Annotated in this window: 168 protein-coding genes and 2 tRNA genes (1 of these 170 cut by a window edge); 85 read left to right on the plus strand and 85 right to left on the minus strand. The window is 59.4% G+C overall.

Annotation, left to right across the window (positions count from 1 at the left end; translation table 11 throughout):
* The 6 genes from RXV86_RS05570 to RXV86_RS05595 all read left to right on the plus strand — a co-directional run.
* On the plus strand, positions 1-23 hold the end of the coding sequence (locus RXV86_RS05570; RefSeq protein ID WP_316298144.1) for a DUF1153 domain-containing protein. It extends 256 nt beyond the left edge of the window; 23 of the gene's 279 nt are visible here — the last part of the coding sequence; the start codon falls outside the window, past its left edge; it ends in the stop codon at positions 21-23.
* Positions 24-114: 91 nt separating this feature from the next.
* On the plus strand, positions 115-828 hold the full coding sequence (gene ctrA / locus RXV86_RS05575; protein ID WP_316298145.1) for a response regulator transcription factor CtrA: 714 nt from the start codon (positions 115-117) through the stop codon (positions 826-828).
* A gap of 3 nt (positions 829-831) precedes the next feature.
* Positions 832-954: a hypothetical protein gene (locus tag RXV86_RS05580; RefSeq protein WP_316298147.1), complete on the plus strand. Its 123-nt coding sequence runs from the start codon at positions 832-834 to the stop codon at positions 952-954.
* A 327-nt stretch (positions 955-1281) separates the two neighbouring features.
* Positions 1282-3528 carry an NAD-dependent DNA ligase LigA gene (ligA, locus tag RXV86_RS05585; RefSeq protein WP_316298149.1) on the plus strand — a complete coding sequence of 749 codons (2247 nt, stop codon included), beginning with the start codon at positions 1282-1284 and terminating at the stop codon, positions 3526-3528.
* Complete coding sequence (recG, locus tag RXV86_RS05590; protein ID WP_316298151.1) at positions 3525-5615, plus strand: ATP-dependent DNA helicase RecG; 2091 nt, start codon at positions 3525-3527, stop codon at positions 5613-5615. Before ligA ends, recG begins: the two co-directional genes overlap by 4 nt.
* A 111-nt stretch (positions 5616-5726) precedes the next feature.
* On the plus strand, positions 5727-5849 hold the full coding sequence (locus RXV86_RS05595) for a hypothetical protein (RefSeq protein WP_316298153.1): 123 nt from the start codon (positions 5727-5729) through the stop codon (positions 5847-5849).
* Positions 5850-6109: 260 nt separating this feature from the next.
* Here RXV86_RS05595 and RXV86_RS05600 read toward each other — a convergent pair whose 3' ends face one another.
* A complete protein-coding gene (locus RXV86_RS05600; RefSeq protein WP_316298454.1) occupies positions 6110-6562 on the minus strand; it encodes an iron-sulfur cluster assembly scaffold protein in 453 nt (150 codons plus the stop codon).
* A gap of 109 nt (positions 6563-6671) precedes the next feature.
* Here RXV86_RS05600 and hisI point away from each other — a divergent pair, with 109 nt between their 5' ends.
* The gene (hisI, locus tag RXV86_RS05605; protein ID WP_316298155.1) at positions 6672-7031 is read left to right on the plus strand and encodes a phosphoribosyl-AMP cyclohydrolase; all 360 of its coding nucleotides are present in this window, start codon (positions 6672-6674) and stop codon (positions 7029-7031) included.
* Between the two features lie 63 nt (positions 7032-7094).
* The gene (locus RXV86_RS05610) at positions 7095-7847 is read left to right on the plus strand and encodes a hypothetical protein (RefSeq protein WP_316298156.1); all 753 of its coding nucleotides are present in this window, start codon (positions 7095-7097) and stop codon (positions 7845-7847) included.
* Here RXV86_RS05610 and gluQRS read toward each other — a convergent pair.
* Positions 7844-8716: a tRNA glutamyl-Q(34) synthetase GluQRS gene (gene gluQRS, locus RXV86_RS05615; protein WP_316298157.1), complete on the minus strand. Its 873-nt coding sequence runs from the start codon at positions 8714-8716 to the stop codon at positions 7844-7846. The two genes, RXV86_RS05610 and gluQRS, sit on opposite strands and share 4 nt — an antisense overlap.
* A gap of 28 nt (positions 8717-8744) precedes the next feature.
* Positions 8745-10088 (minus strand): methylenetetrahydrofolate--tRNA-(uracil(54)-C(5))-methyltransferase (FADH(2)-oxidizing) TrmFO, encoded by a 1344-nt coding sequence (gene trmFO, locus RXV86_RS05620; protein ID WP_316298158.1) that lies wholly within the window; start codon positions 10086-10088, stop codon positions 8745-8747.
* 417 nt (positions 10089-10505) lie between these two features.
* Between trmFO and RXV86_RS05625 the strand changes: the two genes are divergently transcribed.
* Together RXV86_RS05625 and RXV86_RS05630 are read left to right on the plus strand one after the other, a co-directional pair.
* On the plus strand, positions 10506-11660 hold the full coding sequence (locus tag RXV86_RS05625) for a Xaa-Pro peptidase family protein (RefSeq protein ID WP_316298160.1): 1155 nt from the start codon (positions 10506-10508) through the stop codon (positions 11658-11660).
* Positions 11657-12436 (plus strand): carbon-nitrogen hydrolase family protein, encoded by a 780-nt coding sequence (locus tag RXV86_RS05630; RefSeq protein ID WP_316298161.1) that lies wholly within the window; start codon positions 11657-11659, stop codon positions 12434-12436. Before RXV86_RS05625 ends, RXV86_RS05630 begins: the two co-directional genes overlap by 4 nt.
* A gap of 91 nt (positions 12437-12527) precedes the next feature.
* On the opposite strand, the gene RXV86_RS05635 is transcribed toward RXV86_RS05630, so the two are convergent.
* Both RXV86_RS05635 and RXV86_RS05640 read right to left on the minus strand, forming a co-directional pair.
* A complete protein-coding gene (locus tag RXV86_RS05635) occupies positions 12528-13385 on the minus strand; it encodes a DMT family transporter (RefSeq protein ID WP_316298163.1) in 858 nt (285 codons plus the stop codon).
* Between the two features lie 22 nt (positions 13386-13407).
* Complete coding sequence (locus RXV86_RS05640; RefSeq protein ID WP_316298164.1) at positions 13408-14253, minus strand: enoyl-CoA hydratase; 846 nt, start codon at positions 14251-14253, stop codon at positions 13408-13410.
* Here RXV86_RS05640 and RXV86_RS05645 point away from each other — a divergent pair.
* The 7 genes from RXV86_RS05645 to RXV86_RS05675 all read left to right on the plus strand — a co-directional run bounded on the left by RXV86_RS05645 (position 14252) and on the right by RXV86_RS05675 (position 20621).
* On the plus strand, positions 14252-14671 hold the full coding sequence (locus RXV86_RS05645; RefSeq protein WP_316298166.1) for a PaaI family thioesterase: 420 nt from the start codon (positions 14252-14254) through the stop codon (positions 14669-14671). The two genes, RXV86_RS05640 and RXV86_RS05645, sit on opposite strands and share 2 nt — an antisense overlap.
* Before the next feature lie 166 nt (positions 14672-14837).
* Positions 14838-15740 carry a DMT family transporter gene (locus RXV86_RS05650; protein WP_316298168.1) on the plus strand — a complete coding sequence of 301 codons (903 nt, stop codon included), beginning with the start codon at positions 14838-14840 and terminating at the stop codon, positions 15738-15740.
* A 152-nt stretch (positions 15741-15892) separates the two neighbouring features.
* Positions 15893-16354, plus strand: a complete 462-nt coding sequence (gene rplM, locus RXV86_RS05655) for a 50S ribosomal protein L13 (protein WP_316298170.1) — start codon at positions 15893-15895, stop codon at positions 16352-16354.
* Positions 16355-16359: 5 nt separating this feature from the next.
* Entirely contained in the window at positions 16360-16851 is a 492-nt protein-coding gene (rpsI, locus tag RXV86_RS05660) for a 30S ribosomal protein S9 (RefSeq protein ID WP_316298172.1), read from the plus strand.
* Positions 16852-17077: 226 nt separating this feature from the next.
* A complete protein-coding gene (locus RXV86_RS05665) occupies positions 17078-18127 on the plus strand; it encodes a response regulator (RefSeq protein WP_316298173.1) in 1050 nt (349 codons plus the stop codon).
* A gap of 43 nt (positions 18128-18170) precedes the next feature.
* Positions 18171-19583: a HAMP domain-containing sensor histidine kinase gene (locus tag RXV86_RS05670; protein WP_316298174.1), complete on the plus strand. Its 1413-nt coding sequence runs from the start codon at positions 18171-18173 to the stop codon at positions 19581-19583.
* A 288-nt stretch (positions 19584-19871) separates the two neighbouring features.
* Positions 19872-20621: an acyl-homoserine-lactone synthase gene (locus RXV86_RS05675; protein ID WP_316298176.1), complete on the plus strand. Its 750-nt coding sequence runs from the start codon at positions 19872-19874 to the stop codon at positions 20619-20621.
* A gap of 53 nt (positions 20622-20674) precedes the next feature.
* On the opposite strand, the gene RXV86_RS05680 is transcribed toward RXV86_RS05675, so the two are convergent.
* Genes RXV86_RS05680 through RXV86_RS05710 form a run of 7 tightly spaced genes read right to left on the minus strand, consistent with a single transcriptional unit; the run spans position 20675 to position 26919 of the window.
* Complete coding sequence (locus tag RXV86_RS05680; protein ID WP_316298177.1) at positions 20675-21295, minus strand: TetR/AcrR family transcriptional regulator; 621 nt, start codon at positions 21293-21295, stop codon at positions 20675-20677.
* The gene (ppk2, locus tag RXV86_RS05685; protein WP_316298179.1) at positions 21288-22163 is read right to left on the minus strand and encodes a polyphosphate kinase 2; all 876 of its coding nucleotides are present in this window, start codon (positions 22161-22163) and stop codon (positions 21288-21290) included. The genes RXV86_RS05680 and ppk2 overlap by 8 nt, the downstream gene beginning before the upstream one ends.
* A gap of 35 nt (positions 22164-22198) precedes the next feature.
* Complete coding sequence (locus RXV86_RS05690) at positions 22199-23185, minus strand: alpha/beta hydrolase (RefSeq protein ID WP_316298180.1); 987 nt, start codon at positions 23183-23185, stop codon at positions 22199-22201.
* 2 nt (positions 23186-23187) lie between these two features.
* Positions 23188-24132 carry a homoserine O-succinyltransferase gene (gene metA / locus RXV86_RS05695; protein ID WP_316298182.1) on the minus strand — a complete coding sequence of 315 codons (945 nt, stop codon included), beginning with the start codon at positions 24130-24132 and terminating at the stop codon, positions 23188-23190.
* Positions 24133-24173: 41 nt separating this feature from the next.
* Complete coding sequence (locus RXV86_RS05700; protein ID WP_316298183.1) at positions 24174-25034, minus strand: ATPase; 861 nt, start codon at positions 25032-25034, stop codon at positions 24174-24176.
* A gap of 54 nt (positions 25035-25088) precedes the next feature.
* Positions 25089-25997, minus strand: a complete 909-nt coding sequence (locus RXV86_RS05705; protein WP_316298184.1) for a DMT family transporter — start codon at positions 25995-25997, stop codon at positions 25089-25091.
* Between the two features lie 49 nt (positions 25998-26046).
* Positions 26047-26919 carry a DMT family transporter gene (locus tag RXV86_RS05710; RefSeq protein WP_316298185.1) on the minus strand — a complete coding sequence of 291 codons (873 nt, stop codon included), beginning with the start codon at positions 26917-26919 and terminating at the stop codon, positions 26047-26049.
* A 90-nt stretch (positions 26920-27009) separates the two neighbouring features.
* Here RXV86_RS05710 and RXV86_RS05715 point away from each other — a divergent pair, with 90 nt between their 5' ends.
* Positions 27010-28617 carry an AMP-binding protein gene (locus RXV86_RS05715; protein WP_316298188.1) on the plus strand — a complete coding sequence of 536 codons (1608 nt, stop codon included), beginning with the start codon at positions 27010-27012 and terminating at the stop codon, positions 28615-28617.
* A 242-nt stretch (positions 28618-28859) separates the two neighbouring features.
* Here RXV86_RS05715 and RXV86_RS05720 read toward each other — a convergent pair whose 3' ends face one another.
* Together RXV86_RS05720 and guaA are read right to left on the minus strand one after the other, a co-directional pair.
* Entirely contained in the window at positions 28860-30071 is a 1212-nt protein-coding gene (locus RXV86_RS05720; protein WP_316298190.1) for a hypothetical protein, read from the minus strand.
* Positions 30072-30290: 219 nt separating this feature from the next.
* Positions 30291-31868 carry a glutamine-hydrolyzing GMP synthase gene (gene guaA / locus RXV86_RS05725; RefSeq protein ID WP_316298191.1) on the minus strand — a complete coding sequence of 526 codons (1578 nt, stop codon included), beginning with the start codon at positions 31866-31868 and terminating at the stop codon, positions 30291-30293.
* A gap of 353 nt (positions 31869-32221) precedes the next feature.
* On the opposite strand from guaA, the gene RXV86_RS05730 reads away from it, so the two are divergent.
* Together RXV86_RS05730 and RXV86_RS05735 are read left to right on the plus strand one after the other, a co-directional pair.
* The gene (locus RXV86_RS05730) at positions 32222-32644 is read left to right on the plus strand and encodes a hypothetical protein (RefSeq protein ID WP_316298193.1); all 423 of its coding nucleotides are present in this window, start codon (positions 32222-32224) and stop codon (positions 32642-32644) included.
* Positions 32641-33066: a hypothetical protein gene (locus RXV86_RS05735; protein ID WP_316298194.1), complete on the plus strand. Its 426-nt coding sequence runs from the start codon at positions 32641-32643 to the stop codon at positions 33064-33066. The genes RXV86_RS05730 and RXV86_RS05735 overlap by 4 nt, the downstream gene beginning before the upstream one ends.
* 118 nt (positions 33067-33184) lie before the next feature.
* Here the strand turns inward: RXV86_RS05735 and RXV86_RS05740 are convergent, their stop codons facing one another.
* Positions 33185-34414, minus strand: a complete 1230-nt coding sequence (locus tag RXV86_RS05740) for an outer membrane protein transport protein (RefSeq protein ID WP_316298196.1) — start codon at positions 34412-34414, stop codon at positions 33185-33187.
* Positions 34415-34759: 345 nt separating this feature from the next.
* On the opposite strand from RXV86_RS05740, the gene RXV86_RS05745 reads away from it, so the two are divergent.
* A complete protein-coding gene (locus RXV86_RS05745; RefSeq protein ID WP_316298198.1) occupies positions 34760-36304 on the plus strand; it encodes a trimethylamine methyltransferase family protein in 1545 nt (514 codons plus the stop codon).
* Here the strand turns inward: RXV86_RS05745 and RXV86_RS05750 are convergent.
* Positions 36259-36678, minus strand: a complete 420-nt coding sequence (locus RXV86_RS05750; RefSeq protein ID WP_316298200.1) for a DUF6477 family protein — start codon at positions 36676-36678, stop codon at positions 36259-36261. The two genes, RXV86_RS05745 and RXV86_RS05750, sit on opposite strands and share 46 nt — an antisense overlap.
* 267 nt (positions 36679-36945) lie before the next feature.
* On the opposite strand from RXV86_RS05750, the gene RXV86_RS05755 reads away from it, so the two are divergent.
* The gene (locus RXV86_RS05755; protein ID WP_316298203.1) at positions 36946-38034 is read left to right on the plus strand and encodes a DUF6456 domain-containing protein; all 1089 of its coding nucleotides are present in this window, start codon (positions 36946-36948) and stop codon (positions 38032-38034) included.
* Between the two features lie 113 nt (positions 38035-38147).
* Here RXV86_RS05755 and RXV86_RS05760 read toward each other — a convergent pair whose 3' ends face one another.
* Positions 38148-40622 carry a penicillin acylase family protein gene (locus RXV86_RS05760; RefSeq protein WP_316298204.1) on the minus strand — a complete coding sequence of 825 codons (2475 nt, stop codon included), beginning with the start codon at positions 40620-40622 and terminating at the stop codon, positions 38148-38150.
* Positions 40623-40730: 108 nt separating this feature from the next.
* Between RXV86_RS05760 and RXV86_RS05765 the strand changes: the two genes are divergently transcribed.
* Entirely contained in the window at positions 40731-41603 is an 873-nt protein-coding gene (locus RXV86_RS05765) for an NAD(P)-dependent oxidoreductase (RefSeq protein WP_316298206.1), read from the plus strand.
* 7 nt (positions 41604-41610) lie between these two features.
* Positions 41611-41868: a hypothetical protein gene (locus RXV86_RS05770; RefSeq protein ID WP_316298208.1), complete on the plus strand. Its 258-nt coding sequence runs from the start codon at positions 41611-41613 to the stop codon at positions 41866-41868.
* 57 nt (positions 41869-41925) lie between these two features.
* On the opposite strand, the gene RXV86_RS05775 is transcribed toward RXV86_RS05770, so the two are convergent.
* Positions 41926-42261: an SMR family transporter gene (locus RXV86_RS05775; RefSeq protein WP_316298457.1), complete on the minus strand. Its 336-nt coding sequence runs from the start codon at positions 42259-42261 to the stop codon at positions 41926-41928.
* A gap of 237 nt (positions 42262-42498) precedes the next feature.
* On the opposite strand from RXV86_RS05775, the gene RXV86_RS05780 reads away from it, so the two are divergent.
* The gene (locus tag RXV86_RS05780) at positions 42499-44688 is read left to right on the plus strand and encodes an NADP-dependent isocitrate dehydrogenase (RefSeq protein WP_316298458.1); all 2190 of its coding nucleotides are present in this window, start codon (positions 42499-42501) and stop codon (positions 44686-44688) included.
* A 238-nt stretch (positions 44689-44926) separates the two neighbouring features.
* Here RXV86_RS05780 and RXV86_RS05785 read toward each other — a convergent pair whose 3' ends face one another.
* The 4 genes from RXV86_RS05785 to RXV86_RS05800 form a co-directional block, all read right to left on the minus strand.
* On the minus strand, positions 44927-46132 hold the full coding sequence (locus RXV86_RS05785) for a multidrug effflux MFS transporter (protein WP_316298210.1): 1206 nt from the start codon (positions 46130-46132) through the stop codon (positions 44927-44929).
* Positions 46129-46431, minus strand: coding sequence for a potassium channel family protein (locus RXV86_RS05790; protein ID WP_316298211.1), 303 nt, complete (start codon positions 46429-46431; stop codon positions 46129-46131). The genes RXV86_RS05785 and RXV86_RS05790 overlap by 4 nt, the downstream gene beginning before the upstream one ends.
* Positions 46428-47069 carry a DsbA family oxidoreductase gene (locus RXV86_RS05795; protein ID WP_316298213.1) on the minus strand — a complete coding sequence of 214 codons (642 nt, stop codon included), beginning with the start codon at positions 47067-47069 and terminating at the stop codon, positions 46428-46430. The genes RXV86_RS05790 and RXV86_RS05795 overlap by 4 nt, the downstream gene beginning before the upstream one ends.
* A gap of 97 nt (positions 47070-47166) precedes the next feature.
* Positions 47167-48684, minus strand: a complete 1518-nt coding sequence (locus RXV86_RS05800) for a class I adenylate-forming enzyme family protein (RefSeq protein ID WP_316298214.1) — start codon at positions 48682-48684, stop codon at positions 47167-47169.
* Positions 48685-48750: 66 nt separating this feature from the next.
* Here RXV86_RS05800 and RXV86_RS05805 point away from each other — a divergent pair, with 66 nt between their 5' ends.
* A complete protein-coding gene (locus tag RXV86_RS05805) occupies positions 48751-49374 on the plus strand; it encodes an XRE family transcriptional regulator (protein WP_316298216.1) in 624 nt (207 codons plus the stop codon).
* Positions 49375-49484: 110 nt separating this feature from the next.
* On the opposite strand, the gene RXV86_RS05810 is transcribed toward RXV86_RS05805, so the two are convergent.
* Positions 49485-50060 carry a hypothetical protein gene (locus RXV86_RS05810; RefSeq protein ID WP_316298218.1) on the minus strand — a complete coding sequence of 192 codons (576 nt, stop codon included), beginning with the start codon at positions 50058-50060 and terminating at the stop codon, positions 49485-49487.
* A gap of 119 nt (positions 50061-50179) precedes the next feature.
* Between RXV86_RS05810 and lepA the strand changes: the two genes are divergently transcribed.
* Positions 50180-51979 (plus strand): translation elongation factor 4, encoded by a 1800-nt coding sequence (gene lepA, locus RXV86_RS05815; RefSeq protein WP_316298219.1) that lies wholly within the window; start codon positions 50180-50182, stop codon positions 51977-51979.
* 174 nt (positions 51980-52153) lie between these two features.
* Here the strand turns inward: lepA and RXV86_RS05820 are convergent, their stop codons facing one another.
* Together RXV86_RS05820 and RXV86_RS05825 are read right to left on the minus strand one after the other, a co-directional pair.
* On the minus strand, positions 52154-52573 hold the full coding sequence (locus RXV86_RS05820) for a hypothetical protein (RefSeq protein WP_316298221.1): 420 nt from the start codon (positions 52571-52573) through the stop codon (positions 52154-52156).
* A gap of 948 nt (positions 52574-53521) precedes the next feature.
* Complete coding sequence (locus RXV86_RS05825; RefSeq protein WP_316298222.1) at positions 53522-54973, minus strand: amidase; 1452 nt, start codon at positions 54971-54973, stop codon at positions 53522-53524.
* 284 nt (positions 54974-55257) lie between these two features.
* On the opposite strand from RXV86_RS05825, the gene RXV86_RS05830 reads away from it, so the two are divergent.
* Entirely contained in the window at positions 55258-55920 is a 663-nt protein-coding gene (locus tag RXV86_RS05830; RefSeq protein ID WP_316298224.1) for a cytochrome b/b6 domain-containing protein, read from the plus strand.
* Between the two features lie 132 nt (positions 55921-56052).
* On the opposite strand, the gene RXV86_RS05835 is transcribed toward RXV86_RS05830, so the two are convergent.
* Complete coding sequence (locus RXV86_RS05835; protein WP_316298225.1) at positions 56053-56745, minus strand: GNAT family protein; 693 nt, start codon at positions 56743-56745, stop codon at positions 56053-56055.
* Positions 56746-56858: 113 nt separating this feature from the next.
* The gene (locus RXV86_RS05840; protein WP_316298227.1) at positions 56859-57404 is read right to left on the minus strand and encodes a DUF882 domain-containing protein; all 546 of its coding nucleotides are present in this window, start codon (positions 57402-57404) and stop codon (positions 56859-56861) included.
* 540 nt (positions 57405-57944) lie between these two features.
* On the opposite strand from RXV86_RS05840, the gene RXV86_RS05845 reads away from it, so the two are divergent.
* The 4 genes from RXV86_RS05845 to RXV86_RS05860 all read left to right on the plus strand — a co-directional run bounded on the left by RXV86_RS05845 (position 57945) and on the right by RXV86_RS05860 (position 62265).
* Positions 57945-59447 carry a L,D-transpeptidase family protein gene (locus RXV86_RS05845; RefSeq protein ID WP_316298460.1) on the plus strand — a complete coding sequence of 501 codons (1503 nt, stop codon included), beginning with the start codon at positions 57945-57947 and terminating at the stop codon, positions 59445-59447.
* Between the two features lie 33 nt (positions 59448-59480).
* Complete coding sequence (locus tag RXV86_RS05850) at positions 59481-60572, plus strand: UDP-3-O-(3-hydroxymyristoyl)glucosamine N-acyltransferase (RefSeq protein WP_316298228.1); 1092 nt, start codon at positions 59481-59483, stop codon at positions 60570-60572.
* 217 nt (positions 60573-60789) lie between these two features.
* A complete protein-coding gene (locus RXV86_RS05855; protein WP_316298229.1) occupies positions 60790-61050 on the plus strand; it encodes a phosphopantetheine-binding protein in 261 nt (86 codons plus the stop codon).
* Between the two features lie 6 nt (positions 61051-61056).
* On the plus strand, positions 61057-62265 hold the full coding sequence (locus RXV86_RS05860; protein WP_316298461.1) for a beta-ketoacyl-[acyl-carrier-protein] synthase family protein: 1209 nt from the start codon (positions 61057-61059) through the stop codon (positions 62263-62265).
* Positions 62266-62290: 25 nt separating this feature from the next.
* On the opposite strand, the gene RXV86_RS05865 is transcribed toward RXV86_RS05860, so the two are convergent.
* A complete protein-coding gene (locus RXV86_RS05865) occupies positions 62291-62857 on the minus strand; it encodes an NAD(P)H-dependent oxidoreductase (protein ID WP_316298230.1) in 567 nt (188 codons plus the stop codon).
* A gap of 171 nt (positions 62858-63028) precedes the next feature.
* Positions 63029-63664, minus strand: a complete 636-nt coding sequence (locus tag RXV86_RS05870; protein ID WP_316298231.1) for an invasion associated locus B family protein — start codon at positions 63662-63664, stop codon at positions 63029-63031.
* Between the two features lie 493 nt (positions 63665-64157).
* Here RXV86_RS05870 and RXV86_RS05875 point away from each other — a divergent pair, with 493 nt between their 5' ends.
* Together RXV86_RS05875 and RXV86_RS05880 are read left to right on the plus strand one after the other, a co-directional pair.
* The gene (locus RXV86_RS05875) at positions 64158-65711 is read left to right on the plus strand and encodes a helicase HerA-like domain-containing protein (protein ID WP_316298232.1); all 1554 of its coding nucleotides are present in this window, start codon (positions 64158-64160) and stop codon (positions 65709-65711) included.
* Positions 65712-65717: 6 nt separating this feature from the next.
* Positions 65718-66131, plus strand: coding sequence for a hypothetical protein (locus RXV86_RS05880; RefSeq protein WP_316298233.1), 414 nt, complete (start codon positions 65718-65720; stop codon positions 66129-66131).
* Positions 66132-66157: 26 nt separating this feature from the next.
* Here the strand turns inward: RXV86_RS05880 and RXV86_RS05885 are convergent, their stop codons facing one another.
* From RXV86_RS05885 to RXV86_RS05930, 10 genes are all read right to left on the minus strand, one after another.
* On the minus strand, positions 66158-67462 hold the full coding sequence (locus tag RXV86_RS05885) for a branched-chain amino acid ABC transporter permease (RefSeq protein ID WP_316298234.1): 1305 nt from the start codon (positions 67460-67462) through the stop codon (positions 66158-66160).
* A complete protein-coding gene (locus tag RXV86_RS05890) occupies positions 67459-68469 on the minus strand; it encodes a branched-chain amino acid ABC transporter permease (RefSeq protein ID WP_316298235.1) in 1011 nt (336 codons plus the stop codon). The genes RXV86_RS05885 and RXV86_RS05890 overlap by 4 nt, the downstream gene beginning before the upstream one ends.
* 52 nt (positions 68470-68521) lie before the next feature.
* On the minus strand, positions 68522-68905 hold the full coding sequence (locus RXV86_RS05895; protein ID WP_316298236.1) for a hypothetical protein: 384 nt from the start codon (positions 68903-68905) through the stop codon (positions 68522-68524).
* On the minus strand, positions 68905-69252 hold the full coding sequence (locus RXV86_RS05900; RefSeq protein WP_316298237.1) for a hypothetical protein: 348 nt from the start codon (positions 69250-69252) through the stop codon (positions 68905-68907). Before RXV86_RS05900 ends, RXV86_RS05895 begins: the two co-directional genes overlap by 1 nt.
* Complete coding sequence (locus RXV86_RS05905; protein WP_316298238.1) at positions 69252-69689, minus strand: hypothetical protein; 438 nt, start codon at positions 69687-69689, stop codon at positions 69252-69254. Before RXV86_RS05905 ends, RXV86_RS05900 begins: the two co-directional genes overlap by 1 nt.
* Before the next feature lie 2 nt (positions 69690-69691).
* Positions 69692-70531 carry an ABC transporter ATP-binding protein gene (locus RXV86_RS05910; protein WP_316298239.1) on the minus strand — a complete coding sequence of 280 codons (840 nt, stop codon included), beginning with the start codon at positions 70529-70531 and terminating at the stop codon, positions 69692-69694.
* A gap of 9 nt (positions 70532-70540) precedes the next feature.
* Positions 70541-70951, minus strand: coding sequence for a hypothetical protein (locus RXV86_RS05915; RefSeq protein WP_316298240.1), 411 nt, complete (start codon positions 70949-70951; stop codon positions 70541-70543).
* A 2-nt stretch (positions 70952-70953) separates the two neighbouring features.
* Positions 70954-71580, minus strand: coding sequence for a hypothetical protein (locus RXV86_RS05920; RefSeq protein ID WP_316298242.1), 627 nt, complete (start codon positions 71578-71580; stop codon positions 70954-70956).
* Positions 71577-72359 carry an ABC transporter ATP-binding protein gene (locus RXV86_RS05925; RefSeq protein WP_316298243.1) on the minus strand — a complete coding sequence of 261 codons (783 nt, stop codon included), beginning with the start codon at positions 72357-72359 and terminating at the stop codon, positions 71577-71579. The genes RXV86_RS05920 and RXV86_RS05925 overlap by 4 nt, the downstream gene beginning before the upstream one ends.
* A gap of 108 nt (positions 72360-72467) precedes the next feature.
* The gene (locus RXV86_RS05930; protein WP_316298244.1) at positions 72468-73664 is read right to left on the minus strand and encodes an ABC transporter substrate-binding protein; all 1197 of its coding nucleotides are present in this window, start codon (positions 73662-73664) and stop codon (positions 72468-72470) included.
* Between the two features lie 207 nt (positions 73665-73871).
* On the opposite strand from RXV86_RS05930, the gene RXV86_RS05935 reads away from it, so the two are divergent.
* Positions 73872-74891, plus strand: coding sequence for a PQQ-dependent sugar dehydrogenase (locus RXV86_RS05935; RefSeq protein WP_316298463.1), 1020 nt, complete (start codon positions 73872-73874; stop codon positions 74889-74891).
* 42 nt (positions 74892-74933) lie between these two features.
* Positions 74934-75374 carry a hypothetical protein gene (locus tag RXV86_RS05940; protein ID WP_316298246.1) on the plus strand — a complete coding sequence of 147 codons (441 nt, stop codon included), beginning with the start codon at positions 74934-74936 and terminating at the stop codon, positions 75372-75374.
* 121 nt (positions 75375-75495) lie between these two features.
* Here RXV86_RS05940 and RXV86_RS05945 read toward each other — a convergent pair whose 3' ends face one another.
* Complete coding sequence (locus RXV86_RS05945) at positions 75496-76500, minus strand: GlxA family transcriptional regulator (RefSeq protein ID WP_316298247.1); 1005 nt, start codon at positions 76498-76500, stop codon at positions 75496-75498.
* A gap of 158 nt (positions 76501-76658) precedes the next feature.
* On the opposite strand from RXV86_RS05945, the gene RXV86_RS05950 reads away from it, so the two are divergent.
* On the plus strand, positions 76659-78029 hold the full coding sequence (locus tag RXV86_RS05950; RefSeq protein WP_316298248.1) for a class II 3-deoxy-7-phosphoheptulonate synthase: 1371 nt from the start codon (positions 76659-76661) through the stop codon (positions 78027-78029).
* Positions 78030-78130: 101 nt separating this feature from the next.
* Here RXV86_RS05950 and RXV86_RS05955 read toward each other — a convergent pair whose 3' ends face one another.
* Entirely contained in the window at positions 78131-78808 is a 678-nt protein-coding gene (locus RXV86_RS05955) for a PAS domain-containing protein (RefSeq protein WP_316298250.1), read from the minus strand.
* A 291-nt stretch (positions 78809-79099) separates the two neighbouring features.
* On the opposite strand from RXV86_RS05955, the gene RXV86_RS05960 reads away from it, so the two are divergent.
* Genes RXV86_RS05960 through RXV86_RS05970 form a run of 3 tightly spaced genes read left to right on the plus strand, consistent with a single transcriptional unit; the run spans position 79100 to position 81158 of the window.
* Positions 79100-79978, plus strand: a complete 879-nt coding sequence (locus RXV86_RS05960) for a YicC/YloC family endoribonuclease (RefSeq protein WP_316298466.1) — start codon at positions 79100-79102, stop codon at positions 79976-79978.
* A 14-nt stretch (positions 79979-79992) separates the two neighbouring features.
* Positions 79993-80637 carry a guanylate kinase gene (gene gmk, locus RXV86_RS05965; protein WP_316298252.1) on the plus strand — a complete coding sequence of 215 codons (645 nt, stop codon included), beginning with the start codon at positions 79993-79995 and terminating at the stop codon, positions 80635-80637.
* Entirely contained in the window at positions 80634-81158 is a 525-nt protein-coding gene (locus RXV86_RS05970; protein ID WP_316298254.1) for a gamma carbonic anhydrase family protein, read from the plus strand. Before gmk ends, RXV86_RS05970 begins: the two co-directional genes overlap by 4 nt.
* A 15-nt stretch (positions 81159-81173) precedes the next feature.
* Here RXV86_RS05970 and RXV86_RS05975 read toward each other — a convergent pair whose 3' ends face one another.
* Positions 81174-81587, minus strand: coding sequence for a hypothetical protein (locus tag RXV86_RS05975; RefSeq protein WP_316298256.1), 414 nt, complete (start codon positions 81585-81587; stop codon positions 81174-81176).
* Between the two features lie 216 nt (positions 81588-81803).
* On the opposite strand from RXV86_RS05975, the gene RXV86_RS05980 reads away from it, so the two are divergent.
* From RXV86_RS05980 to RXV86_RS06025, 10 genes are all read left to right on the plus strand, one after another.
* Complete coding sequence (locus RXV86_RS05980) at positions 81804-82844, plus strand: ATP-binding protein (RefSeq protein ID WP_316298257.1); 1041 nt, start codon at positions 81804-81806, stop codon at positions 82842-82844.
* Positions 82845-82927: 83 nt separating this feature from the next.
* A complete protein-coding gene (locus tag RXV86_RS05985) occupies positions 82928-83830 on the plus strand; it encodes an alpha/beta hydrolase (RefSeq protein WP_316298258.1) in 903 nt (300 codons plus the stop codon).
* Between the two features lie 73 nt (positions 83831-83903).
* Complete coding sequence (locus RXV86_RS05990) at positions 83904-84623, plus strand: isoprenylcysteine carboxylmethyltransferase family protein (RefSeq protein WP_316298260.1); 720 nt, start codon at positions 83904-83906, stop codon at positions 84621-84623.
* Positions 84624-84799: 176 nt separating this feature from the next.
* Entirely contained in the window at positions 84800-85840 is a 1041-nt protein-coding gene (locus RXV86_RS05995; protein ID WP_316298261.1) for a substrate-binding domain-containing protein, read from the plus strand.
* Between the two features lie 63 nt (positions 85841-85903).
* Positions 85904-87364 carry a phosphate ABC transporter permease subunit PstC gene (pstC, locus tag RXV86_RS06000; protein WP_316298262.1) on the plus strand — a complete coding sequence of 487 codons (1461 nt, stop codon included), beginning with the start codon at positions 85904-85906 and terminating at the stop codon, positions 87362-87364.
* Complete coding sequence (pstA, locus tag RXV86_RS06005; protein WP_316298263.1) at positions 87361-88710, plus strand: phosphate ABC transporter permease PstA; 1350 nt, start codon at positions 87361-87363, stop codon at positions 88708-88710. Before pstC ends, pstA begins: the two co-directional genes overlap by 4 nt.
* Positions 88711-88720: 10 nt before the next feature.
* Positions 88721-89518, plus strand: coding sequence for a phosphate ABC transporter ATP-binding protein PstB (pstB, locus tag RXV86_RS06010; protein ID WP_316298265.1), 798 nt, complete (start codon positions 88721-88723; stop codon positions 89516-89518).
* 13 nt (positions 89519-89531) lie between these two features.
* Positions 89532-90254, plus strand: coding sequence for a phosphate signaling complex protein PhoU (phoU, locus tag RXV86_RS06015; RefSeq protein WP_316298266.1), 723 nt, complete (start codon positions 89532-89534; stop codon positions 90252-90254).
* Between the two features lie 5 nt (positions 90255-90259).
* Positions 90260-90949, plus strand: coding sequence for a phosphate regulon transcriptional regulator PhoB (gene phoB, locus RXV86_RS06020; RefSeq protein WP_316298267.1), 690 nt, complete (start codon positions 90260-90262; stop codon positions 90947-90949).
* An 86-nt stretch (positions 90950-91035) separates the two neighbouring features.
* A complete protein-coding gene (locus tag RXV86_RS06025; protein WP_316298268.1) occupies positions 91036-91881 on the plus strand; it encodes a hypothetical protein in 846 nt (281 codons plus the stop codon).
* Between the two features lie 10 nt (positions 91882-91891).
* Here the strand turns inward: RXV86_RS06025 and RXV86_RS06030 are convergent, their stop codons facing one another.
* A complete protein-coding gene (locus tag RXV86_RS06030) occupies positions 91892-92800 on the minus strand; it encodes a LysR substrate-binding domain-containing protein (RefSeq protein ID WP_316298467.1) in 909 nt (302 codons plus the stop codon).
* A 107-nt stretch (positions 92801-92907) separates the two neighbouring features.
* On the opposite strand from RXV86_RS06030, the gene RXV86_RS06035 reads away from it, so the two are divergent.
* Positions 92908-94128 (plus strand): acyl-CoA dehydrogenase, encoded by a 1221-nt coding sequence (locus RXV86_RS06035; RefSeq protein WP_316298269.1) that lies wholly within the window; start codon positions 92908-92910, stop codon positions 94126-94128.
* Between the two features lie 302 nt (positions 94129-94430).
* On the plus strand, positions 94431-95186 hold the full coding sequence (locus RXV86_RS06040) for a LuxR family transcriptional regulator (RefSeq protein WP_316298270.1): 756 nt from the start codon (positions 94431-94433) through the stop codon (positions 95184-95186).
* 427 nt (positions 95187-95613) lie between these two features.
* Here the strand turns inward: RXV86_RS06040 and tsf are convergent, their stop codons facing one another.
* Together tsf and rpsB are read right to left on the minus strand one after the other, a co-directional pair.
* Complete coding sequence (gene tsf / locus RXV86_RS06045; RefSeq protein WP_316298272.1) at positions 95614-96495, minus strand: translation elongation factor Ts; 882 nt, start codon at positions 96493-96495, stop codon at positions 95614-95616.
* 80 nt (positions 96496-96575) lie between these two features.
* Positions 96576-97388, minus strand: coding sequence for a 30S ribosomal protein S2 (gene rpsB, locus RXV86_RS06050; protein ID WP_316298275.1), 813 nt, complete (start codon positions 97386-97388; stop codon positions 96576-96578).
* A gap of 304 nt (positions 97389-97692) precedes the next feature.
* Between rpsB and RXV86_RS06055 the strand changes: the two genes are divergently transcribed.
* A complete protein-coding gene (locus RXV86_RS06055; RefSeq protein ID WP_316298277.1) occupies positions 97693-98076 on the plus strand; it encodes an SH3 domain-containing protein in 384 nt (127 codons plus the stop codon).
* Between the two features lie 96 nt (positions 98077-98172).
* Here RXV86_RS06055 and RXV86_RS06060 read toward each other — a convergent pair whose 3' ends face one another.
* Entirely contained in the window at positions 98173-99324 is a 1152-nt protein-coding gene (locus tag RXV86_RS06060) for a HupE/UreJ family protein (RefSeq protein ID WP_316298279.1), read from the minus strand.
* On the opposite strand from RXV86_RS06060, the gene RXV86_RS06065 reads away from it, so the two are divergent.
* The 5 genes from RXV86_RS06065 (at position 99302) to RXV86_RS06085 (ending at position 103465) form a co-directional block, all read left to right on the plus strand.
* On the plus strand, positions 99302-100102 hold the full coding sequence (locus tag RXV86_RS06065) for a DUF4198 domain-containing protein (protein ID WP_316298281.1): 801 nt from the start codon (positions 99302-99304) through the stop codon (positions 100100-100102). The genes RXV86_RS06060 and RXV86_RS06065 overlap by 23 nt on opposite strands.
* Before the next feature lie 39 nt (positions 100103-100141).
* Positions 100142-101035, plus strand: a complete 894-nt coding sequence (locus RXV86_RS06070; RefSeq protein ID WP_316298283.1) for a PfkB family carbohydrate kinase — start codon at positions 100142-100144, stop codon at positions 101033-101035.
* Positions 101032-101946 carry a pseudouridine-5'-phosphate glycosidase gene (locus tag RXV86_RS06075; protein ID WP_316298285.1) on the plus strand — a complete coding sequence of 305 codons (915 nt, stop codon included), beginning with the start codon at positions 101032-101034 and terminating at the stop codon, positions 101944-101946. Before RXV86_RS06070 ends, RXV86_RS06075 begins: the two co-directional genes overlap by 4 nt.
* Positions 101947-102038: 92 nt before the next feature.
* Complete coding sequence (locus tag RXV86_RS06080) at positions 102039-102578, plus strand: hypothetical protein (protein ID WP_316298287.1); 540 nt, start codon at positions 102039-102041, stop codon at positions 102576-102578.
* A 113-nt stretch (positions 102579-102691) separates the two neighbouring features.
* Positions 102692-103465: a DUF502 domain-containing protein gene (locus tag RXV86_RS06085; protein WP_316298289.1), complete on the plus strand. Its 774-nt coding sequence runs from the start codon at positions 102692-102694 to the stop codon at positions 103463-103465.
* Positions 103466-103510: 45 nt separating this feature from the next.
* Here RXV86_RS06085 and RXV86_RS06090 read toward each other — a convergent pair whose 3' ends face one another.
* A complete protein-coding gene (locus tag RXV86_RS06090) occupies positions 103511-104284 on the minus strand; it encodes a 3-hydroxybutyrate dehydrogenase (protein ID WP_316298290.1) in 774 nt (257 codons plus the stop codon).
* 274 nt (positions 104285-104558) lie between these two features.
* On the opposite strand from RXV86_RS06090, the gene RXV86_RS06095 reads away from it, so the two are divergent.
* Genes RXV86_RS06095 through RXV86_RS06105 form a run of 3 tightly spaced genes read left to right on the plus strand, consistent with a single transcriptional unit; the run spans position 104559 to position 107559 of the window.
* A complete protein-coding gene (locus RXV86_RS06095) occupies positions 104559-106385 on the plus strand; it encodes an extracellular solute-binding protein (RefSeq protein ID WP_316298292.1) in 1827 nt (608 codons plus the stop codon).
* 41 nt (positions 106386-106426) lie between these two features.
* Complete coding sequence (locus RXV86_RS06100) at positions 106427-106915, plus strand: arsenate reductase ArsC (protein WP_316298293.1); 489 nt, start codon at positions 106427-106429, stop codon at positions 106913-106915.
* Positions 106912-107559 (plus strand): MIP/aquaporin family protein, encoded by a 648-nt coding sequence (locus RXV86_RS06105; RefSeq protein WP_316298295.1) that lies wholly within the window; start codon positions 106912-106914, stop codon positions 107557-107559. Before RXV86_RS06100 ends, RXV86_RS06105 begins: the two co-directional genes overlap by 4 nt.
* Positions 107560-107575: 16 nt before the next feature.
* Here RXV86_RS06105 and RXV86_RS06110 read toward each other — a convergent pair whose 3' ends face one another.
* Positions 107576-108334, minus strand: coding sequence for a pyrroline-5-carboxylate reductase dimerization domain-containing protein (locus RXV86_RS06110; protein WP_316298297.1), 759 nt, complete (start codon positions 108332-108334; stop codon positions 107576-107578).
* Between the two features lie 119 nt (positions 108335-108453).
* On the opposite strand from RXV86_RS06110, the gene RXV86_RS06115 reads away from it, so the two are divergent.
* On the plus strand, positions 108454-110193 hold the full coding sequence (locus RXV86_RS06115) for a cobalamin-dependent protein (RefSeq protein ID WP_316298298.1): 1740 nt from the start codon (positions 108454-108456) through the stop codon (positions 110191-110193).
* A gap of 4 nt (positions 110194-110197) precedes the next feature.
* Here the strand turns inward: RXV86_RS06115 and RXV86_RS06120 are convergent, their stop codons facing one another.
* Positions 110198-111040 (minus strand): hypothetical protein, encoded by an 843-nt coding sequence (locus RXV86_RS06120; protein WP_316298300.1) that lies wholly within the window; start codon positions 111038-111040, stop codon positions 110198-110200.
* A 170-nt stretch (positions 111041-111210) separates the two neighbouring features.
* Between RXV86_RS06120 and RXV86_RS06125 the strand changes: the two genes are divergently transcribed.
* Positions 111211-112191 (plus strand): LLM class flavin-dependent oxidoreductase, encoded by a 981-nt coding sequence (locus tag RXV86_RS06125; RefSeq protein WP_316298302.1) that lies wholly within the window; start codon positions 111211-111213, stop codon positions 112189-112191.
* Between the two features lie 3 nt (positions 112192-112194).
* Here the strand turns inward: RXV86_RS06125 and RXV86_RS06130 are convergent.
* Positions 112195-112271: transfer RNA gene (locus RXV86_RS06130), tRNA-Arg, on the minus strand.
* Positions 112272-112366: 95 nt separating this feature from the next.
* On the opposite strand from RXV86_RS06130, the gene RXV86_RS06135 reads away from it, so the two are divergent.
* Positions 112367-113860, plus strand: coding sequence for a fused MFS/spermidine synthase (locus RXV86_RS06135; RefSeq protein ID WP_316298304.1), 1494 nt, complete (start codon positions 112367-112369; stop codon positions 113858-113860).
* A gap of 61 nt (positions 113861-113921) precedes the next feature.
* Here the strand turns inward: RXV86_RS06135 and RXV86_RS06140 are convergent, their stop codons facing one another.
* The 12 genes from RXV86_RS06140 to RXV86_RS06195 form a co-directional block, all read right to left on the minus strand.
* Positions 113922-114050 carry a hypothetical protein gene (locus RXV86_RS06140; RefSeq protein ID WP_316298306.1) on the minus strand — a complete coding sequence of 43 codons (129 nt, stop codon included), beginning with the start codon at positions 114048-114050 and terminating at the stop codon, positions 113922-113924.
* A gap of 140 nt (positions 114051-114190) precedes the next feature.
* Positions 114191-115411, minus strand: coding sequence for a cysteine desulfurase (locus tag RXV86_RS06145; RefSeq protein ID WP_316298308.1), 1221 nt, complete (start codon positions 115409-115411; stop codon positions 114191-114193).
* Between the two features lie 12 nt (positions 115412-115423).
* A complete protein-coding gene (locus RXV86_RS06150; RefSeq protein WP_316298310.1) occupies positions 115424-115993 on the minus strand; it encodes a Yip1 family protein in 570 nt (189 codons plus the stop codon).
* A 31-nt stretch (positions 115994-116024) separates the two neighbouring features.
* Positions 116025-116501: a YIP1 family protein gene (locus RXV86_RS06155; RefSeq protein WP_316298312.1), complete on the minus strand. Its 477-nt coding sequence runs from the start codon at positions 116499-116501 to the stop codon at positions 116025-116027.
* 25 nt (positions 116502-116526) lie between these two features.
* A complete protein-coding gene (gene sufD / locus RXV86_RS06160) occupies positions 116527-117819 on the minus strand; it encodes a Fe-S cluster assembly protein SufD (RefSeq protein WP_316298314.1) in 1293 nt (430 codons plus the stop codon).
* Positions 117819-118574, minus strand: coding sequence for a Fe-S cluster assembly ATPase SufC (gene sufC, locus RXV86_RS06165; protein WP_316298316.1), 756 nt, complete (start codon positions 118572-118574; stop codon positions 117819-117821). Before sufC ends, sufD begins: the two co-directional genes overlap by 1 nt.
* 93 nt (positions 118575-118667) lie before the next feature.
* Positions 118668-119192 carry a hypothetical protein gene (locus RXV86_RS06170; protein ID WP_316298318.1) on the minus strand — a complete coding sequence of 175 codons (525 nt, stop codon included), beginning with the start codon at positions 119190-119192 and terminating at the stop codon, positions 118668-118670.
* Positions 119193-119330: 138 nt separating this feature from the next.
* Positions 119331-119762, minus strand: a complete 432-nt coding sequence (locus RXV86_RS06175) for a hypothetical protein (protein ID WP_316298320.1) — start codon at positions 119760-119762, stop codon at positions 119331-119333.
* Positions 119759-120661 (minus strand): FkbM family methyltransferase, encoded by a 903-nt coding sequence (locus tag RXV86_RS06180; protein WP_316298321.1) that lies wholly within the window; start codon positions 120659-120661, stop codon positions 119759-119761. Before RXV86_RS06180 ends, RXV86_RS06175 begins: the two co-directional genes overlap by 4 nt.
* 26 nt (positions 120662-120687) lie before the next feature.
* A complete protein-coding gene (sufB, locus tag RXV86_RS06185; protein ID WP_316298322.1) occupies positions 120688-122211 on the minus strand; it encodes a Fe-S cluster assembly protein SufB in 1524 nt (507 codons plus the stop codon).
* A 19-nt stretch (positions 122212-122230) separates the two neighbouring features.
* Positions 122231-123274: an aminotransferase class V-fold PLP-dependent enzyme gene (locus tag RXV86_RS06190; protein ID WP_316298323.1), complete on the minus strand. Its 1044-nt coding sequence runs from the start codon at positions 123272-123274 to the stop codon at positions 122231-122233.
* A 39-nt stretch (positions 123275-123313) separates the two neighbouring features.
* The gene (locus tag RXV86_RS06195; protein WP_316298324.1) at positions 123314-123787 is read right to left on the minus strand and encodes an Rrf2 family transcriptional regulator; all 474 of its coding nucleotides are present in this window, start codon (positions 123785-123787) and stop codon (positions 123314-123316) included.
* A gap of 196 nt (positions 123788-123983) precedes the next feature.
* Between RXV86_RS06195 and RXV86_RS06200 the strand changes: the two genes are divergently transcribed.
* The 3 genes from RXV86_RS06200 to RXV86_RS06210 are packed head-to-tail and all read left to right on the plus strand — an operon-like array spanning position 123984 to position 125525.
* Positions 123984-124637, plus strand: coding sequence for an alpha/beta hydrolase (locus RXV86_RS06200; RefSeq protein WP_316298325.1), 654 nt, complete (start codon positions 123984-123986; stop codon positions 124635-124637).
* Positions 124637-124885, plus strand: coding sequence for a hypothetical protein (locus tag RXV86_RS06205; protein ID WP_316298326.1), 249 nt, complete (start codon positions 124637-124639; stop codon positions 124883-124885). The genes RXV86_RS06200 and RXV86_RS06205 overlap by 1 nt, the downstream gene beginning before the upstream one ends.
* Positions 124886-124943: 58 nt before the next feature.
* On the plus strand, positions 124944-125525 hold the full coding sequence (locus RXV86_RS06210; RefSeq protein ID WP_316298327.1) for an HD domain-containing protein: 582 nt from the start codon (positions 124944-124946) through the stop codon (positions 125523-125525).
* 62 nt (positions 125526-125587) lie between these two features.
* On the opposite strand, the gene mfd is transcribed toward RXV86_RS06210, so the two are convergent.
* Positions 125588-129052 carry a transcription-repair coupling factor gene (gene mfd, locus RXV86_RS06215; RefSeq protein ID WP_316298328.1) on the minus strand — a complete coding sequence of 1155 codons (3465 nt, stop codon included), beginning with the start codon at positions 129050-129052 and terminating at the stop codon, positions 125588-125590.
* A gap of 6 nt (positions 129053-129058) precedes the next feature.
* Positions 129059-129583, minus strand: coding sequence for a component of SufBCD complex (locus tag RXV86_RS06220; RefSeq protein WP_316298329.1), 525 nt, complete (start codon positions 129581-129583; stop codon positions 129059-129061).
* A gap of 141 nt (positions 129584-129724) precedes the next feature.
* Between RXV86_RS06220 and hemB the strand changes: the two genes are divergently transcribed.
* Positions 129725-130720: a porphobilinogen synthase gene (gene hemB, locus RXV86_RS06225; RefSeq protein WP_316298330.1), complete on the plus strand. Its 996-nt coding sequence runs from the start codon at positions 129725-129727 to the stop codon at positions 130718-130720.
* A gap of 75 nt (positions 130721-130795) precedes the next feature.
* On the opposite strand, the gene RXV86_RS06230 is transcribed toward hemB, so the two are convergent.
* The gene (locus RXV86_RS06230; protein WP_316298331.1) at positions 130796-131458 is read right to left on the minus strand and encodes a hypothetical protein; all 663 of its coding nucleotides are present in this window, start codon (positions 131456-131458) and stop codon (positions 130796-130798) included.
* Positions 131459-131699: 241 nt separating this feature from the next.
* Here RXV86_RS06230 and RXV86_RS06235 point away from each other — a divergent pair, with 241 nt between their 5' ends.
* From RXV86_RS06235 to RXV86_RS06245, 3 genes are all read left to right on the plus strand, one after another.
* Positions 131700-132263, plus strand: coding sequence for a YSC84-related protein (locus RXV86_RS06235; RefSeq protein WP_316298334.1), 564 nt, complete (start codon positions 131700-131702; stop codon positions 132261-132263).
* 218 nt (positions 132264-132481) lie between these two features.
* Positions 132482-135226, plus strand: coding sequence for a DNA gyrase subunit A (gene gyrA, locus RXV86_RS06240; RefSeq protein WP_316298336.1), 2745 nt, complete (start codon positions 132482-132484; stop codon positions 135224-135226).
* Between the two features lie 72 nt (positions 135227-135298).
* Entirely contained in the window at positions 135299-135649 is a 351-nt protein-coding gene (locus RXV86_RS06245) for a DUF6614 family protein (protein WP_316298338.1), read from the plus strand.
* Between the two features lie 28 nt (positions 135650-135677).
* Here RXV86_RS06245 and RXV86_RS06250 read toward each other — a convergent pair whose 3' ends face one another.
* From RXV86_RS06250 to RXV86_RS06260, 3 genes are read right to left on the minus strand one after another with little or no spacing between them, the layout of a single operon-like run.
* The gene (locus tag RXV86_RS06250; protein WP_316298339.1) at positions 135678-137153 is read right to left on the minus strand and encodes a carboxypeptidase M32; all 1476 of its coding nucleotides are present in this window, start codon (positions 137151-137153) and stop codon (positions 135678-135680) included.
* A gap of 3 nt (positions 137154-137156) precedes the next feature.
* Entirely contained in the window at positions 137157-138296 is a 1140-nt protein-coding gene (ctaA, locus tag RXV86_RS06255) for a heme A synthase (RefSeq protein ID WP_316298341.1), read from the minus strand.
* A 50-nt stretch (positions 138297-138346) separates the two neighbouring features.
* A complete protein-coding gene (locus tag RXV86_RS06260) occupies positions 138347-139087 on the minus strand; it encodes an RNA methyltransferase (protein ID WP_316298343.1) in 741 nt (246 codons plus the stop codon).
* A gap of 134 nt (positions 139088-139221) precedes the next feature.
* Here RXV86_RS06260 and RXV86_RS06265 point away from each other — a divergent pair, with 134 nt between their 5' ends.
* Together RXV86_RS06265 and RXV86_RS06270 are read left to right on the plus strand one after the other, a co-directional pair.
* Positions 139222-139551 carry a TfoX/Sxy family protein gene (locus RXV86_RS06265; RefSeq protein ID WP_316298344.1) on the plus strand — a complete coding sequence of 110 codons (330 nt, stop codon included), beginning with the start codon at positions 139222-139224 and terminating at the stop codon, positions 139549-139551.
* Between the two features lie 62 nt (positions 139552-139613).
* A complete protein-coding gene (locus tag RXV86_RS06270) occupies positions 139614-140234 on the plus strand; it encodes a thiamine phosphate synthase (RefSeq protein WP_316298345.1) in 621 nt (206 codons plus the stop codon).
* 8 nt (positions 140235-140242) lie between these two features.
* Here the strand turns inward: RXV86_RS06270 and RXV86_RS06275 are convergent, their stop codons facing one another.
* The 3 genes from RXV86_RS06275 to RXV86_RS06285 all read right to left on the minus strand — a co-directional run bounded on the left by RXV86_RS06275 (position 140243) and on the right by RXV86_RS06285 (position 142095).
* A complete protein-coding gene (locus RXV86_RS06275) occupies positions 140243-141067 on the minus strand; it encodes a lysophospholipid acyltransferase family protein (protein WP_316298346.1) in 825 nt (274 codons plus the stop codon).
* Positions 141067-141840, minus strand: coding sequence for a GNAT family N-acyltransferase (locus tag RXV86_RS06280; RefSeq protein ID WP_316298348.1), 774 nt, complete (start codon positions 141838-141840; stop codon positions 141067-141069). The genes RXV86_RS06275 and RXV86_RS06280 overlap by 1 nt, the downstream gene beginning before the upstream one ends.
* A gap of 69 nt (positions 141841-141909) precedes the next feature.
* On the minus strand, positions 141910-142095 hold the full coding sequence (locus RXV86_RS06285; protein WP_316298350.1) for a DUF3553 domain-containing protein: 186 nt from the start codon (positions 142093-142095) through the stop codon (positions 141910-141912).
* 24 nt (positions 142096-142119) lie between these two features.
* Here RXV86_RS06285 and RXV86_RS06290 point away from each other — a divergent pair, with 24 nt between their 5' ends.
* Positions 142120-142719 (plus strand): histidine phosphotransferase family protein, encoded by a 600-nt coding sequence (locus RXV86_RS06290; protein ID WP_316298352.1) that lies wholly within the window; start codon positions 142120-142122, stop codon positions 142717-142719.
* Here the strand turns inward: RXV86_RS06290 and RXV86_RS06295 are convergent.
* The 10 genes from RXV86_RS06295 to RXV86_RS06340 form a co-directional block, all read right to left on the minus strand.
* Positions 142716-143981 carry a glutamate-5-semialdehyde dehydrogenase gene (locus RXV86_RS06295; protein ID WP_316298353.1) on the minus strand — a complete coding sequence of 422 codons (1266 nt, stop codon included), beginning with the start codon at positions 143979-143981 and terminating at the stop codon, positions 142716-142718. The two genes, RXV86_RS06290 and RXV86_RS06295, sit on opposite strands and share 4 nt — an antisense overlap.
* An 86-nt stretch (positions 143982-144067) precedes the next feature.
* Positions 144068-145174 (minus strand): glutamate 5-kinase, encoded by a 1107-nt coding sequence (gene proB / locus RXV86_RS06300; RefSeq protein ID WP_316298354.1) that lies wholly within the window; start codon positions 145172-145174, stop codon positions 144068-144070.
* Complete coding sequence (obgE, locus tag RXV86_RS06305; RefSeq protein ID WP_316298356.1) at positions 145162-146199, minus strand: GTPase ObgE; 1038 nt, start codon at positions 146197-146199, stop codon at positions 145162-145164. Before obgE ends, proB begins: the two co-directional genes overlap by 13 nt.
* A 65-nt stretch (positions 146200-146264) precedes the next feature.
* Positions 146265-146801 (minus strand): GNAT family protein, encoded by a 537-nt coding sequence (locus RXV86_RS06310; RefSeq protein ID WP_316298357.1) that lies wholly within the window; start codon positions 146799-146801, stop codon positions 146265-146267.
* Positions 146798-147406, minus strand: coding sequence for a LysE family translocator (locus tag RXV86_RS06315; RefSeq protein ID WP_316298358.1), 609 nt, complete (start codon positions 147404-147406; stop codon positions 146798-146800). The genes RXV86_RS06310 and RXV86_RS06315 overlap by 4 nt, the downstream gene beginning before the upstream one ends.
* A 78-nt stretch (positions 147407-147484) precedes the next feature.
* Positions 147485-147754, minus strand: a complete 270-nt coding sequence (gene rpmA, locus RXV86_RS06320; protein WP_316298359.1) for a 50S ribosomal protein L27 — start codon at positions 147752-147754, stop codon at positions 147485-147487.
* A 21-nt stretch (positions 147755-147775) separates the two neighbouring features.
* Positions 147776-148480, minus strand: a complete 705-nt coding sequence (locus RXV86_RS06325; RefSeq protein ID WP_316298361.1) for a 50S ribosomal protein L21 — start codon at positions 148478-148480, stop codon at positions 147776-147778.
* Between the two features lie 185 nt (positions 148481-148665).
* A complete protein-coding gene (locus RXV86_RS06330) occupies positions 148666-149004 on the minus strand; it encodes a hypothetical protein (protein ID WP_316298363.1) in 339 nt (112 codons plus the stop codon).
* A 58-nt stretch (positions 149005-149062) separates the two neighbouring features.
* Positions 149063-149932, minus strand: coding sequence for a DUF2059 domain-containing protein (locus tag RXV86_RS06335; protein ID WP_316298365.1), 870 nt, complete (start codon positions 149930-149932; stop codon positions 149063-149065).
* Positions 149929-150795: a DUF2059 domain-containing protein gene (locus RXV86_RS06340; protein ID WP_316298367.1), complete on the minus strand. Its 867-nt coding sequence runs from the start codon at positions 150793-150795 to the stop codon at positions 149929-149931. The genes RXV86_RS06335 and RXV86_RS06340 overlap by 4 nt, the downstream gene beginning before the upstream one ends.
* A 121-nt stretch (positions 150796-150916) precedes the next feature.
* On the opposite strand from RXV86_RS06340, the gene RXV86_RS06345 reads away from it, so the two are divergent.
* From RXV86_RS06345 to RXV86_RS06375, 7 genes are all read left to right on the plus strand, one after another.
* Positions 150917-151006: transfer RNA gene (locus RXV86_RS06345), tRNA-Ser, on the plus strand.
* Between the two features lie 786 nt (positions 151007-151792).
* Positions 151793-152146, plus strand: a complete 354-nt coding sequence (locus RXV86_RS06350; protein WP_316298369.1) for a hypothetical protein — start codon at positions 151793-151795, stop codon at positions 152144-152146.
* A 49-nt stretch (positions 152147-152195) separates the two neighbouring features.
* Complete coding sequence (locus tag RXV86_RS06355; protein WP_316298371.1) at positions 152196-152975, plus strand: hypothetical protein; 780 nt, start codon at positions 152196-152198, stop codon at positions 152973-152975.
* Positions 152976-153059: 84 nt separating this feature from the next.
* Positions 153060-154259, plus strand: a complete 1200-nt coding sequence (locus RXV86_RS06360; RefSeq protein WP_316298373.1) for a DUF1611 domain-containing protein — start codon at positions 153060-153062, stop codon at positions 154257-154259.
* Positions 154260-154276: 17 nt separating this feature from the next.
* Positions 154277-155377 (plus strand): alanine racemase, encoded by a 1101-nt coding sequence (locus RXV86_RS06365; protein ID WP_316298374.1) that lies wholly within the window; start codon positions 154277-154279, stop codon positions 155375-155377.
* Positions 155378-155427: 50 nt separating this feature from the next.
* Positions 155428-155664: a hypothetical protein gene (locus RXV86_RS06370; RefSeq protein ID WP_316298376.1), complete on the plus strand. Its 237-nt coding sequence runs from the start codon at positions 155428-155430 to the stop codon at positions 155662-155664.
* 112 nt (positions 155665-155776) lie between these two features.
* A complete protein-coding gene (locus RXV86_RS06375) occupies positions 155777-156058 on the plus strand; it encodes a hypothetical protein (protein WP_316298377.1) in 282 nt (93 codons plus the stop codon).
* A 287-nt stretch (positions 156059-156345) separates the two neighbouring features.
* Here the strand turns inward: RXV86_RS06375 and RXV86_RS06380 are convergent, their stop codons facing one another.
* Positions 156346-156819, minus strand: a complete 474-nt coding sequence (locus RXV86_RS06380) for a GFA family protein (RefSeq protein ID WP_316298378.1) — start codon at positions 156817-156819, stop codon at positions 156346-156348.
* Between the two features lie 5 nt (positions 156820-156824).
* Positions 156825-157118 carry a hypothetical protein gene (locus RXV86_RS06385; protein WP_316298379.1) on the minus strand — a complete coding sequence of 98 codons (294 nt, stop codon included), beginning with the start codon at positions 157116-157118 and terminating at the stop codon, positions 156825-156827.
* A gap of 417 nt (positions 157119-157535) precedes the next feature.
* Between RXV86_RS06385 and RXV86_RS06390 the strand changes: the two genes are divergently transcribed.
* From RXV86_RS06390 to RXV86_RS06400, 3 genes are all read left to right on the plus strand, one after another.
* Positions 157536-158444, plus strand: a complete 909-nt coding sequence (locus RXV86_RS06390) for a LysR family transcriptional regulator (protein WP_316298380.1) — start codon at positions 157536-157538, stop codon at positions 158442-158444.
* A 1222-nt stretch (positions 158445-159666) separates the two neighbouring features.
* On the plus strand, positions 159667-161334 hold the full coding sequence (locus RXV86_RS06395) for an ABC transporter substrate-binding protein (RefSeq protein WP_316298382.1): 1668 nt from the start codon (positions 159667-159669) through the stop codon (positions 161332-161334).
* Between the two features lie 12 nt (positions 161335-161346).
* Positions 161347-162348, plus strand: a complete 1002-nt coding sequence (locus RXV86_RS06400) for a sterol desaturase family protein (RefSeq protein ID WP_316298383.1) — start codon at positions 161347-161349, stop codon at positions 162346-162348.
* Between the two features lie 96 nt (positions 162349-162444).
* On the opposite strand, the gene RXV86_RS06405 is transcribed toward RXV86_RS06400, so the two are convergent.
* Positions 162445-163371: a LysR substrate-binding domain-containing protein gene (locus tag RXV86_RS06405; RefSeq protein WP_316298385.1), complete on the minus strand. Its 927-nt coding sequence runs from the start codon at positions 163369-163371 to the stop codon at positions 162445-162447.
* A 165-nt stretch (positions 163372-163536) separates the two neighbouring features.
* Between RXV86_RS06405 and RXV86_RS06410 the strand changes: the two genes are divergently transcribed.
* The gene (locus RXV86_RS06410) at positions 163537-164235 is read left to right on the plus strand and encodes a dimethylsulfonioproprionate lyase family protein (RefSeq protein ID WP_316298387.1); all 699 of its coding nucleotides are present in this window, start codon (positions 163537-163539) and stop codon (positions 164233-164235) included.
* A gap of 507 nt (positions 164236-164742) precedes the next feature.
* On the opposite strand, the gene RXV86_RS06415 is transcribed toward RXV86_RS06410, so the two are convergent.
* Positions 164743-165442: methyltransferase domain-containing protein (locus RXV86_RS06415; RefSeq protein WP_316298390.1), on the minus strand; the 700-nt coding region annotated here is incomplete at its 5' end.

Consider the following 165442-nt stretch of genomic DNA (forward strand, 5'->3'; position numbering starts at 1 on the left):
TAAAAAAATATAGACAACTTTAAGGAGAAAGAATAAGTTTCTTGTCAGCGGTAACTTGTGGTTAACCATTTTTGTCCACGTTTATTTCAAACAAACCTATTGCGGAGAAGCCGAATGCGTGTCCTGCTCGTCGAAGACGATCCGACAACCTCGAAAAGCATCGAGATGATGCTGACCCATGCCAACCTGAACGTCTATACCACCGACCTGGGCGAAGAGGGCATCGACCTTGCAAAGCTGTATGATTATGACCTGATTCTTCTGGACCTCGGCCTGCCGGACATGAACGGGCACGAGGTATTGCGTCAGTTGCGCATGAGCCGGGTGGATACACCGATTCTGATTCTATCAGGTGCCGACGACACCGAGAACAAACTCAAAGGCTTTGGATTCGGTGCCGACGATTACCTGACCAAGCCGTTCCATCGTGAGGAGTTGGTGGCGCGTATTCACGCTATTATCCGGCGTTCGAAGGGGCATTCGCAGTCGATGATCAAAACCGGAATGATCAATGTGAATCTGGATGCCAAGACGGTCGATGTCGACGGTAAGCCGGTGCATCTGACTGGCAAGGAATACCAAATGCTGGAGCTTTTGAGCCTGCGCAAGGGGACGACCCTGACCAAGGAGATGTTCCTCAACCACCTTTACGGCGGAATGGACGAACCCGAGCTTAAGATTATCGATGTCTTCATCTGCAAGCTGCGCAAGAAGCTGGCAACGGCCACAGGGGGTGAAAACTACATCGAAACCGTTTGGGGCTGCGGGTATGTGTTGCACGATCCGGAACCCGCCTTTGATGACGGTCAGGTAGCGGTGAGTGCCTGACCGATGGCGGAGTTTATCTTCTTGATGCTGTTCTGCACCTTCCTGGCAGGCTACGCGCTGGTCCTTGGCGCGGCTCACGGGGCAGACGGATGGGGCCGGCGCAAGGCATCACCTCTGACACTTTAGGTCAGCGCGTTTCCCCGACGCGCGTTCCCGCTCACGGGGCCTTACGCCGCACGGTATCCCCCCAGGACCGTGCGGCGTTCCTCGTTTCGGATCGTCGAAGCCGGCGTGATTGAGGGGCTAACGCCCGGATCGCGGAGGAACGACGCTTCGATCGTCCCTCCAGGGTCTAGTCGGGCTGGACCTCGGCGCGTTGCGTGCTATCCCTTGAAGACAAATGTCGCGACCGCCTGACTCGTCGCGTTCCAAGCTATGTGGCGCAGGGAATTGTTTGGGCGTGCGCCTCTGGAGGGAGCAGGCGGCAGGAACAGGGACGGGGGCGCAACGCCGATGGCGCATGACAAGAACGTGGTGGAGCTGACTGAGGCAGAGGCCAGGGCCGAGCTGGAACGGTTGTCCGAGGCGATCGCCCGGGCCAACACGGCCTATCACACCCATGATGCGCCCGAGATCAGTGACGCTGAGTTTGACGCGCTGAAGCGACGCAATGCTGAAATCGAGGCGCGGTTTCGCGATCTGAAACGTGCCGACAGTCCAAGCGAGCAAGTGGGCGCCACCCCGGCACAGGGGTTTTCTAAGATCACGCATGCAGTGCGCATGCTGTCCCTTTCGAACGCCTTTGATGATCAGGACGTGCGTGAGTTCGATGAAAGCATACGTCGCTATCTGGGGCGCGACGCGGCGCTGTCCTATAGTGCTGAACCCAAGATCGACGGGTTGAGCCTGAGCCTGCGCTATGAAAACGGCAACTTGGTCAGTGCGGCGACGCGTGGCGATGGCGAGACAGGTGAAAACGTTACCGCCAATGCCCGTGAGATCGCCGATATTCCACAGGTGTTGGAGGGTGCTCCTGAGCTTCTGGAAGTGCGGGGCGAAGTTTATATGAGCCATGCCGATTTTGCGGCGCTGAACGCGCGGCACGAAGAGCGCGGTGGCAAAACCTTCGCAAATCCGCGCAACGCTGCCGCCGGGTCGCTACGCCAGCTTGATGCCAGCATCACCCGCGACCGGCCCTTGAGGTTCTTTGCCTATGCCTGGGGCGCGATATCGGAACCGCTGGCCGAGACCCAGATGGGAGCGATTGAGCGGTTGCGTGGGCTAGGCTTCCAGGTCAACCCGCTGACCCGGCTGTGCCATAGCCCCGATGATATGATCGCCCATTATCGCGAGATCGAGGCGCAGCGCGCGACGCTTGGCTACGACATCGACGGGGTGGTCTACAAGGTGGATGATCTGGGGCTGCAGCACCGGTTGGGGTTCCGGTCAACCACACCGCGTTGGGCGATTGCCCACAAGTTCCCGGCCGAGCTGGCCTGGACCCGGCTCGATGGGATCGACATTCAGGTCGGACGCACAGGAGCGCTCAGCCCGGTTGCGCGGCTGGCACCGGTGACGGTGGGGGGCGTGGTGGTCAGTAACGCGACGCTTCACAATGAGGATTACATTGCCGGGTTCGATTCCAATGGCGAGGAAATACGCGGCGGCAAGGATATCCGTGTCGGTGACTGGGTACAGGTTTACCGTGCCGGCGATGTGATCCCGAAAGTTGCCGATGTTGATTTGAGCAAGCGCCCGGAGGACGCAGAGCGCTATGTGTTTCCACATCTTTGCCCAGAATGCGGATCAGAGGCAGTGCGAGAAGAGGGGGATGCGGTGCGGCGCTGCACCGGTGGGATGATCTGTCCGGCACAAGCTGTTGAAAAATTAAAACATTTCGTGTCACGCAAGGCGCTGGACATCGATGGTTTGGGTGCCAAGCAAATCGAGATGTTTTATGGTGACGAGGTTCTGCCGATCCGGGAACCAGCGGATATTTTCACGCTGCAAGAGCGGGATGAAGGCAATCTGGCCCGGTTGAAGAACCGCGACGGCTGGGGCGACACATCTGCGGCGAACCTGTTCCGCGCGATTGAGGAGAAACGCGACATTCCGTTGGCGCGGCTGATTTTCGGCCTTGGTATCCGCCATGTGGGTGAGGTGGCCGCTGCCGATCTGGCGCGGCACTACGGTGAGTGGGGTGTGATGGCGCAGGCATTGGATGTGGCGCGCCCAGCGGCCGTGGCCGAGCATGCCGCGGACAGTGCGGCCGAGGCCGAGCGGATTGCCGCGAAACGGGAAGGCCGCCGGGCCAAGATTGCCGATGCGCGCGAGGCCGCGATGGCCGGGCTGGAGGTGCCTGTTGCGGCACAGGCGGCGTGGAATGACCTGGTCGGCACCGATGGCATCGGCCCGGTGATGGCGCTGTCGCTGTCGGATGCCTTTGCCAACGCCGAGGAACGCCGGGCAATCGACACGCTGGTGGCGCATCTGACCCCGATCCCGCCGGAAGAGCGCGCCACGGACAGCCCGGTGGCGGGCAAGACGGTGGTCTTTACCGGGACGCTGGAAAAGATGACCCGGGCCGAGGCCAAGGCGCGGGCCGAGGCCCTGGGGGCCAAGGTCTCGGGCTCGGTGTCGAAGAAAACCGACCTTGTAGTGGCTGGGCCGGGGGCGGGGTCCAAGGCCAAAAAGGCGGTAGAGCTGGGCGTCGAAATGATTGACGAAGACGGCTGGCTGGAGATGATCGAAGGGTTATGACGGGTCGGCCGGAACCTCTTTTCCCGCTGTTTGCGGATATCGAAACGCTGGACGGCGTGGGCAAGAAGATTGCCCAGCATTTGGCCCAGATCGACATCGAGAAGCCGCGCGATGTGCTGTTTACGCTGCCCTATTCCGGGATCGACCGGCGTAAGCGCGACAGCGTGCAGGGGGCCGAGCTGCCCGGGGTAGTGACGGTAGAAGTCACGGTGGGGCAGCATCGCCATGCGACGCGGCGCGGCGGGGCTTATCGGGTGAATGTCGAGGATGCCAAGACCACGTTCCAACTGGTGTTTTTCCATGCCCGTGACGAATACCTGCGCCGGATGCTGCCCACGGGTGCGCGCCGGGTGGTCTCGGGCAAGGTCGAACTGTTCGACGGGATTGCCCAGATGGTCCATCCTGACCACATGCTGCCGCCGGAAGAGGCCGGTGATATCCCCGATTTTGAGCCGGTCTATCCGCTGACTTCGGGGGTGACGCAGAAGACGATGATGAAGGCGGCGCGCTCGGCTGTGGCGCGGGCGCCGGAACTTGCCGAATGGATTGACCCATTGCAAAAGGCCCATGCGGGCTGGCCCGATTGGCACACTGCGGTAGAGGCCGCGCATGCCCCGGAAACCATCGGGGATCTGGCCGATACCCATCCGGTGCGCGAGCGGCTGGCCTATGACGAACTCTTGGCGCATCAGCTGACACTGGCCCTGGCGCGGTCGCAATTGCGCAAGGCCAAGGGGCGCGAAAGCCATGGCAACGGGGTTTTGCAGGCCAAGGTGTTGGAGGCGTTGCCCTATCGCCCCACCGGGGCGCAGCAACGGGCGATCAACGAGATTGCCGAGGACATGGGCAAGCCGCAGCGGATGAACCGTTTGTTACAGGGTGATGTTGGCGCGGGCAAGACGCTGGTCGCTTTCATGGCGCTTCTGGTGGCGGTCGAGGCGGGCGGGCAGGGGGTGATGATGGCCCCCACGGAAATCCTGGCGCGCCAGCATATGGACGGGTTGCGACCTCTGGCCGAAAGCGCCGGCGTGGTGGTGGAAATCCTGACCGGGCGCGACAAGGGGGCCGAGCGCAAGGCCAAGCTAGCGGCGCTGGAGAACGGCGACATTCATATCCTGGTTGGCACCCATGCGGTGTTCCAGAAGGACGTGGAATTTGCCGATCTGCGACTGGCGATTGTCGATGAACAACACAGGTTCGGGGTGCGCCAGCGGCTGGAGCTGGGCAAGAAGGGTGCGGCGGCGGATGTCCTGGTAATGACGGCAACCCCGATCCCGCGGTCTCTGGCCTTGGCGCAATATGGTGACATGGATGTCTCGGTTCTGGACGAGAAACCGCCCGGACGACAGCCGATCAAGACGGCGATGGTCAGCACCGGGCGTATGGATGAGGTGGTCGACCACCTGCGTCGCGCCGTGGCGGCGGGCAAACAGGCCTATTGGGTCTGTCCGCTGGTCGACGAGAGCGAGAGTGTCGATTACACCGCCGCCGAGGAGCGGTTCAAACGGCTGCGTGCGGCGCTTGGCGATGACAGGGTTGGGCTGGTGCATGGGCAGATGCCGCCGGCCGAGAAGGATGCCGCCATGGGGGCGTTTCAGCGCGGCGAAACCAGTGTGCTCGTGGCCACCACAGTGATTGAGGTTGGGGTCGACGTGCCCAACGCCACGATCATGGTGATCGAGCGGGCCGAGATTTTCGGTCTGGCACAGTTGCACCAGTTGCGCGGTCGCGTGGGGCGTGGCTCGGACGCGTCGTCCTGCATGTTGATGTACCAGGCACCGCTGAGCGAGAGCGGCGAGCGGCGCTTGACCACGCTCAGAGATACCGATGACGGGTTCCGCATTGCCGAGGTCGACTTGGAAATGCGCGGGGCCGGTGATTTGATCGGGACGGCGCAATCGGGACTGCCGAAGTTCCGGGTCGCGGATCTGGAGCGACAGACGGCGCTCCTGGCCGTGGCGCAATCGGATGCGCGCAAGCTGATGGCGGATGACCCGACGCTGGAAACGGAACGCGGACAGGCGGCGCGGGTGCTTTTGTGGCTGATGGAGCAGGATCAGGCGATCCGTTTGATTTCAGTGGGTTAGCACTTTAGATCGCAAAAAGTTCACAAATGTTCTCAAAAAGTTCTTTACAGCAAGTTAAGAAAATGAGAACAAAGAGGCAACAAAGATAACCCGAGCGCAGGAGAGCCCAACATGCTGAACCAGATCAAACAAACGCTTCATTCGAGCCGTGAAACGATCTGGCAGGATGCGATTGGTGCCGTTGCGCTGATGGTTCTTTTGCTCGCCGGTCTCCACCTGCCGGGGGTTGTCTGACGTATTTCAAAGTTTTCTGCCACGTGATCCGGCACTCTTGTCCCCAGCGGCGCGTCTCTGTCCCAACTCGAAGCGCTGCACGAGAACACTGCCTGTTCAACCCTTAAGGGGTCTGCCTTATCCGCCCCGGATTTGACGAGGGTCTAAGCGGATCACGCACCTTGCCGTCGCTCCGGTTTTCCCCGGCAGCGGCGGTTTTTTTTGGGCAAGCGTGATCGTGTGATCACGCAAGACCCGCTCGCGCGGGCGCGTGGCCGGTCTCAGGCGCAGGCGGTCTTGGTGGCGGAATCGATGGCCTCAAGCGTTGCTTCGAGCGTCAGCATGATCGACGCATGACGGTTCTTGTAGTCACGCGCCGGGCGCAGCACTTCCAGCCCGTCAAATGGGGCGGGCGGCGTCGGCCCGTCGGACTTCAGCATCGCCAGAAGCGCGTCGCGGGCCGCCTCGATCTGGTCACGGGTACAACCGATGATATGGCTGCCGACCACACTGGCAGCGGCCTGGCCCAGCGCGCAGGCCTTGACGTCTTGGCCGTAGGCGCTGATCCGGCCATCGGTGAGCTTGATATCAACGGTGACGGTAGATCCGCAAAGCGGCGCGCGGCGCTTCACCGTGGCATCGGGCGCGTCCAACCGTTCCAGATGGGGAATATCCGCCGCCAACGCCAGAATGCGGGCAGAGTAGAGCTTGATCAGGTCGGTGTCGCTCATGATGGGATCCCCAGGGCCGTGTTTGGAAAAGGGGCATTGAAAACAGCTTGCCCTTCACCTTAATCCTGAAACGCTTTAGAGGGCAAATGCGCGGTTGCAAAGGGGGCTGGTGATGCCATTCGATGAAAATTCCTTGAACTACAACGATCAGGGGCTGATCCCGGCGATTGCGCAGGATGCCAACACGGGCGAGGTTCTGATGTTGGCCTGGATGAATGCGCAGGCCGTGCGCCGCACACTGGACAGTGGCAAGGTGACTTACTGGTCGCGGTCGCGGCAATCCTTCTGGGTCAAGGGCGAAAACAGCGGCCACGTGCAGGAACTGGTAGAGCTGCGCTATGATTGCGACCGAGATTGCCTCTTGGCGCTGGTTCGCCAGACCGGACCGGCTTGCCACACCAACCGGCGTAGCTGTTTCTATACCGCGGTCCGAGGCGGCGAAGAGGTCGAGATCATGGCCCCCGAAGAGTAATTCGCCTTTTCGACAAGCTGTGCTAGGCTGGTGAGGCGTTTGGCACAGATTATCGGAAATGACATGAAAACAATTTGTTACGCAGCACTGTTGAGCTGTTCCTTTGGAGCGCAGGCGGCGCAGGCGGACAGTATCAACGGGTTCGATCCGTCAAAACCCTGCGTCCAGATCCTGTCCAACACCGGAGGAACCACCGATCAGTTCATGATCGCCGCCTGGGTGTTTGGCTATTTGGCCTCACAGAACGGCGCGATCCGGCCGGTGACGATTGAAAACAACAAGATCATCCTCAAGAACCTGACCGAGGCTTGTATTGAGCGGAGCGACAAATCACTGCTGGACCTGGTCAAGATCAGCCGCGCCGGGGCAGATCAGGGCAAGGGCACCGAAGCCGATGCAAGGGCCATGCTGGAAGAGTTTCTCAAGCCCGGCAACGATCTGGCTCGCATGACCCGTAACCTGTTGCCGCGCAGCGAATTGGTGAGGCAGGTTTACGGCGAGCCGCTGGCGACCCGGATGATGGAGATGTATGACGCGGCACTGACGCCGGATGTGAAGATCGCCCCCAAGCTGGGGCAGACCGACCTCTTGATGACTTATGCTACGACGGGGGCCTTGAAGCAGGGTGCGCCGGAATTGGGCGAATTTCCAGGTGGTTACAAGAAAGTTCTACCCTTTATCAAGGCCGATGTGCCGATCGTGCGGTTCAAGTTCGTGAAACCAGGCGAGACGCTGGGCATGGCCTATGACGGGTTGGTTTATGTCGGAGGGCAATGGGTTTGGATGCCCAAACCCTGGCGGGCGCTCGAGGATTAGAGCCCGACCATTTTGCGGATGTCTGACGGCGATTTCCCGGCCTCGCGATAGGTGGCGATGGCGCGGGCATCGTCACGCTTGGCAAGGCGTTTTCCAGCCTCGTCACGGATCAGACGGTGGTGATGGTAGATCGGCGTGGGCAACTGCAGCAGGCGTTGCAGCACCACGTGGATCGCGGTAGCCGCGAACAGGTCCTCACCGCGCACCACATGGGTGATGCCCTGAACCGCGTCGTCGATCACCACCGAGAGGTGATAGGACCCGCCCATCCCGACGCGCGCCAGCACAACATCGCCGACGTTGTTGATCAGGTGGTTGGGATCAAGTGCGATAAAGCCGGTTTGGCCGTCCGGGCCTGAGCCTTCCTCGATGAAACCGAGTGGCGGGCGCATGGCCTGAGCGTAGAGCGTGCCAAGGGCGCGGGCCATGTCGAGGCGCAGGGCAGATTGGGGCATGTCGCCACCCGGTGGGACCGCTGGGCGGCAGGTGCCGGGATAGATAATCCCGTCGGGACCGAACTGGGCGCCTTCCTGCGGGGCATTGGCGGCACCGGCAATGTCGCGGCGTGTGCAAGTACAGGGATAGAGCAACCCACGGGTCCAGAGATGGTGCAGGGCAGCATTGTAGGCCTGCAAGTGATCAGATTGGCGGCGGACCGGCGTAGGCCAGGACATGCCAATCCAGGCGAGGTCATCCTGAAGCTGCGCGTCCCACTCAGCGCGAGCGCGGCTGGCGTCGATATCGTCGATCCGGAGCAGGCATTCGCCACCGACAGCGCCCGCCAGATCATGGGCGAGCAGCCCGGAATAGGCGTGACCCAGATGCAGGGGACCGGTCGGAGATGGGGCAAAGCGGGTTTTGAAAGTCACGTGTTTACATTGGGTTGCAGGGTGAAGTTCATATAGTTTGTGAGTCCAGCCAGGTCTGAAACGAAGCCTTGGCGCGATCGGTATAGGCCTTGTAACGCTCAGGGCGACGTTTGCGACCGCCCTTGATCCCAGTGACCGGCGGGAACAGGCCGAAATTGACGTTCATCGGCTGGAAGGTCTTGGCCTCGGCACCACCGGTGATGTGCGTGATCAATGCTCCGGTGGCGGTTTCGGGATCCGGCGGTGGCAAGTGGCCTCCCTTGATCTGGGCGGCGGCCATGCGACCTGCAAGCAAACCCATGGCGGCGGATTCCACATAGCCTTCAACCCCGGTGATCTGGCCGGCAAAGCGAATGTTGGGGCGCGACTTCAGGCGCATCTGGTCGTCCAGCAGCGTCGGCGAGTTGATGAAGGTGTTGCGGTGAATGCCACCGAGGCGGGCGAATGAGGCATCCTCCAGGCCGGGAATTGTTTTGAAAACATCCTGTTGCGCGCCGTATTTCATCTTGGTCTGGAAGCCGACGATGTTGTAAAGCGTGCCCAGCGCGTTATCGCGGCGCAGCTGCACTACGGCATACGCCTTTTCCTCCGGTTTGTGCGTATTGGTCAGACCAACAGGTTTCATGGGACCGTGGCGAAGGGTTTCGCGACCGCGCTCAGCCATGACCTCGATCGGAAGGCAACCGTCGAAATAGCTGGCGGTTTCGCCTTCGTGAAACTCGGTCTTGTCGGCGGCCAAAAGCGCGTCGATAAAAGCCTCGTACTGGTCGCGCGTCATCGGGCAGTTGAGGTAGGCCTTGCGCTCTTCCTCGGTGTCTCCCTTGTCATAGCGTGATTGTCGCCAGGCCACGTCCATGTTGATGCTATCGGCATAGACGATGGGGGCGATGGCGTCGAAAAAGGCGAGCCGTTCGGCACCGGTTTCCTGCTGGATCGCAGCACCTAGCGCCGTCGAGGTTAACGGGCCAGTGGCGATGATCCAAATGCCGGATTCGGGCAGGTCGGCAATCTCGCCATGTTCCACGCAGATGCGGGGATGTGCGGTGAGGCGGTCGGTGACGGCTTGGGAAAACGCCTCGCGGTCGACGGCGAGCGCCCCACCGGCTGGCAGACGATGGGCGTCGGCCATTTCCATGATCAGCCCCCCGGCGGCGCGCATTTCCCAATGCAACAGGCCAACGGCGTTCTGTTCGCTGTCGTCGGAACGGAAGGAATTGGAACAGACCATCTCGGCCAGGTTGCCGCTGGTATGGGCAAAGGTTTCGACTTTGGGGCGCATCTCGTGAATGACCACGTCGATACCCTGCTCAGCCGCCTGCCAGGCGGCTTCAGACCCGGCCAGACCGCCGCCGATGATGTGAAGCGTTTCCATGGGGGGCGTTTAAGATAACGCGGCTGGTTTGGGAAGGGCCTTGCCGGTCTCCTGGTGCCGCAAATGCGACATGGTCACCTTGAAGTGCAGGGCATGGGCGAAAGAAGTTCAGAGAAGGCGTCCGAGCGGGTCACCGGGTTTGGAAATTCGGCAGCCAGAGAGAGTGTGGCCTGGAGAGACTGAACGCCGACGGTGACCCGCTTGGGTGTGATGGAAAGCCAGGAAAAGGCCTTGATACGCCTATGCTTAGCAGCGGAGAATGTGACCAAACAATGGCAAATGTGGAAAAAATCGGGCAGCGTTTTGGAAACGATCCGTGGTTTGGTGCCGCGATCGGAACAATCCTGTCGGTGACTGGCGGTTTGTTGCCGGATTCCCGGGAAAGAGTGGGCCAAAGGGATCCTAGGGAGAGAGATGATGCTGGACGAGGCACGGCAACGGACGCAGGTGTTGCGCGACAAAATGGAAGAAAAGGGGATCGAACGGGCGGTGTTCACCGACGAATCTTCGATTGCCTACCTGGCGGGGTTCTGGGGCTATCTGGGGATCGAATTCGGGCGTCCCACCATGCTGGTGGTCGAGCGGGACAGCGATCCGGTGGTGATCACGCCCTTGATGGAAAGCGAGATGGTCGGCGCCATGACCTGGGTCGAAGATGTGCGTGTCTGGGAGGATTTCGGGCAACGCAGCTGGGCGCGGGTGTTGGGCGAGGTGCTGGGAGATACGCCGGGCGAGATCTGGATCGAGGCGGGGTCGATCCCCGCCATCGTGCGCAACATGCTGGACGAGCGTTATCCCGGTGTGCCGCTAAAGGATATTGGCCCAGTGCTTGGCGCGCAGCGGACGATCAAATCTCCGCTGGAGATCACGGTGATGCGCGAGGCCGGACAGATCGCCGGGGCGATGATGAAGGCGGCGCATGAATCTCTGGCCGAGGGGGCGCAGGAATGGGAAAGCGCGCTGGCGGTGATTGATGCGGGCACACGTGCGGCGGCGGGGTTCCTGACTGCCAAGGGCTGGGAGCGGTTTGTCAGTCCGATGATCCACAATTTGCAGATTGTTCAAAGTGGTAGGGACACCTCGATGGTGCATCGCCGTGCCAGCGTGAAAGCTTATGAGCGGGGCGATCCGGTCTATTTCTGTTTCTGCAACATGGCGCAGTTCAAGCAATACAAGCTGGGCTTTGACCGGATGTTCCATGTGGGAGTGGTCAGCGACGCAGATGCCCGCGTGCAGCAGGCGGCAATGGATGCGCAGGCGGCGGCGCTGGCGGCGATCAAACCGGGGGTGACGGCCGAAAGCGTGGCCGAGGCGGCGAACGTGGTGTATGCCGAACGCGGCTATGAGACCGGCTATCGCACCGGGCGGTCCATCGGCGTGGCTTATCTTGAGGCACCGGAGTTGAAGGACGGCGATACGACGATCCTGCAGCCGGGTATGACTTTTGCCGTGGATGGCGGGATCTCGGTTGACGGGCAGACGGCGGGGCGGATTGGCGACTCGATTGTCGTGACCGAGGACGGGTTCGACTTTCTGACCAATTACCCACGTGAAATCATGGTGTGTGGATGAGTTTCCGGCTGGCGGTTTTGCAGGCCCCCGGCAACCTGCCGGATGTTGCGGCGCGGCTCGCGTGGCTGGATGAGGCGCTGGCGGGACTAATGGGCAAGGCCGATCTGGCGGTCTGTCCCGAACTCTTCGCGACCGGATACAACATTGGCGACGAAGTTCGCAAACGTGCCGAGCCGGCGAATGGCGCGATTGCCAAGACACTTGCCGACATGGCGCGGTATCGCGGCGTTGCGCTGCATTGCGGCTTTGCCGAGCGGGACGGGGACAAGATCTACAATCTCGTGCAATGCTATGGTCGTGACGGGGTGCGAATGGTGTCGCAACGCAAATTGGCGATCCCGCCGGGAATTGAGCGCGACTATTACACGCCGGGGCAGGGATGCGCCCTGTTTGATTTCATGGGGCTCAAGGTGGCCTCGCTGATCTGTTATGACATAGAGTTTGTCGAGCCGGCACGTCACGTGGCCGGTCTCGGGGCCGGTTTGATCCTTGCGCCTACGGCATTGGGGGCGCAATGGGGTTGGGTCTCGCGGTCGATGGTTCCGTCGCGGGCCTATGAGAATGGGGTTTACCTGGCCTACACCAATCATTGTGGTGTCGATAACGGATTGGATTTCCTTGGGGAAAGCTTCGTTGCAGCACCCGATGGCCAAGAACTGGCCCGGGCCGGGGCCGGGGAAGAGACGCTGATCGTCGAGATCGATCCGGCGCGGGTTGAGGCGGCGCAGGCGCGCCTGCCTTATGTGGCGGAGTGCAACGGGTTGCGGCTAGAGTAAGGCCCTTCGAAGGGCCTTGGAAACGCGATTTCGAAATCGCGTGGTAAGCGGCTTCGAAGCCGCTTGGACCAAGGGTTTTCGAAAACCCTTGTCATCCGGTTGCCAGAAGGGTGACGCCGGTGACGATGACCACGGCCCATTTCAGGCGGCGTTTCAGGTCGCCCTCTTTCAGGACGATAGCACCCAGCAGCACGGCCAAGAGGACCGAAGTTTCGCGCAAGGGCGCAACATAAAGCACCGGTGTGAAGGTCATGGCATAGAGCACGAGGATGTAAGCCAGCGGCGAGATGATCCCGACCAGCAACGCCTCAAGCCAGTGGTTTTTCCACAAAAGGCGTAGGGCGGCACGGCGTCTCAGGGCCACCGGGGTCATGATCATGGTGCGGCCCAGGTTGGAGAACCAATCCATCAGAACCGGCGCGATGGCGAGATGCGCCACGGCATAGGCATCCCACACAGTGTACGCACCTATGAAACAGCCCACAGTCAGGCCGAAGCCCAGCGATTTCAACGTGCCGTCGCCCCTACGCGCCTTGAGCCCACCGCCCAGCATCAGCACGCCAAAGACGATCAGAACGCCGCCCGCAATCGCCTGCACAGAAGCCTGTTCGCCCAGCACCAGAACCGCAAAGCTGACTGACAGCAAAGGCCCGGTGGAACGGGCTGTCGGGTAAACAAGCGAGAGATCGCCATGGCGATAACCGGTCTGCAACTGGACGAAATAGCCGGTGTGCAGGATCACCGTGCCGAACAGAAACAGGTAGTGGATCGGCTCGAACCCAATGATGTCACGGCCATACCAGAGCGCCAGCGGCAGGTAGACCAGCGTCGACATGGCCGAAAACAGGAACACCAGTTCCGGCCCGGCCTCGATCCGTTTGACCAGGAAGTTCCAGCTGGCATGGCAGACTGCCGCGAAGAGGACGAGGGAAAAACCGAACAGCGTCATTGCATGGTTCGGCGGTTTGGTGTCATTGCTGCCAGTCCGGCGGGCGTTTCTCGATAAAGGCCGAGATGCCTTCGTCCGTGTCGCGCCAGAGCATGTTCTCGACCATCACGTCTCCGGTATAAGCATAAGCCTGGTCGAGCGGCATGGTGATCTGGTCATAAAAGGCCTGTTTGCCGATCTTGACGGCGGCCGAAAGTTTGCGCGCCACGGTGTCGGCCAGTTGCATGGTTTCCTCCTCAAGGTTTTTGATCGCAGCAATGCGGTTGATCAACCCGATTTCACGTGCACGGGTGGCGTCGATGAACTCGCCGGTGGTGAGCATTTCAAAGGCCTGTTTGGCGGGCACGTTGCGGGACAGGGCCACCATCGGGGTCGAACAGAAGAGGCCGATATTGACGCCGTTGACGCCGAAACGGGTACCTTCGGCGGCCACGGCCATGTCGCAGGACGCCACCAGCTGGCAACCGGCCGCGGTAGCGATGCCATGGGGCATCGCGATGACCGGCTGGGGCAGGGTGCGAATGGTCTGCATCATGGTTGCGCAGCGGTCGAACAAGTCCTTGAAATAGGCCTTGCCGCCATCTTCAGCCTGGCGCCCGGCCTGCATCTGTTTCAGGTCATGCCCGGCGCAGAACGCTTTGCCTTCGCCCGAGATCACAACGGCGCGGGTGTCGCGATCCTCTTTTAGCGCGTTGAATTCGGCCTGCAGCGCAGCCAGCATCTCGTCGCTGAGCGCGTTCAGCTTGCCGGGATCGTTGAGCCGCAGATGCGTGACGGCGTTTTTGTCGTGACGTTCCAGCAAAGCCATCTTGTTCTCCTGTGAATTTGCCGACACCTTAGGCGGCAACACGCGAAGAGGGAAGTTCATGCCGCTGAAAATGAATGCCGTGGAACTGATGGCTTATCTGGACGAGGTTTTTCCGCAGGTGATCGATGATTTTGCCGTCGACCGGTTGGCCGAGATGGAGGTCGATTTGCGCCTAAAGGTGGCCGAGCGGCACCTGCGCCCCGGCGGCACCGTGTCGGGGCCGAGCATGTTCGCACTGGCCGATTGTTCGGCATATGCGATCGTGCTGGCGATGATCGGAAGACAAGCTTTGGCAGTGACCACCTCGTGCGGGCTGGATTTCATGCGCAAGCCCGAAGCTGGCCGAGATTTGATTGGCAAATGCCGGTTGTTGAAGCTGGGACGGGTTTTGGCGGTGGCCGAGATCCTGATCTACTCGGAAGGCGGCGACCAGCCTGTGGCGCGGGCCAACATGACCTATTCTATCCCGCCGCGGTGAGTTGAAAGGGAAGAAGCAAGGCGCTAGCCGATGGCCCGTTGTGCACTAAAGGTATGGCGCGCGCGCCGAGGTATTTTCCGTCAAATGAAGGCTCGTGCAGGTGTTCCGTCACGTCGGTTGTACTAAGGCGGGTTGCTGTGGCGCGCGAATGCGGTGTTGATGGGGCATGAGCGCGCATCAATCATTTCATACGGGCCGGGCAACGGCGATTAGGGCCGTGCTCTTGTTGTTCAGCGCGATGCTGTGTTTCGACATGATGAGCATTCTGGTGAAACTTCTTTCACCACGGTATGCCGCACCGGAATTGTCAGCCTATCGTAACGTGCTGGGAATCGTGCCGAGCCTTGGATTGCTCATATGGACCGGAGAGTTGCGGTTCCGGGGATCTTCCTTGCGGATCGAGAAATGGCCGTTGGCGGTGGCGAGGGGGCTTTCCGTGGCCCTGGCGCAGCTGTGTTTCTATGCGGCCCTTGCCCGGTTGGAACTGGCCACGGTCGCGACGCTGGGGCAGACCTATTCGTTGTTCGTGGTCATCTTGTCGGTGGCGATCCTGGGTGAACGTGTGGGGCCCTGGCGTGTCGGGGCCCTGGTGATCGGGTTTGTTGGTGTGGTGTGGATTCTGCGGCCCGGGTCGGATGCGTTTTCGCTGGCGGCGCTGCTGCCGGTTGGGGCGGCGATCTGCTATGCCTTTCCGATGGTGACGGTTCGATTGTTCGGTTCCGAGGTGTCGAACGGGCTGCTTTACCTTTATGCCAGCGTCGCTGCGGCGGTTGGCGCCGTGGTGATGGCGGCGTTCCTGACTGAATTCAGCGCGATACAAAGCTGGCTTGATGGCGGCCTGATCTTTCTGATGGGGGTAATCGGTGGCGTTGGTGTGCTGTTGATGATGCTGGCGTATCGCATGGCGGCGCCATCGTTGTTGGCACCATTCGGGTATTTTGCGATCCTGAGTGCATTCAGTTTCGGCTGGCTGATCTTTGGCGAGGCTCCGGTGGACACGCTGTTCCCGGGGGTGTTGTTGATCGTTGGGGCCGGGGTATTGATCATGTGGCGGGAAAATAGGGCGTGAGAAGTGGGGTAAAATAATACCATATTTTTAAGATATTGATTTTGCTACATTTATTGTGAGCTTGCGCGCTTGACTGTGGGCTTGCACCCTATATAACCCGCCCATCCCGCGAAAGCGGACAAACGCAACCATCGATTTCAGGGGTTTCGACCATGAAAACCTTCTCTGCGACACCTGCAGATATCGACAAGAAATGGATCATCATCGACGCCGAAGGCGTCGTGCTGGGCCGTCTTGCGTCGATCGTCGCCATGCGCCTGCGTGGCAAACACAAAGCAAGCTTCACCCCGCATATGGACATGGGTGATAATGTCATCATCATCAACGCCGACAAGGTGCAGATGACCGGCAAGAAACGCTCGGACAAGATCCATTACTGGCACACCGGTTACCCGGGCGGCATCAAGAGCCGTTCAGCAGGTCAGATCCTCGAAGGCAAGTACCCCGAGCGTCTGGTTACCATGGCCGTAAAACGCATGCTGCCCGGTGGCAAGCTGTCGCGGACCCAGATGACCAACCTGCGTGTCTACGCCGGTACCGACCATCCGCACGAGGCGCAAAACCCTGAAGTGCTGGATGTGAAATCCATGAACAAGAAAAACACGCGGAGCTGAGCCAGATGACCGATCAAGTGAACTCGCTCGAAGAGCTGGGCCAAGTTGCCGAAGGCACCGAAGCCCCCGTCGCAGAAGTTACTATCGACCGTGAGCCCCAGCGCGACGAGCTGGGCCGTTCCTATGCCACCGGCAAGCGGAAGGACGCGGTCGCCCGTGTCTGGATCAAGCCCGGTTCCGGCAAGGTTGTGGTCAACGGCCGCGAGATGAACACCTATTTCGCCCGTCCGGTGCTGCAGATGGTTCTGCGTCAGCCGTTCGACGTGGCCGGCGTCGCCGATCAGTTCGACGTTATGGCTACGGTCAAAGGCGGCGGTCTGTCGGGCCAAGCCGGTGCGGTCAAGCACGGCATCTCGAAAGCGTTGCAGCTTTACGATCCCAGCCTGCGTGGCGCTCTGAAAGCCGCTGGCTTCCTGACCCGCGACAGCCGGGTTGTGGAACGGAAGAAATACGGTAAGGCCAAGGCCCGTAAGAGCTTCCAGTTCTCGAAGCGCTAAATCAGGCTACATACGAATTTGTCAAAGGGCTGCCCGCTGGGGCGGCCCTTTTTCGTTCAGGGCATTGATCGCACATTTGAACATCACTGGTTCCGCGGTGTTAACAAAAGCCGTTTTCCGCGCATTTTTTCGCCACAAAGCTCAGCTAAACGATGAGTTGAGTAGCAGGTATGTATGTAATTGGTTTCCTCCCGCGATAAAAATAAACCTTGTTGGGTAGGCAATGATGGAAAAGAAAAACCGAGTTCTCGTCGTTGATGACGAACCCAGTATCCTCGAGCTTCTGAGGACCGCTTTGGTTGCGCTCGGCGGTTACGAGGTCGAAACAGCGCGCTCAGGGCGTGAGGCTCTGGCGATGCTGGGCGACGACCGGCCGATGTTTGACCTGATCCTGCTGGACATCCAGATGCCTGAGATGAACGGCGTCGACGTTTGCGCGGCTATTCGCGAAACCCTTGGCTATCGGTTCGTGCCAATCATCATGCTGACGGCGATGTCGCAGATGGACTATGTCGACAAGGCCTTTCTGGCCGGGGCGACAGATTACGTTACCAAGCCGTTTGATTTCGACGATCTGAGCAGCCGACTGGATAAGGCGTTTGCAGCTTACCGCGACAAGACGGTCAAGGCTCCGACCGAGGGCGAGCTGGCACCGCTGGCCGGACGCAAACACGAGCCGCGCCTGCGTTTTGAAACCAAGATCGAGTTTGACGGTGTCGATCGGTTCCTTGAGACCGAGCGGTTCGATAACTATGTGCGCCAGATGGCCGGGTCACGCGCACCCCATACCAGCGCCTTTGCGGTCAAGGTATCGAACGGGTATTACCTGCACAGGGCACTGAATAGTGAAGAATTCACCGCCTGCCTGGAAGATGTAGCCAATCTGCTATCGCAGATGACGGAAAAGACGGGCAGTCTCCTCTCGTATCGCGGTCGCGGTATTTTCCTTTGTGTTGAATATGGCAACCGCCTGTCCGAGACGACGGCGATCGAGCACATCCTGAATGCCCAGGTCCGCCCGTGGACTGAGCGGAAAACAAGGCCCAAGATTGTGGTCAGCGCCCATGCACAGCTCAAGCAGAACAGCCGGGCTTCGGCTGGCAACCTGATGGACGATGCGATCAGCAAAGTGGATTCCCAAGTGGACACCCACCCGGTAGCGGCCTGCGATCCAAGCGAGGAGGCGATGCACAAGCGCATCCACACCGTCAAAACCAAGGCGCGTGAAACCCGGGCCTACCGCGATATCCTCTCATCGGTGCTGCGCGGCTCCTGATCGGTCCGCGCATACCTACCGCCCATCCCAGGGGAGGTTGACCATGATCCATTACAATCTGAAGCGGCGCTTGTTGACGGCACGTCGAGAAGAATTCGAAGACTACGTCAAGGCAATCCGTGGTCTGTTCTGGCAACGACAGGGCATCTTCCTAGCTGTTTTCGCGCTTACGGTGCTATATCTTGACGCCAAGATTGCAGTGCTCTGCTACTTGTCAGTGATTGCGACCGAGTTCTTCGATCACCGGATCGCTTTGCACGTCGGATCGTGGCGAACGGGCGCGCAACCTGATTTCAGACGTGCGTTTTGGTTTATCATGGCAAGCACCACTTTAAGCGCGCTGGCGATAAGCAACTTCGTTCTGAATTTCGCGCTGTTGCAAGAAGACATAGGGCATTTCCCCCCACTGTTTTTCCTGTTTGCCGCAGCGCTCTTTGCGGCGATGAACAATCACCAGATCTTTGCAGCGCTGATTGTCCGAGAGATCATTTACGGCATTTCCTTTGTGGCGGTGGCGATGATCGACGTAATCCGGTATGTTCCGCCCATAAACGACCCGATTTGGTTGAACTTTTTCACTGTAATGTTCGTCATGTACTTCATCCTGGATATCAGCAGGGTTTTCCTGGGGATGTATCACAAGAACCTTCAAAACCTGCGCCAAATTCAATACGAAAACAAAAAAACCAAGGAAGCATACAAGGTTAAGTCACGGTTCGTATCAACAGTCAGCCACGAGCTGCGTACGCCTTTGACCTCGATCAAGGGCTCGCTGGATTTGATCAATTCCGGCGCAATGGGCGAAGTTCCAGAGGCCTGTCAAAACCTCTTGCAGATCGCTGGCCGCAACAGCGCGCGGCTGGAAGAACTGATCAATGACGTGCTCGACGTGCAGAAGATGGAAACCAATATCGACTGCGAGGAATTCGTGAAGGTTCCTATGGAAGCGCTGTTGCAGGAAGTGGTTGAAATCAACCAAGCCTTCGCCGCCAAGCACGATGTAGCGCTGTACCTTGGGGGCGCACAACACGATGTGTCAGTGCTTGGGCTTGAACGGCGGCTGATCCAGGTTTTGACGAACCTGATCTCAAATGCGGTCAAATTCTCCAATCCTGGCGGCCGTGTCGATGTCTGGGCTGAGGTTGCGGACGGGCGTGTACGTGTTTGCGTCGAAGATCACGGTATCGGAATCCCGGAAAACTCCAAGGAAAAGGTTTTTGGTCACTTTACCCAGGTCGATTCATCTGATCAGCGCGAGATTGGCGGGTCCGGCCTGGGAATGAGTATCAGCAAACAGATTGTCGAACGTCACGGCGGAGTAATCGATTACATCAGCCAACTCGGCGATGGAACGATTTTTTATGTTGAGTTTGATATCTATGATTCAAAGTCGCCGCATCGAAAGTGGATTCAACCCCAGCGAGACGCCGCCATCGTTGCTGCAGTGGCAGAGTAAATCCTGCAGCTGGCTCTCGGGTTGCGCAGTGTTATCTGCCCGACACAAATCCAAACAATAATCCCCTTCTAAAATGTTCAACGGATTCATTGATTTGTCTCCGGTTGCTCCCTGTGTGAGACGCTTATTGGCGTCATCTGGGGCGTGGCAATTGAGGAAGTGTTGCGAATTTGAGACGGTCGTTGAATCATCTGTAGATTGTGACTCAATGAAGGCAAAATTACGTGGACAGTATGGCCGATTGTTCGCGATTTATTAACAAACGACGTAATAAATCTTGAGTAGGCCATGAAGCAGCAACGACTCCCTTCGCCGGGACCGGGTGCGAGTATTGTCTTCCCGGAGCTGTCACCGATTGGGACACGATTGACAGCGCGGGGAAACGTTGCCAGTAAGCCGTCGAAAACAGGAAGAATAACTACATCTGCAGATGCAGCAAAGATCCGCTCGCTCAAAACGACAGCTATGTCGCTCGCATCTGTGCACGAGTTCGGCGATCTATATGTGAATTTCATGCGGGAAAGGAAGAGGGTTTTCGTCGACCAGCTCGGTTGGAACCTGCCGACTGCTGACGACATGGAATTCGACCAGTATGACAACCCATTTTGCCGGTTGGTGGCCGTGCATGAGTATGGGGAAATACTTGCCGGGATCCGTCTCAGTCCGACAACGGCACGGGTCGGGCTACACAGCTACATGCTCCGCGATGCCCAGCTTGGCTTGCTTGAAAACATCCCAAATGACGTTCTGTTCTTCGACGCTCCGGTGGACGCGACAGTTTGGGAAGCGACCCGCGTTTTCATCTCCGATACAGTAAGCGCCGATCGCCGACCGCTGATTCAACGTGCCTTGATCAATCAGATGGTGGATACGGCACGTAAACAGGGAGCGAACAGCATCATTGGCATCGTTCCAAGCATCTATCCTCGCTGGCTTAGAAGGTTGAACCTGGATGCGGTTCCGGTGGGGCCAAAGTTCGATATCGACGGCAGCCGGTTGCAGGCGATCCTGTTCAATATAAATCACAGTATTCAGTAGGTTTTGTCTCCGACAAACAATCTTAAAGCGCGCGGATGAATGTCCCGGCGCGCTTATGAGTCTGGTGCGATCAACCCGAGACCGCGCAGATAAATGCCGATTCCGGTTTCCAGTAGATCTTCGGGCGGGAAAGGGCTTTGGGTGCCGGGGGAGTTACGCGCAAAGAGTTCGACAACGCCGTGGCTCATCGCCCAGATATGGGCCGAAAACATGCTGGGCGGAGGGCGTTTTTCCGGTGGGATATGCTGGCTCAGCTCGTCCGCAGCGCGTTCCATCACGTTGCGCGCCCGCGACGACACGGCGGCCAGGTCCGGGGTGCGGTTGACCGAAATGCCGCTCTCGAACATGGCGATATAGTGGCCCGGATACTTACGGGCAAAGGCCAGGTAAGCGCGCCCCGTGGACTCGAATGCCGCAAGGGCCGAGGGTTGGCCCTTATCATAGGCGAATTGCATTACATCGGCGAATATCTCGTATCCTTGGCGGGCCGCTTCGGCGATAAGGTCTTCGCGGCCCTCGAAATGACGATAAACCGCAGCAGGGGTTACACCCGCCTGTTTTGCCGCCTCCGACAGGGTGAAACCGGTCGGGCCCTTGGCCTCGATCAGCATCAGCGCCGCGTCGACCAGGGCCTGTTTCAGGTTGCCGTGGTGATAACCGCGTTTCTTAGGCATTCCAGATATCCGGGCCGCCACAGATTGCCCCGTCAGAGGGGCCGATCGATTTGTCGATCTTGCGATCATAGCCAATACCCGAGAGCACGTGACGGATCGCCGCCAGCCGCGCCCGGCGTTTGTCATCGGAACGCACTACTGTCCACGGGGCGGTGTCCGAATGGGACCGTTCCAGCGTCTCGCTGATGGCGGCGGTATAGTCGTCCCATTTCTTAAGCCCTTCGACGTCGATCCAGCTGAGCTTCCACTGCTTCAGCGGATCGTTTTCGCGTTTGAGAAAGCGATTCAACTGTTCGGCCTGACCGACATTGAGCCAGAACTTGAACAGGTGAATGCCTTCATCCACCAGCATCCGTTCGAAATCATTCACCTGGTTGAAGAAATGCTCGCGCTGGTCGTCAGTGCAGAAGCCAAAGACCTTTTCCACAACGCCACGATTGTACCAGGAGCGGTCAAAAAATGCGATCTCGCCGCCTGAGGGAAGGTGATCGATATAGCGCTGGAAGTACCACTCGGTCTGTTCCTTCTCGGTGGGTTTTGAAAGCGCCACCACGCGGGCGCCACGGGGATTGAGGTTTTCGCGGAAACGTTTGATCGTGCCGCCCTTGCCAGCGGCGTCACGGCCCTCGAATACCACGGCGATGCGGGCACCGGTTTCGCGGGCCCAGGCCTGCAGCTTGACCAGTTCGATCTGTAGCGCGGCCATGTCCTTTTCATAGGCCTTGCGCGGAATCTTTTCCGAATGAGGAAAGGCAGGGTCGAGGATATCGCCCTTGTCGGCGCGGCGTATCGCGTTACGCACCACGTCTGGTGCATCATTTTCGTAAAAGGCGCTGATGGCGCCGTCGAACGGTTTGTCGCTGCTCATATGTGCCTCCTTGCGGGCCATTGATGTTAAAAGGTTTAACTGATTTCATCCGTGGGCAAAAGGCTGGACGGTAATCCAGCGCGGTCCGCGACGCGATGTACTGCCGCGATGACTTCGGGCCGTGAGGTGTGATGCGGCATGTGGCCGACACCTTCGAGCAGCGTGAGCCGGTTGCTTTCGATCTGGTCCGCCAGCGGTTCGGCGTGGACGCGCAGCCCAACGGTGGTGTCGGCGGTGCCATGCAGGCTTTCCACCGGTATCGCGATGTCCGGATACAGCGGGTGCAGCGCGGTGATCTCGCTCAGAAGGTTGGCGCGTTGCAGGGCATTGGCACGCAGTGAAGCGCGGCGCAAGGTCAACCCCGCACCGATGTGGTCCTGATACCCGGATGGCGGCGATTGTGGGGCAAAGATCGCTTCGAGTTCGCGCTCAACCCGTTCGTCATGCACAAAGGCGGTCAAAAGCGGGATGATCACCGGACCGAGTAGGCGGTTGGACAGAAGGGTGTAGTACCAGCCCAGCCCGGTGGTCCAGGGTTGCGACGCAGCCGACAGAAGTACCAGAGCAGAGATGTCGTTGGGATTGTGTACCGCCCAGGCCAGCGCCACGGCGCCGCCATAGGATTGGCCAAGCACAATGGGGCGATGCGCCCCCAGTTGTCGGGCGGTAGCCGACAGCAATTCGGCCTGCTCGCGCAGCGAAGCCCCGCGCCGGTTGATCCGTTCGGTATAGCCCAGGCCGGGGCGGTCGATAACATACACCCGGTAATGCATGGCAAGTGCAGGGGCGAGCGCATGAGTGAAATCGCGGGTATTGCCCGAAGAGCCGTGGATCAGCACCAGGTCGGGCGCATCCGTTGGCCCCATGACCACCACGTGGACCGCGTGTCCATCGACGTCGATGATCTGTCCCTCTGGCGGGTAGGCGGCATCGGCGCGAGCCTCGTGCCGCCATGCGCAGTGGCGGACATAGCCCATTGCCCCGACAAGCCCCAGACCAGCGATGGCCCATCCCAACGCCATGTCTAGCCGCGCAAGTCGGTGCTCTCGAGGCCGATTTTCGAGATGTCGAATGGTGTGGTTTCGTAGATCTCGGAAATCCAGTTGCCATAGAGCAGATGAGCGTGGCTGCGCCAGCGGTTCTGCGGGGTCAGGCTGGGGTCGTCCTTGGGGAAATAGTTGACCGGCAGGATGATTTCGGACCCGGCTTCGACGTCGCGGTCGTATTCCTGTTTGAGCGTGTCGCTGTCATACTCGAAATGGTTGAAGATATAGAGCGCGCGGTGCTTGCGGTCGCGCAAGAGACAGGGGCCGACCTCGTCACTGCCCAAAAGGGTGGAAAGCTCGGGCACGGCGTCGATTTCATCCTGGCGGACTTCGGTCCAGCGGCTGACTGGGATCACGAAACTGTCGGAAAAGCCGCGCAGGAATCTTGAGGACGGCGCCATGTTGTGATGGCGAAAACAACCGAACGCCTTGTGCGGCAGCATGTGTTTCGCAACACCGTAGAAATAATTGATCATCGCCATGCCACCCCAGCAAACGCCGAATGTGGAATGGACATTGGTCTGGGTCCAGTCGAAAACCGCGCGCATTTCATCCCAATAAGTGACCTCTTCGAACGGCAGATGTTCGATCGGCGCACCGGTTATGATCAGGCCGTCGAATTTCTCACCTGTCTCTTTCACCTCGGAGAACGGGCGATAGAACTCGGCCATATGCTCGGCAGCGGTGTTCTTGGTCTGATGCTCGGTCATACGAATTAGGCTGAACTCGATCTGCAAGGGCGTGGCCCCGATCAGCCGGGCGAACTGGTTCTCAGTCTGGATCTTCTTGGGCATCAGGTTCAATAGCGCGATGCGAAGCGGGCGGATGTCCTGACGGGCGGCGGCGCTTTCGCCCATCACCTGCACGCCTTCGCGCGAGAGCACGTCAAAGGCAGGCAGGGAAGAGGGAAGTTTTATGGGCATGAGCGCTGTCCTTGGGATTGGTAAACTACATGGGAAGGTGTTCAGGTGGCTGCAAGAGCAGCTTCGATCATGTCGTTGAAATCATTGGCGTCACGGACATTTGCCACATCCTCGGCCATGACCGTGATGCCCCAGTTCCGCGCCATCGCCTCGTACCGTGGCTGTCGATGGGCCAGGGCCGAGGCATAGGTGTAGCGGATGAAATCATCCGGATCGACCTGGGCTTCCGAACAGCCGCGCGCGTCAAGGTAGGCATGCCATTGCGCGTCCAGAAAAGCCGGTTGATAGGCCATCGGTTTCGGGGCGCGGTCAAAGCGGCGGACCAGTTCTGCGGTGTGGTTCTCGGATCCCTTGATCCAGACCATCAGGGTTTTTTCGGACAGGGCGGTGAGCAGCGGGTCGTTCGGGTTCTCGGCATCGACCCATTCGCAGATCGATCCGCCGGTGTCACAGACGAAATGCGGATAACCATAAAGCGCCTGGGCCCGATCGATGAAATATCCCGTGTCCATCAGGGCGTTGATCTCGGCCTCGCGGAATTGTGCCTGCCGGTTGGTGTACTCGCCATAGGACAGCCCTCCGCGCGCGGGATTGCCGGGCTTGCCCAGATAGGTCGAGACCGGGCTGAGATTGTTGAAGGTGATGTTCGAGCCAATATAAATCGAATCCGAGCGCAACAGGTCGCGCAGGAACGGGTTCTTCATCGCCTCACGCTTGGCGTTGTCGACAATGTATTCGCCCATGTAGCGGGTGCCGATGCGGTAATCGATCGAGTAGTGAAACCACTCACCGCTGTAGCGCAACATGTTCGAAACATGGGTTTTGCCAAGCCCGGACATGGCGAACAAGAGCACGCGTTTATGCGCGGCGTTGCGCCAGTCCTTGGCCGATTTGTAAAGCATGCCCAGTGTCCTCGATGGTGTTGGGACACTTGGTAAATCGCCGCTGGGGCAGGGTCAAACCTTTTGCCGTCTTCGCAGCAGGCGCCCGTCGATGATCACAAGGCCGAGGGCAATAAGAGCAAAGCCCATCAGAGCGCCGGAGGTGATCTGTTCAGCCCGGACCCAGGCGCCAAGGGCGATGGCCACGGGCGGGATGATCAGAGTGACCAGCATCAGGTTGCCGGAACCGGCAGCGGCCAGAACCCGGTAGTAAAGCAGGTAGGCCAACGCCGTACCGATGACAGACATATAGGCGATACCGCCCCATGTGGCCGGGGCAAGGGTCAGGTCCAACGGGCCGTCGATGATTAGCGCAGCGGGCAAGGTAATGAGGGCCGAGGCCGTCAGCATTCCGGCGGCGGCGGTCTCTGCTGGCAGACCGGCGAGCATCTTGCGGGCCCAGACCCCGGCAAAGGCATAGGACAACGTGGCAGCCAATGCGGCGAACTGTGCAAGGTTGGTCGGATCGAGCGCGGCCAGGTTAGTCGGGCCGATGGCGGCGATGACCCCGGCCAGGCCGATCAGGGCACCGGTTAACTTGCGTGCTCCAAGCCGTTCATCTGCAAGGAAAATCGCCGCCACGACAACGCCAAAAATCGCTGTGGTGGCGTTAAAGATCGACACCAGGCCCGAGGCCAGGAACAGCTGACTCCAATTGAGCAGGCCAAAGGGAATAACATTGTTCAAAAGCCCCATGCCGACAAAACCGACCACGGTGCGGCCGGTGAAGACAAGTTTCTGGCCCCGGAGGAAAACCACCAGCCAAAGAAGGATCGCTGCCAGCGAGGTACGCCAGAACACGGATGTGGCGACGCCGATTTCATCAAGCGCGATCCGGGTGGTCAGGAAAATCCCGCCCCAGATCACGCCCAGAAGAATCAGTTCGGACCAGGCGCGGGGTGACAGTGTTTTTTGTTCGGTCATGAACGCTGACTAGCCGGTTTGGTTGGATCGTTCGACCCGGATCATGCGGTTACGCATGTTTACGGGTCTCGGACCAGATATTGAGATAATTGGCGGCGAAGATCACCAGCGCGCCGACAAGGACAAACAGGTCCAGCGGCTCGGAATAAAGCAGCATGCCGACCACCGCAATGGCGGGCAGGCGGATGAAGTCAATCGGCACCACCACCGTGGCCGGTGCCAGAGACAGGGCCTTGGCAATACAAAAATGCGCCAGCAACCCGCCCAGGCCCACGACCAGGACAAAGGGCAGCGAGGCTAGGGAAGGCCAAGCAATATCAAGATCATAGCCGGCACAGATCACCCCCATCACAGCTTGCATCACGGTCAGGTGAAACAGGATCGCGGTGATCGGCTCGGTCCGCGTCAGGCGCTTTGTGGCCAGCGTGGTCAGAGCAAAACAGACCGCCGAGACTGCCGCCAGTATGATGCCGAGATTGATGCTGTCGGGGGTTGGGCGGGTGACGATCAGGATGCCGACAAACCCGATCAGAGCCGAGGCGATCCGCACCAGGGTCAGTCGTTCGCCCAGGAAAAGTGGTGACAGTAGAAGCACCCAGATCGGCGATGTGAATTCGAGTGCAAAGAGTTGGGCCAGGGGGATCAGGGTCAGCGCATAGAACCACAGATTCTGCCCGGTAAAATGCGCCAGATTACGCAGCCCGTGAAGCCGGAGTTGGCGAAAATGAATGTGATTTAGCCGCCCAGCCACCGCCGCAACCGCCAGGACGATCACGATTCCGATGAAGCTGCGATACATCATGATCTCGAACGTATCGAGCTCGGTTGAAAGTTCGCGACCCGCTATCGCCATGGAGGAAAAGGAAAAAATCGCCCCGCTCATCCAAAATACGGCCTTGAGTGGTTCGGCTTGCACGGGCATTGTCATGATGTATGGGGATGGGTTGTATAGGGCATGGCCTTATCTCTAGGGTGTTCGCCAAGCAGGTCCAAGGGAAAAGGGGGGCATGCGATGATCAGCATTCAGGACCGTGTGATCGACGATGTTTTCCAAGAGGCAGTAACACGTTGGCCGGATCAGGACTTCCTGGTTTCCCTGAGCACGGGCGAGAGACCGATGCGGAGCCTGACCTATGCAGAGGTGGCCCAGGAAGTCGAGAAATACGTCAAGGCGCTGTCGCGTGCCGGCTATGGTGCAGGACAGCGTGTGGCGGTTTTGGTTGGTACCTGTCCCGAACACTACATTCTGAAACTGGCCGTAAACCGGCTGAGCATGTCGTTCGTACCCGTGAACCCGGACTATCGCCCCGCCGAACTTGCCTATCTTCTTGAGGATAGCGATGCCGTTTTGGCAATTTCGTGCGCGCCATATGCAGAGCTGATGTTGGCCGGGATCGAATCGGCCAAGGCCACCCCGGTGTTCGCCGCCTTCGAAACGATGTTGAATACCCTGCCGCGGGCCTCGCGGAGCCCGCAGGGGGACAATGAGGGATCATCGGGAGAGGCCAGCCTGCTATACACTTCGGGAACCACGGGCAAGCCAAAGGGCTGCATCCTGAGCCACGAATACGAACTGATGGTCGGAGCCTCGTACCCTCGCCTTGGATCGCCGGTATTGCTTTCGGAAAATGACCGTGTTTTCAACCCATTACCGGCTTTTCATATCAATGCAGGTGTGGTTGGTTTTCTTGGGGCGATGTTGGTGGGCGCAGCGCATATGCAGCCCAAACGCTTCAGCGCCAAAACCTGGTGGCAAGACATTGAGGAAAGCGGGGCAACGATTTTCCATTACCTCGGTGTGGTGATTTCCGTGTTGCTGGCCGACCGGGCGGCGGGGCCCGAGGTTCTGGGTGATCTGCGGGTTGGCCTTGGTGCCGGGGTGGAGCCGGCGCTGCATGTCGAGTTCGAGAAGCGCTTTGGCATTCCGCTCGTCGAGGTCTGGGGCATGACCGAGATGTGCCGGGTGATCTCGATGGAAGATGAACCGCGAATGATCGAGACCCGCGCCTTTGGTCGGGCCTATGACGGCTGCGAGGTGCAGGTCTGGGACGACCAAGGCCAGGACGTGCCGCGTGGGACGCCGGGCGAGATGGTGCTGCGGCATTCGGAAGAGACCCCGAGGAAGGGATTTTTCTCAGGCTATCTCAACAAGATAGAGGCCACAGCTGATGCGTGGGAGGGGGGCTGGTTCCATACCGGCGACACCGTGGTGATGGACGAAGACGGTATCCTTTTCTTTGTTGACCGCAAGAAGAACATCATTCGTCGGGCGGGCGAAAACATTGCCGCGGCCGAGATCGAGAACGTACTTTTCGAGGATGACCGGGTGGTGAACGTGGCGTGCGTTGCCGTGCCGGACGAGGTGCGCGAGGAAGAGGTTCTGGCGGCCATCGTGCTGGCGGACGGCGTGATGCCATCAGAAGAAACCGCTCTTAACATATTCCACCAAGCCTATGAAAAGATGGCCTATTACAAGCCGCCGGGCTGGGTGTTGTTCGTTGACAGCTTGCCGGTGACAGGGACCCAGAAAGTGGTGAAACACCAGATATTCGAACCCTACGAAGACCCCCGTGAGCGCGATGGTATCTTCGATTTCCGCGCCCTGAAGAAAAGGGGTTAACGGCACCGCACGGTGGGTTCCGAAGGGGCTGGAACCTGTCGGCTATCCGTCGGGTACTTGTCGGGCGTTTTTTTCTTCGCAGGTTAACGAGACCAAAGGTTACCGCAGCGCGCGGTGACATAACGCAGCGGGCGCGGGGGGTGGGCTATGGTCCGGGTTCCCCGATCAGGAAACCCGAAAGGGCAAGGAAGGGCGGCAAGGTCAGGACACTGCGCACGCTTTCTTGCCCTTCATGGTGCGGACTAGTCGGCTAGCGTGGCTTCCAGCGCCTCGAGCCGGGCCGTCAGTGCCATGTTCGTGGCTTCTTGCCCCTTCAGACGCTCATGCAGGTCTTCGATATAGATATGGGCATGTTCCAGCTCGTTGAGCATGCGCAGAAGTTTTTCCGACATGTCGATCGGGATACCGGGGCCGGTCGGGCCAACGGCCGGCAGGTGCTTGTTGCGCCACATCTCGGCGGCGTGGTCCTCGATCGAGGGCACGGTGTAGACCGCAGGGTCGAACACGGCATCGCACGGATCGGCCGCGTCGCAGGCGCCGCCGCCACCGGTTGTGATCAGCGTACCGGTGATGGTGATGTTGCCGCTGCCGTCCATCAGGAACTCGTTTGTGCTGCCGTTCTTGTTGATCCCGAGCCGGCCGCTTGAATCATGCGAGAAGATCCAGCGTTCGGCCGGGCCCAAAGCTGTGTTGTCGAGCCGGAAGAACGCAGGCCCATTGTTCCGCAGATGCATCAGCGTCCGGCCAGTGACCGTTGCGTTGGTTTCCTCGACCAGGATTTGTGCCGTACCGTCACTGCGCTCGATGTCCAGGGTCGCATCCGGAGAGCTGTCGCCGATGCCGACATTGCCATCGGCATCGATATCAAGCGAACTTGTCGGCGCGCCGGGGCGGATGCGGAAGGGCAGGGTGCTGCCATTGGTGGCGTCACGGATGAAGAAGTTGGTTTCATTGGCCGCCACGTCGAAGGTCTGGGGCGTAAAACCGCTCGATCCGTTCTGTTCAAGCCGCAGGGTAGGTGTATCACCGATGACCACGTGTATATCGGTCGCCGGGGTCGACGTACCAATCCCGACATCTCCTTGAGAATCAACATAAAGCGCATTGGTCCGCGCACCGGCTACGATGGTGAACGGCGTACTGCTTGACGGCTGGATGGCCTCGATCGAGAACCTGTTGGTGCCGCCGTTGGCTGAATCGTTGAAGATAAGTTGCCAGTCCTGGGTCGGGAAGGCTGCGGCGCTTGAAGTGTCCTGTGCCCGGATTCGGAGGTTGTTTTCCTTGAGCCGGATTGTATCGAAGCCAAAGCCTTCACCGCTTGCGCAGTCGAAGCCGACGCAAAGCGAGCCATCGATGATCACGTCATCGAGATGGACAATATCGGCAGCGGAGGTTCCTGCCCAAAGGGTGAGGGCCGTACTGGCAAGCAACAGGTTAAAAGTGGATTTTTTCATGGTCATGCTCCTAGGCCAAAGGTCTTTTGTGTCGGCCCCGGGCGCGCGCGCCAAGATGGTACATGCACAACGCCAATTCACAGGGTCGACGAATTACGCCGACCCTAGCAGATTTGGAAATCCAATGCACAAAAAAACCGTCGTACCCCTTGGAAAGACTGTGTTTCCGCCCAATTCAGACCGCCGGCGTACTCCCTTGTCCCGCGAAGGTTGCGCCGGTCATTCCCACTCGATCGTGCCCGGAGGTTTCGAGGTGATGTCATAGGTCACTCGGTTGATTCCGCCGACCTCGTTGATGATGCGGGTGGCGGTTTCGCCCAGGAATTCGTGGCTGAACGGGTAGTAATCCGCTGTCATGCCATCCACGGAGGTCACCGCGCGTAAAGCACAGGCATAGTCATAGGTGCGCCCGTCGCCCATCACCCCGACGGTACGCACGGGTAGAATGGCAACGAAGGCCTGCCAGATTTCATCGTAGAGACCGTGCTTGCGGATCTGGTCGATATAGACCGCGTCTGCCTTGCGCAGGATGCCGAGTTTCTCGCGGGTGATCTCACCCGGACAGCGGATGGCAAGCCCCGGTCCGGGGAAGGGATGGCGGCCGATGAAGGAGGCGGGCAGTCCCAGCTCGTGACCCAATGCGCGGACCTCGTCCTTGAACAGTTCGCGCAGGGGTTCGACCAGCTTCAGGCCCATCTTTTCCGGCAGCCCGCCGACATTGTGGTGTGATTTGATGGTGACCGAGGGGCCGCCGGAGAAGGACACGGATTCAATCACGTCCGGGTAAAGTGTGCCCTGGGCCAGGAATTCGGCTCCGTCGATGGTGTCGGCGTGTTTCTGGAACACGTCGATGAACAGCTTGCCGATGATCTTGCGCTTGGTTTCCGGGTCGGATTGGCCGTCCAATTCGCCAAGGAACAGGTCGGATTCATCGGCATGGATAAGCTTGATGTTGTAATGGTCGCGGAACATGGTGACGACTTCGTCGGCCTCGTTCTGGCGCAGCAGCCCGTGATCAACGAAGACGCAGGTCAGCTGATCGCCAATCGCTTCGTGCAAAAGGATCGCCGTCACCGACGAATCGACACCCCCCGAGAGACCACAGATCACCTGTTTGTCGCCGACCTGTTCGCGGATTTTGGCGATGGCTTCCTCGCGATAGGCGCCCATGGTCCAGTCGCCCTTGAACCCGGCGACACGGACGAAGTTTTCATAAAGCGTCTTGCCGTTGGGGGTGTGGTGCACCTCGGGGTGGAACTGCACGGCAAAGAAATTGCGCTCGAGGTCGGCGGTGATGGCATAGGGCGCGTTGGGCGAGGTGCCGTAGACCTCGAACCCGGGGGCCAGTTTGGAGACGTGGTCGCCATGGCTCATCCAGACCTGTTCCGGGCCATCGAGGAACCAGCCAAAGAGCAGCGGATCGCAGGTCCCATTCGGTTCGACATAGGCGCGGCCAAACTCGGCGGTGCCACCACCGCCGGAAATCTTGCCACCTTCGACGCGGCCACCCAACTGCTCCATCATCACCTGCTGGCCATAGCAGATGCCGAGGACCGGCAGGCCCATCTCGAACAGGTCCTGGGGCGCGCGAGGGCTGCCCTCGCGGGTGACGGAATCCGGTCCGCCCGACAGGATCACGGCGCGTGGCGACATCTCGCGGATGAAGTCGGCCGTGACGTTCTGATAGGGGTGGATTTCGCAGTAGACGTTGAGTTCGCGCAGGCGGCGGGCAATCAGCTGCGTCACCTGGGAGCCGAAGTCGATGATAAGAAGGCGGTCGTGGCTGGTATCGGTCATGGCGTGGCAATACGCCGGGGGAGGAACGGAGGCAAGAGGCAGCATCCGGGAATCGCGCCGGAGATCGAACGACAGCGTGGCGGGCGGGCTTCAACTTGGCATCATGTCAAGTAAATTTCACTTTACATCATGTCAAATGGCGCCGGCTGAGAAGGAGGCTTGGCATGACGAAGCAAAGAGTGTTGTTGGCGGTCGCAAGCCTGCATGGATGGTCGTTCGCGGTTTGCGTTCGATTGATCCATCTCATTGGAACATGTTTTCTTTGTGATAAAATACGCGAGGAGAGTGCCGTGCGAACGAAGGCACACTAAAACCGACGCCTTTTCACTCGGCACTGAAGAGAGGAGGGCGCGATGCGGACAAGTCTGCTACACAAAATGGTTACGGCGGGCCTGTGCATGTTCTTAGCAGGCGCAGCCATGGCGAAAGATCCGGTCTTGTTCTGCGAGTTCAAGCAACTGGGCAACTTTACCGGAACCCCGAATGAAGTCGCAATCGCTTACCGCAAAGGTGCTTCGAAAATGGCTGTCTATGACAGCTTCATGAAGTCACTTGACCGTGATGCGATACTGGGTGATGTCGTTCGCGACACGGACAGGACACTGGTGTTCAAGTGGGTTGTCAAGAAAGTGCCAACCACATCCGGGTCGGTTCTTGCCAATGTTCGATACAGGATATCCTGGGACAAACCTTCCAGGCGGGCGAAAATTGTCGGCCAGCCTTCGGGAATTCCGGATTCGTACAATGGGTTGGGACGGTGTGATTTCCGAAAATGAAACATCGTTTATTCGCATTGATTGGGATGTCCATCGCAGTTGCCGTCATCGCGGGTCCAGGTCTCGCGGATCGCTTCCGCTGTGACTTCAGCAACGCCCTGGGTCGCAGTCCGATTGCCGATTCAATGGTTATTGACGTGCAGGGCGGCTTGTACGCGACTGTTCTTGACGACAACATCAAAGCCGCACACGGGAAGCCGGTAGAGGCAGAAATCGATTTTGCAACCCGCAAAGCCTATCATTTGAAATGGGTTGTTCGCAATCATCCCATTCCTCCACCGTTCCGGGCGGGGCTCGGGTCGTCGTCGATAATTCGTTACAAGGCGCAGTTCCAGCGGCAAACGGGGAGGATAAAGGTGAACGCGGTGACAAACTACGATATCTTCTACGCCCAGGGGACATGTAAACCGATCTCGCCCTGACTTTCAGCATGCAGGGCGATAGTTTCGATAGCCTTGATACTCGCGGCTTAGCTCATCGCAATAAAAACGGCGCTCCGGTGGAGCGCCGCGATTTGGTTTTGCAAGTCCGTTCAGCCGATCACCACTTCCAGGTCATGCCGAAGGAAAACTCGTGCTGGCTCATCTGCGACGAGATCGGCGCCGGTGGGAAGGGCGGCGGCAGGACGCCGGCCAGCGCATTATCGAAGGCATGGGTATAGGCCACATGAAGCTCGCGGCGGTCGTTGATATGCATCGTGCCACCGATCGAGGCGTGCCATTGCGGCGTCGCCGGGGCCAGCGCGTTGAACGTCGCCTGCGACGGATCGGTGAACATGGTGTTGTACGACAGACCCGCACGCATCGTCCATTTCGGCGAGGCCTGCCATTCGGCGCCGACGCGGAACACGTCCATGTCCGTCCAGCCAAAGCCCGCGCCATTGGGGGCGCCCAGGGGGCCGCCCGCGGCCATGGTGTTGCCGATGGCTGCGACCTGGCTATAGAAGATCCGCTGGTATTCGGCGGTGATTGTCAGGTCGGAGCGCGACGCCGGCGTATAGGCCAGACCGATTGTGGCGGTGGGCGGGATGTCGAAATCGCCTGCCTCGGCAAAGAGACCGGCATAGCTTCCGAAGGGCTGCATGTTGATACGCGACCGGTAGCTGATGCCGAAGGTCAGGGTTTCACTGGCCTCGATCAGGGCGCCGATCTGGAAGCCATAGCCGTAGGACCAGTCATCGCCATTGTTGGTCAGCAGGGCCGCATTCGACGACATCAGCGCAAACGGCTGAAGACCGGTGGCCGAGAACCGCTGTGCGGCAATGATCGGCGCAAAGCCGAGCGAGACCTGGTCAGAGACCTCGTAGGCATAGTTCACCTGGATGAACAGCTGCTCGAGATTCACGCCAAGCGGCGCCGGGCCGCCGAAGAAGTTGATCGGGTATTCGGTGTTCATCCCGCCATTGCCGTACATCAACACGCCCAGGGTCGAACGGTCGTTCATCTGGAAGTTGGCGCCGCCACAGGGAACCGGGAAGAACTCGTTGTTGCTTTGAACGTTGAAGCCGCCCAGCGTGGTCGAGCGCGACGGCATGAAGAATGACAGGCAGGCGTCGGCCTGATTGCCATAACGCGTCCCCATCGCCGGATTCGACGCCATCCCCATGACGCCGGTGCCAATGGCAACGCCTGCGCCAGCCATACCCTTGGACTGAACACTGGTGCCGTTCGCGAAATAGCCGGTGGTCGCCGATGCCGGTGCAGCAAGAACCGCAAGTCCGGTGGCAAATGTTGCGCCAATGGTCAGGCGGCGCGCCGAGTGTTTATTCATTCTGTCCTCCACTGGGGATGAGTCGCCCCGATTGCCGGCCCGTGCGTTGTTTGCGTGGCAGGCCAATTCCGATCTTATCTTTAAATGCAGATAGTCAAATGTAAACATTTTCGTGAGCGCTAACCGCTAGATCAGGGCAGGCGAGGCAGCTAGGCAACAGTGCAAACCCGACAAACTCGGACGATTCTCTGTTGGTTGCGGGAGTCATGACCGTGGGTCGGCGCGGCGCTTGGATGTCGGTTTTCCCCGTCAAAGGCCGCAAATCGCGCAGGAGTGGCCCGGTGGGTGGCCTAGAAAAGGACAGGAATATTTTGCCCAGCACAGCAATCAGAGGGTTGGCCAGCGATGAGCGAGACGACAACAAGACGGCGGTCGAGATCGGGTGGCGGGGCCGCGCGTCGCGCCGCACGCAACACGGTATCGTTTGACACCGCGCGTTACATCACCCGCAACATTCCAAATCTCGAGGTGATGAACGAAGAGGCGCTCGAGATCATCGAGGCCAATGCCGATACCATCCTCGAAGAGGTCGGTGTCAACTTCCTCGACAATCCGGGAGCGTTGGAACGCTGGCGTCAGGCGGGCGCTGATGTGCGCGGCGAGCGGGTCCATATTCCGCGGGGCCTCGCGCGCGAACTGTGCAAGACCGCGCCGTCAACCTTCACCCAACACGCCCGCAACCCAGACCGCAATGTCGAGATCGGTGGCAAGAACCTGGTGCTGGCGCCGGTCTATGGCCCGCCCTTCGTGCGCGACCTCGCCGGGGGCCGTCGCTATGCCACGATGGAGGATTTCCGCAACTTCGTGAAGCTGGGCTACATGAGCAAATGGCTGCACCATTCCGGTGGCACGGTGTGCGAGCCGACGGATGTGGCGGTGAACAAGCGTCACCTCGACATGCTGCATGCCCACATGACGTTTTCGGACAAGCCGTTCATGGGCTCGGTCACCGATCCAAGCCGGGCGCAGGACAGCGTAGAGATGTGCGAGATCCTGTTTGGAAAGGAATTCGTGCAACAGAACACAGTGATGACCTCGCTCACCAACATCAACTCGCCGATGACGTTTGATGATGTGATGATGGGATCGCTGGAAGTCTTCGCCGCCAACAACCAAGCCTGCATCGTGTCGCCCTTTATTGTCGGTGGGGCGATGGCACCGGTCAGCGTGGCGGGCACCCTGACGCAGGTTCTGGCCGAGGTGATGGCCGGAATCGCCTATTCTCAGCTGGTGCGCCCCGGTGCGCCGGTGATCTTTGGCGCCTTCGTCAGCTCGATCGACATGAACAGCGGCGCGCCGACCTTCGGCACGCCCGAGGCCTCGCTGGTGACCTATGGTGCCGGGCAATTGGCGCGGCGCATGGGGCTGCCGTTCCGCTCGGCCGGGTCGTTCTGCGGCTCGAAACTGCCTGATGCGCAAGCCGCATACGAGACGGCAAACAGCCTGAACATGGGCCTTTTGTCGGGTGTGAACTTCATGCTGCACGCCTGTGGCTGGCTGGAAGGTGGTCTGGTCGCGAGTTTTGAGAAATTCGTCATGGACGCCGATCAGCTGGGTACACTGCACAAGATGGCCGAGGGAATCAGCGTCGATGAAAACGCCCAGGCCATGGATGCGATCCGCGAGGTTGGTCCCGGAGGGCATTACCTTGGATGCGCCCATACCCAGGCGAATTTCAAGCAAGCGTTCTGGAAATCGGACGTGCTGGATTACAAGCCGTTTGAAACCTGGGAAGAAGAGGGCGCGCGCGACAGCCAGGTTTTGGCTGCTGACCGGGTGGCGAGCCTGCTGGCCAGCTACGAGAAACCGGCGATGGATGCCGGCGTCGCCGAGGCGCTGGAGGCTTACGTGGCCGAGAAGAAGGCCGCCGTGCCGGACGCATTCATGTAAAACGGGTTACACGATGACCTGAACACGGGTTTTGGAGGGCGCGCATCGAAGGTGGGCGCCCTTCGCCGTTTTTGCGCAGCTTGTTCGGCTGGATTCAGCGCCCGGACAAGTTGTGCCTCGGCCATCATCGCGATCAGCACGTCGACATGGGCAACCAGCGAATAGCCGTTTTCCCCGGCCTGGCGTTGCTGGTTCATTCCGTCCTCGATTTCGATCAATTGCGCCAGGGCTTCTCGGTGGCGCGGCAGGTCACTTTGCCCGAGCAGACGACGTAGATGCGGCGCCCGACGGTAATCCTCACATCCGGCGCGTGCGGCCTGAATCAGCAGGCGCGGTCGATGAAGGCGGTCGAGAATTGAAATGAAATCGGTCATGGCAACACCTCTTGGCTGAGTTTCGTTGCGCCATGGTTGACACAAGGGGTCGGGGTGTTGCGCCAAGGGGCAGTTCAGCGCGCGGTCAGTTCAGTTTTGTTTATCTTTTGGAAAGGAAGCTGGGGATGTCCGCGCAAATTAACCTCTGAGTAACCTTTGCACGCTTAGGTTGTGTGTGATTTTGGGGATATCCTGTGGAAAACGATAAGGGAGGCGGTAAACGACACCATGGGGCAGATGGGGGCTTTGGATTGGAAGATGTACAGAATGCCGACTTGGGTTCCCCGCTCGGCAGGCCACTACCTGATCCATACGGAATGGGGGGTTTCGATCCGTGCCCTGGCACGGCGGGCGTCCTGTCATCCCTCGACCATTTTACGCCAGGTGCGACGGTTCGAAAATTTGCGTGACGATTTTCTGATCGACGAGGCCCTGCGGAACCTGGGGCGTGTCTTGCGCCAGCAGGTCGGCACGGCCCCCAAAAAGGCGCCCCGCGAGATGAGTTTCCCCCAACAAGGCCCCCAGAGCGGGACCGATTCAACGCCTGACGACGAAACCCTGGACCGCGAAGCCCGCCGCGTGCTGCGCCGGCTGTGCGAGCGCGGCGCGGTGCTCGCGGTCTCATCCGAAATGGATAAGGCGGTGGTGGTTCGCGACACCGCCAGCGGCGCCACCAAGCGAACAGCGGTGGTGGACCGGGCCGTGGCTCAGGCACTGGCGCTCAAGAACTGGATCGCCTGCGCCCAGCCGGGCAAAGTGGCGCGCTATCGCGTGACGCAAGCGGGGCGCGCGGCGATGAGCCGGATGGTCGCCGAGGCCGAGAACATGGCAAGTGGCTTTGCCGATGCCCAAACACCGTTTCTCGCCCAGCATGGCGGGCTGGACGCGCCTGTGAAAGGGCAGGCCAAACCCAAGGCGCGGTTCCATTTCGGCGAATCGCCACTGACAGCGCTGGCCCGGCGCAAGGATCGAGACGGGCAACCGTTTCTGATGGATGACCTGGTGGCCGCGGGTGACAGGCTGCGCGAAGACTTCGAGCTGGCCCAGATGGGGCCGCGGACGGGGCAGAACTGGGAACGCTTCCTGACCGGACCGGTGGACGAGGGGATGCATCCTGGCGACCGCATGGGCGGTTCACGTGCAGCGCGCGACCGCGTGGCAGGGGCGCTTCGTGATCTGGGACCGAGGCTGGGCGACGTGGTGCTGCGCTGCTGTTGTTATCTGGAAGGGCTGGAGATGACCGAAAAACGCATGGGCTGGAGCGCAAGGTCGGGCAAGATCGTGCTGCGCATCGCGTTGCAGCGGCTCAAGCGGCACTACGAGGAGCTGGGTGAAGTGGCGGGGATGATTGGATAGGCGTCGGCGTTTTGAGTGTTCGTTTCGAATTGGCTGTGCCAATCCGACCGGCCGGGGGGCAAGCCCCCCGGACCCCCGGAAAATTAAAGATGATGAAGAAGGTGCGCGGGGGGCTATTGTGGCAGCAGCCGTGTGATCCCGACCGCAGCGGCGCGAGCCAGACCTTCGTCCAATGACATCGGCACGTATTCACCGCGCCGCCAGAGGGTTGCCATGTCGTCATAGTGGCGCGACAGGAAATGCCCCGACTGGCCAGTGGAGACGACGAAGACCGAACTGTCGGGATCAGCGAAGTCATAAACTCCGCGATAGCCCGCACCGTGGACGTTGAGGAAGGGGTCAGCCGCGCTGCCGCCCCCAACGCCGCGATTGAGGGTGTTGTCGCCGCCGGATGTTGACTGGCGGATATTGACGAAATAGCGCAGCAGTGGGACCTCGCCCAGAACCGCGTGGTCATGCGCCGCCTGATGCGCCTGGCCCCATTGCAGACTTTCCAGCGCGGTTCCGTAGCGTTCGCTGAGCCAGACAAGCGCCTCGTCGAGTGCGGTTTGCGCCACTTCCGGGCAGGTTTCGACCCGGTTGGATTGCAGCACGTCGCACCATTTTCCCGCCCCGTCGACGTCACGGAACACCCGTTCCAGAAACAGTGGATCGACGCGGGTGAACTCCTCGGCCAAGGGCCCCAGTTCGTCCTGGATCAGGCGGCGTTGCAGGGCGCGCATCCAGGCGGCATAGATCAGTGGTTCGGGCAGGTGCTCGTACATCTCGCCGTTCCAGTTTACCAGGAGCTCAAGTGCGCGCTGGCGCAGGCGCTCGGGCGTGCCATCGGGTGCAGGCGTGCCGGTGAACCACAGCTCGGCACCGATGAGCGACAGGAGGACCCGGGCGGAATAGCTGACCGTATCCAGCTGGGCTTCGATGAAACTGTCACGGGTATGGACCTGGCGGCGCTGCATTAGCTCGTTCCAGCGGTTGAACCGCTGGGTATCGCCATAGTCAAAGGAGACGTGCAACGGAAAGGGGCGCTCGACCGTCTTGTTATTGGTATTACCGACGATGCCGCCCTTGGGGGCCAGGAATTCGGGCCCGGCGGCATAGGCGGCCATGCCCTGCCAGCGGTTCTGGGTTTTCCAGCCACGGGACGGCAATCGCCCCTGGCTTTCGTGATCGGCGGCGCGCCGGGGCATGGTGCCAATGGTCTTCATCGCAATGTTGATCCGGTCGGCCAGGATCAGGTTCTGGGACGGTGCCACATAGGCCTCGGCGGCGGCAATCGCATGGGTGATGGTGTCGGATTGCATCAGCCCGATGGCGGCGCTGAGCGAAGTGTCTTCACCGCTGAGCGCTGTCCAGCGCAGGGCGGCAACGTGTCCCGGGGGGGTGACGGTGCCAACTTTCTCGTGGCTGGGCGGCAGGATCGGCCCGTTATCGCTCCAGCGCAGGGTCAGGGTAACCGGGCTTGAATCCTTGACCTCGATGATGGTCTTGCGGGTCTCGAAGAGTTTGAACCCTTCCGGGGTGCGGTATTCCTCGGGGTTTTCGGGGTTCAGCTCTTCCATGAAGAGGTCGATATCGTCGAGATAAGACGAGGTCAGACCCCAGCCGAGCTTCTTGGAGCGGCCTGTCAGCACCGCCGGCATGCCCGGGATGGTGCCGCCGATGACACCGCCGGATTGCAGCTCGATCCGGGCGAGATACCAGATCGCAGGCGCAGAGAAGCCCAGATGCGGGTCATTGGCAAGAAGCGTGCCGCCGGTGGCGGAACGTGAGGGCGCGGCGGCCCAGGCGTTCGAGGCACTGGCCATTTCCGGCGCACGGAAGGGCGACAGAGGATGTGTGGGCCGCGCCGGGCCGGGTATGGCGGTGCGGATCGGCGGCCCGTGATCAGGGAAAAGCGCGGCGAAATCGGGCAGGGCAGCGAGACCGTTGCCCGGGGCGGTGGGCAAGATGTCGGCGACGCGGGCAGGATCGCGCAGGGACAGTGTGGCGCGGGCAAGCAGAATCTCGCGTTGCAGATGATGCATGTTCTGCACCGCCATCAACTTGACCACGGCGATCGAATCCGCCGGGCGCCAGGGCGCGATGGGGGCGTTGAACAGAAACATTTCCGGCGCGCCGCGCCCCAGGGCACCGCGGTTGATCTCGTTGAGCCTGGCGTTGACGCCGCTGGCATAGGCTTCCAAAGCGGCCAGCGCCGCGGGGTCCTGGGCGGCAACCGATTGCTGCGACAGCCGGTAGATGTCGAGCCGCCGCAGAAGTGTGTCGACAGGAAGGGTGGCGCTGCCGAAGAGTTCCGACAGGCGGCCCTGGGCGGTGCGGCGCAGCACGATCATCTGCCAGAGCCGGTCCTGGGCATGGACATAGCCCAGGCCAAAGAATGTGTCAGTGTCGGTGGTGCCAAAGATATGCGGTACATTGGCGTTGTTGCGCACGATCTCGACCGGGGCCGAGATGCCGGTCACATTCAGCGTCTTGTCATAATCGGGCAGCGAGCGGGAAGCGAAGAAATAGATCCCGCCGAGGGTTATCCCCACGAGAACGAGCATCAGCACGACAAGCCGCATCAGCCAGCGGAAAAGCATCGCCATTGTGTGCCTGTCTCCTCGTGTTTCTGTTCCGATTGCGGCCGCATAGACCCTTGCCATTCCCGGCGTCGCCAGACAAACCTTAAAGCGAACGGATGCAAGGGGAAAGATATGAGCAAGGTTGCTTTTCTAGGATTGGGCGTGATGGGTTATCCGATGGCGGGGCATTTGGCGGCCAAGGGCCACGATGTGACAGTCTATAACCGCACCTCCGCGAAATCAGAAGCCTGGGTGCGCGAACATGGTGGCAAATCGGCGGAAACCCCGCGAGAGGCGGCTTTGGGCGCCGAATTCGTGATGACCTGTGTTGGCAATGATGATGACCTGCGGGCCGTGTGCATGGGCGATGATGGGGCGTTTGCCGGCATGGACCCGAATACGATCTTTGTCGATCACACCACGGTGTCGGCGGCGGTGACGCGCGAATTGAACGATGCCGGCGCGGCGCGCGGTGTGGCCTTTGTCGACGCGCCGGTGTCGGGCGGGCAAGCCGGAGCCGAGAACGGCATCCTGTCGGTCATGTGCGGCGGCGACCAGGCAGCGTTTGATACGGCACTGCCGATCATGCAGGCCTATGGCAAGTCGATCAAACGCCTTGGCGCCAGCGGTGCCGGGCAGCTGACCAAGATGGTCAATCAGATCTGCATCGCAGGGCTGGTTCAGGGGCTTTCTGAGGGGCTGCATTTTGCCGAGAAGGCGGGATTGGACATTCGCGAGGTCGTAGACGTGATCCAGGGCGGTGCGGCAGGTAGCTGGCAGATGGTCAACCGCCACGAGACCATGGCGGATGATCATTTCGAATACGGCTTTGCCGTCGACTGGATGCGCAAGGATCTGGGCATTTGCCTGCAGACTGCCAATGAAAACGGCGCTTCGCTGCCGGTTACGGCGCTGGTCGATCAATTCTACAAGGATGTGCAGAAGCTGGGCGGCGGGCGTTGGGATACTTCGTCACTGATCAAGCGGCTCACAGCAATGGGGTAAGACGCCCATGACCCGGGGGCTGATCAGCCAGATCATGATCGGCTGGGTGCTGCTCTCGGGTGGGGTGTTTCTGTTGATGGAACCGGTGCTGGCACGGGCGCATCTGTGGCTGATCCGCCTGCCGCACCGGCCCAAGCTGGCGCTGGTGATGTTGGTCTCGGTGATTGCGGCACTTGGCATGACCGCGGCCAACGGCCTTCTGGTGATCGGGATGATGTCGGCGGTGGTGCTGGAAACCCTGCGGGTGGTGCGCAAGAACCAGTAGGGGTTGTGACGGGCGGCTTCTGGGCAGCGGTTGGTTTTGCTGAACCACGCGGCAGCGTCAATGCGGTGCGGTGTTGGAAAACAGCTGAATCACCACGATCCCCGCGATGATCAGAGCCAGCCCGAGTATCGCGGGCGCATCCAGCACCTGGCGGAAGACAAAAAAGCCGATGATGGCGATGAGCACGATGCCGAGCCCCGACCAGATGGCATAGACCACGCCCACGGGCATGTATTTCAAGGCATGCGCCAGCAGCCAGAAGCTGACCCCGTATCCCAGCACCACGATCACCGATGGCCAGAGCCGGGAAAACTGCTGTGACGCCTGCAATGCAGTGGTGCCGATGGTTTCGGCAAGGACGGCGAAGAACAGGATGACATAGGGCATGGGCAGGCGGACCTTTTTTTCGCGTTTCTGCCCTAGCTCTAGCCATGCACCGCTGGCCGGCCAAGGATAATCGTACGTTCGGCGCGTCAGCTGTGAAGTCACGTCGTTCGGAACCCAGCGCGGTGGCGGCTTAAAAAAAAGAAACTTTGATTGTATACCGTCGCACACATTGACTATCCCGGCGCAACCGGATACCCGGTGGCCAATATCGGATCATCCCGCAATCAACGTGGAGAGAACACCATGGCCAACGCCAAAACCCCCGACATGATTTACACCAAGGTCGACGAGGCCCCCGAGCTGGCCAGCGCCTCGCTGCTGCCGATTATCCGTTCCTTCGCCGGTGCCGCCGGGATCGAGGTGGAAACCCGCGATATCTCGCTGGCGGGCCGTATCCTGTCGCAGTTCCCGGACTTCCTGGAGGAAGATCAGCGGATCGCAGACGATCTGGCAGAACTGGGTGACCTGGTGAAGACGCCGGATGCCAACGTGATCAAACTGCCCAACATCTCGGCCAGCCAACCGCAGCTCGATGCGGCCATTGCCGAGCTTCAGGCGCAAGGATTTGCACTGCCGGATTACCCGGCCGAGGCAAGCACGGACGCCGAAAAGGACATCCAGGCGCGCTATGACCGGGTCAAGGGGTCGGCCGTGAACCCGGTTCTGCGCGAAGGCAACTCGGACCGCCGCGCCGCCAAGGCGGTGAAGGAATACGCCAAGGCCAACCCCCATTCGATGGGTGACTGGGCTTCAGACAGCAAAACCACCGTGGCGTCGATGTCGGGTAATGACTTCTTCGCCAATGAGAAATCCACCACCATCACCGCCGCGCAGGCCGGTGGCGCCACGATCACCTTTACCGGCGAAGACGGCAGCGAGAGCGTGTTGAAAGACGGCCTGAACTTCCTTGCAGGCGAAATCGTTGACGCCACCTTCATGTCGGCCTCTGCCCTGCGTGATTTCGTGCGCGCCGAGATCGACAGCATGGAGCCGGGCGTGTTGTTTTCGGTCCACCTCAAGGCGACGATGATGAAGGTTTCGGACCCGATCATCTTTGGCCATTTCGTCAGCGTCTATCTGGAAGATTTCATCGCCAAACATGGTGACGCGCTGGACTGGAACCCCAATGACGGTATCGGCGAGCTGGAAAACCAGATCGCTGGCAACGCCGAAATGGAAGCTGACCTCAAGGCCGCGCTGGCCGCGCGCCCCGACATGTACATGGTCGACAGCGACCGTGGAATCACCAACCTGCACGTGCCTTCGGATGTGATCATCGACGCCTCGATGCCCGCCGTGATCCGTGCCGGTGGCATTGGCTGGGGCCCGGATGGCAAAGCGGCCCCGACCAAGTGCTGCATCCCCGACAACTGCTATGCCGGTGTCTATGACGAGACGATCAATTACTTCAAAGCCAATGGCAAACTGGACGTGACCACTTGTGGTGCCGTGTCCAATGTCGGCCTGATGGCGCAGAAGGCCGAGGAATACGGCTCGCACCCGACCACGTTTGAGGCGTCGGCCAAGGGCACGATTGCCGTCGTTCTGGACAATGGCGATGTACTGCATTCGCATGACGTCGACGCGGGCGACATCTGGCGGTCCTGCACCGTGAAAAAGCTGCCGATCGAGGATTGGATCCGCCTCGGCCTGCGCCGTCACAAGGCAACCGGCACGTCTGCCTTCTGGCTTGACGCCAACCGGGCGCATGATGCCGAGCTGATCAAATATGTCGAACCTGCGCTGAAAGAGGCCGGTGTGGACATTCCGATCATGGCACCGCGCGAAGCCACCCGGTTTACCCTGGAAAACATGGTGGAGGGCCGCGACGTTGTCACCATCACAGGCAACGTGCTGCGCGACTACCTGACCGACCTGTTCCCGATCCTGGAGCTGGGCACCTCGGCCAAGATGCTGTCAATCGTGTCGCTGATGCAGGGCGGCGGTTTGTTTGAAACCGGCGCCGGTGGTTCGGCTCCGAAACACGTGCAACAGCTGCATGGCGAAAACCACCTGCGGTGGGACAGCCTGGGTGAGTTCTGCGCCCTTGGTGAAAGCTTTGACTTCCTGGCCGACAAGGGTCGGTCCAAGGCCGGTATCCTGGGTAAGGCCGTCGCCGAGGCGACGCAGAAACTGCTGCTCAATGGCAATTCACCCGAGCGCAAGGTTGGCCAGAACGACAACCGGACCTCGCACTACTGGTTTGCCCGCTACTGGGCAGAAGCGTTGGCCGCCCAGGGCGACGATGCCGAGCTGGCAGCACATTTCGGTGCGATTGCCGGTGAGATGGCGGCGAAGGAAGACGCGATCATTGCCGAGCTGATGACCGGGCAAGGCGACGCGGTTGATCTGGGTGGCTATTATAACGGTGACGTTGACAAGACGGCTGCTGTGATGCGGCCCTCGGCCACGCTGAACGCGATCATCGGCTGAAACGACGCCTCGACAGGTTGAAATCAAGAGCGCGCCTCGGGATGACCGGGGCGCGTTTTTTCTCGATTGGTTTCGGTCGGTCTTGGCCAGAAGAAGACTTTCGAATTGCGTGCGCAATCCGACCGGCCGGGGGGCGCTGCCCCCCGGACCCCCCGGGATATTTCTGGCAAGAGGAAGGGGCGCGGGATTTGGCGAATGGCCGGTTCAGGCCACAACCCGCCAAGTCTTTCCAGCCGGATCAGAAGTCTTCCACATCCCGGCGAAGCAGGAACATCAACCCCACCGCCAGCACACAGAGCCCGAACACCCCCGCCGCCAGCGGGACCAGCGTGCCATCGAAGGCGAGGCCGAGCGGCGCGGCGATGATCATGGCGCAAACCGTCGCCACCCCACCAATGATCGAGGCGGCCATGCCGGCGATGTGTCCCAGTGGCTCCATCCCGATGGCGTTGAGATTGCCCATGGTGACGCCGGCCTGGAAGAACATCGATCCCTGCCAAAAGAGGTAGAACCCGAACCACACCGGGTCGGGCAGGGGCACGAACGAGAGCCCCAGAATCGCCAGCGACAGCACGGTCTGCACCATCAGCATCGCCGTCACGATCCGCCACATTCCCAGCCGTACGACCAGGCGGGCATTGATTACGCTGGCGCTTGACACCATCAGACTGAGAAACAGGAACCACTTGCCGAAACTCGCGCCCCGGTCGAAGACCTGATCGAATATCATGTGGGTGCTTTGCAGCATGGCAAAGAACATCCCCGAGACCAGCGCCAGCACGGCGATGGTCAGCACCACCGAACGGATGGCAAAGACTTCGCGCGCGGCTTCCATCAGTTTGCCGGGGCGGAACGGGCGGCGGTTCTCCGGCGCCAGTGTTTCTGGCAGCCGTAGCTGCATCCAGCTGCCGCCGACGATGCCGAAGATCACGAAGGACCAGAAGATCGAGCGCCATGAGCCGAAATGCATGATCGTCTCGCCGATCAGCGGCGCGACGGCAGGGAACAGCACGAAGATGAATTGTACCAGCGACGAAATCTTCGCCATCTGGCGCCCGGAGTAGAGATCGCGGATCACCGCCATCGAGACCACGCGCGGTCCGGCGGCACCCAGCCCCTGCAACAGCCGTGCCGCAAGGATGGTATCAAGCGATTGTGCGGTTGAGGCCAGCGTGGCGCCCAGGACATAGAGCACCAGACCGCCCAGGATCACCCGCTTGCGTCCCAACGCGTCCGAGATTGGCCCGGCGATGAATGTGCCAAGGCCAAGGCCGATGACAAAGACGGTGAGGACAAGCTGGCCACGATTGGGGCTGGCGGGACTGAGGTCCGCGCCGATCTGGGGCAGCGCGGGCAGCATCGCGTCAATGGCAAAGGCCAGCATTGCCGTCAACATTGCCAGCAGGGCAATGAACTCGGGGCGCGAGATTTTGGCGTCACTCACGAACGGTTTTCCTCGTCACCCCGGGATTTGCCCCGTTCCTGCCGGCGCTTGACGGCGTATTCGGCGAATTGCTGGATCGCGAAGGCAAAGATGCCAAGGCCGACAAAGATGAACACGGTGGTAAAGACCTTGCCAAGCGCGGTGGCTGGAACCAGGTTGCCGTACCCCACGGTCGAGAGTGTGACGACGGTAAAGAAATACGCATCGATCCAGCTCCAGCCTTCGACGAAGCGAAAGAACACCGTGCCGCCGGCCACCACCATAACCAGCAGCGAGACGACTATACGGGCCGTGCTCATGTGTCGGGCTCGCCTGCGATGATCTCATCCAGCACCTTCAGCCATAGCTCGGATGGCTGAGCCCCCGGAACCGCGTGCTGACCGCCGACGACGAAGGTCGGCACAGACTGAATGCCCATTTTGCGAAATCCCTGGTCCTTCTCGGCGATGCCGGATTTGTCCTCATCCGTTGCCAGCAAGCGCATCACCACCGAGGCATCCAGATCGGAGCTGTCGGCGATATCGGCCAGAACCTCGTGATTGCCGATGTCACGGCCCTCTTGGAAATAGGCCTTGAACAAAGCGGACACGACAAAAGTCTGTCGGCCTTCAATCCCGGCCCAATGGATCAGGCGGTGTGCGTCCATGGTGTTTGGAGTGCGCTGGATCTTGTCGAATTCGATATTCACGCCTACCTTTTTGGCGTGTTCCACGATTGGCTGGTAGGCCGTGTAAGCACCGTCCTTGCCGCCAAACTTGGCCTCGAGATAGGCGCGCCGGTCCATGCCCTCGGGCGGCATGTCCGGGTTGAGCTGAAATGGATGCCATTCGATGGTGAAAGGATGATCCGGGCGTTGTTCCAAAGCACGATCAAGCTGGGATTTGCCGATGAAGCACCATGGGCATATCGGATCGGAGATGATGTCGAGTTTGACCATGGCGCGGTGTTCCTTGTCAGTGATCCGGCCTTGATAGGGCAGCCAAGCGGGAGAGGAAAGCGCATAAACCTGGATCGCGGGTGCGCTTGCGCCAACCTCAGATCATGGCAAGGGACTTCAGTGTCTGGCGCTGCAGCTTGCCGTTGGGATTGCGCGGCAAAGAGTCAACATGCACGAACATCCGCGGTTGCTTGTAACGCGCCAGGCGTTCGGCAGCGTGGGCTTTCAGGGCCGCTTCATCCAGCGGCGCATCAGCGGTATAGAAGGCGGCGATGACGCGGGCATCAGATTTGACCTCGACCTCGGTTACGGCGATTTCGTGAAGGCCGGGGACGCTTTGCAGGGCGGCCTCAACCTCGAGCGGGGAAACACGGTAGCCGCCGGCATTCATCATGTCGTCCACCCGGGCGTGGTATTCGATCTGGCCCTTGTCGTTCATTGCGCCATGATCGCCGGTCAGGAACCATTCGCCACGGAACCTTGCCGCTGTGTCTTCTGGTGCATCGAGATACCCCAGCATCAGGCCGGGATCGCGATTTGACACCGCAATGGTGCCGTCTTCGCCCAGCGGCACCGGTTGGCCCGTGTCTTCGTCGAGGATTGCCACGCGTCGGCCCTGTTGCGGACTACCGAGGCTGCCGGCCTGCGCCGGTTGGCCGGGGCCGGCCGAGATGAAGGTTGAGCATTCCGACATGCCGAACGCTTCATAAACCGGTTTGCCGCTGGCGGATTGCCACTGATCGCGGAGGCTCTCCGATAGTTTTTCTCCAGCGCTAAGGCCGTGGCGCAGCTTGGGCAGGTTGAGGGTTTCGTGGGCCTGCAGAATCTTGCGGTAGACACCGGGGGCGGCGGCAAAAGTCGTAGCGTCGTGACGTTTCAAGAGCAGCGGTAGCTGTTCGGGCGCGGTGCCGGGGGCGGGGATCAGCGCGGTGGCGCCGACGCTCCACGGGTCCATCAGCCCGGTGCCCAGCGTGTAGGTCCAGTTGAACGCCCCCGCATGGCAGAGCCGGTCGGTTGCACTTAGCCCATACCAGCCTTCATGCATCATGCCGCGCGCCCAGATCGCCCGGTGTGCGTGCATCACCGCACGGGGTTTGCCCGAGGTGCCGGAGGTGAAGATGATATAGGCCAGCCGGTCGGGGTCGCCCATATCGTAGGCACAGGGCGACAGGTCGCGCATGGCCTCCAGATTGGCTTGCAAGATGGTCTTGATCGCGGTTTCAGGGCAGGCAATGCCTTCTCCCAGCAGGATCGCCGCAGGATCGAGCGTGTCGATCATGTTGGCGACCTCGCGTTCGGTCAACTGGCTTGACGTGGGCACCGGCACCAGCCCCACGGCAATGGCCCCGAGATAGGCGATGGGAAACTCGACACTGTTTCCCAGCCGCATCAGCACGATATCACCGGGCTTGAGGCCCTGTTGCAGCAGGCCCGTACCGGTGCCGCGAACGGCGGCTTCCAACTTGGCGTAGGACCAGCGTTCCGCCCGCGCCGGACCCAGAACCGCCAGCGCGATCTTGTCGGGCAGGTCGCCGGCACGTCCCAGAACATGGGCGGTGAAATTGAAAGGATCGGGGCAGGGTGCCCAGGGGCCATTGTCGAAAAGCGATGTCATGGATGGGTTGCTACGCCCCCGGTGCAACCATTGCAAGCGTCTGCCCGGCCCCTTATGAGAGGCGCCATGAGCAAACCTGGACAACCCTCACTGGTCAAGATCGCCCGCGAAACCGGCGCGCGTTCCTCGCCCGAGCCGCTGAACCTTGGTGAACGGGTGCGCTCGTTGCGCAAATCCGCCGGGCTGACGCTGGAACAGGCGGCAGGGCAGGCCGGGTTGGCGCGCTCGACCCTGTCGAAGATCGAGAATGGCCAGATGTCGCCAACCTACGAGGCGGTGAAAAAACTGGCTTCGGGCCTTTCGATCACCGTACCGCAACTGTTCACCCCGCCCGCAGGGTCCGGTGGCGATGGGCGTTTAAAGGTCACGCGGATGGGGCAGGGCGAGGCGCATCCCACGGCGACTTATGAGCACGAATTGCTGGCCGAAGGGGTCGAAGGCAAGACCATGCTGCCCTATCGGGCGCGAGTGCGGGCGCGCTCGCTGGAGGAATTCGACGGCTGGGTCCGCCATGACGGGGAAGAGTTTCTCTATGTCCTGACCGGGGTGGTGCGTTTGTATACGGAGCATTTCGAACCGGTCGAGATGCGCCGCGGCGACAGCGCCTATTATGACGGGTCGATGGGGCATAACCTGATTTCGGTCAGCGAGGATGACGCGACGGTGTTGTGGGTGACGTCGCTGGTTTGATCTAGCGGAACACTTGCGCGCGCAGGTTGGATTACGTTCGGGCAACGTGGGCTTTTGGGGCCTGCCCCCAAACCCCCGAGGTGTTTTGAGTCAGATGAAGTGATCAGAGTTTAGTCGGTCGCGCAGGTCACGCCTTTGACACGATTGTCACAGATTCTCGCTTTCGAGAGGATGCTACGCCACTGCGTAACGTCTTTGGGCGATGGATTCTGTCTCCAAGCCTTCATGACAAGATACATTGAATCTTTGCCTCGAATGACCAGTCCCAGGTTCCATTCAGGGGAGGTACCACTGGCTGGTCTTGGGACTGACAGCATCGTAAGAGCAAAGCGATACCCTTCCAAACGTCCTTTTTGCAGCAACTCACCACTACAGGTCGCGCATTCATTATCCGCGTCAGCAATCATGCGCTCTGCGAATTGTCTGGCTGTGACACCACGCAACCCGCGAAATGTCATTATCGTTACCATCTCGCGCCAGTTATTAACGTTCTGACCGCGTGGAACAAACTCGGATATTCTGAGATTCCTGTCCTGATCTGAATGGACGTGGTGGTAGTTCAGCGCATCCGGAACATCGACAAGAAAATACTCACCAGGTTCAAGCTGTTTTGCGTGGGTGGCCAAGGTATGCGAGATAGAAACAACCAAAGCTAACAGTGGTGGGTAAGCGCGTTTCAAGAACATGTTTCTGCGTCTTTCATAGTAATTCAGCGCGCCCGACAGCGTGTTATCGTAATCGTGCAGTAATTCGGATGGGCTCGACTGTCTTGACCAACCCCTAAAACCCATACATATCCCCCTTCATGACAGACCTCGCTCACATCCGCAATTTCTCCATCGTGGCCCATATTGACCACGGGAAATCGACGCTTGCCGACCGGCTGATCCAAGAGACCGGGACGGTCAAGGATCGCGATATGAAGGAGCAGTTGCTCGATAGCATGGATATCGAGCGCGAACGCGGCATTACCATCAAGGCCAACACCGTGCGGATCGATTACACGGCGGATAATGGCGAGGCCTATGTGCTGAACCTGATCGACACGCCCGGCCATGTCGACTTTGCCTATGAGGTCTCCCGCTCGATGCGCGCTGTGGAGGGCAGCCTTCTGGTCGTGGACTCCACCCAAGGGGTCGAGGCGCAGACGCTGGCCAATGTCTACCAGGCCATCGATGCGGATCACGAAATCGTCCCTGTCCTCAACAAGATCGACCTGCCAGCCAGCGATTGCGACCGCGTCGCTGAGCAGATCGAGGATGTCATTGGCATCGACGCCACCGGCGCCATTCAGGTCAGCGCCAAGACCGGGCAGGGCATTCATGAGACGCTGGAAGCCATCGTCAACGAGTTGCCTGCCCCACAAGGCGACCGCGATGCGCCGCTCAAGGCCATGCTGGTGGATTCATGGTACGACGCCTACCTCGGCGTGATCGTCCTCGTCCGGATCATGGATGGCACCATGAAAAAGGGCGAGCGGGTGCGGATGATGTCGAACAACTCGACCCACCTGATCGACCGGATCGGCGTGTTCCGCCCCGAGATGGAAGCCGTCGATGAACTTGGCCCCGGCGAGATCGGCTTTATCACTGCTCAGATCAAACAGGTCCGCGACACCCGCGTCGGCGATACAATCACACACGAAAAGAAGGGCTCGACCGAGGCACTGCCCGGCTTCAAGCCGGCCCAGCCGGTGGTGTTCTGTGGCCTCTTCCCGGTGGACAGTTCCGAATTCGAAGACCTGCGCGTCGCCATCGACAAGCTGGCGCTGAACGACGCCTCGTTCAGCTTTGAAATGGAGACCTCGGCCGCGCTTGGCTTCGGCTTCCGCTGTGGTTTCCTTGGACTTCTGCACCTCGAAGTGATCCGCGACCGGATCGAGCGGGAATACAATATCGAGCTGATCACGACCGCGCCCTCGGTGATCTATCACATCTACCAGAAGGACGGCGCGCATTTCGAGCTGCACAACCCCGCCGACATGCCCGATCCCTCGACCATCGACCACCTTGAGGAACCGCGCATCAAGGCGACCATTCTGGTGCCCGACGAATACCTCGGCGACGTGCTGAAACTCTGTCAGGATCGGCGCGGCATCCAGATGGACCTGACCTATGCCGGCTCGCGCGCGATGGTGGTCTATGACCTGCCGCTGAACGAGGTGGTGTTCGACTTCTACGACCGGCTCAAGTCCGTCACCAAGGGCTATGCGTCCTTCGACTACCAGATGACGGGGTATCGCGAGGATAACCTGGTGAAAATGTCGATCCTGGTGAATGACGAGCCGGTCGATGCCCTGTCGACGATGGTGCACCGCGACCGGGCCGAGATGCGGGGCCGGGCGATGGTGGAAAAATTGAAAGATCTCATTCCGCGCCACATGTTCAAGATCCCGATCCAGGCGGCAATTGGCGGCAAAGTCATCGCGCGCGAGACATTATCCGCCATGCGCAAGGACGTGACGGCGAAATGCTACGGTGGCGACGCGACCCGGAAGAAGAAGCTTCTGGAGAAGCAGAAGGCCGGCAAGAAAAAGATGCGCCAGTTCGGGAAGGTGGATATCCCGCAGGAAGCGTTTATTTCGGCGTTGAAGATGGATGGGTAGTCCAATTTTTTAGTAGTGTCCGAGAATATGATTTTCTGTAAAGGTACTTCTGCTGTGGTTGAAACAGATGCGTGATTGCATAATCCAAGCAGGTCGCAATAGTTCGAGCATTTTATGGAACGGAACGCTTTTGCAGCATTCTGGGCTTGGTTCGTTGGATGTCGTCTCAGTGCGCTAGAAAATCAACCGAGCTGGTATCGATAGCAAGTCGCCTAAGAAGATAACAACTGCGGACGCTACTCCAAGAACAAACCCAACAATCATACTTATTACAACTTCAAAGAAATTCAGGTCCCTAGGTGTTAGTAGATACAGAGCGTATTGTTCGAGGCTCGTTCCCAATGTTAACAGAAGCCATGGTATCGCTATGAAAAGAAGAAAGAAGAACCCAAAAAAAACAACGGTAACACCAAACGCCGTTAGAAGGGCATTTGCCGTTTTTTGGTTATTTGAGCTTTTGTCTTTCTGGCCAACAAGCCAGTTTCGAACTGCGCGAAAAAGTATTCTACGAGCGATCGATTCCGGTAGTGTGTCGACAACACCTATCGCGAAATCTAACAAGCCGTCGATCCAGTTTTGGTTTCCGTCAGTCATAAAACTCTCTAACTGCATCAACACAAAAAGAAAAGTCGGACCAACTACGCGGTGGCTTTGTCTATCTCAATTCTAATTTAAGTCTTTCGTCTCGTAACAAGAAAGCGCAGGGCGCCTGCAGCCCAACGTAATTTAGCTGCGATGCTGGATTGATGGTGTCACACCCGACCACCTGACACCTTACGAAAACTCAACTTACCCCCAAGAAATCCACAACCTTTCCAGCATCTTATCCCCAGAAACTTATCCACAGGTTGCGTTTTTTGCTTGCGCGACTCACCCCGGCGGAGTCAGCCTGATCTCAAGCGAAGGGTCGCAAGGCCCGGAGCGGGACGCGAAAGGCCTCCTGAGGCAGGAGCGGCAAGGGGATAGGTTACACCGAACCCGAACCCGTGATGAGAGCCAAGGGACGCTGGCCGAGCCGAAGGGCTCTCCTCGGAGAACCCCAAGGATCGGTAAGCGAAAAAGCCAATCGTGTCTGGTCGGGAATGGGGGCGCAAGCTTACCAGAACCGATCTGGGGGGATGGAACCCAAGGGCGCAAGCCCGACAGGATCAATCCCGCTTGGTCGACGGTCGCAAGACCCGATGACCGCACCCGAATAGAGGTTTACGCAAGTGGCCTTTGTTCAGAGAAGGCGTCAGCTCATGCATGGACCGCGTCTGCGCATCTGACGCCTTCTTTCTGTTTGAAGCCCTGAAACGGATACGGGGCTTTCCGATCTCTCGAAAAGCCCCGACAAAGCGCTTTTTCAACCTTCGCCGTTGGATCGTGGAAAAAGCGCTGCACAACGTCTTTGTGTTGTGGATGCTCTGCCAAAAATCACCAAGGGCGATTTCCGGCAGAACATTTTAGCATCAGTTCATGCGTACCGCGTCGTATGCATCTGTGCACCGTTTAGCGGTCCATGCTGCAGTGCAGAACCGGACATCACGTCGCACCCCTAAATCAAACAGGTGGGCCTTTCCTGATGACTTCGAGCTGTTTGGCGTGCCAGGGCGCGGCGCGCTCGATCTGACCACAGAGCGACATCAGCATCGCATCCGCGCCGAAGGGCGCCGCGAAATGCATGCCAACGGGCAGGTTGTCGGTGCTCCAGTGCAGCGGCAGGGACACCGCCGGCTGGCCGCTGGCGTTATAGATCGCAGTGAAGGGCGAGTATTCAAAGACCGACCCCGGCCCGTTGCGGTAGGCGACGAAATCCTCGCGGTCGGGTTTAAGGTAACCAATTTCGCAGGGCGGGGTGGCCAGCGTCGGCGACAGGATGATGTCGCAGTCGTTGAATGCCCCGGCCATACGGCGGCCAAAGCCGTGGATCTGGGCCAGCGCGGCGATGTAATCGGCCCCGGTGATGCCCTTGGAATATTCGACCGCGCCAAAGGTCACGCCATCGACCATGTCGCGGGTGAGGGGGATATCGCCCAGGATCGCCGCCACCCGTCCGGCGGTGCCGCAAGCGACGATCCTGGTCCAGGCCAGCATCATCGCGGGGACGTCCAGTTCCGGCTCGGGCGTCCAGTGGGTGACGTGGTGACCGAGGCTTTCCAGCAGCTTGGCCGTCTTCTCTAGCCCCTCCACGCAATCATCGTGCAGGGCATTGCCGAAGAAATCCGTCGTGACATAGCGGATGCGCAGGGCGCCGGGGTCGTGGGACATGGCGGCGGTGTAGCTTTCCTCCATCACCGGTGCCGCATAGGGCGCGCCCATCTCGGGACCGGCGCAGGCATCCAGAAGCGTGGCGGTATCGCGCAAGCTGCGGGTGAGGAACCCGTCGATCGCCATGCCGCCCCAGCCTTCGCTGACGACGGGGCCCATGGGCAGGCGGGCGCGGGTGGGTTTGAAGCCGACAAGTCCGCAGGACGACGCGGGGATGCGGACCGAGCCGCCGCCGTCGGACCCATGCGCCGCCGGAACGATGCCTGCCGCCACTGCAGCGCCCGAGCCGCCAGAACTGCCGCCCGGTGTATGGTTCAGGTTCCATGGATTGCGGGTAGGGGTGCCGTAAACCCCGGCCTCTGTCACCGGGCCGATGCCGAATTCGGGAGAGGTAGTGCGGCCAAAGGTGTTCAGCCCCGTCGCCCGCATCCGGGTGAACATGGTGCTGTCATAGGACCAGTGCATGCCTTTGCACAGACGCGAGCCGTTATTGGTTGGGAAATCTACCGCTTCGCAGCCGAGATCCTTGATCAGGAACGGCACACCGGTGAAGGGACCCTGTGGCAGGGTGGCGATGTTGTTTCGCGCGACCTGCTCTTGAAGGTTCACCACCGCGCCCAGATGCGGGTTCCAGGTGGCGCAGCGGTCAAGCGCCATGTCCAGCAATTCACCGGTGCTGACTTCGTCTTTGGCAACCATCGCGGCGAGGCCGGTGGCATCCTGGGTGCTGTAGAAATCGCTCATGCTTGCCTCCCTAGGCGCTGCTGATCCGAGCGTAGGGAGCCAGCGCCCCGGGTAAAGCAAAAACTTACATTCCGGATTTGACATGTATCATGGTCGCACTCTGCAGCGTTGATAATCTCTCCGCTATGTCCGCACCCGTCGCGGTGCGGGAACGTTGAGGAATGCGTTGAAAAACATCATTAAATTGTTTGCCGTTGCGGGTCTGTGCCTTGGCCTGGCTCCGCTGCTGGGCGTGCTGTTACATGGCGCGATCCTGCTCTTCTCGGGCAAGAAGGAATAAGGCAATGACCAAACGTATCGTCAAAGTCTATCCGCGCTTCGAACGGTTCTCGCACTGGAGCCGGGTGGCCCTGATCCTGACGCTGATGGTCACCGGGTTCGGGCTCAACGGGCTGCACGGGATGATCCCGTTCGGCACTGCCGTCACGGTGCTTACCATCGCGGCGCTTCCGTTGCTCGCGCTTTGGGTCTTCTCGACTTTCTGGCTGGTCACGACCGGCACCTGGCGCCAGTTTACGCCGACGCTTCAGGGCATGATGCATGTGGTGGTCTACTATGCGGTGGGCGTGTTCCAGGGCAAGAAACACCCCTACCAGAAGCAGCTCTGGCGCAAGCACAACCCGTTGCAGGCGGCCACCTATTTCGTGCTGAAATGGCTGATCTTCCCGTCGATCTGGATCACCGGCCTACTGTACCTGACGTATAGTTTCTGGGCTTCGGCGATGGCCGACAGCACGTTCTGGATATGGCTGATTGGCAACCTGCACGTGCTGGTGGCCTATGTCATCGTCGTGTTCGTGATCATTCACCTTTACCTGCTGACCGGCGGCGGCCATGGCGTTGGCGCCCATATCAAGCCGATGATCACCGGGTTCGATGAGGTCGACCTGATTGTGAAAGAAGAGGCCTATTTGCAGGCCGACAAACCGTGGCGGTTAAAGGGATGAGTTTTCAAACGTAGATCGCTGACCTCCCTTAGCGAATTTGCGCAAACTGGCCCGGGGTTTTCATGCCTCGGGCCTTCTTTTTTCGGCAGGGGGCGCAGGATATTTCGCGAAAACTGGTGCCGTTTTGTTGGCCTATTTTGCCAAAAGCGGGTTTTTCTGGCGTCCGTCTTCATCGAAATTCGCAGGCTGTAGCCAGGCTTGGAAGCGGGCTTTCTGGGCTGGCCATTCGCTGTCGAGGATCGCATACCAGGCAGTGTCACGGTTGCGGCCCTTGTAGTGGGTGGCCTGACGGAAAGTCCCCTCATAGGTAAAGCCCAGACGTTCCGCCGCCTTGCGCGAGGGTGCGTTCAAGGCGTCGCATTTCCATTCGTAACGGCGGTAGCCTAACTCATCGAACATCCGGGCCATCATCAGATACATTGCTTCGGTGCTGAGTGCGCTGCGCTGCATGGCGGGCGAGAAGTTGATCCAGCCGACCTCGATCACGCCGTCGTCAGGGTTGATCCGCAGGTAAGACGCCCAGCCGATCGCCACGCCATTCCCATCAAGTACGGTGAAATAAAGCGGATCGTCACTTTGCGCGGCCATGGTCAACCATGTGCGGCAATCGTTGACGTTTTGGAACGGTTCGATCGGTAGATAGGTCCAGTTGTGCCCATCCTCGGCCTGGGCAAAGGCGGCGAAAAGCGCCTGCGCATGGGTCGGGTTGGCGGGCACAAGGCTGCAATAGCGGCCATGCATTGCCGTGCGTGGTGGGGCCGGGCGCGGCAACGCACGGGTCAGGGGATCGCCGATCGGTTGACCATATTCGTTTTGTCGCGCCATGACGCCAGACCTTAGACGCTTTGCAGCTGGGGTCCAGCGAAAACCCGCAACGGAAAAAGCCCGGGGCGCAGATGCTCCGGGCTTGGGTAAGACGTCTTGAGGAGGGTGGAGCTTTACCGGCCCCAGCTGCGGACCGGTCCGCAATCCATATGGACGAAATTCGATCCAGAATAGCGGCCAACACCACCACCGCGGCAGGCGGTTGCGGCGCGGGCCATCTGGCTGACCGAGCGCGAGGCCAGCCGAAGATCGGCGGCTTGGCCTTTCATGTGCAGCGAATTCTTGGCTACGCCGCGCGAACGTGAGCGCAGCATTGCGTTTGTTTTCGGGCTGCGATAGCCGGACAGGAGCATGTAAGGCTCTTTCACGTCCATCAGGTTGTGCGCGGCGGTCATGATATCCATGGTGCGCATGTCGATGTTTTTGACCTGGTTGGTGCGCCAATCACGCATGAACCAGTTCACTTCTTTCACGGCGTCTTTGATGTAGTTGCCTTCGATCCAGTAGATCATGTCGATCTTTTCACCGGTGCGGGCTGAATACATCTTGAGGCGGCGAATGTCGCCCGCCCCGCGCAGGAAACCTGCGGCGTTGGAGAATGTGGGTGCTGCCGTGATGGTCGTGGCCGCGAAAGCGCCGAGTAGTGCGCGTCGCGTCATGCCCAACGAATTGATTTCATTCATCGTAAAAGCGCCGTCCCGTCGCTTACCTGTTTAACGCGATGTTACGCGTGTCCTGCCATCTCTTCCCCAGATGCAACGCTTCTATGCCATAGTTCGAATCGGCAACCAAGCCTCAATTGGGGTATTGCTGATACTAGCAAGCATTTTAGGCGGAAATTTGCTGAAAAAATGTGATTCGTGTTCTTGTTGCGTTGCCGCCCCGCAAACATGCTGTCAGGGGTGGTTCTGGAGGAACCGGTGTTGGAATACATCAGTTCGGGTGGGGGTTTCCGCACTTTCGAACTTGTGAATAGACAAGATATGGGTATTTGCGCCAGAAAAGGCGCAGATTCAGGGGATAATCGAGCCAAAAGAGAATTTTTGAGGGGTAAAATGACGATGTTGCAAGAAAAAAACAGGCTGCCGCGCTTTGTTGCGATGGTTCTGGCGCTGGCATTGATGCTGGCCTTGCCGACGGAGCGGGGTGCGGCCGCGGGCCGTGACGCGGGATCCAAACAAGGCAATGTGACCGCGTTCATGCAAGCCGTTGCCGAGTCCGCCGCCAAAGACAAGGACATCGCCGCCTTCTACAGGGCCATCAAGTACAAGCCGATCTGGACCGGTCGGTCGGGCAAGGACAGCAGCCGTCGCAAGGCTCTGTTTGCCGCTATCTCCAAGGCTCCGGCGCACGGGCTTGCGGTCAAACGCTATGATCCCGAGGGGCTGAAGGCCCGTCTCAAGGCGGCCAAGACCGCCCGAGACCGTGGCTTTGTCGAGGTCGAAATGTCCAGCACGTTCCTACGGCTGGCCCGTGACATGCAGACCGGCATGCTGGTGCCCAAGACCATTGACAGTGGCATCGTCCGCGCCGTCCCCTATCGTGACCGGGTATCCTACCTAACCAACCTGGTGAAATCGAACCCGAACGGGTTTTTCAAGGCGCTGCCGCCGAAAACCCCGGAATACGCCCGGTTGATGAAAGAAAAGATCCGGTTGGAGAAGCTGGTGGCACGGGGCGGCTGGGGCCAGAAAGTGCCGGCCAAGTCGCTCAAACCCGGACAATCGGGTAATGCGGTGGTGATCCTGCGCAACCGGCTCGTCAAGATGGGCTACATGAAACGCTCGTCGACACAAAGCTATGATGCCAAGATGAAGGCCGCGATCCAGCAGTTCCAGCTGGATCATGGTCTGGCCGCCGATGGCGTGGCCGGTGCGGGCACAGTGGCCGAGATCAACAAATCCACGACCGACCGGTTGAAGTCGGTGATCGTGGCGATGGAGCGCGAACGTTGGGTCAACAAGCCGCGCGGTAAACGCCACGTTCTGGTCAACCTGGCAGATTACACGGCCAAGATCATCGACAATGGTAAGGTCACCTTTGAAACCCGTTCGGTTGTCGGTGCCAACAAGTCTGATCGTCGCTCGCCCGAGTTCTCGGATGTCATGGAGCATATGGTGATCAACCCCACCTGGAACGTGCCCCGGTCGATCGCGGTCAAGGAATACCTGCCGATGATGAAGCGCAACCCGAATGCCGCCGGTCACCTGCGCCTTGTCGACAGCCGCGGGCGTACAGTCAGCCGCAGTTCGGTGGATTTCAGCGCCTATAACTCCCGGAATTTCCCCTTTAACATCAAGCAACCGCCCAGCCGCCGCAACGCGCTTGGCCTGGTGAAGTTCATGTTCCCGAACAAGTACAATATCTACCTGCACGACACCCCGGCGAAGAACCTGTTCAGCCGTGAAGCGCGCGCTTACAGCCATGGCTGCATCCGTCTGCACCAGCCGTTCGATTTCGCCTATGCGTTGCTGGCCAAGCAATTCAAGGATCCGCAGGGTGAATTCAAATCACGACTGAACACCGGCCGTGAAACCGTTGTGCCGCTCGAAGAACACGTGCCGGTGCATTTGATCTATCGCACGGCCTTCACCAAGGCCAAGGGCCGCATCCAGTTCCGTCGCGACGTCTATGGCCGTGACGCGAAAATCTGGAATGCGCTGGCCAAGCAGGGGGTGGCACTGCGCGCGGTTCAGGGGTAAGCCTTGGCCCCGAGATACGGGGGCAAGCCAGCCATGAGCCACACCATTGAACAGATTGCCAAAGCGCTCGGAGCGACAGCTCTGGGCGCTTTGGATTTGGAGATCGACGGGGCGGCCGAACCCGCCGATGCGGGCCCGGGCGATCTTGCGCTGGCGATGAAGCCGGAATACGCCAAAGGCCTAGCTGCGGGGCAGGCGCGGGCCGCGATGCTGTGGCAGGGTGCCGACTGGCAGGCGATGGGGCTTGAGGCGGCGATCATCCCGGCGCGGCCGCGCTATGCCATGGCGGGTCTGACGGCAGCGCTGGATGAGGGGCACGGGTATACCCCGGGCATCCACCCCACCGCGATCGTCGGTGAAGGGGTCGAGCTGGGGCAGGGGGTCTCGATTGGGGCCCATACCGTCGTGGCCTCCGGGGCCAGGATCGGTGCCGGGTCGGTTTTGGGTCCGCAGGTCTATGTCGGTATCGACAGCGAGGTCGGCGAAGGCGCGCTGCTGCATGTGGGTGCGCGGATCGGGCCACGGGTGCGGATCGGCGCGCGTTTCATTGCCCATTCCGGAGTTACGATCGGCATGGACGGATTTTCCTTCGTCACGCCCGAGATCAACGCGGTCGAAAAGGGCCGGGCCTCGCTTGGTGAAGAGACCGAGGCAGAGGCGCAATCCTGGGTTCGTATTCATTCGCTGGGGGCGGTCATCATCGGTGACGATGTCGAATTGGGCTGCAATACCTGTATCGACGCGGGCACGATCCGCGCCACCCGAGTGGGCAACGGAACCAAGATGGATAACCTGTGCCACATCGCCCACAATGTCGTCATAGGGCGCGATTGCCTGTTCGCCGCCATGGTCGGAATCGCCGGCTCGACCACCATTGGCAACAACGTGGTGATGGGCGGTCAGGTGGGTGTCACCGACAACACCACTGTGGGCGATGGGGTGGTGGCCGGGGGGGCATCGGCAATCCTGAGCAAAGTGCCCGCAGGGCGCATGGTTCTGGGCTATCCGGCGGTGAAGCTGGACCTGCATGTCGACATGTACAAGGCGCAACGCCGCCTTCCACGGATGATGGAAGAATTTGCGGAAATGAAAGCCCGTCTGGCGGCTTTGGAAGCCAAGGGCTAGGCGGGCGCGAGGCCGGGGTTATCGAAAACCCTGAACGATGGGATGTCTGAAAGGCGTGCAAAGCGCCTTAAAAGGCGCTTGAGGCAAGCCGCACCAAAGCGGCTTTGTCCGGACCCGACAGGCATGACGTCATGGAAAGTTCGTAATTCTTCTGTTCCGCTTTGACCCAAAAACGATTAAATCTGCCTCAGCAGATTTCTCGAAGGGGCCACGCGCCATGGATATCCAATCCCAGGTCATCGCGATCATTGCCGAACAAGCGATTCTCGAACCAAGCGACGTCACTCTGGACAGTACGCTTGAGGATCTGGGTATCGACAGCCTGGGCCTGGTCGAGTCGATCTTTGCCATCGAAGAGGCCTTTGACATCAACGTACCGTTCAATGCCAACGCACCGGAAGAGAGCGATTTCGACATCTCGAAGGTCAGCACGATCATCGCCGGCATCGAGACCTTGGTGCGCGATCAGAAGGGCTGAGTGACCATGAAACGCGTGGTCATCACCGGTGCAGGTACGATCAATGCGCTTGGCCATAACGTGCCGGACACGCTGGTGGCGATGCGCGAAGGGCGCTGTGGTATCGGCCCGATTGACATTCCCGATGTTGAGCGCCTGTCGATCCAGATTGGCGGGCAGGTCAAGGGGTTCGAAGCCGAAGGCCTGTTCAATCGCCAGCAGTTGTCGCTTTATGACCGGTTCACCCAGTTCACCCTGGTGGCCGCACGCGAGGCGATTGCCCAGTCGGGGCTGGAGTTTCATGACGAGCTGTCGGCGCGGTCCGGTGTTGTATTGGGCAATTCCGGTGGTGGCATGACCACGCTGGATGAGAACTACCGCTCGGTCTATGAGGCTGGCAAGAACCGTGTGCATCCCTTTGTGGTGCCCAAGCTGATGAACAACGCGGCGGCCAGTCACGTGAGCATGGAGTTCAACCTCAAGGGGCCGAGCTTTACCGTCGCCTCGGCCTGTGCCAGTTCGAACCATGCCATCGCCCAGGCCTTCCAGATGGTGCGCATGGGTATGGCGCCGGTGATGATTACCGGCGGGTCGGAATCGATGCTGTGTTTCGGAGGGGTCAAGGCCTGGGAAGGATTGCGGGTCATGTCCAAGGATGCCTGCCGACCGTTTTCTGCCAACCGCAACGGCATGGTCCAGGGCGAGGGCGCCGGGGTCTTCGTGATTGAGGATTACGATCATGCCCGCGCACGCGGGGCTGATATTTTGGCCGAATTGGCCGGGTTTGCCATGTCCTCGGATGCCGCCGATATCGTGATGCCGTCAAAGCAGGGCGCGGCGCGGGCGATTGCCGGTGCGCTGCAAGACGCAAGGCTGGCCCCCGGCGATGTCGCTTATATCAATGCCCATGGCACCGGAACTGCGGCGAATGACAAAACCGAATGCGCGGCGGTGGCGGACGTGTTCGGCCAGCACGCTGACGAGTTGATGATTTCCTCGACCAAATCGATGCATGGTCACCTGATCGGGGGCACGGGTGCGGTCGAACTGCTGGCCTGTATCATGGCGTTGCGCGACGGGGTGATTGCCCCCACCATCGGATATCAGGAACCTGATCCGGAATGTGCGCTGGACGTTGTGCCAAATGTCGCACGCGAAGCGAATGTCGAAGCAGCGCTGTCGAATGCCTTTGCCTTTGGCGGCCTCAATGCTGTGTTGGCGTTGCGCAAGGTCTGAAACCCTGCGCAACACCGGTGGCCACTTATGCCGCCTTGGTCAGTGAGGCTGTTTCCGCCAGCGCGGCCAGAGCGTTGTGTAGCGCCTGCAACTGGACCGGGTCCGACAGGGTTCCCGTCGCGTTATCGAAATTGTCATAGAACGACGGCACGCTCAGGTGGCCGCGGATGTCGGCGCCGAAGAACGGGGCCGAGGTGATGGCCGCATTCAGAACGCTGGCCGCTCCGCCTGGTCCCGGCGAAGTGGCCATGACCACCATCGGCTTGTCCTGATAGACCTTGGCGTCGATCCGCGAAGTCCAGTCGAACAGGTTCTTGAAAGCGGCGGCATAGTGGCCGTTGTGTTCCGCATAGGAGATCATGACCGCATCGGCTGCGGCAATCCGGGCCCGAAAACCATGCGCGGCTGCGGGAATGCCGTCTTCGGCTTCGCGGTCGGTGGAATAGAGCGCCATTTCAAATTCGTTGATGTCGAGTAGATCGATCTCGACCGAACTGTCGAAATCCGTGCGGTACAAATTGGCTGCATGGCGCACAAGTGTCTGATTGATCGAGTTGCGGCTGTTGCTGGCGGCGAATGCGAGAAGTTTCATGTTTGTTGTCCTTATCCGGGTGTCCTGACCCGTGATATGGCACTGTTCGATATTTCAGATAACACCCATCCGAGCGCAAATTATGTGCGCATCTGCACAATACGCAATCGACGGAAAAAAAGAGGCCGCATTTGCATGCGACCCCTTCGATGGCTTGCGGTTTTCCCGCGATCAGTTCTGGATCACCGATGCGGCATTGAACCCGGCGGTGAAGCCTTTGAGCGACATCTTCAGATTGACCTTCTGGTCCGGTGCCAGGGCAGGAACCAAGGTCACCGTGGCGCTGACGCCTTTCTTGAAGGCGGCGATGTCCTGGGCGGTAAATCCGATCCGGGCATAGCAGCCGACCGGCGAGCAGAAGGCAAAGGGGTAACGCTTGCCCTTGGCGCCATCGATGGCGATGGTCAACTGTGCGGTCAGCAGGGTTTCCAGCGGCACTGTGATGGTGGCTCCGGCCACGGCCTTGCCGCCCGACGGCAGACGGAAGAAAGCGGCTTCGGCAACGTCCGTGCCCTGTTCATCCTTCAGCAGTTGATAAAGGTTGCAGGGGTCTTCGCCCTCTTCGACAGGGAAGCACTGCAATTTCCAATCGCCGTGCTCTTCCTTGAAATAAGGTTGTGGAATGGCCGGCACGGTATCTTCGCCCATGCTCAGATCCGAGCCGGGATCGTTCGCATCTGTGGTGGCGCTGTCCGTTGCCTCGGCGGTGGCATTGTCTTCGGGTTTAGGTGTGTCTTCCTGGGCCATGACGGCCGAACCGGCGCCAAGAGCAGCAATCAAGGAAAGAGTGGTGAGAAATCTGGGCATAGTGTTCCCCGTGTTGGATCAGAAATAGAAACCTCTCGCGCGATCTAGCATGCACCGCGAGACATGTCAGTGCCAAACCGCCGGTTTGTTGCGCTGCCATGGCAATTTTTTGCCATCGCGGCAAATTGAGCAAGAGGCCGGGCCAGGCGCAGTCAAATGGCCGATCGGTCCAGCTTAACGCGCGATGCTCATGCCCAAAACATGAAAAAGAGGCCCGAAGGCCTCTTTCTCGTTTTGCTCCCCGTCGGACTGGCCGACTTATTCATTGCCGGAACGCTATGACGTTTATGACGGTGCGTCAACATGCAATTTCAAGGGTTTGCTGGCCTTTTGGACAAAAAAAGCCGCGCCCGGAGGCGCGGCCAGTCTGACAGGGAGGAAGTCAACCCGGGCACCAAGAGGACATGACCGCCCGGGGTACGAATAACACTGGCAGGAAATCCTTAAGTTTGTATTTTCAAACAGACGAAACATTTCGATCGGGGGATCAACCTTGGAACATTCGGTATTTGTTGGTGGTGGCGGAGAAAACTACGGCACCAAGCAGGGGCTGTCTCTGAAATACGCCAACCGGCACGGGTTGATCGCAGGCGCGACCGGCACCGGCAAGACGGTGACCCTGCAAATTCTGGCCGAGGGGTTTTCCGCCGCCGGCGTTCCGGTGTTCCTTTCGGACGTGAAGGGCGACCTCTCGGGTCTCGCCAAGGCCGGCAGCGAAGGGTTCAAGCTGCACGGCGCCTTTACCTCGCGCGCCAGCAAGATCGGGTTCGACGATTACATCTATGAGGGCTTCCCGGTGACCTTCTGGGACCTTCTGGGCGAGCAGGGCCACCCGGTGCGCACCACCGTGGCCGAGATGGGGCCGCTGTTGCTGTCGCGCCTGCTGGAGCTTTCCGAGGCACAAGAGGGGATTCTGAATATTGCCTTCCGGCTGGCCGACGAAGAGGGCCTGCCGCTTCTGGATCTGAAGGACCTGCAGGCGCTACTTGTCTGGGTCGGCGAAAACCGCGCCGACCTGTCGCTGCGCTATGGCAATGTCTCGGTGCAATCCATCGGCGCGATCCAGCGCCGCCTGTTGGTGTTGGAAAACCAGGGCGGGGCCAAAATTTTCGGTGAACCGGCGCTTGATCTCGGCGACATCATGATGAGCGATCAGCACGGCAAGGGCAGGATTAACATCCTGGCCGCGGACAAACTGATGGGCTCGCCCCGGCTTTATGCCACCTTCCTGCTCTGGCTGCTGAGCGAGCTGTTCGAGGAACTGCCTGAAGTGGGTGATCCCGACAAACCCAAACTGGTTTTCTTCTTCGACGAGGCGCACCTCTTGTTTGACGACGCTCCCAAGGCGCTGGTCGACAAGGTGGAACAGGTGGCACGGCTGATCCGATCCAAAGGGGTGGGGGTCTATTTCATCACCCAGAACCCGGCCGACGTGCCCGAGGATATCCTCGGCCAGCTGGGCAACCGGGTGCAGCACGCGCTGCGTGCCTTTACCGCCCGGGACCGCAAGGAATTGCGCCTCGCGGCCGAGACCTATCGCGACAACCCGCGGTTAGATATCGAAGACGCCATTCGCGAGGTCGGAGTGGGTGAGGCGGTGACCTCGATGCTGGAGAAAAAGGGGGTGCCGGGCATGGCGGAACGCACTCTCATTCGCCCGCCGTCCTCACAACTTGGGCCAATCGAGCCGGGTGAACGCGCGGCGCTGATCAACGCCTCACCGATTGCCGGGAAATACGAAGAGTTGAAGGACCGCCGCTCGGCCTATGAAATTCTGGCGAAACGCGCGTCGGACGCGGCCGAGGCGGCAGAAGAGGCCGAAGCCCGCGAAGAAGAAATGGAAGCGCGTGAACGCGAGTACAATGCCGGGCGGCGCTATTCCGGCAGCCGCGTGCCCCGGTCCACGTCCAAATCCACGCGTCGCAGGTCGCGCAAGGAGGAAAGCTTTGGCGAGGCGCTGACCCGCAACGTGATGAAGGAACTGACCGGCACCACCGGCCGGCGCATTGTAAGGGGCATACTGGGCGGGCTGTTCAAGGGGCGGTAGAATTTGATGCTCCGAAATCTGATTGCAACAGGCACCCTTGGTTTTGTTGCTGTTCTGGTGCCGGGCGCTCTGGTCTCCGAACCTTTTGAAACGCCTGAGTTGATAGGAATTTGGGGCGACGACATCAGCTGTGCAGGCAAGCCTTTGATAGAGGGCGGATCCCGTTCTTCTGCCACAGTTGAAATCAAGCCGGGTTGGATACGCAACGGTGAAGTCTGGTGCCTGATGGATTGGTCTGCGCCCCAGCACCGTGAAGAAGGTTTCTTCATCAATGCCCATGCAAGATGCGGTGAAGACGCCCAGCGTGCATGGAGCCTGGGGTTTGCCTTTCAACGGGGAACTGACGCCTCCGAAGACGAATTGATACTGTTGTGGGGCGATACATTGATCCAAGGCCAATACCGGCGTTGTAACCGGTAGGCCTTGGATACGTGTCACACGCTGGTTTACTTCTCCGGGATCAACCCGCGCGGGCTGAATCGCAGCACCAGAAGCAGGATCACGCCCATGGTCAGCAGCCGCATATGCGCCGCCGATTCAAGCAGGTGATCCTTGAGCCAGTAGCCGTCGCTCATGCCGCTGGTAATGAGCTGCATCAGACCCAGGCCCATCGGTTCGACCTGAACCCAGAGGAACCAGATCAGGAACCCGCCCAGCACCGCGCCGAGGTTGTTGCCAGACCCGCCGACAATCACCATCACCCAAATGAGGAAGGTAAAGCGCAGCGGCTGGTAGCTGGCCGGGGTTAGCTGACCATCCAGGGTGGTGATCATCGCGCCGGCAATGCCGCAGACTGCGGAGCCGAGGATGAAGATCTGCAAATGCCGGGCGGTCACGTCCTTGCCCATGGCTTCCGAGGCGATCTCGTTGTCGCGTATGGCGCGCATCATCCGGCCCCAGGGGGAATTCAGCGCCCGTTGCGCCATCCAGAAGATGATCGCCAGCACCACGGCAAACAGGATGGCATAAAGCAGTTTGACATAGAGTGTCGAACTGATCACCGGATCAAGCCCCATCGATGCCGCGCGCTCTACAAAGCCGGGATCATTCTGCAGGTCGATCTCATAAGGAACAGGGCGGGGCAGGCCCGAGACGTTCTTGACCCCGCGCGCCAGCCAGTCTTCGTTCTTCAGCACGGCAATGATGATCTCGGCAATGCCAAGGGTGGCGATGGCGAGGTAGTCCGAGCGCAGGCCAAGGGCCGTCTTGCCGATCATCCAGGCGGCCCCGGCGGCCAGAAGGCCCCCAACCGGCCAGGCAATCAGCACTGGCAGGCCCATCCCACCCAGATAACCCTCGCGCGCCGGGTTCACCGCTTCGACTGCCTCGACGCCGGAATCAAACACCGAGCGGAAGACGAAGAATCCCACCACGAGGATCGCGATCATGATCACACTGCGCGACCGCCCTTTGGGCATTTTCATATAGACCAGGATGGTAGAGATGATGGTGGCCGCGCCAAGCGCCAGACCGGCCAGCACCCGTCCGCCGCCAGCGGCCCAGGCCTCGGGCACGGGGGGCATGGAGATCAGAACCGTGGCCAAACCGCCAAGGGCGACAAAGCCCATGACACCGACGTTGAACAGCCCGGCAAAGCCCCATTGCAGGTTGACCCCAAGGGCCATGATCGCGCTGATCAGCCCCATGTTGAGAATGAACAGCGCCGAGTTCCACGACTGGACAAAACCGGTGCCCAGGATCAGCAGGGCAACCATGGCGAAGAGAAGGGTGTTTTTCGTGGTCTCGCTCATACCGATTGCCCCTTGAATAGGCCCGTAGGCTTGAACAGCAGAACGATCAGCAGGATGCAGAAGCTGACCGCGAATTTGTAGTCGGTGGACAGAAGCTGTGCCAGCTCGTCCGGCGCCATGGTGTCAGGCAGGGCATGGCCCAGAACCTTTTTCCAGGCATAGGTGATGATCACCTCGGAAAACGCGATGACAAATCCGCCGGCAATCGCGCCCAGCGGATTGCCCAAACCACCAACGATGGCGCTGGCGAAGATCGGCAGCAGTAGCATGAAATAGACAAACGGCTTGAAGCTCTTGTCGAGCCCGTAAAGCGTGCCGGCGATGGTGGCGAGGCCGGCGACGATCATCCAGGTAATTAACACCACGCGTTCGGGGTTGATGCCGGATAACAGCGCCAGATCCTCGTTGTCTGAATAAGCCCGCATCGACTTGCCGGTACGGGTGCGATTGAGGAACCAGAACAGCGCCGCAACCACCACCACTGCGGTGATCACGGTGATCCCCTGGGTGGTCTTGAATGCCAGGCCTTCTTTCAAACCGGTCAGCGCCTTGAACTCGCGCACCGAGATGATGAAGCGCTCGCCATCGGTGAACTTCTGATCCTGCGGTCCGACGATGAATCGCACCAGCCCGTTCATGATGAACATCACGCCCATGGACACGATCACCAGGATCACCGGCTTGGCTTTTTGCGCCCTGTAGAAGCGGTAAACCGTTCGGTCGGTCAGCAAGAGCAGGGCGATACAGCCCAGTATCCCGAAGGGCAGCGCGATGAGTGCTGTCGGCAACGGTCCCAGCGACAGGCCCATCGACTGGAACCACCAGGTGAACAGCATCGTCACCATCGCGCCAAAGGCCATCGTATCGCCATGGGCAAAGTTCGAGAACCGCAGGATGCCATAGATCATGGTCACCCCGAGCGCGCCCAATGCCAGTTGGCTGCCATAGACAATGGCCGGGATCAGCACGAAGTTTGAAAGCGCCACGAAGGCGTTTAAAAGGTCCATTATTTCGCTACTCCACGTTTCCCGGTTGCTGGGGTGAACATCTGTATTTGCATCACTCGGTTCCCTCCACACATTGCCCGCGATAAAGCATCTGGTCCTTGCCCTTGTGGGCCTGCGCGTCAGGGCGCGAGACAAGATAGTTGAACCGCCCGTTCTCCTGAATGCGCATCTGGTTTTCGATGCCGTCCTCGGTGGTGAACATGATCGCGGTGACGTTATGCAGGCCCAAAACGCTGCCGGTGCCCATTCTCTCGCCATCCAGCAGGATCGTCGCCTTGGTCACGTTCTCCGCCGCATGAAGATGCAGCATGATGCGGCCCTCCGCAGGCTGGCAATTGTCCGATGTCACGGTGCAGGTCTCTTCCACCTGGCAATAAGGCTCTGCCGCCAGCGCGGGCAGGGGAAGCAGGGCGAAGGTCAGGATCAGGCCACGCATCAGAATGCCCCCTTGCAGGTGCCGAGATAGGAAATCACCTCGGGGCCGGAATTGTTATGTGTTGTAAACCTCGCACCGGTCGGGGTCAGTGAAAGCATGTATTCCGCTCCGGCCCCGGTGGCGAACATGGTTGTCAGATTCCGCGCTTCCTTGACCGCAACGATTTGAAGATCGCCATAATCAGTAGTGATCGCCTTGTCCTCGATATTCACTTCGATGTTGAAACCGGTGCTGTTGCACCCCTCGGCCTCGTAACATTCGGTGGTGAAGGCACACCCAAATGCCAAGGCTTGCGTGGCAGAGCCGACGCCCATGATCAGGCCGAAAACTGCCGCGCGTCTGTTCATTACCACGACCCAGTGCAACGGCCGGTGCTGGACATGCCAAATGCCTTCGAACCAGTCTTGCCGTGGAAGGACAAGACATAGGCCTGGTCAGCGCGAATCGAAATAAAGCCAAACGAATCTGAATCGGCTGCAATCTTCGTCAAAATAGCGGTGTTGTCGTCGGTGACGGCAATTATCTTCATCCTATCAGGAGGTTCGTCGCTTCGGATTTCTCCGTTTTCAAGCCGGTAGATTTCTGCGTCATTACCGCCAACGTGCCGCACCTGGAAGGGGCCGCCGCCGTATTTAAGATCGCATGTCCCAATGGACAGGCAGGCCTCTTCGGGGGTGCAGTACAAATCGGCCACGGCAGGTGCCGCACCGGCCAGCAATGCGACAGAAAATGCCATAACCGGGGTCATGGATCGGGTCACGTCTTTCATCAAAGCCTGTACCATCCTCATCCTCCCAGAAAACTTGCACGCACTTCCGGGTCGGCCAGAAGTTCCTTTCCGGTCCCGGTGTGGGCATTGCGGCCCTGGACCAGCACGTAGCCCCGGTCGGCGATCTCCAGCGCCTGGCGGGCGTTCTGTTCCACCATCAGAACCGGCAATCCGGTGCGGGCCACCTCGATGATCCGGTCAAACAGCTCGTCCATCACGATCGGGCTTACGCCCGCGGTGGGCTCATCCAGCATCAACACTTTGGGCTCGGTCATCAGGGCGCGACCAACGGCGACTTGTTGGCGCTGGCCGCCCGACAGTTCGCCCGCGGCCTGGGACCGCTTGTCGCGCAGGATCGGGAACAGCTCGTAAACCTGTTCCATCGTCTCGGAGTAATCATCGGTGCGGATGAAGGCACCCATTTCAAGGTTCTCTTCGACCGTCATCGAGGTAAAGATGTTCTGGGTCTGAGGGACAAATCCCATGCCTTTTTGTACCCGCGCCTGCGGGGTGAGGTTGGAAATATCCTCGCCATCCAGCAGCACCCGACCCTGACGCAGGTTCAGCATGCCAAACGCCGCCTTCATCGCCGTCGATTTACCGGCGCCGTTGGGGCCAACGATCACGGCGATTTCGCCCGGGTTCACCGCGATGGTGCAATCATGCAGGATGTCCGGCCCGTTCTTGCCGTACCCGCCGGTCATGGCCTCGCCGATCAGGAAGGGATGCTCGCCACCGACCGCATGGGCGCGGTTGTTTTGACCCTCGGGCAGGCGCGGCGCGGTGCTGCCGCCCTTGGGGTTGGTGATGGTCGCGTCCTTGTTGCCGCGGTCGTCCTGGTAGGGATTGTCGCTCATGTCGTTACCTCACACGGTCTGGCATTGGCCAAGATATTGCATCGGGGTCAGGCGGATGCCGGTGATCAGGTTCTCTGACCGCACTGCGTCGCCATTGGAAATCATCAAGGTGGTGGTCGCCGCGCCGCCCGAGATGGGCTTCTCCAGGATGGTGATCGCCCGGTCGCCGAGGATCAGTTCAAGCTCGTCAAGCTGGGACATGGCACCGCCGCCGATGCGCTTGACGGTGCCGGTTTCGGCATCGGCGCGGAACCGAACGTCGATATCAGCGTCCTGGCACTTGCGGTTGATATCGCAGGACCAGTCGAAATAGCACTTGATCACCACTTCCTCGGCCTGCGCGGGCAGGGCAAGCTGCGCGCAAGCCAGAGCGATGAGCGTCGCCGTACGCTTCAACCAGGCGTATCGTGTATTGCGCATGGTCAATGGGTTTCCTCTTCGGTTTGAATCCTGACATTCCCGATAAAGTCAGCATGCCATTTTTCATGCTCTTCGGTGAATTCCTTACCGAACGCCCAAACCAATATCTGAAGGGTCCGATCTTCGAGTAAGACGATGGTGTTGGCGTAAACAAACCCAAGCTTGAGGGGCTTGGCACCGTAGATGATGGTTTCCGCAGGGTGCCCGTCCACTTCGGCGGTCAGAACGTCAAGAACCGGCACTTCCTCGATAGCCACGCCCGAGGCGTCAGCCGCGCCACCCAGTGCAACTTCTCGCATGGTCTCCATCTCGATGCCGTCCCGCAACCCGACATCCTCGATAATGATCCCGCCCGAAATCTTGCTGGAGTGGTCAAACAGCAAGGAAAAATCCCGCAGTCCATTGAATTGCCTTTTCCAGTTCCGGCGTTCACCACAGAAACGGACACCATGGTTGGCGGGGATGCAGGCGTCCGCGGTGCCTGTTTCGGCATAACGCCACGTCCGATCCTCGAGAATTTCGATTTTCTTACCGGAAACAACGGCAGTTCCGATCACGCCTTGCGCCGACGCCAGATTGGCCATGAGAAATGCAAAAATCAGGCCGAGAAGAGACGCTTTGGGCTTCATGCGTCTTCTTTCTCTTTGTTCTTTAGCCCAGTCCCCAGATACGCCTCGATCACCTCCTGGTTGGCCTTGATCTCGGCCAATGTACCCTCGGCCAGGACCTTGCCCTCGGCCATGCAGATCACCGGATCACACAGCTTGCCGATGAAATCCATGTCGTGTTCGATTACCACGAAGGTGTAGCCGCGTTCCTTGTTCAACTGGATGATCGCGTCACCAATGGTGTTGAGCAGAGTACGGTTCACCCCGGCGCCGACCTCGTCGAGGAAGACGATCTTGGCATCCACCATCATGGTGCGGCCGAGTTCCAGCAGTTTCTTCTGACCACCCGAGACCTGGCCCGCCTTGTGGTCGGCCAGATGTTCGATGGTGAGAAATTCCATCACCTCGTCGGCCTTGGCGCGGAGCGCGCGTTCTTCGTCGGCAATCCGTTTGCGTCCGAACCAGGTGTTCCACAGCGTCTCGCCGGATTGGCCGCCGGGCACCATCATCAGGTTCTCGCGGCAGGACATGGAACCAAACTCATGCGCGATCTGGAAGGTCCTGAGCAGCCCCTTGTGAAACAGCGTGTGCGGTGGCAGGCCGGTAATGTCCTCACCAGCCATGGTCACCCGACCGGAGGTCGGTGGAAGAACGCCAGCTATCACATTGAAAAGGGTGGTTTTTCCGGCGCCGTTGGGGCCAATTAGTCCGGTGATGGACCCTTCGGAAATCTCCAGGGTTGCTCCGTCCACGGCCCGAAAGCCGCCGAAATGCTTGTGCACGTTCTCGACGCGGATCATCGTCCCCAATCCCCCATGTTGGTTTTGCCGTTGTTTTCGTTATTAGTGGGTCAGGCAAAATCAGACGGCCCGCGTAGCAGCGGGCCGTCCGTTTTTAAAAACAGCGCCTTAGCGGTAGCGAACCGTCTTGTCGGTGCCGCCTTCGATCATGATTTCGCGGTAGTTGCCTGCCGCTTCACCGGGACCGACCAGCTCGACGCCGGTGCCGCCGACATAGTCGATGTCGCCGCCTGCCGCGAGGATTTCGAGACCCTTGGCCAGCTCGCCAGAATTGATCTTTTCACCCGGCGCGTTGGCCACTTCGATGATCTTGTCCTTGTAGACATTGGCGTCGGTCGAGCCTGCAGCCTGCATGGCCAGCATGATCAGCGCGGCCGCGTCATAGGACTCGGGCGCGAACGGTGTGGTCGGCTCCCAATCGCCGCCAGCTGCATCGGCCACTTCCTTGAAGCGCGCGGCCAACTCTTCCGAGGGGCTGGGGTGCTGACCGCTCGAACCATCGATTTCGCTGCCGAAATTCTTGACCAGTTGGTCCGAGATCATGCCGTCCGGGAAGTGGAAGGTGTCAAATGCGCCGGTGTCGATTGCGGCGCGGACGATGCCGTTGCCACCCTGGTCAACATAGCCGGCGACGACGAGACGTTGACCACCAGCCGCGGCCAGTGCGCCAACTTCTGCCGAATAGTCGGCCTTGCCGTCTTCGTGGGCGGCGTTGATCGTTACCTTGCCGCCAGCGGCTTCATAGGCGGCCTGGAAAGCATCGGCCAGACCCTTGCCATAGTCGTTGTTGGTATAGGTGACGGCGACTTCCTTGATGTCCTGCTCCATCAGAACTTCGGTCATCACGACACCCTGACGGGCATCCGACGGTGCGGTGCGGAAGAACAGGCCATTGTCTTCGTTGTTCATGTGGCTCAGGCCCGGCGAGGTGGCTGAGGGCGAAATCATCACGACGCCATTCGGCACGGCGACGTTGGTCAGGACAGCGCCGGTCACACCCGAGCAGTCACCGCCGATGATGCCTTTAACGCCATCCGAGGTGATCAGACGTTCGGCCGCAGCGGTTGCCGCACCCGAATCGACGCATGTGGTGTCGCCATTGATCCCAACCACGGTTGCGCCACCCAGAAGCTTGCCGCTGTCGCTGACTTCCTTGATCGCCATATGGGCCGCAGGTGCCATGTGGGCCACGGTGGATTCGATCGGGCCGGTAAAGCCCAGAAGGACGCCCAGCTTGATTTCTTCGGCCATGGCCGAACCGGCCATAAGGGCCACAGCAGCGGTTGTTGCGAACAGTTTTTTCATTTCTTACTCCCTATTGGAACATTAGGTCCGGAAGTGAGCCTATTCGCAAGTTTCCGAAAAGAAAAGCGTGTTAATGGCCATTTCCTGTTAGGATGACGTTGGGAGAACTTTTCCGGTGAATAGGGAGTTTTTGCCATGAAACGGCGGGATTTCGGACTCGGATTGCTGGGCTTCGGTCTTAGCGGCGCGGCGCGGGCAAAGACCCCGATGCAACCCCGGTTGCAGATTTCCAAACATGCCGACGGGTTCCGTGTGCCCTGGTCGCTGGGGATGCTGCCTGACGGCGACATGCTGATAAGCGAGCGCGCCGGGCGACTGTGGCGAGCTGTGGATTCGGGGCACAAGACCCGCATTCGCGGATTGCCGCGGATCGATGCCAAGGGGCAGGGGGGACTGCATGACATCGTGCCGGCGCGTGATTTCACCCGCACCGGAACGGTGTTCCTGGCTTACGCAAAACCGCAGGGGGGCGGGCAGGGCACCGCACTGGCGATAGCGCGGCTGGCTGGGGATCGGCTTGAGGAACTTCGCGAGGTTTTCGCAATGTCGCCGGGCAGCAGTGGCGGCCGTCATTTCGGCGGGCGGATCGTCGAGGGGCGCGACGGGACATTGTTTCTCAGTATTGGAGACCGCGGCGACCGGTCATCGGCCCAGGATTTGTCACGTCACAATGGCAGTATCATTCGGATAAACCGAGACGGTTCGGTGCCCGCCGACAATCCGTTCCTGGCCCTCCCCGGTGCCCGGCCGGAAATCTGGTCCTACGGCCACCGCAACCCGCAAGGCATGGCTTTGGATGCCAAGGGCCGGCTCTGGGCGCATGAACATGGCGCTATGGGCGGCGATGAGTTGAACGCTATAAGACGTGGCGCCAACTATGGTTGGCCGGTGATTGCCTATGGTCGGCATTATTCGGGCGCAAAAATCGGCGAGGGCACCCACAAGCCGGGCATGGAGCAGCCCGCCTTCTACTGGGACCCGTCCATCGCGCCGTCGGGGTTGGCGATATATTCCGGACGGCTATGGCCACAATGGCAAGGCGCCTTTCTGGTTGGGTCGCTCAAGTTCGACCATATCGCGGTGCTGTCCAGGGATGGCAGCCGCCAGATCGGCAAGATTGATACCCCGGAAACCCAGCGGGTCCGCGACTTCCGCGAAGGCCCCGACGGGGCGATCTGGTTTCTCAGCGAAGGCAAGGGCGCCCTTTATCGGATCACACCGGCCTGATAGCATTGGTGCGAGAATTGATCATGCGAAAGGATTTCCCCGATGACGCGTCTTCTTGCCGTTTTGGCGCTTGCTCTGTCCGGTCTTGCGCTGTCGCTGCCGGTCTATGCCCAGGAGGCGGACCAGCCGGGTGACAGCAAGTTCGACAGCTATGCCAAGTATAACGCCTATGTTGACCGGATGCTGACCACGCGTGAATGGGTACCGTTCATCAAGCACATGGGTGGGCGGGATGAATACACCGCGGAACAGCTGGCCAAGATCGAAAGCGATTTCAACCGGCTTTATCCAAACAGGTTCACGTCGGTTGCCTTGTTTCGCCAGACCGACCTGGGTGGCGGCGTCAGCCAGGAAGCCCGCGCCTACTGGGGCGGTGGGCGTTACCTGTTCTTCTATGCCATCTTGCACCAGCGCAACGATGATCTTGTCGTCCTGAACTTCGCGCTGAATACCAAGATCGAAGCGATCATGGAGAAGTTCTGACGTCGGTGCGCAGGAGAGTGCCAAGGTTTTTCGAAAACCCTTGCGAAACGCCGGTTTAGCGGCGTTTTCAAGGGGTTCCGAAACCGATTCTTCAAGCCTTTTCGAAAAACCTTGGACCGGATCAGATCGACAATCGCGACGCCTGTGACCCACGCTCGCGATAGGGGGTGGTGTCATAATGCGCCCGGTAGCATTTCGAGAAATGCGACGGTGAGGCAAAACCACAGGCAAGTGCGACGTTGATCACGCTCATATCGGTCTGCATCAGCAGATTGCGCGCTTTCTGCAGCCGTAGTTCCATGTAATAGCGTTTGGGCGAGCGGTTGAGATAGCGTCTGAACAGTCGTTCGAGTTGACGCGTGGACATGCCCACATCCTTGGCCAGGATCGAGGGGCTGATCGGTTCCTCGATATTGGCCTCCATCATCTGGATCACTTGGCTCAGCTTGGGGTGACGCACGCCGATGCGGGTTGGAACCGACAATCGCTGCGTGTCCTGGTCGGTGCGGATCGAGCTGTAAATCTGCTGATCGGCGACGGCATTGGCGAGCGTCTCGCCATGGGCCTCGGCAATCAGTTTCAGCATCAGGTCAATCGAGCTGGTGCCCCCGGCGGTGGTCATCCGATTGCCGTCGATCCGGAACACCGACTTGGTCAGCTCGACCTCGTCAAACTCTTCCTGGAAACTGTCCTGGTTTTCCCAGTGGATCGTCGCTGCCTTGCCGTCCAGCAACCCTGCTTTGGCCAGGGTGTAGGCCGCGGTGCACAGCCCGGCGATCTTGATGCCTTTGCGGGCTTCACGTCGCAACCAGCCGATGACCTTTTTTGGCGAATTCTGCTGGATATCGATTCCACCGCAAATCATCACCCAATCATCACGATGCAGCTCGATCAGATCATCATCGAGGTTGAACTCGGTACCGGCGGAACAGGAGATCGTTTCGCCGCCTTCGCCCAGAAGCAGCCATTTATAGAGTTCGCGTCCGGCCATCCGGTTTGCCAAGCGCAGGCATTCCAACGCCGAGGCAAAGCTCAACAGCGTGAAATCATTCAACAAAACAAAGACGAAACGCTGCGTGCGTGCCTCGTCATCAATAATGTCTACGGTTTGCCGCAGCTCTGACATGAGCACGAATCTCCGGGCATACATCGCGACACCCATTGTCGCTATCTGCCCACATGGACACGGGTTTTTCGCCCCGTCAAGAGCGCGATTCCCTGTGGCGCAGCGCCGCAGGGCTGTGTATAGGAAAAGCTTCATGTCATTTAACCCGGAGAAAGACGATGACTGACTGGCAAAAATCCGGCTGGCGCGCCTGCGAGCGTATCCAGATGCCGGATTACACGGATGAGGCCGCGCTGAATGCGGTTGAGGCACAGCTTGCCAAGTATCCGCCGCTCGTCTTTGCCGGCGAGGCGCGCCGCCTGAAGGAACAACTCGGTGCCGCGTCCCGCGGCGAGGCGTTTTTGTTGCAGGGGGGCGATTGCGCCGAAAGTTTCGAGCAATTCAGCGCTGATGCGATCCGCGACACCTTCAAGGTGATGCTGCAGATGGCGATGGTCCTGACTTACGGCGCCAAGGTGCCGGTTGTGAAGGTGGGCCGCATGGCCGGCCAGTTCGCCAAGCCACGCTCGGCCCCGACCGAGACGGTCGATGGGGTGGAATTGCCGTCCTACCGCGGCGACATCATCAACGAGCTCGATTTCACTGCCGAGGCGCGCATCCCGGACCCGAAGAAGATGCTGCAGGCCTATACCCAGGCGGCGGCGACACTGAACCTGCTGCGCGCATTTTCCACCGGCGGTTACGCCGATGTACACAAGGTGCATCAATGGACGCTCGGCTTTACCGAAGATGACAATGCCGCGAAATACCGCAACATGGCCAATCGGATCAGTGATACGCTCGATTTCCTCAAGGCCGCGGGTATCAGCAGTGAACGCTCTGCCGCGCTGCACCAGGTCAGCTTCTACACCAGCCACGAATCTCTGCTGCTGGAGTATGAAGAGGCGCTGACCCGGGTTGACTCGCTCACCGGCGATTGGCTGGCGGGCTCGGGGCACATGATCTGGATCGGTGACCGGACCCGTCAACCCGACGGGGCGCATGTGGAATTCGCCTCCGGCGTTTTGAATCCGATCGGTTTGAAATGCGGCCCGACAATGGAAACCGACGATCTCAAGCGGCTTCTGGCCAAGCTGAACCCCGAAAACGAAGCGGGCCGACTGACTCTGATCGCGCGGTTTGGCGCCGGCAATGTGAGCGAGCACCTACCGCGCCTGATCAAAACGGTCGAGGAAGAGGGCGCCAACGTGCTTTGGGTCTGCGATCCGATGCATGGCAATACGATTAAGGCGGCCAGCGGCTACAAGACCCGGCCGTTCGAAAGCGTGCTGCGCGAGGTGCGCGAGTTCTTTGGCGTGCACAAGGCCGAGGGCACCGTGCCCGGCGGCGTGCATTTCGAAATGACCGGCCAGGACGTCACTGAATGCACCGGTGGCGTACGTGCCGTGACGGATGAAAACCTGAGCGACCGCTATCACACCGCATGTGATCCGCGTCTGAATGCCTCGCAATCGCTGGAACTGGCCTTCCTCGTTGCCGAGGAACTGACTGCGGCACGCGAAGAAAAACAGGCCGCAAAGGCAAGTTGAGCATCGGCGTGTAAGCCACTGTAATAAAAGGAAACGCCCGGACATTCTGCACCGGGCGTTTTCATGTTCAGCCCTGAACAGAGCCGACGTCTTGCGCTATCTTACTCGTCGCTTTTTACCAGCCGCAAATAGCTCGGCCGCTGCGGCGCTTTCTCATCATCTCCACCTCTATGGCGGAATCGCGCGCCAGGATCGCGCAGAGCGGGATCGAGATTGGGTTGTTCTTCAGAACGTGCGAAACGGTGCGAGTTCTTCACCATGTCAGCCACCGGCACCAACGTGGTTTCCAGCAGGTTGAACCGGCGTGGGGCGCGACCGATTGGGCCTCGGGTTTCGAAACAGCCCAGCACCCGGCTGATATCGCCGAAGTCATTGCGCAAGGGGCACAGGATCATGCGCCCTTCAAGCGGTGGTTTGCCGATGCCGGTTTCCGCCGAAAGTTTCAGTTTGGCCAGCGCCGGGCGCGTCAACATGTCCTCGAACATCTCGGAAAACCCGGACCGCGCCGCCGACGGCAGGAATGAGCTGATCGGCATGCCACGCACTTCCATCCCCATCAGATCCGAAAGATGCATGCCGGCAATTCTCAACCGCGCCAGACCCGGCGCGATCTTTTCAAGAATGAAGGCAAATTCCAGAGCGTTTTCAATCCCGCGCGGGTCAATGTCGGATCGTTTTGGAACCCCGCCGCCGTTGTCAGGCAGCGTGCGTAGGCCATGCCAATAGGCCTCGACCTCGCTGAGTGCCCGAAATCCCGTATCGTCCTGAAAACCAGACATTGAAATCACGTTCCCGTTCATCTTTCCAACCCCATGCGCTCTGGAACAGTTCACCAGGATTCTACCCATTCACCCGCGTCGGACCGGTTGCTGAAGTTACTGACCGGTTAACTTTAGGTGAATAGAAGTTACCCAAGTCTTAAAGTGGCACATTTCGTTTAAAAAATCTTTCAATTCCCGTGCACTTGGTTAACCGCTCTTGCGGGATTTGCCGCGACGGGACGCTTGCGGGCAGGGGGGAAAAGGGCTTAGGACAGGGCATTGACAAAGGAGACGCCGGTGACAGTGTCGATGACGGGTTTTGCCTCGACCAAGGGGCAATGGGGCAGCTATTCCTGGGGATGGGAATTGCGCAGCGTGAATTCCAAGGGGCTCGACTTGCGTTTGCGGGTGCCGGACTGGGTTGCTGGGCTCGAGGCCGGGTTGCGCGCGCGGCTAGGCAAGGCGGTCACGCGCGGCTCTGTCACGGTTTCGTTGCGTCTGACGCGGGAAGACGGTGCAGGCGCGCTGACCGTCAATGAAGGACAGCTTGAGGCGGTTCTGAATGCGCTTTTGAAGGTTGAGCAGCGGGCGCTGGACATGGGCCTTTCACTGGCGCCTTCGCGCGCGGCCGACATCATTTCGCAGCGCAGCGTGCTGGACAGCAGTGCGGAAAACGAAGACACGGAGGCCCTGAAATCCATGCTTCTGAAGGATTTCGAGCCGCTGCTGACGGATTTCCTGTCGATGCGTCAGACCGAGGGCGCCGCCCTGCGTGACGTGATCGCGATTCAGCTCGACAGTATCGCCGCGCTGACGGATCAGGCGGCAGGCGTTCTGGATGACCGGCGCGAGGCACAGGCTGTTGCGTTGAAATCGGCGCTGGAGCGGGTCATGGCCAATACCAATTCGGTTGAGGAGGACCGCATCGCCCAGGAACTGGCGCTAATCGCGGTCAAGGCCGACATCACCGAAGAGCTTGACCGGTTAAGGGCCCATGTCGACGCGGCGCGCGACCTGTTAGATGCGAACGGCGCCGTGGGGCGCAAGTTTGACTTCCTGGCCCAGGAATTCAACCGCGAGGCAAATACGCTCTGTTCGAAATCGCAATCTAAGCCGCTGACCGCCGTTGGCCTGGAGTTGAAAGCGGTGATCGACCAGATGCGAGAGCAGATTCAGAACATCGAATAAGGCGCTGAAATAAAATGACAAACCGCCGTGGCCTATTGATCATTCTCAGCTCGCCGTCGGGGGCGGGTAAATCCACCCTGACCAAACGTTTGCGTGAATGGGATCCGTCGATCCGGTTTTCCGTTTCGGCAACCACGCGCAAACCGCGTCCCGGCGAAGAGGACGGCAAGGATTACCATTTTATGAGCGCCGAGGATTTCAAGCGCGACGTCGCCGAAGGAGACATGCTCGAACATGCCGAGGTGTTCGGCAATTTCTATGGCAGCCCACGCAAGCCCGTTGAGGCCGCCATCGACGCCGGTGAAGATGTGCTGTTCGATATCGACTGGCAGGGCGCGGCGCAGATCCGCAATTCGGTTCTTGCCCCATATACGCTGTCGGTTTTCCTGCTACCGCCGTCGATCACCGAACTGCACCGCCGCCTGGTCAGCCGTGGCCAGGACAGCGAAGAGGTCATCGCCGGACGGATGAAGAAAAGCTGGGACGAAATCAGCCGCTGGGACAGCTATGACCACGTGTTGATCAATGACGATCTGGACCAGACTGATCGTGACCTCAAGACCATCGTCGCCGCCACAAGGATGCGCCGTATCCAACAGCCAATGCTGACCGACCACGTGCGCCAGCTTGAAGCCGAATACAAGGAGTTGAACCTGTGACCCTTTACGCGCTCGACGGCCACGCGCCGCAATGTGACCCGGACAGCTGGGCCGCGCCCGATGCCAACCTGATCGGGCAGGTGGTTCTGGGGGCCGGGGCCTCGGTTTGGTTCGGGGCAACCCTGCGCGGCGACAACGAACCGATCATCGTCGGTGCGGGTTCGAACGTACAGGAAAACTGCGTTTTTCACACCGATATGGGCTATCCGCTGACCGTTGGCGAAAACTGTACCATCGGCCACAAGGTCATGCTGCATGGCTGTACCATCGGCGATGGCAGCCTGATCGGCATGGGAGCGACAATCCTGAACGGCGCCAAGATCGGCAAGGGTTGCCTGATTGGTGCAGGGGCCCTGATTACCGAGAACAAGGAAATCCCCGATGGCAGCCTTGTGATGGGCAGCCCCGGCAAGGTGATGCGCGAACTGGACGGCCCGGCCAAGGCGATGCTCCTGGCCAGCGCCCAGCATTACAGCGATAACATGCGCCGTTTCCGCGACGGGTTGAGCGTTGCCAGCTGAACCAGCGGCCTGACGCTAGACCGCAGCCAACTGGAGCACGCTTGCAGCCTCGTCGATCATGCGCTGATAGCGCGTCGCGCGGTCCGACAGGTCCGAAGATGGGCAGATCAGCACGAAATCCAACCCAGGAAACTGGGCTCTGATCTCGTGGGAGACAGCCTCTGCATCCGGCAGATGTGCTGCGACGGCACAATAGGTGCCGCGGAACTGCGCGTCGATCAGTATTTGTGCGATGTCGTAGACGTCATAAGCGCAACAAAAGAGCCAGCTTAGCACCTTGTCCGGTTGCGTTCTGCGGATTTGTTCGGCGTCAACAAGGTTGTAGCCTAGAAATATCGCGGTTTCCCCAACTCTCGGGTCGGGTCCGTTTTCCCGCCCTACACCAATACTCAGAACCAACGGATCAAGTGGCAGCTTGATTGTGGCCATGTCTCGATTTTGCCTTTTCCCTACGGGCCGGAGGTGGTCTCCTTTAACCCTATCTACCGCATTAACCTTTCCCGGTTAACAATTGATTAACCCTTATCAAGAGCCTGGTGGCAATTCCCCAAAAGACGCGAGGCGGTACATGGCCACGATGCGCGGTTTACATTTCTGGCCCGGTCATGAAAGTGTCGCGCCTAAGCCAGATCAAGAGCCCCGCCCATGCACCGACCTGAACAAAACCTGCTTGATGCGATGCCACAGGCCACTGTGCTGATCGGCCCGGATGAGAGGGTTGTAGCGCTTAACACCGGTGCTGAGGCGCTGTTTGGGGCCGGTGTGGTGGGTCAGTTTTACATTGCCGCGCTGCGTCAGCCCGACGTGCTTGAAGCGATCGAACTTTGCGCCAGCGAGCGGGTTAAAACCTCCGCGCGCTATGTCCTGCGCCGTGACAGCGGCCGCGATGTCACCTACGCGGTTTCCTGCGGCCGGATTGACCTTCCGGGTCTTGTGGGGGTGCTCGTTAGTTTCGAAGACCGCAGCCCATTAGAACAAGCAGGGCAAATGCGGCGCGATTTTGTTGCCAATGTCAGCCACGAATTGCGCACACCGTTAACCTCGCTCATGGGTTTCATCGAAACGCTGCGCGGTGCTGCCAAGGATGATCCGGCCGCGCAAGAGCGGTTCCTCGATATCATGGAATCCGAGGCCGGGCGGATGGAACGGCTTGTGCATGACCTGCTGTCGCTTTCTCGCGTTGAAAGCGATGCAAGGGTCCGCCCAACAGGGCAGGTCGAACTGGTTGGGTTGATAAGCGCGGTCCTGACGACGCTGGAAAAAGTGGCAGGTGCCAGCGGCGTGACCGTTCAATTCAACCCGCCGATGGATGAACTGCGCCTATCGGGGGACGAGGATCAACTGCGCCAGGTGGTCACCAACGTGGTGGAGAACGCAATCAAATATGGCAGCGGTGGCGGTGTTGTGACGCTGTACCTCTCAAAAGAAGATCACGACAAACGCTTGCGCGGACCGGCGGCCGTTCTGCGGGTGGTGGACAGGGGCGCAGGGATCGAAACCTTCCACATTCCACGGCTGACCGAGCGGTTTTACCGCGTCGATTCCCACCGTTCGCGCGAAGTTGGCGGTACCGGGCTGGGCCTTGCCATCGTCAAGCATATCATCAACCGCCACCGAGGACGGATGCGGATCAAGTCCAAGCCCGGCAAGGGCAGCACGTTTACTGTGGCGCTGCCGCTCGACTGATGGTCTGACGCGTGGTCAGGGATTGGCAGGTTGCTTTCGCCTGTTAGGGTCAACCTTGTTTGGCGAAAAGAAACGGCGCGCGCATGGCTGATCCCTCGAAGATTACTCCGACACGGCTGCCTTTTGCCGCCCGCGATGGCTGGCCGATGACAGGCGATCTCTATGTGGGCCCCAACCCGCACATCGCCATCGTGATTTCCGCCGGAACCGGCTATCCGCGCCATTTCTATCGCCACGTGGCGGGGTATCTTGCCGGGCAGGGGGCGGTGGTGCTGACCTATGACTATCGCGGCATCGGCGACTCGGGTGGCGGCCGTGATCTGTCCGACAGCAACATCGACTACCCCGACTGGGGGCGCTTTTGTGTGACCGCCGCGCTTGATGCAATCGCGGCGCAGGTGCCGGGCCTGCCGGTCGCCCATCTGGGTCATTCCGCAGGCGGCATGTTTCTAGGTTTCACCGAGGGGCACGAACGTTTCGTCCGTCACGCCTTTGTCAGCGTCGGCACCGGCTTTATCGGAGGGCATTTCAAACACCGCTGGCCGCTTGAGATGTTTTTCTGGTGGGGGTTCGGGTCTTACATGCTGTTGCGGCACGGTTACATCCGGTCTGGACGGCTGTGGCGCGGGGCCAGCCTGCCGCCGAAGCTTTTCCGTAGCTGGCGCCGATGGAGCATGCGGCGGTCCTATATCCGTCCCGAGCTGGCAACCCGCTATGCCCCCAACCATTTCGACGCCATCACCGCACCGATCCGCTCCTGGGTGTTCAGTGACGACGGGATCGCCACACCCCAAGCGGCAGGGGACACGCTGGACTATTACCCGAACGCGCCGCGCGATCTGGTGCTACGCAAACCATCCGACTATGGGCTGACCCATATCGGCCATGACAGCGCCTTCCGGTCCGGGCGCGAGGTGCTTTGGGCCGAACTTTGGGATTGGTTGGCAAACGGCACTTTGCCGGACGGCATAGGCTACCAGGCCTGATCACCAACCCTGCGGCGGTTGTGGAACTCCGCGCCAAGGCCTAGGCTGTTGCCATCACTGTCCGGGAAACACCATGTCCGACGCGAAAAACGGTCAAACAGAGGATCAAAAGGTGTCTGCAGGACAATGGATCAGGCTGGCGGTGGTCTACCTGTTGATCCCGTTGGTTCTGTTGATCAGTGGCGGAGATTTCGGCTGGTGGCAGGCATGGCTTTATGTGCCTTTGATCGTTGCTGCCGGATTGGGTGGGCGCATCTGGGCAGAACTGCGCCATCCCGGCCTGACCGCGGCGCGGCAAGATGTTGAAACCCTTCAGAACGCAAAAGCCTGGGACAAGATTCTGGCCCCTCTGATGGCGATAAGCATCGCATACCCCGTGGTTATCGTGGCTGGGCTGGATCACCGGTTTGACTGGTCGCCCGACTTTGGTTGCTGGGTGATCGCGATTGGCTTTGTCCTGATCGCGATTGGGTACGCCTTCGCAGCTTGGGCCTTTGCCGAGAACCGGTTTTTCTTCAGCGTCGTACAGGTTCAGACCGATCGCGGCCACACTGTCTGTGACAGCGGCCCCTACAGGGTGGTGCGCCATCCCGGCTATGCTGGAAATATCCTGGCCCTGTTCGGGATCGTTCTGGCCCTTGGGTCGAACTGGGCGCTGATCCCGGTGGTCTTCGCGACCGGAGTTTCGGTCCTCCGCACGGCCTTGGAAGACCAGACCTTGCAGCAGGAATTGCCGGGATACCCGGATTACGCGGCGCGGGTCCGTTATCGCCTGATCCCCGGTCTTTACTAAGCTGTCGAACACCATTCTCAAGCAAACCAACCCGCCTGGAATCGCGATTTTTTCGCTTTTCCCGCCGCCTGTCATGAAACTGTTACGTACCTGTCACAAAACCATAATCGACGACGCTTAGAGCCGCCCCCAAGGCCGTGACATACGCGGCCATGACTTATGATCAGGAGCGATCCATGAAATTTACCAAACTCGCCACTTCGGCTGCTGCCATCGCCGCGCTTGGCGCGACCACTGCCTCGGCCCGTGACCAGATCCAGATTGCTGGCTCGTCGACCGTGCTGCCTTACGCAGCGATCGTGGCCGAAGCCTTTGGCGAAAACTTCGACTTCCCGACACCGGTCGTGGAAGGTGGCGGCTCGGGCGCTGGCCGCAAGAAAATGTGCGAAGGCGTGGGCGAGAACACCATCGACATTGCCAACTCGTCGAGTCGCATCAAGCAATCCGATATCGACAACTGTGCCTCCAACGGCATCACCGACATTCAGGAAGTGCGCATCGGCTACGACGGCATCGTCTTCGCATCCGATATCAACGGCCCGGAATACGCCTATGAGCCTGCCGATTGGTTCAACGCGCTTGCCAAGCAGGTTGTGGTTGACGGCAAGCTGGTCGACAACCCCAACACCACCTGGGCCGACGTGAACGCCGATTTCCCGGCGAACGAGATCCTGGCCTTCATCCCGGGCACCAAGCATGGCACCCGCGAGGTCTTTGACAAGAAAGTGCTGGAAGCGGGCTGCAAGGCCACCGGTGCCATGGATATCTTCAAACAGGCCAATGGTGGCGACAAGAAAGCAGCCAAGAAAGCCTGCCACGCGCTGCGCACCGACGGTGCATCGGTAGACATCGACGGCGATTATACCGAAACGCTGGCCCGGATCGAAGCCAACAAGGCCGCCATCGGCGTCTTTGGCCTGTCATTCTACCAGAACAACACAGACAAGCTGCGGGTTGCCACCATGGGCGGCGTCGTGCCGTCGGTTGAATCGATTGCCTCGGGCGAATACCCGGTGTCGCGCCCGCTCTACTTCTATGTCAAGAACGCGCATCTCGATGTGATCCCGGGACTTCAGGAATATATCGAGTTCTTCGTATCCGACGACATGGCAGGCGAAGACGGCCCGCTGGCCGAATACGGCCTTGTGCCCGACCCCGAGCTCGAAGCCACCCAGGACGCGGTCGCCAATCGCGCGCCGATGGTTCCACTGAACTAAACATCAAAACTCGCAGGCAGCGCGCACGGTGCTGCCTGCACTATTTCCGCGGGGCACACATACATGAGCGTAGGCATTCTCACCCTGGTCGTTCTGGCACTTGCCTTGATCGGCTATGTCCTTGCGCGCAGGCGCGCCGTCGCTGCCGCCGACGGCGATGCCCGCAACCTGCACTCGCGCACCGGCTATTACGGCCAGCTTGTTTTTCTGTTCACCTCCGTTCCCGCCCTGCTGGTCATGCTGGTCTGGCTGTTCCTGCAGCCCATCATCATTGAAAATGCGGTCTCCTCTCAAATCCCGGACACCGCAATCCCCGAAAGCGGCGAGCTTTCTCTGGTGATGAGCGACGTGCGCCGTATCGCCGGTGGCATCGATAGGCTGATGCAGGCCGAAGGCATAAACGAAGACCAACTTGAAATCATGACGGCCGAAGGTGGCGATATGCGCGCGCGACTGGGCGCCGTCGGCGTGGCTCTTGGCGGCGAGGTGCATGGCGACGTTTTCACCGCCGCCAAAGCCTATCGCCAGTCGCAACAGACCGGCACCATGGCGATGAGCGTCGTGGTGATCGTCCTTGCGGCGGGTTTCCTGGCAGTCTCGCTGTCTCGCATCCACAAGGACCTGCGCGCCCGAAACATCTCGGAAGCCTTCGTTCTGACGCTTTTGATCGGGGCTTCGCTGGTGGCGATCCTGACCACCATCGGCATTGTCCTGTCGCTTCTGTTCGAGACCTACAACTTCTTCCAGCTTTACCCATGGCAGGATTATTTCCTGTCGACCACGTGGAACCCGCAATTTACCGGCGGCTCTGACCTCGGCTTTATCCCGCTGGTGTGGGGGACGCTTTACGTCTCGCTCGTGGCGCTGATCGTGTCGGTGCCAATCGGGTTGATGATCGCCATTTACCTTGCGGAATACGCAGGCAAGAAAACCCGTTCCATCGCCAAGCCCGCCATCGAGGTTCTGGCCGGCATCCCCACCATCGTCTATGGTCTGTTCGCCCTGATCACCATCGGCCCGTTCATCCGCGACTGGATTGCACAGCCCACCGGGCTTGGTGACAGCTCGTCCTCGGTTCTGACGGCGGGTCTTGTCATGGGCATCATGCTCATTCCCTTTGTCAGCTCGCTCAGCGATGACATCATCAACGCTGTGCCGCAATCGCTGCGCGACGGCTCCTACGGGCTGGGCGCAACGCAAAGCGAAACCGTGAAACAGGTGATCTTGCCGGCCGCGCTCCCCGGCGTTGTGGGCGCCATCCTGTTGGCGGCGAGTCGCGCCATCGGCGAAACCATGATCGTGGTCATGGGGGCAGGGGCCGCGGCCAAGATGTCGCTGAACCCGCTGGAAGCCATGACCACCGTGACGGTAAAGATCGTCAGTCAGCTGACTGGCGACACCGAATTTGCCAGCCCGGAAACGCTGGTCGCCTTCGCACTTGGCCTGACGCTTTTTCTCTTCACCCTGTGCCTCAATGTCCTGGCGCTGATCATCGTGCGCAAATACCGGGAGCAGTATGAATGACCGACGCGACCAATTCCGACGTTCCCGGGCGCCCGACGCATTCCCTTCTGAAACTGGATGCGCGCACCCAACGCCGCCGCGCCGCCGAGGCCCGGTTCCAGCTTTATGGCAAGCTCGCGGTCGCCATCGGCGTTCTGGCGCTTTTGGGCCTGCTGGCCTCGATCCTCGCCAACGGGGCGTCGTCCTTCCGCCAGACCCATGTGACGCTGGATGTCTTCCTTGACCCGGCCAAACTGGACAAGAAGGGCACCGGCGACATCGAGAAGATCAAGAAGGTCACGACCTTCGGCTACAAACCGTTGATCCAGAAAGCAATGGTCAGCGCCATCGAGACAAACGGCCTCGATGATCAAGGGATGAAAGCCAAGACGATCGCCAAGATGATTTCGCCCGAGGCGCCGGCGACGATCCGCAACTATGTCATCGCCAATCCCAACCAAATCGGTGAAACCATTTCGTTCAAGCTGCTGGTCACCGGCCGGGTGGACGGCTATTTCAAAGGTCGCGTCACCATGGCCAGCGCCGAATTGGACCGAAACATCTCGCCCGAGCAACTGCGCCTTGCAGAGGAAATGAAAGACGCGGGGATCATGATAACCGGGTTCAACTGGGGCTTCCTGACCATGCCGGATGCCTCGGACAAACGCCCCGAGGCGGCGGGCCTGGGCGTCGCCATCCTCGGCTCGGCCTACATGATGCTGGTGGTGCTGGTGCTGGCCCTGCCGCTTGGCGTCGCGGCGGCGGTCTATCTGGAAGAATTCGCGCCCAAGAACCGCCTGACCGACCTGATCGAGGTGAACATCTCGAACCTCGCCGCTGTGCCGTCGATCGTCTTCGGTATCCTGGGCCTCTCGGTCTTCATCAACTTTGCCGGATTGCCACAGTCGGCGCCCATCGTCGGCGGCTTGGTTCTGACTCTGATGACCTTGCCGCGGATCATCATTCCGGCCCGCGCCGCGCTTCAGGCCGTACCGCCGTCGATCCGCGAAGCAGCACTTGGGGTAGGGGCCTCGAAAATGCAGACCGTATTCCACCATGTTCTGCCCTTGGCCACCCCCGGCATTCTGACCGGCCTGATCATCGGCCTGGGCCAGGCGCTTGGTGAATCCGCGCCGCTCCTGCTGATCGGCATGGTCGCCTTCGTGCGCGAATACCCCGGTGCCCCGCCCGAGGGCCTGTTCGACCCTGCCGCCGCTCTGCCCGTCCAAGTCTACAGCTGGACCACCCGCGGTGACCCCGCCTTTTTCGAACGCGCGTCGGGGGCGATCATCGTGCTGTTGGTGTTCCTGTTCCTGATGAATATCATTGCCATCATCTTGCGCCGTCGGTTCGAGCGCCGCTGGTAAGGAGAGAGATATGTTCGACACTTCCAAAAACGAGACCGACGTGACCCAGACCACCACCAAGATGAGCGCTCGCCAATGCCAGGTCTTCTATGGCGACAATCACGCCATCAAGGATGTCGATGTGGACATCGAGGACAAGACGGTAACCGCCTTCATCGGCCCGTCCGGTTGCGGCAAGTCGACGTTCCTTCGGGTGCTGAACCGGATGAACGACACCATCCCGATCTGCCGTGTAGAAGGTGAGATCACGCTTGATGACGAAGACATCTATGACGCGGCGGTTGACCCGGTGCAGCTGCGCGCCAAGGTGGGCATGGTGTTCCAGAAACCCAACCCGTTTCCCAAGTCGATCTATGACAACGTCGCTTATGGCCCCAAGATCCACGGGCTGGCCCGCACCAAGGCCGAGCTTGACGAAATCGTCGAAAAATCCCTGCGCCGCGGCGCCATCTGGAACGAAGTCAAGGACCGGCTGCACGAACCCGGCACCGGCCTCAGCGGCGGCCAGCAACAGCGCCTGTGCATTGCCCGCGCCGTGGCAACCGAGCCCGAAGTCCTGTTGATGGACGAGCCGTGCTCGGCGCTCGATCCCATCGCCACGGCACAGGTCGAGGAACTGATCGACGAGCTGCGCCAGAACTACTCGGTCGTGATCGTTACCCATTCGATGCAGCAGGCGGCCCGTGTCAGCCAGAAAACCGCCTTCTTCCACCTCGGAAACCTCGTCGAATTCGGCGAAACCAGCCAGATTTTCACCAACCCGGTCGACCCGCGCACAGAATCCTATATCACCGGCCGTATCGGCTGATCCGGAGAGAGCCATGAACGAAGAAACCCATCACATCGCCTCGGCTTTTGACCGCGACCTTGAAACCGTCCAGGCTATGATCATGAAAATGGGCGGGCTGGTCGAACAGGCCATCCTGTCCGCAGCCGACAGCCTTGATGACCGCGATCAGGAACGCGCCGAAGAGGTCCGCGAACAGGACCGCGCCATCGACATGCTGGAAGACCAGATCAACGAAGAGGCCGCCCGCATCATTGCGCTGCGCGCGCCAACGGCCATCGACCTGCGCCTTGTCCTCAGCGTGCTGAAGATCTCCGGCAATCTCGAGCGGATCGGCGACTATGCCAAGAACATGGCCAAACGGACCGGCGTTCTGGTGCAAATGACCCCGATCGAGGGCGCGACCGTATCGTTGAAACGCATGGCCCGCGACGTGCAAATGATGCTCAAGGACGCGCTTGACGCCTATATCCAGCGCGATGCCCAACTGGCCCGCGACGTGATCCGCCGCGACCGCGATGTCGATCAGCTTTACAATGCGCTGTTCCGCGAGTTCCTGACCTTCATGATGGAAGACCCGCGCTCCATCACCGCCTGCATGCACCTGCACTTCATCGCCAAGAACACCGAACGTATGGGCGACCACGTGACGGCCATTGCCGAGCAGGTGGTCTATCTCGTCACCGGCGAAATGCCGGACGAGGAACGCAAGAAGAAAGACAAGACCTCGACCGACGCCAAGCTGGGGCAGGTATAAGCCCGATGTCGAGCAGCAAACCCTGCGTGCTTCTGGTCGAGGACGAACCCGCCCAACGCGAGGTCCTGGCCTACAACCTCGAAGCCGAAGGATTCGAAGTCCTGCGCGCCTGTGACGGGGAAGAGGCGTTGCTGATGCTTGATGAAACCCCGCCTGACGTGGTGCTTCTCGACTGGATGCTGCCCAACGTGTCCGGGATCGAGGTCTGCCGCCAAATCAAGACCCGCAACGACACAAGAAACGTCCCGGTGATTATGATCTCGGCCCGCAGTGAAGAGGTCGACAAGGTGCGCGGGCTGGAAACCGGTGCCGACGATTATGTGGTGAAACCTTATTCCGTGGCCGAACTGATGGCGCGGGTGCGCGCAGCGTTGCGACGGGTGCGTCCGGCAACCGTGGGAGAGCGTCTCAGCTATGACGACATTGTGCTGGATGCAGAAACCCACCGGGTGACACGTGGAGAGGATGAGGTGAAACTCGGCCCGACCGAGTTCCGACTGCTCGCGACCTTCATGGAAAAACCGGGCCGGGTGTTTACCCGCGAGCAGTTGCTTGACCGGGTCTGGGGCCGCGACATCTATGTTGACACCCGCACGGTTGATGTGCATGTGGGACGTCTCCGCAAGGCGCTGACCAAGGGTGGGGGCTCCGACCCACTGCGCACCGTGCGTGGCACTGGATACGCCTTGGGTTAGGGGCCGGTTGTTGACCTGCCGCAAGGCGCCAGCCGACGACACTTGCGATAATTCCCGCGTCACACACATGAACTTGAGGGAAGGGCATGTTACGTCGTCATTCTCGGAAAACCGCAATCCTGGGGGCAGGTTTGTGTCTTGCGCTGGCAATGCCGGGCACTGCCGAAACCATCAGCAAAGACTTCGCAATGGGCAAGAACGAAGCGCTGCGCTTCGAAATCTTCATGCCCAAGGGGAAAAGCGGCAGGTTGCGATACAACGCCAATGGCACCGGTCGTGCAGTGATCGTGTTCAACCGCTGCAAACTAGCTGACCCAGACCACGCCAGCAGTTATCATTTCGGACCGTTGAAGGAAGAACCAACCTTCACGGACTCCGCTCCGGCACGGGACACCGGATGCGACTATGGCTTCATGGTGAAATGCGCCTGGGGGGCCTGTTCCGGGACGATCTCGGTGAAAACCTGGATCAAAGGCGGCCAAGACACCACGGTTCCTGCCACGGGAACGCCAACGACGCAGCCGGACAGCGGCACGGCATCCGACTATCACGGTAAGCCACTTGCCGCGCCGGGCAGTAAGATCGCCGATGCAGGCGGGCAGAATATGTCGGCCGCTTTTGTGCCCTATAACTGCGAAATCAAGGCGCAGATGGCACAGTCGGATTATGATTTCTATGCCTTCGATTTTCCCGGTGGCACTCTGCACGCGGCATCGCGGGAAGGGTTGAACCTTGTTGCCGACCTGATCCGTGCCTCGGATGGCGCGGTACTAATGCGCAACGGGGTCGATACCGGGCCGTTCCGGATATCGGCCGAGCTGGCGCCCGGTCGCTGTATCCTTGCGGTGCGGGTGATGCACCATGCCGGGTCGGGGCCTTATGCGGTGACACTGGGCCGACCGGGGTCTTGCCGGATCACCGAAACGCAATAAACCCCGGATCTCAGCGCGGCAGCAGGTCTTCATCGCCGACGATTTCGGCGAGCCAATCGCGAAAAGCGCTCAGCGCCGGGTCGTTCCGGCGTGTGTCCGGCCAAACCAGCCAGTAATCGCCTAGGCTTTGTTCCGGGCCATCGAGCGCGATTTCCAGCCGCCCCTCAGCCAGTTCCTGCGCCACCAGAAAATCCGGCAACAACGCCACGCCCAGCCCGTGCAGCGCCGCTTGCACGATGGTCGGGAACTGGTCATAGGTCATGCCGGGCAGGGGACCGGTTTCAACGCCGTTGACGGCAAACCACTTCTGCCAGGCCCGCGGCCGGTGTTGAATATGCAGCAGCGGCAGTTTGAGCAGATCATGGCCCGAAGTCACCGGATGATCGCACAGCAGATCAGGCAGGGCGACCGGAATGACATTCTCGGTAGAAAGCCAAAGTTTCTGACAATCGGGCCAGTCTCCGTTGCCGAAAGTTATTGCCGCATCAAAGGGTTGCGTAGCGAAATTGAAAGGTTCCATCCGGGTCGCCATATTGATGGTCACGTCTGGATGGGCGCTGGCAAACTGCGGCAAGCGCGGCACCAGCCAGCGCATGCCGAATGTTGGCAATATCGCCAAGTTGACCGCGCCGCCGCCCGGGTTGGTTTGCAGTTTTAAAGAGGCTTGGGCGATTTGATGCAACGCCGCGCGGATCTCCGTGACATAGGCCTCACCCGCCTGGGTCAGCACCAACCGCTTGCCGGTCCGGTTGAACAGCACAGCCCCCAACTGGTCCTCGAGCGACTTCAACTGCCGCGAGACCGCGCCTTGGGTCAGCGACAGTTCTTCCGCTGCTGCGGTCGCACTTCCCAGCCGTGCGACGGCTTCCAGAGCTTGCAGGGAAGGGACAGAGGGCAAGAACCGTCGTGGAGTTACCATGTATTCCATTACCTCATGATATTATGCATATTTGTCGCTTTATCATGCATTTCACTCAAGATAAACACGGACAAACCCTGAAACAACGCACGCTGGAAAGGCCTGACATGACCGACAAACCCACCCTCCGCGCCAAAGACGCCCCCGACCTGGGCACATTTGCCTGGGATGATCCGCTGCGTTTCGACGACCAACTGACCGAAGAAGAGCGCATGATCCGCGACAGTGCGCGCTCTTACGCACAGGAAAAGCTGCAATCGCGTGTCACCAACGCATTCGCCAACGAGGAAACCGACCCGGAGATTTTCCGCGAAATGGGTGAGATGGGTCTACTGGGCACCACCACGCCAGAGGAGTATGGTGGTCTTGGGGCAGGGTACGTGACCTACGGTCTGGTTGCGCGTGAAGTCGAACGTGTGGACAGCGGGTATCGCTCGATGATGAGCGTGCAATCCTCACTGGTTATGTATCCGATCTATGCCTATGGTTCTGAAGAACAGCGGAAAAAGTACCTTCCCAAGCTGTCCAGCGGAGAGTGGATCGGCTGTTTTGGCCTGACAGAACCCGATGCGGGTTCGGACCCGGCCGGGATGAAAACCCGTGCCGAGAAAACCGAGGGTGGCTATCGTCTTACTGGCTCGAAGATGTGGATTTCCAACGCTCCGATCGCCGATGTCTTCGTGGTCTGGGCCAAGTCCGAAGCCCATGGTGGCAAGATCCGTGGCTTCGTTCTCGACAAAGGCATGAAAGGTTTGAGCGCGCCAAAGATCGAGAACAAGTTCAGCCTGCGCGCTTCTATCACCGGCGAGATCGTCATGGATGGCGTCGAAGTGGGCGAGGGCGCCTTGCTGCCGCACGTCGAAGGGCTCAAAGGTCCGTTCGGTTGCCTCAACCGGGCACGCTATGGCATCAGCTGGGGTGCGATGGGTGCGGCTGAGGCCTGCTGGCACGCGGCGCGGCAGTACGGGCTAGACCGACATCAGTTCAAACGCCCGCTGGCGCAGACACAGTTGTTTCAGCGCAAACTGGCTGAGATGCAGACCGAGATCACGCTGGGGCTTCAGGCGTCCTTGCGCGTTGGCCGCCTGATGGACGAGGCCAATGCCGCGCCGGAAATGATCTCGATAGTCAAGCGCAACAACTGCGGTAAGGCGCTCGACATCGCGCGTCTGGCCCGCGACATGCATGGCGGCAACGGTATCAGCCTTGAGTTCGGCGTGATCCGCCACATGCTGAACCTGGAAACGGTGAACACGTACGAGGGCACGCATGATGTTCATGCACTGATCCTTGGCCGTGCCCAAACCGGGTTGCAGGCATTCTTTTGATCCTGTCCGGAAGCGGGGTGCCGCTGCGGCACCCCGTTTTGCTCAACGCCGTTAGCGCATAATTGGTATTATGGTAAGTTATCAAATTCCGCAAAACCAAGCCCTTAGGTGGAAAAGACATACTCAAGAAATATCATTAATTCACTCAAGCGCTTGGCTTTTGCTCGACAAAACCTCGAATGCATCATTACATTAACCTTTATAGATGCATTGGTCGCGTCATCAGGCAAAATTAATTTCACAACGTGTTCGAGTATCCCGCACCGGTTCGGTGTGCGTTGTGGAATTGGGGAGAAGTAGTAATGGACCTAGTCAGCCATCTAGACAAGATCGCGAACGCACCCTCAATGGAGGCGTTGTGGGATTTGCATTGCCGTAAGATGGCCGAGTTTGGATTTGACCGCCTGCTATATGGTTACACGAATTACCGCATTGGAAAGTCCCTGGGCGATCCGGAAGACTTCGTGATCCTGACCAACCACGACAAGGAATACACCGACTGGTTTTTGGGCGAACAGATGTACTATCACGCGCCGATGGTGAAGTGGTCTCTTGAAAATGAAGGCAGCGCCAGTTGGGGCATCATGCGTGAAAAGCTGTCGAACAAAACGCTGAGCGACAAAGAGCTACAAGTCATTGAGTTCAATGATAAAATGAATGTTACCAGTGGTTACACTATCAGCTTCAAATCGATCTCGCCGCGGTCCAAAGGCGCAATCGCGCTGACCGGTGCCGCGCATATGAACCAGGAAGACGCCGATGAGGTCTGGGCCCGGCATGGGGCTGAAATCATCCTTATGAACAACGTGGCGCATCTCAAGATTCTCTCCCTGCCCTATATCGGCCCGACACGTGGCCTGACCAAACGCCAGCTCGAGGCGCTTCACTGGGTTGGCGATGGCAAAACCACGGCGGATATCGCAATCCTAATGGGGCTCACCCCGGCAACCGTGGAAAAACACCTACGCCTCGCACGTGAGGTTCTCAGCGTTGAAACGACCGCCCAGGCGGTACTCAAAGCGGCATTACAGAACCAGATGTTCGTCGTCGAATACTGAACTCCACACCCGCGCATCGTTGTGTCATCCCTATTCGGCGCGGAATACACGCGCTTGTGAAGGCCACTGGGACCACGTGTTTTCAATGGGTTGCCGCGATTTGACGCCGATTTTTTCCAAAAGGTAAGGATTCCCTTACTTTCGGACGATAGTTACAAATGGCAGATTTGCATTGTTCCGTGAGTGGTGGCTTAAAGCCTGGGAACATGCAGGACGAACCCCTTGAGATTGCAAGGCTCGACGTTCTGCCCGGTTAATCCGGAGCTGGTCTGAAGGTTTATTTCGACCCCAGGATCAGCGACATTTGGACCGCCCTCTCATCCCCATTTGCCGGGCGGGCTCAAAATTAAACGGCGTCGGAGAGATCCGACGCCGTTTTTATTATTAATCAGTGGATTACAGGCACCATTTGAAGTGGCGCTTCAACTCAACCCTGGGCGGCCTTGGCCACCTCGGCCGCGAAATCTTCCTGTTTTTTCTCAATCCCTTCGCCCACGGCGATACGGATGAAGCTGGTGATTTCGACGCCAGCTTCCTTGGCGGCAGCGGCCACGGTCAGATCGGGGTTGACCACGAAGCTCTGGTTTTCCAGCGTGATCTCGGCCAGGAATTTCTTCATCCGGCCCACGATCATCTTCTCGATCACCTGCTCGGGCTTGCCCGACTCACGTGCGATGTCCATCTGGACTTGCTTTTCCTTTTCGACGATCGCCGGGTCAAGCTCGGCCTCGTTCAGGGCCTGCGGGCGCGGGTCGGCAGCGGCGACGTGCATGGCGACCTGACGGGCAAAGCCTTCGTCATCACCCTTGTATGCGACCAGAACACCGATTTTGCCCATTCCGGGGGCTGCGGCGTTGTGCACGTAGGCGGCAACCTTGTCACCGGCGATGCTGGCCATGCGGCGCAGGGTCATGTTCTCGCCGATGGTGGCGATGGCGTCGGTTACGGCGGTTTCCACCGGTTTGCCGCCCAGATCGGCCACTTTCAGGGCTTCGATGTCGTCGACACCCAGGGCGGTTTTGGCGATACCACCCACCAGGTCCTGGAATTGCTCGTTCTTGGCCACGAAGTCGGTTTCCGAGTTCAACTCGATGGCAACGCCCTTGCCGCCTTCGACTGACACGCCCACCAGACCTTCGGCGGCGGTGCGGCCAGCCTTCTTGGCGGCCTTGCCCAGTCCCTTGGTGCGCAGCCAGTCAACCGCGGCTTCCATGTCACCGTCGACCTCGGTCAGCGCTTTTTTCGCGTCCATCATGCCTGCGCCGGTGCTGTCGCGCAGTTCTTTAACCATTGCTGCTGTGATCGCCATTTTGGCTCTCCTTTAACGAATTTGAAAGCAGTGTGCGGGCGCATATGTGACGCGCCCGCAAATCATGAGCGTAACGGAGATCAGCTTTCGGCCGGAGCTTCTGCTGTCGCTTCCTCGGCCGGAGCTTCTGCCGGGGCTTCCGCGGCAACGGCTTCTTCGACGGGAGCCTCTTCCATGGCGCCCAGGTCGATGCCGGCGGCGCCCATCTGGGCAGTCATGCCGTCAAGGCAGGCACGCGCGGCCAGATCACAGTAAAGCGCGATGGCGCGCGCCGCGTCGTCGTTGCCGGGGATGATATAGTCGATGCCTTCCGGCGGGCAGTTGGTGTCGACAACGGCGACAACCGGGATACCCAGCTTGTTGGCCTCGGCCACGGCCAGGGCTTCTTTCTTGACGTCGATGACGAAGAGAAGGTCCGGAACACCGCCCATTTCGCGGATCCCGCCAAGCGAGGCCTGCAGTTTGGTCTGGTCACGCTCCATGCCCAGACGCTCTTTCTTGGTCAGGCCTTCGGCGCCACCTTCCATCTGCTCGTCAATCGACTTCAGACGGTTGATCGACTGCGACACGGTCTGCCAGTTGGTCAGCGTGCCACCCAGCCAGCGGTGGTTCATAAAGTATTGTGCCGATTTCTCGGCAGCGTCCGCGATCGGGCCGGCGGCCTGACGCTTGGTCCCGACGAACAGAACCCGGCCGCCTTTGGCGACGGTTTCGCGGATGACGTTCAGCGCGGCGTCGAGCATCGGCACCGTCTGGGTCAGGTCGAGAATGTGAATGCCGTTGCGCGCGCCATAGATGAACTCGCCCATGCGGGGGTTCCAACGCTGCGTCTGGTGGCCAAAGTGAACGCCTGCTTCCAAGAGCTGGCGCATGGTGAACTCGGGAAGAGCCATGTCCGTTTTCCTTTTCCGGTTTTCGCCTCGGTACGGGATGAGAAGCGGATGCTTCAACCGGTGGACCAAATGGGGATGTCTCCCCCATCAGCCCGCCCATACCTGCGGATTGAATGGCGCGCGTATAGAGGGGTTTTGCAGGGTTGGCAACCCCCCTGCTCTTTCCCGGTACACATGTTTTGAAATGCGATTGCCGTTATTCTACTTGGCAACACCGGGACCGCACGCAAACGCGTCCCAATCCGGACATTGCGTTGTTCAGCTTCTGTCGCTTAGGCTTTCCCTAGCAAGGGAGGACCCAGGTATGAAACGACTTTTGATTGCGACAGCGACGATTATGCTGATTAGCGGCTGCATGGTATCGCAAGCAGCGGCGCAAAAGCGCCCGGAGGTTCCCATCATGTTACACCCTGACACGGAACACGGCACCTGCAGTATCGGGTTTCAGGTCAACGCAGGTGGAGCGACTCTTCGTTCCGGACCGGGGGTGGAATATCCTGTTATCGCAACGTTGAAGGCTGGCCATGTCGTTGCGGGATGCAACCATCAAAATGGGTGGGAAGGCGTGATCGACGGGCAGGATGAATCCTGCAGTATCGGCATCATGGTCACGTCCGCGCGCCCTTATGAAGGCACGTGCAAAAGCGGGTGGGTCGAAGAAAAGGCTCTTACTTCCATCTACGGCTGACCGTACTTCACCGGACCCCTTGCAGTTGTGACGTGGCATTCGCACAAGCCAATGATCGTGTCGTTGGGCGACATGCACGCAATGCCTCTCTTCGGATTACAAAAGCGTGCGCTCGACCACCCAATAGGCTCCAATGGCGGCAATCAGCAATGAGGCTGGAACGGTGATCCGGTTGCGATACCAAATTCGATTCCGAAACCAGAAGCCCACTAGCAGGAAGGCAATGGCGATCACCGTCAGCTGTCCGAACTCCACCCCGACATTGAAGCCCAGGAGCGCGGGGATGAAATGCGCCTCGGGCAAGCCGAATTCCTCCAGCACGCTGGCGAAACCCAGCCCGTGCAACAGTCCGAAACCGAAGACCACAAGCGGCCGCCACCGGTTCAAGCGGTCGGTGAAAACATTCTCGATGGCAACATAGCAGATCGAAGCGGCGATCAGCGGCTCGACAATGCTGCCCGGCACCACAACCCAGCCAAGCGCACCAAGCGCCAGCGTCACCGTGTGCGCAGCGGTGAAAGCAGTAACCTGCCACAGCAGCGGGCGCAGGCGCGCGGCAAGAAGGAACAGGCCGAGGACAAATAATATATGGTCCATCCCTTTGGGCAGGATGTGATCAAACCCGATGGGAACGTAGCTGCCGAAGACCTGCCAGCCGGTTTGCGCGCTGCCGCCGGCAAGGGCAAAATCAGGGCTCATATCGCCTCCGGACAGCGTGGCGCTGAATGAGTTGGGCACATCGCCCTTTTGGCGCAGGATCAGCGCGCCGAAATTGCGTGTCCACCCGAGCGACATGATGCGCGCACCCTCGGGCAGAGGGGCGCTGAACCTCAGCACGGTCAGACGGGCCAACTCGGGATCGTTGGGATCGCGTATCTCGGCACCGTCATAGCCTAGCTCCAAGGGCACATAGTCGACCGCAATCAAGAGGTGTCCAAGGAAATATGGGGCAAAATTCGCAATGCGCGTGTTCAACTCGGCAGGCGGCAACGCGCGCAGCGCTTCGTAATCGGCGGCCTGGGGGGCAGCGTTGGTGTCTTCGAATTCGGAAAGGTCGATCCCGGCCATCAGCGCCTCGACCGTCACCTCGAAAGCGACATGCAGCTCCCCTGCCCGGGCTTCGACTGTGGCGAGCCCCGGGAATACTTCATGCGCGCGGGTTGGCGTCGGGACAGTCAACAGGAAAACGCTTGCCAGCAGCGCCATGATCGGGCCCACTTGGGTAATGAAGCCGCGCATTCTTATCATTCTGGCCCTGCTCCTATTTCTTTTCCCGCGCGCGGGCTTGACGCACGAGTTTTGGATAGAAGCCCGTAAACATCAAGTCGCCAAGGGCGAAAAAATCGAAGCCGGGGTTTTTAACGGGCAAAACTTTCAAGGCGTCGAAATGGCTTGGTTCCCACCGCGTATTGTCCGCTCGGGTTGGGAGGGTGAAACCAACGCCGGACCATTCGACAGCGGGCCCGGTGACAGGCCCGCGATTCACATGACGCCGGGCGATGACGGGTTGCATCGGCTGATCTACGAAGCCGCGCCCAGTTCGTTGACCTACACGGATTGGGACAAGTTCAAGACGTTTGCCGAGGAAAAGGGAAACGCGTGGGCAATTGACCGACATACCGCGCGCGGCCTGCCCGAAACCGGTTTTACGGAAAGTTTTCGCCGGTTCTGCAAGGCTCTTGTCGCTGTCGGCGACGGCACGGGAAACGATGCCTATTCCGGCATGGAGATCGAACTTGTTGCGCTGGACAACCCCTATATCGTGCCGCACCAGACCGGGCTGCAAGTCGAGTTGCGATATCTCGGAGAGCCTTTACCTGACACAACGATTACCGTGTTCGAGAAATGGAAGGGCGATACAACACAGAAATTCCTACTCCGAACCGATATCACTGGCCGGGTTCACGTGCCGCTGTTGCCGGGCAAGAGTTACCTGCTGGATGCAGTCGTCCTTCGTGAGGCCGAAGGACAGGCACATGTCTGGGAAAGCCTGTGGGCCTCGCTGACCTTTGCGGTGCCGCAATAAACTCTTGCCGCGCTGGTTCGGGACAGGCAGTTAGGCGTCATGAGACACCAGCACGACATTCTCTGTATCGGTTCGGTCCTGTGGGATGTGATTGGCCGCGCCCCCAAGCGCATGCAGGTCGGTTCTGACGTGCCGGGGCGGATCGAGCGGCTGCCCGGCGGGGTGGCATTGAATATCGCCATGACCCTCACGGGGTTCGGATTGCGCCCGGCGCTGTTGAGTGCAGTGGGGCGCGATGCAGAGGGCGAAGAGCTAATCCAAGCCTGCGGGGCCATCGGCCTGGAAACGCGTTATCTCTATCACGCCGAGGATCTGCCGACTGACCGTTACATGGCCGTGGAAGGGGCAAACGGGCTGATCGCGGCGATAGCCGATGCGCATTCACTCGAACAGGCGGGCGATCGGATCCTGACGCCGCTTTTTGATGGGCGGCTCGGGTCCGAGGCCGCCCCTTATGAGGGCGCGGTTGCGCTGGATGGCAACCTGACGGTGGAGTTGCTTCAAGATATTGCCGTTAGCCCTTCTTTTTCAAAAGCAGATTTGCGTGTCGCGCCCGCCTCGCCCGGCAAGGCCGAGCGGCTGTTGCCGTTCCTGGCTCATGGCCGTGCTGTGCTGTACGTCAATTGCGAGGAGGCCGGACTGATATGCGATACCAGCTTCAAGACCGCAGCAGAGGCCGCTGAACAACTGATCGAGCGCGGTGCCCAGCGGGTTCTGGTGACTGATGGCAACCGTGCTGCCGCGGAAGGCTCGTTCAATGGGGTTCACGAAAAGGTTCCACCGGAGGTAAACGTAACCCGGATCACCGGCGCGGGCGATACGTTCATGGCCGCCCATATCGCTGCCGAGACCGACGGATTGCAGGGTGTGGATGCATTGGAGGCCGCATTGGCAGCGGCAGCACGCTACGTGTCAGGGGAAACAGCAAAATGATCGAAATTCGCTATTCTGCCGAGGTTTCCGCGGCGCGCGCCAATGGAATGCCAATTGTGGCGTTGGAATCGACCATCATCACCCATGGTATGCCCTGGCCGCAGAATGCCGAAACCGCGCGACTGGTCGAGGCCGATGTACGTGCCAATGACGCTGTGCCTGCCACGACGGCGGTGATCGATGGCTGCCTGCATGTGGGGCTGGAATCCGAGCAGCTAAACCAACTGGCCCAGGCCAAGGGCGTTGCCAAGCTGTCCCGCGCCGACATGGCAGCCTGCCTTGCGGGCGGCGGCACCGGTGCGACCACCGTGGCCGCCACGATGATCGCCGCCCGTCTAGCCGGGATCGAGGTTTTTGCCACCGGCGGCATCGGCGGTGTACATCGTGGGGCCGAGAACAGTTTTGACATATCGGCCGATCTTTATGAGTTGGCGCAGACCCCGGTTACGGTGGTGGCCGCCGGGGCCAAGGCCATTCTCGACGTTCCAAAGACGCTGGAAGTGCTGGAAACCCTTGGTGTGCCGGTGATTGCCTACGGGCAGGACAGCCTGCCGGCCTTTTGGTCCGCCTCTTCCCGCCTGCCCGCGCCCCTGCGCATGGATGACGCCGCACAAATCGCCTGCGCCCACAAGATGCGAGCTGCGCTTGGCCTTCCCGGCGGGCAGCTGATTGCCAACCCGGTGCCCAAGGCGGATGAAATCCCGCAGAGCGAAATGGACCCGATCATCGTCCGGGCGATTGACGAGGCGGATGCGCAGGGCATTCAGGGTAAGGCGGTGACACCCTTCATTCTGGGCCGGATTTTCGAGCTGACCGAGGGTCGTTCACTTGCCGCCAATGTCGCGCTGGTGCGCAACAATGCCCGGCTGGCAGCCCGGATCGCCTGTGCGCTGGCGGTGCTTACCGACTGATCGGTCAACTCCCGCTCATGCGGCAACCTGCCTCCTGCATGCGCGACCGTGCGTGCTTATCTCTGAGTTGAGATGAAACAGGAGGTGCAGTCATGTTTCGTAATGTCCTGCTTTCTCTGGCCGTAATGGTGGCCACACCAGCTGCCGCGCAGGAAATCCCCTTGGTGCCGCTGGTTCCACCGGAATTGGGCGACCGGGCGGATGCGGCCAATATCGACCTCAACGGTGTTTGGGAGTTCGCCACCAGCAATCATACCGGCGGCTGTCCGGGCAGCGGGCCTGGATTTGCCATGGCCGGTCTGATGGAGATTGCGCAATCGGGTGGCGTGATCTCAATGGAAGTGGTCTCAGGCGCGGCCTGTGATCCGGCCTCGATGTGTAGCTTCACCGGTGAGATCGCCGAGGGCGACCTGATCCTTTGGAACAGTGACACCGTCGACGATGAAGGTGGCAAGGTCACCAACACGTTGCACCTCGTGTTTCAGAATAACAGTCTGGCGCAGGGGGTTGGTGGATCGCTTTACGTGCACCCCAAAATGTCCTGTACTTGGGGTTGGAGCATGCTGGTGCATCGCCCCGAAGTGAAAGACGGCGAATGGACACCTGGTGCTGCGGGTCAGGATGGCGACTAAGGCTGAGCGCAGCCCATCACGACCAAATTACGCGTCTGCAACCGCGGCCCCCATTGCCGCGGCCAAGAATTGACACTATGTGACGGTCAACGAGATACGAGTTCAGACCGCGCATGACCACGCCCTTCGACGACGATCATCATCCGCACAAGAAACGCTGGCGCCCGTTTGCCGGGCTTCGGAACAATTTTCTTGCCGGGTTGGTGGTCGTGGTTCCGGTGGCGATCACCATGTGGATGATCTGGACCTTTGTTGGCTGGATCGACAGCTGGGTGCTGCCTTTCGTTCCGGGGTCCTACCACCCTGATGCCCTTTTGAAACACTGGTTCGGCGATCAGGGCTGGTACATCTGGCTCACCGGGGGCGAAGAAGTACGGATCAACGTGCGCGGCGTTGGCGTCGTGCTGTTCCTGATCTTTACCGTTCTGGTCGGCTGGATCACCAAAGGACTGGTCGGCCGCTCGTTCCTGGCCTGGGGTGAAGGCATGGTCGATCGCATGCCGGTGGTCCGTTCGCTCTATAACGGCATCAAGCAGATTGCCGAGACGGTCTTTGCCACTTCGAGCGAGGCCAAGTTCGACAAAGCCTGCCTGGTAGAATATCCGCGCAAGGGGATCTGGGCGATTGCCTTCATCTCGACCAAGGCCAAGGGCGAAGTGGCAAGCCGCATTCCGGTGGACGAAGATATCATCTCGGTTTTCCTGCCGACCACGCCGAACCCGACCTCGGGGTTCCTGCTGTTCGTGCCGCGTCACTCGGTGATCGAACTGGACATGAGCGTCGAGGACAGCGCCAAGCTGGTGATCTCGGCCGGGCTGGTTTATCCGAACAAGAAAGACCCGAGCCAGCCGGTTGAAAACGGCGCTATCGAAAACAGCGCCGAATAGCTCTTCACGCCCTGACTTGCGGGGATCGCGACGCCTGTTCGCCCGTTATAACGCAGTCCAACCCCCATCCACGGAAATTGTTGTGCCGGTGATCTGCGCCGCCGCGTCCGAGCACAGGAACACCGTGGTGCCGCCGATTTCCTCGACGGTCGCAAACTGGCGTGACGGCTGGCGTTCCAGCATCACTTCGCGCACCACTGTGTCGCGGTCCATGTTGTGGGCTGCCATTTGATCCGGAATCTGCGCCTCGACCAGCGGGGTCAGCACGTAACCCGGGCAGATCGCGTTGCAGGTAATCGGTTCGCGCGCAGTTTCGAGCGCTGTGGTCTTGGAAAGCCCGACAACCCCGTGCTTGGCCGCAATATAGGCTGACTTGTACGGCGACGCCGTTAGCCCGTGGGCCGAGGCGATGTTGACCACCCTGCCCCAGCCGGCCTTGCGCATCATCGGCAGGGCTGCAGCGGTAGTGTGAAAGGCCGAGCTGAGGTTGATGGCGATGATCGCATCCCATTTCTCGGTCGGGAATTCATCAATCGGCGCGACGTGCTGAATGCCGGCGTTGTTGACCAGGATATCGCAGGCTCCGGCCTGCTGGATCAATGCCCGGCAATCTTCGGGATTGGACATGTCGGCCTGGATATAGCGGACGTTCGTTCCAAACTCCTGGCCCACTTCGGCGGCCAGAGCATGATCCTCTGGCGAATCGGTAAACGAGTTCAGAACCACATCTGCCCCGGCGCGGGCCAGCTCACGTGCGACCCCCAACCCGATACCCGAGTTGGATCCGGTGACGATGGCGGTTTTTCCGGTGAGCGACATGAGCTGATTCCCCTTGTGATACTGCGTTGCAGCAACTTTACGAGGGTTACACCATCAAGACGAGAGCTCACCGCTCAACAGGTCAAAAAAAACCCCGGCACGAAGCCGGGGTTAAGTTATTGAGGCAGGTTTCATACAGGCAAGAAACCTATCGAGCAGTGACACCTTTATAAGCAATTCGCGGCTCAGGTCCAAGCTAAAAGTTTGATAATACGTGAATCCCCAGTTAGCCTGATCGTTAATAAAACAAGGGCAGCGCAGGATTGTTGCGAAAATGAAACCAGTTTTTTTCCAGCCGCGCTTGGCCGGATTGGCGCTTTTTGGCCTGCTCTTGCAGGTTGCAAACCCGCCGCTTCCGGCCGAGGCCGAGCCGTCTTACGGGTTATCTATGTATGGTGCCCCGGCCCTACCACAGGATTTTGTGTCGCTGCCCTATGCAAATCCCGAGGCCCCCAAGGGCGGGCGAATCACTGTCGGTAATACCGGGGGGTTCGATTCGCTCAATCCCTTCATCCTGAAGGGCACCGTGCCCTGGCAACTGCGCTTTCTTGGCTACGAGAGCCTGATGGGCCGCAACCATGACGAGGCATTCGCGCTTTACGGCCTACTCGCCGAATCGGTGGAGACCGGCCCGAACCGTGAATGGGTCGAGTTCACCCTGCGTGAAGAGGCCCGATTCTCGGATGGCAGCCCGGTGACGCTCGACGATGTGATCTGGTCCTACGAGACCCTCGGCACGGAAGGCCACCCCCGCTATCAGCGTGGGTTCTGGGAGGGGGTCGAACGGATCGAGGCCACCGGCCCGCGCAGCCTTCGGATCAGTTTCCATACAGCCAACCGGGAACTGGCCCTAGTTGCAGGCATGCGGCCGATCCTGAAGAAATCACAATGGCAGGGACGCGATTTCACCGCCTCTGGCTTCGAGGCTCCGATCGGTACCGGACCTTACGTGATCGATGGCTTTGAACCCGGAAAATACGTCCGCATGAAACGCAACCCCGAGTATTGGGGCCGCGATCTGCCGTTGATGCGTGGCCGGGCCAATCTCGATGAGATCAGGATCGAATTCTATGGCGACGACGCGGTGCTTTTCGAAGGTTTCAAAGCCGGAGAACTGACGGTCCTGCGCGAGTTCAACGCCGAGAAATGGGCCACGCAATACGACTTTCCAGCCGTAGCCTCGGGCGAGGTCATCAAATCCGAAATCCCCGATGGAAAACCGTCGGGCATCACCGGCTTCGTGATGAATACCCGCCGCGCACCGTTTGACGATTGGCGGGTGCGGCAGGCGCTGATCCTGGCGTTCAATTTTGAATACATGAACGACACCATCACCGGCGGGCGGCAAGCCCGGATCACATCGTACTTTTCCGGTAGCGACCTGGGGATGCGTCCGGGCCGGGCCGAGGGGCGTGTACGTGAGCTGCTCGCCCCCTTTGCTGATGAGTTGTTGCCCGGTGTTCTTGAAGGCTACGATCTGCCTGTATCGAACGGCACCGAGCGCAACCGCAAGAACCTGCGCCAGGCGGTCAAGCTTTTGGCCGAAGCTGGTTGGAGCGCCAAGGACGGCGTGATGAAGAACGCCGATGGCGTTCCGTTTGCATTCAAGGTCCTGTTGCGCCAGGGCGCGCGCGAGAAACAGGCCTTTATCAACATCTTCATTCAGGCGCTGTCGCGGATCGGGATCAACGCGCAGATCGAAACCGTGGACAACGCGCAGTACTTCAAACGGCTCGAGACCTATGATTTCGACATGACTGATATTCGCCGCGGGTTTACCCTGTCCCCCGGCAATGAACAGAAGCTTTATTGGGGCGCCAAAGGTGTTGAAACCCCGGGCTCCCGGAACCTGATGGGCATGAACGTGCCTGCGGCCGAAGCCATGATCGATCACATGCTGGCCACCGAAGATATTGACCAGTTTACTGCGGCGGTGCGCGCTCTGGACCGGGTCCTGATCGCTGGTCGCTATGTAATCCCGACCTATAGTTACGGCATGCGCCGGATCGCCCACTCCAAGCAGCTGCACTACCCTGAGCGCATTCCAATCAACGGGGATGGCCCATGGTTCATGCCCGATGTCTGGTGGTATCAGGAGTGAGCCGTCATCAGGTTGTTACATATCCTATCTAAACGGGCGCCATGAAAATCCTTGTTCTCTGTACCGGCAACTCGGCCCGGTCGATCCTTCTCGAAGCTTTGCTCAACCGGCTGGAAAAAGGTCGTATCACCGCTTTTTCGGCCGGCTCCAATCCGACCGGCGCGGTTCACCCGCAATCTTTGAAACTCCTGGGTGGCAAGGGCTATGATCTGAGCGGCGCCCGGTCGAAGAGCTGGGACGAATTCGCCGCCCCAGGGGCGCCTGAGCTCGACATCGTGATCACTGTCTGTGCCAGTGCAGCAGGCGAGGTTTGCCCAATCTGGCCCAGCACCACGCCCGGCAAACCGCTGCGTGCCCACTGGGGCGTGGATGATCCCGCCGTCGCTGACGAGACAGATTGGCAAGACGCCTTCCAGACGGCCTATGATATTCTGGACCGCCGGGCGCAGGCTTTGCTTGACCTGCCACTTGAGGATATGAAAGCTGACGCGATGAAAACCGCGCTGGACAGGATCGGGACGCTTCCATGACACAGAAATTGATGGCCGAGTTCATCGGCACCGCTTTCCTGCTGATCGGCGTGGTCGGATCGGGCATCATGGCCGAGACCTTGTCGGACGGGAATGTCGCGCTTGCGCTTCTGGCCAATGCGATTGCCACCGGTGCGATGCTCTATGCCATCATCACCACCATGGGGCCGATCTCGGGGGCACATTTCAATCCCGCCGTTACCCTAGCCTTTGCCTTGCGCGGCGAACATGCCTGGAAGGACGTGTTGCCTTACATCGCAGTTCAGATTGTCGGGGGTATCATCGGCGTCTGGGCTGCCCATATCATGTTCGATCTTTCGATCCTGCAGACATCCACCACGATGCACCGTACCGGCACTGCACAGTGGTTTTCCGAGGTAATCGCCACTTTCGGCCTGCTGTTCGTGATCTTTGGCGGGGTGCGTCACAAACCAGACACCGTGCCGACGCTGGTCGGGCTCTATATCACCGGGGCCTACTGGTTCACGTCATCCACCAGCTTCGCCAATCCGGCGGTCACCATCGCCCGCGGCTTTTCCGACACGTTTGCCGGTATCTATCCTGGGCACGCGCCGATGTTCATTGTGATGCAGATCGTGGCGGTGGGGATCGGTCATGTGGTGTTGACGCGCCTGTTCCGCTAGCTGCGCTTCGGCGCCGTCAGGTTTCTCCGCGGAGCTTTTTCAGCACAATGTCGCAGGCGTCTTGCCAAGCTTCGGGCATGTCCTGCGATTCCAGATGATTCAAACCCGCTTCGGTGATGCCGCCGGGAGTGCAGAGGCTGGTCAGGATCTCATCCATTGACGCCTCATGTTCGCTTTGCATCCGCCCTGCCGCAACAAAGGTCCGGGCCACCAGCTGCCGGGCCAGCGCCGGGTCAAGACCATGATTGGCGCTCCAATCGACCCCGGTGCGGATCAGGGCCTGCGCCCACCCGTAGATGGCGGCGCTGACCGTTGCGGTTTCGAACTGGTCTTCCGATTGCAGCGCGATGGTACTGCCAATGGCATCAAGAAGTGGTCGCAGCTCGGGTCGCATCGGAAAGACAACCGTCGGGCTGGCGCCCAGTTCGGAGGCGGTCAGCGGCATGATCCGCACAACAGCTGCCGGGGCGGCTTCAGCTGCCAGTTGCTTGAGTGTTACGCCTGCGCAGGCTGAGACCAGCACCTGCCCTGCTCGCCAGGGAAGGCCGCGCACAGCTGCGCCGGCATCGGCAGGACGCACCGCAAGCAACACGATATCGCACTGATCAACCAGTGTGCGGTTGTCAGGCGTCAGCACGAAATCATACCGCTGGGCCAGGTCAGGTCCGTGACCACGCGGCGAAAGGTGAATATCTGAAGGGGTGATACCGGCCTTCGACAGCCCCCTGAGGATCGAACCGGCAAGATGCCCGACACCGATGACTCCCAGTTTCATGGCCCTGCCCTCCGTTCATACCCGACCTGTGCATGGGTCAATCAATGACACGCGTTGCCGGCCTCGCGCAAACTGTTAGGTTTGTCCGAACCCTTGCAACCAACGTGGAGAGCTTCCAGATGAAGCCAGACCTCGTTTTAACCGCCCCCGACATGCAGCCCGGTGCCGATCTTTTGGCGACTGGACGGCGCATGGCCGGGGATTGGCCGATGGGGCGGAGCCTGTTTCTGGACAGTCAGAACGTCGCCTCTGAGGCCGAGTACAAGCGGCGAGAGGCGGCAAAGGGTCGGATCATGCAGCACGCCCATATTGGCTTCCGCAGCCTCGATCGCACGATCGGCGCCATCGAGCATCTGCACGAAGCGGTCCGAAAGCATGACGCCCGGATCGATCGGTTCGGTATTACCCTCGACTGGTCGATGGGATACCCGCCAGAGCAGCGTGACCGCGCAAATCGTGGCACCGGCATCGTGCTGAGCGGTCCCGAGGATTTTCTCAAGATCACGAATGCCAGCCCCGCCGCGGCCCATTTCGGGGATTTCATGCTCGGCCTGCCCGGTGCGCTGCACAATGTCCGCGCCGCCATTGTTGCCGGGGCCACGGCGATCGGCAATCTGGGTCAGTATTTCACCTTTCGCCTGCCCTATTGGGATGATGATGTCGCTACCACCGAGGCTACGGTCACCGCACTGGGCCTGATCGCAGCACAGGAGGCCGAAATTCTGGTGCACTCCAATCTGGATGACGGTTTTGCCGGGCTGTTTGTCGACATGACAAGCGCATTTGGAATGATGCTGATCGAAAAGCACATCATCGAAGACCTGATCGGCGCGCGCGCTTCGTTCTGCTTTGGTCACCATTTTTCATCTCCGCTGACACGGACCGCTTTCCACGCCGCACTGGCGCAGAAAGTGGAAACACCCGGAACAATGCTTTTCGGCAATACAGTTGCTTACCGTGGCGCACCAGCTGCGAATTATGCCAGCCTTGCCAGCTATCTGCTGTCCGATATCGCGGCGCTGATGCGCGCCCCGACCGGCCATGCCATCAATCCGGTGCCCGTCACCGAAAACCTTCGTATTCCCGATGTTGACGAGATCCTCGACGCGCAGATCTTTGCCGCGCGTCTTGCAGAACATGCCGTGGACCATGTCGACTTGATGAATCGTGACATCATCGAACAGGCAGCCCAAGCGTTGATTGACGGCGGCCAGCGCTTTGCCCGCGCAGCCTTGACAGGTCTGGCCCAGCGTGGGGTTGATACGGCTGACCCGGCCGCGCTGATGCTGGCCTTGAGACGGCTTGGTGCTAAACGAATGGAGGCGCTTTGGGGGCAAGGTCGGCTAATCGGACCCGGCAGGCAGCCGCTGATCCCTGCAGATTGGGCCGAGGCGCTCAACGGGATGGCCGATGCCTGGCTGCGAGACGCCACGTGGAACGCGAGTAGCTTCTCGGGCCTGAAGATTGTACTTGGGACCACGGACGTACACGAGCATGGAGCCTATCTTGTCGGCAGAACGTTGGAAGGACTTGGGGCCGATGTTGTCGACGCCGGTGTATCGCTTGATGCGGAAACCCTGGTGGCACGAGCCTGCGCCGAGAATGCCGATATTCTTGCGATCAGCACCTATAACGGCATCGCCTTGCGCTATACCCAGGCCGTAGTGGACGCGTTGAACCACCGCAATCGTGACATGCCGGTCATGATCGGAGGCAAGCTTAATCAAATCTCGGACAGTTCCAATTCCGATTTACCAACGGATGTCAGCAATGATATCCGGATCCTTGGCGCCGCGCCCTGCGCCAATCTCGACGACATGCTTGCCACGCTCGAAAAGATCGCCCGCGCATCACGCTAGGTCTTTACGTCCAGGTTAGAACCTTGTGATCGACGCAGGTGATGAAGCGTCCGGCGGTGATGCGATAGTTGGTCGGACTGTTCTCGACCCCGTGCAGGTAGGAAGCGTTCATGAAATAAAGATCGCCGCGCCGAATCTTGACGCGGACTTTTTCGAACTGGTCAGCATAGTCGATCGGATAAGGGTAACCGGTTTTTTCCAGCCCCAACTTGGCGCGTACCGCGTCATCGGGGCGATGGTTCCACATCACCGTTGCGCTGCCTTCAGCATCGTCGGCGATGCACAGATTGACGGCGACCGTGTGTTTGCCTGCACCGATCTCGAACCCGTCTTCGGCGGCCTGGGCCACCTGGGCACTGTCATCATGGGGGTGCAGCGTCATCGCCCCATTGTCGAGCCATTTCCGGGTGGTGGCAAAGTTGCCCTGCCCCCCTAGGTGGCGGGCCTGGCGGTAAAGCTTGCCGCGTTTTAGGAACGCCCGCTCGAGCGCGTCGTCGAAAAACAGGTTCTGCACGGTCTTGGCGGCCAGAACCGAGTACAGGTCGATCACATGTTCCATGTGCTTGACGGTTTCGCGGACATACTCTTCGCCGTTGCGCTGGAACTGGGTGGACCCGATCTGCTGGTTGCGCACCAGACCATCTTCGCCGCGGTCACTGCCATCTGCGGCAATGATCTGGTTGAAACGTTGTTCCAGCTTGCGACAATCGTCGAGATCGGCAAAATCCCGAAGCACGACCAGGCGGATACCATCCACGCCGCCCTGCTCGATGAACTGAGTCAACAGGTCGGCATCGTATTCGCCCTTTGCGCATTCGAGAATACCAATCGATTGATCGTCAAGCATGTCCACCCCCAATTGTGTTTCCGATCACGCGCTCACGCACCACTTTGCTCCCCTTTAACGCGAAGTGCACGCCACAGCTACAGAAAATATTGCACCTCGACACCCGCGAAGAACCGACTTCTTATAGAAGCGAGCCCCGTTTTCTCCCTTTGAGCCTGCACAGGTGCCCCATGATCCCTTATTCCATTCTTGATCTTTCGCCCATTCCCGAAGGGGGCAGTGCAAGTGACGCGCTGTGGCGAACCGGTGAGCTGGCGCGACACGCCGAAGCCTGGGGGTACAAGCGCTACTGGCTGGCTGAGCATCACAACATGCCCGGTATTGCATCATCCGCAACCGCAGTGTTGATCGCGCATGTGGCCAGTCAAACCGAAACGATACGGGTCGGCTCCGGCGGGGTAATGTTGCCCAACCATGCGCCGCTGGTGATTGCCGAACAGTTCGGCACCCTGTCCACGCTTTACGGTGATCGGATCGATCTGGGTCTAGGCCGCGCACCGGGAACCGATGCGCGAACCGCCCATGCCCTGCGCCGTGGTCGGATGGAGGACAATTTCCCGGACGAGGTGGTCGAACTTCTGGGCTATCTCAGCCCCTCGGTTGCCGACCAACCGGTGCGCGCCATTCCCGGCGAAGGTACCAAGGTGCCGGTCTGGATTCTGGGCTCATCGCTCTTTGGGGCGCAACTGGCGGCCCATCTTGGCCTGCCCTACGCCTTTGCCTCGCATTTTGCACCCGACGCGTTGGAACCGGCCATCCAGACCTATCGCGAGAGGTTCCAACCCGGCCTGACCAAGGCGCCGTGTTTCATGCTGGCGGTCAACGTCTTTGCCGCCGACACGGATGTCGACGCCCACCGGCTGCGGTCCTCGCAGCTCTTGGGCTTCATCAACCTGCGAACCGGACGCCCGGGCCCGCTTCCAGCGCCCGTTGATGACATTGCAACGGTCGCGACGCCGCAGGTCGTGCAAACCGCCGATTCTCAGTTGCGTGTCGCCGCGGTTGGGGCGCCGGACACGGTACGCGCGCAGCTCGCGGCAATGATCGAACGCTACCAACCGGACGAGTTGATCCTGACCGGACAAATCCACGATCATGCGGCGCGGTTGAAAAGCTTCGAAATCGCGGCGGATATTCTGAAAAACCTGTGAAAGTGGCGGACCCTAGAGGATTCGAACCTCTGGCCTCTGCCTTCGGAGGGCAGCGCTCTATCCAGCTGAGCTAAGGGTCCACGGATCCGCTCTATAACGACCCTGCCCGCCCCCCGCAATCACCAAATTCGCGGTTTTGCGGTGGACATTACCCGGCTGCGCGCAATGATGCGGCATGGACAGGTTCAAGGTTTCGCTCTGGCTGTTGGTTTTGCTGCAGGCGGCTGTTTCGGCCGCCTCGCTTGTGGTGGAGATCGTGGCCGGTCGATTGTTGGCCCCGTATGTAGGCATGTCACTTTACACCTGGACCTCGGTCATTGCGGTGGTGCTGGCGGGGTTTTCGCTGGGTCATTGGATCGGCGGGAGACTGGCCGAACGTGCGGGCCGGGCGGCGCTGACAGCCACCGGCTGGGCCTTGTTGGCGGCAGCCCTGACCACGGCGCTGGCGATCTTCCTGCTCCGGCTTCTGGCCGGCCCTGTGCTGCAGGGCGTGGACCATCCGGTATGGGGCATCGCCATCCTGAGTTTTCTGGTGTTTTCCCTGCCATCGACCTTTGCTGGCATTCCGGCACCGGTGCTGGCCAAGATTGCCGTTGAATCCGGCGATCGGCCCGGTCAGGCGCTCGGCGCGATCTTTGCGGCCGGGGCCGTGGGAGCAATTGCCGGTACGTTGTTGGCCGGGTTCCTGTTCATCTCGTGGCTGGGGTCAAGCCTTACCCTGGCGCTGGTCACGGTGATCTATGTTCTTGCTGCGCTGATCTGCCTGCAATTGGCGCGATCGCGATTGATCTGGGCCCTGCTGGCAATGGCAGTGGCCCTGGCCCTAGCGGGCAGCGCGCTTGCCCTGCCCAACCCCTGTACGGTCGAAAGCCGCTATTTCTGCCTGCGGTCGGTCGATGTGTCCGCCAGTCCGGATCATCCTGCAAGACTAATGGTGATCGACCATCTTGCCCATGGCATATCATCCCGCGATGCGCCGCAGGTGCAGTTCACCGAACATGCCGCGATGCTGGCCGCCCTGTCGCATATCCGCAGCGAGCGGCCGGATTTCTCAACGTTCTTCATCGGTGGTGGGTCCTATTCGATCCCGCGGGCCTTTGCCCTGAAAAACACCGGAGCACGCGTTGTCGCCGAGATCGACCCGGAAGTGACCGCCATGGCGATCCGTGATTTCTGGTTCGATCCCGAAACCGCGACAATCCTGCATGAGGATGCGCGCCAAGCCCTAAAAACCCGGCCCCAGCGATATGACATCATCGTCGGCGACGCGTTCACCGACGTGGCAGTGCCCGCCCACTTGGTCACCCGCGAGTTTTTTGAACTGGTCCAATCTCGACTCAGCCCAGGCGGCAGTTTCCTGATGAACGTGATTGACTACGAGGGACGCTTGCTTGCGCTGGCCTCGGTTGCGCGTACTCTGAGCGAAGTATTCCCGGAAATCGAAATCTGGACCAACACAACGCCACCTGCCCCCGGCGCGCGGGTCGTGTTTGTCATTGCGGCCGGAGACACTACCAGCGAAGCGTCACGTGTCACGGTGCCGGCACCAGACCAGACCGAGTTCGGCGCGATTGCCCCGGGGTGGGTTTCCAAATTGATCGCAGAAAAAGGGACGGTTCTGACCGACGACTATGCGCCGATCGACCGTCTGGTGGGACGGCCCGACTGATGCGTCGCGCCGTCCGTTTTCACTGTCCAAGCTGATACCTAAGGCCTGCGCCCCAGATCGCTTATTCTACAACGTTGCCGTATTTGTCGTAGGTCGGCTCAGGGGCGACCATCACTTCGGGCTCGGGCTGGGCACAAGCGGCGAGGAAACCGGCAGTTGCGAAGATGGCGGCGGCTTTGATCAACTTCATTGTTGAACTCCATTTTTTTCAAACACAGCAAGTCTAACCGCGCTTTTGGCGCGAGTCGATCATTCAAATGCGCGCGGGAGGCGGAATTCTGCCAGATGTGCGCAACCTGCAGCAGCGTCAATTATCAAAACCGCGTTGCTTCACCCAAAGAGCTGGTGCGCCAGTTCCAGTGCCTCAATCAGTTTGTCGATCTCGTCGCGGGTGTTGTACATGCCGAAACTGGCCCGACAGGTGGCCGACACCCCGAAATGATCCATCAACGGTCCGGCGCAGTGATGCCCGGCCCGCACCGCGACCCCCTTCTTGTCGAGAATCGTCGAAATGTCATGGGCATGGGCCGCGCCTTCCATCGTGAACGAGAAGATCGCCGCCTTGCCCGGCGCGGTGCCCTGCAAACCCAGCCAGTTCAGCCCTGTCAGACGTTCGCTCGCATAGCTTGCCAAGTCGGCCTCATGCGCGGCAATCTGATCCATGCCGATATCCATCAGGTATTCGAGCGCCACGCCCATGCCGATGGTTTGAACGATGCCGGGCGTTCCGGCCTCGAACATCATCGGCGGATCATTATAGGTGACGGCGTCGCGGCTGACTTCTTTGATCATGTCACCACCCCCCAGGAACGGGCGCATTTCGGCCATGCGTTCTTTGCGGATGTAAATCGCGCCCGAGCCTGATGGACCGTAAAGCTTGTGGCCGGTTATCGGGTAGAAATCACAGCCAATGTCCTCGACATTGACCGGTGCGTGCACTGCGCCCTGACTGCCATCAACCAGCGTGGCAATGCCGCGCGCGCGCGCCGCATGGCATATGGTTTTCACATCCACCATCGTGCCCAACACATTGGAACACTGGGTAATCGCCACAAGCTTGGTCTTCGGTCCCATGGCGTCGATCACCGCCTGCGGATCAAGCGCCCCGGTGGCATCCACATCAACCCATTTCAGCACAACCCCCTGGCGTTCTCGTAGAAAATGCCAAGGCACGATATTGGCGTGGTGTTCCATGACGCTGAGGATGATTTCGTCCCCGGCCTGAAACTGTGGCATGGCCCAACTATAGGCAATCAGGTTGATCCCTTCGGTTGTGCCGGAATTGAAAACGATCTCGTTCTCGTCGCTTGCCCCCAGGAACCGGGCTACGATCCCGCGTACCGCCTCGTATTTGTCTGTGGCGAGATTAGAGAGGTAATGCAGACCCCGGTGCACGTTGGCGTATTCGTGGGAATAGGCCGTGGTCACCGCGTCGATCACGCATTGCGGCTTTTGAGCTGATGCGCCATTATCGAGATATACCAAAGGCTTGTTGTTCACTTCTCGCGCAAGGATCGGAAAGTCCCGGCGGATTTTGTTGACGTCATACATCGGCATCATTCCTTAGCCTGTCATGCCTTCACCCAGTGCCCCAACCATGAGCACGAAGAGCACCAACCCCGCCATCATCAGGCCAAAGGCCAGCGCCAGAACGCTCACGGCCTTGAGCGGATTGTTAAAACCATGCACGCGATCGATGAAAGCGATCAGGATCCACACCCCCCAGAAAAACGCGATGAAATGCACCATGCTGGCAAGGCCGACGGCGACCAGAGTCAGGATAATCACGATCACCTGGACCCCGGCCTGCACCAATTGCAGCCAAGTAAATGTGGCCAGCATGTCATGCAGGCGCCCGTTGCCGCCAAGCGCGCGACCGGCCCAGAACAGCACGAAAATGATTAGCACGAACACCCCGGTACCCAGAACCGCCAGCATCCCTGGCTTGAAGAAGATCGGCGGGGTGATGGCGATCTGTTCCGGAGTCGGCGGCACAAGTTGCAGGCCCAGCGAAATCAGCAGCGCATTAAGCACAGCCGCGAGAACCACAGCGCTCCACAGGGTTTCGTTGGACAAACCATGACGTAGGGTCATGATCTGACCAGCCGCCTCCTTGGGGCTGAAAAGTGTCATTTTGACAAGGGCTTGCCAATCGATATTCATGTTAATGCCTCGCCTCGATCAGACCCGAGAGCCAGAACCAGAGAAAGGCCGCCAACCAGATCACTCCAACCAGTGTCAGGCCCGGCCCGGGACCGGCAAACCCGGCCATCAACCCCCAAAGCAGCATCACTGGCCCGGTTGCCAGCAAAGCCCAGAACAACGCAATCCGCGCGCCATAGGGCGTGCCGTGACCGCCAAGAGCGCGACTGATGAAATGGCTGATCAGCGCTAGAGTGTAAAACACCAGCGGCATAATCAGAAGCCAGGCAAACAGCGTCGCGCCCAGATTCACGTTCAGCTCTTCACCGTTCAGATGGGCCTCACGCGACAGGCGCGGCCATTGTGCAACGAAGACAACGATACAGCCCACCATCAAGGTGATCAGCGCCCTATCCTCGCGCACGCCCGCGTCGAGAATCCGTCGGATCACCCGGCGCGGGCCGCGGTAGGTCGCGGCGATATCGGCTACGATCGACATCGTCAGTTGCCCCTTCCCTTCCTGCCTAGTCGCGACGGTGCCGCGCCAACCAGCCTTCCAGCCGACCGACGATCTCGTCACGCATGCGTTCGTCTTCGATCTCATCCACCGCTTCGGCAAGGAAGGCAAGAGTCAGAAGGTCGGTTGCGTCGTTTGTCGGCACTCCGCGCGAACGCAGGTAGAACATTGCCTCCTCGTCGATCGCACCGCTGGTCGAGCCGTGTGAACAGGCCACGTCATCGGCATAGATTTCCAGCTCAGGCTTGGCGAGGAACTGACTGTCGTCATCCAGAAGCAGCGATTGCGACTTCTGGTAGCCATCTGTCTTCTGGGCGTCCGGTTTGACCAAGATTTTGCCCTGAAACACACCGGTCGCCCCGTTGCGCAGTACTTTCTTGAACACCTGTCGGCTTTCGCAGGCCAGCGCGTCATGGGTGATAAACACGGTGTCGTCGTGGTGGAAATCACCATCTCCAAGGCAGGCACCTGCGACATGGGCCACCGCATCATCGCCGGTCAGCTCAATCACACATTCATTGCGTGTCAGCATCCCGTTGACGGTCAGCGTGAAGCTTTTGAACGTGCTCTCCTGGCCCAGCCGGGCAAAGATATGCGTGGCGGCGCGGCGTTCATGATCGCGGCCCTGGGCCCGGACATGGTGGAACGCAGCATTGTCAGCCACGTCCACTTCCAGAACGGTATTAAGGCGTGCCGCGCCGGGACCGTTTTCCAGGAGTGTCAGTTCAGCGCCCTCTTCCAGCTTGACCAGGTGATGCATCACCGCGTCCGAGTTGTCGGACCGGTGCAGATAGACCAGGCTAACGGGCTTTGCCGCCTGCCCGGTGACGCGGATCACCGCACCATCCGCCGCCAGTGCTGTGTTTAACACTGCCAGCGGGCGGTCTACCGGGGTCTGACCGGCGGTTTCCAGCGTGCCGTAGAGGTCTTTGGCCCAGTGGATATCCTTGGCGCCAGCGTCGCCAAGACGCTCGATTTCGATCCCAGCTATCTCAAGCGGGTCCGACGCGTCGGCATCAAACACGCCATCGACAAAAACCACCTTGAGCCGGTCGATCTCATCAAAGACCGGGGCTTCATCGTGATCGAACACCGCCGCCTTTGGCGCATCCGCCTGCGTCAGGGTGTCTGGCCGGGTGTACTTCCAATACTCGTCACGCCGTCCGGGCAGGCCCATGTCACGCAGTCGGGCCAGTGCGTCCTCGCGCGCCGTCGTGATCCACGCACCCCCTGCGGGCAGCGACGCCCCATCAAGCCGCGTTGCCGCAGCCTCTTGTTTTGCCTTGCGAATCGCGTTCATTACGCCACCTCGGCCAGGATGTCGGCATAGCCGTTATGTTCCACTTCCAGCGCCAGCTCGGGACCGCCGGTTTTGACGATGCGGCCATCGGCCATGATATGCACCACGTCCGGTTTGATGTGATCGAGCAGGCGCTGGTAGTGGGTGATCACAAGGAACCCGCGCTCGGGCGAACGCAGCGCGTTCACGCCTTCCGACACCAGTTTCATCGCATCCACGTCCAACCCCGAGTCGGTCTCGTCTAGGATGCACATTTTAGGTTCCAGCATCGCCATCTGCAGGATCTCGTTGCGCTTTTTCTCACCGCCCGAGAACCCCACGTTGACCGGGCGTTTCAGCATGTCAGCGTCGATCTTCAGCGTCTTGGCCTTGGCACGGATCACCTTGAGGAACTCGGTTGCGCTCATCTCTTCTTCGCCGCGTGCCTTACGTTGGGCGTTCACCGCGGTGCGCAAGAAGGTCATGTTGCCAACGCCGGGAATTTCCACCGGGTATTGAAAGGCAAGGAACAGGCCCATCGCTGCGCGTTCCTCGGCCTCCAGCTCCAGCAGGTCCTCGCCATCGAGCGTGGCCGAACCGCCGTTCACCTCGTAGCCGTCACGGCCAGACAGAACATAGCTGAGCGTCGATTTACCCGACCCGTTCGGACCCATGATCGCATGAACCTTGCCGGGCTCGATTGTCAGATCGACACCTTTGAGGATTTGTTTGTCCTCATCTTCCAGTTTGACCTTCAGGCCCTTGATTTCCATCATGTCGCGTTCCCTTTCATGTAACGCGTGCACGGGCGCGACCCGATGGCGGCACCCTGCACGGAGTTTTCGAATTTGTGTTTGAGTTTCGAGCGATCAGCCCAGCGTAAACACCATGTCGCGGAACTGCGCCGTATTGGGTTTCGTGCTGGCAAGAACATTGGCGACCCAGTCGTAGGAAAACACCTGCGCCCATAAATCGGGTTCCAGATGCACAAGGTTGTGCATCAGGCCCAGCATTGCCACCAACCCGGCAAGGCTTAGCACCATGTGCGTCTTGTGGCTGAGACTGAAGAACAGCCGGCAGGTGAAGATCAACGCCAGGGCCAGCATCACCTCGCCACCCAGGATATAGTCTGGATGCGAGAATTCCTCGGGAATCTCTCCGATGCTGAACGTGGTGAACTTGGCTGCGACAAACGAGAGGGCCCCAACCGCCAGTGCCAGGGGCGTTTTCACCACCCAACCGGTGCAGGTCCCTTTGGCCTGACGAAGCGCTTTCCGGGCGCCGATGATCTGCCGCTCGTCTCCGGTCAGCATCTCGGTAATGCCGGTTCCCCGGGCCTCGATGCGATGGATGCGCGCCGCAAACTCCGAATGTCCCTGTGCCGATGTGGCCATTACAAGCATCCACTCCCCAGCGGGTCCCCCAAGCAGGGTCTAGAGGCAGAATGCGGCAATCGCTTGACGAAAGGATGAAAAACCCGGTCGTTAACGAGCAGTTTTGCCCGGCAGGATATGACACACAAACAGTTTGCATCAGTCTTTGATCATCCTGCTGAAAAGCCGGGCAATCGCGAACCCCGCCAGGATGCCGCCACCGACAGCGTACATCGGGTTGATCTGTGCCATGGGGAACCCCTGGACCAGGCCAATGCCGGCCAGACCGCCAAGCGCAGGCAGTACGAAAGGAAACCATGACAGAATCGTCTGACCACGACTCATCGGAGGCGCGGCCACGGTTGCGTGCCGGATGTGCTTGAACAGCGACAAGTCCAGCTCGACCAGGAAAGCATCTCCGAATTGGTCATAGTCGAACTCAACCATGACGCTTTCGACCGGTGTGCCGCGCAGCTCGACAATCCGCCCCTGCGCCCCTGCGGGGATCTTCATGCCGAGGTTGGCAACATCTTTGACCAATTCGATGACATCGTATTGCCGCGGCTCAATGCGTGCTGTTTCACCTGTCATTGTGCGGCCTCCATCAGCTTCAAAGTATCCGGCAGCGTGCGGAAATAGCGGGTCGGGATACCATCGCCGACGACATTGCGCTCGGCCAACTCACCCAGGCAGGCCAACACCAAGTCGAAGCTCTGGAACATCGTATCGGCGGCCAGGGCCAAGTGCATCAGTTGCACATCGCTCAGCGTATCAAGTTGATCGGCCGCTCGAACATAGATCACATCGCCATCCACCAGCTGGCTGTTATGAGATTTCGGCGCAAACTGTTTGCGCAGCGGGTTGCGCACCTGCGCGTGATGCAGCGCGGTGATCTTGTGCAGAACAAACCCCATCTTGTGCAAGAGCGCGTCCACGTCCCGCCATTGCGGCGCGCCGTCATACATCGGGTAGAACCCGACTTCGGGGATAATCACCACGGCTTCGGACAGAACCTTCTTACCTGACTTAATCGCCTCGTATTCACCGCCCTGGATGTCAATCTTGAGCACATCGATCCGGTCCAGGCCCTTGACCTTGTCAAGGCCCGTCAGCGTCAGCGGGATTTCCTCCAACTCGGGACGGTTGATCCAGTGGAACTTGCCCAGGAACCGCGCCGCGCGCTCGGCAATCGGGTAGAGAGACGAGATCGAGCCGATCGGGTGGTTGTAAAACGTCGCCTTGCCCGGTTTGCCAATTGCCACGTTGTAGTAGGTTGAATTGGGCATATTGGCCGCGACAAGCGCGTCATACGCCTCTTCGTTGGGTTCGAACCCGACCAATTCGCAGGCCCCAGCCTGTCGCAAGGGCTCATAGGGTGGGGTCTGGTTCATGATGCGCGCTCCGACATCGGCAATCACCATCTTCCGCTCGGGCTCCAATACCCTGAGCAGAAGCGCGGTGTGCTTCCCGTCGGTTGCGATCTTGGCCATTGCCTTACCCTTTTCGAACCGTCGGATTAACCGACCGAACCTTCCAGCGAAATCGCCACAAGCTGTTGCGCTTCCATGGCAAATTCCATCGGCAATGCCTGCAGCACCTCCTTGGCAAAGCCGTTGACGATCAGGGCCACGGCCTCTTCCTCGTCCATGCCGCGCTGACGGCAATAGAACATCTGCTCGTCGTCGACCTTGGAGGTTGTCGCCTCGTGTTCTACGCGGGACGAGTTATTCTTGACCTCGATATACGGCACCGTATGCGCCCCGCATTTGTCGCCAATCAACAGGCTGTCGCACTGGGTATAGTTGCGGCTTTCCTTGGCTTTCGGATGCATCGAAACCAGCCCGCGATAGGTGTTCTGGGCCACACCCGCGCTGATGCCTTTGCTGACGATCCGCGACTTGGTGTTCTTGCCCAGATGGACCATCTTGGTGCCGGTATCGGCCTGCTGGTGGTTATTGGCAATGGCGATGGAATAGAACTCGCCCTGGCTTTCGTCGCCGCGCAAAATGCAGCTGGGGTATTTCCAGGTCACCGCGGAACCGGTCTCGACCTGCGTCCACATCACCTTGGCCCGGTCGCCCCGGCAATCGGCGCGTTTGGTCACGAAGTTGTAGATCCCGCCCTTGCCGTTCTCGTCGCCCGGGAACCAGTTCTGCACGGTCGAGTACTTTACCTCGGCATCTTCCTCGATGATGATCTCAACCACAGCGGCGTGCAACTGCGCGGTGTCGCGCTGCGGTGCGGTGCAGCCTTCCAGATAGGAGACATAGGAGCCCTTGTCGGCAATGATCAGCGTACGTTCAAACTGCCCCGTATTCTCGGCGTTGATCCGGAAATAGGTGCTCAGCTCCATCGGGCAGCGCACCCCCGGCGGCACGTAAACGAACGACCCATCTGAAAAGACAGCCGAGTTCAGCGTCGCATAGAAATTGTCCGACACCGGCACCACAGAGCCGAGGTATTTCTTGACCAGTTCGGGATGCTCACGAATGGCTTCGCTAATCGAGCAGAAGATCACGCCTGCCTTGGATAGTTCCTCCTGGAATGTCGTGCCCACGGAAACGGAATCAAACACTGCGTCCACAGCTACCTTGCGACCTTCGGCAGGGGCTTCATCGGCGCCTTCGACACCGGCCAGGATCATCTGCTCCTTCAGTGGAATGCCCAGCTTTTCATAGGTCGCCAGCAGCTTGGGATCGACCTCGTCGAGCGACTTGGGCTTTTCTTCCATGCTCTTGGGGCGGGCATAGTAATAGATGTCCTGGAAGTCGATCTCGGGGTAATCCACCATCGCCCAGGTGGGTTCCTCCATCTGCTGCCAGCGTTCGAACGCGGCAAGGCGCCATTCGGTCATCCATTCCGGCTCGTCATTCTTGTCGGAAATCAGCTTGACGATATCAGGGGACACACCCTTGGGGGCGTATTCCATCTCGATCTCGGTTTCCCAGCCGTATTTGTACTTTTCGCCAAGCGAACGCACCGCCTCGACGGTTTCCTCCTCGACACCTTCCTTGACCTGTACCTCGTCCGACATTGTCAAACCCTTCCGTCCTGTTCGCTCACGCCCGTCTGGCGTTGAATTTCTCGTAGGCTCGGCCCCATGCCTCGGCAAAGGCCAACACTTCATCTCTCGTTGTCTCAAGACCCAGCGACACGCGAACCGCGCTTGCCGCCGTAACCTCGTCATATCCCATCGCCCTCAGAACCCGGCTCGATTTCACCTTGCCTGAGGAACAGGCCGACCCCGCGGAAATCGCGAAACCGGCCAGGTCCATCTGCATCACTTGCGTCTCGCCCTTCCATCCCGGTGTGGCATAACACGAGGTGTTGGGGAGTCGCCCTGCAGAGTTCCCGACAAAAATAGTCTTATTAGAAATATCCGCAATAGATGATTCTAGAATATTTCTAAATTCAGCCACTTCTTCCCAGCGACCTTCCGCCACATCCCGCGCCGCTGCCTCGGCCGCCGCGCCAAACCCGGCAATCCCAATCACATTCTCGGTGCCTGCCCGGCGGCCCATCTCCTGCCCGCCACCTTTCAGGATAGGGTTGAGGTCGCTGCCCCTTCGCAGAACAAGAGCGCCAATACCCTTGGGACCACCCAGCTTGTGGGCCGAGACTAAAGCCATCACCGAACCAGAGCGCAGAAATTCGACACCGATTTTACCGAAGGCTTGGGTCACATCCGACACGGCCAGCCCCTCAGGTAGATTCTGGATCACACCGGTTTCAGAATTGGCAAGCTGCAGGGTACTGTTTGCCGGATTGTCCGGCCTAACAGCACCTTCCGGGTCAACCGGCAAATCAACTTCAATCCAATTACTTACGGCGTCATGCTCAACCGCAGCGCCGTGAAAACCACGCCCTTTCAACGCCAGCGCCGCCGCTTCCGTCGCACTGGCACAGAACACGATCTCGGCTCCATCAGCCCCAATTGCTCGGGCCACCTTGCCCCGCGCCGTCTCAACCAATGCCTTGGCCGCGCGCCCCTCGGCATGCACGCTCGACGGGTTGCCAACCACATCCATGGCAGCAATCATCGCCGCCCGCGCCTCGGGGCGCAAAGGCGTTGTCGCGTTATGATCCAGATAAACCCGGGTCATTTCACAACCGCCCCCGGCTCTCTTTCTTTGCAAAAATACTCAATTCCCGTCCTCGTCCTCATCGACCACGGCAAAGATTCCGGGCACCGCCGGACAGGGCGCCAGCGTGTTCTCGATCACGTCCGACAGACGCGCCTGATGCAGATAGACATAGACATGCGCGCTCAGCCCCTCCCACAACCGATTGGTCAGGGATTGCGCCTGGCTGCCGGACATGCCGCCCGAAGCGCCTGCGCCCTTGTGCATTGCGTCCACCGTCTCATCGACCGCTGCCAGCACGTCGACCACCCGGATTTCACTGGTTGGCCGGGCCAGCCTGTAGCCGCCCCCCGGTCCCCGAACCGAGTCCACCAACCCCGCCCGGCGCAGCTTGACAAAAAGCTGCTCAAGATACGGCAGAGAAATATCTTCGCGCTTGGACACCTCGCCCAACGTGACCAGTGTGCCTTCGGGTTGAAGCGCGATATCGGTCAGGGCCACCATCGCGTAGCGCCCCTTGGTGCTCAATTTCATGCTTTCCTCTCCCTTGAGGTGACGCAAACACCCAAAATCCTTGGGAATTCATTGACCTTGCGCGGGCACTCCACTATCTCGAATGGGCTGACCCGCACCGCACCCGGTGTCGGGGGCAGTTTGGAATTGTTCTAAAGTGTCCGATAAAATTCGTCAAGAATAACTCGGCCAACCCGCGAGGAGACGACATCAGCCCATGCCCGAGGTGATTTTTCCCGGACCCGAAGGCCGCCTCGAAGGCCGCTACCACCCGCAACCCGAAAAAGACGCACCGATTGCCATCGTTTTGCATCCGCACCCGCAATTCGGCGGTACGATGAACAACAAGGTGGTCTACAACCTGCACTATACCTTCTACAACATGGGCTTCACCGTTCTGCGGTTCAATTTCCGTGGTGTGGGCCGGTCGCAGGGCGAATATGATCAGGGCGTGGGCGAACTCTCTGACGCCGCCTCGGCGCTCGATTACCTGCAGTCGATGAACCAGAACTCGAAGCATTGCTGGGTCGCGGGTTTCTCATTTGGCGCCTGGATCGGCATGCAGCTTCTGATGCGCCGCCCGGAAATCACCGGTTTCATCTCGGTTGCGCCGCCGGCCAACATGTATGACTTCTCGTTCCTGGCGCCCTGCCCGTCCTCGGGTCTGGTGATCAACGGCACCGCCGACCGCGTCGCACCGCCTGCCGACACCACCGCGCTGGTCAACAAGCTGCACGAACAAAAAGGCATCACTATCACCCACACGGAAGTCGAAGGCGCCGGGCATTTCTTTGAAAATGATCACATGGACACGCTGACTGGCACGGTGACGGACTATGTGAAACGGCGGCTGACGGAGAACACCCGCTAATGTCAGGAACCGCCGAAAAGATCGCCTCGGACTTGGCCGACAAGACCGTGGCTATCATGGAGAAAACCGGCGAGGACCGTCTGCACTACGAGGTCGCCAAGGTGCTTGGCGCCTCGTCGCAGACCCTGGAAGAGGCTTACCTTACCGAGGTTCGCGTCCGCATGGCCGGCAAGGCGGCGGGCGAGTTTCTCAAGGACAAGGTCAAATCTTTGGCGGCTGAGCTGAAAAAATCAGGTTCCGGACAATGAGCAATGCCGCGACAGCATATCGTGCTGTCGCCTTATTGGATCTTGCCGGGGTCAACCGATGAGTGACCGTCTCACCGCCCAGATGGCCTTTCTCAACGAGGCCTGCCGTCTGAAATCCGTCATTCGCGGCACCACACTCTGCGATGGCTCTCGGTACGAAAACTCGGGCGAACACAGTTGGCACATCGCTCTCTATGCCATGACACTGGGTGAACACGCACCCGAGGATGTGAACATCAGCCGCGTGATTCGGATGCTGCTCTTGCATGATCTCGTCGAAATCGACGCCGGCGATGCTCCCATCTTTGGCGACCATGACCCCGCTGAAATGACAGCCAAGGAAGACGCCGCCGCCAAACGCATCTTCGGCCTTCTGCCAATAGATCAGGCTGCAGCATTCCGCGCCCTTTGGGATGAATTCGAAGCAAACGAAAGCCCAGACGCGCAATTCGCAAAATCGCTCGACCGATTCCAACCGCCCAATCAGAACCTCGCCTCCGGCGGTGGTTCATGGGTGGACTATGGTACTGACTACGAAACCTTCGAGGCCCGGGTTGGCAGCAAAATCGAAAACGGTGCGCCGGGGTTGTGGAACTGGTTGAAGCCGCACGCGTTTGGCTGGTTCAATTCCAATCGGTAACCCCCTATAAAAATGTACGATTCATCCTCATTTCACCGAAGTTGCCTGTCAGGGCGAAAGAGCTATTTCGCCTTCTTCTTCTCGGCCACGACCTTGGCCGCCAGATCACGGGCAATGGCATAGGCACCCTTGATCTTGTCACTGTCGTTCTTCCAATCGCGGCGAATGACGATCTTGTTGTCGCGGACCTTGGCCAGCCCACGCTGATCCTGGATGAACTCGACAAGCCCCTGAGGTGACGCGAACTTGTCATTGTGGAATTGGATCGTCGCCCCGCGCGGGCCACCATCGAGCTTGGCGATGCCGGCCTTCTTGCACATCTCCTTGATCCGCACGATCAACAGAAGCGTGTTGACCTCTCGCGGCAGCTTACCGAACCGGTCGATCAATTCCGCCGCGAATCCTTCCAGTTCAACTTTGTTATGCAAACCACTGAGACGGCGATACAATCCCAGGCGAACGTCAAGGTCAGGCACATATGTATCGGGGATCAAAACCGGTACCCCCAGATTGATCTGTGGCGCCCAATGCTCGTCGGTCTCGGTCAGGCCTTCCATCTCACCTGAACGGATCTTGGCAATCGCTTCTTCCAACATCTGCTGGTAAAGCTCGTAGCCCACGTCGCGCATCTGCCCGGATTGTTCTTCGCCCAACAGGTTGCCTGCGCCGCGAATATCGAGGTCCTGGCTGGCCAGCGTAAACCCTGCTCCCAACGTATCAAGCGATCCCAAAACCCTGAGACGCTTCTCTGCTGCAGGTGTCAGCCGCGCGCGCGTCTTGGTGGTCAGATAGGCATAAGCCCTTGTTTTCGAACGCCCCACGCGTCCACGAATCTGATAGAGCTGCGAAAGTCCAAACATGTCGGCGCGATGCACAACCATCGTGTTGGCGGTGGGAATATCAAGGCCGGACTCGACGATGGTTGTTGCCAGAAGCACATCGTATTTACCGTCGTAAAAGGCATTCATCCGCTCATCGAGTTCACCCGCTGCCATCTGCCCATGAGCGATGACGTAGGTGACCTCGGGCACCTGCTCGCGCAGGAACGCCTCGATCTCGGGCAGGTCGGAAATGCGCGGCACCACGTAAAAACTCTGCCCGCCGCGGTAATGTTCACGCAGCAGCCCTTCCCGGATGGTGATGGCGTCGAACTCGCTGACATAGGTGCGGATCGCCAGCCGGTCGACGGGCGGCGTGCCGATGATGGACAAGTCCCGCACACCCGACAGCGACAATTGCAGGGTTCGCGGGATCGGCGTGGCCGTGAGCGTCAACACGTGCACATCCGATTTCAAGGATTTCAGCCGCTCCTTGTGGGCAACGCCGAAATGCTGTTCCTCGTCCACAATCAACAGGCCCAGATCCTTGAAGCGAATATTCTTGGCCAATAGCGCGTGGGTTCCGACCACAATGTCGACGGTTCCCCTAGTCAGACCATCGCGAGTCAGGTTCGCGTCGCGCGCACTAACGAAGCGTGACAAGGGTCTGATATTGATCGGAAATCCCCGAAACCTCTCCGAAAAACTCTTGTGGTGCTGGCGCGCCAAAAGGGTGGTCGGCGCAATCACCGCCACCTGCACACCGGACATGGCAGCGACAAAGGCGGCGCGCATTGCCACCTCGGTCTTGCCAAAGCCCACGTCACCACAAACCAGCCGGTCCATCGGCCGGCCTGCGATCAGGTCATCGAGTACATCCTCGATCGCCTTGAGTTGATCGTCGGTTTCCTCATAAGGGAAGCGCGCCGCGAATTCCTCCCAGGCGTGGTGCTGCGCCTCAAGCGGCGGGGCCTTGCGCAGCTCACGTTCGGCCGCCACGCGGATCAGCCGCTCGGCCATCTCGCGGATACGTTCTTTTAGCTTGGCCTTCTTGGCCTGCCATGCGCCACCGCCCAGCCGGTCAAGCAGCCCCTCGTCATGGCCGTATTTGCTGAGCAGCTCAATATTCTCGACCGGAAGGTAAAGCTTTGATGCCTCGGCGTATTCAAGCATCAGGCACTCGTGGGCCGCTCCGGCAGCCGTGACAACCTCCAGTCCCATGTAGCGGCCAATTCCGTGATCCACGTGCACCACAAGGTCGCCCGGCGACAGGGATTGCGTTTCGGTCAGAAAATTCTCGGCCCGGCGTTTCTTGCGCGGCGCGCGGATTAACCGATCGCCCAGCACGTCCTGCTCGGCAATTACCGTCAGTTGCCCATCACCCCAAGGTGCGACGAACCCGGCCTCCAGCGGCCAGACCGCCAAGTGCAACCCGCGTTTGTGCAACCCGCCCATGTCGCGCAACGTCACCGCGCCAATCAGGCCCTCGTCTTCCAGAAGTCCCTCGATCCGCTCGCGTGCCCCTTGGGAATAGGACGCAAGCAGCACCGGACCTTCGGCCATACGTGCTTCAATATGATCTTTCAGAGCACTGAAAAGATTGATGTTTTCAATTTGTCGTTCAGGTGCAAAACTGCGCCCAATCCGTCCACCCGCATCGGCCACCCCGGGGCCCGAGGCCTGCGGCAGGGAATGCAACTGCACCATTCGGTGACCATGAATCGCCCGCTCCCACGCCGCATCGTCCAAATACAATTGCTCAGCCGGAACTGGTTTATAAACCGTATCGAGCCGCGACTTTTCCTTAAGCGCAAGCGCGCGGGTTTCATATTGATCAGCAACGCTGTCCCACCGCGCCAACCGTTGCGGCGTCAGGGATTCATCCAGCGTTATCGCTGCCTCGGGCAGGAAATCGAACAGGGTTTCCAGCCTGTCGTGGAAAAACGGCAACCAATGCTCGATCCCGGCATGTTTGCGCCCCGCCGTGACCGCTTCGTAAAGCGGATCATCGGTGCCGGCCGCGCCGAACTCGATGCGGTAGTTCTGTCGGAAGCGCAGGATTGCAGGATCATCGAGGATCACCTCGCTGACCGGGGACAGTTCCACCTTGTCGAGTTTCTCGGTGGTGCGCTGGCTGATTGGATCGAACCGGCGTGCACCATCCAGGATATCGCCGAACAGGTCCAGCCGCACCGGGCCCGCGTCGCCTGGCGGGTAGATATCGATGATGCCGCCGCGAATGGCATAGTCGCCGGGCTCCATCACCGTGGGCGATTGCGAGAACCCCATCCGCACCAGGAAATCGCGCAAGGCACCTTCGTCAATCCGATTGCCGACATGGGCGACAAAGGCCGCCCCGCGCAGCACCTCACGCGCGGGCAGGTATTGCGTTGCCGCATTCAGGGTGGTCAGCAGGACGAAGCGTTTTGGCATCGCCCCGGCCGCCAGCCCCGCCAGCGTCGCCATCCTGGCGGCGGAAATATCGGCGTGTGGACTGACGCGGTCATAAGGCAGGCAATCCCAGCCGGGGAAGCGGATCACCGCCGCATCGGGGGCAAAGAAGCGCAGCGCTGCTTCGGTCGCCGCCATGCGTTTGTCATCACGCGACACGTGGCAGACCGCACCATGGGTCTGCATCTCGCGCAGAATTAAGCTGGCATCAAACCCCTCGGGCGCACCGCCCAGCGTGATATGTCGCTCGGTCCCCACGGGAGATCAGCCAAACGGGCCAATGTTGAGATTTTGGAACATTCCCCAGAGCGCGGTGATGAAAATCGAGATCATGCCGATCACCTGGGTTATGATCCGATGCTTGAGCAGGCGACGGTAAAGCGCCTCACCAACCTCTTCATTTTCCTGGATCAGACGCGCCGTATTCAGGCTGAGCGCGCCAACCAGGGTCATCGGAAAGGCCAACAAGAACACCGCCTGGCCGAATTCGAAGGCATAAAAGAACCCAAGCCCGGCCAGAAGCGTCAGGAAAAAGCAGGCAAAACCCAAAAGCCACAGACCGGAAATCCGTGCGATATAGAGCAGGCGGTTGGTATAGATGCGGATCAGGTCTTCGAGGTCGGCCTCGTATTGGCCGCCTTCACGCCGAGCACGCAGCACCATGTCCCACGGCACCCCCAGCACCCAGTGCGAGGCCGTCGACCACACCACGGCAAGCGCAATCCAGAACCAAAGGTTCGAGAAACTGCGCATGTCGATCAACGTGAATACGGAATCGTACCAGTCCAATCCGGTGGTCCTCGGTCACTTGCCTGCGTTCTGGCTGCTGTCATAACGCCGCTTTGCGGCAATTCCTACCCTTGAAGCGGAGTGGGTATCCATGCCATCCCTCGCGGGTCAGATCAACATCCGATCACGTGAGGAAACCCCATGCGTCCCGTTCAGGCCCCCTACCCCCTTACCCGGCTGCGCCGCACCCGCCAATCGGAAGCCGTTCGCGCCCTGGTGCAGGAAAACGAGCTTTCGGTGAATGACCTGATCTGGCCGGTCTTCATTTGCGATGGCGATGGGGTCGAACAGGACGTGCCGTCGATGCCCGGGGTCAAGCGCCGCTCGGTCGACCGGATTGCCGAAGCTGCCAAAGAAGCCCAAGATCTGGGTATCCCGGCGATCTGCCTGTTTCCCTATACCGACCCGTCGCTCAAGACCGAAACCTGTGAAGAAGCCTGGAATCCGGAGAATCTTTCGAACCGCGCCACCCGCGCCATCAAGACCGCGGCGCCCGATATCGCAATCATGTCGGACGTGGCCTTGGACCCTTACAATGCGCTTGGCCATGACGGGTTTGTTGTCGATGGCGAGATCGTCAATGACGAAACCGTCGACGCGCTCGTTAAACAGGCTGTGGTCCAGGCCGAGGCCGGTGTCGATATCATCGGACCCAGCGACATGATGGATGGCCGGATCGGCGCAATCCGCGACGCGCTCGAGGACAAGGGCTTCACCAACACGATGATCCTGTCTTATGCGGCGAAATACGCATCAGCCTTCTATGGCCCGTTCCGCGATGCGGTCGGCGCGTCGGGGGCGCTCAAGGGCGACAAGAAGAGCTACCAGATGAACCCGGCCAATTCCGACGAGGCCCTGCGCCTGATCGAGCGCGACCTGCGCGAAGGGGCCGACATGGTGATGATCAAGCCTGGCATGCCCTATCTCGATATCTGCCGCCGGGTGAAGGACACGTTCGGCGCCCCAACATTTGCTTATCAGGTCAGCGGTGAATACGCGATGATCATGGCTGCTGCGGGGAATGGCTGGATCGACGGCGACACGGCGATGGTGGAATCGTTGATGTGCTTCAAACGCGCTGGCTGTGACGGCATTCTGACCTATTTCGCCCCCGCCGTGGCGCGCGCACTGGCATAGCAAAAGGCAGTGTCACCAAGTAGCTGCAGAGCGCGCGATCACCGTCGCGCGCCTAGGGAAGTCGGACAATTGCCGTCATTTCCGGGCTCTTACCTTCAGACTTTGCATGACTTTTTTCGCATCCCGTTCAAAACCTGCTGACCGTCTCTGCAACTTGTCGAAGTGAAAGCTTTTGTATTCGATCCGGACACCGGTCATCGTGTTTGATTTGCCGTGCAGCAAAAAGCACCTGACACCCGTGTTGTCCAGCCTGCCCGTCTTGCCCAGAACCGGCCCGGTGAAATCAAAGTCATAGGACAAACACGCGGTCATCCCCTTGGATTTGGCGTAGGACGCGTTGATCCCTGATTTCGCCAGAACGATCTTTTGTCCGGGGGCTGTTTCAATGCTTATCGCGCGTTTTTCGATAGCCCTCAGAATGGCGCGGAGATACCCATCAGGATTTCCGGCAAACGTGCGTTCCTTCACTCCGAACTGCTTCAGAACCGCCGACTTATCATATGAAACGACTTCCAACGAAACGCCTCTTTGCGCGCCATCCTTCAGCACGAATTGACAGGTCTTCATTTCCTTGTTGGTCAATTTGCGATCCGTCATCATTTTGCAGGAACTCGGTACCTGAACGGTTGCTGTCATCAATTCGTCCGTGTTGTGCCGCAAGGTTTCGGCGCTCAATGCCGCAGGGAGCAGCAACGAAATGGCCAGAATGCGTCCTGACCAATGAGAAGACAGTTTCATTTCCCTTGCACCTCCTCCGATGCACCACGCTCACAGCCAATTCTAGCCGAGGCCCCCCTGGTCTGCCGTGAGATGCATCAAGGCTGGAGATCATGGGCGAAACCGACGGTTAGGGCGACAGTTGCAGTAATCCGCCAGTGCGTTCGCAAGATAGTGACAGCCGCCTCGCATCGCCCTATAGTGCACGCAATAACCGGGAAACCCGGATCACAAGCAGTCAGGCAAAGAGACAGGCAAAACCATGACATCCTTCACACGGCGCGGCTTCGCGCTTTCTCTCGCGGCAGCCGGTACGGGCGGCCTGAGCGCATGCGGTAACGGCGTCGGCTCGAACGGCGGCGCCAAGATCGACGCCCGCGTCAATCAGACACTGAACTATCTACATACCAAATATCCTTCCACGGTCGAATTGAGCCAGAAGTCCCACGGCATGCTGGTCATGCCGTTGATCACCGAAGCCGGTTTCGGTTTTGGCGGCGGCTATGGCCGCGGCGCGCTGCGCGTAGACGGCGTTACGGTGGACTACTACTCGGCCACCAAAGGCAGCTTTGGCCTCCAAATCGGCGCCCAGCAATATGCTCACGTGCTCTTTTTCATGACCAACGAGGCGCTGATGAAGTTCCGCCGTTCCCAGGGATGGGCCGCAGGTGCGGATGTGGAATACGTGGTCAAGGACCAAGGCGGCAACATTCGGGTCGAGACCACCACCACGACCTCGCCGGTTCTGGCGGTCATCTTCGGTCAGGCTGGCCTGCATCTGGGCGCCACGCTGGAAGGTGTGAAATACACGCGGATCATTCCCTGATCCCATCACGATGCCGCCCGGTATCCACTACCCGATCCGTCGTGAATTTGGAGTTGCGCATCCCCTCGGAGCACAGTCACAAATTCGCGGCGGATTATTGCACCGATTTCGTTGTGAAAAAGGCCCCGCCAGGCGCGCGCACCATTGCGCGCAACATGCTGTCTCTGATATAGATCAGGCAACAAAATATAGAACATGACAGCGAACAGGCACCTCACGTGAGCGACACGCCAGAAACACCTGAAAACGAAGAAGAAAATACGCCTGAACGTCCGGTGTATGACGGCCCGACGATCTCGATCACTGACGAGATGAAATCGAGCTATCTCGACTATGCGATGAGCGTGATCGTCAGCCGGGCGATTCCGGACCTGCGCGACGGGCTCAAACCGGTGCACAGACGCATTCTCTACGCCATGCAGGAAGGCGGCTATACCCACGACAAGAGCTATCGCAAGTCGGCCAAATCGGTGGGTGATGTGATGGGCTCGTATCACCCGCATGGTGACAGCGCGATCTATGACGCGCTGGTGCGAATGGCACAGGATTTCTCGATGTCCCTGCCCCTGATCGACGGTCAGGGCAATTTCGGCTCGATGGACGGCGATAACCCGGCGGCGATGCGCTATACCGAGTCTCGGCTCGATAAATCCGCCACTGCGCTGTTGTCGGACCTCGACAAGGACACGGTCGATTTCCAGGACAACTACGACGGCAAGGAAAAGGAACCCACCGTCCTGCCGGCGCGGTTCCCCAACATGCTGGTCAATGGTGCCGGCGGTATTGCCGTGGGCATGGCGACCAACATTCCGCCCCATAACCTGGGCGAGGTCTGTGATGCCACGCTGGCGTTGATCGACGACCCTGATCTGACCACGGAACAGCTGATCGAGTACATCCCCGGCCCCGATTTTCCCACTGGAGCCATCATGCTGGGCCGGGCCGGTGCGCGAAAGGCTTACCTCGAGGGGCGAGGCAGCGTGGTGATCCGCGCCAAAACCCATATCGAGGAAATCCGCAAGGACCGCTGGGCGGTTGTCGTCGATGAGATCCCCTATCAGGTGAACAAATCGGTCATGGTCGAGCGTATCGCAGAAGCGGCGCGCGACAAGAAGATCGAAGGCATTTCCCACGTTCAGGACGAATCCGACCGCAACGGCGTACGTGTGGTTGTCGAATTGAAACGCGACGCCACCGCCGAGGTAGTTCTGAACCAGCTGTTCCGCTTCACCCCGATGCAGACCTCGTTTGGCTGCAACATGCTGGCGCTGAACGGTGGCCGTCCGGAAACCCTGACGCTGCGCAAATTCCTTACGTATTTCATAGACTTCCGCGAAGATGTTGTAGCCCGGCGCACCGCGTTTGAATTACGCAAAGCGCGCGATCGTAGCCACGTTCTCTGTGGTCTCGCCGTTGCCGTAACCAATGTCGACGAGGTGGTCGCAACCATCCGTGCATCCAGCACCCCTGCCGAGGCGCGCACCAAACTGATGGAGCGTCGCTGGCCTGCGCACGAGATTGCCGACTACATCCGCCTGATCGACGATCCAACCCACAAAATGAACGAGGATGGCACCTACAATCTCAGCGAACGCCAGGCCCGTGCGATCCTGGATCTTCAACTTCAGCGTCTGACCCAATTGGGCGTCAAGACGATCACTGACGAACTTGAAGAATTGGCAGTTAAGATCAAGGAATACTTAGAAATTCTTGGATCGCGCGAACGCATCATGGAGATCATCGCCAACGAACTGCGCGAGGTTCAGAGCCAGTTTGCCGTACCGCGCCGCACCGAGATCGTCGACTGGTCCGGCGACATGGATGACGAGGACCTGATCGAGCGTGAAGACATGGTCGTGACGGTGACCTCGGGCGGTTATATCAAGCGCACCGCGCTGGCCGATTTCCGTGCCCAGAAACGCGGTGGCAAGGGCGTGTCGGGCATGGCCACCAAAGAAGAAGACGTGGTCACCACGCTTTTCGTGGCCAATACTCATACGCAGCTCCTGTTCTTCACCACCGATGGCATGGTCTACAAGCTCAAGACCTGGCGTCTGCCGATGGGTGGGCGCACCGCCAAGGGCAAGGCCATCGTCAACATCCTGCCCATTCCCACCGGGGTTTCCATCGCCGCGATCATGCCGGTCGATGTGCCGGAAGAGGAATGGAACGACCTGCAGATCGTCTTTGCCACCTCGGCCGGCGACGTGCGTCGTAACCGTCTGTCGGACTTCACCAACGTGAAATCCAACGGAAAAATCGCTATGAAACTACCTGAAGAAGGTGATGTAAGCCTTGTAAATGCAAGGATTTGTTCAGAAGGTGACGATGTTATGCTCGTCACCAATTCAGGCCGCGCGATCCGCTTCCCAACCACGGATGTGCGGGTCTTTGCGGGCCGTAATTCCACGGGTGTGCGCGGGATCAAGCTTCAGGGCAAGGACCGTGTCGTCTCAATGTCGGTGATCCGCCATTTCGAAGCCGAAGCGGACGAACGCGCCGCTTACCTCAAGATGCGCCGCGCCATGGCAGGCCTTGCCGATGATGCCGAGGTTTCGGACGAAGATGCGGACGCCAATGCCACCATCAGCCCGGAACGCTATGCCGAAATGTCGGCCGCCGAAAACCTGATCCTGACCATCACCTCGGGTGGCGCTGGCAAGCTCAGTTCGTCCCTTGACTACCCCGTGCGCGGCCGGGGCGGCATGGGTGTGGCGGCGATGGACAAGGCGATGCGCGGCGGCGAGTTGGTGGCCTCCTTCCCGGTCGAGATGGAAGACCAGATCATGCTTGCCACGTCCAAGGGACAATCGATCCGTGTTCCGGTCGACGGCATCTCCTTCCGCTCACGCAGCGCTGGCGGCGTCAAGGTGTTTGACACTGGCAAGGGCGAGGTGGTGGTCTCGGTCGCCTGGATCGCCGATCAAGGAGATGACGACGAAGAAAACGGTGCAGAAAACTGACGCGTTTTTACCTTGTTGTAACAAGAATCGTGCAAGCCTCGGAGGAAACAACCTCCGGGGTTTTTTGTTTTGATGAACCTTTACACCTGCTCAATCGACCTCAAGGACGACGCCAAGGCATTGTCTTTTGCCCATGCGGTGTCCGAATGGATGGAGTTTCTTCAGGCTCAGGGCACGATCGGGAACTGGCACCTGTTTCGACGCAAGCTGAATCTGGCCTCGGATTCGCATCGCGATTTCATCCTGCATATCGAAGTGGAAAACCTGGCCCAACTGGACCGCGCTTTTCACCTCTCGGGAAGCAATGACGAAGACATCGCCACGCTTTACCGGGCCGTGCACACTCTAATTCACGAAGAAGAGTTCGGCCTTTACCGTCCCTTCCCCGATCCCCAGCGGGCGGAACGGATGGCGATTGTGTAGGGTGACACCTTCGCTACGCATCGAACCGTCACAAATCGTACATCTCCCCAAATTTGGCCTCAAGGTAGTCCAATAACGGCCCCTCGGACGGCTCCGTCCCCGCCGCCTGTGCAATCACTTCGCGCGGGCGGTACAATCCGCCATGTACCTGTATCTTGTCACCCAGCCACTCGGTGGCTGGTGCCGTTTCACCCTGCGCCAGCGCATCATCCAGATTGGGCACCGCCCGGCGCAGCGCTTGGTGCAGGCATCCGGCATAGACATTGCCCAGGGAGTAGGTCGGGAAATAGCCAAACAGTCCCACGGACCAGTGCACGTCCTGCAGACAGCCATTCGAGGGCTTGTCCACCGCGTAACCGAAATCGGATTCGAACCGATCGTTCCACGCAACCTCGAGATCCCCAACGGCCAGATCGCCGGAAATCAGCGCCCGTTCCAGATCGAACCGCAACATCACGTGCAGGTTGTACTGCACCTCGTCGGCCTCGGTCCGGATATAGCCGGAATGTAACCGGTTAACCGCGCCATAAAACGCGTCTTCGTTCTCAACTCCGAAATCGCCAAAGCTCTCCCGCATCTGCCCGAACAACCAACCGGTGAAGGCCCGTGAACGCCCCAGCTGATTCTCGTAAATCCGGCTCTGGCTTTCATGCACCCCCATCGAGACACCGCAGCCCAGTGGTGTAAACCCATGTTCCTGCGCAATATTCTGCTCGTAACAGGCATGGCCAACCTCGTGGATTGTCGAATACAGACAATTGAACGGATCATAGGCACTGGTCCGGGTGGTAATGCGCACATCGTTATGTGATCCGGATGAGAACGGATGCACAGCCTTGTCGATCCGCCCGCGGCTCATGTCATAGCCAAAAGCCTTGGCCAGCTTGCGCGCCAGCTTCATCTGCGCTTGCTCGTCAAACGTCCCGGTCAGCGCTTTGGGTGGCTCGGCGGCCAACGCCGCCGCCCGCAAGGCCACCAGCCGTGGGCGCATCGCATCGAACATCGTCTGCAGATCGGCGGCTTTGGCTTCGGGTTCGTAATCATCCAGAAGCGCGTCATAAACATCGCCACCTTCGGCGAGCGCTGCGCCTTCCTCGCGTTTCAGCGCTACGATCTCTTCCAGCAAAGGCAGGAACCGAGCCACATCCTCGTCGGCCCGCGCCTCGGCCCAATGCCCTTGCGCCCGACTGGTCAGATGCGCCAGCTTGGTGGTCAGCGCCTCCGGCACCCGTGACATGCGCTCATAAGAGCGTCTAATCAGCCGCAGATTGGCCTGTCCTGCAATGTCGAGCGTCTCGGTATCAATTGCCGCCAGCCACTCTCCAATGCGCGGGTCGGTGCGCCGTGCATGCAAAACCGCCTGCATAGCTGCACTTTCATCGGCCCGCTGATGCGCTGCGCCACGCGGCATCACCGTCTCCTGATCCCACCCCAGCCGCCCGGCCACCTGCGCAAGCGCCCCGGTCTGGCGCTCGAACGCCATCAAGTCGTCGTAAGCTGTCATGATTTACCCCCTGACCGACTGGACCGTCGGATATTGTGCCGCAAATCGGGCCCGTATGATCAACGCCCAAACGGCAATTGCGCCAATCTGATGCAGAATCGCCACCTGCCAGGGCGCCGCCGTAACAACGGTATAGATGCCCAAGCCCAGCTGGATCGCCACGGCCGCAGCCGCGGCGGAAAACGCCACCTGTGTGATGCGATTGGCGCTGTTGCGGCCCTTCATCCAGGCCATGAAGGTAAAGACCGCCAGCAGATAGCCCACAACCCGGTGAATGAACTGCACCAGCCCGGGGTTCTCAAAGAAATTGCTCCACCACGGATCCAGCATGAAGGGTCTCGGCGGCACCACCTGCCCGCCCATCAGCGGCCAATCGGTGTAAGAGCGCCCGGCGCCGATCCCGGCCACAAGTGCCCCCAAAAGGATCTGTAAAAAGGCAAAATGCATCCACCCGGTGCCAAGCGAAAACAGCCTGGCCTCACGCAGCCGCCGTGCCTGCATCAAATCGCGTTCTTCGCGGCCCAACAGCATCACGTACCAGGCAATGAAGCCAAGAATGACGAACGCCAGCCCAAGATGCGTTGCCAAACGATAGCTAGCCACATCGGTCATCGACCCGGTCAACCCGCTGGCCACCATCCACCAGCCAATAAAACCCTGCAGCCCACCAAGACCGCCAATAAGAACCAGCCGCCCGGTCCAGCCTGTCGGGATCTGCTTGCGGAACCAGAAATGCAGGAAGCCTAGGAACCAGACCAATCCGATCACCCTACCCAGCTGACGATGTCCCCATTCCCACCAGTAGATGCCCTTGAAATCCTCCAATTTCATCCACTTGTTCTCGATCTGGAACTCCGGGATCGCCTGGTATTTGGCAAATTCCTCTTCCCAGGCCTCGACACTCATCGGCGGCAGCGCCCCGGTGATCGGTTTCCACTCGGTGATACTCAGCCCGCTATCGGTCAGCCGGGTCAGTCCTCCGACGATGATCATCACCACCACCAGCGCAAACAAAACCATCAGCCAGGCCCGGATCGTACCTCGCGCATCCCCGCGACCGGCGTCGATCATGCCACCACGGGTCGGGGCCGGGGCCTGTTCCCCCTCGCCCACCTCTTCGAAAATCGAGCGTTTCTCCGCCATGACCCTGCCTCCTTGAATTCCCGCCAATCTATGCCGCCGTTAACCGGGCTTCAACGGTTCTTCCAACGCACCATCTGGCGCATGATCCCGTGCAGCATCTGCACGTCTGTCCCGGTCAGCCGCATCCGGCTCCACAGGTTGCGCAGGTTCAGTTTCATGCTGGCCGCCTTGTGCTCGGGGAAAAAGAATCCGGCCTCCTCCAGCCGTTCCTCGTAATGCGCCGCAAGTGCTTCGATCTCGCGCCCATTGGCCCAGTCGCCCTTGGCCGGCTCGTCCAGCATATGGGTTACCTCTCCCGTGGCGCGCATCCATTCATAGGCGGTCAGCAACACGCATTGTCCCAGGTTCAGCGAGGCATAGACCGGGTTCACCGGCACCGAGATGATCGCGTTTGCCTTGGCAATATCCTCGTTCTCCAGTCCGGCTCGCTCGGGCCCGAACAACACGGCCACTTTCTCGCCGCCCGCAATCCGCTGCGCCGCCTCTTGCATTGCGTGCTCGGGGCTGAGCACCGGCTTGGTCAACTCGCGCGACCTTGCGGTGGTAGCGTAGACATAGGTGCGGTCTTCCAAAGCCCCGGACAGGTCATCAAACAGCCCGGCCTCGTCCAAGAGCCGCCCGGCACCACTGGCCATTGCAACCGCCCTCTCGCTGGGCCAGCCATCGCGCGGCGCCACCACCCGCATTCGATCCAGCCCGAAGTTCCACATCGCACGCGCCGCCGCCCCGATGTTTTCACCCATTTGTGGGCGCACCAGAACAAAGGCTGGTTGAGGTTTTCCCGTCGGCATCTTGATCCTCCAAACTCCTGCGCCGGATACTAGACCCGCCCGGCTTGGGAAACCCCCTGCCCCTCTTTCTTGGTAAAATACTCATTTGAGCAGCCCAGCATCCGCGCTACGCTAACGGGAAATGGGAGGCGCACATGGCCTATGACGAAGGACTTGCGCAGATGATGCGTGACGATCTTATCCATCTCGACGGCATCACAGAGAAAAAGATGTTCGGCGGGCTGTGTTTCTTGCTCAACGGCAACATGGTCTGCGGCGTACACAAGGGAGGCGCCATGTTTCGCATCGGCAAAGAGCGCGAAGCTGCGGCCATGGCCATAGACGGGGCCCGCCCTATGGATTTCACCGGCCGCGTCATGGGCGGCTTCATAGATGTCGAAGAAAGCGCGATGAGCAATGACGAAAGCCGCGCTCAATGGACGTCGATGGCCGTGGACAACGCCGCGACCCTTCCACCAAAGTAATCCCTTGGCGCGGCGCGGTTTTTCGCGCTATAGCGGGTGCGACTTGATCCGAGGAGCCCCCCATGGACGCGCCCGAGCAGCCGCAGCTCTACCTCATCACTCCGCCCGAGATCGAACTCAGCCGTTTTCCCGATCAGTTGGGCGCGGTTCTCGATGCTGCGGAGATCGCCTGCGTCCGCCTGGCGCTCAGCAGTCATGACGAAGACACGCTCTGCCGCACGGCCGATGCGCTGCGTGAAGTGACCATCGCTCGCGACGTGGCATTGGTAATCGAGCGTCATATCCTGCTGGTGGAACGGCTGGGGCTTGACGGCGTGCACCTGACCGATGGTCCGCGTTCCGTACGCAAAGCGCGCAAGGAGTTGGGCCAGGACGCCATAGTCGGCGCATTCTGCGGCGCCTCGCGTCACGATGGAATGACAGCCGGTGAATCCGGTGCCGATTACATCAGCTTCGGCCCTGTCGGCGACACACCACTGGGTGATGGAACCGTGGCCGAACGCGACCTGTTTGAATGGTGGAGCGCGATGATCGAGGTTTCGGTGGTCGCTGAAGGCGCATTGGACGTCGAACTGGTGGCGACCCTCGCCCCGGTCACCGATTTCTTCGGTATCGGTGACGAGTTGTGGCTGGCCGACGACCCGGTTGCCACCCTCAAATCCCTGACTGCACCAATCGCGTAGGGCGGGCTTCAGCCCGCCACCTCCCGTTCCATCCCCGCCCGCACAGCCGCTTCACAGGCTGCCGCCAGCGGTTTGCGACCGGTAAAATCATCCACCTTCAGCGGGTCGTGATAGATCACCGTCACCGATCCCTGTCGGCGCGCGCAAAGCACCTGCCACAGATGCGGCGCAAAATCCATTTCGCCCCACCAGCCATAAAACCGCGGCTCCTGGTCTTCGGGCGCGCGATAAACCACCGTCACCGGCTGGATGTAAACCTCGTGCTCCAGATGTGGTGAGAAAAACGCCTGAAATAGCGTTGGTTTGAAAGGTAAAACCCGTTTTCCATCCGTCGAAGTCCCCTCAGGGAAAAACAACAGCTTATGGCCCGCCAACAGCCGACTTTCGAACACCGCCTGCTGTGCCTTGGCCTCGCGCGGATTTCGGTTGATGAACACCGTGCCGGTCGCCTTGGCCAGCCAACCGATCCCGGGCCACTTCGCCACCTCGGATTTCGACACGAAATAGGCCCGTTTGCGGGCATTGAGCACGAAAATGTCCAGCCACGAGCCATGATTGGCAACCACCGTGCCGTGCAGATCCATCCGCTTGCCCTTCGCGTGATAGGCTATCCCCATAACCTTGAGCGTCCCGGCGCAGACGCCCTGCGGAATCCACGGTGTCCAGGGTCGGTGCAGCCCATAGATGGGCCGCTCGACCAGCCGCACCAGGATCAACACAAACAGCCCACCAAAGATCAGAACAACCAGGGTCAACCCCTTGATTAGCCCGCGCAGACGGTCGATTAGACCGAACTCGGGCTTCTCCGGATATTCCCCCTCTTCCCACAGCATCACACGCCACGCCCCCGGTAAATACTGCGGCTCTTGGCATTCATCTTCGCGGTATCCATGACCAGGCAAATGTCGGTGGTGTTGAAATCGTGATCGATAAAGGCCCCTTCACCCACAACACCGCCCAATCGCAGATAGGCCTTGATCAATGCCGGCACCTGCAGCATCGCCGCCCGGCGGTCCAAATCCGCCTCATGCACCAAGTCCATCGGCTGAAACACCTTCGAGCGCACCCGCAGCCCCTCGGGCGCCAAGTGGCGATGGTGCAGCAAGGACATAGGGTGTGCCAGCGCCTGAACGTCGGTGCCATGAAAGCTGGCAACGCCAAACAGGACCTCGACACCGTGTTCGGCAACGTAATCCGCCAGCCCGTTCCATAGGTGATACATTGCTGCCCCACCACGATACTCCGGCAGCAAACACGACCTGCCCAACTCCAACAGGATTCGGCCACTGGCGACCAGTGGTGCCAGGTCATATTCATCCGCCGAATAGAATTGCCCGGCGGCCTTTGCATGATGACTCTGCATCAACCGATACACCCCCACCACTGGTCCCGCCGTGCGGGTATGATCCAACAACAGCAAGTGATCGGAATGATCGTCAAACCGGTCCCGCTCCAGCCGCGCGTCGTGATCGACCATCGCGCCGGTGCTGCCCAGCTCCTCGACAAAAACGGCATAGCGCAGCCTCTGGGCCGCCCGCACATCCTGCGCGCTTTGCGCCAACCGCACCTCGAATTGCGGCTCTGCCTTATCCCCATGCTCTGCCATGGCGCGGTTTTAAGCCGCTTCACTCCCCCGCGCAAGAAAGGTTAAATCCCGTTAACCTTTTGATAACTTTCAGCCGTCATCAAAGACGGGAAGCAGCGCGATGCGCGTCCCGTCGATCACCACCTTGCCCACCTCCGGGAAGTTCGCAGTGATCTTGCCGCCGATGTTGGATTGTACCTGTCCGGTGCCCCAATCCGGTTGATCAGGGTGGCGCACACGCATGCCGGGTGTCAGTATCGTGTTGACGTTATCCATATATCCTCAAGACCGGAGTCGAAGATGACCCAATCCCCCCTTACGATTGCCACGCTTGTCGGCTCGCGTATCTGCCACGACCTGATAAGCCCGGTCGGCGCCATTCACAACGGGATCGAGCTGATCTCGATCGCCGGCCCCATCGACAGCCCCGAACTGACTCTGATCGCCGACAGCGTGACCAATGCCGCGTCCCGGATCAAGTTCTTTCGCGTCGCCTTCGGCAACACGGTAGGCGAACAGATGGTCGGTGCCCCTGAGGCCGCCAAGACCGCAGCCGATGCCTTCGCCGGAGGGCGTTCCGCAGTCAACTGGCAAGCCAATGGCGATCTGCCCCGCGCCGAGGTGCAGGCCGCCTATCTCGCCGTTCTCTGCATCGAAAGCGCGTTGCACCGCGGCGGCACCATCACGGTAACTGGTGACGATCATGGCATACGCGTGACCGGAGAAGGCGGCCGGGTCGCCTGCGAACCCGAGCTCTGGCAGCCGCTGGCTACCGGCGAAGTCCCCGAAGGGCTTCGGCCGGCGCATGTGCAGTTCGCCCTGCTAGTCATGGCGGTGGCCGAACTTGGCCGCACGCTTTCCACCGCAACCCGCGAAACCGACGTGTCGATTTCCTTTTAGGCGCGCACCGTCCCGTCCCCTTCAACGATATATTTGAAGCTCGTCAGTTGTGCCGCACCCACTGGCCCGCGAGCATGCATCTTGCCGGTAGCAATACCGATTTCCGCGCCCATGCCGAACTCGCCGCCATCCGCAAACTGTGTCGAGGCATTACGCATCAGGATCGCAGAATCGAGCCGTTCAAAGAACCGCGCGGCGCTGGCGTCATCCTCGGTGATGATGCAATCCGTGTGATCCGAACCGTATTGCCGGATATGGGCAATTGCGCCATCCACGTCCGGAACGACCTTCGCCGCGATATCCATATCGAGGTATTCCCGGCCCCAGTCGTTCTGGCTGGCGGCCACGGTGCCCTTGATCTTCTTCAGGGTTTCGTCGGCATGCACCGTCACCCCGGCGTCGATTAACGCCCGGATTACGCCCTGCCCCACGGTATCCACCACGCTTTCATGCACCAGCAGACATTCGGCGGCGCCACAAATGCCGGTGCGACGCGTCTTGGCATTCATCACCACATTGAGCGCCTTGACCGGATCGGCAGCGGCATCGAGATAGACATGTACGATGCCTTCGAGATGAGCAAAGACCGGCACCCGCGCCTCGCGCTGTACGAGGCCCACCAATCCCTTGCCTCCACGCGGCACGATCACGTCGATATAATCGGTCATGGTTAAGAGTTCCTTAACCGCCTCGCGATCCCGCGTCGGCACCAATTGGATTGCGTTTTCAGGCAAGCCTGCGGATTTCAGCCCGTCCACCAGGCAGGAATGGATCGCACCCGCGGAATGGAAGCTTTCCGAACCACCGCGCAGGATCACCGCATTTCCCGATTTAAGGCACAGCGCCCCTGCATCCGCCGTCACGTTGGGGCGGCTTTCATAGATCACCCCGATCACGCCAAGCGGCGTGCGCACCCGCTTGATATGCAGTCCCGTCGGCCGATCCCATTCGGCCATGACCTCGCCCACCGGATCTGGCTGTTCGGCCACGGCGCGCAAACCATCAACCATACCCTGAATGCGGTCCTCGTCCAGCATCAACCGGTCCATCATCGCCGGGCTCAACCCCTTGTCCGCGCCATAAGCGAGGTCTTTTTTGTTGGCCTCGATAATCTCGGCACGCCGGGCCCAGACAGCCTCGGCGGCACCAACCAACGCGGCGTGCTTGCGTTCGGCACTGGCAAAACCCAGCTCGGCAGCAGCGGCCTTGGCCTCTGCACCAAGCTTCTGCATCACCGTGTGAATCTCCGTGTTCTCAGCCATGTTTTCAACTCCTCGTCGGTCGTATTGACCCGTCTTGCACAATTTCGACCCTTGTAGGGTGCGCATTCATGCGCACCGTGATCCACTCACAGCGCCATATCGTCCCGATGGATCAGCGCGGCGCGCCCTGGATAGCCCAAACAGCCCTCAATTTCTTCGCTGCGCCGCCCTTTGATCTTGTTCGCCTCGGCAGATGTATAGCGGCTCAGCCCCTGGCCGAGCTTGTGGCCGTGATCATCGAGGATCTCTACCGGGTCGCCCCTGCCAAAAGCCCCTGTCACCATCGCCACGCCCGCCGGCAACAACGAGGTGCCGCGTTTCAATGCCCGTGCAGCCCCGGCATCGACGCTGATCGCGCCTTTGGGTTTCATTGACGCGATCCAGCGTTTGCGCGCCACATGCGGGTCCCCCTGCGCCAGGAACCATGTTGCCGGCGCACCATTTTCCAGCGCCTTCAGGGGATTAAGCGGCATACCTTCGGTGATCGCCATGGCGCAGCCAGCGCTGGTCGCGGTCTTCCCGGCCATCAGCTTGGTCTTCATCCCTCCCTTGGAAAGACCGGATCCGGCATCGCCCGCCATCGCCTCGATCTCGGGGGTGATGCGTTCGATTACGTCATAGCGTTTGGCATTCGTGTCCTCGGTGGGATTGGCCGAATAGAACCCGTCGACGTCGCTGAGAAGGATCAACTGATCGGCCTCAACCGTCACCGCCACCTGCGCGGCCAGCCGGTCATTGTCTCCGTATCGGATTTCATCGGTCGCCACGGTGTCGTTTTCATTGACGATCGGCACCACGCCCAGCCGCAACAGTTGTTCCAGCGTCGCCCGGGAATTGAGATACCGCCGCCGATCCGCTGAATCCTCAAGCGTCACCAGAACCTGCGCCGTGGTGATCCCGTAAGGCGCCAGGGCCTCTTCATAAGCCCGTGCCAACCGGATTTGTCCGACGGCAGCCGCCGCCTGCGCCTGCTCCAGTGGCAATTCCACCATCGGAAGGCCCAGCACACCACGACCAAGGGCAATCGAGCCAGAGGAGACGAGAACCACGTCCTTGCCCATCTGCTTGAGCCAGGCCACATCCGTTGCCAGGGATTTCAACCAGTCCGCCTTGAATCCACCGCTTTCCTTGTCGACCAGAAGCGCCGAGCCGATCTTGATCACCAGACGTTTTGCATCTGTCACGGACGCCACGGTTGCGCCTCCTCCCCGGCCTGTTTGAAACGCAGCCGGTCATCTTCGATCTCGCCGCGTACGGCGCGCAGAACTTCGGTCAGACCTTCGCGCGACACGCCCGACATTGCCAATACCGGCCCTCCACAGGCCTCCTGCAGCTCAGCCATGGCCTCTTCGCGGGCGTCCTCGTCCAGCGCGTCAACCTTGTTCAGCGCCGTCACCCGCGGTTTGTCGGCCAGATGGCCGCCATAAGCCTCAAGCTCACCAATGATGGTGTGGTAATCCTCGGCAATCGTCTCGCTGGTGCCGTCCACCAGATGCAGCAGCACCGAACAGCGCTCCACGTGACCCAGGAACCGATCCCCGATCCCCTTGCCCTCATGCGCCCCGGCTATCAGGCCCGGAATATCGGCTATCACGAACTCTGCCCCATCGACGCCGACAACCCCGAGATTGGGATGCAGCGTGGTAAATGGATAATCGGCGATCTTGGGCCGCGCATTCGACGTGGCTGCCAGGAAGGTCGACTTGCCCGCATTTGGCAGGCCCAAAAGCCCCGCGTCGGCAATCAGTTTCAGCCGCAGCCACAGGGTCCGGTCTACTCCCTCAAGGCCCGGATTAGCCCTGCGCGGGGCCTGGTTGGTGGCTGATTTGAAATGCAAGTTACCGAACCCGCCATTGCCGCCCTTGGCCAGCAAAACCCGCTGCCCCACTTCGGTAATGTCGGCGATTACCGTTTCCTGGTCCTCGTCCAGAATCTCGGTCCCCACCGGCACGCGCAGAACGATGTCATCACCATCCTTGCCGGTGCGCTGCTTACCCATGCCGGGCACCCCGTTCTTGGCAAAGAAATGTTGCTGATAGCGGAAATCGATCAGCGTGTTCAGCCCCTCGACCGCCTCGGCCCAGACATCACCGCCGCGGCCGCCATCGCCGCCATCGGGGCCACCGTATTCGATGTACTTTTCACGCCGGAAGCTGATGCACCCGTTACCGCCCGCACCCGAGCGAATGTAAACCTTGGCCAGATCGAGAAATTTCATGTCGTCCTCTTAGGCCTGCGGCCCGGTCATCGCAACCGTAGGGTGGGCAATCTGCCCACCCAGGGTCAACATTTCAAACTATAGGTCCAGGTGGGCACGTTTGCAGCGCGCGCCACCGAATGAGTTTCCGCATCGCCCAGGTACTGGAACCCCTGGTTGGTCAGCACCCGCGCCGACGCCGGGTTGTCCTGAAAAACGCTGGCAAAGATCGTGTCACAGCCCTGAGGGTTGGCCTCGATCATCGCGGCAACCGCCTCTTGCGCTAACCCCGCGTTCCAAAATGCCGGTGCCACCCAATAGCCGATTTCGGACTGTTTGAGGTCAATCCGCTTGAGACCGATGATCCCCATGACCTCATGGCCCTGTGACTTGGACCCATCCATCGCCCAGACATCCTCGATCCGGTCTTCGGATTGGGCCCTTCGGATGAAATCCTCGCTCGCTCCGGGCGGCATCGGGTGCGGTATGGCCGTGGTATTCTTGGCCACGCGTGCGTTACCGCCATAAAGCTCGATCAACCCCTGATCCGAGGCCCGAAGGGGACGCAGATCGAAACGCTCGGTTTCAATGACCGGCTGATTTATTACTTTTTCCAACATCATAGCGCTTTTTCTCCTCCAAAAAGCACGAACAGGACAGACGCAACCGTCAATGACGCCAACGTCCACATCAAGTATTTCTCGGCCGGCGTACCAGCCACGAGATGAGCGATCCGGTCTCCTCCAAAAGTCCAGATCGGGTGCAGGATCAACTGCAATGACAACAAGCAAATGGCAATGGTCGCCGTCGCCTGCAAGACCGGAGTGCCGGGACTCACGAAACTGGTAAATCCCGTGACAATCATCGCCCAGGCCTTGGGGTTCAGCGGGTGCACCAGCAGCCCGGCCAGAAACCCGGGTGCGTCGTCTGCATGTCCGCCGGGTTTCAATTCCAGGTTCGCCACTTTCCAAGCCAACCAGCAGATATAGGCGACACAAGCCCATTTTAGCGCAGTGAACAACCACGGCACGCTTTCTGCCAGCCCCATAAGGCCGAAACCGATGGGCCAGATGATGAGCTGTTTGCCAAGTGCCACGCCGGCCACGAACGGCAGTGCGGCGCGGAAACCAAACCGCGCGCCTGTCGCCATCAATGCCATGTTCGCCGGGCCGGGGGTACCGACCTGGGACGCGCCAAAGGCAAGAAATGAAACGACTGCGACAGCCACGTTCGGCTACTCCTGAAATAAGAAAGGGGACCGGCTTTCCAGCCGATCCCCCTATATTCTCATAACCTTAAGGTCGGCTTATTCTGCGGCCTCCGCCACTGGAAGGACCGAAATAAAGGTGCGGCCCTTGAGGCCCTTGTGGAACTTCACGTTGCCGTCGGCGGTTGCAAAGATGGTGTGATCTTTGCCCATGCCAACGCCTTCGCCCGGCCACATCTTGGTGCCGCGCTGACGCAGGATGATGTTGCCCGGGATGACCGCTTCGCCACCGTATTTCTTGACGCCAAGGCGACGACCGGCTGAGTCGCGGCCGTTGCGGGAGCTACCGCCAGCTTTCTTGTGTGCCATATCGCTTCTCCTATTCCGGTCTTACTTAGCCAGTTCTTTGGCTTGTTCAACCCAGCCTTCGCGCTCGATGCGACCTTTGAAGCTGAGTTTCTCGTCCATAGCAGCAATATCGTCTGCTTTCCATGCCGCAATTTGCGCGAAGGTGGTGACACCCGCTTCATGCAGCTTCTTCTCCAGCGCCGGACCAACACCCGACAGCTGTTTCAGATCGTCGCCGCCTTCGGCCTTGGCAGCTTTCTTGGGGGCGGCTTTCTTGGCCTCGGCTTTCGGCTCGGCCTTCTTGGCCTCGGCTTTCGGCTCGGCCTTCTTGGCCTCTTTCTTCGGAGCGGCTTTCTTCGGTGCAGCAGCGGCAACAGCCACCGCGGCAACCGAGCCTGCTCCCACAGCAGCCTTCACGCCGGTCTTGTCTGCGCCCTTCTCAAGGATCTCGGTGATCTTGAGCATGGTCAACTGCTGACGGTGGCCTTTGGTGCGCTTGGAGCCGTGCTTCCGGCGACGCTTGACAAAGTGGATCACCTTGTCGCCCTTGAACTGGTCGACGATCTCGGCCTGAACAGCGGCGCCGTCCACCAGAGGGGCGCCCACGACAACCTTGTCGCCACCCAGCATCAGAATTTCGTTGAATTGAACGGTTTCACCCGCTTCCGCTGCAAGCTTTTCAACCGCGAGCGTGTCGCCCGATTGAACCTTGTATTGCTTGCCGCCGGTCTTCATGACTGCGAACATGCGCGTCTTCCTTTTGGTTTCCGCGTTCTGTGGCCGCCCCTTTGGGGTGTTACCGGGTTATCCCGCCTCGAACAGCGCGCCCATCGGGGCGTCATTAAAAACATCAACCGGCCGCAGGTTGCCCCGCGCCCGGATGCGGGCTTATCTTCCGATGTGGATAACAAGTCAAGGGGGATTGCCCCATTTTACGCGCCTTTCTTTTCACCCTGCATCTTGCAGGTCTGGCGGGCTGTGACGCCGGTCATCTGGGCAACCCGCTGACCCTGCCGGTGCGGGCCGTCGGCAATGCGGTCCAGAACACGAGCTACGACGCCCGACGGAGCCAGGCCTCCTCTTACGTCCGGCAACACCACACAATCCTGATCGACGAAATTACCAGCGGCGGCGGCCCGCATGTCACGGCGGCCTGCGACCTCGTGCGTATTCCGGCCAATCGGCGCCCGGTTTTCTTGCGGCAAGTGGCACGGGACATCGCCCTTTACCGCCACGATCCCGAAGCCCTGACCGTCGCTTTCATGGTGCACGGCCCATAACCGCCACCTGGTTTTCGTTGAATGACCGTGCCCCGCCGAACCCTGCGCCCTACAGGTCCTCGCCTTTCATCTGCATCGCCACCGCCAGCCCAAGGGCGTAGCTCAGATCGGCATACATCGCGTCGAACCCGGCAAACAGCGCCCGGTTCAGCGCCTTACCGGCTTCAGTTTTCGACAGGGATACATAGGCCTCGATATCTTCATCGCTCAACTCGTCATAGGCCATCATCAGATAGGCCATTAGCCATTCGCCGGTATCGCTGCGGATCTCGGCTTCCTGGCTCCAGACCTCGGCCAGCATCTCCTCTTCGCTCATCTCCGAAGCGCCGCCATCAACCAGCCCGCGGTAGAACCGCAAGCTTGCCGTCAGCCCGCCCGCCACGTTGAAATCGACCAGGGCATTGGCCTCAATGTAGGATCGGAGCAGCGCCAGCCGCACCGACTGGTCATCGCCCTCGCCCGCTGCCGCGTTCGCCTCTGCCCGACGAAATGCCTCTCGGGCGGCTTCCTCTGTGGCCCCGTCGAGAAAGGCCCGGCGCGCCAGGATTTCCCGGGCAACGATCCGTTTGCCGCGCTCCGAGCGGAAAAACTCCAGGATCGCCGGAAGATGTTCCGGAGGCAGTTCCGTTTTCAGTCCGGTCAGAACCGATACCTGCATCTTGGGCACATCGTAAATCCGCGCCACGACGGCGGCCCAGCTGGCCCCGCCACCGTCGGGCAGAAACTCGACCCCCAGATCCGCCCCATAGCTCAGCCCCTCGTCATGCATGATGACAAGCAGCTCCGGGATTCCAAGCGCGCGGTTCAGCGCCTCATAGTCGGCTTCTGCCGCCATGGCACGCGCCGGAACCAGTGACACAAACGCCAGGCAAGACAGAGCCAGCCCGACAAGCACGGCGCGCCGTGTTCGCTGGATCAAAGCTCTTCCCCCCGATCCATCCCCGCCATTCGGACCGCCAAAGCCTCGAAACGGTTGGCCATGACCTCCCACTGGATCGCATTCATCAGTACGTAAACCTGCTTCATCCGTTCATCTTCCAGCGCCTCGGTATAGGTCCGCACCTCGTCGGTCGAGAAGCCGCGATAGGTGTGCGCCGATGTTGCCAGCCCCGAGGCTGCCATCCGCGCCTTCATCTCCTCCTCATCCTCTTTGAGCATTGCCCGCAATTCCTCTTCGTCCAGCCGCAACCGGACAACCCCGGCTTCGACCGCCGCCATCAGGAAGCGGAACTGGATTTCCTGCACCGCGCGTACGCTCATGCCCGAACTGTCAATCGCATCATTCATCCGCTCGAACAGCGCCAGCCGGTCGGGATCCTCCTGGCGCATCGTCTCAAGCAAAGCTTCGCCAGCCTTGCGCCTGCCCTCATCATCTTCATCCATGTGGCTGGCATTCTCGACTTCGACCAGCCGCAGACCCAGCGGCGAGGCGTAAAAGGCAGCAGCGTGGGTCAGCAATTCTTCGCTCAGCGCCTTTTCCAGGATGTCCAGCGCCATGCCATGCATCAGATTTCGGTCGAATACCTCTTCCGCGGCCTGTGTCCACTGGTAGCCGAACTCTTCGGCCCTGAGGCCGAGCATTGTCGGTGCGTCTTCGGCCGCCAGCGCAATCGAATCGAGCGCCACGTCAAACCCTGTGACCTGCAGGAATGCCTCGACCCGGTCGCGGTCGGCGGCATTGGCTCGGTTTGCCATGTAGAATGCACCGACCAGTGCACACATCAGCGCAAAAACCCCCGCCAGAAATGGTGAAAACCCTCTGTGAATGGCCCTATGAGGCATGGATATCTCCCTGTTGCGCACGGCTTGTCTATGAACCTAATCCTTTTGCATCTCAAAACAATGCAAAACGGCCCTTGCAAGGGGCGCCAAAGCCGATTAAACGCAGGCTCCAGACCCCCGCGGAGAGGTGCCGGAGTGGTCGAACGGGGCGGTCTCGAAAACCGTTGTGGGTGCAAGCCCACCCAGGGTTCGAATCCCTGTCTCTCCGCCACTAAACTCTCTATTTGATTGATTTTAAAATATTATTATATCCAGGACGCCATAAGGGACACCAACCGAACGGCATCCGCTGGGAGTTACTCAAAGGCCAAAACGACAAGTGCTGCCTTGCGCGACAAGGTCCGCTCACGGTCCAAACCGGACCTTGGAGCTAGTTGCAGCGAACGGCCGGTATGAGCCCTCTTCACCAAATACCTTCGTTGCAGCGAATGTCGGTTTCCGGGCGGCATAGTATACAGGCAAAATCGTTCGTGAAGGCTTTCTGACCTTCACTCTTTTCAAGGGTATCGGTGATCTCAAGAAACATCGAGAGATTCACCAACGTTGCAGTTCCGACGCTAAGAGACTATGTAACGGGTACTAAAGTTGTGATTTTCTGTCGCGCAGGCGCATTGCTCTGCCAGAGCGGATCACAATTTCTACCATGAAAATTCATCTGTCACGTCCCCTGGTAGGGGTCTGATTTGTGCGAAGGTTGTTGGTGCGATCACCACGACCACATCTCTTGTGACGTTTGTTCGTCCGTTTGTGGTGACCTGAATGACGGGTGAGCTATCACCAAGAAACTGTGTGTTCTTTGCACAAGGTGAGCTTCTGCAAAGCTGAGGCTTACGGACTGCCGGCAGGCGCGCAATGCAACTGTTGGAAAAATGGGACATCGGCGCGAACTGCGACCAGTGTCACTCACTGAGACCTAATAATGGCCCTGTCGGAAGAATAGGCCAGAGAGAAAACAAAAAATAGTGCGGCGGCGCTTTCTCCGTCAAAGGATCAAAAAATGACTTTTCCAGAATGGACGAAACCTGGCGCCTACGGTGCCGTGGGTGGTGCAATTGTTGCGAGTGTACTTGGGTTTACGTGGGGCGGATGGACAACCGCTGGCAACGCGCAGGATATGGCGCAGGCCCTTGCGACGGAACAAGTGACCATGGCGATGGTCCCGGTTTGTTTGAATGCCTCGGCTGCGGATCCGGAGCGCGCCGCAAAGCTGGCAACCCTTAAGGACACGTCTTCTTTCAATCGCCGCAAGGCCATGATGGACACGGGATGGGCGACGTTCCCAGGCTCCGAAAAGCCCAACCGCGATCTTGCGGTGGCATGTATCGAGGGGCTTGAACTCGATGGATCATAAACCGGACTTGGGGATACCTGCACCCCAATCTCCATGTAAGTTCCGAGTGTTGATCGACACGCAAATGGTCATGTGGCTGCTTGCTGGATCAATTTGTTTTCTATTGCTGGCCACATGGCCCGCCCACGCACAAACGACATCACAGCCAATACCGGAGAATGCCAGTGCCAAAAGCTATGGTGACGGGTGGGAATGTGACATTGGATTCCGTCTCAACAGAGATGTTTGCGCAGCCATTATTGTGCCACACAACGCGTACGAGACCAAACGCAGATATGGTTCGGGATGGGAATGCCTGCATGGTTTTCGCAAGAGTGAAGCGACTGCCTGTATTGCAGTGTTTGTCCCTGAGGGTGGATTTTTGGATCCATCAGGTAAACGGTGGCACTGCCTGCGGGGTTTTGCAAAAGTCGACGACACCTGTCAGAAGATCGTCTTGCCCGCGAACGCCTATCTGGCTGACACAGTGTATGGATCGAAATGGATTTGTAGTCGCGGCTATGAAGCCAGAGATGACGGCTGCGCCGCCATTGCGGTCCCCGCGAACGCCTATCTGAACTCAACAGGTTATGGGCAGCCGTGGACATGTGAGCGTGGTTTCTTTCAACAGGATGGCCAGTGCGAGACCGTCGTTATCCCTGCAAATGCATACTTCGACGATGCAACCTACGGCACAGGGTGGAAGTGCGAGCGTGGGTATGCTGCCGCTGGCCAGGCGTGCGAGTTGATAGACATTCCAGAAAACGCGCATTTGGACAGGTCAGGAAACCGCTGGGAATGCCACAGAAACTTCCAGAAGTCGAAGGGCCAATGCGTTCTCAATAACTAAGCAGAAATTGCCGCAAACCCATCTTCAGCATGCGCAGGTGAAGACAGTGATGTCTTCTGCGCCGATCATCAAAAAGGAAATACATTGGAAACCGAACTAAAAACCGTCGACACCCTCCGCCGTCCCGTAAGAGGGGCTCAAGCGCCTCCGAGCCTCCAGAATGAACCCACACACGCGACTTCAAACAGGCAAGTTGCATCTTCATCATCGGCGATTGTCTATTGCGAAGGCAACTTTGCCAAAATCGATGGCAAGACTGCGAACGGTCTTGTGCGTCACTCCGAGGCGTATCGCATCCTTTCCGTCATCGACAGCACCTATGGTGGCCGGGACAGTGGGTTGGTTCTCGATGATGTGACGAACGACATACCGATCTTTGGCGGGCTGGAGGCCGCTGTCGCTCATGAATCTTTCATTCCCGATGCACTTATTTATGGGATGGCCCCCTCAACCGGGCGGCTCTCGCCTGCGGACCGCAACGTTGTTCTGGAAGCGGTCGGACTTGGCATGAACATCGTGAGCGGGCTGCACGAATACTTGAGCGATGACAGTGAAATTGCCAACGCCGCATCCGAACGGAATGTCACCATCCGCGACATCCGCAAACCCAAGCTCAGCAAAGACATGCGGCTGTTTGATGGTAGCGTCAGAGGGGTCAAAGCTTTGCGTATTGCGATTCTCGGGACGGATTGCGCCATTGGAAAACGGACAACAGCGACCGTCTTGGCGCGTGCGTTAAACGCCAAAGGCATCAAGACGGTTCTTGTCGGTACGGGTCAGACCGGTTTGATGCAGGGCGCGAAGTACGGTGTTGCAATGGACGCCGTGCCGCCCCAGTTTGGCTGTGGTGAGCTTGAAGGTGCGATTGTCGCCGCGTCTGAGGCTGAACACCCCGATGTTATCCTGATCGAAGGTCAAGGCGCGCTGAGCCATCCAGCGTTTTGCACATCCGCATTCATTCTGCGTGGCAGTCAACCGGATGCCGTCATCCTTCAGCATGCCCCCAAACGCCCCCATCGCTGCGATTTTCCCAGCATGCCAATGCCCACGCCGGAAAGCGAGATTGTCCTTATCGAGGTGTTTGCCGACACCAAGGTCATCGGGGTCACACTCAATCACGAAAGAATGACCGACGCCGAAATCACCGGCACCATCAAAGCGCAATCACACAAACTTGGTCTGCCTGTGACGGATGCGCTCAGCCGACCGGCAGCACATTTGCTTGATATGGTCGTTGCCGCTTTTCCTGGCTTGAAGCAAGGGTCACCGATGGCCGCCATATGAGTTGCCCTCGCATAGAAGTGGATCTGAGCAAGATCCGTCACAACACACGGATGGTTGCACGGGGTCTGAACAGGCGCGGCATCGCTGTCACCGGCGTAACCAAGGCTGTTTGCGGGCATCCTGCCATCGCCCGGGCCATGCTGGATGGCGGTGCCGAAGGTCTTGCAGATGCGCGTCTCAGCAATGTGGAGAGGTTACGCAAAGCGGGCGTAACATGCCCAATTACGTTGATCCGGACGCCGATGTTGAGCCAGGCCGATCGGGTCGTCCATTTCTGTGACGCGAGCTACAATACGGAGATTGCTGTCATTGCTGCCCTGGCCGCTGCCGCGATCCGCAAAGGTACGGTTCACGGAATTATCCTGATGGTTGAGATGGGGGACCAACGCGAAGGAGTATTGCCCGAGAACTTGGGCACATGTGCTCAGCAAGTCGTGAAAATGCCTGGTGTTGCGTTGAAAGGCATCGGTGCAAACTTTGCCTGCTTCAGTGGCCTGGCGCCCAATGGGTCCCAAATGCTGGCTCTTTCCAACATTGCGACTGATATTGAGGGGCAGTGCGGCCCCGTCTTTCAAACCGTGTCTGGCGGCAATTCCGCAAACCTGCCTTGGGCGTTGTCAGCGCAATCTACTGGGCGCATCGACGATCTCAGGCTGGGAGAAGCAATACTTCTGGGCGTTGATCCGCTGTCCGGAGATCGGATAGGCGAGATGCACACCGATGCCTTTACGCTTGTCGCCGAAGTTATCGAGACGGGCAAAAAGCCTGCGGCTACGCCTGTCGCCTTTGTCAATCCGACCTTGGCAAAACTTCACATTGTTTCGCGCGCTGATGAGATCAAGCGTCTTATCCTCGCCATAGGGCGTCAGGACACGGACATTTCAGGGCTTTCAATGCCTGATGGAAGTATACTGATGGGTGCGACCAGTGATCATCTTGTCATTGAAACCAACCATCCAACGCTGAGGTTGGGCTCCGAAATGAGATTTCAGATGAACTACACAGCGTTGATGCATGCGATGGCCGCGCCCGACATTGCAACAAAGCTGCTTGATGACAGGTCATCAAGGTCGTCGCCACCCCCCCAAGGCAAGGCCGAACACTTGACGCTGGTCTGAAAGACCTCGACCGACCTTACCGGCCTAAAACAAAGATAGGAGATTGAACGATGACCAAGCTAACCAAAGTATCAGTGTTCAAAGCGTACGATTCCAAACCGGAAACGGCGATGGACAAAACGACACGTATCGCCAGGAAATTGATCGACGACGAAGCCGAACAACGGCAGGTTAAGATGACCCGCCTGCGCAACGCCCGCCTCGAAAGAGAAGCGAACACACCGCCCAAAACCACCGAAACTGCTGCGCGCAAAACACGTCGATCCAAGGCCGCCAAAACGAGATGAAAGAGCATCGCTGGTTTGGCGCCATCCTGGCCACAGTTAACGTAGTCGAGTGCGAACCATACCAGATCTGGCCTAGCATCCCGATCGACCCGGTCCTTTTGAGGCAGAACCCATGACGAACTCAAACGAGAGCACGGTAAAAGTTCACTATATTTGCCAAACATATGTGGAAAAGGATTCGGGGCGTGATGGACAAGCAGACCTGAAAATCGCCAAGCAATTCGAATACTTCACAGCATCAGAGGCACAAAACAGAGCTGAAAGGGAAGTATTGGCCGAAGATTGCGCGGGCGCCGACGCCTACATGATCAGCGAGGATCCAAACAGTGGAGAAATTGGAACGCCAAGCTTCCTTGTAAGGCTGGGCGGTGTCCCGGAAATTGATGATTTCTGAAATCTGCAAATGCCCTGAACCGGACCGGTATCGGCGTAGGTTCTTCCACGATCCAGGACGTGTGCACTAGAAAACCGGTCATTGGTTCGATTGCAGCGAATAGGCGCTTTGTCCGCTTAGCTGACGTTAGTGATGTGTGCGGCTAACGGCTGCTATGCGGGACGAAACTGCCATCCGCCGCAACTGCTCCAACGGCTGCTTTGCGGGTTTAGCGAATGTGGCGATAAACTCCAGCAGCGAAGAGCGGATTACCACTAGGCGCTCGAAGCTGACCCTAGGTTTCGTGTTCACTTTCCGAACACAGCGTCCAATCGCGCATATGCATCCTCCGGCCAAACATCTTTGAAGTCATAGAAGTCTTCGAAGATTGGAATATCGGTATTCAGTGGTACCCATGGTTGCTTGCTTGATGTGAAAATTTGCACGTCTGGTGGATACAATTCAGGCTCGTTCAATGTCCCAACACGGATGTATTTCAACTTGCCCAGCCGAACCAAATAGCTACTGAACACCGCCGTTCCGCAGTTGGCGCATCTCGTGATGACTTGGCCCTTACCACTTGGAGTTTGAAGCGTGTGCTGGGTTGAATCTCCGGTCCATGTGACACGATCCGCTTCGATTATGGCGTTTAGCACATAGGCTGAACCGGTTTGCCTTTGGCACTCCTTGCAGTGACAGCAGTGCACAAACATGGGTTCGGATGACAGCCTGTAGACCAATTGACCGCATCCACAGGCCCCCGAGAGTTCATTGGTTTCCATCGGGGTCACTCGACGAGTTCATAATGTTTGATCGTGCGTGACTCTACCAGTTCCGCCTCTGCCGGGTCGATATGTGGCGTTTGATAATCGTTGCCCACGAACGCCTTGAGCGCGGCGAGGTCCTTCCAGATCATCACGAAGCTGAATTCCCGCGGACTGTCTGGGCGCGGTGCACCTGGCAACACCTGAACAATCCCGTCCGTGCCTTTCATCAGGGGGATTGCTGTGTTGTGAAAGAACTCGCCAAACTCTTGTTCTTTGCCTTCACGCGTGACCACCTGAAAAATCCGCATAATCATGCTGTACCCTTCCCTTTGGTTGGGTTCTCGTTTGCATAGCGCCTTAAAAATCAACCAATACCACATAATTGCTTGATTGTCGCATTGGCGCATTGAGCCGAAACCGCTTCCTGGCCTTCGCCTCTGCGGCGCTCAGCCATTTGTCGGATTAGGACCCGAAAATATGCTCCTTAACGCATCAAGCATCTGTCTGCGAATTTCGTTCCGAAATCCATAATCTGCCCTGATGCGATGTAAGTGCCCGTCAATATCGTCCCGCCCGAGTTCCTGCCGTTCGTCGAGTTGGTCCAGGTAGTGTGCTGCATCAAACATTTCGTCCTCCATCGTGTTCGAGGTCAGACTAGTTGCATTGCCATTTCTGAATAATACTGAAAATTCACCATTGTTAATTCCAATATTTGGAATAAAGTGCAGCGCATGGAAATTTTGCGCGCCATGAACGTGGCGGCGACGGTTGCCCGACTAGGCAGTTTCTCCGGCGCCGCAAACATTTTGCGAATGTCACCGCCGACGGTTACCCGACTGGTGGGCGAGCTTGAGCAAGAGCTCGAAATTCGGATCTTCAACCGGACCACCCGGTCCGTTTCCCTGACGGTAGAAGGCCAGCATCTTATTCAAAAGAGCCTGGCAATCCTTGAGGAAGTGGAAGAGCTGCGAGCCTTTTCACAGGAACAGTCTGAACAGGCATCGGGCCGTCTTGTCATCAGTGCACCAATGGTATTTGGCAACGAAGTCATCGCGCCTGTGCTGCCGAAATTCCTAATGAAACACCCCAAGATCACTATCGACTTTCGGATCAGCAATGAGTTCGTGAATCTGGTAGAAGATCATATAGACGTGGCAATCCGTCTTGGGGTGGGCCAGCTAACCGACAGTTCATTGATCTCAACACGTGTTGCCGAGCACCGGCTACATTTCTATGCCAGCCCGGACTACCTTGCGCGATGTGGCACGCCAGTGGACTTGGATCACCTGAAGACCCACAAATGCATCTCGCTTGTCACTGGTAGCTGGGGCCGCGTTCATCAACTTGAGGGACCCAACGGACCCTTGAACTATCGGTTACCAGAGGATTTCGTAGTGAATTCATACCGAGCGCAGCTGCATGCTGCCATAGCGGGGTACGGTTGTGCTTACATGCATGATGTCGTCGCAGCGGACGCCTTGTCGTCAGGCAAATTGGTGAAGATCCTTCCGCAATACGGCTCCGTCCCGCAAGGCATATATGCAGTTTACCCTCATCGCCGGTTTCTTGCCTCGCGGGTGCGGGTGTTGGTCGATTTCCTCAAATCAACACTTCGGCAATCTTCCTTCGCGCCTACCTAAGAGCACATAGCCAGCCAAAGAACGGTCAAGCCAAGCGCCTGCTTTTTCGAATGTAATTGGTTCTTTCAAAATGGAGAGGACGCTAATGATACCGTTGCCCGAAAAATCGTCATAGAGTGACTATTGCGGATATTGGCCGTTCTGCGTGATCAGCTCTAGCGGGCACAACCGGGCTTCGCCGGACAACCTCAACAAGCCCAACCCGGAAGCACCAACCAAAGTGAATGGCGGGAATAAGGTCGTTCTCTTTCCGTCGATGTAGCACATTATCGGTGATTGCTTAACAAGCGGACACTCGTGCAACTCGCAGCATTGCGCACATTGGGCTCGAAGCCGGCCTTCGCTGCAACTTTTACGAAGGTCTGCTATGTGAGCAGAGCCGTCCTTGGCAAAGACGCTCAACCGAAAGCTAAATTGACCAAATCGAGCGAACCATCAACAAGAGTTGCCAGAACGAAAACCAATCCAGAAAGGTCAGATATTCTGACTTTTACCTTCGAATAGTGACGCTGTGAAAATTTGACTACCCGCCGCCGGTCCCCGAAATTTGGCCCGGCGATTTAACACCCCCCTCCCCGCCCTTGAACGAAACGAGCAAAGGAATCCACAATCGGCAAACGGGAAGCGAGTGAATATCTTCGCAATAGAACTACGTTCTTCCTGGTCCTCTTCCAAAAGGAATTGGAACCCTTGGAACCCCTTTCCCATTCTTTCTTAAGAATTTTGATTACATACGTGCAAACTGGATAAGGGTTCCAAGGGTTCCAAATGCGTTGATCAAGGCCAGTTTTGGGCCTTTCCCGAAAGATCTCAGGCGTCAGAGCGACGTCCTAAGGCTTTTCCGAACCGGTCATCCGACAAAGAGCCTCAGATGACGACGATGTGCCCATTCTTAAACTTGTTGAAACCCGCAGCATCTGTCACGGATGGCGGATTCCGGACTTTCTCTGCAGGCGCGAACCAATCAAACTTCAAAGTCGAAAGCCGACATCCAAATTCGCATGAACGCGAGGTATTCTCTGTACTGCCGTAGGGCAGCTCAGAGCCCAAAGCTCCAAATGCTGCACAGAGTTCTATTGTCTGCATTGCTCTTTGTTAAGCTCGCTATCTCCCGATTTGGTGACAATCATTGGTTAAAGATACTTTATGATCTCCCAATGACTTTCAGTTCTCCCAGGCTCTGTTCAAGGCCTACCATCGTAACAGATCACGGGAGGAAACCATGAAATTCTACAAATCCGGCAGCGACACACTGCCAGCACGCATCGAAAACTCAGCCTTGGTACAAGGCCCGCAAAAAGACGATGTCAGCCGCCGCGAGTTTCTCGCCATGGCGACGACCTTCGGGGCGACAACGGCGACCGCCTATGCCATGCTGGGCATGAACGCGCCCGCCTTGGCGTCGGAAACACCCAAGGCCGGCGGCACGATCCGGATCGGTATGGTTGTTCGGGCAGGGAAAGACCCCCGGTCCTATGATGACAGTCCGCAAGCCAATATCAGCCGGGGTTGGCTGGAATATCTGGTGCGTTACACGCATGCATTTACCTTCGAGCCGATGCTGTTGGAAAGCTGGGAAATCAGCGAGGATGCGAAAACCTACATTCTGAACGTTCGCCCCGGCGTGACGTGGCACAATGGCGATAAGCTGACGGCTGAACTCGTCGCCTACAACATTGCCCGCTGGTGCGAAAAGGATGTTGAGGGCAACTCGATGGCCGGTCGGTTCGGCACGCTGATTGATGCCGAGACCGGCAAGGCTGCGGACGGCACCATCGAGGTGGTCGATGACATGACCGTACGGTTGAACCTGCCCAACCCCGATATCACGTTGATTGCCGGTATGGCGGATTATCCGGCGGCCGTCGTGCATCCCGGCGCAGGCAGTGCCGATCCGTTCCTCGCGCCGATGGGCACGGGCCCCTACACTTTGGAAAGCCATGAGGTTGGTGTGAAGGCCGTTCTGGTGCGCAAGGAAGGGCACGCATGGTGGAACGAAGGCAACGGAGCCTATCTGGATCGGATCGAATACATTGATGTCGGCACCGACCCGACAATCATCGTGGCATCTTATGAAGCTGAAGAGATCGACGCAAACTATGAATCCAGCGGCGACTTTGTGGCGGTACTGACCGGATTGGGGCTGGAACAGAACGAGGCGGTCACGGCGGCAACCATCGTTCTGCGGACCAATCAGTTCACCGAAGTGAACGGTCAAAAACCCTATGCCGATGCGCGCGTGCGAAGGGCACTCTCGATGGCCGTTGACAACAACGTCTTGCTTGAACTGGGCGTCAACGGGTTGGGCATTGCGGCGCAGAACCACCATGTCTGTCCGATTCATCCCGAGTATGCCGAGGTGGACCGGCTTCCGCATGATCCTGCGGGCGCCATGGCCCTTCTGAAAGAGGCCGGGATGGAAGACTATGAGCACGATCTGATCTCGATCGATGATGACTGGCGCAAGAACACCACCGATGCTATGGCGGCCCAGCTGCGCGATGCGGGCATCAAGGTCAAGCGTACCGTCATACCCGGCGCATCCTTCTGGAATGACTGGGCAAAGTTCCCGTTCAGCTCGACCAACTGGAACATGCGCCCGCTGGGCGTTCAGATCCTGGCGCTGGCCTATCGCTCCGGCGAGGCATGGAATGAAACGGGGTTCGACAATGCCGAGTTCGATGGCCTTCTGGCGGAAGCGCTGGCCACCCCGGACGCGGACAAACGCCGTGGCATCATGGCCAGGCTTGAGGCCATCATGCTCGAAGAAGGCGTTGTGACACAGCCGTATTGGCGCTCGCTTTACAATCACAACCGTCCGCACGTGAAGGGAATGGGCATGCACCCGACCTTTGAAATTCACATGGATAAGATCTGGTTGGACGGATAAGGGGGAACGCGCATGTCGGCCAGGGATGAGCAGCTGAAAGCAGGCCCAAGCAAGGAATGGAATTGGCATCCGGACCTGCCTGTTGCTGTCACACCGCTGTTTTCCTGGCCGCCAAGGCCGCTGGCAACACTCCGGTGGTTTGCAATCAACTGGTTGCCGATCACCGAATACCTGATCTACGCGCTGATGGCCTGGGCCATCTGGGCGTGGCTGGTGCCACCCTTGGAGCAGATGCAACGCTTGAGCTGGGGATGGGTTTTGCAGCTTTGGGCGCGCAACCTAAGCCTGATGATCATTTTTGCCCAGGGGCTGCACCTGTGGCTTTACGGGTGGAAGAAGCAGGGCGACGATTACAAGTTCGACCGGCGCGGACCGGCCAAGAATGCGCGCATCTTCCTGTGGAATGATCAATACTGGGACAATGTCACCTACGCGCTCCTATCTGGCGTGACGGTCTGGACGTTCTATGATGCCATCGTTTGGATGGGATATGCCAATGGCTGGGCACCGATGATCACGGCCCAGAGCAATCCGATCTGGTTCTTTGCCCTGTTCCTGTTGTTGCCTGTTGTGCAGTCTTTCCATTTCTACTGGCTGCACCGCGCCTTGCACATCCCATGGATCTACAAGCGCGTGCATTCGGTGCATCACCGCAGTGTTTCAGTTGCACCGTGGTCAGGCTTTTCCATGCACCCGATCGAGCATGTCGGCTACATGTCTCTGCTGCTGATCTTCCTGGTTCTTCCCGCGCATCCGATCCACTTCCTCTTCATCGGATATTCCTTGGCGCTTGCTTCAGCCACGTCGCATGCAGGTTTTGAAAACCTGGTGCTGGGGGACAAGGCCCACCTGAAGATCGGGTCGTTCTACCACCAACTGCACCACCGGTATTTCGAATGCAATTATGGCGGCCCGGAAATGCCGTGGGACAACTGGTTCGGCAGCTTTCACGATGGCAGCCCGGAAGCGACGGAACGTGTGCGCGAAACCAAGAGACGCATGCAGGTGAAATGAGTGCTTGATGACAGCTCAGGGCGCGAGGACCCTGAGCTGGAGCGCGCTGACCGGCAGTCTCTGCCCGGTGGCCGGTGACACCGATCCTTTGCCATCTCAGGCGGAGGTTTGTGTGGTTCTGACTGTTGGGTCAGAACCCATCTCTGCGATCAGCCATTCCACGAAAAGGGCAACACTCGGGTCAGGTTTGCCCTCTTTTTTCGTCGCGACATACCACGGCAAAGGCTCGGGCACACTCTGCGTGAAGGGCTTGATCAGGCGACCACTGGCCAAATCACGATCAACGAAGGGTGCGCGCGCGATGCCGACCCCTTTGCCATTCAGCACCGCCTCGCGGACCAGAGGATAGTGATCGAAAACCGGCCCGTAGGCCATGGTTTCGGGGTTCAGACCCACGCGGCGCAACCAGCAGTCCCAATCAGCCACATTCCCGGTGTTTGGAACAGACAGAAGATCGGCTGTTTCCAGCAAGGCCAGGTCAGCCGGACCCGTTTCCGCCCCCGCCCAGTCTGGTGCGCAAACCGGGAAGATGTCGGTTTCAAACAGGAATCGATAGTCATACCTGGGATCAAAGGGCGGCGCGTTGAAAACACCGACATCGAAGCGGTGAATGTCATAATTTCCGTCCTCAAAAGAAGAGATGATGCGCACCCTGATCGTTGGATTGTCCTGCAGGAAATCAGCAAGCCTGGGCTGCAACCACATCGTGTTAAAGCTGTTATAGGACTGCACACGCAGAACATTCGCCTCATCAGGCGCTTGCAGGCGCTGCGTTGCGTCCACGATTCCCTGGATGTGTTCGCGGATCGATGGATAGTATTGCGCCCCAGCCGGGGTAAGTTCCACCGACCGGCTGCTTCTGACGAAAAGCTGGATGCCGACAGCTTGTTCCAGTGTTTTGATCTGATGGCTGACGGCGGCGTGGGTAACATGCAACTCGTCAGCCGCCTTTCGAAAGCTTCTGAAACGCGCAACAGCTTCAAAAGCACGAAGAGACGTAAGGGTGGGAATGCGCGTTGCCAAGTATTGATCCCTTCAGAGTGAAGCGCGAGGTCAGCCGAAAAACACCTCAGCAAACGGTAAATATCTTTTGCCGGTGAAACAATTCATTTCACTACTCAACACGTGGCCAAGCGGACAGTCTGTCTGAAGAATAACAGCCGAAATATCCGACCCATCAGGATCAACATGTCTGGTACGAACACAGAAAAATCCTTGCGCATCCATGCGCTCGTGCATGCGATCATGCGGTTTTTCGAGGCCAACCGTGCGCGCGCAACGGGCATTGATCAGGTGTTGGAGAAGATGCGGGCCATGGACCTGTCATTGGGGGCCACCGTGGATGTCCTGCCATGCGATACGCGCCATGCTCCGGTTTTGACCGAAGCGGTCGAAGACATCACCGCCCCGGACTTGCACGACATAGCCAGCTGCCTCAAAGACGCCCGACACGATCTGGTCTGGCGTGAAGACAACGCGCAATTCTACGCGCCGGATGCCGATCTTGGCGACGGGTATCGCAATTGCAACCTGCACAGCCTGCTCATCGGTCCGAACGCCTGTGGATTTGAAGCGCAAGACTTCTGCCTTGGCTTCTTCCTGCTGGGGCCACGCACGCTCTACCGCGATCATGCCCATGACGCGCCTGAGCTTTATGTAAACCTCTCCCCCCGCTCGGGATGGAGGCTGTCGTCCAAGGGCTGGCAAGACTACGAGGCAGGAACGATCATCTGGAATGGGCCTGGAGAACCCCATGCCACATGTGCGTACGACCGCCCCTTTCTGTCTGTTTTTGTCTGGTTGGAAAACATCGATTCCATTTGCCGAGTCGTTCCGTTCCCGGACTGGGTAGAGATAGAAGACAGGCTGTGCCGGAGCGAATTTTAGCACCACAAGCGGACATTGGCTTGGATTTGGTGGATGGCTGCAATAGTCCGCATTGCAGTAGTCAGCCTAATCAAGATCGTGCAGGCGCAGCGAATGTCTCCTTCGACGGGCCGCAGCGCAGCACGGCGGCGGTCCACTGAACGACGGCTCAGGGCCGATCAAACCCGTCGCAACACCTCTTTGGGCCCGACTTTGCAAAGGTCACTATCTGCGCATATCCGCCCCTGATGACGGTTGCAGCATTGATGTTCTGGTCACACGGGCTGTGAATGGCTGCTTTTGACAATCCCAACCAAAGATTGCGCACCCGCAGAGAATGGCTGTAATCCGCCCTCCCTGCGGCGGGAGTGGGAATCGAGCAGCTTCGCGGATCGTGTCCGCTTTGGGCTGTCTCCAGTCACTTGTAGGCACCCCGACGCCGGTCCTGGGCGCGATCAGCTCGCCGAGCACCCAAATGGCGGCTAGGAGCCCAATGCAGCCTTCGGCAAAGGCATCGCGTTACAAATTTCACACTTCCTTTTCCGCGCTGAATATGAACCGATTGAGTGAAAACATGAACTCGCCGGCTTCATCAGTTCCGCGCTGGTCGGCCTCCCATTCGACCCAATCCCCTTCGGTGAATTCATTTGATGCCGCCATCATAGACTTAATAAAGCCCGCCGTTTGCTGAGCATATGTTTCCGGATCCATCTCCCAATTTAGGACAGCAAAACTGCGCCTTTTGGTGACGGTGAATCCAGCGTTGCGCAAACGGCGTGATAGCGTTCTCGGAACAGAAGGATCGGCATAGGGTCCCGTTAGCATCGCAATTGCCCTTTTCATAAGGTCTTGGTTGCGGCAGTTCCAGATCAGGGACTCCCAGTCGGTATCCAAGATGACCACGCGGCCGCCTGGTTTCACAACGCGATACATCTCCTCGACGGCCCTGTCCGGTTCATGAACGAAACAAAACAGCTGCGCGGCGGTGACGGCGTCAAATACGCCATCTTCAAAAGGGAGATCCGTCGCACTCCCAAGCGCGAATTCTCCACCCGGACAAAGACCCTGCGCCATAGCGATCATCTGCGGAGAGGTGTCCACGCCACAAACGCGACCCTCGGGGCCTACGACCTCTTTCATCTCCTTGGCGATGAGCCTCCCCATCTGAACTGGTCCACCGCTATGTTTAGGAAACGGAGGACCGAGAATGGCGAACAAGCGACCGAAG

Origin of the sequence: Aliisedimentitalea sp. MJ-SS2 (genome assembly GCF_032586155.1) — a bacterium.
Lineage (GTDB): Bacteria > Pseudomonadota > Alphaproteobacteria > Rhodobacterales > Rhodobacteraceae > JAWHTC01.

Coding starts and splice junctions, on each gene's coding strand:
- RXV86_RS06190 (WP_316298323.1), bottom strand. CDS start 123,274: ATGACCCGGGTTTATCTGGATCATAACGCGACAACGCCTTTGCGCCCC.
- RXV86_RS05645 (WP_316298166.1), top strand. CDS start 14,252: ATGCCGCTGAAAATGAATGCCGTGGAACTGATGGCTTATCTGGACGAG.
- RXV86_RS06075 (WP_316298285.1), top strand. CDS start 101,032: ATGATCGAAATTCGCTATTCTGCCGAGGTTTCCGCGGCGCGCGCCAAT.
- RXV86_RS05730 (WP_316298193.1), top strand. CDS start 32,222: ATGCGGACAAGTCTGCTACACAAAATGGTTACGGCGGGCCTGTGCATG.
- RXV86_RS05975 (WP_316298256.1), bottom strand. CDS start 81,587: ATGGCCACAATCAAGCTGCCACTTGATCCGTTGGTTCTGAGTATTGGT.
- RXV86_RS05915 (WP_316298240.1), bottom strand. CDS start 70,951: ATGCGCAATACACGATACGCCTGGTTGAAGCGTACGGCGACGCTCATC.
- RXV86_RS06250 (WP_316298339.1), bottom strand. CDS start 137,153: ATGACAGCTTACGACGACTTGATGGCGTTCGAGCGCCAGACCGGGGCG.
- RXV86_RS05770 (WP_316298208.1), top strand. CDS start 41,611: ATGACCCGGGGGCTGATCAGCCAGATCATGATCGGCTGGGTGCTGCTC.
- metA (WP_316298182.1), bottom strand. CDS start 24,132: ATGCCCATAAAACTTCCCTCTTCCCTGCCTGCCTTTGACGTGCTCTCG.
- RXV86_RS05635 (WP_316298163.1), bottom strand. CDS start 13,385: ATGACGCTGTTCGGTTTTTCCCTCGTCCTCTTCGCGGCAGTCTGCCAT.
- RXV86_RS05800 (WP_316298214.1), bottom strand. CDS start 48,684: ATGACATCGCTTTTCGACAATGGCCCCTGGGCACCCTGCCCCGATCCT.
- RXV86_RS06120 (WP_316298300.1), bottom strand. CDS start 111,040: ATGCTTGACGATCAATCGATTGGTATTCTCGAATGCGCAAAGGGCGAA.
- RXV86_RS05855 (WP_316298229.1), top strand. CDS start 60,790: ATGGATATCCAATCCCAGGTCATCGCGATCATTGCCGAACAAGCGATT.
- RXV86_RS06325 (WP_316298361.1), bottom strand. CDS start 148,480: ATGTTCGCAGTCATGAAGACCGGCGGCAAGCAATACAAGGTTCAATCG.
- RXV86_RS05720 (WP_316298190.1), bottom strand. CDS start 30,071: ATGAAAAAATCCACTTTTAACCTGTTGCTTGCCAGTACGGCCCTCACC.
- rpsI (WP_316298172.1), top strand. CDS start 16,360: ATGACCGATCAAGTGAACTCGCTCGAAGAGCTGGGCCAAGTTGCCGAA.
- hemB (WP_316298330.1), top strand. CDS start 129,725: ATGCGTCCCGTTCAGGCCCCCTACCCCCTTACCCGGCTGCGCCGCACC.
- RXV86_RS05890 (WP_316298235.1), bottom strand. CDS start 68,469: ATGGACCTTTTAAACGCCTTCGTGGCGCTTTCAAACTTCGTGCTGATC.
- phoU (WP_316298266.1), top strand. CDS start 89,532: ATGAACGAAGAAACCCATCACATCGCCTCGGCTTTTGACCGCGACCTT.
- sufC (WP_316298316.1), bottom strand. CDS start 118,574: ATGATGGAAATCAAGGGCCTGAAGGTCAAACTGGAAGATGAGGACAAA.
- phoB (WP_316298267.1), top strand. CDS start 90,260: ATGTCGAGCAGCAAACCCTGCGTGCTTCTGGTCGAGGACGAACCCGCC.
- RXV86_RS05865 (WP_316298230.1), bottom strand. CDS start 62,857: ATGAAACTTCTCGCATTCGCCGCCAGCAACAGCCGCAACTCGATCAAT.
- ppk2 (WP_316298179.1), bottom strand. CDS start 22,163: ATGAGCAGCGACAAACCGTTCGACGGCGCCATCAGCGCCTTTTACGAA.
- RXV86_RS06310 (WP_316298357.1), bottom strand. CDS start 146,801: ATGATGTTGGAAAAAGTAATAAATCAGCCGGTCATTGAAACCGAGCGT.
- ligA (WP_316298149.1), top strand. CDS start 1,282: ATGGCGCATGACAAGAACGTGGTGGAGCTGACTGAGGCAGAGGCCAGG.
- RXV86_RS06270 (WP_316298345.1), top strand. CDS start 139,614: ATGGACGCGCCCGAGCAGCCGCAGCTCTACCTCATCACTCCGCCCGAG.
- RXV86_RS05740 (WP_316298196.1), bottom strand. CDS start 34,414: ATGAATAAACACTCGGCGCGCCGCCTGACCATTGGCGCAACATTTGCC.
- RXV86_RS06105 (WP_316298295.1), top strand. CDS start 106,912: ATGACACAGAAATTGATGGCCGAGTTCATCGGCACCGCTTTCCTGCTG.
- RXV86_RS06060 (WP_316298279.1), bottom strand. CDS start 99,324: ATGATAAGAATGCGCGGCTTCATTACCCAAGTGGGCCCGATCATGGCG.
- RXV86_RS06100 (WP_316298293.1), top strand. CDS start 106,427: ATGAAAATCCTTGTTCTCTGTACCGGCAACTCGGCCCGGTCGATCCTT.
- RXV86_RS05835 (WP_316298225.1), bottom strand. CDS start 56,745: ATGGCGCGACAAAACGAATATGGTCAACCGATCGGCGATCCCCTGACC.
- RXV86_RS05650 (WP_316298168.1), top strand. CDS start 14,838: ATGAGCGCGCATCAATCATTTCATACGGGCCGGGCAACGGCGATTAGG.
- RXV86_RS05760 (WP_316298204.1), bottom strand. CDS start 40,622: ATGGCGATGCTTTTCCGCTGGCTGATGCGGCTTGTCGTGCTGATGCTC.
- RXV86_RS05750 (WP_316298200.1), bottom strand. CDS start 36,678: ATGACCGATTTCATTTCAATTCTCGACCGCCTTCATCGACCGCGCCTG.
- RXV86_RS06080 (WP_316298287.1), top strand. CDS start 102,039: ATGTTTCGTAATGTCCTGCTTTCTCTGGCCGTAATGGTGGCCACACCA.
- RXV86_RS05940 (WP_316298246.1), top strand. CDS start 74,934: ATGACGCGTCTTCTTGCCGTTTTGGCGCTTGCTCTGTCCGGTCTTGCG.
- RXV86_RS06410 (WP_316298387.1), top strand. CDS start 163,537: ATGTCTGGTACGAACACAGAAAAATCCTTGCGCATCCATGCGCTCGTG.
- RXV86_RS06230 (WP_316298331.1), bottom strand. CDS start 131,458: ATGAAACTGTCTTCTCATTGGTCAGGACGCATTCTGGCCATTTCGTTG.
- RXV86_RS05880 (WP_316298233.1), top strand. CDS start 65,718: ATGCTCCGAAATCTGATTGCAACAGGCACCCTTGGTTTTGTTGCTGTT.
- tsf (WP_316298272.1), bottom strand. CDS start 96,495: ATGGCGATCACAGCAGCAATGGTTAAAGAACTGCGCGACAGCACCGGC.
- RXV86_RS05995 (WP_316298261.1), top strand. CDS start 84,800: ATGAAATTTACCAAACTCGCCACTTCGGCTGCTGCCATCGCCGCGCTT.
- RXV86_RS05610 (WP_316298156.1), top strand. CDS start 7,095: ATGAAAACAATTTGTTACGCAGCACTGTTGAGCTGTTCCTTTGGAGCG.
- RXV86_RS05955 (WP_316298250.1), bottom strand. CDS start 78,808: ATGTCTGGTTTTCAGGACGATACGGGATTTCGGGCACTCAGCGAGGTC.
- RXV86_RS06205 (WP_316298326.1), top strand. CDS start 124,637: ATGTCAGGAACCGCCGAAAAGATCGCCTCGGACTTGGCCGACAAGACC.
- RXV86_RS05715 (WP_316298188.1), top strand. CDS start 27,010: ATGATCAGCATTCAGGACCGTGTGATCGACGATGTTTTCCAAGAGGCA.
- RXV86_RS05885 (WP_316298234.1), bottom strand. CDS start 67,462: ATGAGCGAGACCACGAAAAACACCCTTCTCTTCGCCATGGTTGCCCTG.
- rpsB (WP_316298275.1), bottom strand. CDS start 97,388: ATGGCTCTTCCCGAGTTCACCATGCGCCAGCTCTTGGAAGCAGGCGTT.
- RXV86_RS05930 (WP_316298244.1), bottom strand. CDS start 73,664: ATGAAAAAACTGTTCGCAACAACCGCTGCTGTGGCCCTTATGGCCGGT.
- RXV86_RS05795 (WP_316298213.1), bottom strand. CDS start 47,069: ATGGTCAAACTCGACATCATCTCCGATCCGATATGCCCATGGTGCTTC.
- lepA (WP_316298219.1), top strand. CDS start 50,180: ATGACAGACCTCGCTCACATCCGCAATTTCTCCATCGTGGCCCATATT.
- RXV86_RS05820 (WP_316298221.1), bottom strand. CDS start 52,573: ATGACTGACGGAAACCAAAACTGGATCGACGGCTTGTTAGATTTCGCG.
- RXV86_RS06145 (WP_316298308.1), bottom strand. CDS start 115,411: ATGTATGACGTCAACAAAATCCGCCGGGACTTTCCGATCCTTGCGCGA.
- RXV86_RS05830 (WP_316298224.1), top strand. CDS start 55,258: ATGACCAAACGTATCGTCAAAGTCTATCCGCGCTTCGAACGGTTCTCG.
- RXV86_RS06210 (WP_316298327.1), top strand. CDS start 124,944: ATGAGTGACCGTCTCACCGCCCAGATGGCCTTTCTCAACGAGGCCTGC.
- RXV86_RS05845 (WP_316298460.1), top strand. CDS start 57,945: ATGCAAGCCGTTGCCGAGTCCGCCGCCAAAGACAAGGACATCGCCGCC.
- RXV86_RS05805 (WP_316298216.1), top strand. CDS start 48,751: ATGAGCAAACCTGGACAACCCTCACTGGTCAAGATCGCCCGCGAAACC.
- RXV86_RS06375 (WP_316298377.1), top strand. CDS start 155,777: ATGACGAACTCAAACGAGAGCACGGTAAAAGTTCACTATATTTGCCAA.
- sufD (WP_316298314.1), bottom strand. CDS start 117,819: ATGAACGCGATTCGCAAGGCAAAACAAGAGGCTGCGGCAACGCGGCTT.
- RXV86_RS05705 (WP_316298184.1), bottom strand. CDS start 25,997: ATGACCGAACAAAAAACACTGTCACCCCGCGCCTGGTCCGAACTGATT.
- RXV86_RS05625 (WP_316298160.1), top strand. CDS start 10,506: ATGCTGGACGAGGCACGGCAACGGACGCAGGTGTTGCGCGACAAAATG.
- RXV86_RS05595 (WP_316298153.1), top strand. CDS start 5,727: ATGCTGAACCAGATCAAACAAACGCTTCATTCGAGCCGTGAAACGATC.
- hisI (WP_316298155.1), top strand. CDS start 6,672: ATGCCATTCGATGAAAATTCCTTGAACTACAACGATCAGGGGCTGATC.
- RXV86_RS05745 (WP_316298198.1), top strand. CDS start 34,760: ATGAGCGAGACGACAACAAGACGGCGGTCGAGATCGGGTGGCGGGGCC.
- RXV86_RS05665 (WP_316298173.1), top strand. CDS start 17,078: ATGGAAAAGAAAAACCGAGTTCTCGTCGTTGATGACGAACCCAGTATC.
- RXV86_RS05755 (WP_316298203.1), top strand. CDS start 36,946: ATGCCGACTTGGGTTCCCCGCTCGGCAGGCCACTACCTGATCCATACG.
- RXV86_RS06030 (WP_316298467.1), bottom strand. CDS start 92,800: ATGGTAACTCCACGACGGTTCTTGCCCTCTGTCCCTTCCCTGCAAGCT.
- pstA (WP_316298263.1), top strand. CDS start 87,361: ATGACCGACGCGACCAATTCCGACGTTCCCGGGCGCCCGACGCATTCC.
- pstC (WP_316298262.1), top strand. CDS start 85,904: ATGAGCGTAGGCATTCTCACCCTGGTCGTTCTGGCACTTGCCTTGATC.
- RXV86_RS06385 (WP_316298379.1), bottom strand. CDS start 157,118: ATGATTATGCGGATTTTTCAGGTGGTCACGCGTGAAGGCAAAGAACAA.
- RXV86_RS06290 (WP_316298352.1), top strand. CDS start 142,120: ATGACCCAATCCCCCCTTACGATTGCCACGCTTGTCGGCTCGCGTATC.
- recG (WP_316298151.1), top strand. CDS start 3,525: ATGACGGGTCGGCCGGAACCTCTTTTCCCGCTGTTTGCGGATATCGAA.
- RXV86_RS06260 (WP_316298343.1), bottom strand. CDS start 139,087: ATGCCGACGGGAAAACCTCAACCAGCCTTTGTTCTGGTGCGCCCACAA.
- RXV86_RS06115 (WP_316298298.1), top strand. CDS start 108,454: ATGAAGCCAGACCTCGTTTTAACCGCCCCCGACATGCAGCCCGGTGCC.
- RXV86_RS05840 (WP_316298227.1), bottom strand. CDS start 57,404: ATGACGCGACGCGCACTACTCGGCGCTTTCGCGGCCACGACCATCACG.
- RXV86_RS05980 (WP_316298257.1), top strand. CDS start 81,804: ATGCACCGACCTGAACAAAACCTGCTTGATGCGATGCCACAGGCCACT.
- RXV86_RS05640 (WP_316298164.1), bottom strand. CDS start 14,253: ATGAACTTCCCTCTTCGCGTGTTGCCGCCTAAGGTGTCGGCAAATTCA.
- RXV86_RS06380 (WP_316298378.1), bottom strand. CDS start 156,819: ATGGAAACCAATGAACTCTCGGGGGCCTGTGGATGCGGTCAATTGGTC.
- guaA (WP_316298191.1), bottom strand. CDS start 31,868: ATGACCGATACCAGCCACGACCGCCTTCTTATCATCGACTTCGGCTCC.
- RXV86_RS05790 (WP_316298211.1), bottom strand. CDS start 46,431: ATGAGCACGGCCCGTATAGTCGTCTCGCTGCTGGTTATGGTGGTGGCC.
- RXV86_RS06245 (WP_316298338.1), top strand. CDS start 135,299: ATGAACCTTTACACCTGCTCAATCGACCTCAAGGACGACGCCAAGGCA.
- RXV86_RS06095 (WP_316298292.1), top strand. CDS start 104,559: ATGAAACCAGTTTTTTTCCAGCCGCGCTTGGCCGGATTGGCGCTTTTT.
- RXV86_RS05870 (WP_316298231.1), bottom strand. CDS start 63,664: ATGCCCAGATTTCTCACCACTCTTTCCTTGATTGCTGCTCTTGGCGCC.
- RXV86_RS05680 (WP_316298177.1), bottom strand. CDS start 21,295: ATGCCTAAGAAACGCGGTTATCACCACGGCAACCTGAAACAGGCCCTG.
- RXV86_RS06040 (WP_316298270.1), top strand. CDS start 94,431: ATGGACCTAGTCAGCCATCTAGACAAGATCGCGAACGCACCCTCAATG.
- RXV86_RS06150 (WP_316298310.1), bottom strand. CDS start 115,993: ATGACACTTTTCAGCCCCAAGGAGGCGGCTGGTCAGATCATGACCCTA.
- RXV86_RS06340 (WP_316298367.1), bottom strand. CDS start 150,795: ATGCCTCATAGGGCCATTCACAGAGGGTTTTCACCATTTCTGGCGGGG.
- RXV86_RS05990 (WP_316298260.1), top strand. CDS start 83,904: ATGTCCGACGCGAAAAACGGTCAAACAGAGGATCAAAAGGTGTCTGCA.
- RXV86_RS05690 (WP_316298180.1), bottom strand. CDS start 23,185: ATGGCGTTGGGATGGGCCATCGCTGGTCTGGGGCTTGTCGGGGCAATG.
- RXV86_RS05985 (WP_316298258.1), top strand. CDS start 82,928: ATGGCTGATCCCTCGAAGATTACTCCGACACGGCTGCCTTTTGCCGCC.
- RXV86_RS05895 (WP_316298236.1), bottom strand. CDS start 68,905: ATGCGTGGCCTGATCCTGACCTTCGCCCTGCTTCCCCTGCCCGCGCTG.
- pstB (WP_316298265.1), top strand. CDS start 88,721: ATGTTCGACACTTCCAAAAACGAGACCGACGTGACCCAGACCACCACC.
- RXV86_RS05905 (WP_316298238.1), bottom strand. CDS start 69,689: ATGGTACAGGCTTTGATGAAAGACGTGACCCGATCCATGACCCCGGTT.
- RXV86_RS05580 (WP_316298147.1), top strand. CDS start 832: ATGGCGGAGTTTATCTTCTTGATGCTGTTCTGCACCTTCCTGGCAGGC.
- RXV86_RS06085 (WP_316298289.1), top strand. CDS start 102,692: ATGACCACGCCCTTCGACGACGATCATCATCCGCACAAGAAACGCTGG.
- RXV86_RS06195 (WP_316298324.1), bottom strand. CDS start 123,787: ATGAAATTGAGCACCAAGGGGCGCTACGCGATGGTGGCCCTGACCGAT.
- RXV86_RS05935 (WP_316298463.1), top strand. CDS start 73,872: ATGCAACCCCGGTTGCAGATTTCCAAACATGCCGACGGGTTCCGTGTG.
- RXV86_RS05950 (WP_316298248.1), top strand. CDS start 76,659: ATGACTGACTGGCAAAAATCCGGCTGGCGCGCCTGCGAGCGTATCCAG.
- RXV86_RS05860 (WP_316298461.1), top strand. CDS start 61,057: ATGAAACGCGTGGTCATCACCGGTGCAGGTACGATCAATGCGCTTGGC.
- RXV86_RS06055 (WP_316298277.1), top strand. CDS start 97,693: ATGAAACGACTTTTGATTGCGACAGCGACGATTATGCTGATTAGCGGC.
- RXV86_RS06295 (WP_316298353.1), bottom strand. CDS start 143,981: ATGGCTGAGAACACGGAGATTCACACGGTGATGCAGAAGCTTGGTGCA.
- RXV86_RS05735 (WP_316298194.1), top strand. CDS start 32,641: ATGAAACATCGTTTATTCGCATTGATTGGGATGTCCATCGCAGTTGCC.
- trmFO (WP_316298158.1), bottom strand. CDS start 10,088: ATGGAAACGCTTCACATCATCGGCGGCGGTCTGGCCGGGTCTGAAGCC.
- RXV86_RS05810 (WP_316298218.1), bottom strand. CDS start 50,060: ATGTTCTTGAAACGCGCTTACCCACCACTGTTAGCTTTGGTTGTTTCT.
- RXV86_RS06395 (WP_316298382.1), top strand. CDS start 159,667: ATGAAATTCTACAAATCCGGCAGCGACACACTGCCAGCACGCATCGAA.
- RXV86_RS06275 (WP_316298346.1), bottom strand. CDS start 141,067: ATGCTGTGGGAAGAGGGGGAATATCCGGAGAAGCCCGAGTTCGGTCTA.
- RXV86_RS06265 (WP_316298344.1), top strand. CDS start 139,222: ATGGCCTATGACGAAGGACTTGCGCAGATGATGCGTGACGATCTTATC.
- RXV86_RS05960 (WP_316298466.1), top strand. CDS start 79,100: ATGACGGGTTTTGCCTCGACCAAGGGGCAATGGGGCAGCTATTCCTGG.
- RXV86_RS06285 (WP_316298350.1), bottom strand. CDS start 142,095: ATGGATAACGTCAACACGATACTGACACCCGGCATGCGTGTGCGCCAC.
- RXV86_RS06200 (WP_316298325.1), top strand. CDS start 123,984: ATGCCCGAGGTGATTTTTCCCGGACCCGAAGGCCGCCTCGAAGGCCGC.
- RXV86_RS05670 (WP_316298174.1), top strand. CDS start 18,171: ATGATCCATTACAATCTGAAGCGGCGCTTGTTGACGGCACGTCGAGAA.
- obgE (WP_316298356.1), bottom strand. CDS start 146,199: ATGAAATTTCTCGATCTGGCCAAGGTTTACATTCGCTCGGGTGCGGGC.
- RXV86_RS05920 (WP_316298242.1), bottom strand. CDS start 71,580: ATGAAGCCCAAAGCGTCTCTTCTCGGCCTGATTTTTGCATTTCTCATG.
- RXV86_RS05925 (WP_316298243.1), bottom strand. CDS start 72,359: ATGATCCGCGTCGAGAACGTGCACAAGCATTTCGGCGGCTTTCGGGCC.
- RXV86_RS06035 (WP_316298269.1), top strand. CDS start 92,908: ATGACCGACAAACCCACCCTCCGCGCCAAAGACGCCCCCGACCTGGGC.
- RXV86_RS05710 (WP_316298185.1), bottom strand. CDS start 26,919: ATGCCCGTGCAAGCCGAACCACTCAAGGCCGTATTTTGGATGAGCGGG.
- RXV86_RS06025 (WP_316298268.1), top strand. CDS start 91,036: ATGTTACGTCGTCATTCTCGGAAAACCGCAATCCTGGGGGCAGGTTTG.
- ctrA (WP_316298145.1), top strand. CDS start 115: ATGCGTGTCCTGCTCGTCGAAGACGATCCGACAACCTCGAAAAGCATC.
- RXV86_RS05850 (WP_316298228.1), top strand. CDS start 59,481: ATGAGCCACACCATTGAACAGATTGCCAAAGCGCTCGGAGCGACAGCT.
- RXV86_RS06370 (WP_316298376.1), top strand. CDS start 155,428: ATGACCAAGCTAACCAAAGTATCAGTGTTCAAAGCGTACGATTCCAAA.
- rplM (WP_316298170.1), top strand. CDS start 15,893: ATGAAAACCTTCTCTGCGACACCTGCAGATATCGACAAGAAATGGATC.
- RXV86_RS06135 (WP_316298304.1), top strand. CDS start 112,367: ATGGACAGGTTCAAGGTTTCGCTCTGGCTGTTGGTTTTGCTGCAGGCG.
- RXV86_RS05825 (WP_316298222.1), bottom strand. CDS start 54,973: ATGAGCGATTTCTACAGCACCCAGGATGCCACCGGCCTCGCCGCGATG.
- RXV86_RS05700 (WP_316298183.1), bottom strand. CDS start 25,034: ATGCTTTACAAATCGGCCAAGGACTGGCGCAACGCCGCGCATAAACGC.
- RXV86_RS05900 (WP_316298237.1), bottom strand. CDS start 69,252: ATGAACAGACGCGCGGCAGTTTTCGGCCTGATCATGGGCGTCGGCTCT.
- RXV86_RS05910 (WP_316298239.1), bottom strand. CDS start 70,531: ATGAGCGACAATCCCTACCAGGACGACCGCGGCAACAAGGACGCGACC.
- RXV86_RS06125 (WP_316298302.1), top strand. CDS start 111,211: ATGATCCCTTATTCCATTCTTGATCTTTCGCCCATTCCCGAAGGGGGC.
- RXV86_RS05675 (WP_316298176.1), top strand. CDS start 19,872: ATGAAGCAGCAACGACTCCCTTCGCCGGGACCGGGTGCGAGTATTGTC.
- RXV86_RS06180 (WP_316298321.1), bottom strand. CDS start 120,661: ATGGCCAAGATCGCAACCGACGGGAAGCACACCGCGCTTCTGCTCAGG.
- RXV86_RS06280 (WP_316298348.1), bottom strand. CDS start 141,840: ATGGCAGAGCATGGGGATAAGGCAGAGCCGCAATTCGAGGTGCGGTTG.
- RXV86_RS06235 (WP_316298334.1), top strand. CDS start 131,700: ATGACATCCTTCACACGGCGCGGCTTCGCGCTTTCTCTCGCGGCAGCC.
- RXV86_RS06175 (WP_316298320.1), bottom strand. CDS start 119,762: ATGACAGGTGAAACAGCACGCATTGAGCCGCGGCAATACGATGTCATC.
- RXV86_RS06065 (WP_316298281.1), top strand. CDS start 99,302: ATGAAGCCGCGCATTCTTATCATTCTGGCCCTGCTCCTATTTCTTTTC.
- RXV86_RS06140 (WP_316298306.1), bottom strand. CDS start 114,050: ATGAAGTTGATCAAAGCCGCCGCCATCTTCGCAACTGCCGGTTTCCTC.
- RXV86_RS06070 (WP_316298283.1), top strand. CDS start 100,142: ATGAGACACCAGCACGACATTCTCTGTATCGGTTCGGTCCTGTGGGAT.
- rpmA (WP_316298359.1), bottom strand. CDS start 147,754: ATGGCACACAAGAAAGCTGGCGGTAGCTCCCGCAACGGCCGCGACTCA.
- RXV86_RS06110 (WP_316298297.1), bottom strand. CDS start 108,334: ATGAAACTGGGAGTCATCGGTGTCGGGCATCTTGCCGGTTCGATCCTC.
- RXV86_RS06155 (WP_316298312.1), bottom strand. CDS start 116,501: ATGTCGATCGTAGCCGATATCGCCGCGACCTACCGCGGCCCGCGCCGG.
- RXV86_RS06350 (WP_316298369.1), top strand. CDS start 151,793: ATGACTTTTCCAGAATGGACGAAACCTGGCGCCTACGGTGCCGTGGGT.
- RXV86_RS06170 (WP_316298318.1), bottom strand. CDS start 119,192: ATGGCCACATCGGCACAGGGACATTCGGAGTTTGCGGCGCGCATCCAT.
- RXV86_RS05630 (WP_316298161.1), top strand. CDS start 11,657: ATGAGTTTCCGGCTGGCGGTTTTGCAGGCCCCCGGCAACCTGCCGGAT.
- RXV86_RS06390 (WP_316298380.1), top strand. CDS start 157,536: ATGGAAATTTTGCGCGCCATGAACGTGGCGGCGACGGTTGCCCGACTA.
- ctaA (WP_316298341.1), bottom strand. CDS start 138,296: ATGGCGGAGAAACGCTCGATTTTCGAAGAGGTGGGCGAGGGGGAACAG.
- RXV86_RS06090 (WP_316298290.1), bottom strand. CDS start 104,284: ATGTCGCTCACCGGAAAAACCGCCATCGTCACCGGATCCAACTCGGGT.
- RXV86_RS06400 (WP_316298383.1), top strand. CDS start 161,347: ATGTCGGCCAGGGATGAGCAGCTGAAAGCAGGCCCAAGCAAGGAATGG.
- RXV86_RS05945 (WP_316298247.1), bottom strand. CDS start 76,500: ATGTCAGAGCTGCGGCAAACCGTAGACATTATTGATGACGAGGCACGC.
- gmk (WP_316298252.1), top strand. CDS start 79,993: ATGACAAACCGCCGTGGCCTATTGATCATTCTCAGCTCGCCGTCGGGG.
- RXV86_RS05780 (WP_316298458.1), top strand. CDS start 42,499: ATGGCCAACGCCAAAACCCCCGACATGATTTACACCAAGGTCGACGAG.
- RXV86_RS05765 (WP_316298206.1), top strand. CDS start 40,731: ATGAGCAAGGTTGCTTTTCTAGGATTGGGCGTGATGGGTTATCCGATG.